The sequence below is a fragment of the Pseudomonas sp. FP2338 genome (assembly GCF_030687515.1).
GTDB classification, from domain to species: Bacteria; Pseudomonadota; Gammaproteobacteria; order Pseudomonadales; family Pseudomonadaceae; genus Aquipseudomonas; species Aquipseudomonas salomonii.
The window spans coordinates 1215495-1446180 of record NZ_CP117436.1 but is presented as its reverse complement, the minus strand read 5'-3'; the positions used below and the strand labels follow the sequence as shown (position 1 = coordinate 1446180).

At 59.3% G+C, this 230686-nt stretch carries 221 protein-coding genes and 1 pseudogene (2 of these 222 only partly in view); 93 read left to right on the top strand and 129 right to left on the bottom strand.

Going from position 1 to position 230686, the window contains the following annotated elements; genetic code table 11:
• Positions 1-1519, bottom strand: the 5' portion of a protein-coding gene (locus PSH96_RS06480) for a methyl-accepting chemotaxis protein (protein WP_305458295.1). 104 nt of this gene lie to the left of the window's left edge; 1519 of the gene's 1623 nt are visible here — the first part of the coding sequence; it begins with the start codon at positions 1517-1519; its stop codon lies off the left edge, out of view.
• Positions 1520-1693: 174 nt separating this feature from the next.
• Complete coding sequence (locus PSH96_RS06475; protein ID WP_305458293.1) at positions 1694-2401, bottom strand: tellurite resistance TerB family protein; 708 nt, start codon at positions 2399-2401, stop codon at positions 1694-1696.
• Between the two features lie 304 nt (positions 2402-2705).
• Here PSH96_RS06475 and PSH96_RS06470 point away from each other — a divergent pair, with 304 nt between their 5' ends.
• Complete coding sequence (locus tag PSH96_RS06470; RefSeq protein WP_305458291.1) at positions 2706-4331, top strand: glucan biosynthesis protein D; 1626 nt, start codon at positions 2706-2708, stop codon at positions 4329-4331.
• 51 nt (positions 4332-4382) lie between these two features.
• Here the strand turns inward: PSH96_RS06470 and PSH96_RS06465 are convergent, their stop codons facing one another.
• The 4 genes from PSH96_RS06465 to PSH96_RS06450 form a co-directional block, all read right to left on the bottom strand.
• Positions 4383-4568, bottom strand: a complete 186-nt coding sequence (locus tag PSH96_RS06465) for a hypothetical protein (RefSeq protein WP_305458289.1) — start codon at positions 4566-4568, stop codon at positions 4383-4385.
• Between the two features lie 336 nt (positions 4569-4904).
• Positions 4905-6011: an NADH:flavin oxidoreductase/NADH oxidase gene (locus PSH96_RS06460; protein ID WP_305458287.1), complete on the bottom strand. Its 1107-nt coding sequence runs from the start codon at positions 6009-6011 to the stop codon at positions 4905-4907.
• Positions 6012-6138: 127 nt separating this feature from the next.
• Positions 6139-8040 carry a potassium transporter Kup gene (locus tag PSH96_RS06455; RefSeq protein ID WP_305458285.1) on the bottom strand — a complete coding sequence of 634 codons (1902 nt, stop codon included), beginning with the start codon at positions 8038-8040 and terminating at the stop codon, positions 6139-6141.
• A 153-nt stretch (positions 8041-8193) separates the two neighbouring features.
• Entirely contained in the window at positions 8194-9291 is a 1098-nt protein-coding gene (locus tag PSH96_RS06450; RefSeq protein WP_305458283.1) for an acyltransferase, read from the bottom strand.
• Positions 9292-9545: 254 nt separating this feature from the next.
• Between PSH96_RS06450 and rimO the strand changes: the two genes are divergently transcribed.
• From rimO to tsaA, 5 genes are all read left to right on the top strand, one after another.
• Positions 9546-10886, top strand: a complete 1341-nt coding sequence (rimO, locus tag PSH96_RS06445; RefSeq protein WP_058421640.1) for a 30S ribosomal protein S12 methylthiotransferase RimO — start codon at positions 9546-9548, stop codon at positions 10884-10886.
• 100 nt (positions 10887-10986) lie between these two features.
• Positions 10987-11454 (top strand): GNAT family N-acetyltransferase, encoded by a 468-nt coding sequence (locus tag PSH96_RS06440; RefSeq protein ID WP_305458281.1) that lies wholly within the window; start codon positions 10987-10989, stop codon positions 11452-11454.
• A 221-nt stretch (positions 11455-11675) separates the two neighbouring features.
• Positions 11676-12386, top strand: coding sequence for an rRNA pseudouridine synthase (locus PSH96_RS06435; RefSeq protein WP_058421638.1), 711 nt, complete (start codon positions 11676-11678; stop codon positions 12384-12386).
• A 69-nt stretch (positions 12387-12455) separates the two neighbouring features.
• Positions 12456-12917 carry a DUF1456 family protein gene (locus tag PSH96_RS06430; RefSeq protein WP_056857589.1) on the top strand — a complete coding sequence of 154 codons (462 nt, stop codon included), beginning with the start codon at positions 12456-12458 and terminating at the stop codon, positions 12915-12917.
• A 3-nt stretch (positions 12918-12920) separates the two neighbouring features.
• Positions 12921-13616 (top strand): tRNA (N6-threonylcarbamoyladenosine(37)-N6)-methyltransferase TrmO, encoded by a 696-nt coding sequence (gene tsaA, locus PSH96_RS06425; RefSeq protein WP_305458277.1) that lies wholly within the window; start codon positions 12921-12923, stop codon positions 13614-13616.
• Positions 13617-13682: 66 nt separating this feature from the next.
• Here the strand turns inward: tsaA and fpr are convergent, their stop codons facing one another.
• The gene (gene fpr / locus PSH96_RS06420; protein WP_003189055.1) at positions 13683-14462 is read right to left on the bottom strand and encodes a ferredoxin-NADP reductase; all 780 of its coding nucleotides are present in this window, start codon (positions 14460-14462) and stop codon (positions 13683-13685) included.
• A 124-nt stretch (positions 14463-14586) separates the two neighbouring features.
• Here fpr and PSH96_RS06415 point away from each other — a divergent pair, with 124 nt between their 5' ends.
• Entirely contained in the window at positions 14587-15513 is a 927-nt protein-coding gene (locus PSH96_RS06415; protein WP_026013711.1) for a LysR family transcriptional regulator, read from the top strand.
• Positions 15514-15516: 3 nt separating this feature from the next.
• Here the strand turns inward: PSH96_RS06415 and PSH96_RS06410 are convergent, their stop codons facing one another.
• The 3 genes from PSH96_RS06410 to PSH96_RS06400 form a co-directional block, all read right to left on the bottom strand.
• Entirely contained in the window at positions 15517-15879 is a 363-nt protein-coding gene (locus PSH96_RS06410; RefSeq protein WP_017137081.1) for a diacylglycerol kinase, read from the bottom strand.
• A gap of 75 nt (positions 15880-15954) precedes the next feature.
• Complete coding sequence (gene erdR, locus PSH96_RS06405) at positions 15955-16605, bottom strand: response regulator transcription factor ErdR (RefSeq protein ID WP_056857592.1); 651 nt, start codon at positions 16603-16605, stop codon at positions 15955-15957.
• A gap of 252 nt (positions 16606-16857) precedes the next feature.
• Positions 16858-17577, bottom strand: coding sequence for a tRNA-uridine aminocarboxypropyltransferase (locus tag PSH96_RS06400; protein ID WP_305458274.1), 720 nt, complete (start codon positions 17575-17577; stop codon positions 16858-16860).
• 178 nt (positions 17578-17755) lie between these two features.
• Between PSH96_RS06400 and PSH96_RS06395 the strand changes: the two genes are divergently transcribed.
• Together PSH96_RS06395 and PSH96_RS06390 are read left to right on the top strand one after the other, a co-directional pair.
• Positions 17756-18196, top strand: a complete 441-nt coding sequence (locus tag PSH96_RS06395; RefSeq protein ID WP_017137078.1) for a PA3611 family quorum-sensing-regulated virulence factor — start codon at positions 17756-17758, stop codon at positions 18194-18196.
• 379 nt (positions 18197-18575) lie between these two features.
• Positions 18576-19688 carry a TIGR00730 family Rossman fold protein gene (locus tag PSH96_RS06390; RefSeq protein ID WP_305458272.1) on the top strand — a complete coding sequence of 371 codons (1113 nt, stop codon included), beginning with the start codon at positions 18576-18578 and terminating at the stop codon, positions 19686-19688.
• Positions 19689-19892: 204 nt separating this feature from the next.
• Here the strand turns inward: PSH96_RS06390 and recX are convergent, their stop codons facing one another.
• From recX to PSH96_RS06270, 24 genes are all read right to left on the bottom strand, one after another.
• On the bottom strand, positions 19893-20360 hold the full coding sequence (recX, locus tag PSH96_RS06385; protein ID WP_003189043.1) for a recombination regulator RecX: 468 nt from the start codon (positions 20358-20360) through the stop codon (positions 19893-19895).
• 8 nt (positions 20361-20368) lie between these two features.
• Complete coding sequence (recA, locus tag PSH96_RS06380; RefSeq protein ID WP_017137075.1) at positions 20369-21427, bottom strand: recombinase RecA; 1059 nt, start codon at positions 21425-21427, stop codon at positions 20369-20371.
• Positions 21428-21510: 83 nt separating this feature from the next.
• Entirely contained in the window at positions 21511-22011 is a 501-nt protein-coding gene (locus PSH96_RS06375) for a CinA family protein (protein WP_236370656.1), read from the bottom strand.
• A 108-nt stretch (positions 22012-22119) separates the two neighbouring features.
• Positions 22120-22671: a glycoside hydrolase family 19 protein gene (locus PSH96_RS06370; RefSeq protein ID WP_305458269.1), complete on the bottom strand. Its 552-nt coding sequence runs from the start codon at positions 22669-22671 to the stop codon at positions 22120-22122.
• 132 nt (positions 22672-22803) lie between these two features.
• Positions 22804-23334 carry a hypothetical protein gene (locus PSH96_RS06365; RefSeq protein WP_305458267.1) on the bottom strand — a complete coding sequence of 177 codons (531 nt, stop codon included), beginning with the start codon at positions 23332-23334 and terminating at the stop codon, positions 22804-22806.
• Between the two features lie 5 nt (positions 23335-23339).
• Positions 23340-23528 carry a Com family DNA-binding transcriptional regulator gene (locus PSH96_RS06360; protein ID WP_305458265.1) on the bottom strand — a complete coding sequence of 63 codons (189 nt, stop codon included), beginning with the start codon at positions 23526-23528 and terminating at the stop codon, positions 23340-23342.
• 32 nt (positions 23529-23560) lie between these two features.
• Positions 23561-24571: a contractile injection system protein, VgrG/Pvc8 family gene (locus tag PSH96_RS06355; RefSeq protein WP_305458263.1), complete on the bottom strand. Its 1011-nt coding sequence runs from the start codon at positions 24569-24571 to the stop codon at positions 23561-23563.
• A 9-nt stretch (positions 24572-24580) separates the two neighbouring features.
• Positions 24581-24793, bottom strand: coding sequence for a tail protein X (locus tag PSH96_RS06350; RefSeq protein WP_305458262.1), 213 nt, complete (start codon positions 24791-24793; stop codon positions 24581-24583).
• Positions 24786-25169 carry a phage tail protein gene (locus PSH96_RS06345; RefSeq protein ID WP_305458260.1) on the bottom strand — a complete coding sequence of 128 codons (384 nt, stop codon included), beginning with the start codon at positions 25167-25169 and terminating at the stop codon, positions 24786-24788. The genes PSH96_RS06350 and PSH96_RS06345 overlap by 8 nt, the downstream gene beginning before the upstream one ends.
• Positions 25169-27022 carry a phage tail tape measure protein gene (locus PSH96_RS06340; RefSeq protein ID WP_305458258.1) on the bottom strand — a complete coding sequence of 618 codons (1854 nt, stop codon included), beginning with the start codon at positions 27020-27022 and terminating at the stop codon, positions 25169-25171. Before PSH96_RS06340 ends, PSH96_RS06345 begins: the two co-directional genes overlap by 1 nt.
• A 127-nt stretch (positions 27023-27149) precedes the next feature.
• Entirely contained in the window at positions 27150-27722 is a 573-nt protein-coding gene (locus PSH96_RS06335) for a phage tail assembly protein (RefSeq protein WP_058421631.1), read from the bottom strand.
• 153 nt (positions 27723-27875) lie between these two features.
• Complete coding sequence (locus PSH96_RS06330) at positions 27876-28382, bottom strand: phage major tail tube protein (protein ID WP_058421630.1); 507 nt, start codon at positions 28380-28382, stop codon at positions 27876-27878.
• A complete protein-coding gene (locus PSH96_RS06325) occupies positions 28382-29548 on the bottom strand; it encodes a phage tail protein (protein ID WP_065928919.1) in 1167 nt (388 codons plus the stop codon). The genes PSH96_RS06330 and PSH96_RS06325 overlap by 1 nt, the downstream gene beginning before the upstream one ends.
• Before the next feature lie 2 nt (positions 29549-29550).
• A complete protein-coding gene (locus PSH96_RS06320; RefSeq protein WP_016970773.1) occupies positions 29551-29724 on the bottom strand; it encodes a hypothetical protein in 174 nt (57 codons plus the stop codon).
• Between the two features lie 98 nt (positions 29725-29822).
• On the bottom strand, positions 29823-30248 hold the full coding sequence (locus PSH96_RS06315) for a phage tail assembly chaperone (protein ID WP_305458253.1): 426 nt from the start codon (positions 30246-30248) through the stop codon (positions 29823-29825).
• Between the two features lie 14 nt (positions 30249-30262).
• Positions 30263-31801: a phage tail protein gene (locus PSH96_RS06310; RefSeq protein WP_305458251.1), complete on the bottom strand. Its 1539-nt coding sequence runs from the start codon at positions 31799-31801 to the stop codon at positions 30263-30265.
• Positions 31802-32431, bottom strand: a complete 630-nt coding sequence (locus PSH96_RS06305; protein WP_305458249.1) for a phage tail protein I — start codon at positions 32429-32431, stop codon at positions 31802-31804.
• Entirely contained in the window at positions 32428-33423 is a 996-nt protein-coding gene (locus PSH96_RS06300; protein ID WP_305458247.1) for a baseplate J/gp47 family protein, read from the bottom strand. Before PSH96_RS06300 ends, PSH96_RS06305 begins: the two co-directional genes overlap by 4 nt.
• On the bottom strand, positions 33420-33752 hold the full coding sequence (locus PSH96_RS06295) for a hypothetical protein (RefSeq protein ID WP_053254663.1): 333 nt from the start codon (positions 33750-33752) through the stop codon (positions 33420-33422). Before PSH96_RS06295 ends, PSH96_RS06300 begins: the two co-directional genes overlap by 4 nt.
• Before the next feature lie 9 nt (positions 33753-33761).
• The gene (locus tag PSH96_RS06290) at positions 33762-34373 is read right to left on the bottom strand and encodes a phage baseplate assembly protein V (protein WP_305458245.1); all 612 of its coding nucleotides are present in this window, start codon (positions 34371-34373) and stop codon (positions 33762-33764) included.
• Between the two features lie 3 nt (positions 34374-34376).
• Positions 34377-34892, bottom strand: coding sequence for a hypothetical protein (locus PSH96_RS06285; protein ID WP_305458243.1), 516 nt, complete (start codon positions 34890-34892; stop codon positions 34377-34379).
• A 23-nt stretch (positions 34893-34915) separates the two neighbouring features.
• Positions 34916-35254, bottom strand: a complete 339-nt coding sequence (locus PSH96_RS06280) for a phage holin family protein (RefSeq protein WP_053254660.1) — start codon at positions 35252-35254, stop codon at positions 34916-34918.
• A 284-nt stretch (positions 35255-35538) separates the two neighbouring features.
• A complete protein-coding gene (locus PSH96_RS06275; RefSeq protein WP_305458241.1) occupies positions 35539-35853 on the bottom strand; it encodes a hypothetical protein in 315 nt (104 codons plus the stop codon).
• A 5-nt stretch (positions 35854-35858) separates the two neighbouring features.
• A complete protein-coding gene (locus tag PSH96_RS06270; RefSeq protein ID WP_370694326.1) occupies positions 35859-36593 on the bottom strand; it encodes a helix-turn-helix transcriptional regulator in 735 nt (244 codons plus the stop codon).
• 152 nt (positions 36594-36745) lie between these two features.
• On the opposite strand from PSH96_RS06270, the gene PSH96_RS06265 reads away from it, so the two are divergent.
• The 5 genes from PSH96_RS06265 to PSH96_RS06245 all read left to right on the top strand — a co-directional run bounded on the left by PSH96_RS06265 (position 36746) and on the right by PSH96_RS06245 (position 40855).
• Entirely contained in the window at positions 36746-36934 is a 189-nt protein-coding gene (locus tag PSH96_RS06265; protein ID WP_305458240.1) for a hypothetical protein, read from the top strand.
• Between the two features lie 211 nt (positions 36935-37145).
• Positions 37146-38387 carry an AAA family ATPase gene (locus PSH96_RS06260; protein WP_305458238.1) on the top strand — a complete coding sequence of 414 codons (1242 nt, stop codon included), beginning with the start codon at positions 37146-37148 and terminating at the stop codon, positions 38385-38387.
• Positions 38380-39039 (top strand): HNH endonuclease, encoded by a 660-nt coding sequence (locus tag PSH96_RS06255; protein ID WP_305458236.1) that lies wholly within the window; start codon positions 38380-38382, stop codon positions 39037-39039. The genes PSH96_RS06260 and PSH96_RS06255 overlap by 8 nt, the downstream gene beginning before the upstream one ends.
• A gap of 478 nt (positions 39040-39517) precedes the next feature.
• A complete protein-coding gene (locus PSH96_RS06250) occupies positions 39518-39793 on the top strand; it encodes a DUF3077 domain-containing protein (protein WP_305458235.1) in 276 nt (91 codons plus the stop codon).
• Positions 39794-40426: 633 nt separating this feature from the next.
• Positions 40427-40855, top strand: coding sequence for a hypothetical protein (locus tag PSH96_RS06245; RefSeq protein WP_370694325.1), 429 nt, complete (start codon positions 40427-40429; stop codon positions 40853-40855).
• Here PSH96_RS06245 and PSH96_RS06240 read toward each other — a convergent pair.
• The 31 genes from PSH96_RS06240 to PSH96_RS06090 all read right to left on the bottom strand — a co-directional run bounded on the left by PSH96_RS06240 (position 40770) and on the right by PSH96_RS06090 (position 63886).
• Positions 40770-41027 (bottom strand): hypothetical protein, encoded by a 258-nt coding sequence (locus PSH96_RS06240; protein WP_305458233.1) that lies wholly within the window; start codon positions 41025-41027, stop codon positions 40770-40772. The genes PSH96_RS06245 and PSH96_RS06240 overlap by 86 nt on opposite strands.
• Entirely contained in the window at positions 41024-41395 is a 372-nt protein-coding gene (locus tag PSH96_RS06235; protein WP_305458231.1) for a hypothetical protein, read from the bottom strand. The genes PSH96_RS06240 and PSH96_RS06235 overlap by 4 nt, the downstream gene beginning before the upstream one ends.
• Positions 41392-41925, bottom strand: a complete 534-nt coding sequence (locus tag PSH96_RS06230; RefSeq protein WP_305460000.1) for a glycoside hydrolase family 19 protein — start codon at positions 41923-41925, stop codon at positions 41392-41394. The genes PSH96_RS06235 and PSH96_RS06230 overlap by 4 nt, the downstream gene beginning before the upstream one ends.
• A 58-nt stretch (positions 41926-41983) precedes the next feature.
• On the bottom strand, positions 41984-44218 hold the full coding sequence (locus PSH96_RS06225; protein WP_305458229.1) for a hypothetical protein: 2235 nt from the start codon (positions 44216-44218) through the stop codon (positions 41984-41986).
• Between the two features lie 58 nt (positions 44219-44276).
• Entirely contained in the window at positions 44277-47294 is a 3018-nt protein-coding gene (locus PSH96_RS06220) for a host specificity factor TipJ family phage tail protein (RefSeq protein WP_305458228.1), read from the bottom strand.
• Positions 47291-47671, bottom strand: a complete 381-nt coding sequence (locus PSH96_RS06215) for a nitrite transporter (protein ID WP_305458226.1) — start codon at positions 47669-47671, stop codon at positions 47291-47293. Before PSH96_RS06215 ends, PSH96_RS06220 begins: the two co-directional genes overlap by 4 nt.
• On the bottom strand, positions 47671-48153 hold the full coding sequence (locus PSH96_RS06210; RefSeq protein WP_305458224.1) for a DUF1833 family protein: 483 nt from the start codon (positions 48151-48153) through the stop codon (positions 47671-47673). The genes PSH96_RS06215 and PSH96_RS06210 overlap by 1 nt, the downstream gene beginning before the upstream one ends.
• The gene (locus PSH96_RS06205; RefSeq protein WP_177024730.1) at positions 48150-48602 is read right to left on the bottom strand and encodes a hypothetical protein; all 453 of its coding nucleotides are present in this window, start codon (positions 48600-48602) and stop codon (positions 48150-48152) included. Before PSH96_RS06205 ends, PSH96_RS06210 begins: the two co-directional genes overlap by 4 nt.
• A complete protein-coding gene (locus PSH96_RS06200; RefSeq protein ID WP_305458221.1) occupies positions 48599-52021 on the bottom strand; it encodes a phage tail tape measure protein in 3423 nt (1140 codons plus the stop codon). The genes PSH96_RS06205 and PSH96_RS06200 overlap by 4 nt, the downstream gene beginning before the upstream one ends.
• A 56-nt stretch (positions 52022-52077) precedes the next feature.
• On the bottom strand, positions 52078-52587 hold the full coding sequence (locus PSH96_RS06195) for a hypothetical protein (protein ID WP_305458219.1): 510 nt from the start codon (positions 52585-52587) through the stop codon (positions 52078-52080).
• A 45-nt stretch (positions 52588-52632) separates the two neighbouring features.
• Complete coding sequence (locus PSH96_RS06190; protein WP_305458217.1) at positions 52633-52791, bottom strand: hypothetical protein; 159 nt, start codon at positions 52789-52791, stop codon at positions 52633-52635.
• Between the two features lie 92 nt (positions 52792-52883).
• Complete coding sequence (locus tag PSH96_RS06185; protein WP_305458215.1) at positions 52884-53210, bottom strand: hypothetical protein; 327 nt, start codon at positions 53208-53210, stop codon at positions 52884-52886.
• 39 nt (positions 53211-53249) lie between these two features.
• Positions 53250-53747, bottom strand: coding sequence for a hypothetical protein (locus tag PSH96_RS06180; protein ID WP_305458213.1), 498 nt, complete (start codon positions 53745-53747; stop codon positions 53250-53252).
• A gap of 55 nt (positions 53748-53802) precedes the next feature.
• Positions 53803-54189: a DUF3168 domain-containing protein gene (locus PSH96_RS06175; protein WP_305458211.1), complete on the bottom strand. Its 387-nt coding sequence runs from the start codon at positions 54187-54189 to the stop codon at positions 53803-53805.
• Positions 54182-54685 (bottom strand): HK97-gp10 family putative phage morphogenesis protein, encoded by a 504-nt coding sequence (locus PSH96_RS06170; RefSeq protein WP_305458209.1) that lies wholly within the window; start codon positions 54683-54685, stop codon positions 54182-54184. The genes PSH96_RS06175 and PSH96_RS06170 overlap by 8 nt, the downstream gene beginning before the upstream one ends.
• Before the next feature lie 3 nt (positions 54686-54688).
• Complete coding sequence (locus tag PSH96_RS06165) at positions 54689-54859, bottom strand: hypothetical protein (RefSeq protein WP_305458207.1); 171 nt, start codon at positions 54857-54859, stop codon at positions 54689-54691.
• 9 nt (positions 54860-54868) lie between these two features.
• A complete protein-coding gene (locus tag PSH96_RS06160) occupies positions 54869-55201 on the bottom strand; it encodes a head-tail adaptor protein (protein WP_305458205.1) in 333 nt (110 codons plus the stop codon).
• The gene (locus PSH96_RS06155; RefSeq protein ID WP_305458203.1) at positions 55201-55677 is read right to left on the bottom strand and encodes a head-tail connector protein; all 477 of its coding nucleotides are present in this window, start codon (positions 55675-55677) and stop codon (positions 55201-55203) included. The genes PSH96_RS06160 and PSH96_RS06155 overlap by 1 nt, the downstream gene beginning before the upstream one ends.
• A 2-nt stretch (positions 55678-55679) precedes the next feature.
• Complete coding sequence (locus tag PSH96_RS06150) at positions 55680-55925, bottom strand: hypothetical protein (protein ID WP_305458202.1); 246 nt, start codon at positions 55923-55925, stop codon at positions 55680-55682.
• Between the two features lie 49 nt (positions 55926-55974).
• Positions 55975-57234, bottom strand: a complete 1260-nt coding sequence (locus PSH96_RS06145; protein ID WP_305458200.1) for a phage major capsid protein — start codon at positions 57232-57234, stop codon at positions 55975-55977.
• Between the two features lie 9 nt (positions 57235-57243).
• Complete coding sequence (locus PSH96_RS06140; protein WP_305458199.1) at positions 57244-57945, bottom strand: HK97 family phage prohead protease; 702 nt, start codon at positions 57943-57945, stop codon at positions 57244-57246.
• Entirely contained in the window at positions 57942-59279 is a 1338-nt protein-coding gene (locus tag PSH96_RS06135; RefSeq protein ID WP_305458197.1) for a phage portal protein, read from the bottom strand. The genes PSH96_RS06140 and PSH96_RS06135 overlap by 4 nt, the downstream gene beginning before the upstream one ends.
• Positions 59272-59436: a hypothetical protein gene (locus tag PSH96_RS06130; RefSeq protein WP_305458195.1), complete on the bottom strand. Its 165-nt coding sequence runs from the start codon at positions 59434-59436 to the stop codon at positions 59272-59274. Before PSH96_RS06130 ends, PSH96_RS06135 begins: the two co-directional genes overlap by 8 nt.
• 7 nt (positions 59437-59443) lie before the next feature.
• Positions 59444-61171 (bottom strand): terminase large subunit, encoded by a 1728-nt coding sequence (locus tag PSH96_RS06125; protein ID WP_305458193.1) that lies wholly within the window; start codon positions 61169-61171, stop codon positions 59444-59446.
• Positions 61171-61656 carry a phage terminase small subunit P27 family gene (locus PSH96_RS06120; protein WP_305458191.1) on the bottom strand — a complete coding sequence of 162 codons (486 nt, stop codon included), beginning with the start codon at positions 61654-61656 and terminating at the stop codon, positions 61171-61173. Before PSH96_RS06120 ends, PSH96_RS06125 begins: the two co-directional genes overlap by 1 nt.
• 135 nt (positions 61657-61791) lie before the next feature.
• A complete protein-coding gene (locus PSH96_RS06115; protein ID WP_305458189.1) occupies positions 61792-62187 on the bottom strand; it encodes an HNH endonuclease in 396 nt (131 codons plus the stop codon).
• Complete coding sequence (locus tag PSH96_RS06110) at positions 62187-62351, bottom strand: hypothetical protein (protein ID WP_305458187.1); 165 nt, start codon at positions 62349-62351, stop codon at positions 62187-62189. Before PSH96_RS06110 ends, PSH96_RS06115 begins: the two co-directional genes overlap by 1 nt.
• 11 nt (positions 62352-62362) lie before the next feature.
• Positions 62363-62680 carry a hypothetical protein gene (locus PSH96_RS06105; RefSeq protein WP_305458185.1) on the bottom strand — a complete coding sequence of 106 codons (318 nt, stop codon included), beginning with the start codon at positions 62678-62680 and terminating at the stop codon, positions 62363-62365.
• Positions 62680-63051, bottom strand: a complete 372-nt coding sequence (locus tag PSH96_RS06100) for a chemotaxis protein (protein ID WP_160049393.1) — start codon at positions 63049-63051, stop codon at positions 62680-62682. Before PSH96_RS06100 ends, PSH96_RS06105 begins: the two co-directional genes overlap by 1 nt.
• 118 nt (positions 63052-63169) lie before the next feature.
• Complete coding sequence (locus PSH96_RS06095; protein ID WP_305458182.1) at positions 63170-63733, bottom strand: hypothetical protein; 564 nt, start codon at positions 63731-63733, stop codon at positions 63170-63172.
• Positions 63734-63736: 3 nt separating this feature from the next.
• Positions 63737-63886 carry a hypothetical protein gene (locus PSH96_RS06090; protein ID WP_305458181.1) on the bottom strand — a complete coding sequence of 50 codons (150 nt, stop codon included), beginning with the start codon at positions 63884-63886 and terminating at the stop codon, positions 63737-63739.
• Between the two features lie 21 nt (positions 63887-63907).
• Here PSH96_RS06090 and PSH96_RS06085 point away from each other — a divergent pair, with 21 nt between their 5' ends.
• Positions 63908-64057, top strand: coding sequence for a hypothetical protein (locus tag PSH96_RS06085; protein WP_305458179.1), 150 nt, complete (start codon positions 63908-63910; stop codon positions 64055-64057).
• A 10-nt stretch (positions 64058-64067) separates the two neighbouring features.
• Here the strand turns inward: PSH96_RS06085 and PSH96_RS06080 are convergent, their stop codons facing one another.
• The 7 genes from PSH96_RS06080 to PSH96_RS06050 all read right to left on the bottom strand — a co-directional run bounded on the left by PSH96_RS06080 (position 64068) and on the right by PSH96_RS06050 (position 68554).
• Entirely contained in the window at positions 64068-65348 is a 1281-nt protein-coding gene (locus tag PSH96_RS06080) for a tyrosine-type recombinase/integrase (RefSeq protein WP_305458177.1), read from the bottom strand.
• Entirely contained in the window at positions 65345-65776 is a 432-nt protein-coding gene (locus PSH96_RS06075) for a VRR-NUC domain-containing protein (protein WP_305458176.1), read from the bottom strand. The genes PSH96_RS06080 and PSH96_RS06075 overlap by 4 nt, the downstream gene beginning before the upstream one ends.
• On the bottom strand, positions 65773-66069 hold the full coding sequence (locus PSH96_RS06070; RefSeq protein WP_305458174.1) for a DUF1364 domain-containing protein: 297 nt from the start codon (positions 66067-66069) through the stop codon (positions 65773-65775). The genes PSH96_RS06075 and PSH96_RS06070 overlap by 4 nt, the downstream gene beginning before the upstream one ends.
• Entirely contained in the window at positions 66066-66749 is a 684-nt protein-coding gene (locus PSH96_RS06065; RefSeq protein ID WP_305458172.1) for a replication protein P, read from the bottom strand. Before PSH96_RS06065 ends, PSH96_RS06070 begins: the two co-directional genes overlap by 4 nt.
• A complete protein-coding gene (locus PSH96_RS06060) occupies positions 66749-67498 on the bottom strand; it encodes a DnaT-like ssDNA-binding domain-containing protein (RefSeq protein WP_305458170.1) in 750 nt (249 codons plus the stop codon). Before PSH96_RS06060 ends, PSH96_RS06065 begins: the two co-directional genes overlap by 1 nt.
• Positions 67498-68160: a phage regulatory protein/antirepressor Ant gene (locus PSH96_RS06055; RefSeq protein ID WP_305459998.1), complete on the bottom strand. Its 663-nt coding sequence runs from the start codon at positions 68158-68160 to the stop codon at positions 67498-67500. Before PSH96_RS06055 ends, PSH96_RS06060 begins: the two co-directional genes overlap by 1 nt.
• Positions 68161-68347: 187 nt before the next feature.
• Positions 68348-68554 (bottom strand): hypothetical protein, encoded by a 207-nt coding sequence (locus tag PSH96_RS06050; RefSeq protein ID WP_305458168.1) that lies wholly within the window; start codon positions 68552-68554, stop codon positions 68348-68350.
• A 90-nt stretch (positions 68555-68644) separates the two neighbouring features.
• Here PSH96_RS06050 and PSH96_RS06045 point away from each other — a divergent pair, with 90 nt between their 5' ends.
• On the top strand, positions 68645-69472 hold the full coding sequence (locus PSH96_RS06045; RefSeq protein ID WP_305458166.1) for a S24 family peptidase: 828 nt from the start codon (positions 68645-68647) through the stop codon (positions 69470-69472).
• Positions 69473-69510: 38 nt separating this feature from the next.
• On the opposite strand, the gene PSH96_RS06040 is transcribed toward PSH96_RS06045, so the two are convergent.
• On the bottom strand, positions 69511-69828 hold the full coding sequence (locus PSH96_RS06040; RefSeq protein WP_305458164.1) for a DUF1654 domain-containing protein: 318 nt from the start codon (positions 69826-69828) through the stop codon (positions 69511-69513).
• A gap of 438 nt (positions 69829-70266) precedes the next feature.
• Here PSH96_RS06040 and PSH96_RS06035 point away from each other — a divergent pair, with 438 nt between their 5' ends.
• The 6 genes from PSH96_RS06035 to PSH96_RS06010 all read left to right on the top strand — a co-directional run bounded on the left by PSH96_RS06035 (position 70267) and on the right by PSH96_RS06010 (position 73442).
• The gene (locus tag PSH96_RS06035; RefSeq protein ID WP_305458162.1) at positions 70267-70650 is read left to right on the top strand and encodes a LuxR C-terminal-related transcriptional regulator; all 384 of its coding nucleotides are present in this window, start codon (positions 70267-70269) and stop codon (positions 70648-70650) included.
• Positions 70651-70713: 63 nt separating this feature from the next.
• Positions 70714-71001 (top strand): hypothetical protein, encoded by a 288-nt coding sequence (locus tag PSH96_RS06030; RefSeq protein ID WP_305458160.1) that lies wholly within the window; start codon positions 70714-70716, stop codon positions 70999-71001.
• Between the two features lie 467 nt (positions 71002-71468).
• Positions 71469-71831 carry a hypothetical protein gene (locus PSH96_RS06025; protein WP_305458158.1) on the top strand — a complete coding sequence of 121 codons (363 nt, stop codon included), beginning with the start codon at positions 71469-71471 and terminating at the stop codon, positions 71829-71831.
• Positions 71828-72142, top strand: coding sequence for a hypothetical protein (locus PSH96_RS06020; protein WP_305458156.1), 315 nt, complete (start codon positions 71828-71830; stop codon positions 72140-72142). The genes PSH96_RS06025 and PSH96_RS06020 overlap by 4 nt, the downstream gene beginning before the upstream one ends.
• A 91-nt stretch (positions 72143-72233) precedes the next feature.
• Positions 72234-72581, top strand: coding sequence for a hypothetical protein (locus tag PSH96_RS06015; protein WP_305458154.1), 348 nt, complete (start codon positions 72234-72236; stop codon positions 72579-72581).
• Between the two features lie 45 nt (positions 72582-72626).
• Positions 72627-73442 carry a YfdQ family protein gene (locus tag PSH96_RS06010; RefSeq protein ID WP_305458153.1) on the top strand — a complete coding sequence of 272 codons (816 nt, stop codon included), beginning with the start codon at positions 72627-72629 and terminating at the stop codon, positions 73440-73442.
• A 76-nt stretch (positions 73443-73518) separates the two neighbouring features.
• On the opposite strand, the gene PSH96_RS06005 is transcribed toward PSH96_RS06010, so the two are convergent.
• Positions 73519-73770, bottom strand: a complete 252-nt coding sequence (locus PSH96_RS06005) for a hypothetical protein (protein WP_305458152.1) — start codon at positions 73768-73770, stop codon at positions 73519-73521.
• A gap of 82 nt (positions 73771-73852) precedes the next feature.
• On the opposite strand from PSH96_RS06005, the gene PSH96_RS06000 reads away from it, so the two are divergent.
• The 12 genes from PSH96_RS06000 (at position 73853) to fdxA (ending at position 82811) form a co-directional block, all read left to right on the top strand.
• Entirely contained in the window at positions 73853-74584 is a 732-nt protein-coding gene (locus PSH96_RS06000; protein WP_305458151.1) for an HNH endonuclease signature motif containing protein, read from the top strand.
• On the top strand, positions 74565-74807 hold the full coding sequence (locus PSH96_RS05995) for a hypothetical protein (RefSeq protein WP_150056417.1): 243 nt from the start codon (positions 74565-74567) through the stop codon (positions 74805-74807). Before PSH96_RS06000 ends, PSH96_RS05995 begins: the two co-directional genes overlap by 20 nt.
• A 44-nt stretch (positions 74808-74851) precedes the next feature.
• Positions 74852-75409 carry a hypothetical protein gene (locus PSH96_RS05990; protein WP_305458149.1) on the top strand — a complete coding sequence of 186 codons (558 nt, stop codon included), beginning with the start codon at positions 74852-74854 and terminating at the stop codon, positions 75407-75409.
• 10 nt (positions 75410-75419) lie between these two features.
• A complete protein-coding gene (locus PSH96_RS05985; RefSeq protein WP_305458147.1) occupies positions 75420-75641 on the top strand; it encodes a hypothetical protein in 222 nt (73 codons plus the stop codon).
• Positions 75638-76426, top strand: a complete 789-nt coding sequence (locus PSH96_RS05980) for a hypothetical protein (protein WP_305458145.1) — start codon at positions 75638-75640, stop codon at positions 76424-76426. Before PSH96_RS05985 ends, PSH96_RS05980 begins: the two co-directional genes overlap by 4 nt.
• 78 nt (positions 76427-76504) lie before the next feature.
• A complete protein-coding gene (locus PSH96_RS05975; protein ID WP_305458143.1) occupies positions 76505-77296 on the top strand; it encodes a hypothetical protein in 792 nt (263 codons plus the stop codon).
• Positions 77293-77493, top strand: coding sequence for a hypothetical protein (locus PSH96_RS05970; protein ID WP_305458142.1), 201 nt, complete (start codon positions 77293-77295; stop codon positions 77491-77493). Before PSH96_RS05975 ends, PSH96_RS05970 begins: the two co-directional genes overlap by 4 nt.
• Positions 77494-78052: 559 nt before the next feature.
• A complete protein-coding gene (locus tag PSH96_RS05965; RefSeq protein WP_305458140.1) occupies positions 78053-78433 on the top strand; it encodes a hypothetical protein in 381 nt (126 codons plus the stop codon).
• An 86-nt stretch (positions 78434-78519) separates the two neighbouring features.
• Positions 78520-78714 carry a DUF4224 domain-containing protein gene (locus PSH96_RS05960; RefSeq protein ID WP_005785292.1) on the top strand — a complete coding sequence of 65 codons (195 nt, stop codon included), beginning with the start codon at positions 78520-78522 and terminating at the stop codon, positions 78712-78714.
• 10 nt (positions 78715-78724) lie between these two features.
• Entirely contained in the window at positions 78725-79714 is a 990-nt protein-coding gene (locus PSH96_RS05955) for a tyrosine-type recombinase/integrase (protein ID WP_305458138.1), read from the top strand.
• A gap of 51 nt (positions 79715-79765) precedes the next feature.
• Positions 79766-82345: a DNA mismatch repair protein MutS gene (mutS, locus tag PSH96_RS05950; protein ID WP_305458136.1), complete on the top strand. Its 2580-nt coding sequence runs from the start codon at positions 79766-79768 to the stop codon at positions 82343-82345.
• A gap of 142 nt (positions 82346-82487) precedes the next feature.
• Positions 82488-82811: a ferredoxin FdxA gene (fdxA, locus tag PSH96_RS05945; RefSeq protein WP_065928912.1), complete on the top strand. Its 324-nt coding sequence runs from the start codon at positions 82488-82490 to the stop codon at positions 82809-82811.
• 494 nt (positions 82812-83305) lie between these two features.
• Here fdxA and apbC read toward each other — a convergent pair whose 3' ends face one another.
• Positions 83306-84400, bottom strand: coding sequence for an iron-sulfur cluster carrier protein ApbC (apbC, locus tag PSH96_RS05940; RefSeq protein WP_056857618.1), 1095 nt, complete (start codon positions 84398-84400; stop codon positions 83306-83308).
• A gap of 172 nt (positions 84401-84572) precedes the next feature.
• Here apbC and metG point away from each other — a divergent pair, with 172 nt between their 5' ends.
• From metG to PSH96_RS05920, 4 genes are all read left to right on the top strand, one after another.
• Positions 84573-86624, top strand: a complete 2052-nt coding sequence (metG, locus tag PSH96_RS05935; protein WP_058421611.1) for a methionine--tRNA ligase — start codon at positions 84573-84575, stop codon at positions 86622-86624.
• A 140-nt stretch (positions 86625-86764) separates the two neighbouring features.
• Positions 86765-87733, top strand: a complete 969-nt coding sequence (rsxB, locus tag PSH96_RS05930; RefSeq protein WP_305458132.1) for an electron transport complex subunit RsxB — start codon at positions 86765-86767, stop codon at positions 87731-87733.
• Positions 87734-87802: 69 nt separating this feature from the next.
• On the top strand, positions 87803-88441 hold the full coding sequence (gene nth, locus PSH96_RS05925) for an endonuclease III (protein ID WP_056857621.1): 639 nt from the start codon (positions 87803-87805) through the stop codon (positions 88439-88441).
• Between the two features lie 107 nt (positions 88442-88548).
• Complete coding sequence (locus tag PSH96_RS05920; RefSeq protein WP_058421608.1) at positions 88549-88731, top strand: PA3496 family putative envelope integrity protein; 183 nt, start codon at positions 88549-88551, stop codon at positions 88729-88731.
• A gap of 85 nt (positions 88732-88816) precedes the next feature.
• Here the strand turns inward: PSH96_RS05920 and PSH96_RS05915 are convergent, their stop codons facing one another.
• From PSH96_RS05915 to PSH96_RS05905, 3 genes are all read right to left on the bottom strand, one after another.
• Positions 88817-89449, bottom strand: a complete 633-nt coding sequence (locus tag PSH96_RS05915) for a response regulator transcription factor (protein WP_056857623.1) — start codon at positions 89447-89449, stop codon at positions 88817-88819.
• Positions 89450-90084: 635 nt separating this feature from the next.
• Positions 90085-91302, bottom strand: a complete 1218-nt coding sequence (locus PSH96_RS05910) for an argininosuccinate synthase (RefSeq protein WP_003208700.1) — start codon at positions 91300-91302, stop codon at positions 90085-90087.
• 129 nt (positions 91303-91431) lie between these two features.
• Positions 91432-92340 (bottom strand): OmpA family protein, encoded by a 909-nt coding sequence (locus PSH96_RS05905; protein ID WP_305458129.1) that lies wholly within the window; start codon positions 92338-92340, stop codon positions 91432-91434.
• 156 nt (positions 92341-92496) lie between these two features.
• Here PSH96_RS05905 and pyrC point away from each other — a divergent pair, with 156 nt between their 5' ends.
• Both pyrC and rnt read left to right on the top strand, forming a co-directional pair.
• Positions 92497-93543 (top strand): dihydroorotase, encoded by a 1047-nt coding sequence (gene pyrC / locus PSH96_RS05900; protein ID WP_017137042.1) that lies wholly within the window; start codon positions 92497-92499, stop codon positions 93541-93543.
• Positions 93540-94211 (top strand): ribonuclease T, encoded by a 672-nt coding sequence (gene rnt, locus PSH96_RS05895; protein WP_017137041.1) that lies wholly within the window; start codon positions 93540-93542, stop codon positions 94209-94211. The genes pyrC and rnt overlap by 4 nt, the downstream gene beginning before the upstream one ends.
• 283 nt (positions 94212-94494) lie before the next feature.
• Here the strand turns inward: rnt and PSH96_RS05890 are convergent, their stop codons facing one another.
• Entirely contained in the window at positions 94495-95097 is a 603-nt protein-coding gene (locus PSH96_RS05890; protein ID WP_003172097.1) for a peroxiredoxin, read from the bottom strand.
• 243 nt (positions 95098-95340) lie between these two features.
• On the opposite strand from PSH96_RS05890, the gene PSH96_RS05885 reads away from it, so the two are divergent.
• Together PSH96_RS05885 and bfr are read left to right on the top strand one after the other, a co-directional pair.
• Positions 95341-95559, top strand: coding sequence for a bacterioferritin-associated ferredoxin (locus PSH96_RS05885; protein WP_010564137.1), 219 nt, complete (start codon positions 95341-95343; stop codon positions 95557-95559).
• Between the two features lie 201 nt (positions 95560-95760).
• A complete protein-coding gene (bfr, locus tag PSH96_RS05880) occupies positions 95761-96231 on the top strand; it encodes a bacterioferritin (RefSeq protein ID WP_017137040.1) in 471 nt (156 codons plus the stop codon).
• An 84-nt stretch (positions 96232-96315) separates the two neighbouring features.
• Here the strand turns inward: bfr and grxD are convergent, their stop codons facing one another.
• Both grxD and PSH96_RS05870 read right to left on the bottom strand, forming a co-directional pair.
• Positions 96316-96654, bottom strand: a complete 339-nt coding sequence (gene grxD / locus PSH96_RS05875; RefSeq protein WP_010212745.1) for a Grx4 family monothiol glutaredoxin — start codon at positions 96652-96654, stop codon at positions 96316-96318.
• 84 nt (positions 96655-96738) lie between these two features.
• Positions 96739-98847: a molybdopterin oxidoreductase family protein gene (locus PSH96_RS05870; protein ID WP_305458126.1), complete on the bottom strand. Its 2109-nt coding sequence runs from the start codon at positions 98845-98847 to the stop codon at positions 96739-96741.
• A 422-nt stretch (positions 98848-99269) separates the two neighbouring features.
• On the opposite strand from PSH96_RS05870, the gene argF reads away from it, so the two are divergent.
• The gene (gene argF, locus PSH96_RS05865; protein WP_305458125.1) at positions 99270-100190 is read left to right on the top strand and encodes an ornithine carbamoyltransferase; all 921 of its coding nucleotides are present in this window, start codon (positions 99270-99272) and stop codon (positions 100188-100190) included.
• Positions 100187-101296 (top strand): ABC transporter ATP-binding protein, encoded by a 1110-nt coding sequence (locus tag PSH96_RS05860; protein ID WP_056857628.1) that lies wholly within the window; start codon positions 100187-100189, stop codon positions 101294-101296. The genes argF and PSH96_RS05860 overlap by 4 nt, the downstream gene beginning before the upstream one ends.
• A 156-nt stretch (positions 101297-101452) precedes the next feature.
• On the opposite strand, the gene ybaK is transcribed toward PSH96_RS05860, so the two are convergent.
• The gene (gene ybaK / locus PSH96_RS05855) at positions 101453-101923 is read right to left on the bottom strand and encodes a Cys-tRNA(Pro) deacylase (protein WP_305458124.1); all 471 of its coding nucleotides are present in this window, start codon (positions 101921-101923) and stop codon (positions 101453-101455) included.
• A 325-nt stretch (positions 101924-102248) separates the two neighbouring features.
• Here ybaK and PSH96_RS05850 point away from each other — a divergent pair, with 325 nt between their 5' ends.
• The 11 genes from PSH96_RS05850 (at position 102249) to PSH96_RS05800 (ending at position 114844) form a co-directional block, all read left to right on the top strand.
• Complete coding sequence (locus PSH96_RS05850; RefSeq protein WP_056857650.1) at positions 102249-103106, top strand: MIP/aquaporin family protein; 858 nt, start codon at positions 102249-102251, stop codon at positions 103104-103106.
• Between the two features lie 77 nt (positions 103107-103183).
• Positions 103184-104689, top strand: coding sequence for a glycerol kinase GlpK (gene glpK / locus PSH96_RS05845; RefSeq protein ID WP_305458122.1), 1506 nt, complete (start codon positions 103184-103186; stop codon positions 104687-104689).
• Positions 104690-104784: 95 nt separating this feature from the next.
• Positions 104785-105540: a DeoR/GlpR family transcriptional regulator gene (locus tag PSH96_RS05840; protein WP_305458120.1), complete on the top strand. Its 756-nt coding sequence runs from the start codon at positions 104785-104787 to the stop codon at positions 105538-105540.
• 284 nt (positions 105541-105824) lie between these two features.
• Positions 105825-107363, top strand: coding sequence for a glycerol-3-phosphate dehydrogenase (gene glpD / locus PSH96_RS05835; RefSeq protein ID WP_305458118.1), 1539 nt, complete (start codon positions 105825-105827; stop codon positions 107361-107363).
• 445 nt (positions 107364-107808) lie between these two features.
• Entirely contained in the window at positions 107809-108735 is a 927-nt protein-coding gene (locus tag PSH96_RS05830; protein ID WP_305458117.1) for a glutamate/aspartate ABC transporter substrate-binding protein, read from the top strand.
• 194 nt (positions 108736-108929) lie between these two features.
• Positions 108930-109676: an amino acid ABC transporter permease gene (locus PSH96_RS05825; protein ID WP_017137031.1), complete on the top strand. Its 747-nt coding sequence runs from the start codon at positions 108930-108932 to the stop codon at positions 109674-109676.
• On the top strand, positions 109676-110347 hold the full coding sequence (locus PSH96_RS05820; protein WP_017137030.1) for an amino acid ABC transporter permease: 672 nt from the start codon (positions 109676-109678) through the stop codon (positions 110345-110347). The genes PSH96_RS05825 and PSH96_RS05820 overlap by 1 nt, the downstream gene beginning before the upstream one ends.
• Positions 110344-111078 carry an amino acid ABC transporter ATP-binding protein gene (locus PSH96_RS05815; RefSeq protein ID WP_049709764.1) on the top strand — a complete coding sequence of 245 codons (735 nt, stop codon included), beginning with the start codon at positions 110344-110346 and terminating at the stop codon, positions 111076-111078. Before PSH96_RS05820 ends, PSH96_RS05815 begins: the two co-directional genes overlap by 4 nt.
• 189 nt (positions 111079-111267) lie before the next feature.
• The gene (locus PSH96_RS05810; RefSeq protein ID WP_305458114.1) at positions 111268-113169 is read left to right on the top strand and encodes a sensor histidine kinase; all 1902 of its coding nucleotides are present in this window, start codon (positions 111268-111270) and stop codon (positions 113167-113169) included.
• A 56-nt stretch (positions 113170-113225) separates the two neighbouring features.
• The gene (locus PSH96_RS05805; RefSeq protein WP_235593108.1) at positions 113226-114506 is read left to right on the top strand and encodes a sigma-54 dependent transcriptional regulator; all 1281 of its coding nucleotides are present in this window, start codon (positions 113226-113228) and stop codon (positions 114504-114506) included.
• The gene (locus tag PSH96_RS05800; RefSeq protein ID WP_056858829.1) at positions 114506-114844 is read left to right on the top strand and encodes a GlpM family protein; all 339 of its coding nucleotides are present in this window, start codon (positions 114506-114508) and stop codon (positions 114842-114844) included. The genes PSH96_RS05805 and PSH96_RS05800 overlap by 1 nt, the downstream gene beginning before the upstream one ends.
• Positions 114845-114976: 132 nt before the next feature.
• Here PSH96_RS05800 and PSH96_RS05795 read toward each other — a convergent pair whose 3' ends face one another.
• The 6 genes from PSH96_RS05795 to PSH96_RS05770 are packed head-to-tail and all read right to left on the bottom strand — an operon-like array spanning position 114977 to position 122260.
• Positions 114977-116374, bottom strand: coding sequence for a sigma-54 dependent transcriptional regulator (locus tag PSH96_RS05795; protein WP_069786191.1), 1398 nt, complete (start codon positions 116372-116374; stop codon positions 114977-114979).
• Positions 116364-118142 carry a HAMP domain-containing sensor histidine kinase gene (locus PSH96_RS05790; RefSeq protein WP_305458110.1) on the bottom strand — a complete coding sequence of 593 codons (1779 nt, stop codon included), beginning with the start codon at positions 118140-118142 and terminating at the stop codon, positions 116364-116366. Before PSH96_RS05790 ends, PSH96_RS05795 begins: the two co-directional genes overlap by 11 nt.
• Positions 118142-119266, bottom strand: a complete 1125-nt coding sequence (locus PSH96_RS05785) for a GNAT family N-acetyltransferase (RefSeq protein WP_305458108.1) — start codon at positions 119264-119266, stop codon at positions 118142-118144. The genes PSH96_RS05790 and PSH96_RS05785 overlap by 1 nt, the downstream gene beginning before the upstream one ends.
• 9 nt (positions 119267-119275) lie before the next feature.
• Positions 119276-120166: a carboxylesterase gene (locus PSH96_RS05780; protein WP_305458107.1), complete on the bottom strand. Its 891-nt coding sequence runs from the start codon at positions 120164-120166 to the stop codon at positions 119276-119278.
• Positions 120163-121557, bottom strand: coding sequence for an aspartate aminotransferase family protein (locus tag PSH96_RS05775; protein ID WP_305458105.1), 1395 nt, complete (start codon positions 121555-121557; stop codon positions 120163-120165). The genes PSH96_RS05780 and PSH96_RS05775 overlap by 4 nt, the downstream gene beginning before the upstream one ends.
• Positions 121550-122260: an MtnX-like HAD-IB family phosphatase gene (locus tag PSH96_RS05770; protein WP_305458104.1), complete on the bottom strand. Its 711-nt coding sequence runs from the start codon at positions 122258-122260 to the stop codon at positions 121550-121552. Before PSH96_RS05770 ends, PSH96_RS05775 begins: the two co-directional genes overlap by 8 nt.
• Positions 122261-122485: 225 nt before the next feature.
• Here PSH96_RS05770 and PSH96_RS05765 point away from each other — a divergent pair, with 225 nt between their 5' ends.
• Positions 122486-123256: a MipA/OmpV family protein gene (locus tag PSH96_RS05765; protein ID WP_305458103.1), complete on the top strand. Its 771-nt coding sequence runs from the start codon at positions 122486-122488 to the stop codon at positions 123254-123256.
• A 112-nt stretch (positions 123257-123368) separates the two neighbouring features.
• Here PSH96_RS05765 and PSH96_RS05760 read toward each other — a convergent pair whose 3' ends face one another.
• Both PSH96_RS05760 and PSH96_RS05755 read right to left on the bottom strand, forming a co-directional pair.
• Entirely contained in the window at positions 123369-124022 is a 654-nt protein-coding gene (locus PSH96_RS05760; protein ID WP_305458102.1) for a DsbA family oxidoreductase, read from the bottom strand.
• 58 nt (positions 124023-124080) lie between these two features.
• Entirely contained in the window at positions 124081-125100 is a 1020-nt protein-coding gene (locus PSH96_RS05755; RefSeq protein WP_305458100.1) for an alpha/beta fold hydrolase, read from the bottom strand.
• Positions 125101-125282: 182 nt separating this feature from the next.
• Between PSH96_RS05755 and metR the strand changes: the two genes are divergently transcribed.
• Complete coding sequence (gene metR, locus PSH96_RS05750; protein WP_305458098.1) at positions 125283-126200, top strand: transcriptional regulator MetR; 918 nt, start codon at positions 125283-125285, stop codon at positions 126198-126200.
• Positions 126201-126345: 145 nt separating this feature from the next.
• Here the strand turns inward: metR and PSH96_RS05745 are convergent, their stop codons facing one another.
• Together PSH96_RS05745 and PSH96_RS05740 are read right to left on the bottom strand one after the other, a co-directional pair.
• The gene (locus tag PSH96_RS05745; RefSeq protein ID WP_305458096.1) at positions 126346-126852 is read right to left on the bottom strand and encodes a GNAT family N-acetyltransferase; all 507 of its coding nucleotides are present in this window, start codon (positions 126850-126852) and stop codon (positions 126346-126348) included.
• Positions 126846-127256, bottom strand: coding sequence for an NUDIX domain-containing protein (locus PSH96_RS05740; RefSeq protein ID WP_305458094.1), 411 nt, complete (start codon positions 127254-127256; stop codon positions 126846-126848). Before PSH96_RS05740 ends, PSH96_RS05745 begins: the two co-directional genes overlap by 7 nt.
• A gap of 145 nt (positions 127257-127401) precedes the next feature.
• Here PSH96_RS05740 and PSH96_RS05735 point away from each other — a divergent pair, with 145 nt between their 5' ends.
• The gene (locus PSH96_RS05735; RefSeq protein ID WP_305458092.1) at positions 127402-131583 is read left to right on the top strand and encodes a dermonecrotic toxin domain-containing protein; all 4182 of its coding nucleotides are present in this window, start codon (positions 127402-127404) and stop codon (positions 131581-131583) included.
• On the opposite strand, the gene PSH96_RS05730 is transcribed toward PSH96_RS05735, so the two are convergent.
• On the bottom strand, positions 131584-132897 hold the full coding sequence (locus tag PSH96_RS05730) for an HD domain-containing phosphohydrolase (protein WP_305458090.1): 1314 nt from the start codon (positions 132895-132897) through the stop codon (positions 131584-131586). It lies immediately after the preceding gene.
• A 227-nt stretch (positions 132898-133124) separates the two neighbouring features.
• Here PSH96_RS05730 and PSH96_RS05725 point away from each other — a divergent pair, with 227 nt between their 5' ends.
• The 5 genes and pseudogenes from PSH96_RS05725 (at position 133125) to PSH96_RS29515 (ending at position 139182) form a co-directional block, all read left to right on the top strand.
• A complete protein-coding gene (locus tag PSH96_RS05725; protein WP_305458088.1) occupies positions 133125-134999 on the top strand; it encodes a bifunctional diguanylate cyclase/phosphodiesterase in 1875 nt (624 codons plus the stop codon).
• Positions 135000-135020: 21 nt separating this feature from the next.
• On the top strand, positions 135021-135983 hold the full coding sequence (locus PSH96_RS05720) for a cytochrome-c peroxidase (RefSeq protein WP_305458087.1): 963 nt from the start codon (positions 135021-135023) through the stop codon (positions 135981-135983).
• Positions 135980-137806, top strand: coding sequence for a DAHL domain-containing protein (locus tag PSH96_RS05715; protein WP_305458085.1), 1827 nt, complete (start codon positions 135980-135982; stop codon positions 137804-137806). Before PSH96_RS05720 ends, PSH96_RS05715 begins: the two co-directional genes overlap by 4 nt.
• Positions 137807-138375: 569 nt before the next feature.
• Positions 138376-138459 (top strand): annotated as a pseudogene (locus PSH96_RS29520) (hypothetical protein); the annotation flags it as partial.
• Positions 138460-138519: 60 nt separating this feature from the next.
• Positions 138520-139182: an ATP-binding protein gene (locus PSH96_RS29515; protein WP_370694355.1), complete on the top strand. Its 663-nt coding sequence runs from the start codon at positions 138520-138522 to the stop codon at positions 139180-139182.
• A 20-nt stretch (positions 139183-139202) separates the two neighbouring features.
• Here PSH96_RS29515 and PSH96_RS05705 read toward each other — a convergent pair whose 3' ends face one another.
• The 3 genes from PSH96_RS05705 to PSH96_RS05695 all read right to left on the bottom strand — a co-directional run bounded on the left by PSH96_RS05705 (position 139203) and on the right by PSH96_RS05695 (position 141912).
• The gene (locus tag PSH96_RS05705; protein WP_017135901.1) at positions 139203-139475 is read right to left on the bottom strand and encodes a type B 50S ribosomal protein L31; all 273 of its coding nucleotides are present in this window, start codon (positions 139473-139475) and stop codon (positions 139203-139205) included.
• A 100-nt stretch (positions 139476-139575) separates the two neighbouring features.
• Positions 139576-140901 carry an APC family permease gene (locus PSH96_RS05700; protein ID WP_305458081.1) on the bottom strand — a complete coding sequence of 442 codons (1326 nt, stop codon included), beginning with the start codon at positions 140899-140901 and terminating at the stop codon, positions 139576-139578.
• A gap of 189 nt (positions 140902-141090) precedes the next feature.
• Positions 141091-141912: a carbon-nitrogen hydrolase family protein gene (locus PSH96_RS05695; RefSeq protein WP_305458079.1), complete on the bottom strand. Its 822-nt coding sequence runs from the start codon at positions 141910-141912 to the stop codon at positions 141091-141093.
• Between the two features lie 93 nt (positions 141913-142005).
• Here PSH96_RS05695 and PSH96_RS05690 point away from each other — a divergent pair, with 93 nt between their 5' ends.
• The 8 genes from PSH96_RS05690 to PSH96_RS05655 all read left to right on the top strand — a co-directional run bounded on the left by PSH96_RS05690 (position 142006) and on the right by PSH96_RS05655 (position 148205).
• Positions 142006-142770, top strand: coding sequence for a LuxR C-terminal-related transcriptional regulator (locus tag PSH96_RS05690; RefSeq protein ID WP_305458077.1), 765 nt, complete (start codon positions 142006-142008; stop codon positions 142768-142770).
• Between the two features lie 102 nt (positions 142771-142872).
• Positions 142873-143094, top strand: coding sequence for a hypothetical protein (locus PSH96_RS05685; protein WP_305458075.1), 222 nt, complete (start codon positions 142873-142875; stop codon positions 143092-143094).
• A gap of 9 nt (positions 143095-143103) precedes the next feature.
• Positions 143104-144012, top strand: coding sequence for a glycoside hydrolase family 3 protein (locus PSH96_RS05680; RefSeq protein ID WP_370694354.1), 909 nt, complete (start codon positions 143104-143106; stop codon positions 144010-144012).
• Positions 144003-144578, top strand: coding sequence for a fibronectin type III-like domain-contianing protein (locus PSH96_RS05675; RefSeq protein WP_305458073.1), 576 nt, complete (start codon positions 144003-144005; stop codon positions 144576-144578). Before PSH96_RS05680 ends, PSH96_RS05675 begins: the two co-directional genes overlap by 10 nt.
• Before the next feature lie 83 nt (positions 144579-144661).
• A complete protein-coding gene (locus PSH96_RS05670) occupies positions 144662-146281 on the top strand; it encodes an FMN-binding glutamate synthase family protein (RefSeq protein ID WP_305458072.1) in 1620 nt (539 codons plus the stop codon).
• Positions 146282-146293: 12 nt separating this feature from the next.
• On the top strand, positions 146294-146578 hold the full coding sequence (locus PSH96_RS05665; protein WP_305458070.1) for a putative quinol monooxygenase: 285 nt from the start codon (positions 146294-146296) through the stop codon (positions 146576-146578).
• Between the two features lie 60 nt (positions 146579-146638).
• Positions 146639-146935, top strand: coding sequence for a cupin domain-containing protein (locus PSH96_RS05660; protein WP_305458068.1), 297 nt, complete (start codon positions 146639-146641; stop codon positions 146933-146935).
• A 130-nt stretch (positions 146936-147065) separates the two neighbouring features.
• Complete coding sequence (locus PSH96_RS05655; RefSeq protein WP_305458066.1) at positions 147066-148205, top strand: OpgC family protein; 1140 nt, start codon at positions 147066-147068, stop codon at positions 148203-148205.
• Between the two features lie 54 nt (positions 148206-148259).
• Here PSH96_RS05655 and PSH96_RS05650 read toward each other — a convergent pair whose 3' ends face one another.
• The 3 genes from PSH96_RS05650 to PSH96_RS05640 all read right to left on the bottom strand — a co-directional run bounded on the left by PSH96_RS05650 (position 148260) and on the right by PSH96_RS05640 (position 157223).
• A complete protein-coding gene (locus PSH96_RS05650) occupies positions 148260-153434 on the bottom strand; it encodes a dermonecrotic toxin domain-containing protein (RefSeq protein WP_305458064.1) in 5175 nt (1724 codons plus the stop codon).
• Positions 153435-153519: 85 nt separating this feature from the next.
• Positions 153520-155544 (bottom strand): M3 family metallopeptidase, encoded by a 2025-nt coding sequence (locus PSH96_RS05645; protein ID WP_305458062.1) that lies wholly within the window; start codon positions 155542-155544, stop codon positions 153520-153522.
• A gap of 257 nt (positions 155545-155801) precedes the next feature.
• Complete coding sequence (locus tag PSH96_RS05640) at positions 155802-157223, bottom strand: amino acid permease (protein ID WP_305458061.1); 1422 nt, start codon at positions 157221-157223, stop codon at positions 155802-155804.
• Positions 157224-158141: 918 nt separating this feature from the next.
• On the opposite strand from PSH96_RS05640, the gene PSH96_RS05635 reads away from it, so the two are divergent.
• Complete coding sequence (locus PSH96_RS05635; RefSeq protein ID WP_305458059.1) at positions 158142-161234, top strand: biosynthetic peptidoglycan transglycosylase; 3093 nt, start codon at positions 158142-158144, stop codon at positions 161232-161234.
• Here PSH96_RS05635 and PSH96_RS05630 read toward each other — a convergent pair.
• Positions 161173-165876, bottom strand: coding sequence for a hypothetical protein (locus PSH96_RS05630; protein ID WP_305458057.1), 4704 nt, complete (start codon positions 165874-165876; stop codon positions 161173-161175). The two genes, PSH96_RS05635 and PSH96_RS05630, sit on opposite strands and share 62 nt — an antisense overlap.
• Before the next feature lie 135 nt (positions 165877-166011).
• Between PSH96_RS05630 and PSH96_RS05625 the strand changes: the two genes are divergently transcribed.
• The 3 genes from PSH96_RS05625 (at position 166012) to PSH96_RS05615 (ending at position 176354) form a co-directional block, all read left to right on the top strand.
• Positions 166012-171069 (top strand): dermonecrotic toxin domain-containing protein, encoded by a 5058-nt coding sequence (locus PSH96_RS05625; RefSeq protein WP_305458055.1) that lies wholly within the window; start codon positions 166012-166014, stop codon positions 171067-171069.
• A gap of 28 nt (positions 171070-171097) precedes the next feature.
• Entirely contained in the window at positions 171098-171367 is a 270-nt protein-coding gene (locus PSH96_RS05620) for a hypothetical protein (RefSeq protein WP_305458053.1), read from the top strand.
• Between the two features lie 79 nt (positions 171368-171446).
• Positions 171447-176354, top strand: coding sequence for a hypothetical protein (locus tag PSH96_RS05615; protein ID WP_305458051.1), 4908 nt, complete (start codon positions 171447-171449; stop codon positions 176352-176354).
• Positions 176355-176702: 348 nt separating this feature from the next.
• Here the strand turns inward: PSH96_RS05615 and PSH96_RS05610 are convergent, their stop codons facing one another.
• The 5 genes from PSH96_RS05610 to PSH96_RS05590 form a co-directional block, all read right to left on the bottom strand.
• Complete coding sequence (locus PSH96_RS05610) at positions 176703-177962, bottom strand: hypothetical protein (RefSeq protein ID WP_305458049.1); 1260 nt, start codon at positions 177960-177962, stop codon at positions 176703-176705.
• Between the two features lie 85 nt (positions 177963-178047).
• A complete protein-coding gene (locus PSH96_RS05605) occupies positions 178048-178539 on the bottom strand; it encodes a CS1 type fimbrial major subunit (protein ID WP_305458047.1) in 492 nt (163 codons plus the stop codon).
• Complete coding sequence (locus PSH96_RS05600; RefSeq protein ID WP_305458045.1) at positions 178536-179276, bottom strand: molecular chaperone; 741 nt, start codon at positions 179274-179276, stop codon at positions 178536-178538. The genes PSH96_RS05605 and PSH96_RS05600 overlap by 4 nt, the downstream gene beginning before the upstream one ends.
• A 62-nt stretch (positions 179277-179338) precedes the next feature.
• The gene (locus PSH96_RS05595; protein WP_305458044.1) at positions 179339-181858 is read right to left on the bottom strand and encodes a TcfC E-set like domain-containing protein; all 2520 of its coding nucleotides are present in this window, start codon (positions 181856-181858) and stop codon (positions 179339-179341) included.
• Between the two features lie 94 nt (positions 181859-181952).
• On the bottom strand, positions 181953-182441 hold the full coding sequence (locus tag PSH96_RS05590) for a CS1 type fimbrial major subunit (protein ID WP_305458042.1): 489 nt from the start codon (positions 182439-182441) through the stop codon (positions 181953-181955).
• Positions 182442-183056: 615 nt separating this feature from the next.
• Between PSH96_RS05590 and PSH96_RS05585 the strand changes: the two genes are divergently transcribed.
• Positions 183057-183824: a siderophore-interacting protein gene (locus tag PSH96_RS05585; protein ID WP_305458040.1), complete on the top strand. Its 768-nt coding sequence runs from the start codon at positions 183057-183059 to the stop codon at positions 183822-183824.
• Between the two features lie 135 nt (positions 183825-183959).
• Here the strand turns inward: PSH96_RS05585 and PSH96_RS05580 are convergent, their stop codons facing one another.
• Together PSH96_RS05580 and PSH96_RS05575 are read right to left on the bottom strand one after the other, a co-directional pair.
• Complete coding sequence (locus PSH96_RS05580) at positions 183960-184586, bottom strand: Pr6Pr family membrane protein (protein ID WP_305458038.1); 627 nt, start codon at positions 184584-184586, stop codon at positions 183960-183962.
• Between the two features lie 4 nt (positions 184587-184590).
• Positions 184591-184824: a VF530 family protein gene (locus PSH96_RS05575; RefSeq protein WP_305458036.1), complete on the bottom strand. Its 234-nt coding sequence runs from the start codon at positions 184822-184824 to the stop codon at positions 184591-184593.
• Positions 184825-185027: 203 nt separating this feature from the next.
• Between PSH96_RS05575 and PSH96_RS05570 the strand changes: the two genes are divergently transcribed.
• Entirely contained in the window at positions 185028-187046 is a 2019-nt protein-coding gene (locus PSH96_RS05570; RefSeq protein WP_305458034.1) for a TonB-dependent receptor, read from the top strand.
• 469 nt (positions 187047-187515) lie between these two features.
• A complete protein-coding gene (locus PSH96_RS05565; protein WP_305458032.1) occupies positions 187516-189933 on the top strand; it encodes a glucose/quinate/shikimate family membrane-bound PQQ-dependent dehydrogenase in 2418 nt (805 codons plus the stop codon).
• 253 nt (positions 189934-190186) lie between these two features.
• Here the strand turns inward: PSH96_RS05565 and PSH96_RS05560 are convergent, their stop codons facing one another.
• A complete protein-coding gene (locus tag PSH96_RS05560) occupies positions 190187-192523 on the bottom strand; it encodes a bifunctional diguanylate cyclase/phosphodiesterase (protein ID WP_305459993.1) in 2337 nt (778 codons plus the stop codon).
• Positions 192524-192865: 342 nt separating this feature from the next.
• Between PSH96_RS05560 and PSH96_RS05555 the strand changes: the two genes are divergently transcribed.
• Together PSH96_RS05555 and PSH96_RS05550 are read left to right on the top strand one after the other, a co-directional pair.
• Complete coding sequence (locus PSH96_RS05555; RefSeq protein WP_305458030.1) at positions 192866-193441, top strand: hypothetical protein; 576 nt, start codon at positions 192866-192868, stop codon at positions 193439-193441.
• Positions 193442-193493: 52 nt separating this feature from the next.
• On the top strand, positions 193494-194054 hold the full coding sequence (locus tag PSH96_RS05550; protein WP_305458029.1) for a hypothetical protein: 561 nt from the start codon (positions 193494-193496) through the stop codon (positions 194052-194054).
• Positions 194055-194124: 70 nt separating this feature from the next.
• On the opposite strand, the gene PSH96_RS05545 is transcribed toward PSH96_RS05550, so the two are convergent.
• The 9 genes from PSH96_RS05545 to PSH96_RS05505 all read right to left on the bottom strand — a co-directional run bounded on the left by PSH96_RS05545 (position 194125) and on the right by PSH96_RS05505 (position 202274).
• On the bottom strand, positions 194125-195303 hold the full coding sequence (locus PSH96_RS05545) for a PotD/PotF family extracellular solute-binding protein (RefSeq protein WP_305458027.1): 1179 nt from the start codon (positions 195301-195303) through the stop codon (positions 194125-194127).
• Complete coding sequence (locus PSH96_RS05540; protein WP_305458025.1) at positions 195300-196274, bottom strand: GTP-binding protein; 975 nt, start codon at positions 196272-196274, stop codon at positions 195300-195302. Before PSH96_RS05540 ends, PSH96_RS05545 begins: the two co-directional genes overlap by 4 nt.
• On the bottom strand, positions 196271-196567 hold the full coding sequence (locus PSH96_RS05535; protein WP_305458023.1) for a hypothetical protein: 297 nt from the start codon (positions 196565-196567) through the stop codon (positions 196271-196273). The genes PSH96_RS05540 and PSH96_RS05535 overlap by 4 nt, the downstream gene beginning before the upstream one ends.
• Before the next feature lie 13 nt (positions 196568-196580).
• On the bottom strand, positions 196581-197330 hold the full coding sequence (locus PSH96_RS05530; protein ID WP_305458021.1) for an SDR family NAD(P)-dependent oxidoreductase: 750 nt from the start codon (positions 197328-197330) through the stop codon (positions 196581-196583).
• 138 nt (positions 197331-197468) lie between these two features.
• Positions 197469-198230 (bottom strand): SDR family NAD(P)-dependent oxidoreductase, encoded by a 762-nt coding sequence (locus PSH96_RS05525; RefSeq protein WP_305458020.1) that lies wholly within the window; start codon positions 198228-198230, stop codon positions 197469-197471.
• 10 nt (positions 198231-198240) lie between these two features.
• Positions 198241-199581, bottom strand: a complete 1341-nt coding sequence (locus PSH96_RS05520) for an MFS transporter (RefSeq protein WP_200434648.1) — start codon at positions 199579-199581, stop codon at positions 198241-198243.
• Between the two features lie 184 nt (positions 199582-199765).
• Positions 199766-200644, bottom strand: a complete 879-nt coding sequence (locus PSH96_RS05515) for a polysaccharide deacetylase (protein ID WP_305458017.1) — start codon at positions 200642-200644, stop codon at positions 199766-199768.
• Positions 200645-200655: 11 nt separating this feature from the next.
• A complete protein-coding gene (locus PSH96_RS05510; protein WP_305458015.1) occupies positions 200656-201987 on the bottom strand; it encodes an amidase in 1332 nt (443 codons plus the stop codon).
• 26 nt (positions 201988-202013) lie between these two features.
• Positions 202014-202274 (bottom strand): hypothetical protein, encoded by a 261-nt coding sequence (locus tag PSH96_RS05505; protein WP_305458014.1) that lies wholly within the window; start codon positions 202272-202274, stop codon positions 202014-202016.
• Positions 202275-202321: 47 nt separating this feature from the next.
• Between PSH96_RS05505 and PSH96_RS05500 the strand changes: the two genes are divergently transcribed.
• The 6 genes from PSH96_RS05500 to cmoB all read left to right on the top strand — a co-directional run bounded on the left by PSH96_RS05500 (position 202322) and on the right by cmoB (position 208928).
• Complete coding sequence (locus tag PSH96_RS05500) at positions 202322-203311, top strand: GntR family transcriptional regulator (protein WP_305458012.1); 990 nt, start codon at positions 202322-202324, stop codon at positions 203309-203311.
• A 221-nt stretch (positions 203312-203532) separates the two neighbouring features.
• Entirely contained in the window at positions 203533-205956 is a 2424-nt protein-coding gene (lon, locus tag PSH96_RS05495; protein ID WP_305458010.1) for an endopeptidase La, read from the top strand.
• A 192-nt stretch (positions 205957-206148) separates the two neighbouring features.
• Positions 206149-206538 (top strand): protease inhibitor I42 family protein, encoded by a 390-nt coding sequence (locus PSH96_RS05490; RefSeq protein ID WP_056858879.1) that lies wholly within the window; start codon positions 206149-206151, stop codon positions 206536-206538.
• A 1-nt stretch (position 206539) separates the two neighbouring features.
• Positions 206540-207196: a lysoplasmalogenase gene (locus PSH96_RS05485; RefSeq protein ID WP_305458007.1), complete on the top strand. Its 657-nt coding sequence runs from the start codon at positions 206540-206542 to the stop codon at positions 207194-207196.
• 35 nt (positions 207197-207231) lie between these two features.
• Positions 207232-207975 carry a carboxy-S-adenosyl-L-methionine synthase CmoA gene (gene cmoA / locus PSH96_RS05480; protein WP_305458005.1) on the top strand — a complete coding sequence of 248 codons (744 nt, stop codon included), beginning with the start codon at positions 207232-207234 and terminating at the stop codon, positions 207973-207975.
• Positions 207972-208928, top strand: coding sequence for a tRNA 5-methoxyuridine(34)/uridine 5-oxyacetic acid(34) synthase CmoB (cmoB, locus tag PSH96_RS05475; protein ID WP_305458004.1), 957 nt, complete (start codon positions 207972-207974; stop codon positions 208926-208928). The genes cmoA and cmoB overlap by 4 nt, the downstream gene beginning before the upstream one ends.
• Before the next feature lie 140 nt (positions 208929-209068).
• Here cmoB and tadA read toward each other — a convergent pair whose 3' ends face one another.
• The 10 genes from tadA to lptF form a co-directional block, all read right to left on the bottom strand.
• Positions 209069-209566 (bottom strand): tRNA adenosine(34) deaminase TadA, encoded by a 498-nt coding sequence (tadA, locus tag PSH96_RS05470; protein WP_305458002.1) that lies wholly within the window; start codon positions 209564-209566, stop codon positions 209069-209071.
• A complete protein-coding gene (locus tag PSH96_RS05465) occupies positions 209566-210942 on the bottom strand; it encodes a multicopper oxidase family protein (RefSeq protein ID WP_305458000.1) in 1377 nt (458 codons plus the stop codon). The genes tadA and PSH96_RS05465 overlap by 1 nt, the downstream gene beginning before the upstream one ends.
• A 251-nt stretch (positions 210943-211193) precedes the next feature.
• The gene (gene pdxJ, locus PSH96_RS05460) at positions 211194-211937 is read right to left on the bottom strand and encodes a pyridoxine 5'-phosphate synthase (protein ID WP_305457998.1); all 744 of its coding nucleotides are present in this window, start codon (positions 211935-211937) and stop codon (positions 211194-211196) included.
• A 51-nt stretch (positions 211938-211988) separates the two neighbouring features.
• Positions 211989-212678 carry a DNA repair protein RecO gene (recO, locus tag PSH96_RS05455; protein WP_305457996.1) on the bottom strand — a complete coding sequence of 230 codons (690 nt, stop codon included), beginning with the start codon at positions 212676-212678 and terminating at the stop codon, positions 211989-211991.
• A gap of 194 nt (positions 212679-212872) precedes the next feature.
• On the bottom strand, positions 212873-213775 hold the full coding sequence (gene era / locus PSH96_RS05450) for a GTPase Era (protein WP_034102340.1): 903 nt from the start codon (positions 213773-213775) through the stop codon (positions 212873-212875).
• Complete coding sequence (gene rnc, locus PSH96_RS05445) at positions 213768-214457, bottom strand: ribonuclease III (protein WP_017136295.1); 690 nt, start codon at positions 214455-214457, stop codon at positions 213768-213770. Before rnc ends, era begins: the two co-directional genes overlap by 8 nt.
• A 152-nt stretch (positions 214458-214609) precedes the next feature.
• Complete coding sequence (lepB, locus tag PSH96_RS05440) at positions 214610-215464, bottom strand: signal peptidase I (protein WP_305457994.1); 855 nt, start codon at positions 215462-215464, stop codon at positions 214610-214612.
• 5 nt (positions 215465-215469) lie between these two features.
• Positions 215470-217269 (bottom strand): translation elongation factor 4, encoded by a 1800-nt coding sequence (gene lepA, locus PSH96_RS05435; RefSeq protein ID WP_003210439.1) that lies wholly within the window; start codon positions 217267-217269, stop codon positions 215470-215472.
• Between the two features lie 151 nt (positions 217270-217420).
• Positions 217421-218500 (bottom strand): LPS export ABC transporter permease LptG, encoded by a 1080-nt coding sequence (gene lptG, locus PSH96_RS05430; protein ID WP_058421490.1) that lies wholly within the window; start codon positions 218498-218500, stop codon positions 217421-217423.
• Positions 218493-219611, bottom strand: coding sequence for an LPS export ABC transporter permease LptF (gene lptF / locus PSH96_RS05425; RefSeq protein ID WP_305457992.1), 1119 nt, complete (start codon positions 219609-219611; stop codon positions 218493-218495). Before lptF ends, lptG begins: the two co-directional genes overlap by 8 nt.
• Positions 219612-219895: 284 nt before the next feature.
• On the opposite strand from lptF, the gene PSH96_RS05420 reads away from it, so the two are divergent.
• The 5 genes from PSH96_RS05420 to rlmF all read left to right on the top strand — a co-directional run bounded on the left by PSH96_RS05420 (position 219896) and on the right by rlmF (position 226541).
• Positions 219896-221386 carry a leucyl aminopeptidase gene (locus PSH96_RS05420; RefSeq protein ID WP_305457990.1) on the top strand — a complete coding sequence of 497 codons (1491 nt, stop codon included), beginning with the start codon at positions 219896-219898 and terminating at the stop codon, positions 221384-221386.
• Between the two features lie 51 nt (positions 221387-221437).
• Positions 221438-221866, top strand: coding sequence for a DNA polymerase III subunit chi (locus PSH96_RS05415; protein WP_305457988.1), 429 nt, complete (start codon positions 221438-221440; stop codon positions 221864-221866).
• 7 nt (positions 221867-221873) lie between these two features.
• The gene (locus PSH96_RS05410) at positions 221874-222260 is read left to right on the top strand and encodes a DNA polymerase III subunit chi (protein ID WP_305457986.1); all 387 of its coding nucleotides are present in this window, start codon (positions 221874-221876) and stop codon (positions 222258-222260) included.
• A 212-nt stretch (positions 222261-222472) separates the two neighbouring features.
• On the top strand, positions 222473-225319 hold the full coding sequence (locus tag PSH96_RS05405) for a valine--tRNA ligase (protein ID WP_305457984.1): 2847 nt from the start codon (positions 222473-222475) through the stop codon (positions 225317-225319).
• A 202-nt stretch (positions 225320-225521) separates the two neighbouring features.
• Positions 225522-226541, top strand: coding sequence for a 23S rRNA (adenine(1618)-N(6))-methyltransferase RlmF (gene rlmF, locus PSH96_RS05400; protein WP_058419400.1), 1020 nt, complete (start codon positions 225522-225524; stop codon positions 226539-226541).
• A gap of 188 nt (positions 226542-226729) precedes the next feature.
• Here rlmF and PSH96_RS05395 read toward each other — a convergent pair whose 3' ends face one another.
• Positions 226730-227011 (bottom strand): HU family DNA-binding protein, encoded by a 282-nt coding sequence (locus PSH96_RS05395; protein WP_003188840.1) that lies wholly within the window; start codon positions 227009-227011, stop codon positions 226730-226732.
• Between the two features lie 396 nt (positions 227012-227407).
• Between PSH96_RS05395 and yejK the strand changes: the two genes are divergently transcribed.
• Together yejK and PSH96_RS05385 are read left to right on the top strand one after the other, a co-directional pair.
• Positions 227408-228412 (top strand): nucleoid-associated protein YejK, encoded by a 1005-nt coding sequence (yejK, locus tag PSH96_RS05390; RefSeq protein ID WP_305457981.1) that lies wholly within the window; start codon positions 227408-227410, stop codon positions 228410-228412.
• A complete protein-coding gene (locus PSH96_RS05385) occupies positions 228412-228762 on the top strand; it encodes a glutaredoxin family protein (protein ID WP_305457979.1) in 351 nt (116 codons plus the stop codon). The genes yejK and PSH96_RS05385 overlap by 1 nt, the downstream gene beginning before the upstream one ends.
• A 177-nt stretch (positions 228763-228939) precedes the next feature.
• On the opposite strand, the gene PSH96_RS05380 is transcribed toward PSH96_RS05385, so the two are convergent.
• On the bottom strand, positions 228940-230686 hold the 3' portion of the coding sequence (locus tag PSH96_RS05380) for a TonB-dependent receptor (protein ID WP_305457977.1). The gene runs 494 nt beyond the window's last position; the window shows 1747 of its 2241 coding nt (coding positions 495-2241); the start codon falls outside the window, past its right edge; the stop codon is at positions 228940-228942.

Genomic DNA, 230686 nt, shown 5'->3' with positions numbered 1-230686 from the left:
TGGCATCGCCCAGTTGCACCAGCGCGTGGTTGATCTGCTCGGCGCCGGTGGCCTGGGCCTGCATGCCTTCGTTGACCATCAACACCCGCGGCGCCAGGGCCTGTACCTGATGGATGATCTGCGACAGCTGCTCGCCCACTTGCTGCACTTCGAACATGCCGCGACGCACTTCTTCGGAAAACTTGTCCATGCCCATCACGCCCGCCGACACCGCCGACTGGATCTCGCGCACCATCTGCTCGATATCGTAGGTGGCCACGGCGGTCTGGTCGGCCAGGCGGCGCACTTCGGTGGCCACCACGGCAAACCCGCGCCCGTACTCGCCGGCCTTCTCGGCTTCGATGGCGGCGTTGAGCGACAGCAGGTTGGTCTGGTCGGCCACTTTGACGATGGTCACCACCACTTGGTTGATGTTGCCGGCCTTCTCATTGAGGATCGCCAGCTTGGCGTTCACAAGGTCAGCGGCGCCCATCACCGAGTGCATGGTTTCTTCCATGCGCGCCAGGCCTTGCTGGCCGGAACCGGCGGCAACCGAGGCCTGGTCGGCGGCGGTGGACACTTCGGTCATGGTGCGCACCAGGTCTTTGGACGTGGCGGCAATTTCCCGCGACGTCGCGCCGATCTCGGTGGTGGTGGCCGCTGTTTCGGTGGCCGTGGCCTGTTGTTGCTTGGAGGTGGCGGCGATCTCGGTCACCGAGGTGGTCACCTGCACCGATGAACGCTGGGCCTGGGAGACCAGGGCGGTCAGCTCGGTCATCATGTCATTGAAGCCGGTTTCGACAGCGCCGAATTCGTCCTTGCGCTCCAGGTTCAAACGCTTGCTCAGGTCGCCCGTGCGCATGGTTTCGAGAATCTGGACGATGCGATTCATCGGCGCCATGATCGCGCGCATCAGCAGCAGGCCGCACAGGCCGGCAGCGAGGATGGCCACGGCCAGCGACACGAACATACTGATTTTCGCGGCGGATACTGCGTCATCGATCGCGTTGGTTGCGCGGTCGGCGACATTCTTGTTATCGGTGATGATGTCGTTGAGCTTCATGCGGCCTGCGGTCCAGGTCGGCGTCAACTGGGTGTCGAATTCCTTGCGCGCGCCGGCCAGATCGCCCCGTTGCAGGCTGTCGAGCACGACGGCCAGGCTCTTGTTATAGGCCTGGTGCAGCGCCTCGAACCGGTCGAACTGACTGCGATCCTCATCACCGCGGATGGTTTGTGCGTAATTGGCCATCTGCTGCACGACGCGGGCTTCGAAGGATTTGAAATCGGCCTTGTCGGCGTCCGTCAACCCTTTGTCGTCACGCAGGCCGATCAATTGCAGGGTATCCAGGTAACTGTCGACCCAGGCGCTGCGAATCATCGAACTGAGGTACACCCCAGGCACCGCGTCGTCCCGAACCGAATTCTCACCCTCCTCGATTTTCAGCAACCGTGAATAAGAGACCACAACCATTAACAGCATGATGGCGATAATGACCGCAAAGCTTGCCAAGATCCGTTGGCGCAAGGTCCAGTTCTTCACAGTAATTCCTCGAAGGGCCGATCAAATGCCGAGGAGTATAGCTGAGCGGGTGCCCGCATTAATCAACAGGTTTTGATGTAGCGCTCACAGAACGCAAAAACACGGCGCAGGTGACGCAGAGCGTCACGGGCTACGCTCCCACGCAGAGCGTGGGAGCGATCATTGAGCCGGGACTTATTGGTTAAGCCGTACCTGTTTTTCCAGCTCGGCCTTTAAGCCGGGCTCAAGTTTGAGTTGGCGGGCCAGCTCGTCCAGGTAGGCTTTTTCCATGAAGTTTTCTTCGTCCACCAGCATCACGCTGGCGATGTACATCTCGGCGGCCATTTCCGGGGTGCTCGCTGCCCGCGCCACATCGGCGGGATCCAGAGGCTTGTTCAGCTCGGCGTGCAGCCAGTTTTGCAGTTCACGGTCGTTATCCAGCTTGGTGAATTCGCCCTCGATCAGCGCACGCTCACGCTCGTCTACATGCCCGTCGGCTTTGGCGGCAGCGACCAGCGCCTTGAGAATGCCCTGGCTGTGTTGCTCGACCTGGGCCGGCGGCAGGCGGTCGATGGTTTGCGGCTCGCCTTGGGGCGCGCCGGCCTGCTGCGCCTGCCAGTTGCCGTAGGCCTTGTAGGCGATCACGCCGAGCGCCGCCAGCCCGCCATAGGTGAGCGCCTTGCCGCCGAATTTGCGCGCTTTTTTATTCCCCAGCAACAGGCCCATCGCACCCGCCGCCAGGGCGCCGCCGCCCGCACCGCCGAGCAAACTGCCGAGCCCGCCGCCACCGAGCAAGCCGCCAAGGGCGCTTTTGTCGTCCGATTTGCGTTGCCCGCCTGCTTTGTTTTGCAACATGTCCTGGCCGGATTTGAGCAACTGATCGAGCAATCCACGGGTATTCATGCGTAGCCTCCAGACACTTGGGTTCGTAGGACCAATAGGCCCCCAGCGTAAAACTAAGTGCCAAAAAGCCACGATCTAGAGTGCTTCCAGATGTAACGCCGACAGCACAAGCTGGAAACGTCTTGTTTCACATGCAACGCCATCACCCCGCCATCAATCAATTTTCCTTCTGCATCGAACCGCTTAAGCTATCCGGCGTCTGTTTATTGTCCGTTGTGTTTGGTCGAAGGCATGTCCGAACCGTTATTTCTGATCCGTTACGTGCCAGGAACGGCGCGGGATTTGCTCACGACAGGTTGTCTCTATGCACCGCAGGAATTTGCTCAAAGCGTCCATGGCCATTGCGGCTTACACCGGTTTGTCGGCCAGCGGCCTGCTGGCCGCGCAGGCCTGGGCCGGGAACCGTGCCGCCGATGGCAAGGCCGTGGCGTTCGACTTCGAAACGCTCAAGGCCCAGGCCAAGCAGCTCGCCGCCACCGCGTATAAAGACACCAAACAGGTGCTGCCGCCGACACTGGCAACCATGACCCCACAGAATTTCAATGCCATTGGCTACGACGGCAACCATTCGCTGTGGAAGGAACTGAACGGCCAGCTTGACGTGCAATTCTTCCACGTCGGCATGGGCTTCAAGACGCCCGTGCGCATGCACAGCGTCGACCCCAAGACCCGCGAAGCCCGCGAGGTGCATTTCCGCCCTTCGCTGTTCAACTATGCCAAGACCACGGTGGACACCAAACAGCTGACCGGCGACCTGGGGTTCTCCGGCTTCAAGCTGTTCAAGGCGCCGGAACTGGATCGCCATGACGTGCTGTCGTTTCTCGGCGCCAGCTACTTCCGTGCGGTGGACGCATCCGGCCAGTACGGCCTCTCCGCACGCGGCCTGGCGATCGATACCTACGCGAAAAAACGCGAAGAATTCCCCGATTTCACACAGTTCTGGTTCGAAACCCCAAGCAAGGACGCCACGCGCTTTGTGGTTTACGCCCTGCTCGACTCGCCGAGCGCCACTGGCGCCTACCGTTTTGACATCGACTGCCAGGCCAGCCAGGTGGTCATGGCCATCGACGCGCACATCAATGCGCGCACCGCCATCGAACAACTGGGCATCGCGCCCATGACCAGCATGTTCAGCTGCGGCACCCACGAACGGCGGATGTGCGACACCATCCACCCGCAAATCCACGACTCGGACCGTCTGGCTATGTGGCGTGGCAACGGCGAGTGGATCTGCCGCCCGCTGAACAACCCGGCCAAGCTGCAATTCAACGCTTTTGCCGACACCGACCCGAAAGGCTTCGGCCTGGTGCAGACCGACCATGAGTTCGCCAGCTACCAGGACACCGTGGACTGGTACAGCAAGCGTCCAAGCCTGTGGGTGGAACCGACCACCGCCTGGGGCGAAGGCTCGATCGACCTGCTGGAAATCCCCACCACCGGCGAAACCCTGGACAACATCGTGGCCTTCTGGACCCCGAAAAAGCCCGTGGCCGCCGGCGAATCACTCAACTATGGCTACAAGCTGTACTGGAGCGCACTGCCGCCGGTAAGCACACCGCTGGCGCAAGTGGATGCCACCCGTTCCGGCATGGGCGGTTTTACCGAAGGCTGGGCACCGGGCGAGCATTACCCCGACGTGTGGGCGCGCCGCTTTGCCGTGGATTTCAAGGGTGGCGGCCTGGATCGCCTGCCGGCCGGCACTGGAATCGAGCCGGTGGTGACCTGCTCCCACGGTGAAGTCAAAGACTTCAGCGTGCTGGTGCTGGACAACATCAAGGGCTATCGCATTCTGTTCGATTGGTACCCGACCAGCGACAGCGTAGAGCCGGTGGAGCTGCGGCTGTTTATCCGCACTCAGGACCGCACCTTGAGTGAAACCTGGCTGTATCAGTACTTCCCGCCGGCACCGGACCAGCGCAAGTACAGCTGATACGCGCCAGTAGAGCGTTCCCACGCGAGCGTGGGAACGAGCTTATGCCGGTTAAAACCGCGACACGCTCTTCATTGCGCCGATCAAGTAGCGCATCGCCACCTGATCGTTTTCGGTGAGGGCGCGATACTGCGCCAGCAACTCCACCTCATCCGAACTCAACCTTCGCCCCCGCAAGGACATCTGGCGACTCAAAAAAGACGCCACCGCACCCGCTACGCCATAAGACTTGGTCATGGACCGTTACTCCTGATATCAGTCAATTACTCCTGGTGCCCATTCCCAACACTCATGAAGCGCAGTGGCTTCAAGGGCAAACAGCCTGACTCCCTGGGCCAGAAATCACACTTACCCTAAGCGTAGAAACAATCTCGTGACGTGTGGGATTTTTTTAGAGTATTCACTTAAAAAATTACTTCGGTAACAAATACCTACAACCCTTTCGCACGCAGCGACCGCTAAAGGTGGATATCGTGAAGCTCTTGCGCATACAGCTGCGGATCAGGCTTGCGTTAAACGCGGGCAACAAAAAACCCACCGAGTTGGGTGGGTTTGTTGAACGCAGGCGCGGGTTCAATCCCTCAGGTCAGACTCATGAATCGGCTGATCACGGTGAGTCGCCCGCTGGTACTGCGCAGGCCAGATGGCTTTGCGCCCGCCCAGGTCATCGTCGGCGTGCAGCGGCCAGTAAGGGTCACGCAACAGCTCACGGGCGAGGAAGATGATGTCGGCCTGGCAGGTGCGCAGGATATGTTCGGCCTGGGCCGGTTCGGTGATCATGCCCACCGTGCCGGTGGCGATACCCGACTCTTTGCGCACACGCTCGGCAAACCGCGTCTGGTAGCCGGGGCCGGTGGGAATCTCGGCGTTGGCGGCGGTGCCACCGGAGGACACATCGATCAGGTCCACGCCCAGGTCTTTGAGGCGGCGCGCCAGCTCCACGGTCTCATCGGGGTTCCAGCCGTCTTCGACCCAATCGGTGGCCGACACCCGCACAAACAGCGGCAGCTCCTCGGGCCAGACGGCGCGCACGGCTTTGGTGACTTCGAGCACCAGGCGGATACGGTTTTCAAACGAGCCGCCGTAGTGGTCCTGACGCTGGTTGCTGATCGGCGAAAGGAATTGATGCAACAGGTAACCGTGAGCGGCGTGGATTTCCACCACTTCGAAACCGGCGGTCAGCGCACGCTTGGCGGCGGCGACAAAGTCGGCAATCACCTGCTGGATCTGCCCTTCATCGAGTGGCTTGGGTTGCATGTGGTTCGGGTCAAAGGCAATCGGCGAGGGGCCCACCGGCACCCAGCCGCCGTCTTCCGGCTTGACGCTGCCGTGCTTGCCGATCCACGGCCGGTGAGTGCTGGCCTTGCGCCCGGCATGCGCCAGTTGGATGCCCGCCACCGCGCCTTGGGCGGCAATAAAGCGGGTGATGCGTTGCAACGGTTCGATCTGCGCGTCGTTCCACAGGCCCAGGTCCTGGGCGGTGATGCGGCCATCGGCGGTGACGGCGGTGGCTTCGGTAAAAATCAGCCCGGCGCCACCGACGGCGCGGCTGCCCAGGTGCACCAGGTGCCAGTCATTGGCCAGGCCATCGTCGGACGAGTATTGGCACATCGGCGAGACGGCGATGCGGTTAAGCAGGGTCAATTGACGGAGGGTGTAGGGTTCGAGCAGCTGACTCATGGCGCACCTCTTCTGGGTTCTGTGGGCACTATTCAAACAGTGCTTAGAGCCTAGTCGACAACGCTGGATTGCACAGGGTTCAGAAAGGAAAGCGGGAGCCGAATGCCGGCTCCCGTGTTGCAAGAGATTACATCTCGACCTGGGTGCCCAGCTCGATCACCCGGTTTACCGGGAGTTTGAAGAAGCGCAGGTTGCCGTTGGCGTTTTTCAACATGAACGCAAACAGCGCTTCGCGCCAGCGCGCCATGCCTTTGATTCGCGAGGCGATCACGGTTTCGCGGCTGAGGAAGTAGGTGGTGCGCATCGGGCTGAAGTCCAGTTCGTCCAGATGGCACAGCTTCAGGGCTTCGGGCACGTCCGGCTCATCGGCAAACCCAAAATGCAGGATGACCCGGAAGAAGCCTTCGCCATAGGCATCGACCTCGAAACGCCGCGTGACCGGCACGCGAGGAATGTCCTCGTAGACCACCGTTAACAGCACCACCTGCTCGTGCAACACCTGGTTATGCAGCAGGTTGTGCAACAGCGCGTGGGGCACGGCGTCCGGCCGCGCGGTGAGGAACACCGCCGTGCCCTGTACGCGGTGAGGCGGCTGCACGCGGATGCTGCTGATAAAGATCGGCAACGGCAGGCCGCCTTCGTCGAGGCGCTCGACCAGCAACTGCTTGCCGCGCTTCCAGGTGGTCATCAGCACAAACAGCACAATCCCTGCGAGCACCGGGAAGGCGCCGCCCTGGATGATCTTCGGCACGTTGGCGGCAAAGTACAGGCCATCGACCAACAGGCAGCAGACCAGCACCGGCACCGCCAGGATCGGTGGCCACTTCCACAGCAGCAGCATGACTGCCGACACCAGGATGGTGGTCATCAGCATGGTCCCGGTCACCGCCACGCCGTAGGCCGAAGCCAGTGCGTTGGAGGACTCGAAGCCAAGCACCAGCAGGATCACACCGACCATCAGCGCCCAGTTCACCGCACCGATGTAGATCTGGCCCTGCTCGGCGCTGGAGGTGTGCTGGATATGCATGCGTGGGATGTAGCCCAACTGGATCGCCTGGCGCGTCAACGAGAACGCGCCGGAAATCACCGCCTGGGAGGCAATCACCGTGGCCAGGGTGGACAACACCACCAGCGGGATCAGCGCCCAACTCGGCGCCAGCAGGTAGAACGGGTTGCGCGCAGCTTCCGGGTCGCCTAGCAGCATGGCGCCCTGGCCGAAATAATTGAGCACCAGCGCCGGCAACACCAGGATGAACCAGGCGCGGGCAATGGGTTTGCGGCCGAAGTGGCCCATGTCGGCATACAGCGCCTCGGCGCCGGTCAGTGCCAGCACCACGGCGCCGAGGATCGCCACGCCAATGCCTGGGTGGGCCTCGAAGAACCGCACGGCCCAAATCGGGTTCATCGCGCTGAGCACTTCAGGGTGCAAGGTGATGCCATAGATCCCAAGGCCGCCCAGCACCAGGAACCAGGTAACCATCACCGGCCCGAACAGCTTGCCGATGCGGTCGGTGCCGTGTTTCTGGATCAGGAACAGCGCCACCAGCACCACCAGTGCAATCGGCACGACCCATTTTTCCAGGCCATCGAACGCCAATTCCAGGCCTTCAATGGCCGACAACACCGAAATCGCCGGGGTGATCATGCTGTCGCCGTAGAACAGCGCCGCACCGCACAGCCCGCACACCACCAGGAAACTGCGCAGGCGCTTGCGCGTGCCTGCCGCCCGCCTTGCCAGTGCCGTCAGCGCCATGATGCCGCCCTCGCCCTGGTTGTCGGCGCGCAGCACGAACAGCATGTATTTGATCGATACGACCCAAATCAGCGACCAGAAGATCAGCGCCAGGATACCCAGCACGCCATCATGGTTGACCTGCACACCGTAACCACCGGTAAACACTTCTTTAAGGGTATAGAGCGGGCTGGTACCGATATCGCCGTAAACCACCCCGACCGCCGCCACCAGCATGCCAATCGGCTTTGCATTGGAATGCTCGGCACCTGCCGCCTGACTATTTGCCTGACCCATCAACCACTCCTGCCCTTTGACCTGAGGTCTTTATAAACAACGCGCCTAAGCTGACCCTAGCATGCGCTGTTTTACTTCTCGTAACAGACGTTTTATTGACCCCGGGGTTTCACCCCTGCGCAACGGCGCGAAGCATAGCGCAAAGGGTGATGATTAGTGAGCGACTGACTGAGCACTCACGCGCCCTGCCCGGCATCGAGAAAGACGCTGAGTCAAAGGACGCTCTACAAACCTGTAGCTCATGTACCCAACAGCAAGCACCACCGGCAGGGATATCGCCCAGAACACCACAGAGGCCAAAAGCCCACCTTCAGCACTGCCAAAGGCCACCCAGAGTCGACCGCACACGCTCAGCGTAAGGATATGCGACAGATAAAGTGAGTAAGACATGTCACCCAGTGACGTGAGTACGCCGGGCACCCGCCATTGAGACTTGAACTCCTGCAGCGCCAACGCCAGCAACAATAAGGTATAGCCACCGCCCACGATCAGTGCGCGTTGCAGAGAGATGGACTGGATGACGTCCGACCCATCGACGGTCCCCGACGCCAGCGCATAAGCCAGTAGGCCAACACCGACCAGGCCGACGAGAGCGCCAGGCAAGCGCCACTGGAAAGCCCCATCGACCACCTTCAAATACAGCAGGCCGGCCAGCGCGCCGAGGATGAACTCAATGGAAAACTCGTGCTTGATTACCCGTAGATAGGGGTTGGCCGGGCTCGTATACAGGACCGAGGCAGCAAGGATGGCGCAAAGCCAGGCAACGAATACCAACGGCATCCATCGTCGTGGCAGCAGCAAAATGAGCGCGAACACCAGGTAAAACCAGACTTCGTGGATCAACGACCAGGCCACCATGACCAGTGGCAGATTGGCGTCCGGCAACAGCAGGAACGAATTCAGCAGACTGACTTCGCCGGCCTGGGAGCTGTTGACCATGCCGGGCTTGAGCAGGAACACCAGCATCACCGCAAAAAAATACACCCAATACACCGGATAGATTCGTAGGAAGCGGCCTTTAAGGAAGCCGAGCACTTCACCCCGCGCACCGAACTTATTGGCCGACGCCAACACCATCACGAAGCCGCTGATAACAAAGAACAAATCCACACCGGTTTGTCCGAACACAAACATGTCCGGTAGCCAGGTAGCACCAGCAACGTACTTTGCATTGATAAAAAGTGAGTGAAAGGCAATGACTGCGAGCGCAGCCAGTCCTCTGGCCGCCTGCAATGCGGAAATTTTGTGCACGGGATTAGGTCCTTGACGTAAGTGCTATTGAGCGCGCGCATAGTGAGAGAACCACTATCCGCTTGCAAGCCGCACTGTGGCAGGCATGATCACGCTTTGCGCCATGCCGCACTCGTCGCATTTCCCCGCATAAAGCTGGTCAAGCGCGCTGCCCGCCGATAGAATTGCGCACTTTTTGATCAGAGGCGCACCAAGCGCCCGTCTACCGCCGTGTCGTGCCCGACTGGCGGCGTCATTCAATACCGAGGTTAGACATGTCCACCACCATCGCAAAAGCCAACCCCAAGGTCGGCTTTGTATCCCTGGGTTGCCCGAAGGCTCTGGTCGACTCCGAGCGCATCCTTACGCAACTGCGTATGGAAGGCTATGACGTTGTGTCCACCTACCAGGACGCCGACGTGGTGGTGGTCAACACCTGCGGCTTCATCGACTCGGCCAAGGCTGAATCCCTGGAAGTGATTGGCGAAGCCATCAAGGAAAACGGCAAGGTCATCGTCACCGGCTGCATGGGCGTGGAAGAAGGCAATATCCGCAACGTGCACCCAAGCGTGCTGGCCGTGACCGGCCCGCAGCAGTACGAGCAGGTGGTCAATGCCGTGCACCAGGTGGTACCGCCGCGTCAGGACCACAACCCGCTGATCGACCTGGTGCCGCCGCAAGGCATCAAGCTGACGCCGCGTCACTACGCGTATCTGAAGATTTCCGAAGGCTGCAACCACAGCTGCAGCTTCTGCATCATCCCGTCGATGCGCGGCAAGCTGGTCAGCCGCCCGGTGGGCGATGTACTTGACGAGGCCCAGCGCCTGGTCAAATCCGGCGTTAAAGAGCTGTTGGTGATCTCCCAGGACACCAGCGCCTATGGCGTCGACGTGAAATACCGCACCGGTTTCTGGAACGGCGCGCCGGTGAAAACCCGCATGACCGAACTGTGTGAAGCCTTGAGCAGCCTGGGCGTGTGGGTGCGCCTGCACTACGTTTACCCGTACCCGCACGTCGACGAGCTGATCCCGTTGATGGCCGCCGGCAAGATCCTGCCGTACCTGGACATCCCGTTCCAGCACGCCAGCCCGAAAGTCCTCAAGGCCATGAAACGCCCGGCCTTTGAAGACAAGACCCTGGCGCGCATCAAGAACTGGCGCGAGATCTGCCCGGAGCTGATCATCCGTTCGACCTTTATCGTCGGCTTCCCTGGCGAAACCGAAGAAGACTTCCAGTACCTGCTGGACTGGCTGACCGAAGCGCAACTGGATCGCGTCGGTTGCTTCCAGTACTCGCCGGTGGAAGGCGCTCCAGCCAACCTGCTGGATGCGGCCATCGTGCCGGACGACGTCAAGCAGGAGCGTTGGGAGCGTTTCATGGCGCACCAACAGGCCATCAGCTCAGCGCGCCTGCAACTGCGCATCGGCAAGGAAATCGAAGTGCTGATTGATGAAGTCGACGAGCAAGGCGCAGTGGGCCGTTGCTTCTTCGACGCGCCGGAAATCGACGGTAACGTGTTTATCGACGATGCCAGCGGTTTGAAGCCGGGCGACAAAGTCTGGTGCACCGTGACGGATGCCGACGAGTACGACTTGTGGGCTGAAAAGCGCGACTGATCAAAAAAACCTTAAAAGCCCCGCCTCTGAACAAGATGCGGGGCTTTTTTAGGTCTATCGTTTGCCCATCAGCGCCGATCATCGGCAAGGGGCAGCGGGCATGCGTCAGCATTCGGTTATCCACACACCTAAAACCAGCGACTACGCGCAATTGGCGCAAATCTGGGAAGACTCCGCGCGAGCGACCCATGACTTCCTGCCGGACAGCTACATCGTGCTGCTCAAAGAGCTGGTGCTGACGCGCTACCTGGACGCGGTGATGCTGATCTGCACCAAGGACGCGCGCCAGCGCATCACCGGGTTTGCCGGGGTGGCAGCGGGCAAGGTCGAGATGCTGTTTATCGACCCGCAATACCGTGGCCAGGGCTTGGGTCGGCAATTGCTGGGTTATGCGATCGAGCACCTGAATGCCGATGCGCTGGACGTTAATGAGCAAAACCCGCAGGCCCTGGGGTTTTACTTCAAGCAGGGTTTCGAGGTGGTCGGACGTGCCGAGCATGATGGCCTTGGCCAGCCGTACCCGCTGCTGCATATGCGCTTGCGCCAACAGCAACGGCGCAGTGGCTGACACAACACAGCGCCAATGTGGGAGCGGGCTTGTGTGGGAGCTGGCTTGCCTGCGATGGCATCACCTCGATTCCAAATGCACGACCGAGGTGTCTGCATCGCGGGCAAGCCCGGCTCCCACACAAGCCAGCGCCCACAAAAAGCCACCGTGCTGAAATGGGTCCGGGATTAACCGCGCCCACACAGGTACAATAGCCGCCCCATTTTGCTACGGCCCTTGTCATGACTGACCCCATACGCCTCTCCAAACGCCTTATCGAACTGGTCGGTTGCTCCCGTCGGGAGGCTGAGCTGTTTATCGAAGGCGGCTGGGTCTCGGTGGACGGTGAAGTGATCGACGAACCGCAATTCAAGGTCACCACCCAGAAGGTCGAGCTGGACCCAGAGGCTAAAGCCACTGTGCCGGAACCCGTGACCATCCTGTTGCACGCCCCGGTGGGCGTGGATGTGGAAACGGCGATGGCCTCGATCAGCGCCGAGACGCTGTCCGAAGAGCACCGTTTCAGCAAGCGCCCGCTCAAGGGCCACTTCCTGCGCCTGACCGCCAGCGCCGACCTGCAGGCCAAGGCCAGCGGCCTGCTGGTGTTTACCCAGGACTGGAAGATTCTGCGCAAGTTGACCGCCGATGCCGCCAAGATCGAGCAGGAATACGTGGTGGAGGTCGAGGGCGACATGGTTGCCCACGGCCTCAACCGCCTGAACCACGGCCTGACCTACAAAGGCAAAGAGCTGCCGGCCGTCAAAGCCAGCTGGCAGAACGAAAACCGTCTGCGCTTTGCGCTGAAAAACCCGCAGCCGGGCGTAATCGCCCTGTTTTGCGAAGCGGTCGGCCTGAAAGTCATCGCCATCCGTCGCATCCGCATTGGCGGCGTGTCCATCGGCAAAGTGCCGGTCGGCCAATGGCGTTACCTGTCCGGCAAAGAAAAGTTCTAAGCCGCTCCCCTTTTCCCGGCACCGGCAACTTAGCGCGGTGCCCTCAGTTGAATACCAGGATTGCCCACCATGATTCACAACGACGTATTGCGCAGCGTGCGCTACATGCTCGACATCAGCGACAACAAGATGGTCGAGATCATCAAGCTCGGCGGCATGGACGTCACCAAGGAAGACCTGCTGACCTACCTCAAGAAAGACGAGGAAGAAGGTTTTGTGTTCTGCCCGGACGACGTCATGGCGCACTTCCTTGATGGCCTGGTGATCTTCAAGCGTGGCAAGGACGACAGCCGTCCGCCGCAGCCGATCGAAACTCCGGTGACCAACAACATCATCCTCAAGAAGCTGCGCGTGGCCTTCGAACTCAAGGAAGACGACATGCACGCCATCCTCAAGGCGGCTGAGTTCCCGGTGTCCAAGCCTGAGCTGAGCGCGCTGTTCCGCAAGTTCGGCCACACCAACTACCGCACCTGTGGCGACCAGTTGCTGCGCAACTTCCTCAAGGGCCTGACCCTGCGGGTTCGTGCGTAAGCCATGAACTACTCGGTCTCGCCTGTCGGTTTCGTGCGCTCCTGCTTCAAGGAGAAGTTCGCCATCCCGCGCCAGCCGCAGTTGGCGCCGGCCGCCCGTGGCGTGCTGGAGCTGGTGGCGCCGTTCGACCAGGGTGAGGCGGTGCAGGGTCTGGAGCAGGTCAGCCACGTGTGGCTGCTGTTTTTGTTCCACCAGGCCCTGGAAGACAAGCCGCGCCTCAAGGTGCGGCCGCCGCGCCTGGGCGGCAACGCCTCAATGGGCGTGTTTGCCACCCGTGCGACACACCGGCCCAATGGCATTGGCCAGTCGGTGGTGAAGCTGGATAAGGTCGAGCCAGGCCGCTTGTGGGTGTCCGGGATCGATTTGCTCGATGGCACGCCGGTGTTGGATATCAAGCCCTACGTGCCGTACGCGGACATCATTGACACTGCCACCAATGATATTGCCAGCAGTGCGCCGCAGTTGATTCCCGTGCAGTGGCTGAAGGCCGCCCTGTTGCAGGCGCAAGGCCATGCACAGCGCCTTGATGAGCCGCTGGTGGCGTTGATCGAGCAGTGTTTGGCCCAGGACCCACGGCCGGCGTATCAGACGCCAGGGCCTGAGCGCGAATACGGCGCGCAGTTCTGGGATGTGGATGTGCGCTGGCACTATCCAGAGGCGGGTGTCATCTGTGTGCTGGAAGTGGTACCGGCCAAGTAAACGCCGAAAACAACTGTGGGAGCCAGCTCCCACACAAGCCGGCTCCCACATTTTTTTGAGCAGTGTTTACTTCTCGACAAACGCGCGCTCGATCAAGTAATCACCCGGCTCACGCATACGTGGCGAAACTTTCAGGCCGAAGCTGTTCAGCACTTCGCTGGTCTCGTCCAACATGCTCGGGCTGCCGCACAGCATGGCGCGGTCGTCCTCGGGGTTGATCGGCGGCAGGCCGATGTCGCTGAACAGCTTGCCGCTGCGCATCAGGTCGGTCAGGCGGCCTTCGTTTTCGAATGGCTCGCGGGTCACGGTCGGGTAGTAGATCAACTTGTCACGCAGCGCCTCGCCGAAGAATTCGTTCTGCGGCAGGTGCTCGGTGATGAATTCGCGGTAAGCGACTTCGTTGACGTAACGCACGCCGTGGCACAGGATCACTTTTTCGAAGCGCTCGTAGGTTTCCGGGTCCTGGATCACGCTCATGAACGGCGCCAGGCCGGTGCCGGTGCTGAGCAGGTACAGATGTTTGCCCGGCTTCAAATCGTCAAGCACCAGGGTGCCTGTCGGTTTTTTGCTGATGATGATCTCGTCGCCTTCCTTCAAGTGCTGCAATTGGGAAGTCAGCGGGCCATCGGGCACCTTGATGCTGAAGAACTCCAGATGCTCTTCCCAGTTCGGGCTGGCAATGGAGTAAGCGCGCATGAGTGGGCGGCCGTTGGGCTGTTGCAGGCCGATCATCACGAACTGACCGTTCTCGAAGCGCAGGCCCGGATCGCGGGTGCACTTGAAGCTGAACAGCGTGTCGTTCCAGTGATGAACACTGAGGACACGTTCGTGGTTCATGTTGCTCATGTACGGGGAACTCCTGGAAATGGGTCTGCGCCAAAGGTGAGATGCGCAATTGCACAGCATTCTAATGGCGGCGACAATATCTGTTAACTGGATTATTAAGATAAGGGTTATCGGTTATATAGATATGCGATTTACTCTACGTCAACTGCAAGTCTTCGTCGCCGTCGCCCAGCAGGAAAGCGTCTCACGCGCTGCTGGCCTTCTGGCCTTATCTCAATCCGCCGCCAGCACCTCGATCACCGAGCTGGAGCGTCAATCCAGCTGCCAATTATTCGACCGCGCGGGCAAACGCCTGAGCCTCAACGCCCTTGGCCATCAGCTATTGCCCCAGGCCGTGGCCCTGCTGGACCAGGCCAAGGAGATTGAAGACCTGCTCAACGGCAAGTCCGGCTTTGGCTCCCTGGCGGTCGGCGCCACCCTGACCATCGGCAATTACCTGGCGACCCTGCTGATCGGCAGTTTCATGCAGCAGCACCCCGAGAGCCAGGTGAAGCTGCATGTGCAGAATACTGCCAATATCGTGCACCAAGTGGCGCATTACGAAATTGACCTGGGTCTAATCGAAGGTGACTGCAGCCACCCGGACATCGAGGTACAAACCTGGGTCGAGGATGAGTTGGTGGTGTTCTGTGCGCCGCAGCATCACTTGGCCAAGCGCGGTGTGGCGACCATGGAAGAGCTGACCCATGAAGCATGGATCCTGCGCGAACAGGGCTCGGGCACGCGCCTGACCTTTGACCAGGCCATGCGCCATCACCGCAGCGCGCTGAATATCCGCCTGGAGCTGGAACACACCGAGGCGATCAAGCGTGCAGTGGAGTCAGGGTTGGGGATTGGCTGTATTTCCCGGCTGGCGCTACGCGATGCGTTCCGGCGTGGCAGTTTGGTGCCGGTGGAAACCCCGGACCTGGACCTGGCCCGGCAGTTTTACTTCATCTGGCATAAACAGAAGTACCAGACCTCGGCGATGCGCGAGTTTCTGGAACTGTGCCGCGCGTTCACCGCCGGGGTTCAGCGCAGCGACGAGATCGTGCTGCCAAACATTGCCTGAGGCTTAGATCAGGATCACGGCCCACACCAGGGTAATCATGGTCAGCGCTACGAATTGCGCGGCGCTGCCCATGTCCTTGGCGTTTTTCGACAGCGGGTGGCGGTCGAGGGAAATCCGGTCGATAGCCGCTTCCACTGCCGAGTTGAGCAACTCAACGATCAAGGCCAGCAAGCAGACCGCGATGAGCAAGGCGCGCTCGACCCGACTGACGTGCAGGAAGAAGCTCAGCGGAATCAGGATCACGTTCAGCAATACCAACTGACGGAATGCCGCCTCGCCGGTGAAAGCTGCGCGCAGGCCATCCAGGGAATAGCCCCCTGCGTTGAAGATACGTTTGATACCGGTTTGACCCTTGAAAGGCGACATAGATGTAGGCAACTGAACCAAAGAAGTGGGGAAACTAGATCACGCAAAGTCAAAAAAGCGTGAATCGGGCACAGCTTAATGCTGCGAAATTGACTCAAGTTGTTGCAAGAGCAGCGCCGCCTGAGTGCGTGTGCGCACGCCGAGCTTGCGGAAGATCGCCGTCACGTGGGCCTTGATGGTCGCTTCCGACACACTCAGCTCATAGGCAATCTGCTTGTTCAACAAGCCTTCGCAGACCATGGTCAACACCCGAAATTGCTGAGGCGTCAGGCTGGCGAGGCCATCACGGGCCGCTTTGGCTTCGTCGGACACGTTGATTTCTTCAAACGCTTGCGGCGGCCACGACACATCGCCGTCCAGCACCTTGCGCACGGCGTTCTGGATATCTTCCATGGCGCTCGACTTGGGAATGAAGCCACTGGCGCCAAACTCCTTGGAGCGCACCACCACATCGGCGTCTTCCTGGGCCGAAACCATGACTACCGGGATCTGCGGGTACTGCCCGCGCAACAGCACCAGCCCCGAGAAGCCGTAGGCACCCGGCATGTTCAGGTCGAGCAGCACCAGGTCCCAGTCGGATTTTTCGTTGAGGCGGGCTTCCAGTTCGGCAATGCTGGCCACTTCGACCAGGTTCACGTCAGGGCCAAGGCCCAAGGTAACGGCCTGATGCAGCGCACTGCGAAACAGCGGATGGTCATCGGCTATCAGGATTTCGTATGTGGCCATTGATTAAATGATCCTGTTTTTTATGGGAGCCCTGATGGGTTCAGGGTTCGCCAGTACACAAGGCGACGGCCAGGCAGCCATCGCCACAGGGCACACTCAGCATCAAAAACACCTGAAACGACACTGAAAAGTCACGGTTACGCCCCAATCGGCGCCCAGCATGCCCAGCGTAGCCTGGGGGGTCAAGCACTACGCCCATGGGCATTTTAGCCGGTTGCGGGTTTACGGTGCCATCATGCAAACGTCGTCTGGTTATACCGCGGGGATATAAGGCGCAAGCCGCGCGTGCACGCTGTCCGCAGGGTCCACCGGTAATAGGAATTTAGCGGCCAGGTAATGCGTGCTGAACACATCGAGGTAGGCGTCCAGCACTTCACTGGCTGCTGCGTCGCCGGCCAGTTCCAGGCACAGCGCCGCCACTTCGGCGGTACAGAAATGATCATCGCGCTTGGACCGGCGCAGCTTGTAGCGTGACAACTGTTCAGGCGCCAGGCTCAACACCGGTAAGTGTTCCAGGTATGGGCTTTTGCGGAACATCTTGCGCGCCTCGCTCCAAGTGCCATCCAGCAGAATGAACAGCGGGCGCTTGCCGTCTTGCACCCTCACCTCACTGCACACTCGCTCAGGCGCCACGAATTCGCCCGGAAACACGATATACGGTTGCCATTGCGGGTCGGCCAACAGGGTCAGCAACTCAGGGGCCACTTCTGTGCGCGACCAGGCGAACGCGGTGGTGTCGTCGATCACATCGGCGATCAGCCAGCCGGTGTTGCTGGGCTTCATCGGTTCCACGTCATGCATCAACAGGCACATGGCCGAGCGGGCCTGCACTGTTGGGCGCCAGGCGCACAGGCAGTACTCGGGAATCACCCGGCAACCGGGGCAACGTTCGGCACGCGAACCCCGGTTGAGAAACGGCCGGACGGCGCGCGCCAGGCGCTGGGTACGCAAGCGGGAGACGGCGTGGCTCATCGGGCGCACTGCGAGCAGAGGTCAATCGACACAGAAAAAACTCGAACAAGACTAAGTGGCCGCAGTTTACCAGCGATACGCCTGGCTGTAGTGGCAAGCGGTCCCCTATAATTGCGTGCCACTGAACGCACAGCGCAGTGGCTGGTCTATGCACCAGTAACCGAATCAGGAGAGTTTCATGCTGCGTTCCATGCTGCGCCTTGTTGCCCCATCCGTCGCCCTTGCGCTGGTCCTGCCCATGGGCGCCCACGCGGCGTCGTTGCTGGAGGCCCAAATGAACAGGAAGCTGCAAAGCGTCGCGGCCGAGAGCAACAAAGACCTGCCCCGGGAAATCGATGCAAAGACCCTGGAAGTGGCCTACACCGTTGAAGGCATGCAACTGATTGATCATCTCAGTGTGCTACCTGACCGCGCCGAACAGATGCGCGCCAACCCCAAGGCTGTGTATTTCCAGCTGGGTCAAAGCGTATGCCTGAACAAAGGCTATCGCGAGCTGATGGCCAAGGGCGCCGTGATGCGCTATGAAATCACCGAGAACAAGACCAACCGCCCGGTAGCATCGGTCAAGTTTGTGGAAGCCGATTGCCCGGCACCGGCGGCTGCCAAGAAGAAAAAGTAAACCGCGGCTCGATCTCTGTGCGCGACTGTCCAGTGGCGCACACCTCCCCCGCTGCAATTGCCCGGCAACGACTAAACTGCGTGATGAGTGACCAATAAGCGGTTGCCAGCCATGGGTTTTTCGGCTCATGATCAAGCCATCCCGGCAGCCCATCTACTGCGTTTTTCACGCCGTTCTGTAACATTCTCAGGGCAAAAGAGGGTTGCCCTCCTGCGACTTGCAGTGCAAAGGTTTCCAAATCACAAGGAACATACAGAGCCCGTTTTGCCGCCTGGCGAACACCGTGCAACGCCTGGGGCGTGCAGCGACACATGCAGTGTCGTGGCCGCGGACGAATCTCTCGCCGATGGCCCAGGTTCTGTGAAGAAGGAGAAGTTGAATGCCTTACGAACCGAATGACCGCCTGCTCCGTCATTTTGAAACAAACGGCGCTGACCTCACCCAGCAGGTCGACGCACAACTCCAGTTGGTCGCTCCCAACAGCCCGAACATCCCCCTTTATCGCGATATGATCCTCACCGTGCTGCGCATGGCGCAGGACGACCGCAACCGCTGGAACGCCAAAATCACCTTGCAGGCGATCCGCGAGTTGGAGAATGCCTTCCGCGTACTGGAACAGTTCAAGGGCCGCCGTAAGGTGACCGTGTTCGGCTCGGCACGCACGCCGCTCGAAAGCCCGTTGTACGCCCTGGCCCGGGAAGTCGGCGCACTGCTGGCACAATCGGACCTAATGGTGATCACCGGCGGCGGCGGCGGCATCATGGCTGCCGCCCACGAAGGGGCTGGCCTGGAGCACAGCCTGGGTTTCAACATCACCCTGCCATTTGAACAGCACGCCAACCCGACCATTGATGGCACCGACAACCTGCTGTCTTTCCACTTTTTCTTTACTCGCAAACTGTTCTTCGTCAAGGAAGCCGATGCGTTGGTGCTGTGCCCAGGCGGTTTCGGCACCCTGGACGAAGCGCTGGAAGTCCTGACCCTGATCCAGACCGGCAAGAGCCCGCTGGTGCCGGTGGTGCTGCTGGATGCCCCCGGTGGCGGTTTCTGGCAAGGCGCGCTGGACTTCATCCGCAACCAGCTGGAGGCCAATCGCTATATCCTGCCCACCGACCTCAAGCTGGTTCGCCTGGTCTACAGCGCTGAAGAAGCGGTGGCGGAGATCAACCAGTTCTATGCCAACTTCCACTCTACGCGTTGGTTGAAGCGTGAGTTTGTGGTGCGCATGAACCACCGGCTCAGTGAGCGGGCCTTGGCCCATTTGCAGACAGAGTTCGCCAGCCTGCGCCTGAGTGGTGAGTTTCAGCAGCTTGCTTACACAGGCGAGGAACACGATGAGCCCAGGTTCAGCCATTTGACCCGCCTGGTGTTCAACTTCAATGGCCGTGATCAGGGCCGCCTGCGGGAATTGGTGGACTACATCAATTTGCCGGAGAACTGGGCCCAGGCTCAGGGGAAGACACAGCAACGCGTGGCGCCGGAGCCGGCGTGATTTTTTAGGCAAAAAAAAAGGCCCACTACTGTCGTAGTGGGCCTTTTGTTTTATCGGGATTTGGCACCCCGACAACCAACCCAATCCAATGTGGGAGTTGGCTTGCCTGCGATTGCGGTTTACCAGCTAGCTTATAGGTTGCCGCCCCACTGCTATCGCAGGCAAGCCAGCTCCCACATTTGGATGTTTCATCAGCCTGAAGACTCAATCGTCCATGTCTCGACCGCTGAGTAGCCGGCTGATCATGTCCATCGAAAACCCACGATAACTCAGGAAGCGGCCCTGCTTTGCACGTTCACGGGCATCAATCGGCAGATGGCCGGCAAACTTGCGCCGCCAGGTTTCTTCCAACTGCGACTGCCAACTGATACCGCACTCACGCAGGGCAAGGTCGATATCGGCACGTTGAAGGCCACGCTGGCTCAGCTCTTCACGAATTCGCGCTGGGCCGTAGCCGGAGCGCGCACGGTAGGAGACAAAGCTTTCAAGGTAACGGGCTTCGGAAAGCAGCCCCTCTTCCGTCAAACGGTCCAGGGCTGTTTCGATCATCTCGGGCTCTGCACCGCGCTGACGCAGTTTACGCGTCAGCTCGACTCGACCATGCTCGCGGCGAGCGAGCAGGTCCATCGCGGTACGCCGAACGGCGACGAGTGTATCCAGTACCACAGTCATCGCTTGCTTCAGATGTCAGTGTCGACTTCTTCAACTTCTTCAACCGGCTCGCGGTTGGCAGCAGCTTTCACGTCTGGTGCTGGGGTCAGCAGCTTGTCGCGAATCTGCTTCTCAAGCGTGGCGGCGATATCCGGGTTGTCCGCCAGGAACTTGGCCGAGTTGGCCTTGCCCTGACCGATCTTGCTGCCGTTGTAGGCATACCAGGCACCGGACTTCTCGACGAAACCGTGCAGTACGCCCAGGTCGATCATCTCGCCGTTCAGGTAGATACCCTTACCGTAGAGGATCTGGAACTCAGCCTGACGGAATGGCGGAGCCACCTTGTTCTTCACGACTTTAACGCGGGTTTCGCTACCCACCACCTCGTCACCTTCCTTCACCGCGCCGGTACGGCGGATGTCCAGACGGACCGAAGCGTAGAACTTCAGCGCGTTACCACCGGTGGTGGTTTCCGGGCTGCCGAACATCACGCCGATCTTCATGCGGATCTGGTTGATGAAGATCACCAGGCAGTTGGCGTTCTTGATGTTACCGGTGATTTTACGCAGCGCCTGGGACATCAGACGGGCTTGCAGGCCCACGTGCATGTCGCCCATTTCGCCTTCAATTTCAGCTTTCGGTACCAGGGCAGCCACGGAGTCGACCACGATCACGTCGATGGCGTTGGAGCGCACCAGCATGTCGGTGATTTCCAGGGCTTGCTCACCGGTGTCCGGCTGGGAAACCAGCAGGTCGTCAACGTTGACGCCCAGCTTGCCGGCGTATTCAGGGTCCAGGGCGTGCTCGGCGTCGACGAACGCACAGGTGGCGCCCATTTTTTGCGCCTGGGCAATCACCGACAGGGTCAGGGTGGTTTTACCGGAAGATTCAGGGCCGTAGATTTCAACGATACGGCCTTTTGGCAGGCCGCCAATGCCGAGTGCGATGTCCAGACCCAGAGAGCCAGTGGAAATAGCCGGGATCGCCTGACGGTCGTGATCGCCCATACGCATTACGGCACCCTTGCCGAATTGACGTTCGATCTGACCCAGGGCCGCAGCCAAGGCTTTCTTCTTGTTGTCGTCCATTAAAGTCCTCACGTAATCAATAAGGCCTGACGGCCAACACCTGTATAAGTAGACAGTATTGTTCCACAAAGATCCGGGATCGCCTACCCCTGATTTTCGATTTCTGCTGCAGCTCGTCGCAACAAGCCCTCCAGTGCGGCCTTTACCGTTTGTCGGCGGACCTCGTCGCGGTTACCGGGGAAGTGCGCCAGCTCGGCCGTCACCTCATCGCCCACGCCAAACGCCAGCCATACGGTGCCCACCGGTTTGTCCGGTGAACCGCCGTCCGGCCCCGCCACACCGCTGACCGCCACGGCAAAACGCGACAGGCTTTTTTCCTGCGCACCGCGCACCATCGCTTCCACGACTTCCTGGCTGACCGCGCCGACCTTGGCGAACAACGCCTCCGGTACGCCCAGCTGCCGGGTCTTCTGCCGATTGGAGTAAGTGACATACCCGGCCTCGAACCACGCCGAACTGCCCGGAATACGCGTGATGGCTTCGGCGATACCGCCACCGGTGCACGACTCGGCAGTGGTGACGTGGGCATTGAGTACCTGCAAACGGCGACCCAGTTCAGCGGCCAGTTGAGTGATTTCCTTCACGGTCGTCTCCAGGAATGGGCGGGGGTTTGCCTACCCTACAGGAGCCTATCGGCCATGCAAGTTGCAGAGTGCATCAAGACACTAATGGCCGACGGCGCGCACCCTGCCTCAGGAAACGCCCAATATCGCCTTCGCCCGCGCCCAGAGCTGCAAACGATCGTCCAGGCCATTCAGGCCACCATTGATGCGCCGTGTGATAGTGGTGAACTGGTCTTTGTCAGCGAGTTCGTTCAAACCATTGCTCTGCCAGAACCATGCAGCGGACGCACACGCCCATTGCGGCTGCTCCAGCAGTTGCGGTTGCTGCAACAGGCGGTCGTCGCCGAACAACGCCTGGCTGCAGGCCAGGTAATTGCGCCGCCCGGTAATCTGGATAAGGCCCCTGCCCCGGTACCTCTGGCCATCGCCATCGGCTTGCGGGGTGTTACCCAAACGCGCGGCCAGGGTGCCGGTGTCGTATTTGCTGAGGTATTGATCACTGCCCAGTTCACGCACATAGCGCAACTGGCCGGATTCGTGGCCGACTTGGGCGAGAAAGGCTGCCATGCGTTTGCAAGTAGTGATTTGGTAAAGACTCATTGCAGCATTCAGCGTCTGGATGAATACGCAGGCTCGAGGGCCCGCACTTGGCATGATTGCCTGCAGTTGCGTCACTAACATGACACACACTCCTTGGGCCGTAACGCGCCATGCCTGGCGCACATACGAAAAAAGGGCCTCGATCAATATCGAGGCCCTGAACAGGTGAACAGCTGCAAAGAGGCCCCGTAGATTCACGAGGCCTCCTATTGCTCAGAAGATGTTATTGAACGTCCAGTCCTTAACGTGCCACTGATTCGGCCCCTTGTTGGTGCCAGTGTCATAAATCAATTTGCCAGGGCGTGGCTCGGCCACCGGCGTAAAACCGAATCGAGCCCACATAGGCACACCATCTACAGTCACGACGTTTCCGTCATCCTGCACCTGGAGGTAGCAGCGATCTGCTTGCCCTTTTTGATTCTTGACCGGAACCCAGCTGTTCAGCGCAATCCAGGTGCGGCTGTTCACGCGGTCAACCAGGATAGCGCCGCCTTGCATGTAGAAGCAGGTGACCAGATCCGTATTCGGCCTGCTGTCCACATAGGTGTAAGGCACGCTGCTATCAGCCACCCAGATTGGCACACCGTTATCATAGAGCCGCAGATTCCCGTCAGCCTCCAGGATCAGCTTGTACTGCTTGCTTGGAGACTCGAGATACTGCCCAACGAGCATGAAGTTGCGGGGAGGCAGCACCGAGCTGCCATTTTGAGTAAACGGGACAATACGAAAACCACTGCTGGACATGTTATTTACCTTTGAGTCGATGGATTAAATGCGGAGAATTCCGCTTTGATGTCGCTCAATGGCGATTGCTCGAGGCGCGTGGCCTTCGCATGATTCAATGTTGCGCATCGGGAACACTTGATCTGGAGCTCTGTAAACTCACCCGTTCGGGCAAGCAGTTTTTTGCAGTTTGCGCATCTAAGCTCTTTCAACATGAGTGAACTCCTTGTGCGAATGACTTGCCTGTTCACGCCGACAACCCAGTCGCCATGATCGAACTGCGATAGCCCGTCGCCGAGTCGCCGACATGGGTCACGGTGGTAATCGACCAACGCCCCTGCATATACGAAGGCCAGGTCTCATCCAGCACCAGCAAGCCCTCGGCTGCCAACAGTGGATTGCCTGGGCAATCGATCAGCAATTTCAGATCTTCACGCCCCACACGACGCAGTTCGCCTTCGGCCACGGCACGGGCTTCCACTTCGTTCTGGTAGCGTTGACGCAAGGTTTTGAACGGGGCATTTCCCACCTGAACCACGCGCTGCTTGCCAACGGCGGCATCCCACCAGGTGACGCGGCAGCCCTCATATTTCGCGCGGGACTTTTCGTCGAGCTTGGCCGTGATGAACGCCTGTTCACCGGGGCGGTTGTCTTCAGTCACCGACAACTTCACCTGCGGCAGCATCTGGCCGGAAAGCGACGTGACCCGCCCGGCTTCGGCCAGCACATACAGCTCATTGAATGGTTTGGTGACCGCGCAATAGCGTTTGGCAAGGCGCGTAATGAACGCCATGTCGCTTTCGTTGGACTGGTCTATATGGGCGATTTCCACCCCTTCCAGCGACGGCGCCACTCGCGGTGAAAAGCCATGACGACTGACCAGTTGGCGGAACAACGCCCCCAACGTCGTGGGCCCATAACTGGCGGACCGACGTTGGCGATAACCGCTTTTGTCGGCCATGCTGAACGGCGCAGCCGTGGCCACGATCATCAAACTCATGGGAAACAGCACCGGGGTGCGTTGGGTGACGACAAACTCGCCCTTCTCCACCAATCCCGATTCCAGATAACCGGCACGCAAGCCGATCTTGCCGTCGAGGGTGGGCAACCCTTGCAGCCCCTCGATATTAACGGTCAACTCGAGCCGATCACTCTCAATGCCTGCAGTGTCGGTGTGACTCCAGCGCATCAGCCTCTGGTTAAGCAGCGCCGCGTTGGCGCCGTAGAACTCCACAATCGGTGTGAATCCCTGTGCCATGCAGCCTCCTTAATCCCAGGCCAGAACAGGTCGCACGGCAGCGGGCCGCGCTTGCATTTCAGGCACGATGACCCACACGCCAGCCGGCAGTACCGGACCGTATTCGGCCAGTAAGGGGTTGTGGCGCCAGAGGGTTTCTTCCGCCGCGTCGTCGCAACGCCCCACCTCGCGGTAGAGCAGCAGGTTGACCGAATCACCGGCGATACTTCGCACTCTACGCATTGACGAATTCCTCTAATTCCAGGGTCCAGGTCATGAGCATGGCGGTGCCGTCGTCGATCACATTGCTCTGGGTTTCCACGACTGAATTGATCCGCCACAGGCCCCAGTTGCGGCCAATGCCATCGACCAAAGGCAGGGGTGCCCGTGCGTTTTGCAGCGCGCGCAGTTCGTCCAGTCGCTGCATGCCGATGGCGTACATCGCCGTGCCGCTGAACGTGAGTTTTTCCAGCTTCTGCCCGCTCTGTCGTGACAGGGGTTTGCTGGCAATAATCGCCAGGTCAGCCCAGCCACCGTCGGTACTGCGCAGCAACGAGGAATAGGCAAAACCTCGGGACAAACCAAAAATAAAGTCGCCGAGGACCATTTGTTGTCGCATCAATCACCTCCTGAAGGGTCAGCCAGTGCCACGTTGCGCCGAATGCCCAGAACGTCGGTGACCATTGGCATGCACTGAAATTGCAGCGCCTGGATCACCTGACTGACGACTTGCTGGGCATCGGCCGGGTTGACGCCGGTGATCTGGATGCTCGGGGCGAGGGTGACTTGCACGTTGTCCGTGCGCGCGGCATTGAGCTCTTTGCTCACCGCACCAGGCGCGGGCAGGCGATCATTTGCGCTGAACAATTTCTCGCCAAGCCAGCTGCCCGCCTCACTGCCGAGCAGGCCGCCAATTGCGCCACCGACGGCGGTGCCGACACCGGGGAAAATCAGCGTGCCGATGGCCGCACCGGCGGAGGCTCCGGCCCAGGCGCCACCGGCCGTGGTGAGGCCTGCACCGACAGCGTTGGCGTCACCGTTACGTACGCCCTGCACCACGTCCATAGCGGTGTCGACGTACTTCAGTGGGCCGAGGCGGCGGGCGGCGGACGACTCCAGTTTGCTCAGCGTGCCCCACAACCCTGAAGCAGGCATCTTGAGTGAGCTGTGGGCCGGGGCAGGCAGACGTTCACCACTGATGGGTCGAGCCTGTGGCAGGGCGTCTTGGCGACCTTCGAACGGCATGGGCGCAAGCCCCCGTTCCAATGCCTCAAGCAGCCCAGGCGCGCTGCCCGAACTCATTCGCGGGTAGGCCGTCTTTTTGTTGCGACTGTTGGTGCGGGCCGCGCGCGGCTGCAATCCTGGTGAAGCGGCACCTGCAAACCCAAGCGACTGCTGCTGGGGAAACCACTTCGAAAGGCGTTCGCCCACGCCATACAGCGACGCCACCAAACCAGCACCTTTTGCAAGCGAGCGCTTTGCGGCGGATGGCTTCGCTGCAGGCGTTTGCTTCTTGTGCGAGGTTTGAGACTTCTGTGTTGTTTGAGCCTTTCGCGCTGGCTGGGACTTTTGTGTTGTTTGAGCCTTTCGCGCCGGCTGGGACTTTTTTGCCGACTGAGACTTGGGCTTTCTGGACCGCTGTCTCCCCGAAGACCCACCGCGCGCCGAGTTCTTGCTCGAAATTGATTTTTCGCCCGCCGTTGCACAGCAGCATGACTTATCTTTTTCAAAGCCACCGTCCTGGAAAAACTTCCCAATCAAGGGAATCTTGCCAAGCGTCACATCCACCACGTTGCCTTTGAATCTGGAAGAGACTGTCTCCGCCAACCCCGAAATCACGGCCTCTGCCGTTTTGACCGTCTTGGCCCCGAGCGGCGAGTCGCCGGCCCAGCCATTGGCTTTATCCATCACCTCGGTCTTGGCCTGCAACCATGTGGCTTCCAGGAATATCGGCGCCGGTTCCAGGGTCTTGGTAAGACGACTTGCGCTTTCAGTGGTTTCCTTTCGTAAAACCGTTATCGACTTCTCCGAAGTGGCCTTTGTATCAAACGAAAGATGGGCATTCGAATATCGCTGCGCGGCAACCGGGTCGAGAGGTTGCCCGGCGCCCAGCGACATGGATTCACGGGTAAGGCGCAGATCTTCGGACCGGGTCGATGTGAATTCAGCAACCGTCTTCGATTCGCTGTGTTCCTCGGATTTCAACGGCTGCACACCAGCCGTCTTCAGTGTGGATAAAGATGTTTCAAGCGCGTCCGCACTCTCACGCAGTACCTGCAAGGACTGCGCGAGTTCGTTAAGCCTCAAGTCTGCATGGGTTAACGCCAGGCCCATCCCCGTCGCGCGCTCGGGGACGGAGGGTGCCAACGTGCCTGGATTGACGAGACTGGCATCATTTGCGCCATTTGCGCTGCCGAAAACGCCCTGACCATCCTTGGCCATGGCATACGCGAGCGAATACGTGTTTTGCATCCCGCTTACTCCTGTTTAACGCCAAGGCGAGTGATCGCAATGTCGTAGCGGCGCAATGCTTTGCCGGCGTCCCAGCCGAGGATCTCCGCCTCATTGACCGAGTAAATCAGCGGCACCACATCGAGGATTACTTCGATGTCGCGCTGCGAAAGAAGTCCGCCGGTTGATTTAAAAAATCGTCGATGCGCTCCTGCAGTTGCGTCCAGTCGGGCACGGTCAGGCCGGCGAGATCGGGGATCATCAAACCGGTGCAATGAGCGGTGATGAACTCGGCGCGTTCTTTGTTGGTAGCGAGTTTTTTCATCACTTTGGTGGCGCGCAGGGCGGGCATTTCCAGAGACAGTTCGGTCAGGCTGCGACCGGCCGCATCGAGCGCCAGCAACAGCTGGACCGGTTGGTCGTGGCTCCCCTCGTCAGGCTGATCGAGGAAGAACGACGCAGGGCGTGTCGACATGTCATGTACGTACTGAGCGATGCTCACGTAGTCCGGGCGTTTGAGTTGATCAAGCTCTTTTTCCGACAGGCCGGTGGCGAGTTTCGCCAGTTCAAAAAACTGGTCGTCCTCGTCATCACCGGCCCGGGCCAGCGCGGCTTTTTGCGCGGCGTAGAACAGCGGTTTGAGTTGAATCTGCTGGATCGTCGCGCCAGTGTCGGCGGTGATCGGGGACAGCAGAATGTGCAGCGGTGGCATCCAGGCCATGGGGCAATTCCTTGTTAAGCATCTTTGAGATTAAGCGCAGTCAATGTGGGAGCCGGGCTTGCCCGCGATGCAGACGACTCGGTATGTCGGGTGCACCGAGGCGATGCCATCGCAGGCAAGCCAGCTCCCACATTGACCGTGCCCGCTTCGCCTTTAAGGCATCAGCACCGCGCGGCGTGCATCGCCGAGAATGTCGACGCCGTTGAGCACGAACTTCTGGGTGCGCACGTCGATGTCGATCACCGGAATGCCATTTTCCAGGCGGTTGTAGGTGCGGCAGGACAGCTCCAGGGTGGTGGTGACCTTGTCGCCCATCTTCAGCTTCGCCTCGGCCAGGGATTTCAATTTGCCGCCGACGGTGTGGTAGGTGAAGTAGGTCTTGCCGTCCTGGTCTTGTCCGGCTTCACGCACGTTGAGCAGGATGTCGTCACCCAGGCGCACGCCCAGGGCCAACATGATTTCCGGGCCGGCACCTTGCAGCACCAAAGTGGCGCCGAGCACCTTGCCGCTCTTGGCCATTTCTTCGGCGATGAAGCGCCCGCCGGACATGGGCTCCATGTCGAACTCGATCTTCGGCGGGGTGAATTCCTCCACCGTCGCGGACAACGGCAGGCCTTGAAGGGTGGCCGCAATGGCCTGTCTTACACGGTTGGTAAACATTAGAGAACGTCCTCCAGGAACTGCTCGATGATTTCATCGCGGGCATTGAGTTGATAAATCATGTGTTCGTTTGGCGCGTAACGGCCGTAGTCGATGACGATGAACCAGGTGCCGTTCTTGTACTTCTCGACACTGTTCAATTCCGGGTGCAGGTACACGCTGCCGCCGGGGATGGTTTCATCGGCCACCAGGGTTTGCAGCCAGTCGTTGATGCGCTTGACCTCCTGGTCCATGAACGACTTGGTGAGGTTCTTGGCCATGGCTTTCTGGCCGGCCTTGACCAGCTTGCGGCTGATGGCATCTTCCAGGCCAACGTAGCTGATGAACTTGCCGGTGATGGAGCGGTTACCCAGCAGCGAAAAACCGCCAAGGATAGTGCGCGCGTAGTAGCTCACGCCGTAACGGTTGAGCAGATCGCCTTCGGTGGAGGTGTCGAGGATGTTGTACTCGACCACGCGGGAAACGTCCTCGGCGAAGGTCACCTGGTTACCTGGGCTCTCCCATTGCTTGACCTTGGCCAACGCGGCGATGGCCAACGAGGATGGCGCCAGGAACACGTTTTTCTTTGCTGCCTTGGAATACACCGACGGCAGGTTGTGCACCAGCAGGCAACGGTCGAAGCCGAGGTCGGCACCGCCCAGTTCGCCGCTGTAGGTCACTTGGTCAGCGACCGAGACGTCCTTGCCGTCCAGCACCACACGGGCCTTGATGCGCTTGCCAAAGGCAGCGAACTCACCGGCCACGGCCTTGGTGCCGGTGAAGCCTGGCGCGCCGATGATGGTCAGGTCTTCCGGGACGCTGCTCAGAGCCGCCAGGCCCAGCTTACGGCCGGTGGTTGGCTCGTTGCCGCCGATCACGTTATTGACGGTGTCGGCCGGGGTTGCGCCCTCCTCCACGATCACCACATAAACCGGCACTTTCACCACTTTGAGGATCTGGTACACCGCCTGAAACAACGTGCCCGACTCAGCGCCGGTAGGGTCCAGCAGCGCCTGAGTAGTGAAGCTGTTGATGCGAAACGGCGCGTTTTTCGGAATCGACGCGTGGGCATTCGGCGCGGTGCCGACCAGGCCGATAACGTTGTCACCCAGGCCACCCATGGCCTCGGGGGATTCGGTGGCATTCACAGTGATGCCGTTGTGCTCGAAGTTCAAAACCTCAGCCATGATTAGTCAGCCTTCTTGGGGGTGGAGTTGAGGACGCTGGTCAGTTCCAGGCGGCCGGCGGTGCGCAGGGCGGATGCTTCGACGTCGAGCAGTTCGAGTTCTTCGCCGGCGGTGGACCAATGGCCACCTCCGGTGGGGAATGGGATGAGGACGGTGTAGGTTTGGCGGTTGTGCATGGGTGGATCTCCGGGCATAAAAAAAACCGCAGCGCGGTTTTAGTGGGTTATCAATAAGTAAGCGCCAGAAAAGAAAATGCCCCGACAGAGCGGGGCATTTATTGGAGTAGCGTTGAGAGCCAGACAGGCGCCGGGGGGCGGTGCTCGCTCAAGGGAAACTCGCCAGCTTCTGGCCAATTGCGCAAGGCTCGACGGTAGGCCTGCAACTCGGCGTACTGCTCGGCGGTGAGCGTGGTTTTTGACTCGTCTTCAAGCTCGTCTCGATGACGAGTCACAATGCTGTCAGTAACAGCTAGTTGGCTATCACGCCAAGTGCGCTCAGAAGCTGTGAGTTCCTGGTCACTGGTTGGTGGAGGTTCAATCAGCACAGGAAAGCCATCATCTCCCCAAGCAATGATCTTGCCTTCATACTGTCCAGCAAGCAGCTCAGCATGCCTTTCCAAGGAAATTTCTACCGCGTCATCAGGTATAAAATCGTTAATTTCAGGGTCAAAAAAACCGCGATTAGATTTTGATGCAAACATGCTAGTCCCCTAATTCAGTATCCAATGGCGATAAAAAAACCACCAAGACCTGAAATTTTTTCGCCATTCGTAGAGTTCATCGCGGTGGCAATAAGTGCGTTAGTAGGCATCGGCAAAACAGAAAATGTCGTTGCCCCGCCGTTTCCTAAAATGGATGCACTTAGGCAGGCAGTTGGGAACGTTATTGGCAGCGTTACCGCCCAGTTTCCTGACTGCGCTCCGGACGAGACGGTGCTTCCCCACTGCGTAATCAGCCCACTGGGTTCCTTTTTGTAGCCGGAATATTGGAGGGACGCAGCAAAGTCAGAGTTTTTACCGAGACCAGCCGTTGAGCTCGTAATCAACCACTGCGTATTACTCGTCGCAACGACTTTGGCAGACTGTCCTGGCCTCATACTAAAAGAGTTCACGATGGCCCCGCTCTGATCCTGCAGCTTCGCTCCAGCTTTGAAAGACAGCGTTGCACCAATACCCGTAGTAAAAACTTCAAATGCACATCCGATGTACAGTCCGAGCGACGCCGGTGCAGGCAAACTTAACGTGCAGTTTTCAGTCAGCCAAATCAGTGTTCCAGCATCATCTGCGGTTAGCTCTCGAGATGAGGAAATGGTCAACGCCCCAGAAAATCCACCTAACGACCTCCGCACAAACTCAGTAGTCGCAATGGCCTTAGTGCTATCGAATAGCGGTGGTGTATTAGCAGTGGGGTTAATTAGGGCTGGCGAATTAAGAGGGGCGAAACCCTGAGTCACATTCTGGAACGAGAGCGATGTGACACCAAGCACAACCTCCCCATCCGTAACTAATTGCCAAATTGTGTCAGCCTGAGTCCTGCCCTGCTCAATAGACACCGTCATTGCTGACGTCACCTTGGCACTGGCGTCCGCATCTTTAGTTCGAACCCAAGCCGCATTCGTCACCACGTAAAGTCCGTTGTCTTTCGCGGTTGTTTGATTTTTAACTAGGACCCGATCACCCGCAACAACAGCCACACCGTCAATTGTCTGCGCTGAGCTCAGGGTGATATTTGCCGTGGTCGCCACGCGTACCGACTGTTTCGCATCCAGCTTGGCCAACTCATCAGCCACATAACCGATCACCCAAGCCCGCGTCGCCTTGACCACCGTGTCATCAATCAACAACGTCACCAGCGATGCATTACTCGTCTCGAAAATCGACCGAATATAAAACTCTTTCCCCGAACCAGAAGTTGCCAGAACCGGCTTGAAAGACTCCGGGTACTTAACGATTGCGTAAAGCACCCCGGTGTCCGTCCAAAGCCCGGCATCACGCACATACCAACCACCGACCTCAGGCGGAATCGTTACCTCGGCCAGCAACCAGCTTGGATTCTTCTCATCCTGAAACAGCGCATTCAGCGGCCCGCGCCACACTTCACGTTTCAGCGCTTTTGCAGTGGCGTCGGGGTTGTAGACAGAGCCATTGCCATCGCCCACCGAAATTTGCGCGAGTTTGATCGGCACGCCCGCAGCCTTGCAGGCAGTTTCATAAGCAATCCCTGCGTTGGTCAGCAAGGTATAAAAGTCGGCCATTTAGGACCCCTGTGGATAGATAGTGACGGTTTCGACGCTATAGAAGCCGGCTGCCAAAAAGGCCATGCCGGACGCTTCAAGCCCCTCGATAAAAATCGGATAGATAGTGGTCAGCTCACCGCAGACAGTCGCAGCGCCGATTGAATGGCTACCAAACGCGCTCAACCCGACCGTGACGGTGAAAATGTCGCGCTCGCTTTTGGCCTCTGCTAGACGCAGATCCAGCCTCGCGTCAATTTCTTCGCTGTACGGCAGTTCGGAGTAAGCCCTGATGGAAAAACTGAAAGGCTTACCTTGCGGCGACTGCTCATACCAGGCCCTTACCTCAGGGATCAGTTGCAGGCCTTTGGCAGCATTTTCGAGTGCTGTACGGGTACCGGCCTGTCGAGCGGTTGGCCAGGCGAGTTTTACCGTCGCACGCTTTTCAGCCCCGGCGGCAGTAGAACTCCATTCGTTCACGCCACGATCCGCTGCGAGATAAGGTAAAAAATCCGTAGGCGTTTGCGAGGGGTCCATCAACGCGGGGAACGGTGGGGTTACTCGCTCGAGTAACTGACCGAAGCCTTGGTCCAACGCTTTTTCCAAGGGCGAACTGTTGGCGGGGAGCAGGCTCGGTATGCGCTCACTCATAGCGTGCGTACCTGTACTTCAACCCCGGTGCAATAAGGCGCCTGAAAGGCCGTCGCAATAACCGGTGCCAAGGGTTCAAGGATCTGTAACTGCGCCGCCCCGGCGCTGTGAATCGCATAGTCAATCCAACTCGGATCCACCCGCCCCTCCAGCCGATGACAAGACTCTGCATAGTCCTGTAGCAGTTTCTGCGCGGCAACTTGCGTGAGCCCCGAATCCGGGCCGGCATTGATCTTCGCAACCACACGGATTTTATAAGGCAGGATCTGCGCACCTTGCACGCTAACCAGATCCGTCTCCGGCCTCACATCCGGCCGTGCGAAATGGCGACGAACCCCGTCAAGCAAATCGGCGGACGGCGTGCCGTCACTCTCACGAGCAAGCACAGTCACCATCACTTCACCGGGCGCTGTTCGACGAGCGTTACCGTCCTTGACCTGCGCGGCATAACCGTCGGGATCAAAGGTGTAGCTGACCGTCACCACGCCCGGCGTCGCGCTTTGCACCTTCACCGACGGTCGCTCGCCCAAGGTGAACACCTCGCGGCGATACTGCATCCGCGAGCCGGCTGCCGGTGCATGCGGCGCCAGGTAATAACGCAAGCGAGCGTCGTCGTCACTCTCCAACGTCGGCGGCACCGGCGGAAACGCCGCCGGGTCGCCTGGATCGAGCACTTGGCGTTCCAGGCCCATGTCCGCCAGGCGCGCATCCAGGTTACTGCCAGTGGCCCACCACGCCAGCATCTGCTTGATACGCGCATTGTATTTGCGTTCGTGGGTTTGCAACCGCACACAAAACGCTTCCAGGGCCAGGGTCAGCAACTCGCTTTCGTTGTCGAGGCTGACCTTGAGTTTGGCCGCGCTTTGCGGTGCTCGGGTGGCGACGTAATCGACCACAAACGCCTTGAATTCGGCCAATAGCGGCTCGAACTCATCCACCGCAATGATGGCCGGTTCCGCCAGTTGGTTCTGGCCGGGGATCAGCATGCTCATGTCACGACCTCGAAGGTTTGTTGGCGGTTTTTCCAGGTGCCGGCAAAGCGCAACAGCAGGCCGGCGCCCTGGCGGGTGGCGACGATGACCTGGGGTTGAAAATCGCCGATGCCGTTGTGGCTGTTGTAGAACGCTTGCGCGGCGTGGCTTTGGGCGAGGATCAGCAGGTCGTCGCCAAGGTTTTGGCCAAGCAGTTGCGGGATCAGCGAGCCGTACAGCGGGCGTTTCTGACGAGTGCCCACCGGGGTGGTCAGCGCTCGGGTGGCGCGCTGCACGAATTGCAGCCAGTCATCGACGGCTGCCCCGGTGTTTCGATCAATGCCGAGCATGGGATGTCCTTATCGGGGGCTAATGACGCGGCCTTGATGATCGACCAGCGGGCCACTGAAGTGCGCGCCACCAGCGTCCAGTACCAGGCTGGTGCCGCCGATTTGCAGGGTGATGTTCTGGGCGCTCATGACCAAGCTGGCGGCGCCGACTTTGACGTCTACCTGTTCGCGCGAACCGCTGAACGTGGTGGGGCCGTTGACCCAATTGAACATATGGCTGGCGTCGTCATAGTCGCTTTGGGTGCCGTCCTGATGACGCCGCCGGGTCAATGTGGCAACGCTGGAGACCGGCGGAAACTGGCGACTGTTGAGGCCGAACAAAGCCACAGACTGCCCACCGCCTTCGCCGCCGCCGTAGTTGAGCAACAGGCATTGTTCACCCACAGACGGGATGCGCGTTTCGGTTTGTGCGCCTGCGCTGGGGTTGAAAAAGCGGATCGCCGGCGTGACTAAATCACCGTGGCTGACCTTGCAGGTATTGCTGGCGGCGTCGACCGACTGACACGTGCCAATCCGACAAAAACTCTCGGCGCGTCGATACAGGTCTTCAAGCTGGGTTTCCATCTCTGCCAGGCGTTCGACAATCGGCCCCAGTTGCATGCGTAACAGCGCGTCGAACATGGGCTACTCCGCCAGTGGTTTGTATTGGTCGGGATCGTCGATATCCGCCACTTCCCAGGTGCGGGCAAACAGCGGCTGGCCGGTAGGATCGGTGAGTAACACCGGCCCGATGTAGACGGTCTGGGTGAAGGAGACAGTCCAGGTGTCGTAGTCCGTTTCTGCTGTTGTTGCAGCAACTGGCGCGGCGACGATATTTATCGGCAAATCGCACTGGGCCAATGGCAGGCCCCAACGGTTATCCAGCACCTGGTCCATAAGCTGGCTGGCCAGGTCGCAGGCATCAAATGGCAGCGCACCCGGCGCCACCATGGCCCGGAGCGAAATCGTCAGGGCGTGAGCCTTGCGCCCTTCACGAGAGCGAATGCCCGGGCCATTGCCTTCGACCGTGATCAACACGCCGGTTTTATCCAAGGCGCCCTGAAAATCCTGGTGATTGCCGACCTTCAAGTCGGGGAAGGCCGCGTGCAGCGCCGCGCCGATGGCGTAGGGCAGTTGGGAGGGTTTTTCGATAAGGGTCATATTAAGTAGCGTCCTTGCAACGGTTACTGCGGGTCTTGGCCGGAGCCTTGGTTGACCCCGATGCGCTTGGCCGCCCAGCGTTCATAGAGGCCGATGGCGACATCGGCACCGGCCATTGCGGTGAGGCAACCAATGGCGCCGGCGGTCCAGATCGACATGCCGGCGGCGTAGCACAGCATCAAGGCTGAAACGCCGCAGACCATGCACGCGCCGGAGCGCAGGGCCAGGCGGCGGATCAGCGACCAGCCACGTGCGCCCTCCTTGTCGGCGCGCCACATTTCGCCGGACACCCCGCCGATCACTGCCAATACGATGACCAGCCAGATAGGCATTTCCGCTAACGCTTGTTGTTCATTTGTCATGTCACGCCTCCTGGCTGAGCACTCAATAGTCCATTTTTCATTCACACATGCTTCGATAGGTCGGCATTCCAAAAAGCCCGGTTGCCCGGGCTTTTCAGTAATGATGTCCTCGAACGTTCGGCGCTACTGGCGCGGTACGGTTCTTTCCTCAATGTTTTTCCGACCACGATCCCTGTCTGCCGGATAACTGCTTCTGGTGCTTTACGCTGCACACCCGGGTCAGTTGCCAACCCTCTGAACCGTTAAGGCCGGTTCATCGCTGCCTGTTTTTTAAAGCGGTGTAACTAAAGAGCGTCGGCATCCTTGCCGGTGTTGCCTGGCATCCCTGCCATCGCTTCGATGGCGTCCTTGCCGATGTTGCGTGGCTTCCTTGTCACTTCCCTTGTCACTTTCCTTGGCAGCATCCTTGCCGCCTCCACCACCTTGTTGGCTGGCTTGAGATGAAGAATATGCATGTATGCATATACAGTCAATGCACAAACGCATTTATTTTTGCTAGCTAAATGCATCAGTGCATTTTGAGCCTGGTGGGCCAAGGGCTTACCGGTTTTTTTAGGTCGAAAAAAAGCCCGCACATGGGCGGGCTTTGTCTTACGCAAGGAGGTTAACGGGCGTACATGCCCCACCAGAACACATGGCCGAGGATGCTGATCTGCTCATCCTGAATGTCCTGGAAGCTGTAGTCCTCGTCCGGGTGCTCATCGCGATTGAAACTGCGCAGGCGAATCCCGGAAGGCAGGCGATAGAGCTGTTTCACCCGCAGCTGGCCATTGTGATTGATGGCATACAAGTCGCCATCGACGATGTCACCAATGCCGCTCTTGCCCGCATTCACCCCGACCGTCGCGCCATCGCGCAGCACCGGCAACATACTGTTGCCGCGCACCGTCACGCATTTGGCCTGGTCGAACTGCACCCCGTTATGGCGAAGGCTGCGCTTGCCGAACCGCAGGCTGGCCTTCTCGCTTTCCTCGATGACGAATCTTCCTGATCCAGCAGCCAATTCAACCTCGCGCAGAAAGGGGATCGACACCTCGTCATCATTAACGGGCGTGTCGTCGTCCCACAGGCTTATGTCCTTGAGTTCCGAATGCATCGGGTCGCGCCCGTCATCGCGCCCAAGGCCCAACGCCGCGCGCCCGCGCAGGTGGTCGGTGCTGACGCGGAAATACTCGGCGATGCGCGAGATGTGCTTGTCCGACGGATCAACGATTTTGCCGCTGAGGATCCGCGAGAGTGTGGATTGAGGCACGCCGGTACGCCGGTGAAGCTCCGTGGGGGAGATCCGGTCGCGGTCCAGCAGCTCTCTTAAGACGGTTGAAACGTTGCGTTTTTGCATAACGGCGATAGTGCCGGGAGTTTTTGGGGTTGGCAAATGCTAAATTGCATATTTTATGCATTTGTAAGGATATTTACCTGTTTGCTTGTGCACTGCGAAGGGACAAACATGCGTGTTAACCTGAATTATCACGGTCAACGATTAGGTGCGTAATGATCATTTCAACGAAGCTTGGCTTGTCCAAAGGCGCTAAAAATCCTTTTTCCGACTTTATTCGTAACGCAAAATCTGGACAGAAAAAGCGGGTCTATTACGCAATACTGATTGAGGCCAACAAACAGCAGAATCTGCTCATGATGACGGCTGAAGCACAACGCGGCGTCGGCCTGAGATCGGAGTAGACGCTCCATTTTACTTTTCACTGATGATTTCAACACTCCTGTGCAAGGGTCGGTGTCGAACCTCCCGCTACAAAAAAAATAGCGGAATGGGGGATATTTGCTCGGCAGCCGCCCAAACAGGTCACACACTCCTTTTTCACTTTTCAAATCGACATACCATAGTGTAAAAACGAACAACTCGCCGAACAACTCTAACGCAGGGAGCAATAAGTTGACCAGTAAATACCCTCACGCAGTAGCGATAAATGCAACAATCCCAGGCACCGACAAAAAGTGCTCTATAGATGCAAGCGGTCGCAGTATTATTATTACCGGCATAAACGGATCGGGAAAAACTCAACTCCTTAAAAGCTTGCACAAATTTTGCGAATTGGTGTTAACCAATGATGAGCCTACACAAGCTATACAGTCGCGACTTAACTCAGCGAACACATTTATAAGCGCCAACAACCCAACCAATCAAAGCTACGGATACTATGTAGACCTGCGCAAACTCGCCACAGCCAAGCTTGAGTCTTTATCCAATCCACTCCTAGTATTTTCCGATGAAAAAAAATACGCAGAAGACTATAAAAAAGGCAAAGCAGTACTAGTACTGTTTGAAGCTACTCGTCAAGCCGATTTTAGGGAGGCGGCTTCTGCTACAAGTAAAGAAAAAATAATACTACAATCAGCAGGCACACCGGACACATCGAGCTTTTTTGAGGAATATCTCGTAAGCCAAATAACCCTACAAGCCTATGCTGAATCGCCTAACATTGGAAACGACCCCGGCGCGGCGAAAACCATTGCAAAATGGTTCGAAAAACTTGAGAGTGATTTCAAAAATCTTTTTGAAGACCCCAATCTCCGTATACAATTTGACTCAAACAAACAGTGCTTTTTTATCTATCAAGATGACAAGTCCCCATACCGCTTTCAAAAGCTGTCATCTGGCTTCTCCTCTCTTTTAGCTATTTATGCAAATTTGATTATGAAGGTTGAATTACGCGACATCCATCCTTCAGAAATGTATGGTTTAGTTTTTATCGACGAAATTGACGCACACCTCCACGTATCACTCCAACGCAAAGTTTTTTCGTTCTTAATTGAAGCATTCCCTAACATTCAATTTATTATTACTACCCACTCCCCATTTGTAGTTTCCTCCGTCAGCAATGCCGTAATTTATGACATATCTACGCTCGAACAAATCGATGACTTATCGATGTACTCTTATGAATCAATTTTACGCGGCTTATTCGATACACCACCCGTATCTCAAATTGTCACGGACAACGTGGAACGGCTCTACGATATCTTACAAGAAACACCACCGAACCTTGAAGAGTTAGAGCGGACACTTAAAGCGGTCAGTAAGCACGAGTCAGAGTTAGATGCCGAGTCCGCGATGCACATTAAACGCGCAAGGATCATATTGAACAAGAACATTAAAGGTGGTAAAAATGTTTAATGCCACCCGTAGTTATCCCGCACCAGCGTCACTCGCTCAAGCTAGATCCTACGATGGTCAAGACGTTTACACCGAACTGAGAAGAATTTTTTTTGATAAGTGCTATATTTGTGAAACAAACGACCCGCACGATATAAATGTCGAACATTTTTTATCACATGAGGGCAATGAAGAGTTAAAATATCACTGGGACAATCTCTATTTCGCCTGCAGCAGATGCAACAACATAAAGAGTACAGTCTTTAATGATATTATCGATTGCTGCGATCCCGAATATGACGCCTTCCGCGCCATAAAGCTCCTTCCCCCTATGTCTCCACGTGGAAAGTCGGTAATAATTGCCGCCACTAATGACCATCCACGCACTTTAAAAACAATAGAATTACTTGCAAAAGTTTTCAACAGCAATCACACCGTTAACAAACGTATTTCTAGCGAATTCTTAAGAACCAAGGTTTTCAAGCAATACAATCTACTGCTGGATCAAATTGACTCTTTCTATGCTCCCATCGCCACACCAGACGACAAAGAAACATCGATAGAACGTATGAAAATTCTCATTAAAAGAAATATGCCATATTCCGCCTTCATTCGCTGGTGCATATTGGAAGATGATACTCTCGGCCCTCTCCTAGCAAACGATATGGATTAGAATTCCTCTTATTTTGTTAGCCATAACATACTATGGCTCAAAGCCGAGAAAACCATACAAGCTAAAGTAACTTTTGTCACATAAATACCCCCGTATTTTTCGACCACAGCAATGCTAAATATACACTCCCCAGTTGCACCCACCCCACCATCACGCTAACCTCCCCCGGTCGCTGCAAATTCAGCGACCGGGCGTGAGAATCCGAGCAAATCAAGGCGCAAAGCGCCCAAGAACCCTATCGCGGCGTTTTTTTTCGTCTGCGGTATCGTTTTATGGCGGCTGTGCGTGGGAGACCTTCGGGTCTACCGGTTGCCTTGATTGCCGGTTTCTCACCCTGCGCACAGCTGCCACCCAAACCTGTGAGAAGGTTCGTGGCAGTTCCTCAAATCAAGGAACTTTCACTTATGTGCTTCTACGTTTATTGCATCAAAAGGTGTCACCTTTCTCGGCTCATTTTCTCCGTCCTCGGAGGTGTTTTATGAGCACTGCGCAAGATCCAACCACCCTCGGCGTCACCCCCTTCTCCTTCCACTCCGACCAACCGCTATTTCGCGTCAACAGCGGTGTCTCCCTGCACGAAGCTTTACACCACGCCTCGGACCTCCTCCACGTCGCCAAGCAACTCGCCGAAGATGTGGCGATGACCAAGGAAACGGACCGGTACGCCTGGGCGTCGCATTACTTGCAGGAGATGGTCAAGGCGGTGGTTGATGATGTGGTGAAGGTGTTGGATTCGCCCGGTAACCTTCAGTAACGAACGAATGAAAAACAGGCGCGGCGCCTGATGCCGATCAGTTAAGAGATAGCACAAGCACCGCTAACTGTGGCGAGGGAGCTTGCTCCCGTTGGGCTGCGAAGCGGCCCTGCTCTTTGCTTCAAGAGCATGGGACTGCTGCGCAGTCCAACGGGAGCAAGCTCCCTCGCCACGGGTTCGGTGTTCATTCTTGAGAGTGATGGCCATTGGGCGCTGCGCCATTTTTGGCTTTTGCCTGGCTGTTTGTGACCTGCGAACCCTCGACCTTGCGTGTTAACCTTGCCGCCATCGCAAAATTAGCAGGGCCAAGCGCCCCATCTTTGCCCCACTCCTTTTAACGAATTTGCTAACTATCTGATGAGTAAAAACACCTCCGATCTGTCTTCCCACACCCCGATGATGCAGCAGTATGGGCTTGATAGGATCAAGGGCCTTATGATGCGCGGCTTTCCGGCTCAACCTGTCTAAAACCCAAGCTCAATTCTGTTAGCTTTAAGCCCAATGAAACCGGGTTAGAGCAAGGTAGTATTAGACAGAAAAACACCCTCAACGGCGTCCTGCCGACGAACACCACTCCCAAATCCGCAACACCTCGATTACTGTGCGCATATACAGTATTTGAGTTTGCCCACCATGAAGCTCGACAAAGACACCTGCGAGTGGCTTGGATGCCCTACGCCCTTGGAAATGTACCAGCACCAGTGCGCCCTGCTCGAGGACGAGCTGACCGCGACCCAGAAGCGGCTGACCGAGGCGCGCCGGAACATTGCCGGGCTGGTGCAGATGTGCGACCTGCTGGCCACCGGCAAGGCCTCGGCCGAAGCTGAGCTGAAGAAGGCGCTCGACAACATCGCTCGACTGAATCATGAAACGTGGGAATTGGACGGCAAGGTCCGATCGCTCGATTCGGTTGCCGGCCAGCGTGATCACCTGCTCCTGGAGAATCAGCGCCTGCTGATGGCGTTGAATGGGCGAGCTACTGACAGGCCTCAACTGCAGCAACCAGCTGACGCTCATAGCCAATCCGCTGCCGACGCTCAGCCAGAAGCGCCCGCACCTTGAGTTCCAGGCTGTCCGACTTCTTCAGGCCTTGCGCCGCCCACGGCGGGGCCGCGACGTCTTTAGTCTTGCACGGCACCAGTACGGGCACCTCGACGCGGACAGTGCGCACTTCCGGCTCCCTGCTCGCGCACCCGGATAACACCACGGCCAGCACCACCAGCAACACTTTCATAGACCCAACTCCTTATCAATAATCGCGCTGGCAGCCTGGGCGGGATCGCCGCCGGTTCGCTCGCGCAATAGGTTGGTGGCGGCCGCGTAGTCGGGCTGGGCCTCCTGCCGTGCTTTCTCCTGCGCCAATGCGGCGCTCCGCTCTCGCATCTCACCGGCCTGCACCAGTTCGCCAAGCTTCCTGCCCTGCTCCAAGGCCAACGCCTCAAGGTTTTCCCGTGCCGCCTTAGTGTTGGTCAAGTCGAGGTTGGCCGTGTCGAGCAGCGGCCGGTAGTGACGGGCGGCGAGCCATACCCCGGCGCCGGCGCCAACCGCCAACACCAGGAGAACTGCCAGCGCCAACACACCCACCTTCTGCGCCAGCGTCATGCCAGCACCTTCAGCGCCCTGTCGTACAGCGCCTGACGGTCGGCCTGGCCGGTCAGCCCACCATTGATGCGCCTGGTGATCTTCGCGAAGTCCTTCTGGTCTGCCAGAGTGTTCAGCCCTCGCGTGGACCAGAACCACGCAGCCGACATCGCGGCGTGCTGTGGCTGCTCGAGCAGCTCAGGTTGATTGATCAAGTCCAGGCCCAGGGCTTCACCGCACGCAGCATAGTTCGCCCGGCCGGTGATCTGGATCAGTCCACGGCCACGGAACTTGGAGCCGTCACCCTTAACGGTGTTGCCTAGGTCAGAACGGCCCTCATAGCCGAGTTGCTGCGCAGTTGGCCCCCAGATCTCGCGCACGTAACGCAACTGACCAGACTCATGCCCGACCTGGGCGATGAACGCGGACACACGCAGGGTGCCGACAATGCCGTAACGACCCATGGCCGTATTCAGCGCAGAAACAAAAACGCCGGCTTGGCGGCCGGCGTTCGGGAGGATCTGCAGCAACTGCTGCTCGGTGATCGGCATGCTTTTCTCCATGCGAAAAAAATCCCGCTCAAAGGCGGGCTTGGAAACTTTCAATTATTTACGAAACACGAACCGCCGTTATTAGAAGCGAGTTGAATACCGTGTTTGCTGCGTCTTTTGACAGTACTGCGTTTGCAGTCACCATCCAGTTACCCACTGGGAGCTGAACGTTTGAGGTCAAATAGGAAGCGCCGGTGGAATGCTGAACTCGCACAATTATCGTGCGGCCTGCAGGATCTGCGTTACTTACGGAAACTATCCTGGCCAGATGGCAGGCTGCCGTTGCACCGGTCGACGCAACAACTACTGCCCCTGGGAAACCAGAGTTGCCGTCTATTTGCATTGTCACAGTCGTTGAGGCGGTTGCGAAGTTCCCAGAGTCAGTAACCGCTACGGGGTTTATTGCATCAACAACTTTAACGTTCCTGGCAGCTCTGATGTGATGCAGGAGCGGTGCGAATGAAGCCGTCCATATCAAGGTGTTTGCAAGAGCGGTTGGGTGGTTGATCCCGTTACCGCCAAGGGAGTTTGGATTGGTGGCAAACTCTTCAGGGCTGTAACCGTAAATATCGGTGTCGCTCAACTCTGGGGTTCCATACTGACGCGGATTACCCACATGGACTATGGAGTTTTCAACTGTTCCCAGTGCGCCTACGATGCCTACGCCATATTTACCTGCTAATGGCTGAGCGTAACTCCAGAACTCAATAACCTTGATGGCATTCAAAAACACTCTATGTCGGCATCCCCTTACATCAACTCTAAGAGTAACACCGGTACCATTAGGGATTGCCGGTGATACTGGATAAGAAGCAAGCTGTATCGCACCGAAATAAAGCTGAACGGCATTTCCAGTAACCTGCGCGATGTATTGCGTAGCTGGTGATCCAAGCGATCTATAAATAAGCTGACCGACTTGGGTGCTCCAGTTCGGCATGGTAAACAATCCGCTCTGGTTCAGGTCTTGGGCAAGGTTGTTGCGCAATGCCGAACCAACCCCCTGAAGCGCGTACCCTGGCACACCAGATTGCGCGAAAGTCGTTCCCCCGCTTGCAGTCCAGCCACTTGGATACCCAGAGAATCCGTTATCGCGGACATAGGTACAGTTATCTACGTCCTTGGCATACCGATGCAGGTGGAACAAACGATTGATATCAAGAAGTGTCAAACCGCGTGACCTGGCGATGCCGCGCATGACGTTCGCAGAAACCTGAATGGCGTCTTGATACCCATACGTTGAAGCAGGCAAAGCGGCTGGCGCCAACGCCACAGACGGAGGCTTTGTCCAGCCAGCCATTGTGTCCAAGACGGCGATTATCTGTGACGCATTTGTGTTCCCATCGCCGGTAGTATCGTTTGCGCCACTCATCAGTATTACCAGGTCGGGGTTTAAATCGCGACCATGATTTAACCAGGTTTTCCCCACCACAGATCCGCCTGGCCATGCACAGTTGTATGCATTGCCTGAGGGTCGATAAAAGCCCACCGCATTATCTTCAGGTGGAGACATCCCAACATAACTTGAGCTTGATAGCGCTGAAATTCCGCGCCCGGCCAAACTGAAGTTCGCAAAGTTCCATGTGATAGATGGGTTCTGGTCACGAAGCAACGCCATTATTCGAAGAACTACAGAGTTGTCCTCAAGCCCGTCACGATCCCCTTCGGCGATTGAGTCACTGAAGATAACAACAGTGCAAACTCTTGCCATCAGTGCTTTATTGAGCTGGTCAAGGTTCCCCAGATTCTGCAGCATCATGAAGTCAGCGAACGTACGCTGCTGTTTTTTGGCGCCAGGCCGAACCAGGTTTGCAAGCTCAAAGCCTACAGTTGCGGGCGCGTACTCCAACGCAGAATCGAATCCGGAGCGGCCTGCGCCGGTGCTCGCTGCAAGATCTTGGCGGAGCGTACTATCGCCGGCGAGCAACCACTTTGCCTCGTCTGCCGGGAAGGTCGTCGTTACGAAAGGCAAAGCTTCCGGCTTTGGACGGTATACCTGACCGTTATAGAGCACGGTCTGCGTGCTGCGCGTGATGTTAATCCCAGCGGCGTAGCTCACCGGAACTTCAAATCTGATGTTTTGAAGAAACGCCTGAAATTCGGCGGTTCGCTGCACCTGGGCGGCGTTGTGCTCCGCCGTCATGCCCGCCCACGTTTTCAGGGCCTTACCCAGCCTGCCAAACCACGTAAGGTCTGAACTGTTGATGAGCTTGTCAGCGATCTGAGCATTGTCAATCAGATCGCGCGGGTCACGAGAACCGTTCGGCTCTACAGGATTTCCGGTGTTAAAGGCCATGGTTTTCCCCGAGGCAAAAAAAAACCCGCACATTGGCGGGCCTTGAATGGGTTGGTATCTATGCCGCTGAGGGCGGGTAGTTGTCGTCGTCCGCGTAAAACACCGGCGAATACTCGGTTGCGGTGACGGCGCAGGATCCATCCTGGTTCGGGGTTATCTCGGTGATCATCGCCGGGTAACCGACTTGCTCGCTTGGCCCGAACAGGAACCTTGCGGGCTCAATGCTCAGGTCGGTGACGATATCGAAGTCGATTGCAGTGAGCGGCACCAGCACCTGGTGAAAGCCAGCATCCTTCGGCTCAAACAGGCTTGTGACTGTGCCGTCGTGCCGCCGGATGACCGCGCGTGGCGCAACCATCGTCCAGTCCATCTCTTCGCTAAGCGTGAGCAGGTACTGGCCTTCAAACGCTTCCACTGCGACGATCAGGGCGCTACTGGTTGTGTTCGGGATGTCGTCTGCCAGCGTGATATGGTCAATGTCATCAAACACTAGGGCATCCATCTCGGTGTCAACGCTGTAGCCCCAGCGTGAGAACTGGTACTTGCGTAGCTGCCTCATGCCGATGCGCCAAGCGCGGGTTTTGTCTGACACCCCATCCAGCTGGATTTTGTCCACCTTTAGCCCAAGGCTTCCAGGTAGCCGGCACTGCACGGTCTCCTTACGGTTGGTGTATTGGTCAATGTATTCAACGTCCACCCCGTCGAAGTCGTCAGGGCTTGGCGCCGTGAAGCTGGACGTCAGTTCGCTGGTCATTTCGTGCGGAGTGATTACCCCGCGCGCCGGCTGAAGGCCTTCGCGCTTGACGCTGAGCAGGCCATTACCGCTCGAAAGGTGCGACATCCCGGCCGTGAAGATTCCCTGCAGGACCTCGCGGACCGCCGTGGGCTTTTCGTGCGACATATCGTATAGCTCGCTGCGAGGCGTCCAGTAGTCCTGGTCCACAGCGCTTAGCGCATCCATGTCGATTAGCGACTCGTCGATCCCAAGCCCTTCACACACGTGCAGAGCTGCTCCCTTGATTGACCGTGGCGGTGCGCTCTCGTATATCCTGGTAGGCACACAGCTGACCTCCCGCTCTGATTGGGCGCTGAGACGGTCACCGCCACGAATATCCATGGTGATGACAGTGATGCCCTCATAAGAGCCTGGGTCAGGTAGCAGCGTGCGAAGGCCATACCACTGAATTGCGTCACGCACCTGGCCACCTTCGACCGGCTGAACCCGCCTCATTTGAAACTCAGGCCGCAGCGGGTAAGGGAAAACCACCCCATGGGTAAAACCAATCTGGTCAGGGGTTGCGTCGGTGTAGGTGTGGGTGATGGTTGTCCACGCGCCACCTAAGGCCGCGTCCCGCCAGCGCACTTCAATCGATTTTGTGAGCGTCTTGATGTTGCCGGACTTGCTGTAATAGCAAAGCCCCTGGCTTAAGAAGACATCGTATTCAGCCTGGGTCGCAAGTTCGTTTTCAGGACACCCCATGAAAGAACCGATCCAGTTGCTTGCTCCGCCGCTTCCCGACATAGAGAAGTCGAGCAGGGTTCTTGCGGTGAATCCACCCCAGGAATTGTCCACGCCGCCGGCGTCAGTGATTCGTTTGACTGTAGCGGTAAGCCCGCTGACCGAGACGACTTGATATCTGTAGCCACGGTAAGCAATGGAAAGCCGTTGCTGACCGGCAGCGACGCCAGAAAAAGGAGTTCCGTTGTCATAGCTGAGCGTGACGCTTGCAAGCTGCTCTGGGGTGCCACCAGTAGATGCAGTACCGACGGTATAGGTCGGCCCAGAACCGAAAATCGGAACAGGGGCGCTCGATTGCGAGATTGTCCCGCCCTTGTAAGGGCTCAACGGCTCGACGAGGCGAATTCTCCCAGAGTTGTCCTGAGCCACCAAGCCGCTACCCGAAAGCTGCGACGTGATTATTGATACAAGCCCGCTCATGTTCGCGTAATTGGCGTTAAGCGAGATCGTCTTGGTCACTCCTTGAAACGTCACAGACCAAACGACGGCGCCGGCGCTGAAGTCGTACGTCGATGGAGAAGCACTCGCAGTCACCGTAGAAGGCGCGCCGCCAATGCCAGGCACGGGCGCGACGTAGGGCAGCACGCTCGCCACCGTCAAATCAATCTCTGAATCGCTACCCAGCGTTACCTTCATGCCAACAAACGGTGCAAGATCGGTCAACGCGCCGGCGATACGGCTATATGAGCCAGCAGTTGTGACAGTGAAAGTATCCGGCGTCACCAGCCGAACGACGGTACCCTCGGCCCACGCTTCTGGGAAGCGGGGACTGTTCCCCAGCAGCGATACCGTATTGCCACTGATCAACATGGAGTCTGCCAGGGCCGCCGACTGCGAAGGTGCGGTACTGGAGAGGTCGAGCCCAGCGGTGCCAGCGTTCGTACCACCAACCTCTGTGGCTCGGTACCAGTTCCTTGCGCGCGAATCGCCAAGGAGTGAGGCGCCAGGCTCATAAATTGCGTAGTTCACATCGGACCCAAAAGCCGCAACGGGGGTGTCGCCAATTTTTATCGTGCTTGGCGGGATCGAATACCGGCCCCTGCCAACTGACATAGCAAGGGTCGTCACCATCATCCTCTTGTTTACGAACCTCGATACCGGCGGAACCAGCAGATCTGGATAGACCTTGGCCATGCCGAGGACTTCACGAATTGGCGAGTTCAGCTTCGCACGATTGCCCGTGGCGGTAGCCGCATCAAGGTCATCGCCCTGCTGCTGTTTCGAAGTCTTCGCCTTGGGCATGGTCAACACCATGACGATCGATATCGCCGCCAGCGCAACTGCGGCCCAGGCTGCTACCACCGCCGCGCTGGCCCGTGCCTCAGGGAAGATCTTCACGTCAGTGGTCTGGTCAACCATGGTCTCTGGCCACCGATCCACAGGTACTGCAGCCCCTTCCACCTCAATACAGATCGGGTGAACCAAGCTGATGTCAAACCCCTTGGCGTGCGCTGAAAGCCAGCCCTCCAATGAAATAGGCTCGTTGACCTGGTGCGACTCCAGCGGAACACAGTCGCCTTCCTTGACGCCAATACGGGACGAGTAAATTTCAATCACTTGTAATACTCCACCCGCACGAAGCGGCGCTTAAGCCTGTGTAGAGGCAGGCAGATTGTCCGTTGCTTTTCAGTGATCTCCATTGCCTCAAGTGATGCGCCACACCGAACCACGACACCGACGTGACGCATCTCGCTGCCCTGGTAAAGCGCAATCAGCGCGCCCTCTTCCGGCTCGCACGGTGTGAGCGTGGGGAACCACTTGCCCGCCACCTCCACCATCGAACCGTCGCCGGCGCGGATGTCAGCCCACTCCGGCCAATCCGGCATGCCGAGGTCGCGGCGTACCTCCAGCACAAGGCCGTAACAATCAACAAACGGCCACACTCTCCCGCCCTCGAGGTATCGGCCCGCGAGGTATTTGTCGTGATCGATCATTATTGGTACCGCATGCCAGGGGCGAAGTCGCCGGTGTAGTTGAAACGAAGCCAGAGAGTTTCGAGCAGGTTGAAATATCCAGCAACGATCTGAGCTTCAGTGGCCGTGACAGACCCATTTTTAACTTTGAATCGAAGGATCTTCGATGGATAGGTCAGGTCAGTACTGATGTACTCCCGGTACACCAAGTTGATTTCACGCCGGTCAGCCAGCGCTGGCCGAAGGAATCCCGAGACGCTGCCGTCGATATTGCATAGGGCAAATTTTAGGTCCTGTTTTCCGTCGCTTCCACGCTTCGGGAGCGCAGTAGAGATACCGCAGGCAACGAACCTCGCCAATGCGCCGGTCTCAAGACCGGTCTCCAAGTCCTCATATCCATTGGTGAGAAAGTGATAAGCCACACCATCTGTGATCTCAAGGGTTCCATGGATTATCTCCGGGCCACCACTTGAATAAAGCCGATTGAGTACGAAACTCGTCATGATGGCCAGTCCCTGTTAATTGCCAGGTCGATGAGATTCATGGCGGCGATATAGTCCGGTGCGTACAGAGCCCAACCGCCGGTTAGAATCGGTCTTTCCAAAAGCTCAATTGGCGCTCGAAACCGCCAATGCCCCCCATCAAGCGTGGGACCTTCATAGATATCGGTGAAACGAACTTTGTAGGGTCTAATCCCTTGCGGGGTTTTCAGCTCGCACTCAAACCAATCGACACCGGATGTGAGGACTTCCTCAAACCACGACTCAAAAAGTTGAGTTTGCATATCATCTTCGAAAAGAAAATCAGCCGTCAGCTCTGTTGGGACTGACGAATAGGCGCGCCGCTGACGGGATCGACCGGTGTTCATTTTTGTCCGCATAAAAGGACTAACCGGCTTAAAACCATATCCATCGGCAACTGGCAGAGGAAGTTCTTCTGGATACTTTTTCAACGGGCAGCCCTCCCAATACCCAGCATTTGTTGAATTTCTTTCGCCGCCTTTCCGTTATCGCGAATGTTGGCAACGAATTGATCAATCACCCAGCGACCATCAACTTGCTTCGATTGACTTTGACCGGCTTTGCTTGAGTCCTCGATCAGATTGACGATGGGAGCCAAAGGCGCAGGGGAAGAAGAAGTCTCGGATCCATAAGCACCAGCCGAACCGGCTGAAGCCGGATTGACAAAAGCTGTCCGACCATCGCTCATAGCCTCCAAAGTACCGACGCCGATACGAGCTGTTGCTTCAGCGTCGAATACATACTCTCTGCCATGGACAACCCCAGCAACTTGCCCAACACCGCCATTGCCGGTGTAACCACCCTGCTGAAAGCCTCCAACTGCTCCAGCCATCGCAGTCATGCTAACCGCTGCAGCAAGTGGGCCAGTTACAGTAAGCGCTGTCGCCATAGCAGCAGGCGCGAGAGCAGGTCCAAAGATAGGAATAGCTGCGGTAGACGCGTAAGCATTGAGGCCGGCTTGCAATGACATTGCCTGAGCGTTTGCCCCCATAGCACCTGCTGCGCTGGCTTGTGTTGTTTTCCCGACAAGTAGTTGAACAGCCTGGTAAACCAACCACTGAGCAGCCATCTGAGCAAGGGAGTTGATGATCGACTTGGCGAAATTTGTGACCATATTCGCCAAAGCATCATCAGCCTCTTCTGCGCCAGTAGCCACATCCGAAAAGAATGTCGCCAGGCCGCCCGTGGCGCTATCCAAAGCGCCGTTGGTGACCTCTGCCGCCTGAGCTGAATAGTTACGTGCAGCGTCGGCATAGTTAGCCCACGCTTCGTTTACGCCATTCATCCAGTTAGTTTGCTGCTCGTCCACCGCCTGGTAGTAGAGCTCTTGCGCAATAATCCGCTCGGCAAGCGCCTCTTCAAGAACAGCGGTTTCGCTGTCGTACAACTCTTTGCTAATGCTCTTGGCCTGAAACTGCTCATTGAGGCTGGCCACATCAGCGGCGTACTTCTGCTGGAGAGCCAAATCCGCGCGCACGCGGTCGCGGGCTTTATCGCCCATCCCTACGCCTTTCAGCTCTTGATCAAACCCATCCTTCATGGTTTGAGTGCCGACGCCCTGAGCATTTCTGAACGCCGTCAGCTTCAGGTCTTCCTCGTTGGCCTTCTTCAGCTTGTTCAGCGCGTCAAGCTCGGCAGCCATGCCCATGAGCTTCTTCTTTTGCGCCTCGCTCAGCTTGCCGAGCTTGCCCTCCTGCAGCTCGAAAGAAAGCTTCATCACCTCGGTGGCGTCTTTCTGTTTGTCACCGGTGGTGTTGATCAGCTCGATCTGGCGCTTGTAGCCCTCCTCGGCTGTGTCGAAGGACTTCAGTTGTTGCTTGGCGGCAGACTCGGTAGCACTGGTGTTCTTCCGGGTGGCCTTGGTAGCAGCGTCATCAGCCTCTTTTTGCGCATCCTTCGCCGCAGCAGCTGAACGTATTGCAACAATATCGGCCTCGGTGAGTAACTTATGCTCTGCGATATATCGATTCGCAGCCGCGAGGCTTGTCTTGTCTTGAGCAGAAGCAAGTTCCTTAAGCAGCTGATCAAGATACTTCTTCCCATCTTGAGCAGCGCTAGCCTTCGCAGACGCGTTCTCACGCTGCGCCTTGGTATTGGCATCAGTCTCGCCTGTAAGGGCTGCAATCACCTCTTTCTGCTTGCCAAGCTCGCCGGATAACTTAGTGACGGGCCCCTGGCTCTCTTCCATAGCCTGAGCCATTGATTCGGTTACGCCTGGAACAAGACGCACCTGATCAGCAACTTCTTTCCAGTCAACGGTAATGCCTGCAGCTTGATCTTTCGATGCCTTCCGAACCAAATCCAAGGCCGCCTGAGCCTCAGCCGGAAGGGGTGTGAGCCCTGCCATGAGCCCATCAGCGCCGGCAGCGCCCATGCCACGCATGTCATTTTCAAACTTGTCAGCAATCGCGCCGGACATTTGACCGAGATCAGACTGCAACTCCTCAACCTTTGACTTAAGTTCGCGAAGAGTCACGGACTGCGTAGCTCTGTTTAACTCCCCGAAACGCGCAATCAACTTATCAATCGGATCAGCTAGGTCGCCAAGTTTCTCCTCAAGAACGCTCGTATTATCGCGCAGCGTTAGAAAGGCGGTAGCGGCACCAATAGCCAAGGCTGCAATACCCAGCGGCCCCCCCATCATCCCAACCAGGCCTACACCAGCGCGACTTACCCCAACCTGGGCGGCGGCCACAGCATTGGTAGCTCGCGTTTCTACAAGACGCGCTTCTGCGAGTTGGAGCGACATTTGCGTTTGGACAGCGGTGCCGCGAGCTGCAATTGCTTCTTTCTCAGCCAAGAAAACAGAGGTTTGAGCTTTTTGTTGCTCAGCTTGCGCAACCAGCAAGACCCCTGCTGCTTGGGCTTTTCTCGCCGCCGCATCTTTGAGGGCCGAGTAAACAGCTGTCGCCCCCGATGAGGCGGCCATTGCACCGTATCGGGAAAGTGCAGCCACGGCAGCGATAATCGCCACATCCGCCAAGGCAGAGAAGTTGTCGCCGACCGCACCAATTGCCTTCCCGAGAACGCCAGTAAAATTGGTGGTCTCGTCCAAGCGCCCGACATATACATCAAAGGCGTTTGTCAGATTCTGCAGCGCATCACGGACTGCGACCGTCATGCTGTCGGCGAGCTTCCCATTAGCCTCGGCGCTGCCCTTCAAACCTTTGGTAAGAACATCGAGACCAAGCTTGCCGTCGGCACCAAGCGCCCGAATCTCTTCAGCGGTTTTGCCTGTGGCCTTGGCTACGGTTTCGACGATGGTTGGCATTGCAGCAAGCATCGCCTGCCAACCATCAGCATCTACCTTGCCTGTCTGCAAAGCTTTCGAGTAACCATCGATTGCAGACTTGGCTTTATCAGCGGATGCCGAGTTGGTCACCAAAAGGAAACTAAAACTGTCCATAACATCCAGCGCCTGGCTGGTGTTGTAGCCCATGGACTTCAGACTACCCGACGTCCGAATGTATAATTCCTGTGCTTCAGCGAGCGGTCGATAAGTGCGTTTGGCAGTATCCAGTAGACGCTGCTGAACCAGATCGTACTCACCCACGCTGGATGTAGCCATGCCGATACGGTCGGACATCTGCCCGTATGAATCGGCCGCCTCAATGATCTTCCCGATACCGGCTGCGCTGATAGCGCCAGCCAATGCAGTTTTGATCAGCCCCGAGGCATTAAGCGCACGCGCCCCCGCACGATCAAAAGCAGTGTCGATACGCCCTAGACTTTTATCGATCTTTCCAGACGCTTGCCCGACAGTTGAGTCGGCGCGGGCCATCTCCTGACGCAACTGGGCGGTGGTCGCCTCGATGCGGACGAGCATCCCCTGTACGTCGGTATCAGCCATGCTTTTCTCCGGGCAATAAAAAACCCACCGTAGTGGGCTCTATATAAATTATAAAATCAGTCCAAATAGAACTTCTGGACAACCCCAAATATAGGAATTAGGGATAGCGCTCTATCTAAGCGTCCAACGTCAAACCTTTTCATAAATGCCATCTCCAAACCGGACAATGAATTCAAACCTATCTGAACGTCGTGTGCCGAAACGCCCGAGTATGTTCCTGATCCGGTTTCAAGCTCTACGAAGTATGTACACAGGGCCTTTCCATCACCTCGGTCAGTTCTAAAATCTATCAAAACGCTCGGTTCGGAAGGAACTATATCGCCTCTCGATATCACCGCCTGAGTGGCCCTGTTGAAATCTTCAACCTTTCGCCTGTTTGGTTCAGGCTGAATGGCTGTAGCGCTTATAATTTCAACGCCCTTGGTCTTTTGTTTAACCACACCGATGCAGTCTCGCATGATCGCCGCAGATAACGCTCTTGTCGGCGACACGAACATAATCGCTCCGATTATGGCGGCGACCGCTACAGCTGAGCCGGCGACCGATATTTTTGCTCCCTTGCCCATTGCGCCTCTCCAGAACGTTTAAGCATAGAGGATAGCAAAGTTCATCTACGAAGCCTGCTTGCCCGTAAGCGCCTGCCGCAGCTTATCGGCCACAGTCGATGGGGATGGTTTTTCAGCCTTGGCTTTCGCCTTTCCGCCACCGAAGGGGTTCGTCATCTGCGCCCATTCGATCTTGGCGTCCATGGCCAGGAACAGTTCGGGCATCGGCGTAGTCCAGGCCATGACCGGTGTCCAGCCTAGCCAGCCCGTGGCTACCGCGTAGAGCCGGTCAACATAGCTGCCGTCTTCTACGGCACTTACGCCGCCGGCTTTTCCTTTCCCGCGTCAGGCCCTTTCGGGTTGTACAGCGCGACCAGGTAGGCATTGAGCTGCACGGAGACGTCGAGCACGCCGGTTTGCCAAACCTGCTCCGCCACCGCCTCGGCGGCCTTACCTTTCAAACCCGCGCCGCCGGCAATGATCACCGCGCAACCGTCGATGCTCAGGGCGTTGATCGCCTGGGACGCACCGCGCAAGCCGCCGAAGTGGGCCTCAATGGCGCGCACGGCGCCGAGGGTCGGAGTGAGGGTGTAGGTCTCGTCGCCAAGCTTGATCTCGACGGTGCCGTAAAGGGTCTTGCTCATGTGTCGAATCCTTGGGGTTCGGGGCCGAAGCCCCGCAGGTTATGCGGCGGCAGCCGGGAGAATTTCCAGGATGTCGGAGTTGATGCCGATCGTGACGTTGCGGCGAACCACGTTGTCAGCGGCGCCGGGGGCGACGGTGTTGTTCATCACCTTACCGCGCAGGTAGAACGTGGTCGGCAACAGGGCTGGAGTGGCATCAGGATCGCCATCGTTCAGCGTGATCTTGATGTTGTAGTCGCCCTTGCTGCGATCCTTGTGAGCGATCTTCAGCTTGGCCTGGCCCAGGTCGCCGTTGTCCAGGCCCACGGCCAGTGTCAGGTCACCAGCATCAGCGGTGCCCTTGTACTTACGAACTCGGCCATCGCGCAGCGACGTGAAGGTCACGGAGCTGAACGTGTCGCCAAACTCGCCCAGGTCTTCCACTTCGCCAATTTCGACGTAGGTGTCTGCCTTGTAGAGCGCTTCGGTGTCTGCGCCGTTCTTGCTGCCGATGCTGATCCGGCAGCCGGCGGCTGTGTTGAGGTTGTCGTCGGCCATGGGGGGTCCTCCAAAGGCACATTGGATAAAGCCGCGGTGCGGCCGGGTGTTTGGTTTAGTGAGTGGTGATAACGCGGACCGTGATCGATCCTTGGTAGGTGACGCCATCAGCATCGCGCTGGGCGTCGGCTTGCTCGACCCGGACTGACACTGCCCGGCCAACGTCCAGCGGTAAGCGGCGCTCATCCAGAGCAGCCACAACCTCACCGAGGATGCGCTTTACCTCGGCCTGGCCGTGGGCGTCCGACCAGACCGACAAGTAAATCAGGCGCTGTTCGCGCTTCCTGCCGGCGATAGGTGAGATGTTGGTGGATATCTCGCGGTCAATTGAAACGTAGGGCATCGGCGAATCCATGGGCGCGCCATCGTAGACCGGGCATGAGACCTCAGCCGCAAGCCTGGCGAACAGCGCCTCCTGCAGCGCAACAGACGGATCAGCCATTGGTAAGCCCCTTGCTCGCCTTGCTCAGCGTTCGACCGATGGCGGCCTTGATGTTGGCCACCACATACTCTCGGTTCACGTCCTTCGCTGGGCGAAGCCATGGGTGAGCCGGGCGCGCTGGGATGTCCGGGTACTTGCCGAAGAAGTTTGAGCCGTCGGCCTTATTCGTCGGGCGGCGTGTCCTGCCACCGGCACGCTTGTTGCCGGTGTAGCCCTTGGTCCCGTACTCCACAAACCGCATGTAGAAGAACCGTTGCTTGTTCTTTTTGCCACGAATACCTATCTGAGCGTCCAGGCCGCTTTGCGAAACAAACACCGTCAGCGCGGCAGCAGCCGCACCAGTGTCTTTCGGAATTAGGTTCTTCATCGTCGAAAGAATGCGCTCGGCACTGTCGCGCATCACCGGTGCCAGCTCGTTATCCATGGATTGATGGATCGTGCGCAGAGTTCGACGCAGCTTGAAGTCGCCGGACATGCGCGATCGACGGGCGGCCATGGATTACTCCTTGGCCTTTCCGGGCTTTTCAGCGGCGGGCGGCGCGTCGGGCGCGGGATCGACCAGGCCACGCCCGACCAGGTCAGCACCAAGCTTGGCATCCACCGTGAATTCTTCACCCTTCTCCCGGTCGCCGGTAGCGCCGGAAAGAGTGCCCAAGGCAACTACTTTCATATTTCACCTCTACGGATTGGGTACGTTTGAACAGAGCAATCTAAGCATGTCGCGCTCGTTGTTCGGGAGTGCGGCTTCGATCAGGTAGGTGGTGGTGATTCCGTTCGCCGTGTGCACCAGGCGATTGCCTGCGACAGCGTCCGCGCGAGGTCTGATGCGTATCTCTGCGGTAACCACCGCCTTCAACTGCTCAGCGACTGGCGCAGTCCGCCCCGTTGGCATGGTGATCTCAGACCAAAGTTTTACGAGCTCCACCCACGAGGTGTCGAATCCGCCAGTTTTGTTTTTCGTCAGAACTGGTTTGAACATGGTGCATAGATGACGCAATGGGCCGGCTCTCATCAGACCCCCATGCCGATACGGTACGGCGCCAGCAACGACTTGCTGGTCAGCGGCAGTTCGGTCGCGATTGTTCCGGTCACAACCTCTTCACGGTTGGCATAGAGGTGACCAAGCTTCAGCAGACATGCAGCTTCAATAGCCTTGTTCACCACCAACCCCCGAGCCGTTCTGGCTATCAACTCCAGCGCTTCAGCGAATATAAACCGCACATCGGCCTCCGCTTCCAATCGCTGAGCGGCGTCCTCAATAGCCTGAGCTGCCAGCATCGAGACGTCATAATCGACCACCGCGATTGCCCTTTTCGTAGGAGCGGCCAACCGCGCAGCGTCCAGGGTGGCCTGATCGGCAAAGAACGAACGATTCATGTACGCCATTGCAGCCGTTTCAGCACCATCCAGCTGGGATTGCACCAAGTCCTGGTCTTCGCTTTCCGCGCGCAAATGCTTCATGGCGAGTTCGATGTCGATCACGCTCATGATTATTTAGCCCTGTTTTTCAGCTCGGGTTTCGGCTTTTGGCTGGCCGCTGGAGCGGCTTTGTTATCCGTTTCCTTGGCCTGTTTATTTTCGGGTTCTGGCGCCTGCTTCACGTCGTAATCCTCAATCAAGCCGTTCCGGTGAAGATCTTTTGCGCGGAACTCATCAACGGTAATATCACGGCCTTTCTTCACGTACTCATGACCGTTAAGAAAGCCTTTTTTGGTTTTCACTTCGATATCTGGCATTAGCACACACGCCCGGTCAACCGGGCGCGCTCCTTGGGTGATTGAGGAATTAAGGCGTTGGGTCTTCGAACTCGCCGTGCACGAAGGATTCCGGACGGTACACCGCCAGCGCCAGGCGCTCTTCGGCACGGATGGTGACCATGTTGGTGCGGAAGTTGTCGCCGTCTTCGGTCGAAACCTCGACAGCCGCGTCTTCGCGATCGAACACCTGGGCGGCGATGTTCATTGCACCAACCAGGAACTCGCCTTCAGGAACTGCGTTGCTGTCCACCACTGGCAACTTCCAGAGACGCTGGACACCGCCTTCTTGGACGTTGACCCAGATGTAGGATCCAGTGCTGTCCTTGGTCAGCTCGATATCAGCCCAGTCGACCGGGTTCAGCGCGATGGCCGAGGCGCGGTATTCAGCCACACGCACTTGCAGGATCGCGCGGCGCAGGGTGTCGATCTTGGTGTCGCCGGCCTTGCGCAGCGCTTCGTTGAAAGTGGTGGCTTGCGGGATCAGGCCCAACAGGTTCTGGCCGGTGCCGTCACCCGCGAGGATTTGCTCTTCTTCTTTGTACTTCAGGCCGTAGATCGCACGACCGTTGATGTAGCTCTGCAGCAACGGGATATCCGACAGCACCTGTTTCGATGCTTTGAACCAGTGAGCGATGGTTTTGACCGTGGTGGTGACCATGCCGAACGACAGATCGGATTGAGCCTTCAGCGCGCCCTCGCCTGCCTGAGGCGCTGCCATGTTCTGGAAACCGGTCTCTTGCACGAACTCGACGGCGTTGGATGCGGTACGGCCGGGCATGATCAGATCACGGATGGTGAACTGACGCTCTGGATCAGTGATGATCCCAGCAACGCGAGTAGGCTGAATGCCCACGCCTACGCCGCCAGTGCCGGTGGTGGCGCTGGTGATATTGGTGACAGCCTTCAGATTCAGGCGAGCGATACCGCGACCTTTAGTGGTCAGCGCCTGGTAGTCATCCGAGTCGGACAGCTGCTCGCCAACGGATTTTTGTTCAGTTGGGTCGTTCGCGGCGAAGCGGCGAGCCATCTTCTGCTCAATGTCTTGCAGTCGATCCTGCAAACCCAGGCCATCCTTTACCAGGCCGTCGAGAACGGTCTTGGTTTCGGTCAGGATAGTGCCGTGTTCTTTGATTTCCTTGTTGGCTTTCTCGGCGAAAGCCTTGATTTCCTGGTCGCGTTGATCAAGGAGATCATTCACTGCTTTCAGCTGGACTTTGTCGTCGGCATGCTCCTTGCGTTGCATCTGACGGTTTTCGGCGCGAGCCTGGTTGCTCATGGCGTTATGCATGGTGAATCCTCAAAACGAAGGGAGGGACAGTGCTGGGCGCGACTTGAGCGCCTCGACCACTTCAATTGCTGCCAGGTCGCCCGCGGACTCGCTCCGGAGCAGATGCTGCAGTCCACGGTTGGCAATCACCGCGGACTGAGTTTTCGAGAAGCCTGCCTCGCGCAGGAGCAGCTCAAATTCGGGAAGTGAAGGCAGGCCGCCGTGGGCCAGCTTCGACTTGATGGTGTCGGTGCGCGCCTCGTCGTTGGCTGGCACCGTCACAATGGAAATTTCCACCAGGTCCAGCTTGGTCAGCGTGCGGATCCGGGTCTTCTCGTCAAAGCTCGATTCCCGCACGTAGTAGCCGATGGAAAGGCCTGTAATGGATCGGGACTTCATGCCGCGCATTGCAATGCGGGCATACGGCGCATCTGCAAGCCAGAGCTCGCCATCACCGAACAAGCCCTTGGTGTCCTCTTTCAGGGTATCCATGGACCAGGAACCGATTGGCTCGCCTGTGCGGTGCTGCCAGAGCACTGGCAATGCTCGACTTTTCGCCTTTAGATCAGCGATCGACTCAAGAAACGCCCCGGGCGCGACCACCTCGTTGTAACTGTCAACGACACCGAACACCGATCCGTATCCAGAAAAAAGGCCGTCATCGCTGACAGCCTTCACGTCGTAATCAAATGAGCGGTACTTCACCGCCAGGGCCTGGTCTTTCCGTTTCATTCCTGGTTCCCCTTGGGGGTTTCGTTGAGCCAGTCCAACAGCGCGGAACGAGCTTGCTGGGCATCACCAGAGTCCTCGCCAAGCTTGTCGATCGGCAGCATATTGGATTGGACGGTGAGCTTCGCCGCGTTACCGCCCATGGGTGCAAGGTTCTCCTTGATCCGGCAGTCGTCGCGGGTATAGATACCGTTTTGTGTCATGGAGCTATAGAACGCGGCGCGAGCCGCGCTATCGGCACGAAGCAAGCCCTCTGGATTGAACTTTGCGTAAAATCGGCGGCGCTCATCGGGGCGTAGAAGTCGACGATTGATGCTCTGTTCGATGCGTTTCATCCAGGGCAGCAGCGTGAAGCTCAGAAAGCCGAGCATCTGCTGTTCCATGCCGGTGCCCCAGCTGGTGCTATTCGACGTGTGCCCGACCATCCAAGGAGGAACACGAAACCACCGGCAGATCTCTTCGACGTTGAAGGCTCGGGTTTGGAGCATTTGGGCATCTTCGGGCGTCATGGACACCTGCTGATATTTCATGCCAGCTTCCAGCACCATCGTCTTGCCAGTGTTCACCGCGCCGGCGAACTTGGCAGCCATGTCCTCTCGGATGTCCTCCCGCTGGGCCTTGTTGAGAATCTGGTCCGTGGACAGAACCCCGCCGAGCTTCATCCCGTTGGCAAACATCTTGCTGGCCGACTCATCCGCAGCCATAGCCGCGCCGAATACATTGCGGCCCATGGCAAGCGGGCTCAAGCCACACATCGGATCGGTCCCGAACCCGCGCGTGTGCATCATTTGCTCATCAAGCAGCGTATGAGGCTTGCCCTCGCTGTCGATGAACCGGTATTCGATGGCGCCGCTGCTCGTTCGCCGAGGCGGAGAAACCGACTGTGGAAGGATAAACTCCAACGAAGATAGATCGCGACCCACCAAATGAGGCTCATTAAAACTGTTGCCGCTGAGCAGCAAGCTGGCCACCACACATTCCCAGAACTCAACAGGGGTTTGGTCCGCGTTCGGCTGCTGGCTGATCACCCTGTGTACGGGATGCGAAGTGGCCACCTCTGGCACACCGTTCTTGTCTTCGTAAAGCGCGATCGGGAGGGTGGCCAGGGTTTCGGCGATGAGGCGTACGCAAGCCCACACCGTCGACAGCTGAAGCGCTGTCTGCTGGCTCACCGTTTTTCCCGAAGCGGAATCAGTGCCGTAGTAACCATTCCAGAATGAAGCGTCACCCAGGCCAATGCGCCGACCTACCCAACCAGCAAGCGAGGACTTCACAAATCCAGGCTCGGCAGATTTGAATAGAGCCTGGCGCAGAACTGATTTGATAGGTTTATTCACCAGTCAGCCCCTTACGGATGAATCCAGCCGCAGCCAAGAAAGAAGCAGCGCTTGCGATGAGTGCCCAGCCGAGACCGACCAAGACAAATACGCCGGCAACAAACAGGCACAGCGCGGCCAGGGCCGCCACGATGAAGAGGATCAGGCCTGTATCCATGGGTGAGTTATCCAACAATGATTGGTTTCGAAAAGAAGTCGCTGATGTTGCCGCTGTTGTCGTTGACCAAAATTAACGCCCTGCCAATAGCCATGATCAGCGCTACAGCACCGTCAATCTTGTTGTCGTCGCCTTGCTTGATAGGCCGCACGATATCGTCGTTTCCCGGCATGTTTTTCCCGATCACGTTGGCGATACACCAGGTCATGATCGGATGCCCATCGTGATGGAAGCGGCCAGCCGTGATAGCCGCCTCAAGTTCCTTCATGGGATCAGACATATTCGTGTAGTTCTGCGTGGTCGTGATCGGCGTGAAGCCTTCGTCATCGAGATCGTGACTTAGGCCTGTTGCGCCGTGCGGGTCGATCGGGCACTCGCGGACAGGAGCCTGATGATTGGCTTCTTTGGTGTCTTCCAAAATTTCGCGGTAATCGACCTCGGCACCATCCGTTATCTCCAGGTGTTTGGAATTGACCCAAGCCTGGAACCGTTCGGACATGCGTTTGTTGTCGCTATCGTAGGCGGTGTCGTAGGGCACCCAGAACTTCGGCGCCACGCTGTAGTAGTGGGTCTTGCCATCTATGACCCGCCAGAACAGCCGCGCACGTGAGTTCATATCCAGCTTCCGCGCCAAGTCGAAACCCGCGATCCACTCTTGCCCCTCGAACTGTTCCAGGGTCAGCGTGGTGTCTTCACAGGATTTCCAGTCCTCCATGTTGAAGAACCCGGATTTCGCACTCACCCAGAGGTTTAGGTGCTTCGTTTTGAAGGTGTTGGCGAAGCGCGCAGATCGGATGGCCCGCGCCTGCTGGCTCTCCAGGTACTCCTGAAACACTGAAACACCGTGGTTCGGGTTGGCCTTGGCCAGCATCTTAGGGTCGGTCCAGTCGTCCCCTTCGTCCAGCGTCCAGATCCAGCCGAACAATTCCTCGTCCGGCACCGTACCAGCCAGCATCTCGACGACCTGGCGGCGCTTGTCGTAGCACGGGCCTTCAATGTCTGCGCCGGCGGTGGTGATGATGAACATCAACGGCTGACGCCGCGCGCCCATGCCGGTGAGCATGGTGTCGTACTGGGCTGACGTTGGGTGCTCGTGGTATTCGTCGACGATGGCGCAGCTTGGTGACGCACCGTCGCCGGGATTGCCGATCAGGGGTTCGAAGCGGCTGAAGTCGGACGGAATGTTCATATTGGAGGCGTTCACCTCGATGCCGGCGGCCTGGATCAGCATCGGCGACTTGCTGACCATGAGCTTGGCCGGCCGGAAAACCTCCCAGGCCTGTTTCTCAGTCGTTGCGCCGGCGTACACCTCGGCACCGAACTCGCCATCGGCGACGAACATGCTGATGCCCACCCCGCCGGCAACAACTGACTTGCCGTTCTTCCTAGGGACTTCCCAGTAGCTTTCACGGAATCGGCGGTGCCCACCCTTCTTCTTGACCCAGCCGAATGTCACGGCCAGGCCAAAAAGTTGCCAAGCCTCGAGCGTGATCAGCTGGCGCTTGAATGCCCACTCGCCCTTGGTGTGCGGTAGCAGCTGCATCAGCTTGAGCTTTTTCTCCGCCTTCGCAGGGTCGAACTTGAAACGGAAGCCGCGCTTGCGGCTCGCCGCGAGATCGTCGAAGTGGCGCTGTACCGCCTGGTGTATGTAGCGGCACGCCGGAACCTTCCCGCGAAGCAATGACCGACCCCACGCCATTGCCTTGTCGACATTGGGGTGGGCAGATTTGGTCATCAGGTTCTCAGCAGGCTGGCAAATTCGTTGGTTTCTTTCTCCTTATTGCCGCCGATCAGTCGCGTGCGACTGGCCGGGTCCAGGCCCAGCATCGAACCGAAAGTCACCATCTGGCGCATCGTTTCGTTCGCGGCGGTAAGTGCGGGGTTCTTCATCGGCCCACCAGTGGCCCCGGTGACTACGATGCCATGCAGCTGGATCGATTCCTGCGCAAGGCGCCAGTTGTCGTAGGCGCTACAGAAGGCCTCAACGTTGTGCAGGTCCGTGATCGCCACCACGTTCTCCCGCAGCAGCTCCGGGACAATCATGTTCCACATGGTGGCGGCGCGCGGGCTGAACCACTCCGGCGGGTCGATCTGGGTGATCTTGGAAAACTGCGGCTCGGCTGTATTCAGCGCACGCTTGCCAGGGTTTCCGGCGAGTGCTTTTTTGGCCGTTGGCTTGGGTTTGCGACCACGGCCGGCGACCGTGGCCTTGCCCCCCATCGCGCAACTCCTGAGTTTTTAATTTCGCGGGTGTAAGAAAAAGGCCAAGGGGACGGTCTAGCTACCAAAAACCCCAGACTTTTGCCCCTCCCCCTACCCAAATGAGAATCACGATCATTTGCGCGAGATTCCCGATCAATTTGCACGATTTCTCGATGGGTTGCCCCAGCCGCCGTCCTCGGACGCCGTCTTCCTGCTGTGACAGGGATGACAAAGGGCTTGCCAGTTCGAGCTGTCCCAGAACACGGCCTTGTCACCTTTGTGAGGAACGATGTGATCAAGATCAGTGGCCGCGACCACCAAGCCCTGCCGCTCGCACTCAGCACAAAGCGGGTGCTTGGCCAAGTAAGCCTTGCGGGCCTGCTGCCACTTGTAGCTGTACCCGCGCTGAGCGCTGGTATCGCGCTGCCGCTCGCGGCGCTTGGCTTCGGCGCTCTTGCCGATGTCCGTGTGGGCATCGCAGTAACGTGGGTTGCGAGTCAGTACATTGCAACCATGGGCGTTGCAGGGTTTCTTTGGCCTCAAAGGCATTACGTAGCAACCTCCAGTTTGAAGCCGTGAGTCACTAGCCAATCAATGAATGCCTCGGGCATCTCATCGCGACCGGTCAGCCAGCAGTAGCAGATGGCAAGGCTGAGAACATCAGTCACCCACCAACGCCGAACAACATTGATTGTTACGCTTACCTTAGCCATCACCGCCTCCCTCACTGCCCGGCACGGTTTAGCGCTTCATCCGCCTTGTCCGCAGCCTGGGCCGCTGTAGTTGCTGCCCTGGATGCCTTGTCAGCGGCGGTGCCAGTCTTGCGGGTCAGCTCTTCAAGGCGCTTGTCCCGCTCCTCCATGGCTGTGTCGTAGGCCTTGCGAATGTCCGTGATCTGGTTGCTCTGCTTCTCGGCGAGAGACCAGTACGCAGCCTGATAGCCAAGGACCGCACCACCACCAACCAGCAGCACGGCAATGGCCCAGACCTCGGTGCGTCTCCACCACCGCCGGGCAATGAATTCAAGTGCGCATCTGTCCATCAGGCGATACCTCCAAGCTTGGTTCGCAGGCGGGTGATCTCTTCGCTCTGCAGGGTGACACGCTCAGTGAGCTGGCCTACCTGGCTGGTGAGTGCTTCGATCTTCCCTTCCATGCGACCCACTGCTGCAGCGAGGTCGTTACGCTCTTTCGCGAACTGATCGGCGCGGGCCTCGGCTTCTTTGCGGGCGGCGCGCTCTTGGTTCAGTAGCTCGTTGAGTCGGCGCAGTGTGCCGATATCGGCACTGTCCATGGCGCGATCTGTTGCGTCCTTCGAGAGGAACTTGCGAAGCCAGAGCAGACCACCAAGCACGACGGTGGCGCTACCGCCCAGCCAGGTAGCTGTGCCCGGGCCTAGGTCAGTAGGATCCATCCGATACTCCAGAAACGAAAAAGCCCCGCACAGTGGCGGGGCTCAGAATTTTGGGTCGTCTCTCATAACGCGCAAGATCGACATGATGGGTTTAATTTACGGCCAGTCGGCCAGTGGGTCAAGCGGCATCTACAAAGATTTGCTCACGGTCGAATATCTCGGTCGCGTGGATCACGGCCTGCTCTTCGAGCTGCTCCAAACGCTTGTGGATTCCGCCTCGCCAGTTGCGGCGCGTGCGCTCTGGGGAACCCGCCAGGTCCCAGGTGTTCATGTCGTAGAACTCGGCGGGCAGCACGATCATGTCGGTGGAGCGCTTGCCAACCTGAACGCCCTTCAGCTTCGGTATGGCCCAGGCGGTCAGCGCCTTATAGATGAACAGTTGAGGCGCCGGCGAAACCATACGGGCAACCAGCCTACCGATGGCGCCGACCTTGTTGGCCTTGTGCGTCGAGTACTTGGCCACCAGCACATCCCAATGAGCGGGCTCAAGCTGCCGGTGTAGCAGCGCGTAAAGGCAGCAGTCGTAATCGAATTTGTCGCGCACCGACAGCGTGCTGCCGGTGCCACCCCTCCGAAGATCCGCGTCGATCAGCTTCTGCCAGGATTGCTTGGTGCTGTTGTCGATATTGTCCGCAGCCAGCACCCGCACCAGGGTGCCCATCACGTCCTTATACATAGCCATGGCTCAATCCCCCTTGTAAGACGAGCCGCCTGGCCCGCGACGGTTCGGTGTCTGGTATTCATCGACGATACAGCGAGCAGGGTTATTGCCGGCCAACTGGGGGCGCGCCTGACGAGCCAGCAGGCCCAGCTGGATAACCAGGTCCTGCATCATAAGAGGCTCAAGGGTTTCAGCATGGACGAAACCAGAAGAATGGCAGCCGATGCATTCAAGCTGATGAAACACACCCTGGATCAGGCCGGCACCACAGCAGGATGGGCACTCGGTCATCGGTATCTGGCGGCGCACAAAGGCGGGGCCACTGCTCTTTTTCATCATTTTTAAACCTCGCCTTTTATGGTTTCTGGATTTGGCTAGAGGCCTCGCCAACCAAGGCCTCGGCTGCATTGTGCGAATTTCCGTTTCTAGTCATGGTCGAGTGGTGAATCAGGCTGAAACCCTTCCCGTCTAACCAGTCATGCCACTTCACCAACGCCTCGCGCTTGAGCAGTTCGGCCGAGGTGTGGATGTAGGTCTGCACGTTTCGGGTCAGCGTGTGGTTGACCAGCATCTCGCCAATGAGGAAATCGACGCCCAGGTCAGTCCATCCGGTTCGGGCCACCTTGCGCAGGTCGTGGCTCGTCCACTCACCCTTGCCCAAGCGCGTGAACACGGCGCACGCCTGGCTGTCACTGATGGGCCCACGGCCACGCGCCGGGAACACGTAGGTGCCCTTGTAGCCTTTGGCTGACTGCCAGTCCCGATACCGCTCCAGCAGCGCGCACACCTGGTGGGTCAGCGGTAAGTGATGCTCGCAGCGGGTCTTGGTGTTCTCGGTGGGGATGAACCACTCGCCCTGCTCACCCAGGGTGAAGTGGGACCACTGCGCTTGCCTGGTCTCGCCGGCGCGCGTGCCGTGGCATAGCATCATCAGGGCCAGCATGCAGTCCTGTGGGTGCTGGTCGAAACCGGTGGCCAGTTCGCCAATCACTTCCTCGAGTTGGACGGCACGCAGGCGTGACGGCTTGGGCTGAATGCGGGCCTTGGTGAAGTCAGTGAACTTGAAGCCGGCGATGGGGTTGGCGGTGATCAGCCGCAGCTTCTCGGCCTGGCGGAACGCGACCACCAGCACGCCCCACATCAGACGGACGTAAGACAGGGACATTTCAGCCTGCATCGGCCACATCACCAGCTTGTCGAGCGTCGACCGGTCAACGTCCTCCACCACCAGGGTGCCGAGTCGGGGTTTCAGGTGGCACGAGATGATCGAGGTGTTGGTGGATCGGCGCTTGGACGACAGACTGCGGTCAACGGCCTGGCGGGCGGTGAACCAGTCGAGCAGCTCACCAACGGTCTGCAAAGTGCCAGCGGCGGCTGATGCTTTGGGGTCGGCGGCCAAACGCTCGCGGATCTTCGGCAACGCGACGATCAACCCCTTCGCCGGCAGCTGAGGAAACGCGGCGATCTTGTCCCACTTTCCGCCCGACACCAGGTACCAAGTGCCGCGATCGCGGTTTCGATGGAAGCGGAAGTACACGCCGGGATATCGCGCGTCACGCAGGTCACGGACTTCTGCGTTGCTGGCCTGCCGGCGAATCTCCGCATCGGTAAACGAAGTGAGCATTGTCTGGGTCATGCGGCGGCCTTTGTTTGAGGTTGAAGTAGGTAGGCCCTGATGGCCTCAATGGCGTCGACGTGCCCACGGCAGACGATGGCCAGGTAACCCTGCTCGGTAAGCGCCTGGAGGTATGCGTCCTGGGCCGGGGATACGGCAGCGTCATATGGCGCCCGAGCCTTGAATTCGATGTAAAGCCCAAAGTACCCGCCGCGAGCCATAGGCAGCACCAGGTCGGGAACGCCGGCCTTCACGCCCTGCTCTTTCAGCTTGATCGCCACCATCTTGTGCCGGTGCCCCCCGTTCGGGACGTGAAAAATCAACTTGGCGGCCACCGGGTAACGCAGCGCGATTTCCTTCATCAGCGCGGCCTGCTCCAGGCCTTCCCGGTCCACGGCCTTCGCACGCTTGGGTGCTGGGTTGAATGGCTTCACAGCAAACGGCTTCAAAGCTTCACCTTCCCTTCGCGAATGAGGATGTCCTGGGTGCGCATGACGCCCTCGGCGAGATACAGGCGGACCTCTTCACGGGTCAGTTGCACTGGTGCCTTGAGTCGGCCGTCCGCAATGTCGTGGCAGTAGGCGCACGCCCAAGCGCCTTGGAAGTCATTGGGCTTCATGCCCACGCCGCATGTGCCGGCCAGGCGGTAGTGCGCCAGCACGGTGGTGGACGGTTCGCAGGAGCAGCCCGGAAACCGAACCTGGCAGTCACGGTCACGGGCCGCCTCAGTGAGACGACTCACCGGGAGCCTCCGGCCAACTTGGCCCGCAGCTGGGCAAGGGCGCCATTCCCCACCTCCGGGGTGATTCTGCCATCGACCTTGGCGGGGAGCGCCTTCGGCATTGCCTGAAGAGGCAATCCGTCGAGCAATCGCCGAATGGTGATCGTGTAGTTCCGGTCGAACAGCTTCAGGCTCAGAGCAGCGTCGAGCTTGTTCAGGCTCTCGAACCCGCATTCCTTGGCTGTGTGCCAAACAGCATCGTGCGACCACTTGCCCTGCCCAGCCATGCCCGGATGGGCGTTACGCACGGCCTCACGGTGAGCAGCAGCCAGGGTTGGTAGACCGAGCATTTCCGGAGTTGGTTTGCACCATTCAATGAACTGACCCGGGCTCGGGATAAAGTCGGAGACCTGCTTTCGCGCCTTGATCATGCCGAATTCGATCTGACCCTGGGTGCGGATGCCTTCGTCGAGGAATGCCTGCATCCACTGCACCTTGGCGGCCTGGTAGGTCTCCTTGTCCGGCCATGCCTGACGCCACGCCGAACGAATCAGGCGAAGCTCAGTGAACAGATCATTGATAGCCACGGCCATCTGACGGCGGCCTTCATCCTGCGGAGCTTGCGCCTCGTCTGCCGAGATGAACTCGCCTGCCTTAGCATTGGCCCAAAGGCCCTGGGTTACTGCGGCTACCTGCTTCATCACGATTGCACTCCGTTCTGCCAGTCGGTGCTTTCATCATCAAACTCGGACGCGGCCGTCGGCCTCTGCCGAATGGGCGTGACGTTAGTGGCGGCTGATCGGTTCTTGTCGTTCAGCACCCACTTGACCAACATCTGCACCCACTCAGCCTGAGTGTTCACTTGCCCGCGCGGCTCGTAGTGAGCAGTGAATGCGCGGCGCGCCTCTTCGGTAAACAGGTCTAGCGCTACGCCAGAGTGAACCGAGTAGGTTTTCAGCAGCTTGTCATCAGGATTCCAGTCGAGGGTCATTTCGCTTGGCATGCGAGGGTCAACGCATCCACGCGCAGAGAGAGGTTCTTTATTCTTCTCTAAATCTTCTTTAGGTAACGCACCGCTAACGTTCGAAGCGTTACCTTTTGCGTTACTGGCTTTGTGGTTTGCCACGCGTTTAGCCGTAAGAAGCCTGTTTTTAGCGGTCTTTCCGTTGTGTCGATCAAAGTGTGGGAGGCTTATCACGCCTTCGGCCTCGATCATCCAATCAACAGATTTCATGTGTTCACAGAAACCGATAACGCCAACCAGACGATCAAGTAACTTTTTACTAACGTTCGGAGCGTTACCGTTTTCGGTTTGTTGGTCGAACCATCCCCACACACGCATCAGCTTGCCGACTACGGCATCTGGGTCGATGTCTGCCAAGTCCGCGATCTGGCAAACCTCAGGTTTATCAAGGGTGGTGAGTTCGAATTTTATCCAATCGCCGGCCATTACGCGGCCTCCTGCAGTAGTTCAGCGAGGCGTGTCAGGCCCTTTGGAGTGATCATTGGGGCGAAGGCCGCACGGTCGATTCCGGTCTCTGGATCAGGCTTCAACGCAGTTACCTTATGGGTCATGAACCCGGAGGTTATGCGGGGTTGGTATGCGACCCATCGTTTGCAGCCGTGGCGGCGGAATATCCAGCGGTGCTGTTCAAGCCAGGCGAAGAGTCGAGATGGCGCCACACCAAGTTGCTTGGCAGCGTCAGTGATGCATATAGCCCCGCCGGCAGCTGCAAGCCGCTTGATCGCGGCCACCTTGGGCGCCTGATCTGAAACCAATCGCTGAAGCTCACCGTTTCTGTCTGCGAGATCGGCGGCAAGGCGCAGTGCTTCTGGAAGGGATTGGGGAATGGCTACGTGTCGTGACACGTTTTCAATCTCGTGCAAGCGTGTCACGACACGATGGCGAAGCGGTACGCTGTAGCCGGTCAGCAGTGTCATGACGAGGTCAGGCGGAAGCAGGTACTCGGTTTGCTTGCGATTCGAGGCGTCGAAATAGATGCATCCAAATTTGGATGCATCTAAGTTCAGCTCCGCCAGGTTGTGCTTGATGTCGCGCACGACGTGGTGATGCTGCTTTCCGGTTAGATCAGCGACCTCCCGGCTTGACATGGTGACGGTATTGCTTGGAGCGACGAGTGTGTTCATAATGGCCCCACAAGTTTTATTGCTGTTGAAAGGACCGCCCTGCCAGGCGGTTTTTTTATGTCTGCGATTTAGGAACTGTATGAATTAACAGCTGATCCAGAATCTCTATCTGCCCTCCCCGGCTCAGGGGAAAATGGCCTCGTTGAAATGTTTAAGCGGACTGCTTCATCGCTTGGGCCGGGTCATCGTCTCGTTTGGCAACCAATGCACCGTCGGACTCTTTTTCAAGAACGCACTGCATTGGGTACGAAAATCCGCCCGCCGCGCGGCACTGGGAAACGCGGCTACCGCTAACACGGAGCGCGTCACCGATGGCGCGGCCGGTGCGGAAATGTTTCAGGGCTTCGTCGAAGGTCATGGGGTGCGTCTCCGTTGTCTTCGGCGAGTTTAGAGTTCTTAACAATACAAGGCAAGTTATCTAAACACTGAAATGTTTAGAATCCTAAATATGGACTTTAAAGACCGCGTGACCTCACGCATGAAGGCGCTCAATCTCAGCGCCACCGACATCAGCAAGCTGACTGGCGTATCGAAAGCCACGGTCAGTTTCTGGGTGAGCGGGACGAATGGCGCGAAAGGCAAAAATCTCTTGGCGCTGGCGAAGGCACTGGATTGCTCACCGGATTGGCTTTCCGATGGAGTCGGCTCTCCGGATCATGCATCCACCGACGACACCAAGGCTGGCATGTCCACGGTTGAGCTGATGGCCAAAATGCTTGCGTCTCGGGCTGGAAAGAATCTTTCGGAAAAGGCTCGGGAGACGATGCTCGCAGCAGCCGAGCAAGCCGATAGCCCAATCGAACAAGACAGGAGTTACGTTGCCAGGAACCTCGCGAGCCTTCGACCAACCAATGAGGAAATTGTCATTCCTCAATACGATATCCGAGCCGCGATGGGGCATGGCCAAGTTCCTCCCGATTACACAGAGGTCGTTCGGAACCTTGTGGTGCGCGAGGAAATTCTTCGGGAAAAAGGGGTCACCTACACCTCCGCGTCATCGCTGGCCATGATCAATGGCTGGGGTCAGAGCATGGAAGGAACCATCAATGATAAAGACCTGGTCATAGTCGACAAGGGCGTGCGGGACTTCATTGGTGAGGGGATCTACGTTCTTACTTGGCATGGCGAGTTGTATATCAAGCGGGTCATGCGCCTGGACGAAGAGTGCTACAGGTTGATATCCGACAATAAACACTACGAAAACCAGACGGCCCGTATAGACGATGTGACGATCCACGCAAAGGTGCTGCTGATCTGGAATGCCCGAAAGGCATAAATAAAAGCCCGCAACCGTAGCGGGCTTTTTTGTGCATCTCAGAAAGGCGCCGCCTCTTCCACCGCATCTAACTCAGCATGATCCTGGACCCGAGGATCTTCGTCGGCCGCGGCTTCCCAGCTCAGAGTCACGGAATCATCTTCGTCGTTAAACGTCATCTCAATGCCATCGACTTCGGCGAGCACGCCCATAACTTCATCCCACTCGCGATCCCCATCGCTGTCAAGCCTGTGGATGGTCGCCCATTTCCGATCTTGGGCTATGGGGTGGTTGATCATGCTGGACACCCTGAGTGTCAGACGTTCAACTCCTGAAACAGGCGTCTGCTGTTGATTTTTCTTCTGAGGGCTCGCCATCAGCTGCTCCTTGATTGCTGTATATCCATACAGGTTTAGCCTCAGGTTATCCGAAGTTTTCTAATTGCGTAAGTCTTGACGCGATCATCGTTCGGGCGTACTCGGCCGCCACAAAAGTTAAGATAACTAAAATAAACGTTGACGAATTCTGTTTAGTTTTCTAAATTCACCCCATCGCCGGATAACAACCGGCCAGATGGAAGGCAGCGATGAACCGGCCTAAACGGTTCAGAGGGTTGGCAACTGACCCGGGCGTGCAGCGTAAAGCGCCAAGACGAGTTATCCAGCGGGAGAACAAGCCGAAAGGCCCGCGGCTGGAGAAACAATTTGATGAGGCCGGCGGCAGCGCCAGTAGCGGGAAGCCGGCAAGCGACACCAGAAGATTTCACGTCAGCGCCTATATCGGGCGCTTTCGGAAACCAACCGGGAGTCACATTGATGGAAGCAACAATCGTCAGCGGCGCATGGAAGGGTCACCTCGGACGCGGCCTTGCGCCAAAAGAATTGCAGTACCTGCTCGGCGCTGCCCAGGGCATGACGGCCAAAGAGATTGCCCGTCAGTTCGACGTTGCAGCCTGCACCGTGGCAAAGCGTCTTTCCTGCGCAATGTTCAAGCTCGGCGTGAACCGCCAGACCGCAATGATCGCCGAGGCCATGCGCCGGCAGATCATTTCACCGATGTGCTTTGTCCTGGCTGCACTGATTGCCATGCACGCAATGATCGGTGATGACGCCATGCGCCGTGACCGCCGAGTGCCCGAGCGACGTACTGCCCAGGTTCGAGTGCTGCGCCAAGCGGAACGGCCAAGTCTCACCGCCTAAACCACAGCATCACTGAAGCACCTTCTCGCGAGGGTGCTTTGGGATGACAGAGAGGATAGGAATATGAAAAGCGTCGCTGAAGATCTACCGAAAGTAGAAGCGCCTTCACTGCAAGCACGCATAGAGGCGGCACTAATGACGCTGGCTTGCCAGGGAGATCCAGGGCTACGGACAAAACTTAGCCTGATGTACCCCAGCCAAGACATCGAAAAACAAAGCTGTTTGAAGTTTGCAACGATCGTTCTCAGCCGGACGATAGCTGCTTCATTACAAGCTTTGCCTCGTCCGCAGATTGAGACGATTTCGAGAGAGTTAGCCGGATATCTGTCTTCAGAATTCGAATGTCCGTAACACCGTGCCAAAAGCCGTTCCCCACGCGAATGGCGTCGCCAACTTTAATGGCGTCATCACTTTCGTAGTACTTGGGGCATGAGTCATCAGCGTCGTACAGGTACAGCAATTTGAATTTGCGCATGGCAAGTTCGCCCTCCTTTGCAGGCTGTGTTGTGTGAGAGCGCTCAGCCTAGCGCAAAGCCCGTCACCTGGGCAGTGGTGAACTGGCCGCCGGCCAATACCTTTTCAGATCATTCAACGCGGAGGATTGGCAGCCATGTAAAAGCACAGATACCTGCACGGCCCCAAAGGGCTCTGCCGGCTTGTCACGTACGGAGGCGTTTGTGACAGAACGAAAAGCCCGGTTTCGACTGGGCTTTTTTACGCCTTGCCTTTACCCGTCAGCACCCTCCCCTGCGCCCAACGGCAACCAGCAGGCGGTCAGGGTGCTGACGAATAAACGCAACCACAACCAAGGAGTCGGCATGAACCCAGCCATCCAACAAAGCAAAGCCGTTCTGCAGGCCCTGCGGGAACGTGTTTCGCTTTCCACTTCGGAGATGTACATGAAGATCGGTCGCGAAGAACCAGTGAAGGTGCCCCGCTTCAACGTGGTACCGCTCGGCAAGAACCTGTTCGATGTGGTGGAGCGCTCCACCGGCGTTTCCCGCGGCGCACGCACTGGCCACGACGGCGCCTGTCAGTACGCCGACCAGCTCGAGCGCAACGCCGATTTCTTCAGCGCTGCCAAGGCAACGTCACGGAGTTTCGGTTTCCGCATGCTGCGCTGGACGATTGGCTTCTCGGCAATGATGGTGCTGTTCGCCTACTACGGTACGCAGCCATGATCGGCGTGCCAATGCCCAACCCTCGGGACTCGATCATCGACAACCTGAACCAGCAGCTGGACGCTTACTTCGGCGCCAGTAAGTCAGTTCAAGTCATCCCGAACGGCGTCGGAGTCGACGGGCCATTCAACGGGACCACTGCGCACCACGAACGTCTGCGGAAAGAACGCGACAAGCTGGCACCGGCAGTGCGCGCCGAAGCTGCCAAGGGCGTAGTCGCCAGCGTGGCAGCAAAGAACCTGGGCATGCACATCAAGCGCGTGACGCTGATCGCCCAGGAGAACGGCTTCAAGTTCGCCGACACCCCATGAAGCGCATCAGCAACCAGGTGCGACAGCGCCTTCGCCAATCTCAATTCAACCTCCCACCCAGCGGCCTGCAGGCCATCCCGGAGAAACAGCCATGTCCACAGCAACAGATACAGCCGAGTTTCTTGAAGAACTCAACGGCGGCGCTTTCGCCAGCCAAATCGGCCACGCCATCTCCGAAGTAGCGGGTGGTGTGGTCGACCACGGCAAGGCCGGAAAACTGGTGATCACTTTGGACTTCAGCCAGATCGGTGAATCGCATCAGGTGAAGATCAAGCACAAGCTCGATTACAAAGTGCCGACCAAACGCGGCACCCGTAGCGAGAACACCAGCCTCGACACACCGATGCACGTGGGCACCGGTGGCCGCGTGACCCTCTTCGCCGAGAAGCATGACCAGCTTTTCAGCCGCGACGACGCGCCAATTCCCAAGCGCACCTGATCGACCCCGCCGCACCCTCCCTCCCGCAATCCAAGGAAATAACCGATGTCACTTACCAAAGAAGCAATTCAGCTCATCACTGATACGGCGCTGGAAGCCACCGGCAAGAAGCTGGAAACACTGGTTCCTACCGTGGTGCTGCCGGAAAGCGCCAAAATCTTTGATCTTGAACGATTCCAGGCCGGGCGCAGCCGATTCCGCGGCACCTACAGCACCCACTCGCTGGCAGATTTCAGCGCCTACGTGGTTGAGCGCGCAGCACTTGGCGCCCGGGGTTTCATCGATCAGGATGCAATGAGCTGTGTCCTGCTGTTCAACCTGGGCACCGCCGATGTACCTGGCCACGCTGATGATCGCGCCGTCCTCAAGCTGAAGCCAACCGCAGGCTACACCGCCGCCCAGCAAATCGGCGGGCGCGGCATCAGCCAGAAAGACTTGAGCGACTGGATCGAAGACTGGCACCAATACCTCACGCCGGTTGATGAGGCCGGAAACGCTATCCCAGTGGCCAAGGCCATTGCCGCCGTGCGCACGATCACCATCAAGGCGTCGAGCGAATCGGAAACCAACGTGGGCGAGACCAGCGCCAGCCGCAGCGCCATGGATCAAATCGAGGCTCGCAGCAAGGAAACCCTGCCAGTGTCCCTGCAATTCAGCACGATCCCGTTCGAAGGTCTGACCGAACAGCAGATCAGCCTTCGCCTGTCGGTCATCACCAGCGGCTCGCAGCCAGTACTGAAACTGCGTTGGGTTGGCGAAGAGGTTCAACGCGAAGACATCGCTCAGGAGTTCAAAACGGTTCTTCAGGACAAGATCGGTGAGGCAGCGACGTTGTCTCTCGGCGCGTTCGATCCGAAGTGACCCGGTAGGCTAGATCCTGCTGATGATTCAGCAGGATTCGGGAGGGGGATGAGGTGTTTATTCTCAAGACGAAGCCTTAGTCCTGCCAGTATTTGGCAACGAATTTGTCAGAGATCTCCTTGCCCGCCTCCACCGCCTGTTCATATGAACTCCAGTTCTTATCGCGAGTGCCGGCCACTAGAACGTCGCCTTTATATTTGTACAGCGCTACGACTTGTGTGGGCACGGGATCGGAATTCGCTCCCCAGCTGAATGTGATGACAAATTTTTCACCGTGAAGACGGTCGTCGTAATCCACCGATGGCATGCGATCAACTAACAACTGCATTTATTTCTCCTTGATCCGGCTCCATGCCGGTCACCCGTAATACCCCATATCAACGAATCACGCCAGCCGGCGAGGATCAGCCATGAACCCGATTGCTCAGCAGGCGCTCGCCCAGGCAAGGGAGCGCCTAAGTGATGTTCCCGGTCGTCGCGCCAAAGATCGAAAGCCGTGGACACTTCATGATGAGTCGCGGCTGGTGCTCATTTATCCAGATACGCCGATGCCAGAGCTCATTACGATTTTCAGGCGACCGTACTGGTCCATATACAATAAGGCCTACGCACTCGGGCTTCGCCGCAGCGATGAGTACCTGGCCAGCGAGCACGCCTGCAGGCTTCGACGCGAAGACAACCCCGGCGTAGGGTCGAGATTCCAGAAGGGGCAAACCTCATGGAACAAGGGCATCAGTTACGTCGCTGGAGGTAGGTCAGCGGAAACGCGCTTCAAGGCCGGAACCTTAAGTGGCAAGGCCGCCATGCTGCTCCAGCCCGTCGGCACCGAGCGAGTGACAAAGGACGGTATCCGACAGCGCAAGATTCGTGACGACGGGCCACCTCAGCGCCGCTGGAAGTCTGTGCACATGATCCTCTGGGAAGAAACGAACGGAGCTGTGCCGCCTGGGCACATAGTCGTTTTCCGTGACAAGAACACCAAGAACATCGATGTCGGCAACCTTGAGCTCATCAGTAGAGCCGAGAACATGCGCCGCAACACCATCCACCGGTACCCGCCGGAACTCAAAGAAACCATTCGCCAACTCGGCAAGCTCAAAAGAGCCATCAGCGAGGCGCCCAATGAAAAACAAGATGACTGACTTGCGAGACCACCTGTTCGCCACCCTGGAAGCCTTGCAAGACCCTGATAAGCCGATGGAGATCGAGCGCGCGAAGGCCATCGCCGACGTCGCCAAGGTGCTGGTTGATTCGGCCAAGGTCGAGGTTGCGTTCATCGTCGCGATGGATGGCGATGTGGAGACCACAGGATTTATTGAGTCCGCAAGGGCGCTCCCAAGCCCGCAAACATCCACTCGTCAATAACTCCCCCACTCCACCGCCCGGGCATGGCCCGGCAAGGACTCCCCGTGATCGACTTGTTCTGGCGCCTGGTCGCCAAGCTGCTTGCGCGGCCGGCGGTTACCGCCTGGCTCATCACCCGCGCGCAGCGCACCCCGTACCTGCACATCATGTCCGCCGACGGCGCCGAGATGTACATGGGCCGCTGGTGGCTGTTCAACCCATACTCACGCGACACGCACAAGCCAGCGCTGTGGTGGTGCCCGTGGTCGTTCCGCATCCACCACATTATGCGGCACGACGAAGACCGGGATCTGCATGACCACCCGTGGAATGCGCGCACCATCATCCTGCGCGGCTGGTACACGGAACAACGATTGCTCGACCACGATGACCCGGTGCTGTCTGGCCTGAACGTGCCGACCGGCGCCCAGGCTACCGAATACATCGACCGCCACGCCGGCGACACCGCCCGCCTCAAACACGGCGAGTACCACCGCATCGACCAGATATCACCAAGCGGCGTCTACACCCTCTTCATCACCAGCAAGTGGCGTGGTGACTGGGGCTTTCTGGTAAACGGCGTGAAGGTGCCATGGCGCACCTACACAGGCACAGACAATTGAGGTTTTGAGCATGAGCAAGCCAATTCAAACGGTTGAAGAACTGGACGCAGTGCTGCACTGGCGCCGAAAGCACGACAAGGCAATCAGGGAGCTCGACGCTGGGAAAGATCGCGAGGCGGCCCTTCAACAGCGCCTGACCGCAGCGGATCAGCAGATAGATGATTTGCGGGCTGAACTCAAGGCTGTACGCCTGGGCCCCTGCAAGATGATCGTCGGAGACGAATTGCCATGACCACCAACCAAACGATTGACGGCGTGCCGCGTGCTGATCTTGAGGCGGCCTTAAAGGCCGATGCAAGTCGTGGCGCAACGGCTTCTGAGCTGGTCGCAGGATGGGCCGCCATGGAAAGGCTGCGAGCACTGCTGGATGCGCGTCACCCATCCGAAGACGAATTAATCGCCAACGGCCTGGGCTATCCGTTTTCCAAGCAAGAGGCCGTACAGCTGTACTACTCAGGCTTCAAAACGGAACCCATCACTGTCCTTGAGGCTTGGGACGCAATCGGCCATGACATAGGATGCAACCCAAGCAAGGAGGAGTTGCTGGACTCCCTGCGCAACATGGCAGCGATTTGTGATGCGCATGGAAACGATATGCCAGCCGCCCAGCCCCATGGCGAGCCGGTAGCTTGGATTGCCTGGAGCGGGGGCGATTGCCCTGTAGATGCTGATTCCATCGTCGAGTACGCGATGGCTTGCAACCCTCAACAGGTGTGCGGTCCTGAGGCTGCTTGCCGTCTTGACTGGCGCCACGATCAACGTCCAACGAAGCGCAAACCTAACATTGTCAAATACCGGGAAATCGCCGAGCAGCCCGCGACGGTAGCGGTGCTGCTGGCCGAGAGAGATGAATTCGTGAGCTGGGTGCGCCGAGAGTGGCCGCAGGCGCCACTCAGCAATGTTCGCGACCTGCTGCCGAAAGACGACCCGCGTTACGGCGAATATTGCGACGAAGCCCTCCAGCGAGCATGGGTTGGTTGGCAGGCCAGGGCTGCAGTAGTAGCTAAATCCCGATAGGAGTACATCCGTACTCCACCCGCAAAACCTGTAACCCCTCCCCTTCAAAGTCAGCCGCTATAGCGGCAAGGACGACTCATGTCTCAAGTAAAGGAACGGCCGATCCTGTTCTTGGCGCCGATGGTGCGCGCCATCCTGGAAGGCCGGAAGACGGTCACGCGCCGGGCAGTGAAGACTCAGCCCCGCTCGAAAGCCGACATCGGCAGCTATGGCCTGGGCCAGCCGTTCATTCGTAACCCTGATGTGACGAAGCCTAACCCTGAGTGCCCCTATGGACGGCCCGGCGACCGGCTGTGGGTGCGCGAGACTTGGCAAGACGTTCATCCGGTCCAAGTTATTGACCGCTACTCACAGCTTGGCCGCGCCGGGATACCTGGCCCTCCAGGCGTGACGTACCAGACAATCTATCGAGCGGATGGTGAATATCCGAAAGTCCACTACACGCACGAGCATCCCTACCGCTGCATAGTGCCTGACCCAAACCACGGTTTTCTCGGCCCGGCAGATTCAGGGTGGACAGGGTGGACCCCCAGTATCCATATGCCCCGCTGGGCCAGCCGCATCCTGCTGGAGATCACAGACGTGCGCGTTGAGCGGTTGCAGGACATCAGCGAAGATCAATGCATCGCCGAAGGGATACACCCAGTCCCAAAAACGAACGAACACTCACACCAATTCTGGCGTGACTACCACCTGAGTGGCGACGGCACTTTCTGCGTGCGCACTCCCAAGGAGTCGTTCAAGTCGCTCTGGTGTCATGTCGCCGGCGGCTCATTCCCAAAAGGCGAGGCTGCATACAAGGCATCTCCACATAGCTGGGACGCCAACCCGTGGGTCTGGGTGGTCGAGTTCAAGCGGGCGATGCCATGACCTTCGGAAAATGGTTTGCCATCGCGGCCATCGTCGCCCTGATCGCCTTCCTCTGGAACCTGGCAAACGAACAGGACCGGCGCTGGCAGGAGTTCGCCCAGGCACACAACTGCAAGCGCGTGGAGTCGCAACCGGGGATATATACGCCCCGTTTGGTCGGCTGGTCTTGCAACAACGGCATGACGTACTGGAGATGAAAAAATGATCGCCACCCCGCAAACCGTACCTGACGCCGGCACCGGAATGCTGCCGATTCGCCTTCAAAGGCATGGCGTACCCGGCGAGGTTTATCCGTGCCCGACTCATACCGGTGATAGCTGCAGCTCCTGCGGCGGCACTGGCATGCGCGCCATCTGCAACAAGACGGATTGCCATGAGCATGGGTGCCAAGGCGGTTGTTCGCGCACCGCCGAGGACTATCGAATCCAGCAGCGGCACAAATCGCGAGCGGAGGCAAAGACATGATCGCCACCCTCTGGTTCGCCTACGTCTTCATCTACAAGGTCGGCAGGCCATGATCACCTTGGAGCAAATTCGGGATGAGGTGGCTGACCGAAAAGCCGTAGATCACCACACCCGCTGCCGTGATTGCGGTCACTTCGTGCCGAAAGAGCGGTGGGTGCCGAGGGAATCCCCACATGCCGCGCGCGGGCAGCGTCCACTCTGTGCACCTTGCTTCGACGAATACGAAGGCCCGTTCTACTAACCCCAATCCCCCTACATGCCTGCCGGTGAGCGGCGGGCGAGGTATGCGCTATGCCTGAAATAAAGTGTCTCCACGGCTGCTCGATGAGCATTGGCACAGATGATTGGGTGGCAGCCCTGACTCTGGACCAGATGCGCTACGCCCGCGACCAGATGGCCGACAAGATCAAGACGGCCGAGGCTCAGCCTAAGCGCACGATCTGGCGTGTTTGCTGCAGCAGCACGTGCATTGCGAACTATCGCGAGGACCAGTACGAGAAAGCAGCCGATCACCTTCTTCGAATCTTCAAGGAAACGTTCATGGAAGAGGCTGCCGACTACGTGAAAAAGCCTTTCGGCACTGAGACCTTCCGCCGGCAACTGCCAAGTATCGAAATCGAGCGGGTCACGCAGCACGAATACGATACCGAGTGGTTCCCCGCAAAACCCTAACCCACCTTCTGCCGCCCAGCGCGGCAAGGACACCAAATTAAATTGATAAAGAAAGCGCGGCCCGGCAGGGTCTGCGGGAGGTAGGTATGTTTTTGACAGCAGAGGAAGTTGCCGACCTGACCGGATATAAAAAGCCAGGGGCACAGATAAAGTGGCTGACCGCCGAACGATACGGGTTCGCGGTAGGTGGTGATGGGCACCCAAAGGTGCTGCGCCAAGTTGTCATTGGGCGGCTGGGTGGTATTCAATCAAGGAAGGGGCCGGAGTTGCGGCTGTGCTGAGGTGAGATAGATGCGACCGCGCAAGAAAGACCGGCACCTGCCGGCGTGCATGTACCAGAAGCACGGCGCGTACTATTTGGTCCGCAAGGGCAAGTGGGTGCGCCTCGGCACAGAGTTTCAGGCGTCTCTCGCCGAGTACGCCATGCTGCTGGACAAGCGCAGCCTGGGCGGGATGCCCAAACTGATCGACGACGCGCTCGAGCACATGCGCACCAGGACTAAACCTGCGCTGAAGCCGAACACGCTCAAGCAATACGAGGCGGCGGCCGAGCGATTGAAGGAAAACTTCGCCGACTTCGAACCGCGCGAAGTGCTTCAGCGGCACGTCGTCGCGCTCAAGCTACACATGGCGGACACGCCGAACATGTCGAACCGGGTGATCTCGGTGCTGCGGGCAGTCTTCACCTACGCCCTAGAGCAGCAGATTGTCGATTCTAATCCGTGTATCGGCGTGCGCCGGCACTTGGAGCACAAGCGCGACAGGTACATAACGCACGGCGAATTCCAGGCGATCTGCGCCAACTCAAGCGACAACATGCGAGTCATCTATGAGATGTGCTACCTGACCGGCCAGCGCATCGGTGACGTGCTGGCCATCCGGCTGGCCGACATAAGCCCCGAGGGCATCGCCTTCAAACAGGAGAAGACGAACGCGAGGCTGCTGGTGCAGATGACGCCAGACTTGGAAGACCTGGTAGCCCGTGCTAAGGCGCTTCCACGGAAGATCCGCGGGCTCACGTTGTTCTGCTCGCCGCGCGGCGGCAAGCCGGTGCACTACAGCTCGGTTAAAGATGCGTTTGCGATCAGTTGCAAGAAGGCTGGCGTCGAGGATGCCAGCCTCCACGACCTGCGCGCCAAGTCGCTTTCGGACACCGATGACCAGGGAAACGATGCACAGAAGCTCGGTGGCCACACCGACGCCAAGATGACGCAACGTTATCTGCGCCTGCGCAAAATCAACGTAGGCCTGCCGCCAACAATGCCTAAAAAATCCCTGTAGTATTAGACAGATGTGAATTGTCAAATAGACAGGTAGAGCCGAAAGCCCCGTATGACAGACCTTTCAAGTCACACTCCAATGATGCAGCAGTACTGGCGCCTGAAAAACCAGCACCCTGATCAGTTGATGTTCTATCGCATGGGCGACTTCTACGAGATCTTCTACGAAGACGCGAAGAAGGCCGCCAAGCTGCTGGACATCACCCTGACCGCGCGCGGGCAGTCGGCGGGGCAGTCGATTCCGATGTGTGGGATTCCTTACCATTCGTTGGAAGGTTATCTCGTCAAGCTGGTGAAGCTGGGCGAGTCGGTGGTGATCTGTGAGCAGATCGGCGACCCGGCCACCAGCAAAGGCCCGGTGGAACGTCAGGTGGTGCGCATTATTACGCCGGGCACGGTGAGTGATGAGGCGTTGCTGGATGAGCGTCGTGACAACCTGATCGCAGCGGTGTTGGGCGATGAGCGTTTGTTCGGCCTGTCGGTGCTGGATATCACCAGCGGCAACTTCAGCGTGCTGGAGATCAAGGGCTGGGAGAACCTGCTGGCGGAGTTGGAGCGTATCAATCCGGTGGAGTTGTTGATTCCGGATGATTGGCCCAAGGATCTACCCGCGGAAAAACGCCGTGGGACCAAGCGTCGTGCGCCGTGGGATTTTGAGCGCGACACGGCGCTGAAAAGTCTGTGCCAGCAGTTCTCGGTGCAGGACCTTAAAGGCTTCGGCTGCGAGACGCTGACCCTGGCCATCGGCGCCGCCGGTTGCTTGCTCAGCTACGCGAAGGAAACCCAGCGCACCGCCCTGCCGCATTTGCGCAGCCTGCGCCATGAGCGCCTGGATGACACCGTGGTGCTCGATGGCGCCAGCCGTCGCAACCTCGAACTGGACACCAACCTGGCCGGTGGCCGTGATAACACGCTGCAGTCGGTGGTCGACCGTTGCCAGACCGCCATGGGCAGCCGCTTGCTGACCCGCTGGTTGAACCGCCCACTGCGCGACCTGACTGTGCTGCAAGCGCGTCAGACGTCCATTACTTGCCTGCTGGATCGCTATCGTTTTGAGAACCTGCAGCCGCAGCTAAAGGAAATCGGCGATATCGAGCGCATCCTGGCGCGGATCGGCCTGCGCAATGCGCGACCACGTGACCTGGCGCGCCTGCGCGATGCCTTGAGCGCGCTGCCGCAGTTGCAAGTGGCGATGACCGAGCTGGACACGCCGCACCTGCAACAACTCGCCGTCACGGCCGGCACTTACCCGGACCTCGCGGCGCTGCTGGAAAAAGCCATTATCGACAACCCGCCGGCGATCATCCGTGACGGCGGCGTGCTTAAAACCGGTTACGACACCGAGCTGGACGAGCTGCAATCCCTGAGCGAAAACGCCGGGCAGTTCCTGATTGATCTGGAAGCCCGCGAAAAAGCCCGTACCGGCCTGGCTAACTTGAAGGTCGGCTACAACCGCGTGCACGGCTACTTTATCGAGTTGCCGAGCAAACAGGCCGAGTCGGCGCCGATTGATTATCAGCGTCGCCAAACCCTTAAAGGCGCCGAGCGTTTCATTACGCCGGAGCTGAAAGAGTTCGAAGACAAGGCACTGTCGGCCAAAAGCCGTGCCCTGGCGCGCGAAAAGATGCTGTATGAGGCGTTGCTTGAGGACTTGATCAGCCGCCTGGCGCCGCTGCAAGACACCGCCGCCGCCCTGGCGGAACTGGATGTGCTGAGCAACCTGGCCGAGCGGGCGCTGAACCTTGACTTGAACTGCCCGCGTTTTGTCAGTGAGCCGTGCATGCGTATCGTGCAGGGGCGCCACCCGGTGGTGGAGCAGGTGTTGACCACGCCGTTCGTGGCCAACGACCTGTCGCTGGATGACGACACGCGCATGCTGGTGATCACAGGTCCCAACATGGGTGGTAAATCCACCTACATGCGCCAGACCGCGTTGATCGTGTTGCTGGCGCACATCGGCAGCTTTGTGCCGGCGGCCAGTTGCGAGTTGTCACTGGTTGATCGCATTTTCACCCGGATCGGTTCCAGTGATGACCTGGCTGGCGGCCGTTCGACCTTTATGGTGGAGATGAGCGAAACCGCCAACATCCTGCACAACGCCACCGAACGCAGCCTGGTGCTGATGGACGAAGTGGGGCGCGGCACCAGCACCTTCGATGGTCTGTCGCTGGCGTGGGCGGCGGCCGAGCGTTTGGCGCATTTGCGCGCCTATACGCTGTTCGCCACGCACTATTTCGAGCTGACGGTGTTGCCGGAAAGCGAGCCGCTGGTGGCCAACGTGCATCTCAATGCCACTGAGCACAACGAGCGCATCGTGTTCCTGCACCACGTGCTGCCGGGGCCGGCAAGCCAGAGTTACGGTTTGGCCGTGGCGCAGTTGGCGGGGGTACCCGCGCAAGTCATCACCCGCGCCCGTGAACACTTGAGCCGCCTGGAAGAAACCGCCCTGCCCCACGAGATTCCCGTGGCGAGCCCGGCCAAAACCAGCAGCAAACCCAGCGCGCCGCACCAGAGTGATATGTTCGCCAGCCTGCCCCATCCGGTGCTGGATGAGTTGGCAAAGCTTGACCTGGACGGCTTGACGCCGCGTAAAGCGCTCGAAATGTTATATGCACTGCAAGTTCGGATATAACGCACAGGCTTGCAAGCTGGTAGACTCTCGCGCGGTTTGGGATGCTGCGGGTTATTAGCCTGGCCTGCAGACTATCGCTCCTGAACCTCGCGAGCCCTGCCACACAGGGTTTCGCTGCCGCCGCCTGAGGAGAAAATTAGAAATGACCTTCGTCGTTACCGACAACTGCATCAAGTGCAAGTACACCGACTGCGTCGAAGTGTGTCCGGTGGACTGCTTCTACGAAGGCCCGAACTTCCTGGTTATCCACCCGGATGAGTGCATTGACTGCGCCCTGTGTGAACCAGAATGCCCGGCCAATGCGATCTTCTCCGAAGATGAAATCCCGGCGGGCATGGAAAACTTTATCGAATTGAACCAGGAGTTGGCTGACATTTGGCCAAACATTACAGAGCGTAAAGATGCGCTGCCAGACGCTAAAGAGTGGGATGGCAAGCCAGGCAAGATCGCCGATCTGGAACGCTGATCAACTGGCTTCATCGCAAAGGCCCCTTGCGGGCCTTTTTGCGTTTGTGGGTGCTCGGTTTCACTTTTCTGCAGGCAAAAAAAAGGGGCGGTATGACCCGCCCACATTTTTTCCCTAGTCCCTGTATTCCTTTTCATCATCCTGATGAATCGCTTCCTGCGACGTTCCTTCAACCATCGTTCCTTGATGGCTGTGCCAATCCGTGGACACAGGGCTGATCTTAGAGAGTTCCGAGGGAAGTTCAACGGGATCCAAATGATCGGCTGACAGATTTGAACGCTCATTCAAGTATAAATATTTGTTATTTTTCAAAAGGATAGAAAAGTCTTTCGCCGTTTCGAGATGGACATGCCTAGTGAAAAAACCAAACACTTACGAAAAAGTAAGCGAATGCTTACACGCGCAATTGCGTAAACGCATGATGCGGAACCGTTGACTGATCGGCAGGCATAAAAAAGCCCCGACAACGCCGAGGCTGTTTTCCTTCAGCAAGCTCAGTCGTCGCTGACGGTGATGGTCGGCATTGCCGGTGCTGCGGCTTCCTGCAGGACGATCCGCGCGCCCACATGACGGGCCAGTTCCTGATACACCATAGCAATTGGCCCATCAGGCTCGGCGGCCACGGTGGGCTTGCCGCCGTCGGCCTGCTCACGAATTTCCATCGCCAGCGGCAACGACGCCAGCAACTCAACCCCGTACTGGGTCGCCAACTTCTCGCCGCCGCCTTCGCCAAACAAATGCTCGGCGTGGCCGCAGTTGGAGCAGATGTGTACCGCCATGTTTTCAACAACGCCCAGCACCGGGATGTTGACCTTGCGGAACATCTCCACGCCTTTTCTCGCATCCAGCAGCGCCAGGTCCTGAGGCGTGGTCACGATCACCGAACCGGCCACCGGCACCTTTTGCGCCAGGGTCAGCTGGATATCGCCGGTGCCTGGCGGCATGTCGATCACCAGGTAATCGAGGTCGCCCCAGGCGGTCTGGGTAACCAGTTGCAGCAAGGCGCCGGAGACCATCGGCCCGCGCCAGACCATCGGTGTGTTGTCGTCGGTGAGGAACGCCATGGACATGACTTCCACACCCAGCGACTCAATTGGCACAAACCACTTCTGGTCCTTCACCTTGGGCCGCGTGCCTTCAGCGATGCCGAACATCACGCCCTGGCTTGGGCCGTAGATATCGGCGTCGAGGATGCCCACACGCGCACCTTCTCGGGCCAGCGCCAGCGCCAGGTTGGCAGCGGTGGTGGACTTACCCACACCGCCCTTGCCGGAGGCCACCGCGATAACATTCTTGACGTTGGCCAGGCCCGGGATCTGCGCCTGGGCCTTGTGCGCGGCGATCACGCACTGGATGTCGACCTTGGCCGAACGCACGCCGTCCAGGCCTTCGATGGCCATTTGCAGCATCTGCGCCCAACCACTCTTGAACAAACCGGCGGCATAGCCCAGTTCCAACTGGACCGACACCTGGTCGCCCTGGACTTCAATGGCACGTACACAGCCGGCGCTGACCGGGTCCTGGTTCAAATAGGGGTCGGTGTACTGGCGAAGAACGGCTTCCACCGCTGCGCGATTGACGGCGCTCATGGGCTACTCCCGAAAAAAGACTGACTGAAACAGGCGGCTATCCTAACCGTTCCGGCCGCCCAGCGGCATGCTTTCGAGGCCTGGGAAGATTCAGAAACAGCACCACGGGGTGAAATATATTTCCCGGCGCTTTATAGTGGCCGACCTCCGTTTCATCAAGTAGCCGAGCCCCATGTCCGAGCCACGCAAGATCCTCGTCACCAGCGCCCTGCCCTATGCCAATGGTTCCATCCATCTTGGCCATATGCTTGAGTACATCCAGACCGATATGTGGGTGCGCTTCCAGAAGCATCGCGGCAACCAATGCATTTATGTCTGCGCGGACGACGCCCACGGTTCGGCCATCATGTTGCGCGCCGAGAAGGAAGGCATCACCCCGGAACAACTGATCGCCAATGTGCAGGCTGAACACAGCGCCGACTTTGCCGAGTTCCTGGTGGACTTCGACAACTTCCACTCGACCCACTCCGAAGAAAACCGCGAGCTGTCGAGCCAGATCTACCTGCGCTTGAAAGAAGCCGGGCACATCGACCAGCGTTCGGTGACCCAGTATTTCGACCCGGAAAAGAAAATGTTCCTGGCCGACCGCTTCATCAAGGGCACTTGCCCTAAATGCGGCACCGAAGACCAGTACGGCGACAACTGCGAAAAATGTGGTGCGACCTATGCACCGACTGACTTGAAGAACCCGAAGTCGGCAATCTCCGGCGCCACCCCGGTGCTCAAGGATTCCCAGCACTTCTTCTTCAAGCTCCCGGATTTCCAGCAGATGCTGCAAACCTGGACCCGCAGCGGCACCTTGCAGGACGCCGTGGCCAATAAACTCTCCGAATGGCTCGACAGCGGCCTGCAGCAGTGGGACATCTCCCGCGATGCGCCGTACTTCGGCTTCGAGATCCCGGGCGAACCAGGCAAGTACTTCTATGTGTGGCTGGACGCGCCGATTGGCTACATGGCCAGCTTCAAGAACCTCTGCGACCGCACGCCGGAGCTGGACTTCGATGCGTACTGGGCCAAGGATTCCACCGCCGAGCTGTACCACTTCATCGGCAAGGACATCGTCAACTTCCACGCGCTGTTCTGGCCAGCCATGCTCGAAGGCTCGGGCTATCGCAAGCCGACCGGCATCGCCGTGCACGGCTACCTGACGGTCAATGGCCAGAAAATGTCCAAGTCCCGTGGCACCTTTATCAAGGCGCGCACCTACCTGGACCACCTGTCGCCGGAATATCTGCGCTACTACTACGCCGCCAAGCTCGGCCGCGGTGTCGACGACCTGGACCTGAACCTGGAAGACTTCGTACAGAAGGTCAACTCGGACCTGGTCGGCAAAGTCGTCAACATCGCCAGCCGTTGCGCCGGGTTTATCCACAAGGGCAATGCTGGTGTGCTGGTGGCTGAAAACGCTGCTCCAGAGCTGACCGAAGCCTTCCTGGCCGCCGCGCCCAGCATTGCCGACGCCTATGAAGCCCGTGACTTTGCCCGTGCCATGCGCGAGATCATGGGCCTGGCCGACCGTGCCAACGCCTGGATCGCCGACAAGGCGCCGTGGTCGCTGAACAAGCAGGAAGGCAAGCAGGCGGAGGTCCAGGCGATCTGCGCCACGGGCGTCAACCTGTTCCGTCAGTTGGTGATTTTCCTCAAGCCGGTGCTGCCATTGCTGGCCGCTGATGCCGAGGCGTTCCTCAACGTCGCGCCGCTGACCTGGAACGACCACGCCACCCTGCTCAGCAACCATCAGTTGAACGAGTTCAAGCCGTTGATGACGCGTATCGACCCGGTAAAAGTCCAGGCCATGACCGACGCTTCGAAAGAAGACCTGGTCGCCAGCCAGACCGACACCGGTTCGGCTGCGCCCGCCGGTAACGGTGAGTTGGCCAAGGATCCGATTTCGGCGGAAATCGACTTCGACGCCTTTGCCGCCGTCGACCTGCGCGTTGCGCTGATCGTCAAGGCCGAGGCCGTCGAAGGTGCCGACAAGTTGCTGCGCCTGACCCTGGACCTGGGTGGCGAGCAACGTAACGTGTTCTCCGGCATCAAGAGCGCCTACCCGGACCCGTCCAAGCTCGACGGTCGCCTGACCATGATGATCGCCAACCTCAAGCCACGCAAAATGAAGTTCGGTATCTCCGAAGGCATGGTGATGGCAGCGGGCCCTGGCGGCGAAGAGATCTACCTGTTGAGCCCTGACAGCGGCGCCAAGCCGGGTCAACGTATCAAGTAAGCCTGCACAGCCCGTCTGCGGTAAGCGGGCATCCCGTAGCAGACGGGCTTCCTGTGGCAAACGGGCCTGGCGTGGCAAACAGACTCACTAGCCACTCCAACAGGCCCTGTTTGTTCAACCGGCATACCAATGATCACCCCATGAACTTGATTCAACGTATCGACGCGCTGCTGCCGCAGACCCAATGCGGCAAATGCGGGCATCCGGGTTGCAAGCCTTACGCCGAGGGCATCGCCCAGGGCGAGGCGATCAACAAGTGCCCGCCCGGTGGGCAGGAAACCATTGCTGGCCTGGCCCACCTGTTGCGCGTGCCGGTGTTGGAACTGGACACCAGTCGCGGCGAAGCTCCGGCCCAGGTGGCCTACATTCGCGAAGCCGAGTGCATTGGCTGCACCAAGTGCATCCAGGCGTGCCCGGTGGATGCGATTGTCGGCGCGGCCAAGTTGATGCACACCGTGATCATGGATGAATGCACCGGCTGCGACCTGTGTGTTGCGCCCTGCCCTGTGGACTGCATCGAAATGCGCCCGGCGACCGCTGTGCTGGCGATTGTCGGCGGCCTGGCCAGCAATGATCTGCACTATCAGGCACGCGCCCTCAAGCGCGACCGCGCGCGGCGGCGCTTTGAGCAACGCAATGCGCGGCTGCAACGCGAGGAGGCGCATAAACTCGCCGAGCGCCTGGCGCGGGCTAAACGTTCGGCACCGCCGGCTGCCCCCGTAGCAGCCGATGACACTCAAGCGGCCCGGGATACAGCGGTCAAGAAAGCCAAGATCGCCGTTGCCATGAGCCGTGCCCAACTGCATAAATCACTCAAGGCATTTGGACATCCACCGACCTTTGAGCAGCAATCGCAGTTGATCCTGCTGCAACAGCAGTTCGAAGCGGCGGAGCAGGCGCTGGCCGCCCTGGAAGTACATGCCACACCGGCGCCAGCAGTTGCGCCGAGTAACAGCGCCGACCTCAAGCGCGCTAAAATCCAGCTGGCCATGCGTCGCGCAGAATTGCACAAAGCCCAGAATCTAAACGCCGCCCCAGAGCAATTGGCCGAGGCGCAAAGCAAACTCGATGACGCACAACGCCAAGTGGATGCTCATAACAGCGCTTAAACCGAAAATAAACCCTGCTGTGTGTATTGCTACAATCCCGCTGATCGCCTGCAAGGAACCACCCGCCCCATGAATGCCGCAAAACGCCTGGAAATTTTCCGCAGGTTTCACGAAGACAATCCGGAACCCAAGACCGAACTGGCCTACTCGTCGCCGTTCGAGTTGCTGATTGCGGTGATCCTGTCGGCACAATCCACCGACGTTGGCGTCAATAAGGCTACGGCCAAACTGTACCCGGTGGCCAATACGCCAGCCGCCATTTACGCCCTGGGTGTGGACGGTTTGTCGGAATACATCAAGACGATCGGCCTTTACAACAGCAAGGCCAAGAACGTCATTGAGACCTGCCGCCTGTTGGTTGAATTGCACGGCAGTGAAGTGCCGCAAACCCGTGAAGCCCTGGAAGCACTTCCAGGCGTAGGCCGAAAAACCGCTAACGTGGTGCTCAATACCGCGTTCCGGCAACTGACCATGGCAGTGGACACGCATATTTTCCGCGTCAGTAACCGCACCGGGATCGCGCGCGGCAAGAACGTGGTCGAGGTCGAAAAGCAGTTGATGAAGTTTGTACCCAAGCCCTATTTGCTCGACTCCCACCACTGGCTGATCCTGCACGGGCGCTACGTATGCCAGGCCCGCAAGCCTCGCTGCGGAAGTTGCCGCATCGAAGACCTGTGCGAATACAAGGACAAAACCTCGGACGATTGAGGGTTCATTGGTTTTCTCGATCAGTCGATTGAAAAAATCTTTTTTACCCGTTCGTGGATTATCGTTATAAGGAGCGCCAACGGCAGTCTTAGCCTGGAGTTAACCTTATGAGCACTGGCAAAGAGCAACTGGATGTAGAAGACGATCTCGTTGAAGTGACGGATGACGAAGGGGACGCCCCTGTGGCAGAGGTGGCCAAGACCAATTTGAGCAAACGCCGCACTATCGACAACCTGCTGGAAGAGCGACGCTTGCAAAAACAACTGGCCGATTACGACTTCGACCTCTGATCGATGCGCTGACGGCCGGAAGCCTCCCTGACGGAGGCTTTTTTTTGCCGGTTATTCGGGTTTTAGTGCACAACCGCACCCGCGCCTACACGAGGCCGTTGCGCTGGGCCAGCTCGATCAGGTCTACGAGGGAGCGTGCATTGAGCTTGAGTAACAGCCGGGTCTTGTAGGTGCTGACGGTTTTGTTGCTCAGGAACATGCCATCGGCGATTTCCTTGTTGGTTTTGCCTCGGGCCAGTTGCTGCAACACCATCATCTCGCGACCCGACAGGCGTTCAACCATGTCCGCCTCGCTGGCATTGCCCATGGTCGAGCGTACCGAGTTGAGCGCCTGGTTGGGGAAATAGCTGTAGCCGGAGAGTACCGCCTTGATGGCGCTCAACAGCTCGGTCAGGTCCTGTTGCTTGCACACGTACCCCGCCGCCCCCGCCTGCATGCAGCGCATGGAAAAATGGCCGGGCGCCTGGGACGTCAGCACCAGCACCTTGACGGGCGCGGACTGCTTGGTAGACGCCAGGCGACAGATAACTTCCAGGCCATCGAGCTTGGGTATCCCGATATCCAGTATGACAATGTCCGGCATATGTTCCCGTGCAAGTTGCAACGCATCGACGCCGTTATCAGTCTCGGCAACGACTTCATAACCATGACGTTCCATTAGCATGCGCACAGCAAGACGAATGACGGGATGATCATCCACGATCAGCACTTTATTCATGAGAAAGTCCAATTTCGCTGTTCGAATTATTTAGAGCAAGCACAATAGCCTAGTCGTTTCCTAGTTGGCATAGCGCTCCCCCCAAGCAACAGCAAGCAGAGACCCAACCCACAACGATATAGGAATTAACCTACAAAAAAACACAAACTCAGGTGCATCCGGTTTTATGGAGCCCTTCAGAACTTTCCGGGGTCGTACATATTTTGAGTTAAATATGCACCGCAGAATGGGTGCGAGGTAAATGTACCGCACATGACTTTCAGGAAATACCCCTTGCTTGTGGCAGCAAAGCCAGTGAGCAGCGGCAAAAAAATCAACTGATTTAGTTCCATTCAACATAGCTGTTTACATCCTTATTTCCTACAGAAGTTTCAGCGCCCTACACACTCGCCTTACTTGTGTAGTGAATTTTCCGTCAGATATAGTTCCTATGCAGGTGTAAAAAATTCATTCGACCGTACAGAAATAAACACACCCGGTGCGGAAAAGGCCGTGTTCAACTTCACTATTCAACAAACGTTAAACAGCCACGCACCGTTTAAACATCAGCGCGCATTTAAAGTCGTCTATCTTTATAGGCAGGCAAAAAAATGGCCCCTTGAACAAGGGGCCATTTTTTACAACGAAGGCAGCACTCAGAACAGCTTGCGACCCTTGTTGGCGGCGATGCGCATACGCAGCGCGTTCAGCTTGATGAAGCCTGCGGCGTCCGCCTGATTGTAAGCACCGCCGTCTTCTTCGAAGGTGGCGATGTTGGCGTCGAACAGCGACTCATCAGACTTGCGACCGGTGACGATCACGTTGCCCTTGTACAGCTTCAGGCGCACAACGCCGTTCACGTGGACCTGGGAGGCGTCGATCATCTGTTGCAGCATCAGGCGCTCCGGGCTCCACCAGTAACCGGTGTAGATCAGGCTGGCGTACTTGGGCATCAGCTCGTCTTTGAGGTGAGCCACTTCGCGGTCCAGGGTGATGGACTCAATGGCGCGGTGGGCGCGCAGCATGATGGTGCCGCCTGGGGTTTCGTAGCAGCCACGGGACTTCATGCCCACGTAACGGTTCTCGACGATGTCGAGACGGCCGATACCGTGTTCGCCACCGATACGGTTCAGGGTCGCCAGCACGGTGGCCGGGGTCATTTCGACGCCGTCCAGTGCCACGATGTCGCCATTGCGGTAGGTCAGTTCCAGGTACTGGGCCTTGTCTGGAGCGTTCTCCGGGGAGACGGTCCATTTCCACATGTCTTCTTCGTGCTCGGTCCAGGTGTCTTCCAGCACGCCGCCTTCATAGGAGATGTGCAGCAAGTTGGCGTCCATCGAGTACGGGGACTTCTTCTTGCCGTGACGCTCGATCGGGATCGCATGCTTTTCTGCGTAATCCATCAGCTTTTCACGGGACAACAGGTCCCATTCACGCCACGGTGCTATCACTTTCACGCCTGGCTTGAGCGCGTAGGCACCCAGCTCGAAACGCACCTGGTCGTTGCCCTTGCCGGTAGCGCCATGGGAAATGGCGTCGGCGCCGGTTTCGTTGGCGATTTCGATCAGGCGTTTGGCGATCAGCGGACGTGCGATGGAAGTACCCAGCAGGTACTCGCCTTCGTAGACGGTGTTGGCGCGAAACATCGGGAAGACGAAATCGCGGACGAATTCTTCGCGCAGGTCGTCAATGTAGATCTCTTTCACGCCCATGGCTTGCGCCTTGGCACGTGCAGGTTCGACCTCTTCGCCCTGACCCAGGTCAGCGGTGAAGGTCACCACTTCACAGTTATAAGTATCCTGCAGCCACTTGAGGATCACCGAAGTGTCCAGGCCGCCGGAATACGCGAGAACGACCTTGTTTACGTCGGCCATGCCATCACTCCACGGGGTTGTACGGAAAGCCGTCGATTCTACCGACCAAAACCGTGAATTTACAGAGGCGCGACAGCAAATGAAGATAAAGCGACAGATTATATCGAGCGGGCGACCGATGGTCGCACCTTATGAGGTGTGGGCCGCGTTGCTCGGGCCAGTGGCCTGGGGCGCGGGTTTCTCGGGGGTAGCCACGCGTTCGAGCTGAATATTCACGCGGCGATTGCGGGCGCGGTTGGCGGCATTGGTATTGGGCGCCAGTGGGTAACTTTCACCGTGAAAACGCATCGTGATCTGCGCTTCCTGAATGCCATTGGCCTTGAGGTAGTCCATCACCGCCAGGGCACGACGGCGCGAGACGTCACGGTTGGTCAGGCGGTTGCCGCTGTTGTCGGAATGCCCATTGAGCTCGACGTGATTGACCGTCGGGTCGGCTTTCATGAATGCGAGAATCACATCCAGCTTCTTTTTGGCAGCGGCGTCCAGCTCAATACCGCCGCCGGGGAAGCCGACTTCCGTCTGTTTGACCTGATCGTAATTCATCGGCAACAGCTTGGTGGTGCACAGTTGATAGTCGTTGAAGGCCTTGTTGAATTTCACCGGCAACAGGCGGACTTCCGAGTAGCCGCCCTCACGCCCGTAATGCCGCACGGTGGGGCTGCGCCCTTCGAGCAAGCCGGTGAACAAACGCCCGGCCTGGGCCTGGGAGCTGTTGAACAGCACATCACCACTGCCGACACGCACCGCACCGAGGTTGATATCGCCACGGCCCGGTTGCCACGGAGCAGCCGCCGCCAACAAGGTCGCCGAGCCCGCACCGAGCGCGCCGCTGTAGGCTTTCAGGCGAAATGTCGCCTGCTCGCCGGCCCGGCGCACGAACTCACCCGAACCGAAATCGGTGATCGGCTGGGTCAGGCGGCACTCGAATTGGTCGCCTTCCACCTTCCACTCAATGTTCTCCAGGCGTGTCTGGAAGGTGAGTGCCATCGCAGGCAGGCTGGCGAACACACTGAGCAGGGCTAGATAATGCTGGCGCACGGGAGGCTCCACTGGTTTCTACAACACTTCAAAGCGTCATACGTCGTTAAGGCATACCCAGGGATATCGGACACGTGCGGCAAAACTTGATAGCGAGTGCCTGCAAGAGTCTTTTCCGGTAGCATTCCCACCAGATTGACCCGCCTGGAATCCCCAATGTCCGACCGCCTGACCCTGCTGCGTCCCGACGACTGGCATATTCATCTTCGCGATGGTGCTGCGTTACCCCAAACCGTGGCCGATGTAGCGCGCACGTTTGGCCGCGCGATTATCATGCCTAACCTGGTACCTCCGGTGCGTAATGCCGAGCAAGCCGATGCCTATCGCCAGCGTATCCTCGCTGCGCGCCCGGCCGGCAGCCGCTTCGAACCGTTGATGGTGCTCTACCTCACCGACCGCACCCAGCCTGCCGAGATCCGCGAGGCCAAGGCCAGCGGTTTTGTGTACGCCGCCAAGCTGTACCCGGCGGGCGCGACCACCAACTCCGACTCCGGCGTGACCAGTATCGACAAGATTCTGCCGGCGATCGAAGCCATGGCTGAAGTCGGCATGCCGCTGCTGATCCACGGTGAAGTCACCCGTGGCGATGTGGATGTGTTTGATCGTGAAAAGATCTTCATCGACGAGCATATGCGCCGTGTGGTCGAGCTGTTCCCGACCCTCAAGGTCGTGTTCGAACACATCACCACCGCCGACGCCGTGCAGTTCGTCAACGAGGCTTCGGCCAACGTCGGCGCGACCATCACCGCGCATCACCTGCTCTACAACCGCAACCACATGCTGGTGGGCGGCATTCGGCCGCACTTCTATTGCCTGCCGATCCTCAAGCGCAACACCCACCAGGTGGCCCTGCTGGACGCCGCCACCAGCGGCAGCCCGAAGTTCTTCCTCGGCACCGACTCGGCGCCCCACGCCCAGCACGCCAAAGAAGCCGCATGCGGCTGTGCCGGTTGCTACACCGCGTATGCCGCCATCGAGCTGTATGCCGAAGCGTTTGAACAGCGCAACGCCCTGGACAAGCTCGAGGCGTTCGCCAGCCTCAATGGCCCGCGTTTCTACGGCCTGCCGGCGAATACCGACCGCATTACCCTGGTTCGTGAAGACTGGACCGCCCCTGCCAGCTTGCCGTTTGGCGAGCTGACTGTTATCCCGCTGCGCGCCGGTGAAACACTGCGCTGGCGCCTGCTGGAGGAAAGCAAGTGAGTGAAGACCATTACGACGACGAACACGAGCACAGTGGTGGCGGCTCCCGCCACCCGATGGCCGAGCGGTTTCGCGGCTATCTGCCGGTTGTCATCGACGTAGAAACCGGTGGTTTCAACTGCGCCACCGACGCGTTGCTGGAAATCGCCGCTACCACCATCGGCATGGACGAGCAGGGTTTTGTGTTCCCGGAACACACCCATTTCTTCCGCGTGGAGCCGTTTGAAGGTGCGAATATCGAAGCTGCAGCCCTGGAATTCACCGGGATCAAGCTCGATCACCCGCTGCGCATGGCTGTGAGTGAAGAAGCGGCGCTGACCGATATCTTCCGTGGTGTACGCAAAGCGTTGAAGGCCAATGGCTGCAAACGCGCGATCCTGGTTGGCCACAACAGCAGCTTCGACCTGGGCTTCCTGAATGCTGCCGTGACGCGGTTGGACATGAAGCGCAACCCGTTTCACCCGTTCTCCAGCTTCGACACCGCCACGCTTGCGGGCCTGGCTTACGGCCAGACCGTGCTGGCGAAGGCCTGCCAGGCAGCCGGTATCGACTTTGACGGTCGTGAGGCCCACTCAGCCCGCTACGACACCGAAAAGACCGCCGAGCTGTTCTGCGGCATCGTCAACCGCTGGAAACAGATGGGCGGCTGGGAAGACTTCAACGACTGAGGCTGACGCCTCTGTAGCAAGCGAGCTTCTGTGGCAAGCGAGTTTGTTGTGGCGAGGGAGCTTGCTCCCGCTGGGCTGCGCAGCGGCCCCCAATAAGATCGCCTCGGTTGACCTGTTAAACCGCGGTGTCAGGATTTGGGGCCGCTTCGCAGCCCAGCGGGAGCAAGCTCCCTCGCCACAAAAGCTCATTCACCACAACAAGCTCGCTCGCCACAGAGTCAAAAATGCAGTGCATAAAAAAACCGGCCCTCACAGGCCGGTTTTTTTGTACCTGAAACGAGGCTTACAGCTTGCCAGCGTTCTCGGTCAGGTAAGCCGCAACGCCTTCTGGCGAAGCGTTCATGCCTTTGTCGCCTTTTTTCCAGTTGGCAGGGCAGACTTCGCCGTGCTCTTCGTGGAATTGCAGGGCGTCAACCAGACGGATCAGCTCTTCCATGTTACGGCCCAGCGGCAGGTCGTTGATGATCTGCGAGCGTACAACGCCCTTGTCGTCGATCAGGAACGCGCCACGGAACGCCACGCCGCCTTCGGACTCAACGTCGTAGGCCTTGGCAATGTCGTGCTTCATGTCGGCAGCCATGGTGTATTTGACTTTGCCGATGCCACCATCATTGATGGCGGTGTTGCGCCAGGCGTTGTGGGTGAAATGGGAGTCGATGGAAACGGCGACCACTTCAACGTTGCGCGCCTTGAAATCGTCCATGCGGTGGTCCAGAGCGATCAGCTCCGACGGGCACACGAAGGTGAAGTCCAGCGGGTAGAAGAACACCAGGCCGTATTTGCCTTTGATGGCTTCAGACAGTTTAAAGCTGTCAACGATTTCGCCATTGCCGAGGACGGCAGGTACGTCGAAGTCCGGGGCTTGTTTGCCGACGAGTACGCTCATTGGGTATCTCCTGATGTAAGGGTGACGATTGAAGTAAAAGGACCGGCCCAAGTCTGGCGCAGTTAAGCGACAGGCCTGTGACGCAGTCACGCTTCGTGAAGACCGACCATCATACACTGAAAAAACCGTTCGTCAGCGCGCCGCAGGGACCTGGCAATACCTCGCGAATCTACTTTGACAATCATTCTCGTTAACATTAAGATCCATCGCACTTAAGCCTTAAACCCGCGATGGTTCTCCCTTATGTATGTCTGCCTCTGCACTGGCGTCACCGACGGACAAATCCGCGAAGCAATCTATGAAGGTTGCTGCAGCTACAAGGAAGTACGTGAAACCACCGGCGTTGCCAGCCAGTGCGGCAAATGTGCTTGCCTCGCCAAGCAAGTGGTACGGGAAACCCTGACGCAGCTGCAAACAGCCCAGGCCGCGCTCCCCTACTCAGCAGAATTTACACACGCTTAAATAGGCGTGTTTTGAAGAACCGGGCTTAGTGTCCGGTTTTTTTATGCCCACAATTCAATTAGTTAGCGCCAAGACGCGGAACACAAACATTCTTATTCCGATTAATTTTCATTTATTATTCAATAACTTAGGTTTGACACTAGGGATTTCGCCGCTCAAACTCCGCCTTATACACAGCTATTACAGGGCAGGACCCCAGTCATGAAAGGCGACATCTCAGTCATCCAGCAACTCAACAAAATCCTTGCCAATGAACTGGTCGCGATCAATCAGTACTTTCTGCATGCGCGCATGTATGACGATTGGGGCCTGGAAAAGCTCGGCAAGCGTGAATACAAAGAATCGATCAAGGCCATGAAGGACGCAGACGCGCTGATCAAGCGCATCCTGTTCCTGGAAGGCCTGCCGAACGTACAGGACCTGGGCAAGCTGAACATCGGCGAGCACACCCAGGAGATGATCAGCAGCGACCTGAAGTTCGAACAGAAGAGCCACAGCGACCTCAAGGCCGCCATCGCTCACTGCGAAACCAAAGGCGACTTCGGCAGCCGTGAGCTGCTGGAAGATATCCTGGAAGATCAGGAAGAACATATCGACTGGCTGGAAACCCAGCTGGGCTTGATCGTTAAAGTCAGCCTGGAAAACTACCTGCAATCGCAGATGGGTGAATAAGCGCTGAAGAGCGTTCCCACGTGGGAACGATCACAAAAAAGCCCCGCTCTCTTTCGAGAAGCGGGGCTTTTTATTGCTGGCGCATTACGCGTCAGTCTTGGCTGCCGCGTTTGCCGCTGCGTCTTTGATCAGCGCTTGCAACGAACCATCAGCTGCCATTTCAGTGATGATATCGCTACCGCCGACCAGTTCACCGGCCACCCACAATTGCGGGAAAGTTGGCCAGTTGGCGTACTTTGGCAGGTTGGCGCGGATTTCCGGGTTTTGCAGGATATCCACGTAAGCGAATTTCTCGCCGCACGCCATGATGGCCTGGGAAGCCTTCGCGGAGAAACCGCACTGAGGAGCGTTCGGGGCGCCCTTCATGTAAAGCAGAATGGTGTTATTGGCAATCTGCTCTTTGATCGTTTCGATGATATCCATGGAACACCTCGGCTGGAACTTTGCGACTCACAGGTCGGCACGGTGGCGCATTGTAACGCAAAATTCCAGCGCGGTGCTCGGGCCTTATGCGGCGGCCACCTGCACCGGCACGCCATTGAGCGCGGCGTTTCCAGACAATTCGTCCAATTGCCGCTCGTCGGTGAGGTCATTGGCACTGGCCCCGGGCTGCTCACTGGCGATGGTCATGCGCACGCCCGGCCGACCGTGCCCCCAGCCGTGAGGCAGGCTGACGACGCCGGGCATCATGTCCAGACTGGCCACCACTTCCACTTCGATCTCGCCAATGCGTGAGCTGACGCGCACCCACTGCCCATCGCTCAATTGTCGGCTGGCCAGGTCGTCGGGATGCATATGCAGTTGATGGCGCGGCTTGCCCTTCACCAGGCGGTGATAGTTATGCATCCAGGAATTGTTGCTGCGCACATGCCGACGGCCGATCAGTAACAGTTCATTGACCATCGGCACCGGCTGCGCGGCAAACCGCGCCAGGTCCGCCAGGATCACCGCAGGCGCCGCCTGCACGTGGCCGTCGGCGGTTTTCAAGCGGGCGGCCAGATTAGGCTTGAGCGGCCCCAGGTCCACGCCATGGGGATGATCGGCGAGCATGGCCACCGACAGTTTGTGCTCGGACGCATCGCCATAGACCCCGGCGCGCAAGCCAAAGTCGATCATCTGTGCCGGCGCCATGGTTGGCTTGAGCGCGGCGCCGGTGTGCGCAGCGAAGGCCTTGGCCAAACCGACGAAGATCTCCCAATCATGCAACGCGCCAACAGGCTTGGGCAGGATCGCGCGATTGAAGCGGGTGACGTTACGCACCGCAAACATATTGAATGTGGTGTCGTAGTGATCGTTTTCCAGCGCCGAGGTGGACGGCAGGATCAGGTCGGCATAGCGCGTGGTTTCGTTGATATACAGGTCGACGCTGACCATGAACTCCAAACCGTCCAGGGCCTTCTCCAGTTGGCGGCCGTTAGGCGTGGACAGCACCGGGTTTCCGGCCACCGTCACCAGGGCGCGGATCTGCCCTTCGCCTTCGGTGAGCATTTCTTCGGCCAGGGCCGAAACGGGCAGCTCACCACCGTACTCCGGCCGCCCGGACACCCGGCTTTGCCAGCGATTGAAGTGGCCACCGCCCGTGGAGGCCACCAGGTCCACCGCCGGCGTGGTGCACAGGGCGCCGCCGACACGATCGAGGTTGCCCGTGACCAGATTGATCAATTGCACCAGCCAATGGCACAGCGTGCCGAATGCCTGGGTCGATACGCCCATGCGCCCGTAGCACACGGCCTTGTCCGCCGCCGCAAAGTCCCGCGCCAACTGGCGGATCTGCTCGGCAGGCACGGCACACTGGCGGCTCATGGCTTCGGCGGTAAACCCGGCAATCGCCTGGCGCACAGCCTCCAGGCCAGCAATCGGCAAATGGCTGTCGCGGGTCAGGTTTTCGCTGAACAAGGTGTTGAGCAGCCCGAACAGCAGCGCCGCGTCGCCGCCGGGCCGTACGAACACATGCTGATCGGCAATCGCCGCCGTCTCGCTGCGCCGCGGGTCAACCACCACCACTGTGCCGCCACGCGCCTGGATGGCCTTGAGGCGTTTCTCCACATCGGGCACCGTCATGATGCTGCCGTTTGACGCCAGCGGGTTGCCGCCCAGGATCAGCATGAAGTCGGTGTGGTCGATGTCCGGAATCGGCAGCAACAAGCCATGGCCGTACATCAGGTGGCTGGTGAGGTGATGGGGCAACTGGTCCACCGAGGTGGCGGAAAACCGATTGCGCGTCTTCAGCAGGCCAAGGAAGTAGTTGCTGTGGGTCATCAACCCATAGTTATGCACGCTGGGGTTGCCCTGATACACCGCCACCGCATTCTGCCCGTGCCGGGCCTGAATGCCTGCGAGGCGTTCGGCCACCAGCGCAAAGGCTTCGTCCCACGGGATCGGCTGCCAGTCGCTGCCCACTCGCAGCATGGGCTGGTGCAGGCGGTCGGGGTCGTTCTGGATGTCCTGCAGCGCCACGGCTTTTGGGCAAATGTGTCCGCGACTGAATGTATCCAGCGGGTCGCCCTTGATGGAAGTGATCGCCAGGCTGCCGTCGTCCGCCTGGGTGGTTTCCAGGGTCAGACCGCAGATGGCTTCACACAGATGGCAGGCACGGTGGTGGAGAGTCTTGGTCATGGCCAGTCTCTTTATTGGGCTTTGGCCCAACTATGGCCCGACATCCGGACGCGCACCAGCAACGTTCGTCCTGTGAATCGAGGGGCATCAGGCCAGACCATGGGCAAGTGTTTCAAATCTTTGCATATGCGCTCCGAAACCGACACAACCCGCTCCAGGCCCGCCCAACACATTGCAAAAGGTCTTGGCGCCAGTGTACAAATGGGTCGCTGCTGTCAGGAATCAGTCTTCAAAAGCGCTCCGGCGCCCCTCTTGAACACCCTTAAAAACTGTAGCCCTATTGGTAAGACGCGACATTTAATTATAAGATCGCGCCTTCCCCTATTTCGTCGCCCCGTGCGGCTTTCGCCGCAGGTCTCGCCCGTTGTCACAATAAACAAGGCTTTGAGTATCTGCGGTCTGTTGCAAAAAGGTAGTTAATGATGAGCGCAAGGCACTTTCTCTCCCTGATGGATTGCACGCCCGAAGAGCTGGTCAGCGTGATCCGTCGAGGCATTGAGCTTAAAGACCTGCGTAACCGCGGCGTACTGTTCGAGCCTTTGAAAAACCGTGTGCTCGGGATGATTTTCGAGAAGTCGTCGACCCGCACCCGCGTGTCGTTCGAAGCCGGCATGATCCAGCTGGGTGGCCAAGCCATCTTCCTGTCCTCGCGTGACACCCAACTGGGCCGTGGCGAGCCGATTGCCGACGCCGCCCGCGTGATGTCGCGCATGCTCGATGCGGTGATGATCCGTACTTTTGCCCACAGCACCGTGACCGAATTTTCCGCCAACTCGCGGGTACCGGTGATCAACGGCCTGTCCGATGACCTGCACCCGTGCCAGTTGCTGGCCGACATGCAAACCTTCCTCGAACACCGTGGTTCGATCCAGGGCAAGACCGTGGCCTGGATCGGCGACGGCAACAACATGTGCAACAGCTATATAGAAGCGGCGATCCAGTTCGACTTCCAACTGCGCGTTGCCTGCCCCGAAGGCTACGAGCCGGATGCACGTTTCCTGGCCCAGGCCGGCGATCGCGTGACCCTGGTGCGCGACCCGCGTGACGCGGTCATCGGCGCACACCTGGTGAGCACCGACGTGTGGACCTCCATGGGCCAGGAAGAAGAAACCGCCCAGCGCCTGGCGCTGTTCGCGCCGTTCCAGGTGACCCGCGCCCTGCTCGACCTGGCCGCGCCGGACGTGCTGTTCATGCACTGCCTGCCCGCGCATCGTGGCGAAGAAATCAGCCTCGATCTGCTCGACGATGAGCGTTCGGTGGCGTGGGACCAGGCCGAGAACCGCCTGCACGCGCAAAAGGCGCTGCTCGAATTCCTCGTCCCGCCGTCGTACCACCACGCATGAGCCAGCCATTACTGCTGAACCTGCGCAATCTGGCATGCGGCTATCAAGATCAACGTGTGGTGCAGAATCTCAACCTGCACCTCAACGCCGGCGACATCGGCTGCCTGCTGGGTTCCTCGGGTTGCGGCAAAACCACGACCTTGCGGGCGATTGCCGGGTTTGAACCGGTGCACGAGGGCGAAATCAGCCTGGCCGGCGAAGTGATCTCCAGCGCCGGGTTCACCCTGGCGCCGGAGAAACGTCGCATTGGCATGGTGTTCCAGGACTACGCGCTGTTTCCGCATTTGAGCGTGGCCGACAACATCGCCTTCGGCATTCGCAAGCACCCGCAAAAAGACCGCGTGGTTGCCGAACTGCTGGAACTGGTCAACCTGAAAAACCTCGGCAAGCGCTTCCCCCACGAGCTTTCCGGCGGCCAGCAACAACGCGTCGCCCTCGCCCGCGCGCTGGCGCCGGAGCCGCAACTGTTGCTGCTCGACGAACCCTTCTCTAACCTCGACGGCGAACTGCGGCGCAAGCTCAGCCATGAGGTGCGCGACATTCTCAAGGCGCGTGGCACCAGTGCGATTCTGGTCACCCATGATCAGGAAGAAGCCTTCGCCGTGAGTGATCAGGTGGGGGTATTCAAGGAGGGCCGTCTTGAGCAGTGGGACACGCCCTACAACCTCTACCACGAACCGCAGACGCCCTATGTCGCCAGCTTTATCGGCCAGGGTTACTTCATTCGCGGGCAACTGAGTTCGCCGGAATCGGTGAGTACCGAACTGGGTGACTTGCGTGGCAATCGTGCCTATACCTGGCCAACCGGTGGCGCGGTGGATGTTCTGCTACGCCCGGATGACATCGTTTATGCGCCGGACAGCGCGTTGAAAGCGCGAATTGTCGGCAAAACGTTCCTTGGCGCTTCGACCTTGTACCGCCTGCAACTGCCAACCGGCGCACAGCTGGAGTCGATTTTCCCCAGCCATGCGGACCATCAGGTCGGTGCGCAGGTGGGGATTCGGGTGGCGGCGGAGCATCTGGTGTTGTTTCAAGCGTCTGGCAGCACGGCGGCGCAGATTCCTCAGGTGGAATCTGGCGTGCGACGTTACAGCCCGGCGCACTGACCAACTGACGAAACCGGGTAAAAAATGTGGGAGCTGGCTTGCCTGCGATGCAGACACCTCGGTCTGTCAGTTGAACCGCGGTGATGCCATCGCAGCGGTGCGACGATTCGACAAGCCAGCTCCCACATTAGGTTTTGGCGCATTCAGCAGTGAATTTCAGCCCCGCCCAATCGGCGCAAACTTGGCCTGGGTATGCTCGGCCAGCACCGCTGCGGCCAATTCCACTTCCAACCCCCTTCTACCTGCACTCACATGAATCGTCGCAAACTGTTGCGCGGTCTCATCGATAAATGTGCGCAAACGCTTCTTCTGCCCTAAAGGGCTGATGCCGCCCAACAGGTAGCCGGTAGAGCGCTGCGCCGCGACCGGATCGGCCATCTCGGTTTTTTTAACGCCGGCCGCATGGGCCAGCGCCTTCAGGTCCAGACTTCCGACGACCGGCACCACCGCCACCAACAATTCACCTTTCTCACTGCTGGCCAGCAAGGTCTTGAACACCTGCGCCGGGTCGAGCCCCAATTTTTCCGCGGCCTCCAGGCCATAAGACGCGGCCTTGGGGTCGTGCTCGTAACTGTGGATGCGATGTTCGGCGCGAACTTTTTTCAACAGGTCCAGTGCGGGGGTCATGTCTACTCCTGGCGCAGCAAAAAGATCGCCAATTCTAGGCCAAGCCCACGCAAAACGCTCTAGTGCGCCCCTCCTGCTGTGAACACTTGCAGCCTCACCCGTGATCATTCACCAGACCAATAGTTCGAAAATGACCAATGGTTCACTTTCGACCTTTGACAGCGGTCATTCTTGTCTATATTTTTTCGTTTCCGAATACTGTAGGAATAGTACTCCAGTGTTCCAGCGGGAAGCCGCAGCCAGGATGGGGATCCTGGTTACGGTGAAAATCGCGCAATGGCCCGTTGAGGCTATGCGCCAACAAGAACAACAATCGAGGTTTGCCATGACTACTGCTCTTCAACAGCCTTCACTTTCGAGCCAATGCATGGCCGAGTTCCTGGGGACTGCGCTTCTGATCTTCTTCGGTACAGGATGTGTCGCTGCGCTCAAGGTCGCGGGTGCCAGCTTCGGGCTGTGGGAAATCAGTATTATCTGGGGCATCGGCGTGAGCATGGCGATCTACCTCACAGCCGGTATTTCCGGGGCGCACCTCAACCCGGCGGTGAGTATCGCCCTGTGCATCTTTGCCGATTTTGAAAAACGCAAACTGCCTTTCTATATCCTCGCGCAAATCGCTGGTGCCTTCTGCTCGGCGGCGTTGGTTTACACGCTGTACAGCAACCTCTTTTTCGATTACGAACAAACTCACCATATGGTGCGCGGCTCCCAGGCCAGCCTGGAATTGGCATCGGTGTTCTCCACGTACCCGCATGCCTTGCTGAGCACGGCCCAGGCATTTCTGGTGGAAATGGTCATCACCGCCATCCTGATGGGTGTGATCATGGCCCTGACCGACGATAACAACGGCCTGCCCCGTGGCCCGTTGGCCCCACTGCTGATCGGCCTGCTGATTGCCGTAATCGGCAGCGCCATGGGCCCGCTGACCGGTTTTGCGATGAACCCGGCGCGGGATTTCGGCCCCAAGCTGATGACCTTTTTCGCCGGCTGGGGTGAAATGGCCTTTACTGGCGGCCGCGATATTCCTTACTTCCTGGTACCGATTTTCGCGCCGATTGTCGGCGCCTGCCTCGGCGCAGCGGCTTACCGCGGGCTGATTGCCCGTCACCTGCCAAGCGCCGCACCTGCTATAGCTGAAGAAACACCTGACACGGCTGTCAACGGCAAGACTCGTATTTCCTGAAAGCGCCGGCCTGGTGCCCCTGCCCTTCGCGGCCCAGGCTGATTTCTGACTTCCTTATTTCGTCCAAGGCAATTGACATGACCGACATTCAGAATAAGAACTACATCATTGCCCTCGATCAGGGCACCACCAGTTCGCGGGCGATCATCTTCGATCGTGACGCCAACGTGGTCTGCACCGCCCAGCGTGAATTCGCTCAGCATTACCCGCAAGCCGGCTGGGTCGAACATGACCCGATGGAGATTTTCGCCACCCAGAGCGCGGTAATGGTCGAGGCCCTGGCACAAGCCGGCCTGCACCATGACCAGGTCGCCGCCATCGGTATCACCAACCAGCGTGAAACCACCGTGGTCTGGGACAAGATCACCGGCCGCCCGATCTACAACGCGATCGTGTGGCAGTGCCGCCGCAGCACCGAGATCTGCCAGCAGCTCAAGCGCGACGGCCACGAGCAATACATCAGCGACACCACCGGCCTGGTCACCGACCCGTACTTCTCCGGCACCAAGCTCAAGTGGATCCTCGACAACGTTGAAGGCAGCCGTGAGCGTGCGCGCAACGGCGAACTGCTGTTCGGCACCATCGACAGCTGGCTGATCTGGAAATTTACCGGCGGCAAAACCCACGTCACCGACTACACCAACGCCTCGCGCACCATGCTCTTCAACATCCACACCCTGGAGTGGGATGCGAAGATGCTGGAGATCCTCGATGTACCGCGCGAAATGCTGCCGCAAGTGAAGTCCTCCTCGGAAATCTACGGCCGTACCAAAAGCGGCATTGCCATCGGCGGGATTGCCGGTGACCAGCAAGCGGCGCTGTTCGGCCAGATGTGCGTGGAAGCCGGTCAGGCCAAGAACACTTACGGCACCGGTTGCTTCCTGCTGATGAACACCGGCGACAAAGCCGTGAAATCCAAGCACGGCATGCTCACCACCATCGCTTGCGGCCCGCGTGGCGAAGTGGCTTACGCCCTCGAAGGCGCGGTCTTCAACGGTGGCTCCACCGTGCAATGGCTGCGTGACGAGCTGAAAATCATCGCCGACGCCACCGACACCGAATACTTCGCCGGCAAGGTCAAGGACAGCAACGGCGTGTACCTGGTGCCCGCCTTCACCGGCCTGGGCGCCCCGTACTGGGACCCGTATGCCCGTGGCGCGCTGTTCGGCCTGACCCGTGGCGTGCGCGTGGATCACATTATTCGTGCCGCCCTGGAGTCGATTGCCTACCAGACCCGCGACGTGCTGGACGCCATGCAACAGGACTCGGGCGAGCGCCTCAAAGCCCTGCGCGTGGACGGCGGTGCGGTGGCCAACAACTTCCTGATGCAATTCCAGGCCGACATCCTCGGCACCCAGGTCGAGCGCCCGCAAATGCGCGAGACCACGGCACTCGGCGCTGCGTACCTGGCAGGCCTGGCCTGCGGTTTCTGGGGCAGCCTGGAAGAACTGCGTGGCAAGGCCGTGATCGAGCGCGAATTCGAACCACAGCTTGATGAAGCCGCCAAAGAGAAGCTCTACGCCGGCTGGCAAAAAGCAGTCAGCCGCACCCGCGACTGGGAACCGCACGAAGGCGCTGAATAAGCCAACCGCCGGACCCATATCGGGTTGTAACTGGCGGGGAGTCGATTGCTGCGGCATCATGGGCCACTTTTGTATGGCAGCCCAAAGGACGCCCCATGAATCTGCCTCCCCGCCAACAACAAATCCTCGAACTGGTGCGCGAACGCGGCTACGTCAGTATCGAGGAGATGGCGCAGCTATTCGTTGTCACCCCGCAAACCATCCGCCGCGATATCAACCAACTGGCGGACGCCAATCTGCTACGCCGCTACCACGGCGGTGCGGCCTATGACTCCAGTGTCGAGAACACCACGTACGCCATGCGTGCCGACCAGATGCGTGACGAAAAACAACGCATCGGCGAAGCCATTGCCGCGCAAATCCCTGATCACGCCTCGCTGTTTATCAATATCGGCACCACCACCGAATCCATCGCGCGTGCGCTGCTCAATCACAACCACCTGAAAATCATCACCAACAACCTCAACGTTGCGACCATGCTCAGTGCCAAGGACGACTTCGACGTACTGTTGACCGGCGGCAACGTGCGCCGTGACGGCGGTGTGGTGGGCCAGGCGAGTGTCGACTTTATCAACCAGTTCAAGGTCGACTTTGCCTTGGTGGGCATCAGCGGTATTGATGAAGACGGCAGTCTGCTGGACTTCGATTATCAGGAAGTCAGGGTTTCCCAGGCGATCATCGCCAATGCACGCCAGGTGATTCTGGCGGCGGACTCAAGCAAATTCGGGCGCAATGCCATGATTCGCCTGGGGCCGATCAGTCTAGTGGACTGCCTGGTGACCGATCAGCAGCCGGTGCCGGCGTTGGTGCAGTTGTTGAATCAGCACAAAGTCAGGCTGGAAGTGGTTTAGCGCCCGGACTGGCGCCATCGCGGGCAAGCCCGCCCTCACAGTTGACCGCATCCTCATGCAGGAACTCGGTCAACTGTGGGAGCCGGGCTTGCCCGCGATGGCGATATATCGCCCCCCTCTCTCGAGCCTTTCATTGGCTCATGTTCACAATTTTTCCTTTTTCCGCCCTTCGATGAGTTTTTTCAATCGAAGTCAGGTGGCTGTGCGCGCGTTTATCAGCTACCATTTTCGCAAATGAACATTAATGTTCGAATTCCAAGACGAAAAGATCGCGAGGCCAGCCGATGAACCCTTCCACCTTGCCTGCTCCACCGCTTGCCGAAGTCTATGACGTCGCCGTAATTGGCGGCGGGATCAATGGCGTCGGCATTGCAGCAGACGCAGCCGGGCGCGGTTTGTCGGTATTCCTTTGCGAAAAGGACGACTTGGCCAGCCACACCTCTTCGGCCAGCAGCAAGCTGATCCACGGTGGCCTGCGCTACCTCGAACATTACGAGTTCCGCCTGGTGCGCGAGGCTCTGGCCGAACGTGAAGTGCTGCTGGCCAAGGCCCCGCACATCGTCAAGCAGATGCGCTTCGTATTGCCGCACCGCCCGCACCTGCGCCCGGCGTGGATGATTCGCGCGGGCCTGTTCCTGTACGACCACCTGGGCAAGCGCGAAAAACTTGCCGGTTCCAAGAGCCTTAAGTTCGGCCCCGACAGCCCGCTGAAAAGCGAAATCACCAAAGGCTTCGAATACTCCGACTGCTGGGTCGATGACGCCCGCCTAGTAGTGCTCAACGCCATGGCCGCCCGCGAAAAAGGCGCGCATATCCACACCCAGACCCGTTGCATCAGCGCACATCGCAGCAACGGCATGTGGGAAATGAATATGGAACGCGCCGATGGCAGCCTGTTCTCGATCCGCGCTCGCGCCTTGGTGAACGCCGCCGGCCCGTGGGTCGCCAAGTTCATCAAGGAAGACCTGAAGCTGGACTCGCCTTACGGCATCCGCTTGATCCAGGGCAGCCACTTGATCGTGCCGAAACTCTACGAAGGTGCGCATGCACACATTCTGCAGAACGAAGACCAGCGCATCGTCTTCACTATTCCGTACTTGAACCACCTGACCATCATCGGCACCACCGACCGTGAGTACACTGGCGACCCAGCGAAGGTTGCGATTACCGAAGGTGAAACCGACTACATGCTCAAAGTGGTCAATGCGCACTTCAAGAAGCAGCTGAGCCGCGACGACATCGTGCACACCTACTCCGGCGTGCGCCCGCTGTGCAACGACGAATCGGACAACCCGTCGGCCATTACCCGCGACTACACCCTGTCGCTGTCTGGCGGTAATGGTGAAGCGCCGATCCTGTCGGTGTTCGGCGGCAAGTTGACCACCTACCGCAAGCTGGCCGAGTCGGCGATGGCGCAACTGGCACCGTTTTTCACGCAGATGCGCCCAAGCTGGACCGCCACCGCGAGCCTGCCGGGCGGCGAAAACATGACCACGCCGCAAGCCTTGGCCGAAGCGATTCGCGCCAAGTTTGACTGGGTGCCGAGTGAGATCGCACGCCGCTGGTCCACCACGTACGGCAGCCGTACCTGGCGCTTGCTCGAAGGTGTGCAATCGTTGGCTGACCTGGGCGAGCACCTGGGTGGCGGCCTGTACACCCGCGAAGTCGATTACCTGTGCGCCGAAGAATGGGTGACGCAACCGCAGGACGTGCTGTGGCGCCGGACCAAGCTGGGCTTGTTCACCACGCCGCAAGAGCAGGACAACGTGCAGCGCTACCTGTCGAAGGTCGAGCAAAACCGCGCAAAGATTGAAGCTGCCTGATCGCAGGCAGTAACGAGAAGCCCCTGTACCGCAAGGTCCAGGGGCTTTTTTATCAGCAGCGCCGGATAGGCCGCCATCGCCTGCGATTGCATCACCTCGGCTCAACTAAAGATCGAGGTGCCTGCATCGCAGAGGTGCGACGATTCGACAAGCCAGCTCCCACAAAAAGCTCTGCTCGGAATAGCTGACTGAGCATTCGGTTTTCCGAACGCTACACCCCGCCCGATTCGGTTTGCCGGATCGAACCGTTACAAATTCCTCGTAACACAAAGTTAATCTCCTTATAAATCAATCAAATAACCTTTTATTTCCGGTATGGCACGACTCATGCTCTACACTCCCTGACGATTGCCTGAGGCGCCTTAGGAGCCGTCATGGGCATTCGCAGTACAAAGAGAGCCGTTAAGCCGGCTTCATAAAAAAAACAAATGTCGAGGAAGTATTGATGCGCATCGTTCCCCATATCCTGGGCGCAGCTATCGCTGCTGCTCTGATCAGCACTCCAGTTTTCGCCGCCGAACTCACCGGCACACTGAAGAAAATCAACGACTCCGGCACCATCACCCTCGCTCACCGCGACAGCTCCATTCCGTTTTCCTACATCGCGGATGGCTCGGGCAAACCCGTGGGCTACTCCCACGACGTTCAGTTGGCTGTGGTTGAAGCCCTGAAAAAAGACCTGAACAAGCCCGACCTGAAGACCAAGTACAACCTGGTGACTTCGCAGACTCGTATCCCGCTGATCCAGAACGGCACTGCGGACCTTGAGTGCGGCTCCACCACCAACAATGCCGAACGCGCCCAGCAAGTTGATTTCACCGTCAACATCTTCGAAATCGGCACCCGCCTGCTGGTCAAGAAGGACAAGGATGGCAAGCCGTCCTACGCTGACTTTGCCGACCTGAAAGGCAAAAACGTCGTGACCACCGCCGGCACCACGTCCGAGCGCATCATCAAAGCGATGAACGCCGACAAGCAGATGGGCATGAACGTCATCTCCGCCAAAGACCACGGCGAATCCTTCCAGATGCTCGAAAGCGGCCGTGCCGTTGCGTTCATGATGGACGACGCCCTGCTGGCCGGCGAAGAAGCCAAGGCCAAGAAGCCGGACGACTGGGTCATCACCGGTACTCCACAGTCCTTCGAAGCCTACGCGTGCATGGTGCGTAAAAACGACCCGGCCTTCAAGAAAGCCGTGGATGACGCCATCGTCGCCCTGTACAAGTCCGGCGAGATCAACAAGATCTACAGCAAGTGGTTCGAGAGCCCGATCCCACCAAAAGGCCTGAACCTGAACTTCCCGATGAGCGAAAAGGTTAAGGAGCTGATCGCTAACCCAAGCGACAAGCCAGCCCCTGACGTAAAAATCTGATACCTGACTAAGCTTATGTCCTGAGGGAGCCAACCCTCCCTCAGGCGTCTGTTACTACCTGCTGGCTTTAATATGGAACACTCGACCTGGCGGTTTTCGAGCCGATCGCGTGTGCCTGGCGTTCACCGTCAGGCGGGAAAGGATCTTCCCCAAGCAGGTGCGTGTACATCGATCGATCTCGAGGGGAGACCCTAATGAATTACAACTGGGACTGGGGCGTGTTCTTCAAGTCCACCGGCGTTGGCAGCGAGACTTATCTCGACTGGTACATCGCCGGTTTGGGCTGGACCATCGCCATCGCTGTCGTGGCATGGATCATCGCCTTGTTGCTTGGCTCCATTCTGGGCGTCATGCGCACCGTGCCAAACCGCCTCGTAGCGGGCATCGCGACCTGCTACGTGGAACTGTTTCGTAACGTGCCGCTGCTGGTGCAGCTGTTTATCTGGTACTTTCTGGTGCCCGATATGCTGCCGCAGAACCTGCAGGACTGGTACAAACAAGACCTCAACCCGACCACCTCGGCCTATCTGAGCGTTGTCGTGTGCCTGGGCCTGTTCACCGCCGCCCGTGTGTGCGAACAAGTGCGTACCGGCATCCAGGCGCTGCCACGTGGCCAGGAAGCTGCGGCGCGTGCCATGGGCTTCAAGCTGCCGCAGATCTACTGGAACGTGCTGCTGCCCCAGGCCTACCGCATCATCATTCCACCGCTTACCTCCGAATTCCTCAACGTGTTCAAGAACTCCTCCGTGGCGTCCTTGATCGGTTTGATGGAACTGCTGGCGCAAACCAAACAGACCGCCGAGTTTTCGGCCAACCTGTTTGAAGCCTTCACCCTGGCCACGTTGATCTACTTCACCTTGAACATGAGCCTGATGTTGCTGATGCGCGTGATCGAGAAGAAAGTCGCGGTGCCCGGCCTGATCTCCGTGGGGGGTAAATAATGGACTTCGATTTCAGCGGTATCATCCCCGCCATCCCGGGCCTGTGGAACGGCATGGTCATGACCTTGCAGTTGATGGTCATGGGCGTGGTTGGCGGCATCGCGCTGGGTACGGTCCTGGCGCTGATGCGCCTGTCGTCCAGCAAACTGCTGTCACGCCTGGCCGGCGCCTACGTGAACTACTTCCGCTCGATCCCGCTGCTGCTGGTGATCACCTGGTTCTACCTGGCGGTGCCGTTCGTGTTGCGCTGGATCACCGGCGAAGACACCCCGATCGGTGCGTTCACCTCCTGCGTCGTGGCCTTCATGATGTTCGAAGCCGCGTACTTCTGTGAAATCGTGCGGGCCGGCGTGCAGTCGATTCCCAAGGGCCAGATGGGCGCAGCCCAGGCGATGGGCATGACGTATGGCCAGACCATGCGGCTGATCATCCTGCCCCAGGCGTTCCGCAAGATGACTCCGTTGCTGCTGCAACAGTCGATCATCCTGTTCCAGGACACCTCGCTGGTCTACACCGTGGGCCTGGTGGACTTCCTCAACTCCGCCCGCTCCAACGGCGACATCATCGGCCGCTCCAATGAGTTCCTGATCTTCGCCGGTGTCGTCTACTTCATCATCAGCTTTTCCGCCTCGCTGCTGGTCAAGCGTCTGCAAAAAAGGTTTGCCGTATGATCTCTATCAAGAACATCAACAAGTGGTATGGCGACTTCCAGGTGCTGACCGATTGCAGCACTGATGTCAAAAAAGGCGAAGTGATCGTGGTGTGCGGCCCATCGGGTTCGGGCAAATCCACCCTGATCAAGTGCGTCAACGCGCTGGAACCGTTCCAGAAGGGCGACATCGTGGTCGACGGCACCTCCATCGCCGACCCGAAGACCAACCTGCCCAAACTGCGCTCGCGCGTGGGCATGGTGTTCCAGCACTTCGAGTTGTTCCCGCACCTGACCATCACCGAAAACCTGACCATCGCGCAGATCAAGGTGCTGGGCCGCAGTAAAGAAGAAGCCACCAAGAAGGGGCTGCAACTGCTTGAACGCGTTGGCCTGTCGGCACACGCCCACAAGCACCCGGGCCAGCTCTCCGGTGGTCAGCAACAGCGTGTGGCCATCGCCCGCGCCCTGGCCATGGACCCGATCGTCATGCTGTTCGACGAACCGACCTCGGCCCTCGACCCGGAAATGGTCAACGAAGTGCTCGACGTGATGGTGCAACTGGCCCACGAAGGCATGACCATGATGTGCGTGACCCACGAAATGGGCTTCGCGCGCAAAGTGGCCGACCGTGTGATCTTTATGGACGCCGGCAAGATCATCGAAGACTGCCCGAAAGAGGAGTTCTTCGGCGACATCAGCGCCCGCTCCGAACGCGCGCAGCACTTCCTTGAGAAAATCCTGCAGCACTGATTACGCTGAATACAGGCAGTGCTCAGAGGCTTTACTGTGGCGAGGGAGCTTGCTCCCGCTGGGCTGCGCAGCGGCCCCAAAAGCTGGGAGCGCTTCGCTCTCCAGCGGGAGCAAGCTCCCTCGCCACATTCAGCATTCCCAGGCAAAGATCCTTGTATTCACATTGGTAGCTGACCCAAGGCATCTGTGATGAAATGCGACCCCAACCAATTTCGCGCCGCACCGCCATCACTTGCCGTGAAACCTCGTCTGATTCGCCAACTGTTCCTGCCGCCGTTGATCATCGCCCTGATGATCGGCCTGGGTTACATCGGCTTCTGGGTCAGTGAGTACTATGGCATCCGCACCCTCAGCGACAACGGCGAGCGCCAGCTGGAACTGCATGCCCGCACCGTCGAAAGCGAGCTGAGCAAATACACTTACCTGCCCAGCCTGTTGGAGCTCGAATCCAGCGTCTCCAGGCTGCTGGCCGACCCGAGCCAGGAAACCCGGCAAACGGTCAACGGTTACCTCGAAGGCCTGAACCGACGCAGTCGCAGTCGGGCCATCTACGTGATGGACACCACCGGCCGCGTGCTGGCCACCAGTAACTGGCGCGATGCCGACAGTTACCAGGGTGAAGACCTGTCCTTCCGTGCCTATTTCCAAAATGCCGTGCGCGGCCAGCCCGGCCGTTTCTATGGCATTGGCAGCACCAACGGCGAACCCGGTTACTACTTGGCCCACGGCCTCGAAGAGCACGGCAAGATCATCGGTGTGGCCGTGGTCAAAGTGCGTCTTGAAGCCCTCGAAGAACGCTGGCAGCGCGCGCGCCTCGAAGCCTTTGTGAGCGACGAAAACGGCATCATCATCCTTTCCAGCGACCCGGCCCGGCGCCTCAAGGCCGTGCGCCCGCTGAGCGATGACACCAAGGAACGCCTGGCCCATAGCCTGCAATATTACTGGGCAACGTTGAACGAGCTGGAGCCGTTGGCCCGCGAGCGCCTCAACGAAGGCACCGAGAAACTCACCTTCCCGGCCAACAGCGAAGTGGTCAACGACGAGCGTGAAGTCAGCTACCTGGCCCAGACCCGCCCGCTCAGCGACACGCCGTGGAACTTCACCCTGCTGACCCCGCTTAACGACTTGCGCCGCGCCGCGATCAATCAGGGCATTCTGGTGGCGGTCGCCTTTGGCCTGGTCGCGTTCTTGCTGATCGCCTGGAACGAGCGGCGCAAAGTCATCGCCACCCGCCTCGCTGCGCGCGAAGCCTTGCAGGAAGCCAACAGCCAGCTGGAACGACGGATTGCCGAACGCACCGCCGACCTGCGCGCCAGCAACGAACGGCTCAAGGGCCAGATCCGCGAACGCCGCCAGGCCGAAGAAACCCTGCGCCGCGCCCAGGATGAACTGGTGCAGGCCGGCAAGCTGGCGGCCATCGGCCAGATGTCGACCAGCATTGCCCATGAATTGAACCAGCCGCTGGCGGCATTGCGCACGCTGTCGGGCAACACGGTGCGCTTCCTCGAACGTGGCGCCCTCGACACCGCCAGCGCCAACCTCAAGACCATCAACGAGCTGATCGACCGCATGGGCCGCATCACCGCCAGCCTGCGCTCGTTTGCCCGGCGCGGTGATAACCAGGGCGAAGCCAACCTGGGCAAAGCCGTGGACGCCGCCTTCCAGGTGCTGGGCGCGCGCCTGGACGGTTTGCCGTTGACCGTGCACCGCGACTTCGCCCCCGCCCGGCTGCAGATCGACCAGACCCGCCTGGAGCAGATCCTGGTCAACTTGATCGGCAACGCGCTCGATGCGATGCAAGCTCAGCCGACACCCGAGCTATGGTTGGACGGCCAGGGCGCCGACGGTAAATACCGTCTGCACGTGCGCGACAATGGCCACGGCATCGACCCCGAAGCGCGCAAACATTTATTCGAACCGTTCTTCACCACCAAACCCGGCGAACAAGGCCTGGGCCTGGGCCTGACCCTCTCCGCCAGCCTGGCGGCGGCCACCGGCGGCAACCTCGCCGTGGAACACCCGGCCAGTGGTGGTACTGCCTTTGTCTTGTGCCTGCCGTTGGTGGGCACCCAAAAAGCTGAGTCGACATGATGAGTACCGATCCTAAAGACCTCACCGTTCTGATCGTCGAAGACGACCCCCATGTGCTGCTCGGCTGCCAGCAAGCCCTGGCGCTGGAAGACATTCACAGCGTGGGTGTGGGCAGCGCCGAAGAAGCCCTCAAGCGCATCGGCGAGAACTTTGCCGGCATCGTCATCAGCGATATTCGCCTGCCAGGCATCGACGGCCTGGAGTTGCTGACCCGCCTCAAGGCCCTGGATAAAAGCCTGCCGGTGGTGCTGATCACCGGCCATGGCGATATCTCGATGGCGGTCGGCGCCATGCGTAACGGCGCCTACGACTTCATGGAAAAACCCTTTTCCCCCGAACGCCTGGTCGATGTGGCGCGCCGCGCCCTTGAGCAACGTGGGCTGGCGCGGGAAGTCTGGTCGCTGCGCCGCCAACTGGCCGAGCGCGACTCGCTGGAAGGCCGCATCATCGGCCGCTCGCCCGCCATGCAGAACCTGCGCGAGCTGATCGCCAACGTCGCTGACACCTCGGCCAACGTGCTGATCGAAGGCGAAACCGGCACCGGCAAGGAACTGGTCGCGCGTTGCTTGCACGATTTCAGCCGGCGCCACGACCACCAGTTCGTTGCCCTGAACTGCGGCGGCCTGCCGGAGAACCTGTTCGAAAGCGAAATATTCGGTCACGAAGCCAACGCCTTTACCGGCGCGGGCAAGCGGCGTATCGGCAAGATCGAACACGCCCATGAGGGCACGCTGTTCCTCGACGAAGTGGAAAGCATGCCGATCAACTTGCAGATCAAGCTGCTGCGCGTGTTGCAGGAACGCACCTTGGAACGCCTGGGCTCCAACCAGAGCGTGGCGGTGGATTGCAGGGTGATTGCCGCGACCAAATCCGACCTCGACGAGCTGAGCCGCGCCAGCCAATTCCGCAGCGACCTGTACTACCGCCTCAACGTGGTGACCCTGGAATTACCACCGCTGCGCGAGCGCCGCGAAGACATTCTGCAGTTGTTCGAACACTTCCTGCAGCAGTCCTCCTTGCGTTTTGACCGCAGTGTGCCGGAGCTGGACAACCAGACCGTCTCGACCCTGATGAGCCACGACTGGCCAGGCAACGTGCGTGAACTGCGCAACGTCGCCGAGCGCTTTGCGCTGGGCTTGCCGGCCTTCAAGAAAAGCGGCGCCAGCAGCAGCAATCACGGCCTGGCCTTTACCGAGGCGGTGGAAGCCTTTGAGCGCAACCTGCTCAACGATGCCCTGCAACGCAGCGGCGGCAACCTCACCCAGGCGAGCCTGGAACTGGGAATGGCCAAGACCACGCTGTTCGACAAGGTCAAGAAATACGGGTTGAGCCACTGATGGACTTACTACTGAAAGCCGCCCTGGGCGCGGCGGTGGTGCTGATCCTGGCGGCGCTGGCCAAGACCAAAAACTACTACATCGCAGGGCTGGTGCCGCTGTTTCCGACCTTTGCGTTGATCGCGCACTACATCGTCGGCAAGGGCCGTTCGGTGGACGACCTGAAGACCACAATCCTGTTTGGGATGTGGTCGATCATTCCGTATTTTGTGTATTTGGCGACGCTGTATGTGATGGTCGACCGCATGCGCCTGGAGGCGTCACTCGCCGTGGCGGCGGTGGCGTGGCTGATGGCGGCGACGGTGTTGGTGAGCGTGTGGGTACGCGTCCACGCCTGACACATCGCGGTTAAACCTGTGGGAGCTGGCTTGCCTGCGATAGCGGTATGTCTGTGCCAGCTAAGTTGGCTGATACACCGCTATCGCAGGCAAGCCAGCTCCCACATTGGGGTTCATGGTGAGCCTGATAGATCAGCGAATGATCTTCTCGACCTGAATCCCCAGCTTCTTCAGCCGATACCAGAAGCTGCGCTCGGAAATCCCGATCTTCGCCGCCGCGGCTGCCTGCACGCCGTTGCTCTCGTTCAGCGCCGCCATGATGTAGGTTTTCTCAACCTCAGCCAGCGCCGCATCCAGGTCGGCCGGCACGCCCGGTGTGTCGCCCAGCAGCGCCGTAACGCCGTCCTCGGCAGGCTTGGACGCAAACAGGTAAGCCGGCAAGTCAATGTCTTCGATCACCGGCGAAGCTGCCACGATGGTCGCCCGCTCCACGCAGTTCTGCAGCTCACGGATATTGCCCGGCCAGTGGTAGGCCGCCATCGCCTGCAACGCCTCGGGGCTGAAGCCGGTGATGCGTTTGCCGGCAGTGGCGCTCAGGGTCTGGGCGAAGTGGCGGGCCAGGGGCACGATGTCTTCGGCGCGCTCGCGCAGGGCCGGCAACGGGATCGGGAATACATTGAGGCGGTAATACAGGTCTTCGCGAAACTCTTTATTGGCCACCGCATCCAGCAGGTTCTTGTTGGTGGCGGCGATCACGCGCACATCCACCTTGCGCTCGCGGGGGTCGCCCACCGGCTCGATCACGCGCTCCTGCAAGGCCCGCAGGATCTTGGCCTGCAACGCCAACGGCATATCGCCCACTTCATCCAGAAACAAAGTGCCCTGGTCGGCCTGCATAAAGCGCCCTACCCGGTCGGCCACGGCGCCGGTAAAGGCGCCTTTGCGATGGCCGAACATCTCGCTTTCCAGCAAGCCTTCGGGAATGGCCGCGCAGTTGACCGCCACGAACGGCTTGTCGGCGCGGCTGCCATGTTTATGAATCGCTCGCGCGACCATTTCCTTGCCGGTGCCGCTCTCGCCGGTCAGCAGGATGGTCGCGTTGCTGTCGCGTACCGAATCGATCGCGTGCAGCACTTGGCGAAACGCCGGGCTGTCGCCTACCAGGCTGTCGAACTGCGCATGGTGATCCAGCTCGGCGCGCAGGCGTGCGTTGTCGCGCATGATGTCGCGAAACTGCAGGGCCTTGGCCACGGTGATGTCCAGCTCGTCGATATCGAACGGCTTGGCAATGTAGTCATAGGCGCCGTTGCGCATCGACTGCACGGCGTTTTTTACCGTGCTGTAGGCGGTCATCACGATCACCGGCAACTCCGGGAAGCGCACTTTTATCTCGGCCAGCAGCGCCGGCCCGTCCATGCCCGGCATGCGCCAGTCGCTGATCACCAGGTCGATGTCTTCCTGCTCCAGCACCTTGAGTGCGTGCAGGCCGTTGCCGGCGGTAAAGACCTGGATGCCATTCTGGCTCAAGGCCGATGACAGCAAGTCGCAGAGCTTGGGCTCGTCGTCGACTACCAATACGTTATGCGTCATGAACTTCCTCATCGTCACCGTCGTCTTCGCCATGGGCCGGAATGTACAGGCTGAAGGTGGCGCCGGCATCTTTCTCACTGGCACATTCGATGCTGCCGTCGTGACTTTCCATGATCGAATAGACTTTAGCCAGCCCCAGGCCCGTGCCCGAGGCCTTGGTGGTGACGAATGGTGTGAAGATGCGCTCGATCATATCGGCCGGAATGCCTTGGCCGGTGTCGGCGATGCTGATCACCGTATTGCCGTCCACGCTGCGAATGCCCAGGGTCAGGCGCCCGCCTCCGGGCATCGCGTCGATGGCGTTGAGGATCAGGTTCAGGCACGCCTGCTTGAGTTGCTTGGCATCGGCATAGATTGTCGCGCCGGGCGACTGGTCATCGATGTGCGCATCGATGTTATGGGTGGACAGTTCCGGGCTGCAAAAGCCGAGGATTTCTTCCACCACCGGGCGCGCCGCCTGCAACACACGCAGGGGCGGATTGGGTTTGGCGAAATCCAGAAACTCGGTGATCAGGTCGTTGATGCGGCTGACTTCGCTGATCACGTATTCCAGGTGGCGCTTGTCGGTGTCCGGCAGGTCAACTCGGCGGTGCAGCAATTGGGTGGCGGTCTTGATGATGCCCAGCGGGTTGCGAATCTCGTGGGCCAGGCCCATGGCGACTTCGCCCAAAGCATGCAGCCGGTCGCGGCGACGCAGTTGGGCTTCAAGGTGATGCAACTCGCCCAGGCGCTCGGTCATGTGGTTGAAGGTGCTGCTCAGTTGCGCCAGCTCATCGCCGCCAGTGACCAACACACGGTGTTCGTAATTGCCCGAGATCACCGCGTCAACGCCCTGGGATAAATCGCGCAGCGGTTTGGTCAGGCGGCGTGACACCAGCACACCCGCGCCCAGGGACAACGCCGAACTCAGCAGGAAAATCAGCACGAACAGATTGCTCTGATTCACCAGCCCCACCAGGCTGGTATGGCGCAACAGGCCGCTGAAGATCACGCCTTGCAGTTCGCCGGCGTCATTGAAGATCGGCCAGTACAACCCGCTGTAGTTATTGGTGAACTGCTCGCTCGGCTGCTTGGTGGCGCGCATGGCGGTTTCGACATTCTTCGGGATGCGCGAAGGGTGGTTTTCAAAACGCTGGGTCGAGAAGATCTCGGAAAACCCTTCGGGGTTGGCCAGGTACAGGCGCAGGTCAAGGGAATGCACATCGGCCACGCTGGTGAGGAAACTGCTGTCCAGGTACGTGGCCACCAGCAGCAGGTAATCGACGCCCTCCTGGGTGGTTTCGAATGTGGAGACCACCAGGCCTGTGGTCACGCCGGCCACTTGCACGGTCTGCAACACGGCGTTGCTGGTCAGGTTGATCTGCTTGACCACATCGTCGGCGGCGGTGCTGAACACCACTTTGTGGTCACTCACACGGATCAGCGCGACCACATCGATATCGGTGGCGTCGGCGATGTCCGCGGTCAGGCGGTCATGCTTGGCCGCTTGTTTGCTCGACGGTGGCGCGGTGTAGCGCAGGAACAGTTTGGCCATGCGCGCGTTGTCATGCAGGATGTCGCCGATTTCGTCCTTGACGATCTTGGTCGACTCTTGCAGCCAGATGCGCACGTTGCTGTCGAAAATCTGCGACAAGGTGGTCGCCGCCAGTTCGGCCGCGATCATGGTCGGGATAACGCTGACCAGCCAGAACGCCAGCACCAGCTTGCGCTGGACGCTCCAACGCGAAATGGCAAAGGGGCGGGCTTTTTGGCGGGTCTTGGTGATCATCAGGTTTCGCTTATCGCAGCAGCCATGGCAGGGTCGGATCGATCCGGTCTTATATACATTTTCACGAGCTTGAGCACGCTGTTGACCAGCCGGTTACGGTGACGGAAGAACATGCTGTTGCCCTGGAACTCACAGCCCAGGCGCAGCTTACTGGCATAACCCTCCTGACCGCACTCGTACAGCGGGATCTTGTGTGCAATACAGTAGTCGACATTGGTCAACCAATAGCGAAAGTACAAACTGTATTCACGGGTAAAATCACGGTCATGCCCGAAAAACTTATCGACCAGGCGGTGCTCGTCCAACAGCACCAGGTTGAACGCTACCAGCCGCTCATTCACCCAGTAAAGAGCACAGACCGCACGCCCTTGCAGCCGTTCCAGGATGCCGGTGAAGTAACTTGCCGGCAGGCGTTCGAACTGCAAATCGGCGCGGCTGAGCGTGTCTTCGTACAGGCGCATCACCTCGGGTAACACGTCATCAATGGTGTACCGCCACTCGACCCGTGGGCCCGGCGCGCGCAATTTGCGGCGCAGGTCTTTGCGGGTCGCCTTGCACAGCGAGCCCAGGTAGGCGTCCACCGAGCCGTAAGGCACCGTCAGCCAGCCACTGGGTAAACTTGGCATGCTCTGAAAGCCCGCCTGGCGGCAATTGTCTGCCCAGTCGAGGTCATGGGTCGGCACGTCTTTGACCGCCACCAGGCCAATACCGAAGGTATTGGCGTCCTGGCGGGCCGCCTCCAGCAAGTGCTTGATCAGCAGCGGGCGCTGCTCCTGGTGCACGTGACTGGCGATACCCGCGTCGCAACGCTCGGCCACCGGCGAGCCGATGGCGTACAACTGCAAGCGCAAAACACCCGGCCACAGTCGCTCCAGGCGCTCGGTAAAGCGCTTGCCGGCGCCCGACACCGTGGTGTCGAGGCGATAATAAGTGATGAACGCGGCGGCAACGGCCACCAGCGTTTCATCGTCGTAGACGGCCAGGTAACGCCACTTGAAATCATCGATCGCGGCGTTTTCCACGGCAACGTAAAAATCCCAATCCTCCAGGGCTGCGGGAAAGCAGTCATTCCAGGCGCAACGCGGGATGGCCCGGATAGTCGAGAAGGCTTGGGCGGTAATCACGTCTAGTCCTTAGGCTGATGCCCGCTGTCGATAATCCACGGGCGCCTGCACAACCGGGGCGGCGTGCTGCTCGACAAATTCTGCGCTCAACTCGATCACCCGGCGGTATTGCAGGTCGACGGTGATCATGTGGTAGCAGTTATCCAGCAGAATCTTGGTCACCGGGCCACCGAGGTGGCGTTCCACGTAATCGGCGTTCCAGCGGCTGGTGATGTCGTCCTCGATGGAGTGCAACACCAGCGCCGGTACCTTGACCTCGGGCATGCGCCTTTTGACCACGGCGTTCATGCGGTGCAACTCGCGCACCGTGATGCCTTCCATGGTCAGCAAACCGGCCTCGCTGCTTTCGCCTTCCTTCATCTGACGCTCGACGATCGCCCGCAGGCGCTCGTTCTTGATGCCGTAAGGCGGCTTCTCTTCGAAGCGGCAGATGTGCACGCCGAACGGGATCTTCATCAGCAACGGCGTCAAAAACGCCAGCTTGTTAATGCTCCAGCCGTCGTACTTCAAGGTGGTCGAATACATCAACAGCCCGGCCACTTGCCCTGGGTGCTCGGCGGCCACATACATGGACATCACCGCGCCCATGGACAAGCCACCGACAAACACCTGCTCGTGGCGCTGCTTGACCTGCGCAAAGGTCTTGCGCACGCCTTCGTACCAGTCCAGCCAGCCGGTGGCCTGCAGGTCGCTGTTATCGCCGCAGTGCCCAGCCAGCGTGGGCACGTACACCGTGCAGTTACCGGCTTTGGCCAGGCCTTTGGCGACCTGGCGCAATTCCGTCGGGGTGCCGGTCAGGCCGTGGATCAACAGGATCCCGACCGGACCTTCACCGAGAACGAAGCCGGCATCACCTTCACCGAGGTCGATCCCGATGCTTTTTAACTCAGGAGCATTCACCGCTTAGTCGCTCGCACCAGCAGTTGCTCAAGGAGTTTCAGGCCCAGGTCGATTTCCGGGTAGCTGATTTCCAGGGACGGTGCCAGGGTGATCACGTTTTTGTAGTAGCCGCCCACGTCGAGGATCAGGCCGAGTTTCTGGCCATCCACGATCATGTCGCCCTTCATGCCTTCTTCGACCATGTAGTCCAGGGTCGCCTTATCCGGCGTGAAGCCATCCGGGCCGCAGATTTCGCAGCGCAGGGCCAGGCCCAGGCCGTCGACGTCGCCGATGATCGGGAAACGTTTCTGCAGGTCTTGCAGGCCTTCCAGGAAGTATTTGCCCTTGGCCATGACCATCGCGCCGTAGTCGACTTCGCTGGTCATCTTGAACATTTCCAGGCCTACCGCCGTACCCAGTGGGTTGGAGGCGAAGGTGGAGTGGGTCGAACCTGGCGGGAACACCGTCGGGTTGATCAACTCTTCACGGGCCCAGATGCCGCCCAGCGGGTTGAGGCCGTTGGTCAGCGCCTTACCGAAGACGATCACGTCCGGCTGCACGTCGAAGTGTTCGATCGACCACAGTTTGCCGGTGCGGTAGAAGCCCATCTGGATTTCATCGGACACCATCAGGATGCCGTGCTGATCCAATACTTGCTTCAATTCGCGGTAGAAGTTCATCGGCGGGATCACGTAGCCGCCGGTGCCCTGGATCGGCTCGACGTAGAACGCTGCGTATTCGCACTGGTTGGTTTTAGGGTCCCAGACGCCGTTGTATTCGGTCTCGAACAGACGCGCGAATTGCTGCACGCAGTGGCTGCCGTACTCTTCTTTGGTCATGCCTTTAGGGCCGCGGAAGTGGTACGGGAACGGGATGAAGTTGGCGCGCTCGCCAAAGTGGCCGTAGCGGCGACGGTAGCGGAAGCTCGAGGTGATCGACGAAGCGCCGAGGGTACGGCCGTGGTAGCCGCCTTCGAAGGCGAACATCAGGCTCTTGCCGTTGGAGGCGTTACGCACCACTTTCAACGAGTCTTCGATCGACTGCGAACCGCCGACGTTGAAGTGCACGCGACCGTCGAGGCCGAATTTTTTCTTGGCGTCGACTGCGATCATTTCCGACAGCTCGATCTTGCCTTTGTGCAAGTACTGGCTGGCGATTTGCGGCAGGGTATCGATCTGCTGTTTCAGCGCGTTGTTCAGGCGCGGGTTGGCGTAGCCGAAGTTAACGGCCGAGTACCACATTTGCAGGTCGAGGTAGGCCTGGTCTTCGGTGTCCCACACGTAGGAGCCTTCGCAACGGCTGAAAATACGCGGCGGCTCGATGTAGTGAACGGTGTCGCCGTAGGAGCAGTATTTGGCTTCTTTATCCAGAAGAATCTGGTCTTCGGCGGTAGCAATACGAATATCAGACATGGTGGAAGAGTTCCTGATTTTCAACAGAGAGGTCGGCGGCAAAGGCGCCGGAGTTAGCGGCGATGCCTTGTGGCAAAGCGGTCAGCAATGCGGGCAATTCGGCAAAGGTGTCGAAGCGCGCATGGGCAATGTTGTTGGCTTCGCAGTACTTGGCGAGGCTGCCTTTGGCAAAGACGAAGTCGGCGGTTGAAGCCACGCACATGTCGGACTTGCCGTCGCCGATCACCAGCACGCGCTTGTTGCGCGGCGTGGATTTGCACTTGCAGTTGCCGGAGGCGGCGCGGCAGGCATCGCTGGAGTACGGGAAGTCGATGCGCCAGCTGTTCTGGTCAACCTGGCGCAGGCGGTTGGCAAGGATCGGCAGCAAGGTCACGTAGTTGCGCGACAGGATGCGCGCGATGCCTTGCTCGATGCCGTCGCTGACCACTTCGATGGTCGCGCCCAGGCCCATGACGTGATCGACGAAGTCCGGGAAGTCCGGGTCGATCTCAACGCTGTCGAAGTACGCCAGCAGTTCAGCCGGGGTGGCTTTGATCAGCGCCAGTTGACGGCTCAGGCATTCGCGGGAACCGATATGCCCATCCAGCCATTCCTGTTCGATGGTTTCCCACTCAGAGCCTGCGAAGCGCTGGAGGACGTTGTCGATGACGTCGGTGGGGGTGATGGTCCCGTCGAAGTCGCACACGATATGCCACTGGATCATTGCGTTTACCTTGAGGAGTAGCGCTCTGTGCGCTTGTGCCAGGGGTATTGCAGAGACTGTGCCAACAGGCCAAAGCCCAGCGGGGCTGGGGTTTGGGTCGCTATGCAGGGGGATTTGTGTCGCAGGAGCTACAATTTTTGTAGCTTGCTACAAACAAGATGAGTGCTTGCGTCAGTGAGGCGCTTCGCGCGTGAATGCGCGCACGTTCAGATAAGGAAACGCTCCATGTTCAAGGTTACTTCTGCTGTATTCGCCGGTTTGCTGGGGCTGTGGGGCTTTTCCTGCACGGCATGGGCCGAAGGCATTACCGGCGAAGTCGGCGCAGGCGTCAGCTACCAGCCCCATGACCCGACAGGCAGCCGCTACGAAACCCGGCCGATTCCCTACTTCGATCTGGACTGGGGCAATGTGAGCCTGGGCACCGACGACGGCCTGACCTGGAGCGCACTCAATACCAACGGTTTCACCGCCGGCCCGTACATCAATTACCTGCCGGGCCGTACGGCCGATCGCTCGCTGCGTGGCTTGCGGGATGTGCCGGACATGGCCGAAGTCGGGGGTTTCATTCAGTACGCACCGGCCGAGTTCTGGCGCGTGTACGCCCAAGTTGGCCAGGCTGTCGGCGGCCCGCGTGACCAGAGTGGTGTGTTGGGCAAGGTCGGTGGCGAACTGGGTTACCCGCTGGGCGGCGGCATTATCGGCAGCACCGGCCTGATGGCGCATTTTGCCGACGCGCGCCAGACCCAGGCGTTTTTTGGCGTTGACGATAAGGAGTCAGCGGCGTCCGGCATTCGCGCCTATAACGCCAGCGCAGGCTTCCAGAACCTGACGTTGACCCAGAGTTTTGAATTCCCGCTGGATACGCATTGGTCGTTGCTGACCAGCGCCAGTTGGACGCACCTGGTGGGTTCGGCGGCCAACAGCACCATTGTTAAGGAAAAGGGTGATGTGAATCAGGGGCAGGTGCAGACGGCGATCAGCTACAAGTTTGACTGAGTAGCAACTGTGGGAGCTGGCTTGCCTGCGATGCAGGCACCTCGGTGTATCAGGTACACCTGGTTGATGCCATCGCAGGCAAGCCAGCTCCCACAGAAAAGTGAGCCTGCGCTTAGCCTTTTGCTTCGCTGATGATCTGGCGAATCGCGCCCACGAAGGCCTCCGCCGGCTGCCCACCGCTGACCGCGTACTGGTCGTTGAACACGATGGTGGGTACTGAAGTCACACCGCGTGAAATCCACAATTCTTCCTGCTCACGGACTTCAGCAGCGTATTCGTCAGACGCCAGAATCTGCGCCGCACGCTGGATATCCAGCCCGACACTCTCGGCGATGATCGCCAGCGTCGCGTGGTCGGACGGGTCCTGACCATCGCTGAAGTAGGCCTTGAACAGCGCCTCCTTGAGGTTGTACTGCAACCCTTCAAGCCCCGCCCAATGCAGCAGGCGATGAGCATCGAACGTGTTATAGATACGACTCTGCCCGTCTGTGCGGAAGGCGAAACCCAACGCAGCGCCCATGTCACGAATACGCTCGCGATTGGCTTGGGATTGCTCGGCGGTGGAACCGTATTTTTCAGTGATGTGCTCGACGATGTTCTGCCCTTCGGCGGGCATCTTCGGGTTCAGCTCGAACGGCTGGAAATGAATCTCGGCCTGCACCTCGCTACCCAGTTGGTCGAGGGCTTCGGTCAGGCCGCGCAGGCCGATGATGCACCAGGGGCAAGACACGTCGCTGACAAAATCGATTTTCAGGGGAGTACTCATGGCAGGCAACCTCGCTGGCAGTATTAATGCGCCGTAAAGGTTGCACGATACACCAACTTCACAACACCTTCGAAGGCTCGCCCAGGTCAATCTGCGCCCAATGCGCGGCATCTTCGCGATGGGCTTTGAGGTACGGCAGCACCGCCGTCAACAGCGGCGCCTTGAAGGCTTCCTGAAAACGGTGGGCCATGCCCGGTATGAGCTTCAGTTGGCTGCCCTGGATATGCGCGGCCAGGTGTACGCCGTGCATCACCGGCAACAACGGGTCGGCGGTGCCGTGCACCACCAGGGTCGGCACGCGCAATTGGTTAAGCAAGGGCACGCGGCTCGGTTCGGCCAAAATCGCCATGATCTGGCGCTTCACGCCGTCCGGGTTGAAGGCGCGGTCGTAGGACAGCGCGGCCTGGTGCAGCAGCGCCTGGCGATCATCTTTCACGTTGGGGCTGCCCAGGGCGGCGAGTAAATCGGCTTGCTGTTCCAGCGCCACTTCACGGTTCGGCGCACTGCGCCGCGACAGCAACTGCACCAACGCGGCGTTGGGCGCCGGCAGGCCTTCGGCGCCGGAGCTGGTCATCACCAGGGTCAGGCTTTCGACCCGCTGCGGCGCCATGGCTGCCAGATGCTGGGCGATCATGCCGCCCATGCTTGCGCCCAACACGTGGAATTGCTGGACCTGCAGCGCGTCCATCAAGCCCAACGCATCGTCGGCCATGTCGGTCAGCGTGTACGGTGCCGCCACCGGCAAACCGAGCTTGTAGCGCAGCACTTCGAACGTCAGGTTGGCGCTGGCGGGTGCCTGGCGCCAGGTGGACAGGCCAACGTCACGGTTGTCATAGCGGATCACCCGAAAACCCTGTTCACACAAGGCCACCACCACTTCATCCGGCCAGTGGATCAACTGCCCGCCCAGGCCCATGACCAGCAGCAACGCAGGGTCGGACGCTCGGCCGATACTCTGATAGGCGATGCTGACCTTTTCCAGGTCGACCGTTTGGGTCGGGACATTGACATCACATCGAGAAGCCGCAAAGGACGGCAGGCCGAACAATAGAGCGGCCAGTAAAAACCACACGCGCATGAAAAACACCGAAACGCAGAACCCCAGTAGAGCGCGAGTCTGATGAAGTTTGTACAAGCGCGCTGCCACAGTTGCGTGACAGTTTGATGAAGTACGCCCAACGGTCATGGTCGACAGGACTGGCAACATGAGACAAACTCACGCTATATGCCTTCATCACAAATTATCTTCATGGAGCGCCCGTGCTCGAAATCCGCCACCTCAAGACCCTGCACGCGTTGCGCGAAGCCGACAGCCTGGTCGAAGCCGCCGAGCGCCTGCACCTGACGCAATCGGCGCTGTCCCATCAGTTCAAGGAACTCGAAGAACGCCTGGGCATGCCGCTGTTCGTGCGCAAGACCAAGCCGCTGCGCTTCACCAGCGCCGGCTTGCGCCTTTTGCAACTGGCCGATGCCACCCTGCCCTTGCTGCGCGGCGCCGAGCGCGACATCGCGCGGCTGGCCGGTGGCACCGCCGGGCGTTTGCACATGGCTATCGAGTGCCACAGCTGCTTCCAGTGGCTGATGCCGACCATCGACCAGTTCCGCGACGCCTGGCCGGAAGTCGAACTGGACCTGGCCTCAGGCTTTGCCTTCGCACCACTGCCGGCCCTGGCCCGTGGTGACCTGGACCTGGTGGTCACCTCTGACCCGCTGGAACTGCCAGGCATCACCTATGTACCGTTGTTCACCTACGAAGCTATGCTGGCCGTGGCCAACCAGCATCCATTGGCGAACAAGGCGTACATCGTGCCGCAGGACCTGCTCAGCGAAACCCTGATCACTTACCCGGTGGAGCGCGACCGCCTGGACATCTTCACGCGCTTTCTGGAACCCGCTGACGTGGAACCGGCCCAGGTGCGCACCTCGGAGCTGACGGTGATGATGATGCAGTTGGTCGCCAGCGGCCGCGGCGTGTGCGGCATGCCGCATTGGGCGCTGCATGAATACAGCTCGCGTGGGTATGTGAAGGCCAAGCGTTTGGGCGAGAAGGGCTTGTTTGCGACGTTGTATGCGGGGATTCGTGCGGACATGCTGGACGCGCCGTATATGCGCGACTTCTTGCTGACAGCCAAGGACACCTCGTTTTCGACCCTGGATGGTGTCAGCGCCGTGCGTTAATCACGCACCAAAGTGAAAACAATGAGGACGCTAATGTGTGAGCTGGCTTGCCTGCGATGGCATCACCTCGGTGTGCCAGGCAGACCGAGTTGCGCGCAACGCAGGCAGCCAGCTCCCACATTGGATTGAGTTCCCAGAGGGCGTTTCAGTCGCCTTTGAGTTCACGCCACATGTGGATCTTGTCGAAATATTCGATCCCCACCCGCACCGCCAACGGCTCCAGGCCGTATTGAATAAAACCGCAGCGCTGGTACAACGCGAATGCGGCGTCGTTGCCCGCGGTGACGGTCAGTTGGATCAGTTTGACGCCGGGCTGGCGGCGCGCGCCCTCGAGCGCCGCCTCCACCAACTGACGGCCCAGGCCTTTGCACTGATAAGCTTCGGTCACGTACATGCCGAACAGCGTCACTTTGTGCCGGGCCTTTTCCCGAGGTTCAAAGGCCAAGCCGACAATGCCGGCCAGCGTTTGCCCTTCGAAAGCGCCGAGCACCTGATCCAACGGGCTCTGTATGCGCTTTTCCCACCAGCTCAACGGCATTCGCGCGCGCTCCGCCACGCTGGAGGTAAACGCCTGGGGATAGGCGCCATAGGCCTCGAGCATCAACGCCCGATAAGCTTCGGCGTCATTGGCCACCAGTGTGCGGATCAGCATGCAGCGAGCGACGCGCGATAAAACGGCAGGATCCAATCACGAGTCAACGGCGCCAGGTGCAAACCACCCTCGCCGGCCGGGTCGATCCAGCGCACTTCTTCGATTTCAGCGGCCGGGCTCACCGGCGAATCGATATGCACCTGGAACAGCTCAGCCTGCACGGTGAAGCCCGGCTCGTTGGCGGCAGGCGCCGAGAATCGGCCGAGGTACACCGCTTGCTTTGGGTCGATGCGCAGGTTCAGTTCTTCATGCAGTTCACGGGCCAGCGCTTCGACGGGCTGCTCGCCAGCGTCGATCTTGCCGCCTGGCTGCATGAACGCCAGGGTACCGCGCTTGCGCACCAGCAGGGTTTGACCATCGCTGCGGATCAATACAGCGGCAGCAATGCAGATAGTCTTGGACATGGGAGAAACGCCTGAGATCAAAACGCGCCAAGGATCACATGCCTGGCAGGCGCAGACAACCGGCGTGCCTTAGCCGCATACAAGTACCGCTCAAGCGTCTACCGACGCGCCCACACTCATAAACTCCGTATAAGAGTTTACCCATATGCACATTTCATTACCTGCGTCCCAAGAACCTCGGGTTGATGACCCGCAATCGCTACAGGCCGACAGCGCCACGTCGATCGCCTTGCAACCCGTGACGCTGCCCGTGGCGCCGCCTGCATCGCTAACATCGGACCAACAACAAGCGCACCTGATCAGTGAACTGAACAAGCTCAAATCCTTGGTCGACGAACTCATACAACAACAGCCGAGTCCGGGCAGCTTGTACCAACAGCAATTGGCCGCGATCTTTCCAGAGGTGCATCGGCCCATCGATCCGAACCAGATTTTCTACAGTCGTTACAGGGAGAACACCGAAGGGCACAAGCAGCTGCTGTCCTGTGAACCCCTGGGGTCGCTGCTCAAGGCATTGCGCGCGCCCGGCGCAGAAGCCTATCTGGCACAGGAGGCCGGCGCCTTCTACCGGGAATGCAACACACTGGACGCGGACAAACGCCTCTCCCCAATCGTCTCCCCGGCAACGCTGGCCGCCGTGCTGGAAATCGCCATCACGGTGGGCCTGAACACGTTCTGGGAGAGTGCGCAGGGTGATCAACCCAACCCCGAAGCGCAATTGGTCAGCCTGCGGCGCAAGGTGCTGGCCCACCAACTGGCATTGCATGCAATGGACGGCACGCTGTCGGCACAGGCACGGACGCTGGCGGACAATGTGCTCAAGTACCCAAGTGCAGTGATGCGCGAACAGATATTTACAGCCGACAACAGACCCACCGTCTATCGACTGGCGCTGGAAGACGGCAGTGAGTTCGCCGGCGTATTCATCCTGAGCCCCACGGGTGGGACTCCGCTGCGCGGTAGCGTGATGCTTTACAGCCCAAGCGAGGCGTTCGAGGAATACGAAAGCCTGGCGCGTCTGAATGAGACCGTCGCCGCCCGCATACGAGAGGGTGGAACGCCAGCCAACCTCCTGATCGCAAGCCTGCCAATGGCAGCACGCGCAGCGCTGAGCGGCTCGCCCGTGCTGACAGCGAACCCGATACGGATAGACGCTGATGTGATTGCAGACAGTGTCCGCTCATTGCGGGTTCGGCAACATTTCTCTGTCCGCGAAGCTCTGCGCAGGGAGACATTGCCGTCAACTGGCGAGCTCGATCTGGCCGCCGACCTGACACCGCAGTTAGATGTCGCTGATGCCTTTGTGACGCGCAACCAACGCCTGCTGGCGACCGAACCCACCTGGTTGAAAAACACCGATGCACAGGACCAGGCCCGCTATCGGCAACTGGAAAAAGAGCTGGTGGACAGCCACGAGGTGCTCAAGCCTCTGCTTGAGAAGATCCTGACGCTAGAAGCATTCTCCCAGCGTGAAACCGACAAGGTACTGAAAACACTGCATCCGGCGTATGCCAATGTGGAAATTGCCCCTTATAGAAGCCTGGTACGCTTGCGTATTTCAACGTCCGCCCGGTCGGCCGAAGTGACGGGGTATCGTGACGAGGAAACCGCCACCGTCTACATCAGCGAAGACCACAAGATAAACGTCCCGCAATTTATTGCGCATAAAAAACTCACCTCGGGTACCTGGCGAACCCAAGCTGTCGTGGACCTGCGCACGCTGGCAAGTTATACCCAACGCAATGTCGACCCCTGGTCCGTGCATGGCATCCACACAATCATCAGCGCCACCGCCAACATCATCGACACAGCCGGAAAACAGCACGGCAAACTCAGCAATGACGATTTGCGCACGCTCGCTCAGACAGCCAACATCGGGCAAGCATACGATGCGTACCTGAAGGCTGCCTTCGCACCGAACGGCGAGGGAAGCACCTTCGCGGCAGCCTGGCAGCGCGCCCATGCGGCACAGATGAACAACGACGCCCTTGAAAGCCGACTCAACCCTGACGCCGCCAAGCTGTTCACCTTCCAGACGCCCGGCAGTGGGTTTGACTGGATAAAAGCAATCACCGAACACCCCGATTCAACCAGTCGCCCCCTGGTCAACAATTTCGAGATAGAGGTCAACCTGCTGGTACTGGGCGCCGCGCAGGCAAGGGGTCAAGGTGGGCAGGTGATCCATCGCGTCCTGGTCATTCATCGAAAAGGTACTAAACCTGATGGGGTGAGTGTGCTGTATACCCCGGATGCACCCGATGGCTTTGCCTTCAGAGAATTGATCAACGGGCTGGTGGAGCTGGACACGCTGAAAGCCAAACCCGAATGGCAGGCTTATTTCACCCAGTACATGGCCACCAAGGATAAGAAAGAGGTGACGCGAATCTTCAACGATACGCATGGCGTACACCGTTATGCCTTGACGCCGGTTACCGGCAATCTCCACGCCTACCTGTATTCGGCGCAACTGGGTTTTCAACTCGCGCACGCCGATTACCGCTCACGCAGCAATGCGCAGATTGCTCTCGAATCGGCGGCGAACCGCTTTATGTTCGGGTTTGAAGTGTTCGATTTTCTACTCGGACTGATACCCGGCAAGACTACCCTGTCGCTTCTGCGCCTGGGCCTCATTCGAAGATCAGGCCTGGCCAGACAGCTGGGGCACCCGATACCCGGGGTTGTCAGAAAAGTCACCGCAGGCCAAAAGACCAAAATCACACTGTCAGGCGCCTCAATCCGGCCGTTGGAGCCCGCGTGGCTGGATGTCGTGCCGTATCGACTGCCCAATCGGATTGACCCGCTCTTTGACGTAGACGCATTTGCCCGGAAGAACCATTACACGGTGTCGCGTCCATCGGCCAGCGCTCCGCATTTTTTCGACAAGCACAATAACCAACTTGTCGCGATGCGCGATGAAGTCGGCGGCTATCACTTGTATCAGTCCTATGTAAAGGACGGTGCGCGCTATGTGAAAGATCCGGCAGGCAAACACATGGATTTCCTAGTGGTGCCGGGAAACGAAAAAAGCTGGAGGCCGCGTTTCGAAAGACAGGCCATGGGAGGAGGCTCCGCTTTGGGAACGCTACGCTCCCTCACCCCTGACCAGCAAGTGGATGCGGACCTGATCGCCGCCCTGCGGCTTTTCACAACAGAAGGGGAAATACGCGATTTCATGCGCGTCATAGAACAAACCGGCGCTTCCCAGAAACTCGACTTGATTACTCGTACCCGACAACAGCTCGGCACTCTGGACGAAGCTGAATTTCGCCGCTGGCTAGCGAACCCGAGAAGCTTGAGCCGAGCCCGTCAAGAGAGATTACGTCATTCCATGCTGAACCTGCGGTTCGAACTGGCCACGCTTGAACATATACACCTGTCGACACAGCATTTTGCGCAACCTCTGTCTGTGCTGGAAAAGGAGGAGCTGTTTAAGAAAGTCAAAAGGCTCATTGGCAAAAACGACAACTTCGACAAACAAATCAGAACATCGATTGCCATTGTCGACCCCGATACAAAAGCACAATTTGTCGGTTATGCCATCACGAATAAACACCAGACTGCGCTGAATAAGTTTTCGGCAAAACATGAACTTTCTACCTGGCGAGACGCTGCGCTAGTAGAGTTTGCAAACGACCCCGAACGCCTCGCACGCATTCATGAACTCGCCTCAAATCTCGGCATTACACGCCAAGAGGCGGTGAGTCGATTCTTATTGCTGCCTGACACGCAAGAAACCCTGGAGGCATTCCTGAGGGATACCGTCAAAGCAAAACTCGCCAGGCTTCAAGTCGCCTCCTTTTCAGAAGATTTCAAAAAATCCGGCATTCCCTATATCGCCCTATCCCGAGGCCAGCCTGGTGCAGGCGCTGGCGTAGCCATGGTGGACAGTAGAGACGTCGCAGCATTCGAAAACGCCCTGCCCAAGTTTTCAACGCCTCTGGAGTTTGAAGTCCCCCGCGTTCAAACCCAGAGGGTTGAAAGGCCAGGGCCGACGCTGCCTGTCGTCCCTCAAGTCCTGCCCACTCGCGATCCGCACATCAACATCGTGAAGCTGGATGACCTGGCGCAAACCCAGAAAAAACTCCTGCCCGCCCCTGCCACGGCAAAACTTGAGGAAATCACCCAGGATATCCAGGCCGGTCGCCTCAGCCGCAAGCGAATAGGCAACTACACCTATGTCGACTTACCCCAAGTACAGCCCGGCTCGGGCCGTGGTCTTTGGCGCGTGGCCATTGAACAAAACGGCAAAGAAGGTGGCAAAGATGTCTACATCATCAGAGGCATCTTTGATTACCACGCCAGCAAGCACGTAGCCTGGGGCGTATAACTACAAGAGTGGCGGTACCTCGTCGGGAGCCTTGATAAACACGCTGTACTTGGCGCCCTCCATGGCCTCGAACGCAATCAGCTTGTCCACCAGCGGCAGGTTCAGCACCTTGCCGGCATTGAGCAATAACATGCCGTTGTCGGCATTGAGGTTGCGCGCCAGCACCATGCCGGCTTCCAATTCTCGGGTGGAGAAGACCTTGACGTTGGGGTCGCCCAGGGTCACATCGCTGAGGAAGGCCGCGCAGGCCTGCACGAAGTCTTCCACCAGTTCCGGATCGTAAAGGCGCCCGGCGTACTTGCGGATATACAGCAGCGCTTCGTCGCTGTTCAGATGCCGTTCCAGAATCAAGCCTTTTTGCAGTTCGATGAAGTCCACCGCCAGTTTAAGCAGGCGCGAGCCGGGCGGGATCGCATCGCCCTTGAGGTGATCGGGAAACCCCGTGCCATCCCAACGCTCCTGGTGGTGGCGAATGATCCGCGCCGCATCCTTCATGGGTTCCAGGGTCATCAGCAGTGATTCGCTCTGGGCCGGGTACTCGCGGTACAGGCCACGGTCGGTGCTGTGCAGTTTGTCCGACGGCGCAACCATCATGCTGTCGCTCCAGCTCAACTTACCGATGTTGTACAGCGCTGCGGCCATGGTCAGGTCGCGGGTGCTGGCTTCGTCGATGGACTGGGCCGCGCAGTAGACCCGCACCAGTTCGATCAAGGCGCGGTTGGTCTGTTTGTCCTTGGGCAAGCGCAGGTTGGCCAGCAGCGAAAACACTTCGGTACCGGTCACGTAGCTGCGCTTGAGCTCGTCGTAGGCCAGGTCGAGCATGTCGGCGGTCTGTTGCAGCTCGCTGGTTCGGGCTGCCACGCGTTTTTCCAGGTTGGCGTTCAACACCTTGAGCTGATCGTTCTGCTCATGGGCCAGGCGCTCCAGGCGCTGATGCTCCAGGGCCTGGCGCAACACCAGCGGCAGTTCTTCGTCATTCCAGGGCTTACTGATGTAACGGTGAATCTGCCCTTCGTTGATCGCCTTGATGATCGTCGCGAGGTCAGCATAGCCGGTCAACAGGATGCGGCTGGTAGCCGGGTACAGCCGGTGCACTTCAGCCAGCAACTGCGCGCCGTCCATGCCGGGCATGCGGGCGTCGCTCATCACCAGGTCGATGGGCTGGGCCGCCATGATCTCCAGGGCCTGGGCGCCGCTGCCGGCGAGCACGACATTGAAAGGGTGGCTGCGCAACAGCCGGCGCAGGCTGTTGAGGATCGATTCTTCATCGTCAACCAGCAGAATCGTGGGTGGGGTCGCAAGTTTTTCGTCCATGGTTACTGCGCCTTAAAAATAAACGTAATTGAGCTGAATTGAAGCCTGATATCCCGCCGCGTATCTGCGCTTGATGCACGTAGCCACGCAGCTGATTTGACGCCAATTAGCCGTCGATATCAAGGGAACTCAACTATGCTGTCTCAACCGGTGCGTACTCCTCCCGGATGTCAAACCAAGGAAGGAAGCGTTATGCCATCGAACCTGTTGCCAATGCACAGTGCGCCATGAACCCAGACTCAGGGCGGGCCAACCGACGCATTCTGATCGTGGATGACACGGCCTCTATCCACGAAGATTTCCGCAAGATTCTGTGCGCCAACCCCCACGATGCCCCCTCACTGGACAGCCTGGAAGAAGCCCTGTTCGGCACCGAGGTGCCGGTGCGCCAGACGTTTTTGCTGGATTCGGCCTATCAGGGCCAAGAGGCCCTTGCCCTGGTGAACAAGGCCCTGGCGGACGGTGCGCCCTACGCCATGGTGTTTATCGACATGCGCATGCCTCCCGGCTGGGATGGTCTGCACACCATCGAACAGTTGTGGAGCGTCGACCCCAACCTGCAGATTGCCCTGTGCACCGCCTACTCCGATTACTCCTTTGAGGCCATCGAAGCGCGGTTGAAGTACAACGACCAGTTACTGATCCTGAAAAAACCCTTTGACCACCTGGAAATCCGCCAGATGGCCAGCGCCCTGACCTGGAAATGGCAGCTCGCCCAAGACGTCGCCCTCAAGGTGCGGAGCCTGGAGTGCACCATTGAAGAACGCGTGCAGGAATTGCTCAAAGTTTCGCACCTGCTGCAATACGACGCGCTCACGCAGTTGCCCAACAGCACCTTGCTGGGTGACCGCCTGACCCAGGCCATCGCCCTGGGCCGACGGCATGACACACAACTGGCGGTGATATTTATCGGGCTGGACCGCTTCAAGCGCATCAACAATGCCTTGGGGTATCCGGTGGGCGACGAGGTACTCCAGCAGATCAGCCAGAGCCTGGTGGCGACGGTACGAGGCTCGGATTCAGTGTTTCGCTATGTGGCCGATGAGTTTGTGATTCTGCTCAACGATATCCAGCACCCGCAACAAACCCAGCATATTGCGCAAAAGTTGCTCACGGCCGTGCGCGCAACCCGCCACCTCGCCGGGCACGACCTGAGCGTCACCGCCAGCCTCGGCATCAGTATTTACCCCAATGACAGCAGCACCGCGGTGGAACTGATCAAACAGGCCGAAACCGCCATGCACACCAGCAAGGAGCGCGGCCCGGGTGACTTCAGCTTTTATACCCAGACCATGAACCTGCGCGCGCAACAGCAACAGGGCCTGGAAAGTGCGATCCGCCAGGCCCTGGAGCATGACGAGTTTGTGCTGCACTACCAGCCGAAACTGGAATTGAGAACCGGCAAAATCGTCGGTGCTGAAGCCTTGATACGTTGGTTTGAGCCGCGCTCGGGATGGATCAGCCCGTCTGAGTTCATTCCGGTGGCCGAAGACAGTGGGCTGATAGTGCCCTTGACCCAGTGGGTGCTGCGCCGGGCCTGCGAGCAAGGGCAAGCCTGGCGCGCCATGGGCTTGAGCCCGTTGTGCATCTCGGTGAACGTCTCAGCCATCGACTTTCGCCAGCGGGACTTTACCGACAACCTGGCCGAGATACTCACACAGACCGGCCTGCCGCCTGCCCAACTGGAGTTGGAAATCACCGAAAGCGTGTTAATGCAGAATGTCGACGACACCGTTGCCACCTTGAACACCATCAAGGCCATGGGCGTGCGTCTGGCCCTGGATGACTTCGGCACCGGTTACTCCAGCCTCAGCTACCTGCGGCGCTTTTCCATCGACGTGCTGAAAATTGACCAATCTTTCGTGCGCGGCATGAGCGTAAATAGCCAGGACGCCCAACTGATCAGCGCTATCATCGGCATGGGCAAAAGTCTGAACCTGAGCATCATTGCCGAAGGCGTGGAAACCATTGAACAACTGAATTTCCTGCAAGCTCAGCGGTGCGAAGAAGGCCAAGGTTTTCTATTCAGCAAAGCCGTGCCCCCAAAGGATTTTGCGCAGTTGATGCAAGCCGGTCACCCTACCCTTATGCCCGATCAATAGCCGATTGCAAGGAGTGCTCGCTTGAACGAAGTATCAACCCACGGGCTCATCCTCACCTTATGGTTAAGCGCGAGTCTGCCACTGGCAGCCGCACCGTTGGACGAGGCACTCAAACCCTTGCCGGGCGTGCCGAGGCTGGACCCGGCCAAAGTCGAACTGGGCCGGCAACTGTTCAATGAGCCGCGCCTGTCAGCCAACAACACACTGTCCTGCGCCAGTTGCCATCGCCTGGCGTCCGGCGGCGGCGACGACAAGCCGTTTTCGATCGGTTTTGACGGCAAACCGGTAGAGGTCAACACCCCATCGGTGTTCAACGCCAGCCTGAACTTCAAACAGTTCTGGAATGGTCGTGTCGACACGCTGGAAGCGCAAGTCGAACACGCGGTCATCAGCACGGCAGAAATGGGCAGCGACTGGAAAACCGTGGTGCAGAACCTCGCAGCCGTGCCCGCCTACCAGAACGCATTCCAGCGGACCTATCCCGATGGCGTCACTGCAGCCAATGTGCAAAACGCCCTGGCCACCTATGAGCGCACGCTGCTCACGCCCGACTCGCGATTCGACCAATACTTGAATGGCAATACAGATATCCTCACCCTCAAGGAAAAGTACGGCTACCAGCATTTCAAAGATTACGGCTGTATCGCCTGCCACCAGGGAGTGAACATCGGCGGCAACATGTTTCAAAAATTCGGCGTGATGGATGACTACTTCAAGGCCCGCGGCAACCCGGTCGAGTCGGACCTGGGGCGTTACCTGTTGACCAAGGATGAAGAGGACCGCTATGTGTTCAAGGTGCCCAGCCTGCGCAATGTGGCGGTCACCGCGCCCTACTTTCACGACGCTTCGGCCAAAAGCCTGGAAGAGGCCGTGGACGTAATGTTCAAGTATCAACTGGGGCGCACTCCGACCCAGGAAGACAAGGACCTGATCATCCTGTTTCTCAAGACCCTGACTGGCCAATGGGCGGGCAAGCCGTTATGAGCCGACTGCCGAGCCTGTCCCGCCGCCGTACCAGCCAGCTGTTGCTGGGGTTGATGACCCTGCTGCTGGCCTCGACCCTGATCTTTTTGTACCTCATGTCCTCCCGCGACCAAACGGCCAGCTACACCCAGTCACGGGACCTGATCCGCCAGCTCCAGCAACTCAATGCGCAATGGGACAGCGAAGTGCTCAAGGCCCGGGTCTCGATTACCCACAACTACGATCCGCTGGTGAAACCGCTCACCGAAATGACGCGCATATGGGCCGAACTGGGCAGCCGCGACACCTACCACAACACCGCCGACCTGCCCCTTTGGCGCGCCACCCAGCAAGCGTATCAGGCCGCCATCCAGGAAAAGGCGCGGCTTGTAGACCAGTTCAAATCCCACAATGCGGTGCTGCGCAACTCGCTGGCGTTTCTGCCGACCGCTGAAGACGATATCCAGGCCCAGTTCAGTCGTATTGACGATGGAAGTCGGCTGCAACTGCAAAGCGTGGCCACCGACACCTACGACCTGCTGCTCAGCAGCCTGGAGTTCGCCCAGGTCACCAGTGACGATCTCGCCGCCGATATTCTGGTGGGCCTGGGCAAGCTGAAAGTCAACAAGGAGCGCCTGCCCAGTGAATTCCAGGCACCGGTCGTGATCCTCAGCAACCACATTTCGCTGATCCTGCGCGAGCAGCCGATGGTCAACAGCCTCCTCGAACGAATTGCCGCAGTGCCCGTGGCCGAGCGCCTGGATGACGTGACCACCCACCTCAACCAGGACCAGCAGGCGGCCGACCTCGTTGATCGTCAATACCACCGCTACCTGTTGATTTTCTCAACCTTGCTGGTGGTGTTGCTGCTGTACCTGGCGGTACGCCTGTTGCGCAGTTTCGCCGAGATCAACCGGATCAATCGTGCCTTGCAGGCCGCCAACGAAACCCTGGAACACCGGGTGGAGCGGCGCACGCAACAGCTCAAGGATGCCCAGAGCGAGCTGATGGACAGCGCCCGCCAGGCGGGCATGGCGGAAATCGCCACGAACGTGCTGCACAACGTTGGCAACGTGCTCAACAGCGTGAACATTTCCGCCGACCTGGTGGCGCGCCAATTGCGCAACAGCAAGGTCCAGGGCCTGGGTAAAGCCATGCAACTGATCAACGCGCATCAGGGCGACCTGGGCACCTTCCTCAGCGAGGATGAAAAGGGCAAATTGCTGCCGGGCTACCTGAACCAGTTGGTCGAAGCGATTGCACTCGAACAGCAAGGCATGAGCGAGGAACTGACGCAACTGAGCAAAAGCGTTGACCACATCAAGGACATCGTCTCGACCCAGCAATCCTATGCCGGCGCCTCCACACTGCTCGAACCCGTCAACATCAGCGCGTTGATGGAAGACGCCCTGCGCATGAACGCCGGCGCTTTAAGCCGTCATCACGTCACGGTGGTCAAGGAGTACGCCCAAGTACCGGAGATTCTGGGCGACAAAAACCGACTGTTGCTGATTATGGTCAACCTGATCAGCAACGCCAAGTACGCCATGTCCAACCTCAGTGACCGGCCACGGCAAATGACCCTGACCGTTCAACCGGCGGCTGACGAGACCCTGAAAATCAGTGTAAAGGACGATGGCGAAGGCATACCCGCCGAGAACATGACCCGGATATTCACCCACGGCTTCACCACCCGCAAAGAAGGCCACGGTTTCGGCCTGCACAGCTGTGCCCTGGCCGCCGTGGAAATGCACGGCCAACTCAGTGCTCACAGTGATGGGCCAGGCCTTGGCGCAGTGTTTACCTTGACGATTCCTCTCACCCTTGCCGGAACTGCCCCATGAACCAGCCTCCCAACCGGCGCATTCTGCTGATTGATGACACACCGTCAATTCATGAAGATTTTCGCAAGATTCTGATGCCGAGCGTGGCCTCCAACCCCGCACTGGATGACCTGGAGTCAGCGCTGTTCGGCGACGCCGCCACGCCTCAGGCTCAGGCTTTCGACCTGCATTCGGCGTACGGTGGCGAAGAAGGCCTGGGTTTGCTGACCACGGCCATGGCAGAACAACGGCCCTACGCGCTGGCTTTTGTGGACATGCGCATGCCCCAGGGCTGGGACGGCGCGAAGACCATCGAGGCATTGTGGAAGGTCGACCCCGACCTGCAAGTGGTGGTGTGCACCGCGTACTCGGATTACTCCTGGGAGGACCTGCTCTTTCGCCTGCACGCCCATGACCGTTTGCTGATCCTGAAAAAACCTTTCGATAACATTGAAGTCCAGCAAATGGCCAATACCCTGGCCAACAAGTGGGACATGGCCCGTCGCGCCGCCTTGCAAACCTTGCACCTGGAACAGCTGGTGGAACAACGTACCCAGGCGCTGCAACTGGAAATCGACGAGCGCAAGCACTTGGAAAGCCAGCTGGTGCAGTCGGAAAAGCTCGCTTCACTGGGTCAGCTTGCCGCCGGTGTCGCCCATGAGATCAACAACCCGGTAGGCTTCATTTCGTCCAACCTCAACACCCTTGATGGCTACTTTAACCAGCTGCAACAAATGCTTGAAGCTTATCGACACAGTGAGGAAATAATCCCATCGCAACCACAGCGCGACCAGCTCAAGGCCTTGCGCACTACGTTGGAGCTGGACTTTCTCAAGGAGGACATCCCGATCCTGATCCGCGAATCCAAGGATGGCATTGGCCGCGTGGTGCAAATCGTCAAAGACCTGAAAAATTTTTCGCGGGTGGACAACGACCAGACCTGGCAATTCTCCAACCTGCAACAAGGCATTGATTCGACGCTGAACATCGTCGCCAGCGAACTCAAGTACAAGGCTGATGTGGTCAAGCACTACATGCCGCTGCCGGACATCGAGTGCCTGGCGTCGCAGCTCAATCAAGTGGTGATGAATCTGGTGATTAACGCCGCACAAGCCATGGGCCCGGAACGCGGCACCATTACCATCAGCAATGGCGTGGAAGGTGAGAACATCTGGCTGGAAGTGGCGGACGACGGCTGTGGGATTGCGCCGCAAACCGTGCAGAAGATTTTCGACCCCTTCTTCACCACCAAACCCGTCGGCGAAGGCACCGGCTTGGGATTGTCACTGTCCTACGGCATCGTCAAGAAACACCGGGGCTCAATCTCGGTCAGCAGTGAGCTGGGCAAGGGCACGACCTTTCGGGTGGTACTGCCGATTCGGCAAACGACGGCGTAGGGCACGCCGTCGAGTCTGGGTTATGCATCCGCCTTTTTTGGGCTCGACCCAAACGAAGCGAAACGCTTGTTGAACCCGGCAATCCGGCCTTCGACCTGGGTCTTGCGCTGCTGGCCGGTGTAGATCGGGTGCGAGGCGCTGGACACATCGAGCGGGATGTACGGGTAAGTGTTGCCGTCGCTGTGTGTATGGGTGCGGTCGCTGTCGGCGGTGGAGCCGATCAGGAAGAACACGTCGGCGGCAGTGTCGTGGAACAGCACGGTGCGGTAGTCGGGATGGATACCAGCTTTCATAAGGCCTCCGGGGCGTCTGGGTGCAATTTAAGTGTTATACAGTAACACAAGTCATGCACCCAAACGAGAACCGATTGCAATAAGAATAGGCCGACTGCTTCTATACCGCTTCCTGAAAGTCCATTTCCGGCGGTTGCTTTGAGAAACCACGTGTGAGGAAGCCCAGGTACACCACGCCAATCGCCAACCACACCGCGCCCAGGTAAATCGCCAGGTGATCGAGGCTGACCATCAGCCACAGGTCCGCCAACAGGCCGATGGTCGGGAAGACCAGGAACAGGATCACCTCACGTACACCGCGCGCTTTGGCGCCGATCCAGTAGTGAAAGATCACCGACAGGTTCACCAGGCTGAACGCCAGGAACGCACCGAAGTTGATGAACGAAGTCGAGGTGGTCACGTCGAGCTTCAACGCCAGCAAGGCCACCACCGCACACAACAGGATGCTGTTGACCGGCGTGCCGAAGCGCGCATGCAAGGTGCCGAAGAATGACTTGGGCAACACGCCATCACGGCCCATGGCAAATAACAGGCGCGAACCGCTGGCCTGGGCCGACAGCCCCGAGGCGAACTGGCCGACGATCAGGCCGATCAGGAAGATCGACACAAACAGATCGCCGCCCACGTTGCGGGCAATCTCATAGGCCGCCGAGTCCACATCGGCAAACTCAAACGACGGGTGCGCGATCTGCACGAAGTACGACACCCCCACGAAGATCAGCCCGCCGATCAAGGTGATCAGCATGATCGCCCGTGGGATGGTGCGGCGTGGGTCGCGGGTTTCTTCGGTGAGGGTACTGACCGCGTCAAAGCCCAGGAACGAATAACAGGCGATGGCCGCGCCGCTCATGATCAGCGGCATGTGCATCTGGCCGTTGAAGAAGGGGGCAAGCGTCCACAGTGGCTTGCTCGCGTCACCGCCGATGTAGTGGATGCACAGCGCGACGAATGCGATCAGCACCAGAAACTGCACCAGCATCAGCAGCGCGTTGATGCCGTTGGCGAGCTTCAAGCCGATGATATTGATTGCCGTGGTGATCCCGATAAACGCCAGCACCCACACCCACTGCGGCACCGTCGGGAACGCCGAGTGCAGGTACGCAGCGCCGATCAGCCAGATGGCCATGGGCAGGAACAGGTAGTCGAGCAACACCGCCCAACCGGCGATAAAACCCAGCTTGGGGCTGATGGCCTTGCGCACATAGCTGTAGGCGGAACCGGCCACCGGGAATGCCGAGGCCATGCGCCCGTAGCTCATGGCGGTAAAGAACATCGCCACCAGCGCCGCGAGGTACGCGGCCGGCACCATGCCGCCGGTGGATTGCGCGAGGATGCCGAAGGTGCCAAGCACAATGATCGGCGTCATATAGGCGATGCCAAACAGCACCACCGCCCCTAACGACAGGGTGCGTTGCAAACGAGCCATGAGCGATTCTCCGCTGATTTATTAGATTTATGGCAGAACTGAAGTCGGTGAAGCGCAAACTATTTTTATGATTAATGCTGCTGTTGTGGCGAGGGAGCTTGCTCCCGCTGGGCTGCGCAGCGGCCCCAAAACCTTAGGGCCGCTACGCGCCCCAGCGGGAGCAAGCTCCCTCGCCACAAGGGGCCAGTCCTACGCTTGGGGGATCAGCAATTCGCGCGTGCCATCGCTGCGCTCAATCACCTCGCCGGGCAATTTCAAGCGCTGGTCATCCAGGTAGCGGTAGTCCTTGCGAGCCGCCACCAATTGGTCGAGATCCAGCTCGACAGTGAATTGCCCTTCCTCACGCCCTGCTTCAAACAGCAAAGCGCCGTTCGGGTCCACCAGCGCGCTGCCGCCGGCGAACAACAGGTCGCCGTCACCCTCTTCGACCCGGTTGACCATTAGCGCAAACGCCTGGTTTTCCTGGGCGCGGGCCATGATTGCGGTGCGATGCGTGGGACCGTACGGGTCCATGTTGCCGTTGGTGACGATCAGCAGCTCGGCGCCCAACTGCGCCAGGGCGCGGGCGGTTTCCGGGAACTCGATGTCGTAGCAGATCAGCAGGCCGACGCGCACGCCGTTCCACAGGCACGTGGCGTAGCGATCACCCGGGGTGAACACGCCGCGATCCGAAGCCCACAGGTGGGTCTTGCGATAACGCAGGGCGATGCCTTCGGGGGTGATCAGCAAGGTGGTGTTATAGAACTGGCCATCGTCGTGCTCGGCCATGCCGATAACCACGGCAATATTGCGCGCACGGGCCGCCTGGATAACCGCTTGTACGGTGGGGCCGCCTACCGGTTCGGCGATCGCGGCGACGGTCTCGGCCGACGGGAAGCCCATCAAGTGGGTTTCCGGGAAGACGATCAGTTGCGTGTCGGCGGCGCACGCAGCAATGGCCGCCAAGGCGCGCTCAAGGTTGTAAGCTGTACCGTTATCGCGGCCTGCCAATTGGGCAAATTCGACCTTCATGGGTATTCCTTGTTCTTTATCCGTGCCGCAGTATGCGCAGCCAACACCGGCCAGGGAATTACGCGGCCGGGGTAACCCGATAGGGGTAGATTGATGAGCATGACGCTGCAAGACATCGCCTGGCACCGTTCGGTGGGGCAAATGATAGACGCCCTGGACCAGCCCAACTTCTGGACCCAGCTTGTACGGCTGTTGGACCAGTACGTGCCGTCCGACAGTTGGGTGGCCTTGCTGTTCAGCAGTGAGCACCGCCCGCTGGTGTTCGCCGAATGCCCAGGCGCCGACGGCGCGCCGGACCATTTGTTCCAGGACTACCTCAACGGCCTGTACCTGCTCGACCCGTTCTACATCGCCAGCCGCGAACACGCGCGCACCGGCCTGTTGCGCCTGGCGGAAGTGGCGCCGGAGCATTTCGAGCTGACCGAGTACTACCAGCGCTACTTTCGCCTGAACGTGGTGGCCGATGAAATCCAGTTCAATTGCCACCTGCCGGACGGGCGCACCTTGTGCCTGTCGCTGGGTTCGAAACAGCGTTTTGACCCACAGCAAATTGCCCTGCTGTCACTGATCCAGCCGTGGGTGTTGAGCCTGCTGCGCCAGCGTCTGCCCCATGAACTGAACCAGGTGAGCGCGCCGCAACCGCCGATTCAAAATGATGATTGGGGCGCGCAACTCACCGCCCGCGAGCTGGACGTAGGCCGCTTGATGCTCAGCGGTTGCTCCAGCAAGGAAATCGCCCGCAAGCTGGAAATCTCGGTGGAGACCGTGAAAGTCCATAAGAAACACATGTACAGCAAGCTGGGGATCAAATCCCAGTCGGAGCTGTTCTCGATCTTTCTTCAGGCGCAAAACGCCTAGCCGTCTGTCTAAAACCCTTGATTAACTGTCATTTCTGACAGTAGACGGTTGCACCGGCGCGCCAAAGAATCGGAGACCTATTTTCGGCCAGCGCTGACAATCATGCGTAATCGCCTCTTGCTGCTGTTACTCGCCTTCTTCTCACTGGTAGCGACTGCCCAGGATGATGTTGTTGAACGTCTGCTGGGGCAAATGACGCTTGAGGAAAAAGTTGCCCAACTTGGCCAGCTTGGCATCAAGGAGTCACCGACTGGCGCCATGGTTGATCAAGACGGCTTGGAAGAACGGCCAACCATAACGGTTGGCTCGGTCATCGGTGCCTAGGGTGCCGACCTGACTCGTCGGCTGCAGGAGCAGGCCGTACAAGGCTCGCGTTTACATATCCCACTGCTGTTTGCCTTCGATGTCGTTCATGGCTTTCGCACCGTGTTCCCGTTGCCGCTGGCTGACGCTGCGGCCTGGGACGCTCAGCTGACGTATCGTACTGCCCGCGCGGCGGCTGTTGAAGCCACCGCCAGCGGTGTGCACTGGACTTACGCGCCAATGGTCGACATTGCACGCGACCCGCGCTGGGGGCGTGTAGCAGAAGGCGCTGGAGAAGATCCGTTTCTCGGCTCCATCCTGGCCGCAGCGCGAGTACGCGGCTTTCACGGTGCAGGCCCGCCTGACACCTCGTACATGATGGCTACCGCTAAACACTTTATAGCCTATGGGGCTGGCGAAGGCGGACGGGACTACAACGTAGCCGACCTGTCGGAACGGACCGTGAGGGAGGTCCACCTGCCGCCCTTCCGCGCGGCAGTCACGGCGGGTGTCGACGCAATCATGCCCGCCTTCAGCGAGTTCGCAGCAACGCCCATGCACAGCAACAAAGCTTTGCTCACAGGGTTATTGCGTCAGCAGGAGGGCTTCACCGGTATCATCGTCAGCGACTACATCGCCGTAAGAGAGCTGATCCAGCACGGCATCGCCCGCACCGAAGCCGACGCTTCGCTGCTGGCCCTCAACGCTGGTGTGGATGTCGAAATGGCCAGCCAGACCTACCGGCAAAACCTGCCGACATTGGCACACAACAACCAGGTTTCATTGACGCAAGTGGATGACGCAGTGCGCCGCATACTCAAGGCCAAGCAGCGCCTGGGGCTGTTTGACGACCCTTACCGTTACAGCGACGCAATCCGTGAAACCAATAACGTCCTGACACCGCAGCATCGTGCACTCGCCCGTGAGGCATGCTGTTGAAAAACAACCGCAGCGTGGGGCAGATCCCCATTTACTACGCACACAAAAATACGGGCCGCCCCAACAGCAACGCCGACGGGTTGCCGGACATTTTCAGTTCCAACTACATGGATATCAACCAAGCGCCAGCCTACCCATTTGGCTTTGGCCTGAGCTACACCACGTTGGCCTACTCTATGCCTCGACTCAGCGCCCAGCGGTTGGCGTCCAACCAGTCGCTGACCGTCGAGGTCACCGTCACCAACACCGGCAAGCGTGCCGGTGATGAAATCGTCCAGTTGTACCTGCGCGATGACGTCGCCAGTGTGACCCGCCCGGTCCGACTGCTGCGTGGGTTTCACACAGTGCATCTGGCCCCCGGCGAGGCGCAGAGCGTGACTTTCACCCTCGATCAAAAGGACTTCGCCCTGCTGGATATGAACCTCTCGCCAGTGGTCGAAGCGGGCACCTTTACCGTCTTCGTCGGGGCCGACTCGACCGCCACCCACCAGGCGCAGTTCGAGGTCACCGATAGCCGCCAGTTGTCTATTGCGGGCCAGTCTGTCCCACCGGTGCAGCCAAACTGATTATTCCCACAGGTTGTCTATGGTTTCCGTACAGGCGCAGAATGGCCAATCGACCTATAGAGTTGAACCTGAGGAAAAACCGTATGAGCCTGTCGTTGCTAAGCCGTTACGCCTTCTTTGCCGTGTGCGTCATTTTCACCCTCGCCAGCCTCCCTTTTATCGAACATGAGTGGCTGTGGCCCATCACCCTGGTCACCGGCGTCCTCAGCCTGATCGGCCTTTTCGACCTGCTGCAAAGCCCCCATGCGGTACGCCGCAACTACCCGATCCTGGGCAATATCCGTTACCTGGTGGAAGCCATCCGCCCGGAGATCCGCCAGTACCTGCTCGAGTCCGACAGCGACGCCCTGCCCTTCTCCCGGGCCCAGCGTTCTTTGGTTTACTCACGCGCCAAAAATGAAACCGCCGATAAGCCCTTCGGCACCTTGATCGATGTGTACCAGTCGGGCTTCGAGTTCATCGGCCACTCCATGCGCCCGGCGCCGCTCAGTGACCCCAGCGCCTTTCGCGTAATGGTCGGCGGCCCGCAGTGCACGCAACCCTACTCGGCCTCGGTATTCAACATCTCGGCCATGAGCTTCGGCTCGTTGAGCGCCAACGCGATCCGCGCCCTCAACCAAGGCGCCAAGCTCGGCAACTTTGCCCATGACACCGGCGAAGGCAGCATCAGCCCCTACCACCGCGAAAACGGCGGCGACCTCACGTGGGAACTGGGCAGCGGCTACTTCGGCTGCCGCACCAGCGACGGCCGTTTCGACCCGGAACGTTTTGCCGTGCAGGCACAGAACCCGCAAGTGCGCATGATTGAAATCAAGATGAGCCAAGGCGCCAAGCCCGGCCATGGCGGCATCCTGCCCAAGCACAAGGTCACCCAGGAAATCGCCGACACCCGCGGCATCATGATGGGCGAGGACTGCATCTCGCCGTCGCGCCACAGTGCGTTTTCCACGCCCATCGAACTGATGCAATTCATCGCCCAATTGCGTGAACTGTCCGGCGGCAAACCGGTGGGTTTCAAGTTCTGCCTGGGCCACCCGTGGGAGTTCATGGGCATCGCCAAGGCCATGCTCGAAACCGGCATCCTCCCGGACTTTATCGTGGTCGATGGCAAGGAAGGTGGCACCGGCGCAGCCCCCGTGGAGTTCACCGACCATATCGGCGTGCCGCTGCGTGAGGGTTTGCTGTTCGTGCACAACACCCTGGTGGGCCTGAACCTGCGCGACAAAATCAAACTCGGTGCCAGCGGCAAGATTGTCAGTGCGTTCGATATCGCCAGCGTCCTGGCCATCGGCGCCGACTGGGCCAACTCGGCACGTGGCTTTATGTTCGCCATTGGCTGCATCCAATCGCAGTCCTGCCACACCAATAAATGCCCAACCGGCGTGGCCACGCAAGACCCACTGCGCCAACGAGCCCTGGTCGTGCCGGACAAGGCCCAGCGTGTGTTCAACTTCCACCGCAACACGCTGCACGCCCTGGCCGAAATGCTCGCCGCCGCAGGGCTGGATCATCCGTCGCAATTGTCGGCCAAGCACTTGGTGCGACGTATGTCGGCTACCGAGATCAAGCTGTTCTCGCAGTTGCATGTGTTCCTCAAGCCTGGCGAGTTACTCACCGGCGAGGTCAACGGCGAGTTCTATTCGCGCATGTGGCAGATGGCGCGGGCGGACAGTTTTGAGCCGCATGAAGTCGCCGCGGCGTAAGGAATGCCTGCCATGTTGAAAGTCATCGCTGAAGATTTTATCCAGCCTGAACACTTGGACACCGTGCGCCCGTGGTACACCGAACTGGTGGAGAAAACCCGCCAGGAACCGCTGTGCATCGCCTACGATCTGTTTGTCGATCAAAAAGACCCAGGGCACTTCATCTTTATCGAGCAGTGGCCCGACCAGGCGGCGCTGGACGCTCATTGCCAGACCGAACACTTCACCCGGCTGGTGCCGAAAATCAACGAGTACCAGGCCAAAACCTGCCGTGTCTTGCTGATGGACGCGTTCTGAAAACACCCACTCCCTGCTGAACCGGACCACCGACGGCATTGTTGAAACAAGGAGTTTCACATGCCGTTACTCGACTTCAGCGCCATTGCCGCGCAACTGCCCGAGAGCTGGAAATCCAAGTGCCTGGGCCAGGTCGGCCCGGCGCGTATCAAGGTGTTGCGTATGGATGAGCAGGCTTATGAAGAGGAAACTCATGATTACAATGAGGGGTTATTGGTAGTCACCGGCCAGTTGTACCTAAGCATTGGCACCGAGCAAATACACGTTGCTGCCGGCCAGATGTACCTTGTAGAAGCCGGCACTCCCCACGCTGTAAGCCCCGGTAGCTACGGCACGTTGGTGATCATCGATGTCTAGAGACATTCAGTAATACCCAACCTTTGCAATTGCTTACAAATACCGCCAACCTTCGCCCGCCCGACGTGCGGCGTACGACAACGCGCGCTCACCTATCGTCATTCAACTACTTGTTCAAGAGCCCGCTGCCATGCTGAACGGACGCGACCCGCGCATCGATTTTTTTCGGGGCCTGGCGTTGATCTTCATTTTCTGGGATCACGTCCCCCACAACCCTCTCGGCCTGATCACTCTGCGCAACTTCGGCTTCAGCGACGCGGCGGAGGTCTTCGTGTTTCTCGCCGGGTTCGCCTCGGTGCTGGCCTACGGCAAGGTCATGCAGCGCGAAGGCTATTGGATGGCCTGCCTGAAAATCCTGCGCCGCACCTGGGTGTTGTATGTGGTGCATATTTTCTTGCTGGCCATGCTGATGGGTATCGTGTTTTTCGCCAACAACCATGTAGAAACCCGCGACCTGGTGGCGGAGATGGGCCTGACGCACTTCGTCACCCACCCGCAACAGGCACTGACCGATGAACTGCTGTTGCGCTTCAAGCCCAACCTGATGGATCCGTTGCCGTTGTACATCGTCTTGCTGGCTGGTTTGTCCGTGGTGCTGCCGCTGATGGTGCGCGCGCCCTGGGCCGTGGTGAGTGTCTCGCTGGTGGTATACCTGATGGCGCCGTGGATGGGCTGGAACCTGCGCGCCATTGCCGATGGCGTGTGGTATTTCAACCCGGTCACCTGGCAATTGCTGTTTGTGCTGGGGGGCGCCGCGGCGATTTACAGCCAGCGGCCCAGCGCGCCCGAGACACGCCCCTTGCAGCGCCAGCCGCTGTTCGTCGCGGCGGCGCTGTATGTGGTGGTGGCCGGCGTGATCACGCTGTCGTGGCTCTGGCCTGAAGCCCATGATGCGGTGATGCCCACCATGCTCAGCAACCTGCTGTACCCCATCAGCAAGACCAACCTGTCACCGGTGCGTCTCGTGCACTTCCTGGCGCTGGCCTATGTCACCGCCAAGCTGTTGCCAAACCCGCAATGGACGCAAAACCGTCTGGCTGAACGGATTTGCCAGATGGGCCGTTATTCCCTGGAAGTGTTCTGCCTGGGCGTGGTGCTGGCACCACTGGCGGACATGCTCAATGCCCAGGCGGATGACGCCGTGTTCATGCAAGTACTTACCGCCTTGCTCGGTGTGGTGCTGATGTCAGCCCTCGCGGCCTGGATGGAGTTCAACAAACACCTCAACCAGACGCCACGCCCCTTGAAGCGAGACAAGCCAAATAGTTAATGCCCGCCTCGCTGCGCAGGAGCACACGGCCCGGGCGATGACCTGACGTTGTAGTCATAAGCCAACAGGTTTCTCTTTTCGACGCCCCAATTGTGCAATCAGGTAGGCGACGGAGTCGGCGTTGTTAAGTACCGTAAGGATGCGTTTAAGCGGATCGGTACGGAAAACTCGCCGCGCATCGGCGAGGGTTTGGGTGCCGGTAACGGTGAGCAGCCTGTCGAGCACATGCTGTGTTGACGTGCCCTGTGCAGGGTCTGTTTTGAGGCCGGTCGCAATATCGACAACCTGGAACAACTCATGGGTCGGGGTATTGAGCGACAGTCTTGAGAGATGGCGGTTTTCCAGGCTTACCTTGGTGTTACGGCCCTCAGGGGTTTTGGGATCAATCAGGTCATCAAAGGGATGGCCTGAATGCACGTAAGCCAAGTCCAACGTCTCACCTACATGATGAGTGACTTCGTGAATGAGAGTCGTCGCACGGGCGTGGACGCTGACATAGAACGGTTTTATCAACAAATGACCGTAGTTCAGACCTGGATTGAAAAACAACTCGGTCAAGTACACCAGTTGAAGTGGGTCGGGGACAATCGTAAAGGCCATCAACGTGTGTCCGCCCTGAATAGCCGGCAACCGCGAACGGCCAATGACAAATCGCGTTGAGTCCGAGGAGGTCAGTGAGGGCTCCATCAACGCGCTGCAGACCTTATCGACGATCTCCTGAATTTTTTCAAGGTGTTCGACCTCGAGCGTTTGCAAGCCGAAAAACGTTTTGATCTGTTTGACGAGCTCAGGTGCGGCAAGCGGTGTTTGTGCGATCAGGCGCAAATTTTCCTGGGCGTTCTTTGCATAAAACGTCGCCAAGGCAAGTGCATCGGTGATAACCCAGGATTCCCGAGGGTAAAGCGCTCGTATCTCGCGCATCCCGCTGGCCAATACATTCATGCTGGAGCGCGCATAGGGCTCGGAGTAGAAGCGATTAATTAATCGTGCAATTGCCCGTCGCCCCGTCAGCACTGGGACTGCGCTACTGAGCATCCACTGTTGTCGGGGGTTGCTCTGTACCTCAGGACCGACTTCGCCATCACCGATGATGCGCCAACCCAGGCCATGCTTGATGACTTCGAACACTTTCCCTGCCACCGCCGCGTAGTAATGGTTGGAGGTCGATCGGTAAAGGTTGAGTGAGGTGTCTTTGATCAGGTTGGCCAAGCTCGGCTCAAGGACTTCGAAACGCTGGAGCCGGGTGCGGGACGCAGCGGTAATGTCCAGCGCGGGCCAGGACACCACAGAGGTCGCAGGTGTGGAAGGCGGCGGGATCGGCTCGGGTGCCGGGGGCATGCCGCCCTCTGATACGGGAGGCATGGAATTGCGCAAACCGGCCAGCAAGGCGACACCACCGATGAAATGCCCCAGCGCCTCATGCCATTGGTGGCTTTGCAACTCTTCGGCAGAAGCCTTGAACAGTTTATAGCTCTGCCAGACCACCAGGGGGTAGGCCAGTTTGCCGGCAAAAAATACAATGGCCGCCTGCACGCCTTCAGAGAACACGGCCTTGGCCGTATCCCAGGCATTGCCTGCATCAGCGGCTTTTTGGCAACCCAGCAGCGTTGTCAGCAGCTCGACATTGTCGGTGAACAGCTGTTTGAACAACGCAGCGTTGATGGGGTTGCTTGCCAGCTGGAGGGCGGTGCTGGCCTGGGGTTGCTCCAGTGCGTTTGTCAGTGCTGCGAGGTCAACGGCCGGGACCACCTGCCGAACCCAACGCTGTAATGCGCCGCAGGCTGTCAACTCAGCACATAGTGCAGCCTCAACGGTATATTCCTTGAGGGTGTAGCCTGGGCTATAGGGGGCATACAGGACTTGAGGCCCCTCGTCACCGGAGGCGGAGCCGATCAAATAAGCCCCGGGAATCTTGATGGTTTTCTTCCCGTCATCGACCAACAGTTCCAGAGGGCGGATCATGGCGTTGGCATCCACCACTGTCGCACGGGCGATCGCATCGGGCATGTCCATGATCTGTTGAATGAGCCCGAAGGCCGTCGGTGAAAGCTGGTCTTGCAACCTCATGCCGTGAGCGTATTGCATCAATTGCCACGGCAGTTGCTTGGCGAAGCGCGTAGAGCGTTGCTCAAAGTCCGGGCTGGCAGGGCCCAGGAAGGATTTGATGTACGTTTGGTAAGCCGCGTTGATGTTCAACGCCTGTATCCGCGTTTTCAGCGTCTGCGCATTCAGGGTGGATGGCAACGGCGTTGTACCGGTGCTGGCGAAGAGGGGCACCGCATCCTGCCAATACGACTGATGACTCAAGGCGTAGTCCAGCAGGGACTGATTGCGGGCAGGCGTAGTGCCCTGCACCGGCAGCCCGACTTCGATTTCATCAGGTGTGACGCTGTCCTGAGCGCCAAGGTCCTTGAGTAAAGTGCTGAGCTTCTTGCGCGTGAACTGAACCAGGGAGTCGATCCCGTGCAGGTAATCCTGATTGTCGGTGACATTGTTTCGATACTGCTCCAGCAATTCGACGTACAGCTGTTGATCCACAGCACGGGCTTTGCCAAACCATTGCAAACCCTGTTGCCGGATCATGGCCTGGACCATGTCCTTGGCACGCTGCACGTTGGTGGGCGCAAGGTCTTGTGTGACTTGAACCTGCCAGAGCTTGCGCAGCTGATCGACCGACAGCTGCATGGACAGAATGTGCGCCAGTTCACGGTCTTTTTGTTGCGCGTAGGTTCGTTGCAAGTGCTCGACGAGGTTGTCTTCGACCAGTTCAAGGGAACTGAATGCATAGCTCGGTTGTGCCTCCCAGTCCGGTGGCGCCAGGTTCGCCAGGAAAGCCTGTCGCTCGTCCGGGATTGCCAGGCGTCGATCCATCTCTGCTTTGAAGTCATTCAATGAGGAGAAACTTTCCAGGCCTAACGCGGGCGTCCACAGCAGCGTGCGGCCGCAATATTGAGGATCAAGCCCGCCGCGCTCGGTCAGCACGAAACAGTTATTGAGTACCAGCGGGGTATTCTGCCCAGTCGGTACGACCTGCAAAGAAAACGCATCAGGGCGGAACCCATTGACGCCAGGGCGTAAGTCTCTGGCGTAAATACCTAACACGGTCAACAGCACTTCGTAGTCGAGGGGCAATAAAGCGTTGTTCCAAAGCCTGACTTGCACTTCCCCTGTCAAGCCCATCTCCATTGCCTTTCTCAGCAAGGGCTGCATGTTGGGGGATACGCCGTGGGTTCTACGCAGGTGCTGTTTAAACCCACCGACTGCACTGGTGATCAGCGTATTGAAGGCAGTGGCGTCCATACTTGAGACTTTAGTGGCGGGTTTGTCAGGAGCGGTTGAGTAGACGTGAGTGTTAAGCGGATCGATGAGTGGGCCCGCTTCGCCACATAAACGCGCCAGAAAATAGTCGACCATACTGCTCGATGAGAGCAGTTGAGGTTTGTCAGTGCCATTCGAAGGGTTGCTGTATTGACGTACCGAGAGGCACGAAGCCTGCAAGTGTTGCTGCTTGATAGCGTACAGTTTGGTATTGAGATAGGTGATAACGGAACGCTCCAGCGAGGAGCGAAACGATAGGTGTTGTTCGATTTCGGCGGTGACATTTTCGAGTAAATGCACCGTTGTGCGCATTGCAGCAAGCGTTGGTGGAATCCTGGGTTCAGTCACCGTCGCCGTCCAGGTCGCTGTCAACTGGGTACTCCAACGCCCCATGGGTTCGAAGTTCAGTAATGTTGGATCAATCATGCCACGCACATCCAGCACATGATCGACCAAGGCGTCGAGGTCCATCGTGCCCTGGCTCAGGCGATATTGATCGAGGGCGTATTCAAGGTTGCGACCTTGTTTCTCAATGATGCCCTCCATGATGCGTTGGAAAATAACCCCGGTGATCGGGGCTGTGGTGACGTCGCAGGCCATCAGGTCGACTTCGTTATAGCGTTCCGGCCTGGACAGGTGCTTTCTCCAGGCATCGGCAGGTTGCCGAGAGTTGAGACCATCAAGAAGGTGGGTTTTGAGTGCTCCCAGCTCGGTAAACGATTGCAGGCCTTGTTGAGGGGTATAGAGCAGCCAGGGCGAGCCATCGTCGCTTTTGTTACTGCTGATGACGAGGGTGCCTGCCAGCTCGGCGCAGGCCTGTTCAGGCTCGCTCAGCAGTGCCTTTTCAACATCAACGTCGGGAGCCAGCGTTGTCGCGGGCAGCGCAGCCTTGAGCGGCAAGGCCTGTAGTTGCAGACGCTGCTCAACCGTAATCGTAGTTTGCTGTTGTTGCTCCAGCGCCACCGTGAAAAAGGCATTGGCCATGGCATGGGTAAAAAGTTGTAGCCGTGAGAACCCTGCGGCGGCCGGCAGCGCCCAAAATGTCTTGGGCTGTAGCTTCATATAGGCTTTCAAGCCCTGGGCCAATCCTTGAACTGATACGTCCCAACGCAACTGATCATCAGCTTTCTGAGTAGGCTGCCGGGGATTGTAGTAGCGCCTGGTTTCATCCGCAGGCCAGGCATTGGCGACGAAATACCTGAGGACGGTTTCGCTCAAGGAGCGGGTGGTCGTGTGTCGGGACGTTGGCGAATCAGAATTGCCTGATTCGCTGGATGCGTCGATGACATAACTCTGCACTTGGATTTGGCGCTGATCGCCCCCCGTAAAAGACTGCGCCAACTCAGAGGAAATGTATTCATCCAGCAGCGAAGTGAAACTGGGCAGCTTGAGCAACTCCTCGCGCATCAAACGGGCATTGTCGAGCAGATTATTAGAGAGGGTCGCGTGTTGTGCTTCGAAGACAGCGCCAGCCACGGTATGTGCGGTAATCGTCAGGGTCGCAGTCGGCGTCAGGGTGACTTGCTGGGAGATGGAAAGGTAATCAAGCAACGCTTGGCGCTGCGACGCGTCTTTGAGCCACGACTTCAGTTGCGTCTTGAGTGTTTCATGGCTTTCCAGTTTTTCCAGACCACGAGCGGGTGTATAGAGAACAACCCCGCCTTCTGGGGCGGGACTCATGACGAATGCACCCGCCAATTCAATAGCGGATTGGCCGGGCACATTCAGTTGCAGGGTTTGGACGTGCATCGGCGCTTTGTGTGCCCGCCGCAAAGCATCGGTGGCCAGATAGACCGAGTCGAACCAGTCAAGGTCCTTGAGGGTAAAGTTGCGTGAGCGTTGGCGCTCTGTTAGCTGCGTGCGATCGGTTTGGGTTTCGCTGAAAAAATACGGTGGGGTGTCAGTGCTCATTGAGTGCTCTCCGTGCCGGACTGGCTGCTGAAGATCACTCTGGCGTCTCAAGTTTCAGCCGTGGGACTACATATGCACCAGCGCTTCATGCCCCGGTGGAATGCTCGACACACCGCTCGCCTTCACCCCGGAAAAGCGCAAGTGAGCTCAACAACGTACGGGTATCGCCTTCAGTGATAAATACGTCACGAAAAGCTTTCCCGGTCTCAGGGTTGAACAGGCCATCACGCTCAAACCGTTCAAAAGCCTGGCGAGCCAGCACACCAGACCACTTGTAGGAATACATTTTGGCCCCATAGCTACCCATCGGTTGTTCGAAGCTGTTGATCGGACGGGCGCCATCAGGCCATTGCAAATGCCCGACTTCAACGTTGGCATGAGTGAAAACTTCATGAGGTGTACGCCCGTCGCCATAGGTGCGGTGTAACTCAAAGTCGACGAGACTCGTGAGCAAAATACTGGCGGTTTCCTGGCTGGTCTGGGTGTGAACAAATCGGCTCATTTGAGTGGCCATATCGTCAGGCAAGGGATCTCCTGTCTGGAAATGGCCGGATAGCCAGGTCAGGAACAATGGGGTAAAGCAGAATTGCTCCAGCACTTGGCCGAAGAATTCCGCCGCGTCATGACTTAACTGGCCCATACCGGAAATCGCCCGATAGGGGGCCACGGTCAACAGGTGCTGCAAGCAGTGGCCGAATTCATGCAATAAGACCCTCAATTGCAGATGATCCAGCAAGCAAGGCTGGGTCGCTATCGGTCGTGGCAACTGGCTACGAAGCATGGCTATGGGCCGTTGTGGACGCCCCTCGGCCGTCATCCGGTGATTGCGCAAGCCCGAGGCGATGCCGATCGCGCCGCCTGCCACACGACGATAGGAGTCAATAAACAAATGTCCGATGGGCTCGGCGTACTCCCTGAGTTCAAATACCCGCACATCCGGGTGCCAGGTATCGACTGTGGTTTGTTCAATCAGCTCAACGCCGAACAGCATTTTGGTGAACGCGCACAAGCGTTGCAGCACCGTTTCCAATGGGAAGTATTTGCGCACGGCGTCTTGGGAGACACCCGCCACGTCCTGGCGAATTTTTTCCGCATAATAGTTGTAATCCCAGGGTTCCAGTGCATCGATCCCACGTTGCGCGGCATAGCGTTGCAGTTGTTGTGCCTCATGGGCAAATGTCATGCGTGCCCGATCAATCTGTTGATGCACAAATGCAGTGACCTCATCGGTCGTCTCCGCCATTTGTTCCACCAACGCCAGTTCGGCGAAGTTGGCATAGCCGAGCAATTGTGCTTTCTGGTGACGGCTGTCGAGCAACACTGTCAGAACCGGTTCATTGTCGGTGGCAATGTCGTCAGGACCGGAGCCCACGGCACGGCTGTAGTAAGCCATCATCATTTCCTGGCGCAAGGCTCGATGGTCGGCGTAGCTCATCACCGCCTGAAAGGACTGCTCGGAAAGGGTTAATAACCAGCCATCCAGGCTTGCGGCCCGAGCCGCGGCCGCCATGCGTGCCAGGGCTGCGTCAGGCAGTCCGCTCAGCAGCGCCTTGTCTTGAATGTGCTTACGCCATGCGTCGCTGGAATCTCTCACACGGCGCCGGAACTCCTGGCTGAATGTGTCGATTTGCAGGTTCAACGCTTTCAGCCTTAGCTGCTTCTCGGGAGAAAGATCAAGGCCCGCCAAGTGGTACTTGCGCAGTATTTTACGCAACGCGCTTTGGCGTTGTTGATTGAAAAGGGCTGCGATCGGGCTATCGGCAAGTTGGCGGTGGAGCTGATACAGGTCATTGTTCGCGGCCAATTCGGCGCGGTACTGCATTGCAAGCTCATAACTGCGGTGTGATGCCTGTTTCCAAGCCGACTCTTGGGGAATAGAGTCAAGCAGTTCAATGACGTTGAGAACGCCATCCAGGCGTGCCTCCAGTGCCTCCACGGCTTGCACCAGGTCATCCCAGGTGGGGAATAACGACTGGCTGGCAATGATCGTGGCGGTGGTGTTGCGGCTATCAGCGATGATTTGCTCAATGGCGGGCACCAAGTGTTCTGCTCTGATGGCAGAGAACGGTGGCAAGTCGTAGGGCAGTAGCAGGGGGTTGCTTTCAGACATGAATTCACTCTTCAAAGGTTGCTGTCGAAGCAGCCAGCCTAGGGAATGAATTATCGTTGGAGGGATAGATAGATATGAGCAAAGCGATAACGCGCGGAACCGGATGCCCCGCGTTATACACAGGCGCAGTGCTCGCGATATCAGACCCGAGGGGCGGCAGGCACCGCACCGCAAATAGAGGATCGTGCAGAAAATACGCCGGTCAAAGCCCCACCCCGCGGTAGAACGGGGTGGGGCTTTTTGTCACACGACACACATCAGGACGCGGAACGCACCGTCCCTTGAGCGACGGTCTTTGGCTGCAACCTGAACACGTAGAACAGCACGGTCAACACCAACAGGAACACCGGGCCCACATACAGCGCCACACGGGTATCGGGGAAGTACGCCATCAGCCCCACCACCATCACCAGGAACGCCAGCGCCAGGTAGGAACTGACCGGGTACAACCACATGCGGTACTTGAGGCCAGCCGCCTCTGCCGGGCTCAGGCTTTTGCGGAACTTGAGCTGGGCCAGCAGGATCATCAGCCAGGTCCAGATCGCGCCGAACGTGGCAATGGAAGTGACCCACACAAAGACTTTTTCCGGGACCATGTAATTGAGCAGTACACCCAGCAACAGTACGAAGATCGACAACAGCAACGCCTTGCGCGGTACGCCGTTGCTCGACGTGGTGCCGAAGGTGGCAGGTGCCTGGCCGTTCTGCGCCAGGCTGTAGAGCATACGCCCGGTGCTGAAGATGCCGCCGTTACAGGACGACAACGCAGCGGTGATCACCACGAAGTTGATGATGCCCGCGGCGGTCTTGATGCCCAGACGCTCGAAGGTCATCACGAACGGGCTGCCCTGGGTGCCGATTTCATTCCATGGGTAGATCGACAGGATCACAAACAACGCCCCCACGTAGAACAGCAGGATGCGCCAGAACACCGAGCCGATGGCACTGGGAATGGTCTTCTGCGGGTTCTTCGCTTCACCAGCGGTCAGGCCGATCATCTCCACGCCCAGGTAGGCGAACATTACCATCTGCAAGGACATCAACACTCCCGTGATACCATTGGGCATAAAGCCGCCGTGGGCCCACAGGTTGGAAATGCCCAGCGCCACGCCGTCATTGCCAAAACCAAACGCGATGATACCGACGCCGCCGATGACCATGGCAATGATGGTGACGATCTTGATCAGGGCGAACCAGAACTCGAACTCACCGAACGCCTTGACCGCGATCAGGTTGATCGTGCCCATGCTGATCAACGCCGCCAGGGCCCAGATCCAGCGTGGGGTGTCGGGAAACCAGACGCCCATGTACACGGCCACGGCGGTGATCTCCGCGACGCAGGTCACCAGCCACAGGAACCAATAGTTCCAGCCGGTGAGAAACCCCGCCAAGGGGCCGAGGTAATCCTGGGCATAACGGCTGAACGAGCCGGCGACAGGGTTGTGCACCGCCATTTCGCCCAGGGCGCGCATGATCACCAGGATCGCCAGGCCGCCAATGATGTACGAGAGCATGATCGCCGGGCCGGCCATTTCAATGGCCTTGGCCGAGCCGAGAAACAAGCCGACGCCGATGCAGGCGCCGAGGGCCATCAGGCGAATATGCCGTTCACCGAGTTCACGTTTGAGCGGGCCGCCTTGAGCGGTCTCGCCAGGGGGCAGGGGGTTGCCAACGGGCATGGAAATACAACCTCATTTTGTTATTGGATAGACCACTAGGTCTCGGACCGACAGGCCGGTAAGCCTGGCGGTGGCTGAGTCCGGGTCTGTTTCATGAACAGATCCAGTTATAGGACAACACCTACAAGACTCAGCGACGTGCAGTATAAAAACCTCGACATAGGTGCTTTCACTATAAAACAGCAAAACTTCAGGAGGACTTCGCGGCATATTGCGGTTTTCTGGAGAGACATTGACTGGTCCAGCGCAAAAAACCAACGGCCGAAACGGCGGCGAGTATTGCACAGCCTTGGTGCATCGTCATGTCTTGGCACGGCTCGATGGCTGACGCCGGCGGCTCAAATCCTTCACGGCATGGCGACGCGAGCCGGCCAGAAACGCGAACGATCCCGCTGCGGGCCGCCCCCGTAACCCTCAGGGACGAGTGCATGAATCACTGCGTGAACGTCGTGCAGCCAACTCGGATAGCAAGCATGTCCCTTAAACCTTCGGGTCATTACGAAATTGATTATGCTGACTGCAGCGTTAGCACCCGCATTCGATGCCCAGGTGTGCCGGAAAGAATATTCAGTTTATTGCTGACAGGAGACAGCGTTCTTGCGTACTCCAGTACACACCCGATCGTCATCCATGCTCACAAGGACATTGATATTACGTACGACGTGGAGAGAAAGGACACAACCTCCAATGATTGATTGATGCTCGTTTTAACGGGCGCTCTCAAACGTTTCATCAATCGCAGGTCTGTTGAACTGAACCAGACAATCGAGTTTGGGCACCGGCCAACGACGCGACCTGGCTGGGGCTGGAGAACAGCGTTAACTATCCGAAGCCATGATCACAAATTTTTCCGACCTGGCCACCAGCGACTAAGCTTCAGGCAAGTCCGATCAATCTGCGTGCAGGGGTCAATCGACTATGGGCGCACTGTGGCAAACCGAATCGAGCAAGGCTGCGAAACTACACGGCAGTTCGGACCCAGCGCCTTTCCCCCAACATAAGCCCCGGCCCCGCTATGTGCGGCGCCTGTTCTGGTTGATCGTGCTGATGGCGCTGGTGGCCCTGGGGTTTGCCGCCGTCAAAGAGATGCGTACCTCCCAGCTGCAGGCCCGGGAGCTCAGCCGGCTGGCCCGCAGCCTCACCTACCAGGTCGAGCCCGGTCCCAGCGACGCAATCACCTACCCCGGCGCCGGCCCGTTCGACCGTCGTCTGGGTTACAGCGACCTCGACAGCTTCCTGCCGCGTTTGCTCAAGCGTGGTTATGTGATCCAGGCCCAGGCGCGTTTGTCTCCGGCGCTGATGGACTACAGCGCCAAGGGCCTGTTTGTGCCCTACGCGGAAAAAATCCAGGCGGGGCTTTCCATCACCGATTGTCGTGCGGTACCGCTCTACCAGTACAAGTATCCGCAACAACTGTATGAAAGCTTCGACGCCATCCCGTCCCTGGTGGTCAACAGCCTGCTGTTTGTCGAAAACCGCGACCTGCTCGACCCCGCCCAACCCCAGGCCAACCCCGCCGTGGACTGGCCGCGCTTTGCCAATGCCGCCTGGTCGCAACTCGCAAAGACCCTGCACCTGCCGGGTCAAAGTGCCGGTGGCAGCACCCTGGCCACCCAGCTGGAAAAGTACCGCCACTCCCCGGATGGCCTGACCGTCTCGGGCGCGGAAAAACTGCGGCAGATGTTTTCCGCCGCCGTGCGCGCCTACCGCGATGGGCCGCACACCTTGCTGGCGCGGCAGAATATCCTGCGCGACTACCTCAACAGCGTGCCGCTGTCGGCGGTGCCGGGTCACGGCGAAGTGCATGGCCTGGCGGAGGGACTGCGGGTGTGGTACGGCGCCGATTTCCAGCAGGTCAACCAGGCATTGGTCGGCCCGGTAAACGACGCACAAGGTTTGGCCTTGCGTCAGGTGTTGTCGCTGATCATTGCCCAGCGCCGCCCTTCTCACTACCTGGCCAAAGGGCGTGACGAACTGGCCCGACTGACCGACAGCCATCTTCGCCTGCTGGCCCGCGACAGCGTGATTACGCCAGCACTGTTGCAGGCGGCGCTGGCGGCCAAGCTCAACTACCGCGACTGGGTGCAACAACCCACGGTGCAGCCCGTGGAGACCAACAAAGGCATCAGCATGGCCCGCGCGCGCCTGGCCGCCCTGCTCGACCGGCCGCTCTACGACCTGGACCGTCTCGACCTCTCGGCCACAAGCACCCTGCAAGCCCCGTTGCAGGGCCAGGTCAGCGAGTACCTGATGCACCTTGCCGACCCCGACTACGCCCGCCAGGTCGGCCTGTTCGGCGAACGCCTGCTGACCCCGGCCAGCACCGCGCAGGTACGCTACAGCTTCACCCTGTTCGAGCTGACGCCGGACGGTTCACGGGTGCGGGTACAAACCGACAACACCGACCAGCCCTTCGACATCAACGAAGGCAGCAAACTGGAACTGGGCTCCACCGCCAAGCTGCGGGTGCTGACCACTTACCTGCAAATCATCGCCGAGTTGCACGACCAGTACGCCGCACAAGCGCCGGCAGCGCTGAAAAAACTCGACATCGCCGAGCAGGACCGCATCAGCCGCTGGGCCGTGGACTATCTGCTCCAGGCATCGGATAAATCCCTGGCCAAGATGCTCGACGCCGCTCTGGACCGCACCTACTCGGCCAACCCCAACGAAGGCTTTTTCACCGGCGGCGGCCTGCATCACTTCCATAACTTTCGCAACGAGGACAACCACCGCAGCCCGACCCTGCGCGACGCCCTGCGCGAGTCGATCAACCTGCCGTTCATTCGCCTGATGCGTGACCTGGTGCGCTTCAGCACCTATTCCGGCGCCAACAACAGCGCCCAACTGCTCAAGGACGACAGCGACCCGCGTCGCCAGGAATACCTGGCCGGTTTCGCCGACCGCGAGGGCACCACCTTCCTGCGCAAGTTCTGGAAGAAGTACCAGAAGAAAGACACCCAGGCGCGCCTCGACACCTTTCTCGATGGCCTGCGCCCCACGCCGATGCGCCTGGCCGCCGTACACCGTTACTTGCTGCCCAATGCCAGCCAAGCCAGCTTCAACCTGTTCGTACGCTCGCACCTGACCGGGGTTGGAACCCACGGGAAGCTCAGCGACGAACGCCTGCAAAAACTCTACAAGGATTACGGCCCCGGGGCCTATGACTTGCCCGACCAAGGCTATATCGCCAAGGCCCACCCGCTGGACCTATGGCTGGTGGGCTACCTGCTGAACCATCCGCAGGCCACCTTCAGCGAGGTGGTCAAGGCCAGTCGGTTCGAGCGCCAGGAGGTCTACAGCTGGCTGTTCAAGAGCCGCCACCAGAGCGCTCGCGACAGCCGCATCCGCACCATGCTCGAGGTTGAAGCCTTCCTCGATATTCACCAGCGCTGGCAGGCGGTGGGCTATCCGTTCGACCACCTGGTGCCTTCCCTGGCCACGGCAATCGGCAGCTCCGGCGATCGCCCGGCGGCACTGGCGGAGTTGATGGGGATCATCCTCAACGATGGGGTGCGCGAGCGGGTGGTGCGCATCGACAGCCTGCACTTTGCCGCCGGCACACCTTATGAAACCCAAGTGATCAACGATCCCGCCGCGGGCAAACGGGTGATGCCAGTAGAAGTGGCGCGAGCACTGCGCGGGGCCTTGTCCCAAGTCGTGGACGCTGGCACCGCCAAACGCGTGGCCGGCAGCTTTAAGCTGGACGACGGCACGCCGCTGGCCATGGGCGGCAAGACCGGCACCGGCGACAACCGCATTGAAGCCATCGGCGCTGGCGGGCGGGTGCTCAATTCCAAAGCGATCAACCGCACCGCCACCTTTGTGTTCTACATCGGCGAGCGCCACTTCGGCACACTCACCGCGTTCGTACCCGGCAGCTCAGCGCAAGGCTTCACGTTCACCTCGGCGCTGCCCGTGCAGGTGCTCAAAGGCATGGCACCGATGCTTATGCCGTACTTGACGCCTGGGAACCAGACGCAGTGTCAGCCGGTAACTGATCCGCGCTGAAAAACAGCCGTCGGGCAAAATCCCGCGTAATCGTCGCCCGGTCAATGTCCAGGGTCTGGCGCACACGCCCGGTCTGGCCGGTGCGCATACGTGCGAACGCCTGGGCCTCCACCCGCGCCTGGGCCTGTCGCCCCAGGCGCTCCTGCTCAGGGCTCTTGATGTGACCATTGCCCTCGTAAAAATCATCCGGCCCTTGGGGCCTTTTGTAGTGAAAATGGGCATAGCACAAAGCCCGGTCGGTATTCTCTGCGTCAACGACCACATACACCTGCAGGTAATCATCGACGGTGTCCTTGAGCAGCACGCGCGCACCCTTGCGGTAGATCAGCACTTCATCGTGGCGCTTGAGAAAGTCGATGTGGTTCTGGGTAGTGGGCCGCAGCCGGGTCGCCTTAATTCGTGCGGCCAGCCCGGCGGCCTTCAACCGGTCCACTGCAAGCAGCAAATCACGCTTGATCGTTATTGCCATGTCTCGCTGCCTGGCCGCCAATCGGACGCTTTCCGTACCGCTGAGCCTGCGGGCAATGGCTTCGGCGATCCACTGACGGGTATTGGCCTCTGCCTCAAGCATGTATTCCAAGGAAGACGGATCGTTGGCACGCTGAATCAGGACTTCGACATTCCGGATCGCTCGAGGCTCATCACCCAGCAACGCCTTGCCCTTATTGAGCAAGTGCCCCAACTGCGCATCAGGCTTGAGAGCGGGTTTCACAGGCTCCCATACCCCGTCAGCCGCCTCGGTGAACGCACCAATCACCTCGCTATCGGCCTGCAGCTCTGCGGTAGCCGGGCCCTGCGCCGTGGCTTCAGTGACCTGCGCCACATACATATCGCGATTGCGCGTACGAATGATTTTTTTGCGTCGCCTCCCTGGGGGCGCGGGGGTTGGAACAGCGGGCTGCTCTGCCTGTGGTTCAGGTTGCAAGAGGTCAGCCAGATCCTTTTCGACCTGTTGGTGCAGGCTGGAAAGCAGCTCTTGCAGTTTTGTCAGGTACTCCAGGTCGAACCTGTCAGGCTCCATGACGCGCCAGAACTCAATTTGGTCGTCGGTTTGCGCGTAGATGTGATCAATATTTTTCAGCAGCTCAATACGTTCCGCAGGCGTCGCCTGCAACTGCGGCAAATCCGCCAGGGACCGCGTGGCGCGGCGCGCACGTTGAATGGTTTCATCGACACAGTGGAAAAAATCATCGCCGAGCACGACCCCGGTAATATCGATGGCAATGCCCCACAACGTCGTCAGTTGCAAGGATTGCAGATCCCGTATCGAAGGACGCTGGGTTAGTGTCAAGCCCTGGGCTTTATCCCGTCCCAAGGGGAGAATCTGACTCATCTCATCCAAGTACCCGGCCTCCACGGTTCGCCACTGGATGACGCTTGCCTGAACATCCGCCAAGTTACGCATGATCGGACCCAGCTCGGCGCGATCGCGACGATTTATATCTGATTCGGCCTCCTCTTCACTTTCCTCGCTCAGGCGGTCCAGCAGCGGCCTGATCCTGGCAGTGAGGGCCTCGATTTGTCGTCGCGCCTGTGCACTCATCGATTGTGCGGTAAGAATCACCGACTCCAGCACCTCACAGAGTTCTTCCTGGTAGTGGGGACGAGGGCCATATTCGCGCAATCGCTTGAGCGCCTGCAGTTCCAACTGGGCGTAAGTGAACTTGTCGGTCATTTGCGCGACATAACTTTGCCGGGCTCGGTCTCGCTGTGGCTCGGTAATCTGCCCGGCAGGCTTTTGTCTCAACGTGTACGCCAGCTCCATCGCTGCGTGGGCCCTGGCACGGGCGGCCTTGGCCCATTCATAGTTAGTCTTGGTCGTCGCGAGGTTGGACGGCTGCGCTTGCCGTGCACGCTCATTCGCCTCATCGGCATTGCCGCCCGGCAAACGTGGGCGCAGGTCAAAATCCCATCGCCCCTGGCCCAAGTGCCTGAGCCAAGGCCCCTGGGTGGCGCCATCAGCGCTGATGACCCGGACCAGGCCCTGCTTGACTTGCACCCGATACACCGCCCCCCGAACCAGTGCCTGCCATTGCTGGGGAACCTTGGATGTATCGCGCAACAAACCCTGCGCAGGACCACTGGGGTCGGCATTTTCCAGGCTGTCAGGCCAAGGCTTGGAGAGCACCTTCAAGCGCAATGGTTCGATCAACGCCAGCTGTTGTGCCGTCAGCACCTCCCGAGCATTAGCCCAGCGAGTAGGAGGGGAAAACGTCGTAGGCGCGGGAATCTGCTTGAGCGGCACCGCCACGTACTCGACATGCGCCGGTTCAATACGTGCCAAAGGTGCAAACACCGGGTGCTCCAGCTCCAGCGGGTGGTGGGCATCCTGGGGCGTGGCCTGGTGGGCGACGATCGCCATCAAGTTCGCCAGCATGTCCGTAAGGGCTACGCTCCTCGTTTGCCCCTCGGTACTCTGCAGCCCTTCAATGTCACGCTGCATACTGTCGACCATTTGAATCAGCCAACCGCCCAGGGCCAGCGGCCCGTTGAACAACGGCAGCAAAGCCCCGAACAGCAACCAGCCGGCATTCTTAAGGCTGGCCCAACGCTGCTCGGCATTAGCCACCGATTGGCGATCCGCCAAAGCCACCAAGGCATTGGCGGTAGCATTGAACACTTGGTATGCCGGGTCCGTGGCCGCCACCTGCTTGCTCAGTTGTGCCGGCGCCGGCCGGTCATACACAATGAATTCATTACCCAGCAGAAAGTGGCGGATATGCGGCTCATGAAAACCATTGTTGGCATAGACCGCCCGGCGCGCCGGTGCGATCCAGGTCAGCACGTCGTCCTGCAAAACGCCGGGGGTCTTGATCGCCGTGAACAGGGCTTCCAGCGACTCATACTCCTGCAACATCGGGCTGAACAATGGCCGGTACAACAGGTGCGGCCCGCTCTGCCCCTGCTGCGGGCCGATGACGAACATGTTGGCGACCACATCCGGGGCGGCGTCTGCCGTGGCCTTGAACGCCAGCGGCCACAGCGCGAAAGCCTGGCCGCCAACCTTGCGTTCGGTCGCACTCGCTTGCAGGGCGGCTTGTACCCGCTGGAAACCGCTGAGGGTCAAGCCGTGCTCACCCTTGACTTTCGACTCCAGCGCGAACATCGGCAGCTGCACCCGCAATTGCCGGCTGAACTGTTGCCGACGGCGCGCAGCCTCGGCAGCATCGTCAATCAGCTTTTTCTTCAGCAGGGCGGGGTAGGTCTGCCCCACATCAGCCTCATCCACACACTGTTTGACCACGGCGTAAGTCAGCCATGGCGGTGCCGTTGCCCCCTTGAGCGTGATGTGTTTGGCGGTGTGCGGGAAACCAGCAAGGTTTTCCAGGGCCAGCTCAGTCAGCGTCACGGTGACAGGATCGACCTCCCCGGCAATGAACCCACCGGGTATCGGGACCGGCGCAGCGATCACACGATCAAAGGTCAGTGACACCTCACCCGGCTTGATGTTCTTCGCCCTGGGCAACGCCTTCAGGCAGTGCTGCAACTGGCCGTCGGCATACTCGGCTATCGACTCGATGCCCTCGAGAAAATGCGCTGCACCCGCTTCATGCTGGGCCAACACCCACTGCTGCAACAGGCGAGCGTAAGCGATGCTGTCCTCGCTGTCGGCGTGGGCCAGCCACAACGGCATGACCTCGCGTAGGCGCTGCTGGCGCTTGCTCAGTTCGCTGACAAACCAACGACGCGGAGTAATAATGTAATCGAGCAACGCCTGACATTCCTGGGCTGTTCGCGGCACGTTACGCTCAATGCTATCGATCTCCAGCAATTGGCGAGCCAGATAGCTCAGCGCCAGGGCATCAAACGGATCACCCTGAGCCTCCTGAATGAACCAGTGCTCAGCCGCACCATTCAGCACCGGGCTGACGTAGGCCGGTAACAGCGCGCCGATATCCTCCAGGCTATTGAGTTCGTGGATGCCGCTCGACGGGCTGAACAGCAGGTTTTCCGAGGCATGACTGAGCACCAGCAGTGGCAACATCTGCGCCTGATCGGCTGCCTGTCCCACGCCTTGCAGGTGCACGGTCCGCACCCGCAAAGGGCCGCCATGCAGGCTCCATTGCGGGTCCGGTCGCAGGGGGCGCAAAAGGGTCTTGGGGAACAGCGCGGCAAAACGCTCTTGGTTCATGCCAGGAGGTTTTGGTGAATCGTAGAGCAATTCCAACAGATGATCGGACAGGTACGCCCAGAGGGTCATGTTGATCGGCAAAGGTTCACTCCACCAGGCTTGCAAACGGTTGGCAAACGACTTCAGGAGCACGGCGCCGCATTCGTTGATCAGTGTCTCCAGCGCGTCGAGGGGCGGCCCACCTGGGACATACACCTCGAGAACGCGCTGGAACACGACCTGATAATCCTCGATCAGCAACGTTGGCCTGGCCCGGGCCAAGCGTTGTACCACCAGCTCGGGCAAGGAGGCGTAACTGTAAGACGGCGATGCATGGCCACCGTCAGCGCCGGGGGTGGCGATATGGATCAGGCCGGCCGTCCATTTTTGTGCCACAAAATGCTGCTCCACATAGGCCTGGGCAACTTCTTGCGCCACCGATTGCAGCGACGGAGGATGGTTGAACAGGGTCTCGATTTGCTCGATATGCGCTTGGCGCGTGGAAGTTGAGCTTGGCTCGGAAGACGTCATGACAAGGCTTCTCAGTGAGATAGATCCCTCGACGCTACAGGCTGCCCGACGTTCGGTGTCGATAGACAATTACTGCCAGGCAAGTCCCTGCCAAAGCCTAGGCTGAATGCCCGATTTGCCACAGAAAAACACGCCATGTCCGCCATTACCCCCTCCCCCCAAGAAGATAAAGGCCAACACTACGAACTCATTCGGGATGCGTTGCCCGATTGGGTCAAAACCCTGTCAATGTCACGTATCGGCGCCTTGAAATCCAGCCGCAAAATCATTCCGCCCTGGTATGCAAGTGCGACGCCCGACCAGCACCAGCGACTGAAAACCGCCGTTGCCGAACACTGGAAGACCCAAACCCTCGTTGACCGGAAACTGGCCCCGATCACCGACCTCAAGGGCTTCGCCGAGCCCTTGCTGAAAGCCGCATTGCAGCAGCAATACAACCTCGATGTGGATGTACGCAACACTTGGCTGCGACTCTATGCCCCGGTCAGGAACCTGAGCGATGGTGTGCAAAGCCGCACGGTCTCGCTGCTGGACGCGGCGTTGCACAACTTCGCCGATACCGAGACGTTCACCGCCGACTCGCGGTTCATCAGCCGCCCCGACGCCTTGGGCCATTTCAACGTCTTGCCACTGAACCGAAAACTGTCGATCCAGCAGTTCAAAACCCTGGTGCGAAGTCTCGACATCGGCGCCCAGTACCAGGTGCACCTTGAGCTTTACCTGGGCCGTACCCAACCGGTGGTGCAAGGCGTGCTGCGCGCCCGTGTCACCCGCAACCAAGTGGAGGCCCTCAAGGTTGCGGCGCAGATGGCACTGATGAAAAACGATATCGGGCTGGCGGACGAGCGCCTGATCGCTGCTCTGATTGCCGGCCACCCAAGCCTGACGCTCGACGGTAACGCCGCGTACTGCCATGACCTGAGCCTGATGGACGCCACCCTGGTCGGTGTTGTACTGATCGCCGCAGACCTGGAACACAGCCGCGAGGCACTACCCGTCATCGCTTATGTACCGGATGACCCAGACCACCCGCTCAAGCGCTATGCGTCGACAGTCGAATTCATGAAGGAGCTGACACGGCAATTGCGACAACCCGACTATCAACAATTTTTCAGTCGGTTTGTCGAGCATCAGTACCAGGGGCATTTTTTCAGCCAGTTGGGACTGCGCCTGAGCCGAGTGAAATGGCACCGCTATGTACTCGGCGACCCTCGCCCGACGTGGCGGGAAACCACGCTCGACAATCCCGAGCTGCAGTTCGACGTGAACCGTATCCGAACGCCGCTGTGGGAGCATGTGTTCCAGCAAAAACTCAACAAAATGCTCAATGATGCCCGTGAACTGGCCGTGTCCACCGCCTACGCCGACCGCATGGCGCGCTGGGCCTGGTGGGATAACCTGGAAAAAATCTTCTCGGACATTCTCAACCTGGCGTTGCTGGTCGTGACCCCGTTCGTGCCTTTCCTGGGCGAATTGATGCTGGCCTATACCGCTTATCAACTCGCCGATGAAGTGTGTGAAGGCCTGTTGGATTGGGCTGAAGGCCTGGGTATAGAAGCCATCGAACACGTGGTCGAGGTGACGGAAAACGTACTGCAACTGATCGCAGGCGGCGCTGCCGGGAAACTGGTTCACCTCAAGCTGTCACCCTTTGTCGAGGGGTTGAAGCCTGTCACCCTGGCCGATGGCAAACAGCGTTTATGGCATGCGGACCTGAACCCTTACGAACAACAAGCCGTAGCCCTGCCACCGGAGTCGCAATCCGACGCCCAGGGTTTTCATCAACACGCAGGCAAGAAAATCCTGCGTCTTGAAAACAGGCACTACGAAGTCAGCCAGGCCGCCGACACCGACCGGCACCGCATCATCCATCCACGACGCGCTCATGCCTATCGCCCTGAGGTGTTGCTTAACGGCCACGGTGCCGTCGTGCTGGAGGGCGAGGAACCCAGGGCCTGGGACGATTCGCAACTGTTGCGGCGCTTGAACCCGACAACCGCCACCTGGTCGCAAGATCGCCTGCAACAGGTATGCGATATCAGTGGTACCGAACCCGGCGCGCTGAGGCATATGTACGCCGAAAACCTGGCACCGCCACCGCTGCTGGCCGACACTCTGGATCGCTTCAAACTCAGGCAACACATCGACACGCTCAGCGAGCCGTCCGCCGTCGGCGGTGAAGCCGCCTACTGGTCGGCCGACATGCTCACGCGAATGGATGGCTGGCCCAGCGGCAAAGCCATCGCCGTGTACGAGGCGTCCGACATGAGCGGTGAGGCGATCCAACATGGCGCCACACAGGCATCACCGCAGTCAACGTTGACCATCAGCCGCGAAGACCTGGCGGCCGGGCAACTGCCCCAGCGGGTCGTGGGGTTCCTGGACGACACCGAACTCGGCGCCGTGGTCGGCAAGCCATTGCCCGCCGACCGCAGCGCGCGAGCGCAGGTACTGCGTGAACAACTGAGCCGCTATGTGGCATCGCGCAAGGACGACATCTTCGAGCATCTGTACAGCTTCCAGCACCAGTCAAATACGGCCCATGGGTTACTGCTGCAACAGCAATTCCCCAATCTGCCCGACAGGCTGGCCCGGGCGATACTGACCCAGGCCCGTCCCGTTGAAGTGCAGTTCATGAACAAAGAGGGTCGCCTGCCGTTGCGCCTCAAACATCAGGGCAGGGAGCTGCAGTTCGAAGCACGCGCCACCCACGCCTATGAAGGGTTTTACCAGGACGACGCCCCCACGCCCGACACCGAACGGCTGCTACTCAATGCCCTGAAAAAACACCGCAGGGCCTTCGGCGACCAGCGCCTGAGCATCCGCGAGCAACAGCCCAACGGACAATTGCGCAGCCATGTCGGCCCGGACAACGCCACAACCGTTACGCTGTTGATACGCACGGCGCCAGGGCGATATGCCCACCACGGCTCTGGCCTGGATACCACTTGGGACCTGTATGAAGCCGTGCTGCACGCCCTGCCCCATGACCCCCTCGGCTTTGCGCCAGGCGAAGGCCAAGCGTTGCGCCAATGGCTCCAGGAAACCCTGCGCGCCCCCGCCGAACGCCGCGCCGTGTTGGCTGAGGAGCCGATCCTGCCTGTCGTGTCCACCGAGGTCTGGTGCATGCGAACCCCCGTATTCAGCGCCCTGCGCCAAAGGCTTGGGCGCGCCAGTGTTGAAGAGCGGCTCAAGAAGCTTTATCCGACGCTGGCCGAAGAAGACGTGATGGACTATGCCCGGGCCCTGAATTCGACCGACGCAAAGCACCTGCTACGCGAGCTTGAAACACAGAAAAAAAACCTTCTCAAGGCACTGGAAAGTTGGCAAAAACTCCCCGCTGCGGGCAGCCAGCAACTGCGTCCGGCGCTCACGGAGCAGTTATTCAGGAGACGGCTGAGCACACTGATACGCGAAAGCTGGGAGCGATCGCCCAAGGGCTACGAAACGGGTTTCGGCACCCGGCAGCCTGGCAGCACACTGGACCTGCGCGGTGAAACCATTTACGGCTTTATGCAGAATTTCCCTCAACTGGCCACCCCGTTGGAACACATCACCAGCCTCAATCTGACAGGCACCGATTTTACTGACGCCGACAGCCCGTTCCTGCACAACTTTCCCAACCTGCGCAACCTGGATATCACCCACAATGGCCTGAGCGCCTTGCCCGAGGCCGTCAAGGGCATGCGTCGTCTCACGCATCTGGGCCTGGCCGAAAACCCGATTCGCTGGAATACGCAGAACCTGGGTCACCTCAAGCACTTGAACCATCTCAAAGTGCTGAACCTCTCGCATAACCAGCACCTGCTCACATCGCCGGACATCAGCCGCATGCCGCAGCTGCACAGGCTGGTGCTCAATAACACCCCGCTCAGAGCATGGCCTGCGGGTCTGTTCGAGTTGCCCCGCCCGCCAGACTTCGACCTGCAACTGCTGAACACCGCCGTCACCCAGGTGCCCATCGTCGAGCCTGGCTCCCCTTCTGCGCAGCTGGTGGCACGCGCACGCCTGGACCGCAACAAGCTTGACAGGGACGCCGAGGACCGGATGGTCGACTATCGCCGTACCGCTGGCCTTGACCCTTATCGCACCTATCCGCCGAGAGGCGAGCAGGACAGTCAATTCTGGCTCGGCCATCTGACGGACGATTTGCGCCAGGAGTGGCAGAAAATCTGGGATGAACTTGAGCAGCAACACGGCTCACAGGGTTTTTTCGAGATCATCGCAAGCCAGCGACAACCACTCCCAGAGATCGTCCATGATCCGGCTGACCTGCTACGTTATCGGCGCAACCTCAGGCAGTTACGCACCAATGTGTTGCGCCTGCTGATGGCTGCCGACAGTGACGAGCCAACCCGCAACGCATTGTTCAATCTCTCCACCGCGCCGATCTCGTGCGCCGATGCCGGTGCCCAGGTATTCAACGCCATGGGCATCGAAACCCTGAAGCTGGAGGCCTCGCGCGAACCGACCCGACAGGCGCAAACCAACGCGCTGGTGCTGCTGGCCAAACAAAAGGCGCGGCTGGACAAGATCAATCTGATCGCCAAGAGAGATATCCAGACACGCCTCACCGCACCCACCGTTAACGAGGACGGGAGTGAAGGCCCACCCTTGCGACTGACCACCAATGTCGTCAACGGCGTAACGGGCACCCTCGACGAGGTCGAGGTGTACGCCGCCTACCAGACCGGCCTGAAGGCGCGCCTGGATCTGCCCTGGCTGGCGGATCACATGCTCTACCGCGATTGCGGCCCACTCCAGCCCAGGCAACTGGTCAACGCCTACAACAAGGTGATCGAGGATGAACAGGGTGACGGGTTGGTGGAGCAAATGCTCAAGCAGCCTTTCTGGAGCGACTACTTGCTCGAGATTCATCCCGATAAGTACGCAAACATCCAATGCCAGCATCAACAGGCCAGTGAAGCCATCGATGACTTGCGCCAGGCTCAAAACGCCTGGGCCGCCAATGAGCAACTGCCACCGGAGCAGAAAAACCCGACCACCAGCGCTCAACTCAGGCAACGCCTGGTCGACCTGGCAGACGCGCTATCTGTGGCGCATAACCAAGTTTTGACCGGCGCTCCCATGAGCGAGGAGCTGTACCTGAGCCTGTTTCTCAACAGCTTCTACGACGAACAGGAACTGGGCCGCCGCCTGACCCGCGAGGCTATGGTTGCCGCCGGGCTTTAACCCTCCCTTGTCAGCCCAATCGAGCCCCATGCTGATGATTCCCTCCATCAGCATGAGGACAATGCCAATGAGCATATCGAACACACCAGCAGCATCACCGACATTTGACGAAATACGTACCCACCTGCTTGAAATCGACCCGGGCCTGCGCACGCAAACCCTGGAGCCTGTGGTAATACCTGCCGAACTGCTTGCGCTGGAAACGGTGAACACCAAGGGCCCTTGCCACAGGCCGTACGTCAGCGGTAAGAGCGATGTAGTGGTTATGTATGCCGGTCTCTGCCGCGCGGATCATTAGTGTGGGCAATCGCGTGTGGTGCCCTCACGACCGATACCGGCCTGCACGAATAACCCTATCGCTCAAGGAGACCCACGTTATGCCTTCACAACCGCTCGCTTCTGTCGAGGACCTGCTACGCAAGTTGTCGGTATGTACTACCGCCATCGAGCATCTGCTGGATGCCCAACCGGATATCACTACCGTGATGGCTGCCCAATTGCGTCAAGCATTGGCGCTGCTTGTACCCGCCGCCCCGCCGAATCCCGATGCGGTTTTTCTCAACGAGTATGCCTACGACAGCCCGTCGACCGATCCCCAAGACAGCGCCGCGCCGATACCGCGCCTTACCCGCACACGCAACCTGACCCAGGTACTGCAGGAGGCTATCGCCACCCGAAAAGTACCTACCGAGCTTGCCAAAGAGCCTCATACTGGCACCGTCCACCAGGCAGTGGGTTTTTACGCACAAGCTTATAGTGTCGGCCGCGGCGGCGAAATCACAGCACTTGAGGTCGCGCCCTTCAACTGGTTGATCAACGCTCTGCAACACGACAGCCTGGCGTTGTACTCGCGCAGTCTGGAGACGTTCTGGTCGTCACCCCATGCCAGCACCGGCGCCCTGAGCGTCCTGGAAGCCGTGAGCCAACAGCAACGGATGGTATTGGCGCTCGAGGCGGACCTGCAACTGCACGATGCCCGGCAACAGGTCGCACAAGCCGAACATGACCTGGCGCAAAAGCCCGCGGATACTCAGGCTCAAACAGCCGTCGCCACGGCCAAGGCACACTTGAAGGTACTGACCGAAGGCCGACAACTGATCGAGAACCTGGTGCTGCATGAAACCTCGGGCCAGGCCACGCCACCGCAGGCAGTCGGTATCACGCTTTCCTCGCGAGACCAACCTGAGTGGTCTGCAGCCCTCAACGGCTGCTTCGTGCTCACCGAGCGCTTGCACAGGAGCCGGCCGGCAGTCCTGTATACCCCGCAATTTGGCGTTGAGACATTCGAACACTTCACCACCATGGAGAACACCTTGCGCCGACGCTTGGTCAGCGGTAGCGAGAAAATCCTGCTGCTCACCAACGTCGCACTCAGCGAGCGATCCCGTGCCGACGGCGTGCTGAGAGGCGGGCAAAACCTGGGCTATACCCCGATCACCGGGCATGTATTGAGTACGTGCCTGCGGGCCCGTCTGGACCAGCAAGAAGCCGATATTGTCCAGACCTTTAGCGCGTCCCACACCACGTTCGAGGCCTTGGCGACAGCACTGCGCACCCCCCTCGCATTACCGCTCAAGGGCAGCCCCGGCTTGCTGGCCCGGCGGCCTGTACCGGTCGAGCCGTCCCTGAGCCTGCACACCTCACCGGACACTGAACAGCAGACCCAGCTGTTACAACTCTGGGCCTCCCTCAACCAGCAGATCGATGGCGTGCTGGACCTGCAAAAATACCCGTCGCTGGAGGGCGCCCTGAGCGCTCTGCTCAAGGACAGCTTCCCGCAATTGCCCGCCGAAATCGGGCTGAGCAGCCTGTATGTCAACCGCTACCGCATCGACAGTAACGGCCGGCGTCAGTTTGAATCCTCGCGAACCTTGCCGCAGGCGCTTTGCGCTTTATTGCGTTGGGATGAAACCGATGAAGATGAAGATGAGGATCAAACAGCGCCGGCAGACAGCGTCGTAACCGCCGACACCTTTGCTGAAAGTGTCTTCAGCAGCCCCACAGCCTTCAACGAAACCGACCAGATGACGCAGAACGGCACACTGCTGGGTCTGGCTGAAGCCCTGCAAGCCCAATTGGCCGCGCAAATCACGACTTACTGGCATACCCCCCTGACGCCTGAGCTGTCCTGCCCGCAAGTGCGGCTGATAGATCTGCACCGTCAAGCTCTGGACGTGCAGGCACGCCTGCGCGTGGCCGACAATACGCTGAGCCCGCAGGCCAAACTGCTGATTGACCGCGTACTGCACTATCCCACCCAGGCCCGGCGGGAAGCCGCCTTCAGCCATGGCGCCCGCCCCGGCGTCTATCAACTGACGGTAGACACAGGGAGCGCAGAAGGCGCGCGCCTGGCCGGCAGCTTTGTGCTGACCGCCAGTGACGGCTCCAACACCACCCGCCCCCACTGGACATACGGGCACAAAAACCTCAGCACCGCCAGCCGCATCACAGGCCCGGTAGTGGTGTTCACCCCGGATCAGGGCTTTGAAGAATGTACGTCCCTGCAAACCCTGCACGACACGTTAAAAGCCCGTATCGATGCCGACGAGGCCCCCGGCAAGTTGCTCGCCGTCGGCTTACCGCTGTCGGTGCAGAATACAAAAACCGGGCTGTGGGGCAGCGACCTGCGCAACACGTTCATGCCGATCCAGGACGACTTTGTGGCCAACAGCATTCAGGCGCTGCTGGATAAACAGCAGTCTGACATCGAGACCCTGCTGGGCCTCTGCGATGATGAACTCGACCCGCAAAGCAATGGGCGCTCACAACTGGTCGAGCTGTTGGATATGGCTGGCCCACTCATCGCGCGCAACCAACTGTTGCTGGAGCATTGGCGCCCGGACTGGGAAAAACGCTTGAGCCCGTCAGACCAGAAGGCCCTGCAAGACCAGGCCCGGGTCGCCGACGAAAAACAGGACGAATTGGCCAAGCAATGGAAAGCGCTTGTTCCCCCATTGGGCGAATACGCCAAGCAACAGGTGCTGCCGAAGATACGCGCCTTTTTGCAGGAGCAAGACTCCAATGGCAAGGCCAGGGCAGATTACCCCGCGCAGGGCATTGACCCGGACAAGATCCAGGTCATCCGCACGACAAGAACCCGCACGGCTTACGGCGCCGGTTTCGGCTCCCAGCATGAAGGCGTCAAGCAAACTCGCACAAGCCTGACCAACCTGCTGCTGACCAATAACAAGCCATGGCAGAAGGGCCTCAACTGGACCGAGGACGATCTGCTGGAGGCCACGTTGATCAATGCACAAGGTGGATGGGTGCGCGATACCCAAGGCAAAGCCATCGTCGTAGACCAGGAACGCCTTGAGCAGTGGGTCACCGAGCTGAATATCGGGCACCGATACACCGAGGATGTGCTCAAAAAATATCTCGCCCCAGAGGCCACGGCGACCGAAGCCCAGGCCCTGAAAAACGCCTGGATAGCCAGCCAGGCGTCCGCGCTGGACTACGCAGCCCTGTCTGCGCGATTGAGCCCTGATGCCTACAGCCCAGCAATGACCAGCGACAACAGCCAAAAGAAAGCGGCCGCCTGGATGGCGGCGGTCCTGGCGTCGCCAGACCCCGCGACGCGCCAACCGGTTGACGGGCAATCGGTGATCGCCAGTGCCATGCTGTTCAATCCGACCAGTGAAGGCCGCGGCGGGCAGGCCGTGAACGGGGCGCTGATCGTTTCCACCGCCATCGATGAAAGAGTGGCCCTGTATACCCCGCAGGCGCCAGATGGCCTGGACCTCAGGGAAATCACCAGCGAGGACGAAATGTTCAAGCTGATGCGCTCTTCGGCCTGGCAGACTTATCTGCAAACACGCCTGCCGGCCAATACGCGCTTGCTCAATCTTGGCCTGGCCGCGCACTCAGGGGATTTACTGGCCGGGATGTACCGGCAGCACTACCTGCATCTGCTGGACAAAACAGATACTGAAAGCGTGACCAACGAAGAACTGAACTACCAGTCCACAAAAAACAAGGTGTTGTTCGGCATTGAAGTGGTGATGACCGTACTGGGTGGCTTCCCCTGGGCCGGGACCCTTGTCACTTCAACCTTTGGATGGCTGGGCAGGATCGCTCGCACCACGGCGCACACCTTGCGCGGCCTGGGGCGGAACGTGGTGGGGTTAGTGGTACGTCGCACGTTGGAAGGACGGGTCCTGTTCGAGGTCGCGACGGCATCCACCCTGGTCGCGGGGGTGACGCGCACCGCCGGGGTCAGCATCAAGCCGCTGCAGATGCTGCTCAGGCCAGCGAAGGACGCGCCCTTGCATACACTGACGGCCTACGAGAGAGCGTTCCGACGGGAAAGCGTCAACCTGCTGTTCAAAGGCCCAATCCCTGCCAATTCATCCCTGTCCGAAGGAGCAGGCATTTACCAGACTTCCGGTCCGTCCCCAGCCTATCTGGTACGCGGCACGGACGTAGCGGGCAAGGAGCGGGTGTTCAGAGTTCAGGGGCCGTTCAATCTCTCCCAGCCCGAGGCAATGGTCGTGCCCCTGCTTACCCCGACCGGAGGCTTCACTCCGTTCAAGCTGCGGGGGCTACCGAATAAACAATGGGTACTGGACACAACCCAGGCTTTGCGAGGCGGAGGGCCAAAACCCGACAGTAATATCACCCTGGCGCTTAGAGACTGGGAGACACATGTCTCAACGGTGCGAGCACTCAACCCACAGGCACCGCTGGCCCCCAAGACCTTTTTTACCCGGCTCGGTATCCCGGTCAAAACGTGGAACAAATACGTCAGGCAAGGCGGCGAAATAAACGCGGCCGGGTTGTTAAAACTCAACCCTGGGCAAGGGCATGCGCAGTTTACGGACGATCTTTTCAAGACATGGCTCGGGCTCGGTGATGAAACCAGGGCAGCCGCCGCGGCATTTATGCAAACACACCGCCTCAACCCGACGGTATGGGGCAGGTATGTGTCAAAGCACGGCAAGTTGACCGAGGTAGGCCTTACCCGATCATTAAGGCTGTCTATACGTCCATCGGGTGCGCGCGGCAAGATCACCGACCAACATCTGCTGGACTGGGACAGGTTGTACCTTCGACCGCAAACACCAAGAACAACACCTGTCACAAAAATGGAAGTGGCGAAGTACGCTGTTGATAACAACATTCACCTCGATTCCTGGCTGAAATACGTGTCACCCAATGGCGGCGCCTTCCACAGGAACAATCCCCATCATGCAGCACGTCTTGAGCGACTGGGGCTCACTACTGCGCCGCCACAAACCAGCGCTTGGGACTTGTCACAACCAGGCCCCTCCCTGCCCCCCACCTGAATCGCCCCGTAGGCGCGAGTGCCCTATCCGTATGCCGGCACTTCTCGACTCTGCGTAATGTTTAAAACTCAGCCGCCACCCGGTCCAAGTACCGGGTGGCCCCGTGAGCATTCATTTTAAAGGCCACAACACTATGTTATTCGAATCACCCTACCAACACGCTGCGGACCACGCAGAAAAGGGTACGATCAGTGGTTGCGAGACCTGACTCGCAAAGCACTGAAGCGGGCCAGGGGGCGTAAAAACCGGACGTGACGGCGTCATACCAGGCAGGCAAAAGCATTGAACGGTGGCGAGGACGCTTGCTCCCTCGCCCCAGGTTACTGGTTGCCCTTCCCTATCTCGTTCCTACAACTCCGAATCCCAGACCACCGTCACATTGCCGCGATAATTGGCCTCGACATCCGGGGTCAGCATTTTCTCGACCTCGTCACGTGTCACCTCAAAGTGCAGGGTGCCAGGGCCACGGTTCACGTAGAAACTTGGCTGGAATCCGTTGGTTCCCGAGCCATCCAGGCGCAAAGGCCGCCGCTTGACGGCTTGCCCACTGCTATCGGTAAGGCCATGGGGCAGGCTCACGGCCACCTCCAGTGGCACGCGCTGGCCGGTACGGGTTTCGACCAGGTCGCAGCCCGTTCCATTGCTGTACTCACAGCTCATCTGCATGCCGAAGGGCGATGAAACGGAGAGGTTGAACGTCTGGTCACGGAACAACCGGGTGGGTTTGCGCCCCTGGTTCAGCCAGCCTTGCCAGCCGCCCTGGGGAACCAGCTCCACGTTATTGCCGCCAGGGGGGATTTCCACCTTGAGTTCATGCTGTACGTCCAGGGTGAACTCCAGGGTCAGCTCGCGATCCCCGGTGGGAACCACCACATCACCGAAGTCAAAATCAGCGCCGGCGCCGCCGACCGTGTAGGTAATAGTGCCCACGTATTGCCCGGAGGTCATGGTCAAGGGGTTGGGCGTGACCAGTTCGTAGGCATACTCCATGGTCCGGTATCTGAACCAAGGGATCGTCTGCGACGGTTGGCGCGCACAGGTTCCCGCATTTTCGGGCACGATCCAGAAAAACGTAGCGGCGGCGATACCTGCCTTCAAATGCCCCGTGGACGTACAAGGCGGTGCGCTGTACCACGCGGACTGCCAGCCAGCGCCTCCTTGCGCCCAAGCGCTCACTCCCGGCGGTCTTGCCATAAACCAGTTACCGCCGAAACCGGCGATACGTATCCGAACGGTTTCAATAACCCCAGTGCGCGTATGACGAACCTGAACGTCTCTGAATTCGGAGGGCGTTTTGAAAAAAGCCCCGGCCCTCGGGTCTTCATGGTTCGCTTCGATGGGCCCGTTGGATTCCGCCATGAAGCTGACAAAGCGCAGGCTGAATATATTTCGCGCCTTGCATTGCGTCGGAATGTGCACCTCGCAAATGGAGCTTTGCGGGGTGGTATTGACGAATTTGTTTTGCAAGGGTTGCTCTGGGTTGGGCTTGAACAACGCCGTGATTTGCTGGGTTTCGGCGCTTGCCGGAGCCGCGAACAGCCCCCACAGAGCGCTCGCCAGGCCTGTGGCCAGCATCGAACGCTTGACGGTCTTCAGGTTCATTTTCATCACTCACTCATCGGGTCGGAGGCACCCAGGCCTTGATGCATCTCGTTTGAAAACACAAACGGCTGAATCGCAGTTCCGTCCATGCTCATGGGCTGAGCGCATCAAACATGATCTGCACGCTGCCGAAATAATCCCCCGGCACGAAACCGTCCTCGGGCTGTACAGCGGCAATCACCAGCGGCACGCGCTTGCCGGCCCTGGCCTCGTCTTCCGGGACCACCAAGGTAGCGTCAAGGTCCAGGGGGTGGCCGTTGAAGGTCACGTTCAGGGCAATCGAATTGGGGCCATTGGACAATACGGGCACATAAGACAGGCGCGCCTGAATGCCACCACGAGCATTCTTCACATCGAAGTGCTCGCGCAACGCGCTCAACTGTCCGGTGACGGTGTTGTAAGACATAACCTGCTCGCGCTCCACGAAACCCGGATTGACCGCCAGCACGTAAAAGTCGTTGGTGGGCACCTTGACCGATACATGGAACACAGCTTCCTCACGGGCGGCGATGGCCGAGAAACTGAGCAGTGCCAGCCCACCGCACAGCAGTAGCGCAGGTAACCGCAGTGCCACCTGGTTCATCCTTGCACCACATGGTCTTTCTGGTTTTGGCCTTCGACGAGTTTGAAGCGGTATTCACGACCGGCTTGCTTGTCGAAGGAGAACGCACGCCCCGGCAAGACATGATTCTTGGTGGTGGGTTGGCAGTCGTCGGTCTTGCCGGCCACGCAGTTTTTGAATTCATCGACCTCGATCACGCTATTGCCGTTATTACGCACGGTATATTTGGCGCCGACGTTCTCAAGCCGAGTGTCGAAGCGGGTGTCCTGGGGCCGCACGAAAAATACCGTGCCGTAACCGGCCAACACGCTGACCCCGGCCTGCAAGGTGTTCTGGTAGGCTTCACGCTCCTCCTCGGAAACGGCGAACGCATCTTCCTTCTCAGGCACCACGGGGATATAACGCACGCGGAAGTAGCGCTCTTTGCTCCGCTCGCCCATGTATACCAAGCGTGTACCCTGCATGCCGTTGGCCGGCACGATCAGCCGGGCGGGGCTGGCCATCAAGCCGTCACGGGCCGTGCTGTCGAGCTGGGATTGCAGCGGCACTTCCTTGCTCTTGCCCTGCTCGTCATAAAGGATCTCGAGGATCTCGACCTTTACAAAGGCGGTGCTGGTGCCGCCGTTGAAAATGCGTTTGAGATAAGTACTTTTGTCGCCGTCCAGGTAGTCATACACCACCCCGACATTGATGTTGGGGCCGGCCTGGGCCCCTTGGGCCAACAAACAAAAACCCATGACTGCCAATAATCGTTTCATTGCGGTGAACCTCATCGAATAACAGGCGCAGGGGCGTGAACCACCTGCTGATTTCAACGCCATCAGCCAGCGGCTTGCGGCACGACCAAAGCGTCAGCCAGAGTGTCTTGGGTACAGCGCAGGTCGCCGATCATCAGTACATCGTTCTCACTGCGGGCCTTGCTCGGGTCGAGGCGGAACTGGCACAGCAACTCGGTGCCACGGCGCACTTCCAGCGTCGGGGAACCGGCGTTCATTTCCATGGAGAAGAAGCCGTCTACCTCGCTGACCCCACGGCTGGCGTGGTTGATGATGTGATGGCCCTTGAGCGGCTGGCCTTGGGTGTCGATCAAGCGGCCCAGCACCGTCACGGTTTTCATCACGCTGATCTTGCGGTACTCCACGCCGCCCTTGTTCAGGTGGTAGGCGGTGCGCGCCGGCTGGATGGTGGCCGCGGGTGGGTGGTTACCTTCGAAATCGAAGGCGACCGAACTGCTCTTGTAGGCGGTAATGGGTACGAAGTTGCGACCTGGCCGCAACGCCATGCTGGAGCCGCTCATGTCATCGGCGCGCAGGGCGATGTCTTCCACGTCGGTCTCCACGTCAATGATCATTCCCGAGCCGCTGCCGTGGTACTGGCTGGTCATCACCATTTTCTGCGCACCCACGGCAAGGGTGTTGTTGAGGTTGAGGCCGCCGGTCAAGTCGCCGTTATAGGACGAGCGCTGGGCAAAGGCATCGCCCGACAGGGTGTCGGTGGCAAAGCTGGTCATGCTCGACAGGCCCACGCCGTAGACATCGGTCAGGGCGGTGACCGAGACACTCTGCAGGGTGTGGTCCTTGAGGTCCTTGCGGTAAGTCAGCGAAGCGTTGTTATCACGCTGGCCTTCGCGCGCGGTACGCGAACCGATGCTGCCGGACCAGCTTTCCCCCGGGCCACCAAGGGCCAGGTTGAGGGTCAGGTCGACGCCACGGTTGCGCTTGTCGCTGACGTTGCTGGTGGAGGGTCGGTCGAACACCGACAGCCGCCAGTTGGCATCGCTGCCAAACAGCGTGTCTTGACGGGTCCAGCCCAGGTCCAGGCCAACACCTTCGACATTGCCCTGGCTGTGGGATACGCGAGCATTCACCGAATTTCGGTTGGCCAGACGGTGGTTGATCGACAGCGACGAGGTGCTGGTCTGGCCGACAAAGGTGTTGCGTTGGCGAAGCCGCGTACCGTCGGGCAGGGTTTCGTAGGTGTTACGGGTATCGAGCCAGCTACGGTTGTGGCTCGCGATCACGGTGCCCATGCCGTAGCTGTACAGCCCTTGCACGTCCATGCCGGTGCCGTAGTCGCGGGTCTGGTAGACGTTGGCGTAGACACTTGCGCCCTGGGCAATGCTCCAGTCGATGGAGCTGCCCAGTTGCAGACGGTCCTGCACCTGGCGCCCCGACACACCGAGCACCACGCGCGGGTGCAGCAGGTAGTTGACCGAAGCGCCGGCGGTCATGTCGCCCTTGTCGCGCTGCTCCCAGTTATTGAGCAGCGTGCTTTCGCGCCCGGCAAACAGGTTGTAACGCCAGCGCTCGTCATGGTTGCGCCAGTTGTTGGGCTTGTACACCAGCTCCTGGGTGGTGGAGGTGACCTGGCCGTCTTCGATCAGGCGCACTTCCACTTCATAGATACCGCCCGGCAAAGGGCGCGTGTCGAGGGTCTGCAAGCCGGCCGGCACTGGTTGGGTGTTGATCAATAAGCCATTGCGATAGATCTCTACCGAGCCCTGGCGATTGGAGGTGACGTAGATCGGGTAGACGCTGGGCTTGGGGTTGTTCATCGCCAGGCTATCGGAGCTGCCGACCATCACCCCGACGGCGATGTCCGGTGCCGCGCCGAACGAACGGACTTGGCGGTTCAGCCCTTCGGAGTTGGGGGTGAAATACCCCAGGCGCAAAAACTGGCCCTCGAACTCACGTTGGGCGTAGGCCGAATAAAGTGCGTGGTAAAGCTGGGTGTCCGGCCCACCGAGGCGCGCCAGTTGAAAATTCAGGGTCTGGCTCCAGTTGCCCAGGCTGCTGCTGGCTTCGATGCCGTAACGCCCGCCCAGGTCTTGGTTCTGCCCGCCATTAAGGTTCAGTTGGTTGTTGATGATCAGCCCGGTGCTGCCGCCGTCGGGCTGGGTGTAAAACTGCTGTGGGGCAGCATCACGCTCGGCATTTTCGGTGAGGATGGAGACCAGCGAGTTTTCCAGGTTGTAATGCACCGCCAGCAACTGCTCAGGGCAGTTCTGAACGCATTGGCCCAAGGGAATGCCGGGCTTGAGGTAGTTCTCCCAAGCATCACGCTCGGTGCCCGTGATCGTGCTGTCGCTGTGGTCGGTGAACTCAAGCAGGGTGATCCGGTCATCACGGGTCAACACAATCATCGCTTCGCCCACGAACTGTTGATCACGCTCGACCCGTACCGCCAAAGGCACATCGAAAAAATGCTCTTCGAAATCGCTCGGTAAACCTTTGGCCTGAGACAGCAAACTGCGCGGGGTGTAATTGTTATCAGGCGCGGCCATAACGACCGAACAGGTGGCCAGCGCTATCGCTGCCACGAGGGGTCTTAAAGGGAACATGAACTCAATACTCTGTTGGCGAACTGCAGATCAGTTGAAAGCCGACCGTAGGTAACGGCCGGCGTTAAGGCATGACCTTATTGAAAACTAGCGATCAACGCGTACGCGGCTTGTTATCGAAGATCACGGTGGTCACCGCGGTGTAGCGGCCGGATTGTGTGGCGCCCGGTTTGGCGGCCTTGATTGTCATGGTTTTTTGCAGGCCTGGGTTGGACTCGGCGTCCGCGGCCACTTCCTTAGGCGTGGCATCCAACGTTACACCGCCCAAGGCGATAGTCAGTGCAATGGCGTCGGTACCGTTGGTCAGTGAAGCCGGACCGTCCTGCAAGTAACCGTCAATCGAGCCACCGGTGTTTTTCAGACTGAAGACCGTCGACAGCGGACTCAATTCCCCGGTCACGGTGTTGTAGGTCATGACCTCGTCGAGACCGAAGTTCGGATCCAGGGGCTGGGCGTGAAATTGCGTGGTCGGAATATCAGCACGGATGTTGATGACGGTGCTGGCATCGTTGGCAGCCATGACCGCCGAAGAACCCAACACCGCAACAGCCAGAGGGAGTGAAACGGCGAATTTTTTGAACATGATCATTACCTGTTTTTTAGTATTTGAGTTGAATCACTGCAAGTTGGCGTCAAGGGCAAACGTGCAAGGTTAAGCGTCGACTTCCAGTTAACTACTGCAACGCCCCACTATGATCCAGCAACTAAAAAAACAGGTATGCCAGCCATATCCCTATACAACGTAGCTAATGGCACATTAACTCGAGGGAAAAAGATGGCACTTTGCCAAAACTTTAAAAACAGCCGTAAGATGATTCTTACAGCCCATTGCGCGCTAACAATATCAATACAAATACTACGATAGTGCATACTAAAACAACACTGAAAACTAAACTCCTGCACTCTTATTGAGCAATCACTCTAACCGAATAATTACTCTAATAATATGCTTATCGACCCATATACAAACGTGCTCCGTGAGGTCGAAAGCCTGTTCGACGAACAGGCCCAGCTTCCTCCGGGTGGACCAGTAATGACGCCGGACGCGAAAAAAACCCTACACATTCGCCCCCACCGTTCGTATCTTCTTAGGCGAACGGACGGTTACCCCTGAGCATGGAAGTGAACAAGCGTCCGCCAACATTCATGAGGCGCTGCCCAACGGCACCGCTCAAACCATTGCCGACGGGAAAGTCCAATGAACACTCAAGCCATCCATCGCGTTACCCACGAAATCAAGCGCCGCCGCCTGCAGGTATTGCGGGTAGTGGATATCACCCCACGCATGCGTCGCATCACCTTGGGCGGGCCGGAACTGGCCGGTTTTATCAGCCTGGGGAGTGACGACCACATCAAGCTGCTGTTCCCACAGAACGCCGCCGAACAGGCCGCGCTGGAAAGCCCGTCCTTCAACATTAAGGGCGACGGCCCGCAACCGGCCATGCGCGACTACACGCCACGGCGCTTCGACCTGAGCATCGGCGAGCTGGATATCGACTTCGTGCTGCACGGCGATGGCCCTGCCTCCACCTGGGCCGATCAGGTACAAGTCGGCCAGCACCTGTATATCGGTGGGCCGCGTGGCTCGATGATCGTGCCGGATATCTTCGACAGCTACTTGCTGATCGGTGATGAAACCGCGATTCCGGCCATCGCCCGTCGCCTGGAAGAATTGCCGGCCGGGCGCAAGGTGTTGGCGGTGATTGAAATCGCCAACAACGCGGAGCAGCAGCCACTCAACAGCGCCGCCGATGTGGAGGTGATTTGGGTAGTGCGCGGCCAGGACGACCTGCTTGAGACAGTGCGCAACCTGAGCCTGCCGGGCGGCTCACTGTTCAGCTTTGTCGCGACGGAAACCAAGCTGTCGCGCCAGGTGCGCCGTGTGTTGCTGGACACGCACAAGATCAATGAGGAGTTCCTCAAGGCCGTGGGTTACTGGCGTGCCGAGGGCACCGAAGAAGAATAAAAACTGATGCGATTCAACTGTGGGAGCTGGCTTGTCGGGTCGCCGCATCGCTGCGATGGCATCAACTCGGTGTACCTGATGTACCGAGGTGCCTGAATCGCAGCGATGCGGCGACCCGACAAGCCAGCTCCCACTTTAATTTGCAGGTGTCTTCAAGACTCTGTCCAACCCCACTACCGCTAACGCAATCAGCACAAACCCCGCCAAAATCCCCCCGGCATTCACAAACACCTGTGGATAACCGAGGCTGTCCACATCGATGAACGGGTACTGATACTGCCCCAGCAGATGCCCGCGCAGCAGCACATAGCCGAAGTACACCAGCGGGTAAATCACCCAACCGCCAATGTGCTTGAAGCGCAACGTGCCCTTGGGCACACACCGCCACCAATAGATCACGAACAGCACCGGCATCACGTCGTGCAGCAATTCGTCGGCGATAAATTGAAAGCCGGTGGGGCTCCATAAATGCCGGAGCAACAGGTTGTAGGCCAGGCTCACCACGACAATGCTCGTAGCAATAGCGCTGCTGACGGTAGGCGCCAGGAAGAACCGCTTTGCCGCTGACTCTCGATTGACCAGCGCATAGCTCAACACCACGACCACCAGGGTGTTGGTCAGCACCGTGAAGAAACTGAAAAAGTTGATCAGCCCGCCCAACAGGCTCGCGCCGGCCTCCCAGCGTGAATAGAAAATCAGGTATTGCTGAATCGCCAGCCCTGTCCAGCCAGCCAACGCCGCCGTGGCCACGTACCGCTTCATGGCCTCAATCCAGCGGACGTTTGGTACGCATCAGCTTGACGTACAAGCCTTCGACTTTCTCCCGCGCCCACGGTGTTTTGCGCAGGAAGGTCAGGCTCGACTTGATGCTGGGGTCGCTCTTGAAACAGCGCACATCAATGCGTTCGGCCAGACCGCTCCATTCGTAGTGCTCCACCAAAGTGGTGAGCACGTGCTGCAGGGTCACGCCGTGAAGTGGGTCGTTGTTTGTCGCGGTCATGCCAGGCCTTTTGCAAAAAGAGGAAACACAGCCGCGCACCTTAGCGGACGGGACGTAGAGGTGGAAGCACTGCATTGAATATAGCCCTTGGGAAAAAGTTCCCCTTTTCAGGCAAAAAAGAGATGTTATATTGTAACGATACTTATCAAGCCCGATACCGTTTTAAGCCTTCTCTTTTCTGTGCCTTTACCAAGGAATGTTTGATGCCCCTCTCTTCTCTGTGGCGCTTGACCCCACTCGCCGCCGCCCTGCTGATCGGCTCCGAAGCCCACGCCCTGGAACTGCAACCCCAAGTCATTACCGGCAACCCCTTGGGCAGCGAACAACTCGCCTCGCCCACCACGGTGCTCGAAGGCGATGACCTGACCCTGCAGCAAAAAGGCAGCCTCGGCGAAACCCTGAACAAGCAGCCAGGCGTGTCGTCGTCGTACTTCGGCCCAGGTGCCAGCCGCCCGATCATTCGTGGCCAGGATGGCGACCGTATTCGCGTTCTGCGCAACGGCGTGGGCGCGCTGGATGCCTCGTCGCTGTCCTATGATCACGCCGTGCCGCTGGACCCGATCAACGTCGACCGCATCGAAATCGTGCGTGGCCCGGCTGCACTGTTGTACGGCGGCAGCGCCATCGGCGGCGTAGTCAACACCTTCGACAACCGCATTCCCACCGAGGCGATTGAAGGCATCCACGGTGCCGGTGAACTGCGTTACGGCGGTGCCGACACCACCCGCAGCAGCGCAGGCAAACTGGAAGCCGGCAACGGCACCTTCGCCTTGCACCTGGACGCAAATGCGCGGGAATTCAACGACCTTAAAATCCCAGGCCAGGCCCGCAGTCGCCATGCCCCCGAGACCGAAGACGGCCCCGGCAAAAATGGCCGACTGGGCAACAGCGACGGGCGCCAGGATGGCGGCGCGGTCGGCGGTTCCTACACCTGGGACGACGGTTATGCCGGGCTGTCCTACAGCAACTACGACAGCAACTACGGCTCACCCGCCGAGCAAGACGTGCGCATCCGCATGAAGCAGGATCACTACGCCTTTGCGTCCGAGATCCGCAACCTGCAAGGCCCGTTCACCTCGGTGAAACTCGACGCGGGCTACACCGATTACGAACACCGTGAAATCGAAGGCGGCGAAACCGGCACAATCTTCAAGAACAAGGGTTACGAAGCTCGCATTGAAGCGCGCCACCAGCCGATCGGCCCGTTTGATGGCGTGGTCGGCGCCCAAGTGACGCGCAATGAGTTCTCGGCCTTGGGCGAAGAAGCCTTTGTGCCGCAGACCGATACCAACGCCGGCGCGCTGTTTATTCTCGAAGAGATGCAGGCCACCGAGCGCCTCAAGCTCAGCCTGGGCGGGCGCGTGGAACACACCCATGTCGACCCGAACGCCAAGGGCAATGCGCGCTTTGCCGGTGCCGATAAATCCAATGACTTTACCGCTGGCAGCCTGTCGTCCGGCGCGGTGTACAGCCTCACACCGGTGTGGTCGCTGGCCGCGACACTGGGCTACACCGAGCGCGCACCCACCTTCTACGAGCTGTATGCCAACGGCGCACACGTCGCCACCGGCACTTACGAGTTGGGTGATGCCAACCTGAAAAAAGAGAAAGCCGTGTCCAGCGACCTGGCACTGCGCTTTGACAACGGCACGCACAAGGGCAGCTTTGGCGTGTTCTACAGTCGCTTCTCCAACTACATCGGTTTGCTGGGCACAGGGCGCACGCTGAACGATGAAGGTGAAGAAGACGCGGGCGGTAACCCTGAGTACAAATACTCCGGCGTGCGTGCGCGTTTCGCAGGCTTTGAAGCCCAGGATCACTGGAAACTCGGCGAAAGCGCCTACGGCAAGTTCGCCCTGGAGCTGTCGGGCGATTACACCCGCGCCACCAACCTGGACACCGGCGAAGCCTTGCCACGTATTGCGCCTCTGCGCCTGAACAGCGGTTTGCTGTGGGAGCTGGACCGCTGGCAGGCGCGGATCGACGTGGAACACGCCGCAGGCCAAGGGCGTGTGCCGGACAACGAAAGCGGCACCGACGGTTACACCACCTTGGGCGCCAGCGCCGGTTACCACTTCAATATGGGTGGCAGCCAGTGGCTGGCGTTCGTCAATGGCGAAAACCTCACCAACCAGACCGTACGTTATGCCAGCTCGATCCTGCGCGATATCGCCCCGGCGCCTGGGCGCAGCGTGCAGTTCGGCGTGCGCACTACCTTCTAGAAAGCAGCGCAACTCCTCTGTGTGAGCCGGCTTCTATGGGAGTTGGCTTGCCTGCGATGGCATCAACTCTGTGTACCTGATGTACCGAGGTGTCTGCATCGCAGGCAAGCCAGCTCCCACAGACCCTAGCCTCTACAGGCATTCTTGCAGCGACGTTCTGTCACTGTTACCAGATCGGAAATGATGCATCTCTCTAATTACGCTTTCTCAAAACGAGAAGGCGCTTTATCCTTGCCGCAACAAACTGAAACGTTTCACGCCTGCGGTCGATCCCATCTTGCCAAATGTTCCCTGCCCTGAAGACAGCGCTGTCTTAAACCGACCCGCGCGTGGGATTCCATCGCCCGCCTGTGGATAACTGACTTATCCCCAGAAAAACCCAAATTAACGCTGAACCTAGCCCGCGCCGAATCGTCATCTACAGTGAAGCACGGGGTTACATAATTCCAACGTCACGGAGAAACACACTATGAGCACTGATGGTGCTTCAAGCCCAAGCCGCCTGCTGCCCAGGCTGCTAGGCGTCTTGCTGCTGATCATGGGGCTGGCCTTGCTGGCCGGCGGCGTCAAGCTGAGCATGCTCGGCGGGTCGCTGTACTACCTGCTGGCCGGTATCGGCATCGCCCTCACCGGCGTGTTGCTGCTGGCTAACCGCCGCGCAGCGCTGGGCCTGTACGCGCTGGTGCTGTTCGCCAGTACCGTGTGGGCACTGTGGGAAGTCGGCCTGGATTGGTGGCAATTGGTGCCACGCCTGGCCCTGCTGTTCGCCTTGGGCATCGTCTTGCTGCTGCCGTGGTTTCGCCGTCCGTTGCTGCGTGGCCAACCCGCGCCGCTGGGCACTGGCGCGCTGAGCGTAGCCGTGGTGCTGGCCGGTGCTGCCGCCCTGGCCAGCCAATTCACCAACCCCGGTGAGATGGTCAAGACCGGCCAACTGGACCGCGACGCCGCGCCTGGCATGGCCAGCGCTGCACCAGCCCAGGCCGATGGCGACTGGAATTCCTATGGCCGCTCGGCCTTCGGTGATCGTTACTCGCCGCTGGCGCAGATCACCCCGGAAAACGCCCACAAGCTGGTGCCGGCGTGGACCTTCCGTACCGGTGACATCCCAGGCCCAGGCGATCCCGGTGAAACCACCGCGGAAAACACCCCGCTGAAAGTCAACGGCATGCTCTACGTGTGCACGCCGCACAGCCAGGTGATTGCCCTGGACCCGGACACCGGCAAGGAAATCTGGCGTTTCGACCCGAAGATCAGCAGCCAGGGTGCCGCGAACTTCAAGGGTTGGGCGCACATGACCTGCCGTGGCGTGTCGTATCACGATGACGCCGTCTACGCTTCCGAACAAAGCCCTACCGGCACCGCCAGCACTGCACCTGTCAGCGCCGTCTGCCCGAAACGCATTTTCGTACCGACTGCCGACACCCGTCTGATCGCGCTGGACGCCGACACCGGCAAGATGTGCGAAGACTTCGGTGACAAAGGCCAGGTCGACCTGCGTGCCAACATCGGCAGCTTCGCCCCCGGCGGTTACTACTCCACTTCGCCACCGGCCGTGACCAAGAACCTGGTCGTGATCGGCGGTCACGTGACCGACAACGTCTCCACCGACGAGCCTAGCGGCGTGATCCGTGCGTTCGACGTGCACACCGGCAAGCTGGTGTGGAACTGGGACAGCGGCAACCCGGACGACACCACCCCGTTGGCCGAGGGCAAGACTTACACCCGCAACTCGCCGAACATGTGGTCCATGTTCAGTGTCGACGAAAAACTCGGCATGCTCTACCTGCCGATGGGCAACCAGATGCCTGACCAATACGGCGGCGACCGTACCGAAGATTCGGAAAAATACAGCGCCGGTCTGACCGCTTTGGACATCGACAGCGGCCACGTGAAGTGGACCTTCCAATTCACTCACCATGACCTGTGGGACATGGACGTGGGTGGCCAGCCTTCGCTGATCGATATCAAGACCGCTGACGGCGTCAAGCCAGCAGTCATGGCCTCGACCAAGCAAGGCAGCATCTACGTGCTGGACCGCAGCAACGGCAAGCCGGTGGTGCCGATCAACGAAATCCCTGTACCGCAAGGCGCAGTGGCCGGTGATCACACCTCGCCGACACAGCCGAAGTCCGACCTCAACTTCATGCCGCCGCCGTTGAAAGAACGCGACATGTGGGGCGTGACCCCGTTTGACCAGATGCTGTGCCGTATCGATTTCAAATCCATGCGCTACGACGGCCCATTCACCCCGCCATCGCTGCAAGGCTCGATCGTTTACCCGGGTAACTTCGGCGTGTTCGACTGGGGCGGCATCTCGGTTGACCCGGTGCGTCAGATTGCTTTCGTGAACCCGAGCTACATGGCGTTCAAATCGAAACTGATCCCGGCGGCCGATATTGCCAAGCAAGGCCCACGCGTCAGCGAAACCGAAGGCGTGCAACCAAACAAAGGCGCGCCGTACGGCGTGATCCTCGAAGCACTGCTGTCGCCTTTGGGCCTGCCGTGCCAGGCGCCCGCGTGGGGCTATGTGGCGGCGGTCGATCTGACCAACCACCAGACCATCTGGATGCACAAGAACGGCACCGTGCGCGACAGCTCGCCGGTTCCGATCCCGCTGACCATGGGCGTGCCTAGCCTGGGCGGTACGTTCACCACCGCCGGTGGCGTCGCGTTCCTCAGCGGCACCCTCGACCAGTACCTGCGTGCCTATGACGTTAAAAACGGCAAGCAACTGTGGGAGGGCCGCCTGCCTGCAGGCGCGCAGACCACACCGATGACCTACACCGGCAAGGACGGCAAGCAGTACGTGCTGGTCATGGCCGGCGGTCACGGCTCGCTGGGCACCAAGCAGGGTGACTATGTGATGGCGTTCAAACTGCCGGATTAAGCTGAATCGGCGGTAAAACAAAGGCGGCTACCTTCACGGGTAGCCGCCTTTTTTGTGCCCTGTGAGGCTCCAATGTGGGAGCTGGCTTGCCTGCGAATGCGGTCTTTGAGTTAATGCATCAGGTGACTGACACAGCGCATTCGCGAGCAAGCCCGCACACATTTTGATCAGGAACAGCTTCAATATTCAGGTCGTCTGTCCAACCGCTATCGCAGGCAAGCCAGCTCCCACAGGAATGCCTGGCAATAAAGATTTACAACACCACCCGCTCGCGCCGCATCCACCTCTCAAACGCCATGGCATTCAACGGCAGACTGATCAGGTACCCCTGCGCTGTGTCGCACTTCCACTGCCTGAGCAACTTCAGACTGGGCTCGAATTCCACTCCTTCAGCCACCACCTTGAGCCCCAGGTTATGGCTCATTTCGATGGTCGAACGCACGATCACGCCGTCGCCACTGGCGCTGTCGAGGTTGCGAATAAACGACTGGTCGATCTTCAATTCCTGCACCGGCAAACGCTGCAATTGCGCCAGCGATGAATAGCCGGTGCCAAAGTCATCCACCGACAAGCTGATGCCGCAGCCACGCAGTTGCTCCAGCACACTGAGGGCCTGTTGCGGGTTATGCATGATCGCGCTTTCGGTGATCTCGAAAATCAACTGCTCAGCCGCCACGTCGTATTGCATCAACAAGGCCGTGACGCGAACGGCCAAGTCATCATCGGCCAGGTCGTCCACCGAAATATTCACCGAAAGCTGAATAGGCAAACCGCGCTGCGACCACTCGGCCATTTGCCGGATCGCTTCCTCAATCACCCACAAGGTCAGGCTGCCCATGCTGCCGGTGCGCTCGGCCAAAGGAATGAATTCGGCGGGCGAGACCTGGCCCAGGGTCGGGTGCTGCCAGCGCAACAAGGCCTCAGCCTGGCGCACATGGCCGTGCTTGAGGTCGAGCTTGGGCTGGTAACACAGGAACAATTGGCCCTCGACCACCGCCCGGCGCAGGTCGCGGATCAGGGTGATCTGGCGTTGGTGAGCAAGGTCGCGGTCTTGCTGGTAGATCTGCAAATGCCCCGGCAGGCTCGCTGCATCATGCCGGGCAATGGCCGCGCGGCTGATCAACTCTTCGACCTGCTGGCCATCGGTGGGGTAGGCGGCGATGCCGATGCTGACTTCATGGCGCACCTCGTCATTGCCAATGCGTTGGGGCTCAGTAAGCAGCCCGTAAAGGCGGTCGGCACGGGCTACGGCGCGGTCGATCTCGGTGTTTTCCAGCAACAGCAAAAACTCACTGCCGGCGATGCGCGCCGCGGTGTCGCTGGCCAACAGGCTCATGGACAGGCAGCGGCTGGCTTCACGCAGCATTTCTTCGACGCCCTGAGGGCCGAAGCCTTCGTTGATCACCCGGTAGTTTTCGATCCCCAGGTACAGCAACACCACCGGCCGCCGCGCACTGATCGCACTGCCCAGGCGCTCCATGGCCAGGGCGCGGTTGGGCAAGCCGGTGAGTGGATCATGCAGGGCGTTATGCGCCAGTTGCCGCTCGCGCACAGCGATGCCGCTTTGCATGGCGTTGAAAGCGCGTGCCAGCAAGCCGAATTCATCGTGGCTGCGCACCCGCACCGGCGTGCGGTAGTCACCGGCACCAATGCGTTCAGCGGCCTCTACCAGAGCGTTGAGCGGGCGCGATACGCGGCGCGCCAGCAGCAACGCCGCCGCCAGCGACACCAACAGCACCGCCAGGGCGATGCCGAGAAACTGCCGGTCCAGCGGCGCGAAAGACTCCAGCGCATGGTCGAGCGGGCTTTGCAGCAGCACGCGCACCTCATCGCCATCGCCGGTATTGGCCAGCGGCAATACCTGGCTGAGCACGCGCTGCCCATAAAACTCGGAGATCTGGGCGTCAGGGTTCAGGTGCGCTTCGCGCAGCGTACTGATAACGGTGGCCTGGTAGGCCTCGGGCTGGGTACTGAACAACTCGCCGACGCGGCCGTCCTGCACGCTGAGGAACGACACTTCAAGGTTGCTCATGGAACGCAGTTCGTTGGCGAACAACTTGCCCATGGGAAAGCCCATGACCACGCGGGCGATGGGCTCGGGGTTGAGCACTTCATCCTGCACCAGCAAATAAGGCTGCTCGTCCAAGGCGACGATGAGTATTTGCTGGCCACTGCGCCGCGCATGGCGCAAAGCCTCCTCATAGGGAAACGACTGGCCGTGGGTCAGCACGGGCAAGGTGCTGACGATCACCTTGCCATCCAAGCCCAACACAAATACCTCACTTGAATGCAGGCCCCTGCCATGGCGACGCAGCGCGGCCTGTATTGATTCGGCCTTGCCCTCGATCACCGCTTGTTTGAAGGGCCCGTCGACGGTCAGCCAGTCCAAGCCGTATTGCAGGCGCCGCCCGCGCAGGTCCAGCAGGCGCTCGAACACCTGGCTGCCGGTGGTGAGCTGCACCTGGGCCTGGTTTTCCACGGCCCGAGTGGTGGCGGCCTTGACCGCGAAGTAAGTGGCCGCCACAACCACCAGCAGCAACAGCGCCAACACCCCGGCTATGCGGGTTTGGAAGGTGTGGCGCCACTGCATTGCCGTGCCCTCTGGCAGCGTACGCCGTTCTTTGCCAATCAGTGCCTTTGTCATACGCATTCCTGGCGACTGGTGCCCTGGCGTCAAAAAAACATCTATTTTTATTGATTATTTGGTTTAAGCAGATTAGCTGGGAGCTGGGATAAGTACACCCAGTAAAACCTGCAATCTTTGCGTCATATTACTGACGACCTACGGCTGACCCGGCAGCGCTGGCACACCCACTGCGTTCAAAATCACGCGTATCAAGAGCAGCTTTCCCACCTGTTGCGTCGAATGGCGTGCATAGCGATCACACGCAAGTAATGAAAATATTGAGGTTCTTATTTCAAGGAGGTTGCCATGCGCTATTTGAAGATCACGGCTCAGGATGATTACGACAATGACGTTATCGATGCGGTATATCTGGAGTTTTTTGATGGTATGAACCCCAAGGCTGTCGCTGAAGCGTTGGTCATGAATACCCCGGAGCAGGACCACGGAAGTTTAAAGTGGGTGCTGGCGGATGACATTGATGGCAACGGCGTCTGCAATAAGGTCGATGGCGATTTGGCACGCGCCTTGGCAAGGCAGTTTCTCAAGCTTAAATGGTTGAAGGTTGCGCCCCCTTTTGACCGCTACCTGGAAATCTACTCCGAAGACTTGGATTTGGATGGCAAGCCCGACCTCGTGCGGTTGAGGTTTCATCAAGGAGAGGGCGCACCCACCGATGCAACCTTGGTCAATGCCGCCGCTTGCGTCTTTCTCAATGACCCCGATGGACAGTACGTCATTCTCAATGAACGTGTGAATGCAGACTTGGGCGTCGATGCCAGTGGTGCAGCGCTAGTGGTTGACCTGTGCCGGGACTTTCTGAAGTGCGACTGGAGTAACAGTCGTCCAACCACACCTTGCTCGTTTATCGGTGAGCAACGTTAGACGAGGCAGCAGACAGGCTGGTTTTTCGTCTTTTACTTCTATTGGTATTTTTATGCACTACTTAATCTTACGTGCTCATGATGTTGATAACAGCGATAAGCCCGATGTTGTTTACCTGGACTTTTACAATGACGCCCTGTCCAAGCCTCTCGCGTCAAAAGCCACATTGTTCGATATCAACAGTGACGGAAAATTTGATTGGAGCCTGGCCGACGACATCAACAATAATGGCGTAGCCGACAAACTCGATGAGGTCATGGCGCTTGAATTCGCCCAACAGTTCATCGAATTCAACTGGTTCAGCCCGGACGCGCCATTCGATAGGTACCTCAAGATCTTTGCCGAAGACTTCGATGCCAATGGCATACCTGACACCGTACGCCTGCATTTTCATCAGGGCGAGGGTGAGCCTCGGGATGAAACCATTGCCTACACGGCAGCGCTGTATAAAAACGGCGATGGTTCCGGTAACGGCACCACTGTGAGCTGGGATGTGAACAACGACGGCAAGGTCAACGCCGCCGACACCGAACTGGTCCGTCGCTTCTGTAAAAACTTCCTGGTATTGGGCTGGCATGATGCACACCCCCAAACCGCCAAAAAACCCATGTAAACGGGTGACTCCTCGCCCGAAAAAAACCTGCTGATGGCGACAGGGCCGGTATACCGGCCCACCCTACTGGCTAATTCATGACCCTGGCGCGCATAAAATCTCCCCAACGCCGCACCAGGTAATTGTGCTCATCCATCACCGAGTTCCACACCGCAATGTGCCCCATGCGTTGCTCGTAGGAACCGCCATCGCGCACGTCACCGATGTCGATCAACGGCAACCCATCACTGCCTGGCAACTCCTCGCGGGCTGGCAGGCCGGCGTACCAGTAATCCCACTCGGCGCTGCTCAAATGGTCGCGGGTGCGCGCCGGGTTGCCGATGTAGTAACCCTGGCGCGCCATCACCGCGCCCGGCCAACCCGATAACCACCAATTGAGATAGGCATACGCCGCATCCAACACCGGGCCTTGGGCATGGCGCGACAATGACAAACCGCCAAACCAGGCGCGATAGCCCTCACGCGGCACCGCCAGCCGGTACTTCACACCCGCACGGTGCAGGCGCATCAAGGTCGGCGACCACAGGCTCTGGATATCGATGCTCGGACTGAGCATCAACTGCGCGGCTTCTTCATCATCGGACCAGAACGCGGCGAAGTGCCCTTCCTTCTGCTTGCGCACCAGGATGTCGGCCAGCACATCGATCTCTTCGATGCTCATGTTGCCGATGTCCTTGAACCGCGCCAGCCCTGCGCCCTGCACGGCCAACGCCGCATCCAGCGCGCCGATCGCCGCATCACTTTGCAACGCGGTACGCGCGCGCCAGGCCGGGTCGAGCAGCCAGCCCCAACTTTCATTGCCGTGGCTGAAGCCGTCGGGCAAACGCTCGGGGCGGTAGGCAAAACTGTCGGCATTGTGGGTCAGCGGCAGCATGCTGATACGCTCGGTCACCGTGCTGCCGAGGCTGCCGTCGTGCTGCACGAACAAGCGCTCACTGGGCACGCTGCCGCTGCCGAGACGGTCACTGGGCGATAGCCGGCCGCGCTTGGGCAGGTCATTGATCTCATGCCACAACGCAATACGCCGCGTGTCGATGGGCTGGATCGCCCGCGCCGGCCACACGAAGTCGACGTTGTGAAACCACTGGTCGTACAGGTCGTAACTTTCGGGTTGCATCACCGCAATGCGCTGGGCCTGCGCCACATCGTGCACCTGGTACACCAGGCGAATACCCAGCTCTTGCTCGGCGCGCACGCGCAGGCATTCCAGCAAGGTCACGGAAGTACCGAGGACACGCAGTGTGATCATGCCGCAAACCGCCGTGAGAACACCTCAAACGAGCGTCGCAACAGCGCCGGGTCGAGGCCACGCAGGATAAACACCAGGCGTGACTGGCGGTCGGTGCCTGGCCATGCAGGCAAATGCACCGGGGCATGCAGGCAGTGCTGCACGCCATGAATGACGATGGGGGCCGAGCTTGCGTTCACGTTAAGCAGTCCTTTGACGCGAAGGATTCGTTCGCCGTGGCATCTTAACAGCATCGACAACCACACCCCGAAGCCCACCCAATCCAGCGGCTGCTCAAAGGTCAGGCAGCAGACTTGGGCAGCGCCGTGGCTCGCCGTGGTGGTGCGGTGCAGTTGCCAGCGGCTGACTTCAGCCGCAGGTTCCGCGCTGCGCAAACCTTCGCCGAGCAACAGTTGGTCGCCGCTGTGAACCCCATGGGTATCGAGGATCGGCGTACCGGCATTCAGCGCCTGCAAATGCGCACGTAGTGCGGTGCAATCGCCGGCCAGGTCGGTTTTGCTCAGCAGCAAACGATCCGCCGCCGCCACCTGGGCCAGCCATTCCGGGTGCAGGCGCTCCTGCAGTTCGGCGTGGCTGGCATCGACCAAGGTGATCACCAGGCCAATGTGAAAACGCCCACGCAGTTGCACATCGTTATTCAGGGTGGCGAGGATCGGCGCCGGGTCGGCCAGGCCGGTGGTTTCCAGGATCACGCGTTTGAAGGCCGGGATCTCACCGCGCTCACGGCGTTGCAACAGGCCGAGCAGCGCGTCTTTCAACTCGCCGCGAATCGAGCAACACACGCAGCCGCTGGGCAGCAACACGGTGTCTGGCGCGACCTCTTCCACCAACAGGTGGTCGATGCCGATATCGCCGAATTCATTGATCAACAGCGCGGTATCACCGAGGCTTTCGCCTTGCAGCAAACGCTTGAGCAGCGTGGTTTTGCCACTGCCGAGGAAGCCGGTGATGACATTAAGGGCAATGCTCATGACGACTCCAGATGATCAAGCACACGCGGGTCAAGCGGGTCCAACGGGCGACCGAGCATGTTCTCAGCCGCCTGCCAGAGTTGATCCAGGCCACTCGCCAATGCCTGCTTGCCGGTAGCGCCCAACAACAGATAGGAAGCGCCCTGAAAGTCTTCGACCTTGAGCCGGAACACCGCCAGCACCTGATTGATCGCCGCAATGCGGCGCAGGCGCTCGCGGCGCCTGGGCAGCTCATCGCCCAAGGGATCGCTCCAGTGCAGGTCTTCACCGAGCAGGCCGCAGAGTCCGCACATGCTTACACCTCACTCATGGCATGACATCGCCGGAGTTCGGGCCAAGCGTCTGGCCGACAAACAGGTTGCCACCCGGCTCGCTAGCGAGCAGCACGGCGGTCGGCGCCACTTCATCGGCCAGGCCGAAGCGGCCCAGGGGCAACTCGGCGGCTTTGGCGCGCTTCCAGTCTTCGCTGATTCCGCCCACCAAAGGCGTCTCGATCGGGCCGGGGGCGATGGCGTTGACCAGCACGTTGTCCTTGGCCACTTCCAGCGCCAGGGATTTGGTGAAACCGATCACTCCGGCCTTGGCCGCGGCATAGTGGGTCAACTCGGCGCCGCCCTTGATGCCCAGTTGCGAGGCCACATTGATGATGCGACCCCAGCGCTGCGCGAGCATGTGCGGCAAGGCGCGCTGACTGGCGACAAACACACTGGTGAGGTCGACGCGCAGCATGTCATTCCACATTTCGATGGAGAGGTCGACGCAGCGTGCCTGGGTGAGCATGCCGGCATTGTTGACCAGAATATCGATGCCGCCGAAGTGTTCGACGCAACGGTCGACACTGGCCTGGGCGCCTTCAACGCTGCCCACATCGGCCAGACACTCGACCACCTCGGCGCCGAGGTTGCGGCAGGTGATCGCGGTTTCGGCGAGGCTCGCGGCGTTACGGTCGGCCAGCAGCAAGCGTGCGCCCTCGACGGCGTAGGCACGGGCGATGGCGGCACCGATGCCGCTGCCGGCGCCGGTGATTACGGCACGGCGGTTGTTCAATTGAGACATACACAAATCTCCTAAGGCAAACACGGTCTCCTGTGGGAGCCGGCTTGCCTGCGATAGCGGTGGGTCAGCAACACATGTATTGACTGATCCACCGCTATCGCAGGCAAGCCAGCTCCCACATGTTTAGATCGAGTACTGTCAGTCGGGCCAGCGTACGGTCAAGCCGCCGTCGATGATGATGCTTTGGCCAGTCAAATAGCTCGACGCCTCACTGGTCAAAAACTGCACCAGCGACGCCACCTCATCCGCCCGCCCTACCCGACCCAACGGAATCGCCCGTGCGGCCTTGGCCAAGCCTTCCGGCCCCAAGGAATTCTTCGCATCCAACGACTGGGGCGTCTCGATCAACCCCGGAATCACCGCATTGCAACGAATCCCCAGCGCCGCCAGCTCCACCGCCAGCGAACGGCACAAGCCCGGCACACCGGCTTTTGCTGCTGCGTAATGGCTGTGTTCCTGCCAGCCATACACACCGCCGGCAATCGATGAAATCGCCACCAGCGCGCCGCCCTCTTTCATGTGCCGGCTTGCCGCGCGAAAGGTGCGCATCACCCCCGTCAGGTCGACATTGAGCATCTCGTCCCACAGCTCATCGGTCATCTCCAGTAACGGCGCACGGCGCAGCAAGCCGGCGTTGGCCACGGCGTAATCGAGGCGGCCGAAGTGCTGCACGGCGGCCTCGGCCAGGGCGTCTACCGAGGCGCTATTGCCCACGTCCAGCGGCAGCATCAGGCATTCGCCACCGGCGTCTTTCACCAGGGCCACGGTGGTATGCGGGTCATGGGGGTCGGCCGGGAAATACCCGCCGACCACCGCCACGCCGCTGCGCGCATACGCCACGGCGAGGGCTTGGCCGATGCCGCTGGCGGCACCAGTAATCAAGGCAACTTTACGGCTCATCGAACACTCCTTACTGAACGGTTTCCGGGCGCACATGGCGTGCGGCAAACATCAGCGCACCGGACAAGAAGCACGGCAGCGCGCCGAACCACAGCGCGGCGGTCTGCCAATCACTGCCGGCGGACAACACCTGGGTGGCGCCAAACCCTGCGACCACCGCCCCAATCGGCCCCATGGCATGGATGATCGCGCCGCCGGTGGCACGGATGCTGGTCGGGAAACTCTCGCTGATAAAGAACAACGCCGCCGAGTAAGGCCCGATCAGGAAGAACAGGCCCAGGCTGTACAGCCCCACCACCATCGGCATATTGCTAGGGCCGAACAGCATCCCGGCAAACGCCAGGCCGCCGAGCATCCAGCCCAGGCCGATAACGTTACGGCGGCCGATCTTGTCGCCCATCCAGCCGTGGGTCAGGTAACCGCAGTAGCCCACCAGGTTGGAGAGCACGAGGATGATCAGCGAATTCTCGAACGAAATATGGTGCACGCTGACGATCACCGAGGTGCCGAGCACACTGAACACTTGGATGGCCGCCCAGTTGAGCAACAGCGCGGCGCCGATCACCAGCGTGGCGCGCCGGGCCGGGCCACGGAAGGCGGCTTTAAGGCCAGCCTTGCTGTGTTCGTCGTAGTCGACGCCGTAGGTCACGGCGACGTTTTGTGCTTCTTTTACCGCGCCGCTTTTACGCAGTTCGCTGATGCGCTGATGGATCTGGAACTGCGGGCTCTCCTTGAGCTTGCGCGCCATGATCGCGATCACGATGGCCGGGATCGCTGCAAAGATGAAGCAGCCCTGCCAGCCGATAATCGGCAGCAACAGCGCGGTCAACCCGGCCGCGATCAACGCGCCCACCGGCCAGCCGCCCTGCACCAGGCTGTAGATAAACCCACGGCGCTTGGTCAGTCGCGGGTCTTGCGATGCGCCGTACAACTCGCTGAGGTAGGTGGCGTTAACGGTTTCCTCGGCATAGCCCAGGCCGCCCAACGAACGAATCAGAATCAGCGGCGACTTGCCCCACGCACCGCCTATCGCGGTGAGCGCCGAGCACAGTGCGGAACCTGCCACGGTAAAAATAATGCCTTTACGCCGGCCCAACTTGTCGACAACCGGGCCAATCGCAAAGGCGACCACCGCCGTGCCCACCGCCACCCACGTTGCGATTTCAGCTTGCTCCACTTCACCCCAGCCAAAGTGCCGGCCGATCTCCGGCAGCAAGGTGCCGAACAGGATGAAGTCATACACCGCAAACACCCAGGCGAAAAACGCGATCCAGGTGGCAAAGCGCACTTCCTGGGACGTCAGTTGCCGGGGTTTCCAGCCAGTCAGGTCAAGCTTGTTGTAGATGGACATAAATCGCGCCTCGCAGGGTTGGGGGCAAATGCCGACTAGCTAAGGTGGAACCTGTACCTGTGGCGAGGGAGCTTGCTCCCGCTGGGCCGGGCTGGCGCTCCAGCCCGAAGGGCCCCTAAAAATGGGACTGCTCCGCAGTCCAGCGGGAGCAAGCTCCCTCGCCACAGGTAACGGATGGCTCAGATCAGGTACGCGGTTGGCGGCGGATAAAGTCGTCGGCGATTTCGTCAAAGGTGACGAAGCGCACGCCGGCATGGCTCTGGATGTGTTCGATCAGGCGCTCGAGCATCAACAGCACTTGCGGGCGACCGGACACGTCGGGGTGGATGGTCATGGTGAACACCGCGTGTTCGTGCTCGCGGTAGACCCAGTCGAACTGGTCGCGCCACATTTCTTCCAGGTGACGCGGGTTGACGAAGCCGTGGCTGTTGGGGGCTTTCTTGATGAACATCATGGGCGGTAGGTCGTCGAGGTACCAGTTGGCCGGAATTTCCACCAGGTCGGTTTCTTCGCCGCGCACCAAAGGTTTCATCCAGGTATCCGGGTGCTGGCTGTAATCAATCTTGGTCCAGCTGTCGCCCTTGCGCACGTAGTACGGGTGGAAGTCGTTGTGCATCAGGCTGTGGTCGTACTTGATGCCTTTTTTCAGCAGCAGCTCGTTGGTGACCTTGCTGAACTCCCACCAGGGCGCGACATAACCGGTCGGGCGTTTGCCGGTGACTTGGGTGATCAGCTCGATGGATTTATCCAGGACGATTTCTTCCTGCTGGGCGGTCATCGCAATCGGGTTTTCGTGGCTGTAGCCGTGCACACCGATTTCGTGACCGGCGTCGGCCACCGCCTTCATCTGCTCGGGGAACGTTTCCATCGAGTGGCCAGGGATAAACCAGGTGGTGCGCAGGCCGTAGCGTTCGAACAGTTTGAGCAGGCGCGGCGCGCCGATTTCACCCGCGAACAGGCCGCGGGAGATGTCGTCCGGCGAGTCTTCACCGCCGTAGGAGCCGAGCCAGCCGGCGACGGCGTCTACGTCGACGCCAAATGCACAGAGGATGTCTTTAGCCATGGTGTGTCTCCTTAAAAATTCAGGGTGGTTTCGACCGACAGCGCGGCCCTGAGCAGGCGCGCGTCTTCGCCACTCGGCGCGCTGAGCAGCAGGCCGGTGGGCAAGCCCAGGGCATCACGGCCGCTGGGCAGGCTGACGCCAGGCATGTCGAGCAAACTGCCGGGCATGGTCAGGCGCAGGGTGGCGAGGTTGGTTTTGACGAACAGCTCGTCATCGGCTTGCAGCGGTGCCAGCGCCGGGGCGACATGGGCGACCGTCGGGGTAATGAGAACGGCACCGTCGAGCTCATCGACCAGTTGGAGCTGCAAGCGGCGGCGCGCGTCGATCAGGTGCAACAGTTGGCTGGCGGGCAATTCACGTGCGGCCTCCAGGCGCCGGCGTACACGCGGGTCGAGTTGCTCGGCATCGCTGCTGTCCAACAGGTTTTCGTGCAGGGCGAAGGCTTCGAATGAGCCGAGCCAGCCGTCCTGCTTGATCAGGTTGAGGGTGGCCTGGAAGGTGGCTGATGCGCGCACCTCGATCAACGCACCGGCGGCCTTGAGCTGGTCCACTGCGCGCAGCAGGTTATTGCGCACGGCGGGTTCGATGTCTTCCAGCGCGCCTTGCTCAAGCACAAAATGCTGGCCCTTGAGGCTACGGGCGACGTGCTGTTGCGTGCGGCCGTTGAGCAGGTCGTCGATGGCCAGCGCATCGCGCACGCTGCGGGTCAGCGGGCCGAGGCTGTCGAGGGTGTGCGCCAGCGGGAATACGCCGTCGCGGCTGTAGCGTCGACAGCTGCTGCGATAGCCCACTACACCATTGAGCGCTGCGGGGATGCGGATCGAGCCGGCCGTGTCGGTGCCCATGGCGATGGGCACGATCCCCGCCGCCACCGCGACCGCCGAGCCCGACGACGAGCCGCCGGGGATACGCGGTTGATCGCTGCCACTGGGGTTATGGGGCGTGCCGAAATGCGGGTTCAGGCCCAGCCCGGAATACGCCAGTTCGCTGAGGTTGGTCTTGCCGATGCTGACCATGCCGGCGCGGCGCAACAGCCCGACACTGGGCGCATCGATCAAGGCCGGCGCAGCGTTGCGGCGATAGGCAGCCCCTGCGGTGGTGATGCTGCCGGCCACGTCGAACAAATCCTTCCAGGCCAGTGGCACGCCGTCGAATAAACTTAAGGGCTGACCGGCACGCCAGCGCGCGGCTGCCGCCTCGGCCTCACGGCGTGCGCGCTCGGCGGTCAGGGAAATAAACACACTGGGCGCCATGCTCGCGTGGACGAGTGCCTGTTCCAGCGCCTGCACCGGGTCGTTGCGACCGCTGGCAAAATCCTGGGCCATTGAGGTGGCGTCTGACATCGAGATGACCCCCATAAACGTACATATTAATAAAATGTACATTTTACAAAGGCAGATTTCGTGCCAGTCTCTTTAGAGGTGTTGTCGTGCTCGTAAGGTTTATCGCCAACAACTGCGGGATAGATGGTTGTGCGGTTTGCAAAAAAAAGTGATGTGAGTGATGAGGCCAGCCTCAATTGAAATAATGTATCTTTTATTAATAAATACATTTTGGTGCGAAAAGTAACGTTTTTCTCTTTCCGGCCCCAAAAAAGTGCCACCACTGTGGCGCGGAGTGACAGGCTCATCTATGAGAGAATCCCCGGCCACTTTCCTACACGCCCAAGAGAACACGATGAAAGCAGTGTCCGCCTCGGCCTCCCGTTACGCGATGATTCACCAAGTGTTGCGTAATGCGATCGTCAACGGCACCGCGCGCCATGGGCTGGTGCTGCTGGAAGCGCCCCTGGCCGAACTGTTCGGCACCAGCCGCGTGCCGGTGCGCAAGGCTCTGGACCTGCTGCATGATGAGGGCCTGATCTGCCGCTTCAATGGCCGGGGTTACTTGATCAACCCCAAAGGCCTGGCCATGGAGCCGCTGCGCTTGCCCCTGAGCCAGGCGCATCTGGGCCTTGATGGCGAGGCTGAGTGGGTGGATACGCGGCCGCTGGGTGAGCGGATCGTCGAGGAAATCGGCGCGGCGCTGTCCACCTGCATCGCTTTTGGCCACTACCGCCTGGACGAGCAAGCCGCCGCCGACCACTACGGCGTCAGCCGCGCCGTGGTGCGTGAAGCGCTGATGCGCCTGCGCGACCGTGGCCTGGTGGAAAAAGAACCCTACTCCCAGTGGCTGGCCGGGCCATTGACCGCACGGGAAGTCACCGAAGACTACGAATTGCGCGCCTGCCTGGAACCCGAGGCGCTGCGCCAGAGCGCGCCAAACCTGGACCGCGAGATGCTCGAAGCGATGTTGCAGCGGGTGCTGGACGCCCAGCAAAGCCCGCACTGCAGCCTGGAAACCATCGAGCAGATCGAAGAAGACTTGCACCAACGCTGCCTGGCGGGCTTGCAAAACCGCAAGATCGCCGCGCTGATCCGCCAGGGCCAGAGCCCGATGATCATCAGTCGTATTTTTTACCGTTTACTGGGGATCGGCGCAGATCCTGCCATGCTCGCCGAACATCGCCTGATTCTGGAGTTGTTGCTGCATGGGGCATTTGATGCGGCGGCGCTGAATTTGCGCGAGCATTTGCAGCGGGCGCGGCAGCGGATGTTGCAGCGGCTTAAGGTGCTGTCGGTGTTACCGGAGCAGCCGCTGCCGGCCTACCTGCACAAAATCAGCTGACTTCACCCGATCTGAAATGTGGGAGCTGGCTTGCCTGCGATGGCGGTGTATCAGCGACTGATACGTTGACTGGCCCACCACTATCGCAGGCAAGCCAGCTCCCACAGGGTTCAGCGGTGCTGGCGGAAATTTCATGCAATATGTTGCTATCTCACGCCCACCATTGAAACCACCGCAACCTCGCCCCATCTAACCTGCATACTTCCTTATGCAGGTGCCCCATGAGCGACCAGCAAGAATTCCCGGACATCGACCTGAACGATTACGCCGACCCCGAAAACGCTGAACACGAAACCTCGTCCAACACCGGCCTGGCCCTGCCTGGGCAAAACCTGCCGGACAAGGTCTATATCATCCCGATCCACAACCGGCCGTTTTTCCCGGCGCAGGTATTGCCGGTCATCGTCAACGAAGAGCCGTGGGCCGAAACCCTGGAGCTGGTGAGCAAATCCGACCACCATTCGCTCGCGCTGTTTTTCATGGACACGCCACCCGAAGACCCGCGCCACTTCGACACCTCCAGCCTGCCGCTGTACGGCACGCTGGTGAAGGTGCACCACGCCAGCCGCGAAAACGGCAAGCTGCAATTTGTCGCCCAGGGCCTGACCCGCGTGCGCATCAAGACCTGGCTCAAGCACCATCGCCCGCCGTACCTGGTGGAAGTCGAATACCCGCACCAGCCCACCGAGCCGACCGATGAGGTCAAGGCCTACGGCATGGCGCTGATCAACGCGATCAAAGAACTGCTGCCGCTCAACCCGCTGTACAGCGAAGAGTTGAAGAACTACCTCAACCGCTTCAGCCCCAACGACCCGTCGCCGCTCACCGACTTCGCCGCCGCGTTGACCTCGGCCACCGGTAACGAGTTGCAGGAAGTGCTGGACTGCGTACCCATGCTCAAGCGCATGGAAAAAGTACTGCCGATGCTGCGCAAGGAAGTTGAAGTTGCGCGCCTGCAAAAAGAGATTTCCGCCGAGGTGAACCGCAAGATCGGTGAGCATCAGCGCGAGTTCTTCCTTAAGGAACAACTCAAGGTCATCCAGCAAGAGCTGGGCTTGACCAAGGATGACCGCAGCGCCGATGTCGAACAGTTCGAACAGCGGCTGGTGGGCAAAACGCTGCCGACCCAGGCGCAGAAACGCATCAGCGAAGAAATGAACAAACTGTCGATCCTGGAAACGGGTTCGCCGGAATACGCGGTCACGCGCAACTACCTGGACTGGGCCACTTCCGTGCCGTGGGGCGTGTATGGCGAGGATAAACTCGACCTTAAACACGCACGCAAGGTGCTGGATAAGCACCATGCCGGCCTTGACGATATCAAGAGCCGTATCCTCGAGTTCCTGGCGGTGGGTGCCTATAAAGGCGAAGTCGCCGGCTCCATCGTACTGCTGGTCGGCCCGCCAGGCGTGGGCAAGACCAGTGTGGGTAAATCCATCGCCGAATCCCTGGGCCGGCCGTTCTACCGCTTCAGCGTCGGCGGCATGCGCGATGAGGCCGAAATCAAGGGCCATCGCCGCACCTACATCGGCGCCCTGCCGGGCAAGCTGGTGCAGGCGCTTAAAGATGTGGAAGTGATGAACCCGGTGATCATGCTCGACGAGATCGACAAGATGGGCCAGAGCTTCCAGGGCGACCCGGCGTCGGCGCTGCTGGAAACCCTGGACCCGGAGCAGAACGTCGAATTCCTCGACCACTACCTGGACCTGCGGCTGGACCTGTCCAAAGTGCTGTTCGTGTGCACCGCCAACACCCTGGACTCGATCCCCGGCCCGTTGCTGGACCGTATGGAAGTGATTCGCCTGTCGGGCTATATCACCGAAGAAAAAGTCGCCATCGCCAAACGCCACCTGTGGCCCAAGCAGCTGGAAAAAGCCGGCGTGGCGAAAACCAGCCTGACCATCAGCGACGGCGCCCTGCGTGCCTTGATCGACGGTTACGCACGGGAAGCCGGGGTGCGCCAGCTGGAGAAACAGCTGGGCAAACTGGTGCGCAAGGCCGTGGTCAAGTTGCTGGATGAGCCGGACTCGGTGATCAAGATCGGCAACAAGGACCTGGAAAGCTCATTGGGCATGCCGGTGTTCCGCAACGAGCAAGTGCTGTCCGGCACGGGTGTGATCACGGGTCTGGCCTGGACCAGCATGGGCGGCGCGACCTTGCCGATTGAGGCGACGCGCATCCACACACTCAATCGCGGCTTCAAACTCACCGGGCAGTTGGGTGAAGTGATGAAAGAGTCCGCCGAGATTGCCTACAGCTACATCAGCTCTAATCTGAAGTCGTTTGGCGGGGATCCGAAGTTCTTCGATGAAGCCTTCGTGCACCTGCACGTGCCGGAAGGCGCCACACCCAAAGACGGCCCGAGCGCGGGTGTCACCATGGCCAGTGCGTTGCTGTCGCTGGCACGCAACCAACCGCCGAAAAAAGGCGTGGCCATGACGGGTGAACTGACGTTGACCGGGCATGTGCTGCCGATTGGCGGGGTGCGCGAGAAGGTGATTGCGGCGCGGCGTCAGAAGATTCATGAGCTGATTTTGCCGGAGCCGAACCGTGGCAGCTTTGAGGAATTGCCGGAGTACCTGAAGGAAGGCATGACCGTGCACTTTGCCAAGCGTTTTGCGGATGTGGCGAAGGTGCTCTTCTAAATTTCACTCCAACCCTGTGGCGAGGGAGCTTGCTCCCGCTGGACTGCGCAGCAGTCCCAACAAAGCCGGGGCCGCTTCGCGGCCAGCGGGAGCAAGCTCCCTCGCCACAAAGGTTGCTGTCACTTTCTGCTTGTCACACCTTGTCTCATCTTCGGTTATGCTCGCCCTTCGTCGTGAATGAACGGAGCCCCCATGACCGCTGCCCGCCTGTTTCTCCCCTTGAGCCTTGCCCTGCTGGCCGGATGCGCCAGTGCCCCCAAGCAAAACGTCAGCGTGGATAACCAGAGCGCCTGCCCGCTCCAGCTTAAAACCGGACAAAACCTGATCCTCACCTTGCCGAGCAACCCCACCACCGGCTACCGCTGGGCCATCCAGGATTCCGCCGGCGGCGTGTTGCGCGCATTGAGCCCAGAGGTCTATAGCAGCAGCGAATCCGGTGTGATCGGTGGCGGCGGCCAGTCGACGTGGCGCTTCCAGGCCTTCGCAGCCGGCCAAGGCCGTTTGCGCCTGACGTCCCAGCAACCCTGGGAGCCGGAAGCCGAACCTGCCGAAACCTTCGACTGCGCCATTACGGTGAACTGATATGCCATGGCTGATCCTCGCGCTGATGGGCGCCGGCACCTTTATCTATGGCCTGACCACCCACGCCACCTTGTTGTGCTTGCTGGTCAAACCACTGCCGGTGCTGGCACTGCTGGGTTGGCTGCATGATGCGCCGCCCACCGACTATCGACGCTGGATCAGCCTGGGGCTGATTTTTTCCCTGGTCGGCGATGTGCTGCTCGCCTGGCCGGGCGACCTGTTTATCTTTGGCCTTGGCGCGTTCCTGTTTGCGCACCTGGCGTATTTGAAAGCTTATTTCAGCGATTGCCGCCGCCTGGCGGTGTTGCCCTTGGTATTGGCGCTGGTGGTCGGCGCGATTTTGTTGAGCATCCTGATTTCCCACGGCCTGGGCGATTTGCTGATCCCGGTGGTGGTTTACGCGCTGGTGATCAGTGCCATGCTCTGGCGCGCATTGGCGCGGTTGGGCAGTGAGGTGCCGAGACGCTCGGCCTGGCTTGCGGCAGCGGGGGCGGTGTCGTTTGTGTTTTCCGACACGCTGATCGGCATCAATCGGTTTGTGCTGGCCTTCGATGCGGCGCCGTATTTGCTGATCATCACCTACTGGCTCGGCCAGTGGGGCATCACGGCCTCGGCTTTCCATCAGACAACCCGCGCACACGAGGGCCAACTTGGCTAAAATGCCGGCCTTTCCCCCTCGTCGCCGGAACAACCGTGAGCAAAGAACCCGATCGCCTATTCGCCCAGCCCCTGCCCCAGGTGCCGGACTTCGCCTTTAACGAGGACGTGGTGCGGGTGTTCCCGGACATGATCAAGCGCTCGGTGCCGGGTTACCCGACCATCGTCGAGAACCTCGGCGTGCTCGCGGCGCAATTTGCCCAGCCGGGCAGCGTGCTCTACGACCTCGGTTCGTCCCTTGGCGCAGTGACCCAAGCCTTGCGTCGCCACGTGCGCACCGACGGCTGCCGGGTGATTGCGGTGGATAACTCCGCGGCCATGGTCGAGCGTTGCCGCGAATACCTCAACGGGCAAGACTCGATGTTCCAGGAGTTGCTGCCGGTTGAGGTGGTCGAGGGCGACATTCTCGCGCTGCAATTCCAGCCCGCTTCGGTGGTGGCGTTGAACTTCACCCTGCAATTTATCGCGCCCGAGCAACGCCTGGCGTTGCTCGGGCGTATCCGCCAGTCGCTGCTGCCGGGCGGTGCGTTGATCCTCTCGGAAAAGCTGCGTTTCAACGATCCCGAAGAACACGCGCTGCTCACCGACCTGCATATCGCGTTCAAACGCGCCAACGGCTACAGCGAACTGGAAATTGCCCAGAAGCGCAGCGCCATCGAAAACGTCATGAAACCCGACAGCCTCGAAGAACACCGCGAACGCTTACTGGCGGCCGGGTTCTCGAAAGTCGTGCCGTGGTTCCAGTGTCTTAACTTTGCCTCGTTGATTGCCTTGCCATGATTGATTTGTCCCCCCTCGCCCGCCACTTGGTCGGCACTCCTCTGGCCGTGTGGGCCCAGGGCCTGCAAGCGCAGCTCGACAGCAAAATGGAAAAGGGTCATGGCGACCTGGAGCGCTGGCAGAGTGCGCTGGACGCACTGCCGCAAATCCAGCCCAGCGACGTCGATTTACTCAATGGCCTGACGCTTGATACCGATTGCGACGACGCTACCCGCGTGCAAATGCATACCGCGCTGATGGGCCTGAGCCCGTGGCGCAAAGGCCCGTTCAACCTGTTCGGCGTGCATGTGGACACTGAATGGCGTTCGGACTGGAAGTGGTCACGGGTGGCACCGCACCTGGATTTGAAGGGCAAGCGCATCCTCGATGTGGGCTGCGGCAACGGGTATTACATGTGGCGCATGCTCGGCGCGGGCGCCGACAGCGTGATTGGCGTGGACCCGAACTGGCTGTTTTTCTGCCAGTTCCAGGCGGTACAGCGCTACTTGTCCGAGCCGAAGGCCTGGCACTTACCGTTCCCGTTTGAAGACCTGCCGTCGAACCTGGAAGGCTTCGATACGGTGTTTTCCATGGGCGTGTTTTATCACCGCCGTTCGCCGATCGAACACCTGCTGGCGCTCAAGGACACCTTGGTCAAAGGCGGCGAGTTGGTGCTGGAAACCCTGGTCGTGGACGGCGATCAGCAACAAGTGCTGGTGCCGGAAGACCGCTACGCACAGATGCGCAACGTGTGGTTCCTGCCGTCGGTGCCGGCGCTGATGTTGTGGCTGCGTCGTGCGGGTTTCAGTGAAGTGCGTTGTGTGGATGTGAGCGTGACCACGGTTGAGGAACAGCGTGGCACCGAGTGGATGAAGTATCAGTCGCTGAGTGATTTTTTGGACCCGGATGATCACAGCAAGACCATCGAAGGGCTGCCGGCGCCGATGCGGGCGGTGATTATCGCCAAGAAATAAACACTGATTTCCCTGACTAAATGGGGATCAACATGTGGGAGCTGGCTTGCCTGCGATGGCGGCCAGCCCGACAACTCATCAGTGACTGGTGCACCGCTATCGCAGGCAAGCCAGCTCCCACAATGGCTCCTCGGTGTTCTTTAGAGTGGGGGCTTTGCTCTGCGGGCCTTGAAGAACTCACTTAGCACCGTGCCGCATTCCTCGGCCAACACCCCGCCTTCATACAGCACCCGATGGTTGAGAAAGCCCTGGGTAAAAAACTGCCCCTGGCTTTGCACAATCCCGGCCTTGGGCTCGAGCGCGCCATACACCACCCGCGCGATGCGCGAATGCACAATCAAACCAGCGCACATGCTGCACGGTTCCAGCGTCACATACAGCGTGCTGCCCACCAGCCGATAGTTACTGATCGCCTGTGCGGCGGCGCGGATGGCGACCATTTCGGCATGGGCACTGGGGTCGTTGCCGCTGATGGGGCAGTTGAAGCCACGGCCGATGATTTCACCGTCCTGCACCAGCACCGCGCCCACGGGCACTTCGCCCAGCGCGGCGCCTTGGGCGGCAAGGGCCAGGGCTTCGCGCATGAAGTGCTGGTCACGGCTGCGGTCGATAATCGCCGCGGGGCGAATCTGGCGCATCACACCACCTCGATGGCGGCCATCAGGCCGGTTTCCATATGGTCGATCACGTGGCAGTGAAACATCCACACGCCTGGGTTGTCGGCCACCAACGCCACGCGCGCACGTTCGTTTTTGCCGAGCAGGTAGGTGTCGGTGAAATACGGGATCACCTTGTGGCGGTTCGAGGCGATCACCTTGAAACTCATGCCGTGCAGGTGAATCGGGTGCTGGTACTGGGTCATGTTCTTCAATTCAAAAATATAGCTCTTGCCCTTCTCAAGCCTGGCAATCGGGCGGTCGGCGCAGGTCTTGTCGGTGATGTCCCAGGCCTTGCCGTTGATCTGCCACAGGCTCGGCGGTTTGCCGTCATCCACCGACACGCTGCCGACCCACTCGAAATTGAAGTTGAGTTTCTCGGCATTGGCCAGGTCCGGCTCGGCAATCGGGTTGGCAGGCAGCGCTGGCGGCCATTCGCTCGGCGCGTCGGTATTGGCGACTGAACGGAAAGTGCCCAGGCGCACCGGGCCATTGCGGATTGAGAGTTCTTCACCGGCGGCCGGTGCCTTGATCGCCAGGCAAATGCGCATGCCCGGGCCTAGCCAGTATTCCTTGCCCAAGGGGCGCGGCTCGATAGGGTTGCCATCCAGTGCGTAGATCTGCGCTTCAACGTCGGGGATATTGAGGCGATACGTCAGGGTGTTGTCGAGGTTGAGCAAGCGCACACGAGTGATCTGCCCGGCTGGCAGGTCAATCACCGCCTGGGGCACGCCATTGATGGTCGACAATCGCCCGGCCGTGCCACCACGCGCGGCTTCACGGGGCACACTGAAGGCGACGAATGCGCCCTCTTCGTCCACGTGCCAGCTTTTCAGGCTCAAGGTGCATTCGTGCTTGAAACCGGTGGGCTCGCGCTCTTCGACAATCAACGGACCGACCAGGCCACGGCCGAGTTCTTCGCTGCTGTTCACGTGCGGGTGATACCAGTAGCTGCCGGCATCGGGCACGCGGAATTTGTAATCGAAGTATTCACCGGGCAGTACCGGCAGTTGTGAGACGTAGGGCACGCCGTCCATTTCCAGCGGCAGGCGAATGCCGTGCCAGTGGATGGTGGTGGCGACCGGCAGGTGGTTGATAAAACGCACCCGCAGCCACTCGCCCTGGCGCACCCGCAACTCGGTACCCGGCGCCGAGGGGCCGAACGCCCAGGCTTCGGTCTTGTGGCCGGGCACCAGCTCCACGTCCAACGGTGCGGCGATCAGTTCATAATCGTGACCCGCTTGCGCCTCGGCGACTTTCCCCAGCCAGTAGCGATAGGCGCCCCCGGCACCGACGCCCACGACGGCCAGGCCTGCCAGGCCACCCAGGATTTGTCGACGGGAAAAGGATCGGGACACAACAACCTCACGTATCGGCCGCAGGCCAGGGGCCCGCAAAGGGCAGATACGATACACCTGCATCGGCTAAACAGTAAGGCTTCGCATTGCCGCATGGCGAAAACGCTGGTTAAGCCTCTGGAGATTTCCTGTGGGAGCTGGCTTGTGTGGGAGCCGGGCTTGCCCGCGATGCAGGCGCCTCGGTTTTTCAGTTTTACCGAGGCGATGCTATCGCAGGCAAGCCAGCTCCCACATTTGATCTCTGTCGTTTCTCAGTGCTTGGCTGCCGCCAGAATCAGGGCTTTCATCTCGGCAACCGCGCCTTTGAAACCGACGAACAGCGCATGCGCCACCAGCGCGTGGCCGATGTTCAGCTCGTTGATGCCCTTGATCGCGGCCACGGCCTCGACATTGTGGTAGTGCAGGCCATGGCCGGCGTTGACGATCAGGCCTTCACTGAGGCCGAACTTGACGCCGTCAATGATGCGCTGCAGTTCCTCGGCCACTTCGGTGGGCGTGGTGGCATCGGCGTAACGGCCGGTGTGCAGTTCGATCGCCGGCGCGCCAACGCGACGCGAGGCTTCGATCTGGCGCTCGTCGGCGTCGATGAACAGCGACACTTCGCTGCCGATCTTCGACAGCCGCTCTACGGCCGCCTTGATCCGCGCTTCCTGGCCAGCCACGTCGAGGCCGCCTTCGGTGGTGAGTTCCTGGCGGGTTTCCGGCACCAGGCAGATGTGCGCCGGGCGGATGCGCTCGGCGAACGCCATCATTTCTTCGGTGACGCCCATCTCGAAGTTCATGCGGGTTTGCAGCACGTCCTTGAGCACCAGTACATCACGCTCCTGGATGTGACGGCGGTCTTCGCGCAGGTGCACGGTGATACCGTCGGCGCCCGCTTCTTCGGCGTCCAGCGCGGCCTTGACCGGGTCGGGGTAACGGGTGCCCCGGGCCTGGCGCAGGGTGGCGACGTGGTCGATGTTGACGCCAAGAAGAATGCGATTGCTGGTGGTCACGGAAGCGCTCCTGAAAAGGGAAAGAAACGCTGCACAGCATACACGGGGTTGTCAGGGCTTTCGAAACAACTCGCGACTGACCAGCGGGCGCCCGCCCAGATGCACGGCCAGCGCCTGGCGCATCAAGCGTTTGGCCGCGGACAAGGCGCCTGGCGCCGTCCAGTCCGCTTCGCTCATGGCCAACAGTTCGGTGCCCTGGAACAGGCCCGGTTGCAGCAGGTACACGCGCTCAAGCCCGGCGTCGACTTGCAGGCGGTACATGCCGTCGGCCGCGATGGGATCGCCGTGCAGGTCATTGCTCAGTTCGAAGCCGTAGCCCAAGTCATCGAGCAGCCGCCATTCGAAGGCGCGCAGCAGCGGCTCCAGCGGGCGCCCTTCGGCCAAGGCCAAAAGCGTGGCGGCATAGTGATCGAAGACTGCGGGGTGTGGGTCTTCGGCCGGCAGCAGGCGGATCAGCAGCTCATTAAGGTAAAGCCCGCTGAACAGCGCTTCGCCATTGAGCCAGGCCGAGTTGCCGACACTTTCCAGGCGACCGACGTTTTTCAACTCACCTTTGCCACGAAACTCCACGTCCAGCGCCACAAACGGACGTGCCAGCGTACCCGCCTTGCCTCGCGCACTGCGCAACACCGCGCGCAAGCGGCCTTGGGGCGTGAGGAAATCCACCAAAGCGCTGGTCTCGCGGTAGGCGCGGCTGTGCAGGACGTAGGCAAGTTGGCTGGGAGGTGGGGATTGGGACATGAGATGGGGAATCTCTAAAGAAGGAGAGCGCTTCTGTGGCGAGGGAGCTTGCTCCCGCTGGGCTGCGAAGCAGCCCCTATACCAGCCATCGAGTTATAGCTGAAAAAACTCGCCGGCCTTGTTGGGGCCGCTTCGCGGCCCAGCGGGAGCAAGCTCCCTCGCCACAACACGCCCGTGCGCCATCAGGCGAAGGGTTACAGGTCGCCGTAGCCCAGGGAGCGCAGCGCGCGCTCATCATCGGACCAACCACCTTTAACCTTCACCCACAGGTTAAGCATGATCTTGGAATCAAACAGCAATTCCATGTCCTTGCGCGCTTCGGTGCCGATGCGCTTGATGCGCTCGCCCTTGTCGCCAATGATGATTTTCTTCTGGCCGTCACGTTCAACAAGGATCAACGCGTGGATATGCAGGGTTTTGCCCTGCTGCTTGAACTCTTCGATTTCGACGGTGATCTGGTACGGCAGCTCGGCGCCCATCTGGCGCATGATTTTCTCGCGTACCAGTTCGGCAGCCAGGAAGCGGCTGCTGCGGTCGGTGATCTGGTCTTCCGGGAAGAAGTGCTCGTTCTCCGGCAGGTGCTCGGCGATCACGCGTTCCAGGGCGTCCAGGTTGTGGCCGTGCTGGGCCGAAATCGGCATGATCTGGGCGTTCGGCAGTTGCTCCTGCAGCCAGCTCAGGTGCGGCATCAGCTCGGCTTTGTCTTCGATGCGGTCGGTCTTGTTCAGCGCGACGATCAACGGGCCGGTGACGTACTGCACACGTTCCAGAACCATCTGGTCTTCGTCGGTCCACTTGGTGCGGTCGACCACGAAGATCACCACGTCGACGTCTTTCAACGCCGCCGAAGCGGTTTTGTTCATGTAGCGGTTCAGCGCCTTCTCGCCACCTTTGTGCATGCCTGGGGTGTCGACGTAGACCGCTTGCACGGTGCCTTCGGTCTTGATGCCCAGCATGTTGTGGCGGGTGGTCTGCGGCTTGCGCGAAGTAATCGCCAGCTTCTGGCCGAGGATGTGGTTCAGCAGTGTGGACTTGCCCACGTTCGGGCGGCCGACGATGGCAACATAGCCACAGCGTGTTGCGGTTGAATCAGTCATGGCCATTCTCCACGCCCAGGGCAATCAGTGCTGCAGCGGCCGCTACCTGTTCGGCAATACGACGGCTCACACCCTGACCTCGGCTTTTTTCATTCAATAAGGTGATTTCACATTCCACGAAAAACACGCGGCAATGCGGCTCACCCTGGATATCCACCACTTCGTAGCGTGGCAGTTCACAACCACGCGACTGCAGGTATTCCTGCAGGCGGGTCTTGGGATCTTTGTTGGTGTCGACCAGCGTCAGGCTCTCGATCTCCGACGCCAGCCAGGCGACTACGCGCTCTTTGGCGGTCTCCATGCCTGCATCAAGGTAGATCGCACCGATCAATGCTTCGAGGGCATCGGCCAGGATCGACTCGCGGCGGAAACCGCCGCTTTTCAGTTCGCCGGAACCCAGGCGCAGGTACTCGCCCAGGCCGAAACCACGGGCCAGCACGGCCAGTGTCTCGCCTTTGACCAGGCGTGCACGCAGGCGTGACAGCTGGCCTTCGCGCGCTTGCGGGAAACGCTCGAACAGCGCCTCACCGGCGGCAAAGTTGAGGATGGCATCACCGAGGAATTCCAGGCGCTCGTTATTGCGCCCTGCAAAGCTGCGGTGTGTGAGGGCAAGGACCATCAATTCCTGGTCCTTGAAGGTGTAGCCGAGCTGGCGCTCGAGACGGCTTAGAGAAACGCTCACGGTTTACCCATATCTGTTTGGTGGCACCGGCGGCCATCGACGATTGACGCAGTGTTCAAATTCAAATCCTGATTGGTACAGCAAGGGGTTGGACCATTGATTGTCCCAACCCCAGAAAAGCATTCGGCGCTGTGTTCACAGCGCCGCCTGTATTACTTGATCAGCCCGACCCGCGAGAAGTTCGGCAGGTGGCTGAGCTTGGGTTCCGGCCAGCTCATCCAGACCGCAAAGGCCTTGCCGACAATGTTCTCGTCGGGAACCATGCCCAGCAGGTCCTTGGGAATATTAGGGTCATCCCAATACCGGCTGTCGTTGGAGTTGTCGCGGTTGTCGCCCATCATGAAGTAGTGCCCGGCCGGCACTTTCCATTCGGTGTCGGGCGGCGAGCGGTAGCGGCTCATTTCCTTGCGGATCTGGTGCTCTACCGCGCCGAGTTTTTCCTGATACAGCTCAGCGCTGCCCAGGGTGTTCGGCTCGGTGCCGATCAACTTCTCGGCTACCGACTCACCGTTGACGAACAGGCGCTTGTCGCTGGTGTAGCGAATCACATCGCCCGGCAGGCCGACGACACGCTTGATATAGTTGACGTTCGGGTCGCTTGGGTAGCGGAACACCATCACATCGCCGCGCTGCGGATCACCGACCGGGATGACCTTCTTGTCGAGCACCGGCAGGCGGATCCCGTAGGAAAACTTGTTCACCAGGATGAAGTCGCCCACGTCCAGGGTGGGTTTCATCGAGCCCGAAGGGATCTGAAACGGCTCCACCAGGAACGAACGCAGCACCAGCACGATGAACAACACCGGGAAGAACGACTTGCCGTATTCAACCAGCAAAGGCTCTTTGTTCAGTTTCTCGATCGCCACCGCATCGGGCTGGCTGACGCTGCCCTGATACGAGGCGATCGCCGCCCGCCGACGCGGGGCGAAGAACACCAGATCGAGCAACGCCAGGAATCCGCAAACGGCAACGGCGATGACCAGCAACAGCGGGAAATTTAGTGACATAGGACCTAACTATCCAACCTGAGCACTGCAAGGAAGGCTTCTTGTGGAATTTCCACGTTGCCCACTTGCTTCATGCGTTTTTTACCGGCCTTTTGCTTCTCAAGCAGCTTGCGCTTACGGCTTACGTCACCGCCGTAGCATTTGGCCAGTACGTTCTTTCTGAGTGCCTTGACGGAGGTCCGTGCAATGATCTGCCCGCCAATGGCGGCCTGGATCGCGACATCGAACATCTGGCGCGGAATCAGTTCTTTCATCTTTTCGGTCAACTGGCGACCTTTGTAGTGCGCGTTGTCCTTGTGCACGATCAGTGCCAGTGCGTCCACCTTGTCGCCGTTGATCAGCACATCCAGTTTCACCAGATTAGCCGATTGGTAACGGTCGAAATGGTAATCCAGCGAAGCATAGCCGCGACTGGTGGATTTGAGACGGTCGAAGAAGTCCAGAACCACTTCGTTCATCGGCAAATCGTAGGTCACCTGCACCTGGGTACCGAGGAACAACATGTCGTGCTGCACGCCACGTTTTTCGATACACAGGGTAATAACGTTGCCCAAGTGCTCCTGCGGAACCAGGATATTGGCCCGCACGATCGGCTCGCGCATGTCTTCGATGGAGGACAGATCCGGAAGCTTGGACGGGTTGTCGACGTAAATCGTTTCACCGGTTTTCAGCGCCAGCTCAAAAATAACCGTTGGCGCCGTGGTGATCAGGTCCAGGTCGTATTCGCGCTCGAGGCGCTCCTGAATGATCTCCATGTGCAGCATGCCCAGGAACCCGCAGCGGAAGCCGAAGCCCAGGGCGTCGGAGCTTTCCGGGGTGTACTGCAACGACGAGTCGTTGAGGGTGAGCTTCTGCAGCGCTTCGCGGAAATCTTCGAAGTCGTCGGAGCTGACCGGGAACAGGCCGGCGTAAACCTGCGGCTGGATGCGTTTGAAGCCCGGCAGCACGTCGACGTCAGGGGTGGAGCTCAAGGTCAGGGTGTCACCCACCGGCGCACCGTGAATGTCCTTGATACCAGCGATGATGAAGCCCACTTCACCGGCCTTGAGGTCGGTGGTAGCAGTGTGTTTCGGGTTGAACACACCGACGCTGTCCACCAGGTGGATCTTGCCGGTGGATTTGACCAGGATCTTGTCGCCCTTCTTCACACGGCCGTGGCGCACGCGTACCAGGGAAACAACGCCCAGGTAGTTGTCGAACCAGGAGTCGATGATCAACGCTTGCAGCGGATCTTCGTAGTTGCCGGTAGGCGCAGGAATGGTCTTGACCAGGCGTTCGAGCACTTCGTCAACGCCCAGGCCGGTCTTGGCGCTGCACTCGACGGCGTCGGTGGCGTCAATGCCGATGATTTTTTCGATTTCTTCTTTAACGCGGTCAGGATCAGCCTGGGGCAGGTCGATCTTGTTCAGTACCGGCATGACCTCAAGGCCCTGCTCGATCGCGGTATAGCAGTTAGCCACGGACTGGGCTTCAACGCCCTGGCCGGCATCGACCACCAGCAAGGCACCTTCACAGGCCGCCAGCGAACGGCTGACTTCGTAGGTGAAGTCAACGTGGCCAGGGGTGTCAATGAAGTTCAGCTGGTACTTGATACCGTCTTTTGCGGTGTAGTACAGGGTAACGCTGTGGGCCTTGATGGTGATGCCGCGCTCGCGCTCGAGGTCCATGGAGTCCAGTACCTGGGCTTCCATTTCACGCTCGGCAAGGCCGCCGCACATCTGGATGAATCGATCGGCCAGCGTCGACTTACCATGGTCAATGTGGGCGATGATGGAGAAATTGCGGATATGACTCAAATCACTCACGGATCAACACTCAAAAAGGCTGCAGGCAGATTGCCCGCTGAAAAATAGCCGGGAATTGTACCTGATGCTCGGGCCGGGCGTCATCTTTGCTGACCAGAACAAAAATGCCCCGCTCATAGGAGCGGGGCATTTTTTGTGCATAAGCGCGGTATCAACCGGCCCGGCGCAACAGCCAGAACCCGGCCACGGCACAAATAGCCGTCGGCACCAGCACCGCAAACAGCGGCGAGAAACCGAATACCAGGCTCGACGGCCCAAGCAGGTCCTGGGCGATGCGGAAGGTAAAGCCCACCAGCACGCCGGTAAACACCCGCTGGCCGAGCGTTACCGAACGCAGCGGACCGAAGATGAACGAAATAGCCATCAACACCAGTGCGGCGGTGACCAGCGGCTGCAACACCTTGACCCAAAATGCCAGCCAGTAACGGCCGTTGTTCAGGCCCTGATCCTTGAGGTAGTGGATATAACTCCACAAACCGGAGATCGGCAGGCTTTCCGGGATCATGACCACGGTATTGAGCAGTTCCGGCTTCAGGGCAATGTCCCACTGCTCGGACGGCACATTGATCACTTCAGTGTAGGCCTTGGTGCCCTGCCCCACATTACGGAAGTACGTCGTGGTGACATCGTACAGCTCCCATTTCCCCTCGTCGTACTGCGCACGCTTGGAGAAACTGGAGGTCAGCATATGCCGCTCTTTGTCGAACGTATAACGCGTCACACCCACCAACAAACCGCCCGGCTGCACGGCGTTGATGTGGATAAACTCATCACCCTGGCGGTGCCACAGGCCGTGCCTGGCGCTCTGCGCATCCCCCGACCCCTGGGCCAGGGCACGATTGGCCTGGGCTGTGGCTTCGGTCGGTGGCGCTACGTACTCACCGATCAACACACTGCACGCCATCAGCAACAGCATGGGTTTCATGACCGCCCAGACGATGCGGCCGATGGAAACGCCCGCCGCTCGCATGATGGTCAGTTCACTGCTGCTGGCCAGGCTGCCCAGGCCGATCAGGCAACCGATCAGCGCCGCCATCGGCATCATGTCGTAGAGACGACGCGGTGCGGTCAGCGCCACGTAGCTCAGTACGTTGGTGACCGTATAGGTGTCGGTGACGTTGCTCACTTCATCAATAAAGGCAAACAGGCAAGCCAGGCCAAGGATGATGCCCAATACCGCCAGGATGGCGATCAGTACGCTGCTACCAATGTAGCGGTCGAGCTTAGCCACGAGCCAACTCCTTCAGGCCACGACGGCTCTTCATTTTCAAACGGATAGGTTCCCAGTAGAGCAGCCCCAGGCCGATCGCCAGGAAGATCCCGTGCACCCACCACAGGCCCAGGGCTGGCGACAGCTTGCCCTTCTCCAGGGAGCCACGGGCAGAAATCAGGATGGTCAGGTAAGCCATGTACAGCAGGATCGCCGGCAACAGCTTGAGGAAGCGGCCCTGGCGCGGGTTGACCCGCGACAGCGGCACGGCCATCAACGTCACGATAAACACCAGCAGCGGCAGCGAGACTCGCCATTGCAGCTCGGCAACGGAGCGCAGGTCGGGATTACCGATCAGCGATAGCGTCGGCAGTGCATCGCGGTCGGTGACCTCTTCACTGATGTCCGGTTTGGCCAGCATTACGCCATAAGTGTCGTATTTGACCGCCCGATATTCCGCCAGCCCAGGGCTGCCGTCGTAGCGATAGCCATTTTCCAGGATCAGGTAGCGGTTGCCGTCAGCGCGTATTTCCTGGCGGCCGCTGTTGGCTACCAGAATCGAAATACCCCGGTCTTTCTGGTTCACGCCGAGGTTTTTCTGCGAGATGAACACACCGCCCAGGTTAGAGCGGTCGTCGGTCATGGTTTCGGTATAGGTGACCCGCGTGCCGTCGTTGAGCGCCTGGAAGCGCCCGGGCTCGAGGGTATCGAACTCGGTCATCGCGTCCTGCTTGTTCAGCAGCAGCTGGAACTGCATGGCCCCCTGGGGCGCCAGGCTCATGCTCAACCAGGCCACCACCAGCGCAACGCCGGTGGCCGGCACCATGGTCATGGCCAGCAGACGCTGCTGGCTCATGCCGGTGGCCGAGAGCACGGTCATTTCGCTTTCAAGGTAAAGCCGGCCATAGGCCAGCAAAATACCGAGAAACAGGCCAAGGGGCAGGATCAACTGCAGGAAACCCGGCAGGCGAAAGCCCATGATCAGGAACAACGAGCCCGGATCCAGGGCGCCCGAGGCCGCCTGGGCGAGGAATTTGACGAAACGACCACTCATGGTGATGACCAGCAATACCGCACTCACGGCACTCAGGGTCAGCAGGACTTCGCGGGACAGATAACGGAAGACGATCAAACCAGACACTCCAGGGTTGTCAGGCTAAGGCGGCCAAACAAGCAAGCATACCGAGTCGACCCGCATGCACGGGCCGGCTAAAAAGATTGCGCATTATCCTGTGATTGACCGCGCCTGTCACGGTGCTTGCTCATGCGCGTGCACAAACCGTGCTGCAAGGGTTGTCAGGCTGCTCTGGCGAGGTTCAAACTGCGGCCTTTGTCGCGGGCGGTTTACAAAGCTGCCGAGCATCAAAGCCTGCGTACAGACGCCAGGCTCACAGACCTTAAATAAGGGACCCGAAAATGGAATTGGTTGTAAAAAGCGTTAGCCCCGAAACGTTGAAAACCGCCACCCTCGTGGTCGCCGTCGGCGAAGGGCGCAAGCTCGGCGTCGCCGCCAAGCAACTGGACGAACTGAGCGGCGGCGCCATCAGCGCGGTCCTCAAGCGCGGCGACCTGGCCGGCAAAGTCGGCCAAAGCCTGCTGCTGCAAAGCCTGCCCAACCTTAAAGCCGACCGCGTATTGCTGGTGGGCGTGGGCAAGGACGCCGAACTGGGCGACCGCCCGTTCCGCAAGATCATCAGCGGTATCCTCGCCACCCTTAAAGGCCTGGGCGGTACCGATGCGGCACTGGCCCTCGACGAAATCGTAGTAAAAGGCCGCGACAGCTACGGCAAGACCCGCCTGCTGGCCGAAAGCCTGGTGGACGGCGGTTACGTCTTCGACCAGTTCAAGAGCCAGAAGGCCGAACCGCGCGCCATCAAAAAAATCACCCTGCTGACCATCAAGGCCGCCCAGGCTGAAGTCGAGCGCGCCGTTACCCACGCCACCGCCATCGCCAACGGCATGTCGTTTACCCGCGACCTGGGCAACCTGCCGCCGAACATCTGCCACCCTACCTACCTGGGCGAACAAGCCAAGGCGCTGGACAAGGAGTTCAAGGGCCTGAAGGTTGAAGTGCTGGACGAGAAGAAGATCAAGGAACTGGGCATGGGCTCGTTCTATGCCGTGGGCCAGGGCAGCGACCAGCCGCCACGCCTGATCGTGATGCAATACAACGGCGGCAAAAAGTCCGAGAAGCCTTACGCGCTGGTCGGCAAAGGCATCACCTTCGACACCGGCGGCATCAGCCTCAAGCCGGGCGCCGGCATGGACGAGATGAAGTACGACATGGGCGGCGCCGCCAGCGTGTTCGGCACCCTGCGTGCCGTGCTGGAACTCAAGCTGCCGATCAACCTGGTGTGCATCCTGGCCTGCGCCGAGAACATGCCGAGCGGTGGTGCTGCACGCCCGGGTGACATCGTCACCACCATGAGCGGCCAGACCGTCGAGATCCTCAACACCGACGCCGAAGGCCGTCTGGTGCTGTGCGATGCCCTCACCTACGCCGAACGCTTCAAGCCACAGGCCGTGATCGACATTGCCACCCTGACCGGCGCCTGCGTAGTCGCCCTGGGCGCTCACACTTCGGGCCTGCTGGGTAACAACGACGAGCTGATCGAGCAACTGCTCAGCGCCGGCAAGGCTGCCGACGACCGCGCCTGGCAACTGCCGCTGTTCGACGAGTACCAGGAACAACTGGACAGCCCGTTCGCCGACATCGCCAACATCGGCGGCCCTAAAGCCGGCACCATCACCGCTGCCTGCTTCCTGTCGCGCTTCGCCAAGAACTTCAACTGGGCGCACCTGGACATCGCCGGTACGGCCTGGACCAGTGGCGGCAAGGATAAGGGCGCCAGTGGCCGTCCGGTTCCTCTGTTGACCCAGTACCTGCTGGATCGCGCCAAAGCCTGAAACTGAAGATTCCGGGGTGGCCTGCATGGCGCCCCGGTCTCAGGAACCGCAATGACCCAAGTCGACTTCTATATATTGCCGAGCGCCGATCCCTCCGCGCGCCTGGACTTTGCCTGCAAACTCACCGAAAAAGCCTGGCGCATGGGCCACCGCATCTACCTGCATTGCAGCGATGCCGCCCAGCGTGAAGACCTTGACGCTCGCCTGTGGCGCTTCAAGGGCGAAAGCTTCGTGCCCCACGGCCCTGCGGAGTCCGAACCCGAAGGCCAAATTGTGTTGGGTTTAGGCGACAGCTGCGGCGATCACCAAGACCTGCTTGTCAACCTGGACCTGAAAGTACCGGCCTTTGCCAAGGCGTTTGCCCGCGTGGCGGAAGTGGTGGTGGAAGACCCTGCTATTCGTCAGGCCGCGCGGGAGAGTTTCCGTTTCTACCGCGAACAGGGCTATCCTCTGCAAGATCACCGGCTACAACGACTTTGAGCACACGATGGACACTCCAAACCCGCTGAAAAAAGACGACCACTTGCTGGACGACCTGGAGTCGATCCGTCAATTGCTCGGTGATGATGAGTTGCAACCGCCGCTGCTGACCAACTCGGTCGAGAGCGAAGTACAGATTCCGCTGTTGTTCGACATGGTCGGTGGCAAACCTGCCGCACCTGAGGCTGTCGCGCCGGCACCCGCTGCAGAACCGGCACCCACCGCTGAAAAAGCGCCTGACGCGTTGCTGCTGCACCTGGACAACGAACTGCGTGCCGCTGCGCAATTGATCATGCAGGATGTGATCGACGACTTTGCCCCGCATATTGAAGCCGAGATCAAACGGCGGATGGATGCGCGGATGGAGCGGCTATTAAGCCAATACCAGTCCTGAGCCTTACTTAGATCCCTGTGGGAGCTGGCTTGCCTGCGATGGCGGTTTCTCAGTCGAACCCTTTGGCGACTGCCACACCGCCATCGCAGGCAAGCCAGCTCCCACATTTGCTCAACATACATCTCTAGCCCGTCTTCGCCTCGCCCTGCGCCTTATCCCCCGTTATACTTGTCGGCTTTCCTGAATTAATGCCAACTAGGGTCCCGCCGCGCATGGATAAGACCTACCAGCCGCACGCCATTGAAACTTCCTGGTACAACACCTGGGAGTCCGAGAATTATTTCGCCCCACAAGGTGCCGGCGAGTCCTACACCATCATGATTCCGCCACCGAACGTCACTGGCAGCCTGCACATGGGCCATGGCTTCAATAATGCGATCATGGATGCGTTGATCCGTTTCCGCCGCATGCAGGGCCGCAACACCCTGTGGCAACCGGGTACCGACCACGCCGGTATCGCCACGCAAATGCTGGTGGAGCGCCAGCTGGAAGCCACCGGACAGAACCGTCACGACCTGGGTCGCGAGAAGTTCCTGGAGAAAATCTGGGAATGGAAAGACCAGTCCGGCGGCAATATCAGCCGTCAGATCCGTCGCCTCGGTTCGTCTGTGGACTGGAGCCGCGAGCGCTTCACCATGGACGACGGCCTGTCGGAATCGGTGAAAGAGGCCTTCGTACGCCTGCATGAAGACGGCCTGATCTACCGCGGCAAGCGCCTGGTCAACTGGGACACCAAGTTGCACACGGCAATTTCCGACCTCGAAGTGGAAAACCACGACGAGAAAGGCTTCCTGTGGAACCTCAAGTACCCGCTGGCCGATGGCGCCAAAACCGCCGAGGGCAACGACTACCTGATCGTCGCCACTACCCGTCCGGAAACCATGCTCGGCGACGCCGCCGTTGCCGTTAACCCGAACGACGAGCGCTACCAGGCGCTGATCGGCAAATTCGTTGAGCTGCCGCTGGTTGGCCGTCGTATCCCGATCATTGCGGACGACTACTGCGACCCTGAGTTCGGCACCGGCTGCGTGAAAATCACCCCGGCCCACGATTTCAACGACTACGAAGTCGGCAAGCGCCACAACCTGCCGTTGCTGAACATTTTCGACAAGAACGCCGCCGTACTGCCGGCCTGCCAGGTGTTCAACCTGGACGGCACGCTGAACGAGAGCATCGACGGCAAGATCCCGGCCGAATACGCCGGCCTCGACCGTTTCGAAGCGCGCAAGCAGATCGTGGCCGCCTTCGACGCCGCCGGTTTGCTGGTAAGCGTTGACGACCACGGCCTCAAAGTGCCGAAAGGTGATCGTTCCGGCACCGTGATCGAGCCGTGGCTGACCGACCAGTGGTACGTGTCCACCAAGCCGTTGGCCGAGCCTGCGATTGCTGCCGTGGAAGACGGCCGCATCCAGTTCGTGCCTAAACAGTACGAAAACATGTACTTCTCGTGGATGCGTGACATCCAGGATTGGTGCATCAGCCGTCAACTGTGGTGGGGCCACCGCATTCCGGCCTGGTACGACGAGTCGGGCAAGGTCTATGTCGGTCGCGATGAAGCCGAAGTGCGTGCCAAGCACAACCTCGGCGCAGACATCGCCCTGCAACAGGACAACGACGTACTCGACACCTGGTTCAGCTCGGGCCTGTGGACCTTCTCGACCCTGGGCTGGCCACAGCAGACCGAGTTCCTGAAGAAATTCCACTCCACCGATGTGCTGGTTACCGGGTTCGATATCATTTTCTTCTGGGTTGCCCGGATGATCATGCTCACCATGCACTTGGTGAAGAACGAAGACGGCACGCCGCAAGTACCGTTCAAGACCGTGTACGTGCACGGCCTGGTACGTGATGGCCAGGGCCAGAAGATGTCCAAGTCCAAGGGCAACGTCCTGGACCCGCTGGACATCATCGACGGCATCGACCTGGAAACCCTGGTGCAGAAACGCACCTCGGGCCTGATGCAGCCAAAGTTGGCCAAGAAGATCGAGAAGCAGACCCGCGACGAGTTCGCCGACGGCATCGCCAGCTACGGCACCGACGCCCTGCGCTTCACCTTCTGCTCGCTGGCGTCCACCGGTCGCGACATCAAGTTCGACATGGGCCGCGTCGAAGGCTACCGCAACTTCTGCAACAAGATCTGGAACGCCGCGCGCTACGTGCTGGACAAAGGCGAAGACTGCGGCCAGAACGGCGAAGCCGTTGAGCTGAGCCTGGCGGATCGCTGGATCATCTCGCAGTTGCAGCGCACCGAAGCCGAAGTAACCCGCCAACTCGACCAGTTCCGTTTCGACCTGGCCGCCCAGGCCTTGTACGAGTTCATCTGGAACCAGTATTGCGACTGGTACCTGGAACTGTCCAAGCCCGTGCTGTGGGACGAAAACTCGCCGATCGAACGCCAGCGCGGCACCCGCCGCACCCTGGTGCGCGTACTCGAAGTGGCGCTGCGCCTGGCGCACCCGTTCATGCCGTTCATCACCGAAGAGATCTGGCAGCGCATCGCGCCGCTGGCCGGTATCGAAGGCAAGACCATCATGCTGCAACCTTGGCCGGTGGCCAATGAAGCGCGCATCGATGAGGCCGCCGAAAGTGATATCGAATGGCTCAAGACCCTGATGATGGGCACGCGTAATATCCGTGCCGAGATGAACATCGGGCCGGGCAAGCCGTTGGCAGTGTTTGTGAAGAACGCCAGTGCCGAAGATCAGCGTCGCCTCACCGAGAACGATGCGCTGCTCAAGAAGCTGGCGAAGCTGGAGTCGATCACTGTATTGGCGGCTGGCGAAGATGCGCCTTTGTCGGCGACTGCATTGGTCGGCGACATGGAAGTGCTGGTGCCAATGGCCGGCCTGATCGACAAGGGCGCGGAACTGGCCCGTCTCGACAAGGAAATCGCACGCCTGCAAGGGGAAGTGCAGCGAGTGGGCGGCAAGCTGTCTAATGCGGCGTTTGTCGACAAGGCGCCGGCTGAGGTGATCGATAAGGAGCGTGCCAAGTTGGCTGAAGCGGAACAGGCTTTGGGCAAGCTGGCCGAGCAACATGCGCGGATTTCCAGTCTGTAAGCTGAAAACCGTGTAAAAAAGAGACCTTCGGGTCTCTTTTTTTTGCTCTTTGTGGGAGCTGGCTTGCCTGCGATGCAGGCCACTCGGTCTACCTGCCAGACCGAGCTGATGCCATCGCAGGCAAGCCAGCTCCCACATTTGAACGAGTTGGCCTCAGGATGTGTGACAATACCCACCACTTTGAGCCCACACCAGAATCAACATGACCGCCCCCAGCACACCCAAACCTCCGCGCAAGAAGCCTAAAACCGTCGCCCCGGCCAAGCCCGTCGCGCCGCGCAAAGAGGCTACCTTGCACCCGCGCAACCGCCACACAGGCCGTTACGACTTCCCGGCGCTGATCAAGACCACGCCGGAACTGGCGAAATTCGTGATCATCAACCCGTATGGCAAAGAGAGCATCGACTTCGCCAGCCCGGACGCGGTGCGGGTGTTCAACCGGGCACTGCTCAAGTCGTTCTATGGCATCCAGCATTGGGATATCCCGCAGGATTACCTGTGCCCGCCGGTACCGGGGCGTGCCGACTATGTGCACTTCCTCGCCGACCTGCTGGCCAGCGTCAACGACGGCAAGATTCCGCGCGGCTCTATCGTCAAGGTGCTGGACATCGGCATGGGCGCCAACTGCGTCTATCCGCTGATCGGCTATATGGAGTACCGCTGGAATTTCCTCGGCTCCGAGGTCGACCCAATCGCTGTGGCCGCCGCCAAGGCCATCGTGCAGTCCAATGACCTGAGCAAGGTCATCCAGTTGCGCCAGCAACCCAACCCCAAACAGATCCTGCTGGGCTTGCTGGAGCCGGGTGAGCGCTTTGACCTGACCATGTGCAACCCGCCCTTCCACGCGTCCATGGACGAAGCCACCAAGGGCAGCGAGCGCAAATGGCGCGCCCTGGGCAAGGCCGATCCCAAGCGCAAGCTGCCGGTGCTGAACTTCGGCGGTCAATCGGCGGAGCTGTGGTGTGAAGGCGGCGAAGCGCGTTTTGTGACGCAGCTGATCGCCGAGAGCGCGCACTTTGCCCACAAGGTGCTGTGGTTCAGCACACTGGTGTCAAAAGCGTCGAATTTGCCCGCGATCGAGACAGCCCTGAAAAAAGCCGGCGTGCTGGAAAGCCAGGTGGTGGAGATGTCCCAGGGCCAGAAGCAAAGCCGTTTTGTGGCCTGGACCTTCCAGACCAAGAACGAGCAGCAGATCTGGCGCCAGCGCTGGGTTCGCGACTAAACCTGTGGCGAGGGAGCTTGCTCTCGCTGGGTGCGTAGCGGCCCAAAAATCTTGGGAGCGCTTCGCACTGGAGCGCCAGCCCGGTCCAGCGGGAGCAAGCTCCCTCGCCACACAAAGCACATCACAAATCGCAGGCAACAAAAAACCGTGCCCGGATCGCTCCGAGGCACGGTTTTTTTTGCTGCGTCTTACTTGTTAACAGCGTCGGTCAGGCCTTTGGCCACAACCAGCTTGATAACTTTCTTGGCAGCGATTTCGATGGCAGCGCCAGTCGAAGGGTTACGGCCAGTACGGGCTGGACGCTCGGTCACTTTCAGTTTGCCAACGCCTGGCAGAGTGATTTCGCCGCCGTTTTCCAGCTGATCAGCAACAACTTGGCTCAGTTGGTCCAGCAGAGCGCGCACGGTAGTTTTCGGTGCGTCTACTGCTTCAGCCAGGTCAGCGATCAGTTGGTCTTTAGTAATAGCCATTGTGGTGTTCCTTCCCTATCAAATTCATATGGATTGCAGAGTGCAGTGTCAGCCGTCGAGCCCGACCGTCATGGCCCGGCACCCCCGGCCATAACCACGGAGATCGGGGTTATAGATGCTTGAAACGGGGATTGGTTCGACCTGACAGATGCTGAATGCACGCTTAACGCCGAGACTTGGCGTAAGACGGGGCAAAACTAGCACAGAGACGGGGAAATATCCGCCTCAACATACCCATTTGGTCAGCTTTATCGCTCTAAACCGTGAAAAAAAGGCATATGGGCCGTCGGAGGTCGTCCAAAACCGCCTTGCAGGCGCGTCTTGACCAATGGGTGCGGTACACTGGGCGACTTTTTGGGGAGGCCCACCGCTCCCCGTCAACCAGCCGAGAAGCCTATGCCGATCCGTCATTGCATTGTTCACCTGATCGACAAAAAACCCGACGGCACACCTGCAGTTCTGCATGCCCGCGATTCGGAGCTGTCCGAATCCGCCGCCATCGAGAACATGCTGGCCGACCTCAACGAGAGCTACAACGCCAAACAAGGCAAGGCCTGGGGTTTCTTCCATGCCGAGTCCGGCGCGCACCCGTTCAGCGGCTGGTTGAAGGAGTATTTCGACGGTGGCCAGGATTTCACCACCTTCAGCCGCACGGCGGTCGAGCACCTGCAAAAGCTGATGGAGGAGTCCAACCTCTCCACCGGCGGCCACGTGCTGTTTGCCCACTATCAACAAGGCATGACCGATTACCTGGCCATCGCCCTGCTACACCACAGCGAAGGCGTGGCAGTGACCGATGAGCTGGACGTGACCCCGTCGCGCCACCTGGATCTGGGCCAGTTGCACCTGGCGGCGCGCATCAACGTCTCCGAGTGGCAGAACAACAAGCAGTCCAAGCAGTACATCTCGTTTATCAAGGGCAAGAACGGCAAGAAGGTCTCGGAGTACTTCCGCGAATTTATTGGCTGCCAGGAAGGCGTCGACGGCCCGGGCGAGACCCGCACCCTGCTCAAGGCCTTCAGTGACTTTGTTGAGAGCGAAGACCTGCCGGACGAGTCCGCCCGCGAAAAGACCAAAACCCTGGTTGACTACGCCAGCAGCCAGGCCAAGCTTGGCGAGCCGATGGGCCTGGAAGAACTGTCGGGCTTGATCGATGAAGATCGGCCAAAAGCGTTCTACGACCATATCCGCAACAAGGATTACGGCCTGTCACCGGAAATTCCGGCCGACAAACGCACCCTCAACCAGTTCCGCCGCTTCACCGGCCGCGCCGAAGGCCTGTCCATCAGCTTTGAAGCGCACCTGCTGGGCGACAAGATCGAATACGACGAAGCCGCCGGCACCTTGATCATCAAGGGCCTGCCCACCCAACTGACCGACCAGCTCAAGCGCCGTAACTGATGCTGGGCGGGGTACTCAAGAAAGTCCTGTTGGTGTTGCTGGTGGTGGTAGTCATCCAGAACTGGGGCAAGATCGAGCGGCTGTTCAACCCCTCGCAGGTGGTTTCGGAGCAGGTACGCGCCTCGGCGCGCGTGGTGCTCTACTCCACCGAGTGGTGCGGCTACTGCAAGCAGATACGGCGTTTTCTGGACCAGAAAGGCGTGCCGTACCAGGCGTTCGATATCGAGAAAGATGCCCAGGCGCGCAAGGCGTACGAGGCGCTGGGCGGCGGCGGGATTCCGTTTGTGGAGGTCAATGGTACGCTCATTCGTGACTACAACCCGGAAGCGATTATGGCTGCCTTGAAGTAACCCCGCCGTTGCAGAAGCCCGTTTGTGTGGGAGCTGGCTTGTAGGAGAGCTGGCTTGTGTGGGAGCTGGCTTGCCTGCGATAGCATCACCGCGCAGTAACTGACAGACCGAGTTGCCTGCATCGCAGGCAAGCCAGCTCCCACATAAGCCGCTCCCACATTCAGTTCTGCTGCGTCTTTAGAAGTTGGCTTCCAACGACACCATCGCCGTGCGCTCCTCGCCCACGTTGTAATACGCCGTACTCGGCGCCAGGCCGTTTACCGGCGCCGAGTTGAACGACACGGTGCGCGCCGAGCTCAGGTATTCCTTGTCGAACACGTTAAGCATCGACAGCCGCAGGGTCGCCGACTTGATGACCTTCTTGTCCACCGGCAAGTAGATACCGGCATTCAGGTCCACCACCGTGCGCCCGGCGATTTTTTCGTCGTTGGTCAAATCGCCGTAGAAACTGCCGACGTATTTGCCCGCAACGTTGCCGTAGAAACGCGAGTCGTCGTAGCCAAACACCAGGTTGAACATGTTTTCCGGCACGTTGGCCAGCTGCTTGCCGGCGGTGGGCAACAACACGTTCTTGCTGAGCAGATTGTCTTTCTGTTCTGACTGGGTGTAGGTGTAGGACGCGTAGTAGTTGAAGTGATGCGGCAACAGCCCGCTCCACTCCAGCTCCAGGCCTTTGTTGTCGACTTTGCCGACGTTGATGACCGCGTAGTCGCCGTTGAGGTCGGTGGTCGACAACTGGCGGTCCTTGAAGCTGATGTAGAACAGCGTCGCGCTCAGCGCAATATCGTCTTCGGTGAAGCGCCAGCCCAGTTCCTGGTTCCAGCTCAACTCGGGCTTGAGGCTTACGGAGTCGCCCTTGTTGTACAGCACGTAGTTCGGCGGCGTGCGCATGTTGCGGGTGACGTTGTAGAACGCCTGGTTGCTCTCGTCGACCTGGTACTTGGCGCTGAAGTTCGGCAGAAACTGGTGGTAACGGGTGTTACGTTTTTCCGGTTTATCGTACAGGCTGCCCAGGTTGTTGCCGTCGCGCTCGACGTACTGGTAGGCCACACCGCCGACAAAACTCAGGTCTGGCGTGGCTTGCCAGCTGTCCTGCACCCAGAGCTTTTGCGACGGTGTGATGGTGTAGTAATGACGGCCTTGTATCGTCGCACCGTTCTTGTCGACCACTTGGCCGCCGCCGTTGTAGTCGCCCCACACATCATCGGGTGCGCCTTCGCCGTTGATGGCGATAAACGGCTGGCTCTGGCGCTGGCGTGCGCGCTCATACCAGTAGCCGTAGTCCAGGCTGTGTTCTTCGTTGATGTCCCACTTCATTTTGGCGGTGACGCCCGGGCGCCAGGTTTCGGTCCATGAAGGACGGTAGTAGTTGAGCGATTTGAGGTTGCTCAGGTCGTAGTTGCCGGCCTTGTCGGACTTCGGCCCCAGGTTCGACGCGGTCTGGCCGCTGAAGCTGCCACCGTTGGCCCAGTAGTAATACGGCGTGACCGTCAGCGCCAGGTTGTCCTGCAACTGCCAGCGCTGGGTGAGCGTGGCGTTGACGCTTTCGAAGGGGTTGCGGTTGAGCTTGTAGGAAGACGACAGCAAACCGGACTTGTACACCGGGGTTTCCGAGTAGTCCTTGCGCCGCCCGTCGGTGTCGAACTGTGACTTGCTCAAGGAGTTGTAGTTGTAGTTTTCCTGGTTGTTGTACTTGATGGTGGCCAATGTGGAGTTGCCGCTGCCGTCTTCAAACAGGCTGCTCCACTCTACCTTGTCGCTGCGCAGCGTGCCTTTGCCGCGCCACTTGTCGCCTTCCAGGTGCGAGGCCGAGACCCAGGTCTTGAGACCGCCGAAATCGCCGGTATTGACCCGCACGAAGGTCTTGCGCAAGTCGTTGGCGCCAACGATCTGCTTGGCAAACACCCCGGCTTCTTTGGTCGGC

Coding starts and splice junctions, on each gene's coding strand:
- PSH96_RS06475 (WP_305458293.1), bottom strand. CDS start 2,401: ATGAATACCCGTGGATTGCTCGATCAGTTGCTCAAATCCGGCCAGGAC.
- PSH96_RS06470 (WP_305458291.1), top strand. CDS start 2,706: ATGCACCGCAGGAATTTGCTCAAAGCGTCCATGGCCATTGCGGCTTAC.
- PSH96_RS06465 (WP_305458289.1), bottom strand. CDS start 4,568: ATGACCAAGTCTTATGGCGTAGCGGGTGCGGTGGCGTCTTTTTTGAGT.
- PSH96_RS06460 (WP_305458287.1), bottom strand. CDS start 6,011: ATGAGTCAGCTGCTCGAACCCTACACCCTCCGTCAATTGACCCTGCTT.
- PSH96_RS06455 (WP_305458285.1), bottom strand. CDS start 8,040: ATGGGTCAGGCAAATAGTCAGGCGGCAGGTGCCGAGCATTCCAATGCA.
- rimO (WP_058421640.1), top strand. CDS start 9,546: ATGTCCACCACCATCGCAAAAGCCAACCCCAAGGTCGGCTTTGTATCC.
- PSH96_RS06440 (WP_305458281.1), top strand. CDS start 10,987: ATGCGTCAGCATTCGGTTATCCACACACCTAAAACCAGCGACTACGCG.
- PSH96_RS06435 (WP_058421638.1), top strand. CDS start 11,676: ATGACTGACCCCATACGCCTCTCCAAACGCCTTATCGAACTGGTCGGT.
- PSH96_RS06430 (WP_056857589.1), top strand. CDS start 12,456: ATGATTCACAACGACGTATTGCGCAGCGTGCGCTACATGCTCGACATC.
- tsaA (WP_305458277.1), top strand. CDS start 12,921: ATGAACTACTCGGTCTCGCCTGTCGGTTTCGTGCGCTCCTGCTTCAAG.
- fpr (WP_003189055.1), bottom strand. CDS start 14,462: ATGAGCAACATGAACCACGAACGTGTCCTCAGTGTTCATCACTGGAAC.
- PSH96_RS06415 (WP_026013711.1), top strand. CDS start 14,587: ATGCGATTTACTCTACGTCAACTGCAAGTCTTCGTCGCCGTCGCCCAG.
- PSH96_RS06410 (WP_017137081.1), bottom strand. CDS start 15,879: ATGTCGCCTTTCAAGGGTCAAACCGGTATCAAACGTATCTTCAACGCA.
- erdR (WP_056857592.1), bottom strand. CDS start 16,605: ATGGCCACATACGAAATCCTGATAGCCGATGACCATCCGCTGTTTCGC.
- PSH96_RS06400 (WP_305458274.1), bottom strand. CDS start 17,577: ATGAGCCACGCCGTCTCCCGCTTGCGTACCCAGCGCCTGGCGCGCGCC.
- PSH96_RS06395 (WP_017137078.1), top strand. CDS start 17,756: ATGCTGCGTTCCATGCTGCGCCTTGTTGCCCCATCCGTCGCCCTTGCG.
- PSH96_RS06390 (WP_305458272.1), top strand. CDS start 18,576: ATGCCTTACGAACCGAATGACCGCCTGCTCCGTCATTTTGAAACAAAC.
- recX (WP_003189043.1), bottom strand. CDS start 20,360: ATGACTGTGGTACTGGATACACTCGTCGCCGTTCGGCGTACCGCGATG.
- recA (WP_017137075.1), bottom strand. CDS start 21,427: ATGGACGACAACAAGAAGAAAGCCTTGGCTGCGGCCCTGGGTCAGATC.
- PSH96_RS06370 (WP_305458269.1), bottom strand. CDS start 22,671: ATGTTAGTGACGCAACTGCAGGCAATCATGCCAAGTGCGGGCCCTCGA.
- PSH96_RS06365 (WP_305458267.1), bottom strand. CDS start 23,334: ATGTCCAGCAGTGGTTTTCGTATTGTCCCGTTTACTCAAAATGGCAGC.
- PSH96_RS06360 (WP_305458265.1), bottom strand. CDS start 23,528: ATGTTGAAAGAGCTTAGATGCGCAAACTGCAAAAAACTGCTTGCCCGA.
- PSH96_RS06355 (WP_305458263.1), bottom strand. CDS start 24,571: ATGGCACAGGGATTCACACCGATTGTGGAGTTCTACGGCGCCAACGCG.
- PSH96_RS06350 (WP_305458262.1), bottom strand. CDS start 24,793: ATGCGTAGAGTGCGAAGTATCGCCGGTGATTCGGTCAACCTGCTGCTC.
- PSH96_RS06345 (WP_305458260.1), bottom strand. CDS start 25,169: ATGCGACAACAAATGGTCCTCGGCGACTTTATTTTTGGTTTGTCCCGA.
- PSH96_RS06340 (WP_305458258.1), bottom strand. CDS start 27,022: ATGCAAAACACGTATTCGCTCGCGTATGCCATGGCCAAGGATGGTCAG.
- PSH96_RS06335 (WP_058421631.1), bottom strand. CDS start 27,722: ATGGCCTGGATGCCACCGCTGCACATTCTGCTGTCCCCGATCACCGCC.
- PSH96_RS06330 (WP_058421630.1), bottom strand. CDS start 28,382: ATGTTTACCAACCGTGTAAGACAGGCCATTGCGGCCACCCTTCAAGGC.
- PSH96_RS06325 (WP_065928919.1), bottom strand. CDS start 29,548: ATGGCTGAGGTTTTGAACTTCGAGCACAACGGCATCACTGTGAATGCC.
- PSH96_RS06320 (WP_016970773.1), bottom strand. CDS start 29,724: ATGCACAACCGCCAAACCTACACCGTCCTCATCCCATTCCCCACCGGA.
- PSH96_RS06315 (WP_305458253.1), bottom strand. CDS start 30,248: ATGTTTGCATCAAAATCTAATCGCGGTTTTTTTGACCCTGAAATTAAC.
- PSH96_RS06310 (WP_305458251.1), bottom strand. CDS start 31,801: ATGGCCGACTTTTATACCTTGCTGACCAACGCAGGGATTGCTTATGAA.
- PSH96_RS06305 (WP_305458249.1), bottom strand. CDS start 32,431: ATGAGTGAGCGCATACCGAGCCTGCTCCCCGCCAACAGTTCGCCCTTG.
- PSH96_RS06300 (WP_305458247.1), bottom strand. CDS start 33,423: ATGAGCATGCTGATCCCCGGCCAGAACCAACTGGCGGAACCGGCCATC.
- PSH96_RS06295 (WP_053254663.1), bottom strand. CDS start 33,752: ATGCTCGGCATTGATCGAAACACCGGGGCAGCCGTCGATGACTGGCTG.
- PSH96_RS06290 (WP_305458245.1), bottom strand. CDS start 34,373: ATGTTCGACGCGCTGTTACGCATGCAACTGGGGCCGATTGTCGAACGC.
- PSH96_RS06285 (WP_305458243.1), bottom strand. CDS start 34,892: ATGACCCTTATCGAAAAACCCTCCCAACTGCCCTACGCCATCGGCGCG.
- PSH96_RS06280 (WP_053254660.1), bottom strand. CDS start 35,254: ATGACAAATGAACAACAAGCGTTAGCGGAAATGCCTATCTGGCTGGTC.
- PSH96_RS06270 (WP_370694326.1), bottom strand. CDS start 36,593: ATGCAAAAACGCAACGTTTCAACCGTCTTAAGAGAGCTGCTGGACCGC.
- PSH96_RS06265 (WP_305458240.1), top strand. CDS start 36,746: ATGATCATTTCAACGAAGCTTGGCTTGTCCAAAGGCGCTAAAAATCCT.
- PSH96_RS06255 (WP_305458236.1), top strand. CDS start 38,380: ATGTTTAATGCCACCCGTAGTTATCCCGCACCAGCGTCACTCGCTCAA.
- PSH96_RS06250 (WP_305458235.1), top strand. CDS start 39,518: ATGAGCACTGCGCAAGATCCAACCACCCTCGGCGTCACCCCCTTCTCC.
- PSH96_RS06245 (WP_370694325.1), top strand. CDS start 40,427: ATGAAGCTCGACAAAGACACCTGCGAGTGGCTTGGATGCCCTACGCCC.
- PSH96_RS06240 (WP_305458233.1), bottom strand. CDS start 41,027: ATGAAAGTGTTGCTGGTGGTGCTGGCCGTGGTGTTATCCGGGTGCGCG.
- PSH96_RS06235 (WP_305458231.1), bottom strand. CDS start 41,395: ATGACGCTGGCGCAGAAGGTGGGTGTGTTGGCGCTGGCAGTTCTCCTG.
- PSH96_RS06230 (WP_305460000.1), bottom strand. CDS start 41,925: ATGCCGATCACCGAGCAGCAGTTGCTGCAGATCCTCCCGAACGCCGGC.
- PSH96_RS06225 (WP_305458229.1), bottom strand. CDS start 44,218: ATGGCCTTTAACACCGGAAATCCTGTAGAGCCGAACGGTTCTCGTGAC.
- PSH96_RS06215 (WP_305458226.1), bottom strand. CDS start 47,671: ATGATCGATCACGACAAATACCTCGCGGGCCGATACCTCGAGGGCGGG.
- PSH96_RS06210 (WP_305458224.1), bottom strand. CDS start 48,153: ATGACGAGTTTCGTACTCAATCGGCTTTATTCAAGTGGTGGCCCGGAG.
- PSH96_RS06200 (WP_305458221.1), bottom strand. CDS start 52,021: ATGGCTGATACCGACGTACAGGGGATGCTCGTCCGCATCGAGGCGACC.
- PSH96_RS06195 (WP_305458219.1), bottom strand. CDS start 52,587: ATGGGCAAGGGAGCAAAAATATCGGTCGCCGGCTCAGCTGTAGCGGTC.
- PSH96_RS06190 (WP_305458217.1), bottom strand. CDS start 52,791: ATGCCCGAACTGTTCCTGGCCATGGACGCCAAGATCGAATGGGCGCAG.
- PSH96_RS06185 (WP_305458215.1), bottom strand. CDS start 53,210: ATGAGCAAGACCCTTTACGGCACCGTCGAGATCAAGCTTGGCGACGAG.
- PSH96_RS06180 (WP_305458213.1), bottom strand. CDS start 53,747: ATGGCCGACGACAACCTCAACACAGCCGCCGGCTGCCGGATCAGCATC.
- PSH96_RS06175 (WP_305458211.1), bottom strand. CDS start 54,189: ATGGCTGATCCGTCTGTTGCGCTGCAGGAGGCGCTGTTCGCCAGGCTT.
- PSH96_RS06170 (WP_305458209.1), bottom strand. CDS start 54,685: ATGGCCGCCCGTCGATCGCGCATGTCCGGCGACTTCAAGCTGCGTCGA.
- PSH96_RS06165 (WP_305458207.1), bottom strand. CDS start 54,859: ATGAAAGTAGTTGCCTTGGGCACTCTTTCCGGCGCTACCGGCGACCGG.
- PSH96_RS06160 (WP_305458205.1), bottom strand. CDS start 55,201: ATGAGAGCCGGCCCATTGCGTCATCTATGCACCATGTTCAAACCAGTT.
- PSH96_RS06155 (WP_305458203.1), bottom strand. CDS start 55,677: ATGAGCGTGATCGACATCGAACTCGCCATGAAGCATTTGCGCGCGGAA.
- PSH96_RS06150 (WP_305458202.1), bottom strand. CDS start 55,925: ATGCCAGATATCGAAGTGAAAACCAAAAAAGGCTTTCTTAACGGTCAT.
- PSH96_RS06145 (WP_305458200.1), bottom strand. CDS start 57,234: ATGCATAACGCCATGAGCAACCAGGCTCGCGCCGAAAACCGTCAGATG.
- PSH96_RS06140 (WP_305458199.1), bottom strand. CDS start 57,945: ATGAAACGGAAAGACCAGGCCCTGGCGGTGAAGTACCGCTCATTTGAT.
- PSH96_RS06130 (WP_305458195.1), bottom strand. CDS start 59,436: ATGGATACAGGCCTGATCCTCTTCATCGTGGCGGCCCTGGCCGCGCTG.
- PSH96_RS06125 (WP_305458193.1), bottom strand. CDS start 61,171: ATGACCAAATCTGCCCACCCCAATGTCGACAAGGCAATGGCGTGGGGT.
- PSH96_RS06120 (WP_305458191.1), bottom strand. CDS start 61,656: ATGGGGGGCAAGGCCACGGTCGCCGGCCGTGGTCGCAAACCCAAGCCA.
- PSH96_RS06115 (WP_305458189.1), bottom strand. CDS start 62,187: ATGCCTTTGAGGCCAAAGAAACCCTGCAACGCCCATGGTTGCAATGTA.
- PSH96_RS06110 (WP_305458187.1), bottom strand. CDS start 62,351: ATGGCTAAGGTAAGCGTAACAATCAATGTTGTTCGGCGTTGGTGGGTG.
- PSH96_RS06105 (WP_305458185.1), bottom strand. CDS start 62,680: ATGGACAGATGCGCACTTGAATTCATTGCCCGGCGGTGGTGGAGACGC.
- PSH96_RS06100 (WP_160049393.1), bottom strand. CDS start 63,051: ATGGATCCTACTGACCTAGGCCCGGGCACAGCTACCTGGCTGGGCGGT.
- PSH96_RS06095 (WP_305458182.1), bottom strand. CDS start 63,733: ATGGCTATGTATAAGGACGTGATGGGCACCCTGGTGCGGGTGCTGGCT.
- PSH96_RS06090 (WP_305458181.1), bottom strand. CDS start 63,886: ATGATGCAGGACCTGGTTATCCAGCTGGGCCTGCTGGCTCGTCAGGCG.
- PSH96_RS06085 (WP_305458179.1), top strand. CDS start 63,908: ATGGACGAAACCAGAAGAATGGCAGCCGATGCATTCAAGCTGATGAAA.
- PSH96_RS06080 (WP_305458177.1), bottom strand. CDS start 65,348: ATGACCCAGACAATGCTCACTTCGTTTACCGATGCGGAGATTCGCCGG.
- PSH96_RS06065 (WP_305458172.1), bottom strand. CDS start 66,749: ATGAAGCAGGTAGCCGCAGTAACCCAGGGCCTTTGGGCCAATGCTAAG.
- PSH96_RS06060 (WP_305458170.1), bottom strand. CDS start 67,498: ATGGCCGGCGATTGGATAAAATTCGAACTCACCACCCTTGATAAACCT.
- PSH96_RS06055 (WP_305459998.1), bottom strand. CDS start 68,160: ATGTCAAGCCGGGAGGTCGCTGATCTAACCGGAAAGCAGCATCACCAC.
- PSH96_RS06050 (WP_305458168.1), bottom strand. CDS start 68,554: ATGACCTTCGACGAAGCCCTGAAACATTTCCGCACCGGCCGCGCCATC.
- PSH96_RS06045 (WP_305458166.1), top strand. CDS start 68,645: ATGGACTTTAAAGACCGCGTGACCTCACGCATGAAGGCGCTCAATCTC.
- PSH96_RS06040 (WP_305458164.1), bottom strand. CDS start 69,828: ATGGCGAGCCCTCAGAAGAAAAATCAACAGCAGACGCCTGTTTCAGGA.
- PSH96_RS06035 (WP_305458162.1), top strand. CDS start 70,267: ATGGAAGCAACAATCGTCAGCGGCGCATGGAAGGGTCACCTCGGACGC.
- PSH96_RS06030 (WP_305458160.1), top strand. CDS start 70,714: ATGAAAAGCGTCGCTGAAGATCTACCGAAAGTAGAAGCGCCTTCACTG.
- PSH96_RS06025 (WP_305458158.1), top strand. CDS start 71,469: ATGAACCCAGCCATCCAACAAAGCAAAGCCGTTCTGCAGGCCCTGCGG.
- PSH96_RS06020 (WP_305458156.1), top strand. CDS start 71,828: ATGATCGGCGTGCCAATGCCCAACCCTCGGGACTCGATCATCGACAAC.
- PSH96_RS06015 (WP_305458154.1), top strand. CDS start 72,234: ATGTCCACAGCAACAGATACAGCCGAGTTTCTTGAAGAACTCAACGGC.
- PSH96_RS06010 (WP_305458153.1), top strand. CDS start 72,627: ATGTCACTTACCAAAGAAGCAATTCAGCTCATCACTGATACGGCGCTG.
- PSH96_RS06005 (WP_305458152.1), bottom strand. CDS start 73,770: ATGCAGTTGTTAGTTGATCGCATGCCATCGGTGGATTACGACGACCGT.
- PSH96_RS06000 (WP_305458151.1), top strand. CDS start 73,853: ATGAACCCGATTGCTCAGCAGGCGCTCGCCCAGGCAAGGGAGCGCCTA.
- PSH96_RS05995 (WP_150056417.1), top strand. CDS start 74,565: ATGAAAAACAAGATGACTGACTTGCGAGACCACCTGTTCGCCACCCTG.
- PSH96_RS05985 (WP_305458147.1), top strand. CDS start 75,420: ATGAGCAAGCCAATTCAAACGGTTGAAGAACTGGACGCAGTGCTGCAC.
- PSH96_RS05980 (WP_305458145.1), top strand. CDS start 75,638: ATGACCACCAACCAAACGATTGACGGCGTGCCGCGTGCTGATCTTGAG.
- PSH96_RS05975 (WP_305458143.1), top strand. CDS start 76,505: ATGTCTCAAGTAAAGGAACGGCCGATCCTGTTCTTGGCGCCGATGGTG.
- PSH96_RS05970 (WP_305458142.1), top strand. CDS start 77,293: ATGACCTTCGGAAAATGGTTTGCCATCGCGGCCATCGTCGCCCTGATC.
- PSH96_RS05965 (WP_305458140.1), top strand. CDS start 78,053: ATGCCTGAAATAAAGTGTCTCCACGGCTGCTCGATGAGCATTGGCACA.
- PSH96_RS05960 (WP_005785292.1), top strand. CDS start 78,520: ATGTTTTTGACAGCAGAGGAAGTTGCCGACCTGACCGGATATAAAAAG.
- PSH96_RS05955 (WP_305458138.1), top strand. CDS start 78,725: ATGCGACCGCGCAAGAAAGACCGGCACCTGCCGGCGTGCATGTACCAG.
- mutS (WP_305458136.1), top strand. CDS start 79,766: ATGACAGACCTTTCAAGTCACACTCCAATGATGCAGCAGTACTGGCGC.
- fdxA (WP_065928912.1), top strand. CDS start 82,488: ATGACCTTCGTCGTTACCGACAACTGCATCAAGTGCAAGTACACCGAC.
- apbC (WP_056857618.1), bottom strand. CDS start 84,400: ATGAGCGCCGTCAATCGCGCAGCGGTGGAAGCCGTTCTTCGCCAGTAC.
- metG (WP_058421611.1), top strand. CDS start 84,573: ATGTCCGAGCCACGCAAGATCCTCGTCACCAGCGCCCTGCCCTATGCC.
- rsxB (WP_305458132.1), top strand. CDS start 86,765: ATGAACTTGATTCAACGTATCGACGCGCTGCTGCCGCAGACCCAATGC.
- nth (WP_056857621.1), top strand. CDS start 87,803: ATGAATGCCGCAAAACGCCTGGAAATTTTCCGCAGGTTTCACGAAGAC.
- PSH96_RS05920 (WP_058421608.1), top strand. CDS start 88,549: ATGAGCACTGGCAAAGAGCAACTGGATGTAGAAGACGATCTCGTTGAA.
- PSH96_RS05915 (WP_056857623.1), bottom strand. CDS start 89,449: ATGAATAAAGTGCTGATCGTGGATGATCATCCCGTCATTCGTCTTGCT.
- PSH96_RS05910 (WP_003208700.1), bottom strand. CDS start 91,302: ATGGCCGACGTAAACAAGGTCGTTCTCGCGTATTCCGGCGGCCTGGAC.
- pyrC (WP_017137042.1), top strand. CDS start 92,497: ATGTCCGACCGCCTGACCCTGCTGCGTCCCGACGACTGGCATATTCAT.
- PSH96_RS05890 (WP_003172097.1), bottom strand. CDS start 95,097: ATGAGCGTACTCGTCGGCAAACAAGCCCCGGACTTCGACGTACCTGCC.
- PSH96_RS05885 (WP_010564137.1), top strand. CDS start 95,341: ATGTATGTCTGCCTCTGCACTGGCGTCACCGACGGACAAATCCGCGAA.
- bfr (WP_017137040.1), top strand. CDS start 95,761: ATGAAAGGCGACATCTCAGTCATCCAGCAACTCAACAAAATCCTTGCC.
- grxD (WP_010212745.1), bottom strand. CDS start 96,654: ATGGATATCATCGAAACGATCAAAGAGCAGATTGCCAATAACACCATT.
- PSH96_RS05870 (WP_305458126.1), bottom strand. CDS start 98,847: ATGACCAAGACTCTCCACCACCGTGCCTGCCATCTGTGTGAAGCCATC.
- argF (WP_305458125.1), top strand. CDS start 99,270: ATGAGCGCAAGGCACTTTCTCTCCCTGATGGATTGCACGCCCGAAGAG.
- PSH96_RS05860 (WP_056857628.1), top strand. CDS start 100,187: ATGAGCCAGCCATTACTGCTGAACCTGCGCAATCTGGCATGCGGCTAT.
- ybaK (WP_305458124.1), bottom strand. CDS start 101,923: ATGACCCCCGCACTGGACCTGTTGAAAAAAGTTCGCGCCGAACATCGC.
- PSH96_RS05850 (WP_056857650.1), top strand. CDS start 102,249: ATGACTACTGCTCTTCAACAGCCTTCACTTTCGAGCCAATGCATGGCC.
- glpK (WP_305458122.1), top strand. CDS start 103,184: ATGACCGACATTCAGAATAAGAACTACATCATTGCCCTCGATCAGGGC.
- PSH96_RS05840 (WP_305458120.1), top strand. CDS start 104,785: ATGAATCTGCCTCCCCGCCAACAACAAATCCTCGAACTGGTGCGCGAA.
- glpD (WP_305458118.1), top strand. CDS start 105,825: ATGAACCCTTCCACCTTGCCTGCTCCACCGCTTGCCGAAGTCTATGAC.
- PSH96_RS05830 (WP_305458117.1), top strand. CDS start 107,809: ATGCGCATCGTTCCCCATATCCTGGGCGCAGCTATCGCTGCTGCTCTG.
- PSH96_RS05825 (WP_017137031.1), top strand. CDS start 108,930: ATGAATTACAACTGGGACTGGGGCGTGTTCTTCAAGTCCACCGGCGTT.
- PSH96_RS05820 (WP_017137030.1), top strand. CDS start 109,676: ATGGACTTCGATTTCAGCGGTATCATCCCCGCCATCCCGGGCCTGTGG.
- PSH96_RS05815 (WP_049709764.1), top strand. CDS start 110,344: ATGATCTCTATCAAGAACATCAACAAGTGGTATGGCGACTTCCAGGTG.
- PSH96_RS05810 (WP_305458114.1), top strand. CDS start 111,268: ATGAAATGCGACCCCAACCAATTTCGCGCCGCACCGCCATCACTTGCC.
- PSH96_RS05800 (WP_056858829.1), top strand. CDS start 114,506: ATGGACTTACTACTGAAAGCCGCCCTGGGCGCGGCGGTGGTGCTGATC.
- PSH96_RS05795 (WP_069786191.1), bottom strand. CDS start 116,374: ATGACGCATAACGTATTGGTAGTCGACGACGAGCCCAAGCTCTGCGAC.
- PSH96_RS05790 (WP_305458110.1), bottom strand. CDS start 118,142: ATGATCACCAAGACCCGCCAAAAAGCCCGCCCCTTTGCCATTTCGCGT.
- PSH96_RS05775 (WP_305458105.1), bottom strand. CDS start 121,557: ATGTCTGATATTCGTATTGCTACCGCCGAAGACCAGATTCTTCTGGAT.
- PSH96_RS05770 (WP_305458104.1), bottom strand. CDS start 122,260: ATGATCCAGTGGCATATCGTGTGCGACTTCGACGGGACCATCACCCCC.
- PSH96_RS05765 (WP_305458103.1), top strand. CDS start 122,486: ATGTTCAAGGTTACTTCTGCTGTATTCGCCGGTTTGCTGGGGCTGTGG.
- PSH96_RS05760 (WP_305458102.1), bottom strand. CDS start 124,022: ATGAGTACTCCCCTGAAAATCGATTTTGTCAGCGACGTGTCTTGCCCC.
- PSH96_RS05755 (WP_305458100.1), bottom strand. CDS start 125,100: ATGCGCGTGTGGTTTTTACTGGCCGCTCTATTGTTCGGCCTGCCGTCC.
- PSH96_RS05745 (WP_305458096.1), bottom strand. CDS start 126,852: ATGCTGATCCGCACACTGGTGGCCAATGACGCCGAAGCTTATCGGGCG.
- PSH96_RS05740 (WP_305458094.1), bottom strand. CDS start 127,256: ATGTCCAAGACTATCTGCATTGCTGCCGCTGTATTGATCCGCAGCGAT.
- PSH96_RS05735 (WP_305458092.1), top strand. CDS start 127,402: ATGCACATTTCATTACCTGCGTCCCAAGAACCTCGGGTTGATGACCCG.
- PSH96_RS05730 (WP_305458090.1), bottom strand. CDS start 132,897: ATGGACGAAAAACTTGCGACCCCACCCACGATTCTGCTGGTTGACGAT.
- PSH96_RS05725 (WP_305458088.1), top strand. CDS start 133,125: ATGAACCCAGACTCAGGGCGGGCCAACCGACGCATTCTGATCGTGGAT.
- PSH96_RS05715 (WP_305458085.1), top strand. CDS start 135,980: ATGAGCCGACTGCCGAGCCTGTCCCGCCGCCGTACCAGCCAGCTGTTG.
- PSH96_RS29515 (WP_370694355.1), top strand. CDS start 138,520: ATGCTTGAAGCTTATCGACACAGTGAGGAAATAATCCCATCGCAACCA.
- PSH96_RS05705 (WP_017135901.1), bottom strand. CDS start 139,475: ATGAAAGCTGGTATCCATCCCGACTACCGCACCGTGCTGTTCCACGAC.
- PSH96_RS05700 (WP_305458081.1), bottom strand. CDS start 140,901: ATGGCTCGTTTGCAACGCACCCTGTCGTTAGGGGCGGTGGTGCTGTTT.
- PSH96_RS05695 (WP_305458079.1), bottom strand. CDS start 141,912: ATGAAGGTCGAATTTGCCCAATTGGCAGGCCGCGATAACGGTACAGCT.
- PSH96_RS05690 (WP_305458077.1), top strand. CDS start 142,006: ATGAGCATGACGCTGCAAGACATCGCCTGGCACCGTTCGGTGGGGCAA.
- PSH96_RS05685 (WP_305458075.1), top strand. CDS start 142,873: ATGCGTAATCGCCTCTTGCTGCTGTTACTCGCCTTCTTCTCACTGGTA.
- PSH96_RS05675 (WP_305458073.1), top strand. CDS start 144,003: ATGCTGTTGAAAAACAACCGCAGCGTGGGGCAGATCCCCATTTACTAC.
- PSH96_RS05670 (WP_305458072.1), top strand. CDS start 144,662: ATGAGCCTGTCGTTGCTAAGCCGTTACGCCTTCTTTGCCGTGTGCGTC.
- PSH96_RS05665 (WP_305458070.1), top strand. CDS start 146,294: ATGTTGAAAGTCATCGCTGAAGATTTTATCCAGCCTGAACACTTGGAC.
- PSH96_RS05660 (WP_305458068.1), top strand. CDS start 146,639: ATGCCGTTACTCGACTTCAGCGCCATTGCCGCGCAACTGCCCGAGAGC.
- PSH96_RS05655 (WP_305458066.1), top strand. CDS start 147,066: ATGCTGAACGGACGCGACCCGCGCATCGATTTTTTTCGGGGCCTGGCG.
- PSH96_RS05650 (WP_305458064.1), bottom strand. CDS start 153,434: ATGAGCACTGACACCCCACCGTATTTTTTCAGCGAAACCCAAACCGAT.
- PSH96_RS05645 (WP_305458062.1), bottom strand. CDS start 155,544: ATGTCTGAAAGCAACCCCCTGCTACTGCCCTACGACTTGCCACCGTTC.
- PSH96_RS05640 (WP_305458061.1), bottom strand. CDS start 157,223: ATGCCCGTTGGCAACCCCCTGCCCCCTGGCGAGACCGCTCAAGGCGGC.
- PSH96_RS05635 (WP_305458059.1), top strand. CDS start 158,142: ATGGGCGCACTGTGGCAAACCGAATCGAGCAAGGCTGCGAAACTACAC.
- PSH96_RS05630 (WP_305458057.1), bottom strand. CDS start 165,876: ATGACGTCTTCCGAGCCAAGCTCAACTTCCACGCGCCAAGCGCATATC.
- PSH96_RS05625 (WP_305458055.1), top strand. CDS start 166,012: ATGTCCGCCATTACCCCCTCCCCCCAAGAAGATAAAGGCCAACACTAC.
- PSH96_RS05620 (WP_305458053.1), top strand. CDS start 171,098: ATGCTGATGATTCCCTCCATCAGCATGAGGACAATGCCAATGAGCATA.
- PSH96_RS05615 (WP_305458051.1), top strand. CDS start 171,447: ATGCCTTCACAACCGCTCGCTTCTGTCGAGGACCTGCTACGCAAGTTG.
- PSH96_RS05610 (WP_305458049.1), bottom strand. CDS start 177,962: ATGAAAATGAACCTGAAGACCGTCAAGCGTTCGATGCTGGCCACAGGC.
- PSH96_RS05605 (WP_305458047.1), bottom strand. CDS start 178,539: ATGAACCAGGTGGCACTGCGGTTACCTGCGCTACTGCTGTGCGGTGGG.
- PSH96_RS05600 (WP_305458045.1), bottom strand. CDS start 179,276: ATGAAACGATTATTGGCAGTCATGGGTTTTTGTTTGTTGGCCCAAGGG.
- PSH96_RS05595 (WP_305458044.1), bottom strand. CDS start 181,858: ATGTTCCCTTTAAGACCCCTCGTGGCAGCGATAGCGCTGGCCACCTGT.
- PSH96_RS05590 (WP_305458042.1), bottom strand. CDS start 182,441: ATGTTCAAAAAATTCGCCGTTTCACTCCCTCTGGCTGTTGCGGTGTTG.
- PSH96_RS05585 (WP_305458040.1), top strand. CDS start 183,057: ATGAACACTCAAGCCATCCATCGCGTTACCCACGAAATCAAGCGCCGC.
- PSH96_RS05580 (WP_305458038.1), bottom strand. CDS start 184,586: ATGAAGCGGTACGTGGCCACGGCGGCGTTGGCTGGCTGGACAGGGCTG.
- PSH96_RS05575 (WP_305458036.1), bottom strand. CDS start 184,824: ATGACCGCGACAAACAACGACCCACTTCACGGCGTGACCCTGCAGCAC.
- PSH96_RS05570 (WP_305458034.1), top strand. CDS start 185,028: ATGCCCCTCTCTTCTCTGTGGCGCTTGACCCCACTCGCCGCCGCCCTG.
- PSH96_RS05565 (WP_305458032.1), top strand. CDS start 187,516: ATGAGCACTGATGGTGCTTCAAGCCCAAGCCGCCTGCTGCCCAGGCTG.
- PSH96_RS05560 (WP_305459993.1), bottom strand. CDS start 192,523: ATGCAGTGGCGCCACACCTTCCAAACCCGCATAGCCGGGGTGTTGGCG.
- PSH96_RS05555 (WP_305458030.1), top strand. CDS start 192,866: ATGCGCTATTTGAAGATCACGGCTCAGGATGATTACGACAATGACGTT.
- PSH96_RS05550 (WP_305458029.1), top strand. CDS start 193,494: ATGCACTACTTAATCTTACGTGCTCATGATGTTGATAACAGCGATAAG.
- PSH96_RS05545 (WP_305458027.1), bottom strand. CDS start 195,303: ATGATCACACTGCGTGTCCTCGGTACTTCCGTGACCTTGCTGGAATGC.
- PSH96_RS05540 (WP_305458025.1), bottom strand. CDS start 196,274: ATGAGCATTGCCCTTAATGTCATCACCGGCTTCCTCGGCAGTGGCAAA.
- PSH96_RS05535 (WP_305458023.1), bottom strand. CDS start 196,567: ATGTGCGGACTCTGCGGCCTGCTCGGTGAAGACCTGCACTGGAGCGAT.
- PSH96_RS05530 (WP_305458021.1), bottom strand. CDS start 197,330: ATGTCTCAATTGAACAACCGCCGTGCCGTAATCACCGGCGCCGGCAGC.
- PSH96_RS05525 (WP_305458020.1), bottom strand. CDS start 198,230: ATGAGCCGTAAAGTTGCCTTGATTACTGGTGCCGCCAGCGGCATCGGC.
- PSH96_RS05520 (WP_200434648.1), bottom strand. CDS start 199,581: ATGTCCATCTACAACAAGCTTGACCTGACTGGCTGGAAACCCCGGCAA.
- PSH96_RS05515 (WP_305458017.1), bottom strand. CDS start 200,644: ATGGCTAAAGACATCCTCTGTGCATTTGGCGTCGACGTAGACGCCGTC.
- PSH96_RS05510 (WP_305458015.1), bottom strand. CDS start 201,987: ATGTCAGACGCCACCTCAATGGCCCAGGATTTTGCCAGCGGTCGCAAC.
- PSH96_RS05505 (WP_305458014.1), bottom strand. CDS start 202,274: ATGAGCCTGTCACTCCGCGCCACAGTGGTGGCACTTTTTTGGGGCCGG.
- PSH96_RS05500 (WP_305458012.1), top strand. CDS start 202,322: ATGAAAGCAGTGTCCGCCTCGGCCTCCCGTTACGCGATGATTCACCAA.
- lon (WP_305458010.1), top strand. CDS start 203,533: ATGAGCGACCAGCAAGAATTCCCGGACATCGACCTGAACGATTACGCC.
- PSH96_RS05490 (WP_056858879.1), top strand. CDS start 206,149: ATGACCGCTGCCCGCCTGTTTCTCCCCTTGAGCCTTGCCCTGCTGGCC.
- PSH96_RS05485 (WP_305458007.1), top strand. CDS start 206,540: ATGCCATGGCTGATCCTCGCGCTGATGGGCGCCGGCACCTTTATCTAT.
- cmoB (WP_305458004.1), top strand. CDS start 207,972: ATGATTGATTTGTCCCCCCTCGCCCGCCACTTGGTCGGCACTCCTCTG.
- tadA (WP_305458002.1), bottom strand. CDS start 209,566: ATGCGCCAGATTCGCCCCGCGGCGATTATCGACCGCAGCCGTGACCAG.
- recO (WP_305457996.1), bottom strand. CDS start 212,678: ATGTCCCAATCCCCACCTCCCAGCCAACTTGCCTACGTCCTGCACAGC.
- era (WP_034102340.1), bottom strand. CDS start 213,775: ATGACTGATTCAACCGCAACACGCTGTGGCTATGTTGCCATCGTCGGC.
- lepB (WP_305457994.1), bottom strand. CDS start 215,464: ATGTCACTAAATTTCCCGCTGTTGCTGGTCATCGCCGTTGCCGTTTGC.
- PSH96_RS05420 (WP_305457990.1), top strand. CDS start 219,896: ATGGAATTGGTTGTAAAAAGCGTTAGCCCCGAAACGTTGAAAACCGCC.
- PSH96_RS05415 (WP_305457988.1), top strand. CDS start 221,438: ATGACCCAAGTCGACTTCTATATATTGCCGAGCGCCGATCCCTCCGCG.
- PSH96_RS05410 (WP_305457986.1), top strand. CDS start 221,874: ATGGACACTCCAAACCCGCTGAAAAAAGACGACCACTTGCTGGACGAC.
- PSH96_RS05405 (WP_305457984.1), top strand. CDS start 222,473: ATGGATAAGACCTACCAGCCGCACGCCATTGAAACTTCCTGGTACAAC.
- rlmF (WP_058419400.1), top strand. CDS start 225,522: ATGACCGCCCCCAGCACACCCAAACCTCCGCGCAAGAAGCCTAAAACC.
- PSH96_RS05395 (WP_003188840.1), bottom strand. CDS start 227,011: ATGGCTATTACTAAAGACCAACTGATCGCTGACCTGGCTGAAGCAGTA.
- yejK (WP_305457981.1), top strand. CDS start 227,408: ATGCCGATCCGTCATTGCATTGTTCACCTGATCGACAAAAAACCCGAC.
- PSH96_RS05385 (WP_305457979.1), top strand. CDS start 228,412: ATGCTGGGCGGGGTACTCAAGAAAGTCCTGTTGGTGTTGCTGGTGGTG.